Annotated in this window: 192 protein-coding genes, 1 tRNA gene, 3 pseudogenes and 2 riboswitches (1 of these 198 running past the window's edge); of the genes and pseudogenes, 101 read left to right on the forward strand and 95 right to left on the reverse strand. The window is 50.8% G+C overall.

Going from position 1 to position 230,686, the window contains the following annotated elements:
- Window positions 1–762, reverse strand: partial view of a tyrosine-type recombinase/integrase gene (locus tag Dvar_RS16205; protein WP_419662728.1) — the 5' portion only. Its footprint begins 165 nt before the window's first position; the window shows 762 of its 927 coding nt (coding positions 1–762); the start codon lies at window positions 760–762; its stop codon lies off the left edge, out of view.
- Window positions 755–2,005, reverse strand: a complete 1,251-nt coding sequence (locus tag Dvar_RS16210) for a site-specific integrase (protein WP_419662729.1) — start codon at window positions 2,003–2,005, stop codon at window positions 755–757. The genes Dvar_RS16205 and Dvar_RS16210 overlap by 8 nt, the downstream gene beginning before the upstream one ends.
- A gap of 196 nt (window positions 2,006–2,201) precedes the next feature.
- Here Dvar_RS16210 and Dvar_RS16215 point away from each other — a divergent pair.
- Window positions 2,202–2,435: pseudogene (locus Dvar_RS16215) on the forward strand (integrase); the annotation flags it as partial.
- 369 nt (window positions 2,436–2,804) lie between these two features.
- Here the strand turns inward: Dvar_RS16215 and Dvar_RS16220 are convergent.
- The gene (locus tag Dvar_RS16220; protein WP_419662730.1) at window positions 2,805–3,467 is read right to left on the reverse strand and encodes a hypothetical protein; all 663 of its coding nucleotides are present in this window, start codon (window positions 3,465–3,467) and stop codon (window positions 2,805–2,807) included.
- Between the two features lie 142 nt (window positions 3,468–3,609).
- Here Dvar_RS16220 and Dvar_RS16225 point away from each other — a divergent pair, with 142 nt between their 5' ends.
- The 3 genes from Dvar_RS16225 (at window position 3,610) to Dvar_RS16235 (ending at window position 6,567) form a co-directional block, all read left to right on the forward strand.
- Window positions 3,610–3,774 (forward strand): hypothetical protein, encoded by a 165-nt coding sequence (locus Dvar_RS16225; RefSeq protein WP_419662731.1) that lies wholly within the window; start codon window positions 3,610–3,612, stop codon window positions 3,772–3,774.
- Window positions 3,775–3,966: 192 nt separating this feature from the next.
- Window positions 3,967–4,152 (forward strand): hypothetical protein, encoded by a 186-nt coding sequence (locus Dvar_RS16230; protein ID WP_419662732.1) that lies wholly within the window; start codon window positions 3,967–3,969, stop codon window positions 4,150–4,152.
- A gap of 501 nt (window positions 4,153–4,653) precedes the next feature.
- Window positions 4,654–6,567, forward strand: a complete 1,914-nt coding sequence (locus Dvar_RS16235) for a PocR ligand-binding domain-containing protein (protein WP_419662733.1) — start codon at window positions 4,654–4,656, stop codon at window positions 6,565–6,567.
- Window positions 6,568–6,841: 274 nt separating this feature from the next.
- Here the strand turns inward: Dvar_RS16235 and Dvar_RS16240 are convergent, their stop codons facing one another.
- The 5 genes from Dvar_RS16240 to Dvar_RS16260 all read right to left on the reverse strand — a co-directional run bounded on the left by Dvar_RS16240 (window position 6,842) and on the right by Dvar_RS16260 (window position 8,776).
- Window positions 6,842–7,024 carry a hypothetical protein gene (locus tag Dvar_RS16240; protein WP_419662734.1) on the reverse strand — a complete coding sequence of 61 codons (183 nt, stop codon included), beginning with the start codon at window positions 7,022–7,024 and terminating at the stop codon, window positions 6,842–6,844.
- Window positions 7,021–7,512 carry a hypothetical protein gene (locus Dvar_RS16245; RefSeq protein ID WP_419662735.1) on the reverse strand — a complete coding sequence of 164 codons (492 nt, stop codon included), beginning with the start codon at window positions 7,510–7,512 and terminating at the stop codon, window positions 7,021–7,023. Before Dvar_RS16245 ends, Dvar_RS16240 begins: the two co-directional genes overlap by 4 nt.
- A gap of 272 nt (window positions 7,513–7,784) precedes the next feature.
- Window positions 7,785–8,189 carry a DUF6011 domain-containing protein gene (locus tag Dvar_RS16250; RefSeq protein WP_419662736.1) on the reverse strand — a complete coding sequence of 135 codons (405 nt, stop codon included), beginning with the start codon at window positions 8,187–8,189 and terminating at the stop codon, window positions 7,785–7,787.
- 132 nt (window positions 8,190–8,321) lie between these two features.
- Entirely contained in the window at window positions 8,322–8,510 is a 189-nt protein-coding gene (locus tag Dvar_RS16255; RefSeq protein ID WP_419662737.1) for a hypothetical protein, read from the reverse strand.
- Window positions 8,511–8,620: 110 nt separating this feature from the next.
- Window positions 8,621–8,776, reverse strand: coding sequence for a hypothetical protein (locus Dvar_RS16260; protein ID WP_419662738.1), 156 nt, complete (start codon window positions 8,774–8,776; stop codon window positions 8,621–8,623).
- Between the two features lie 144 nt (window positions 8,777–8,920).
- On the opposite strand from Dvar_RS16260, the gene Dvar_RS16265 reads away from it, so the two are divergent.
- Genes Dvar_RS16265 through Dvar_RS16275 form a run of 3 tightly spaced genes read left to right on the forward strand, consistent with a single transcriptional unit; the run spans window position 8,921 to window position 10,249 of the window.
- Window positions 8,921–9,556 (forward strand): AAA family ATPase, encoded by a 636-nt coding sequence (locus tag Dvar_RS16265; RefSeq protein WP_419662739.1) that lies wholly within the window; start codon window positions 8,921–8,923, stop codon window positions 9,554–9,556.
- Window positions 9,553–9,798 (forward strand): hypothetical protein, encoded by a 246-nt coding sequence (locus tag Dvar_RS16270; RefSeq protein WP_419662740.1) that lies wholly within the window; start codon window positions 9,553–9,555, stop codon window positions 9,796–9,798. The genes Dvar_RS16265 and Dvar_RS16270 overlap by 4 nt, the downstream gene beginning before the upstream one ends.
- 13 nt (window positions 9,799–9,811) lie before the next feature.
- Window positions 9,812–10,249, forward strand: a complete 438-nt coding sequence (locus tag Dvar_RS16275; protein WP_419662741.1) for a hypothetical protein — start codon at window positions 9,812–9,814, stop codon at window positions 10,247–10,249.
- A 115-nt stretch (window positions 10,250–10,364) separates the two neighbouring features.
- Here Dvar_RS16275 and Dvar_RS16280 read toward each other — a convergent pair.
- The 14 genes from Dvar_RS16280 to kdsA form a co-directional block, all read right to left on the reverse strand.
- A tRNA-Leu gene (locus Dvar_RS16280) sits at window positions 10,365–10,451 on the reverse strand.
- A gap of 15 nt (window positions 10,452–10,466) precedes the next feature.
- On the reverse strand, window positions 10,467–10,841 hold the full coding sequence (secG, locus tag Dvar_RS16285) for a preprotein translocase subunit SecG (protein ID WP_419662742.1): 375 nt from the start codon (window positions 10,839–10,841) through the stop codon (window positions 10,467–10,469).
- 23 nt (window positions 10,842–10,864) lie between these two features.
- Window positions 10,865–11,629, reverse strand: a complete 765-nt coding sequence (tpiA, locus tag Dvar_RS16290) for a triose-phosphate isomerase (RefSeq protein ID WP_419662743.1) — start codon at window positions 11,627–11,629, stop codon at window positions 10,865–10,867.
- An 85-nt stretch (window positions 11,630–11,714) separates the two neighbouring features.
- Window positions 11,715–12,719 carry a type I glyceraldehyde-3-phosphate dehydrogenase gene (gene gap / locus Dvar_RS16295; protein WP_419662744.1) on the reverse strand — a complete coding sequence of 335 codons (1,005 nt, stop codon included), beginning with the start codon at window positions 12,717–12,719 and terminating at the stop codon, window positions 11,715–11,717.
- Window positions 12,720–12,783: 64 nt separating this feature from the next.
- On the reverse strand, window positions 12,784–13,197 hold the full coding sequence (locus Dvar_RS16300) for a PTS sugar transporter subunit IIA (RefSeq protein ID WP_419662745.1): 414 nt from the start codon (window positions 13,195–13,197) through the stop codon (window positions 12,784–12,786).
- Between the two features lie 55 nt (window positions 13,198–13,252).
- Window positions 13,253–14,125 (reverse strand): RNase adapter RapZ, encoded by an 873-nt coding sequence (gene rapZ, locus Dvar_RS16305; RefSeq protein ID WP_419662746.1) that lies wholly within the window; start codon window positions 14,123–14,125, stop codon window positions 13,253–13,255.
- A gap of 58 nt (window positions 14,126–14,183) precedes the next feature.
- Window positions 14,184–14,642, reverse strand: a complete 459-nt coding sequence (locus Dvar_RS16310) for a PTS sugar transporter subunit IIA (protein ID WP_419662747.1) — start codon at window positions 14,640–14,642, stop codon at window positions 14,184–14,186.
- A 37-nt stretch (window positions 14,643–14,679) separates the two neighbouring features.
- Complete coding sequence (gene hpf / locus Dvar_RS16315; protein ID WP_419662748.1) at window positions 14,680–15,219, reverse strand: ribosome hibernation-promoting factor, HPF/YfiA family; 540 nt, start codon at window positions 15,217–15,219, stop codon at window positions 14,680–14,682.
- A 117-nt stretch (window positions 15,220–15,336) separates the two neighbouring features.
- The gene (gene rpoN, locus Dvar_RS16320; protein WP_419662749.1) at window positions 15,337–16,770 is read right to left on the reverse strand and encodes an RNA polymerase factor sigma-54; all 1,434 of its coding nucleotides are present in this window, start codon (window positions 16,768–16,770) and stop codon (window positions 15,337–15,339) included.
- Window position 16,771: 1 nt separating this feature from the next.
- On the reverse strand, window positions 16,772–17,494 hold the full coding sequence (gene lptB / locus Dvar_RS16325) for an LPS export ABC transporter ATP-binding protein (RefSeq protein WP_419664124.1): 723 nt from the start codon (window positions 17,492–17,494) through the stop codon (window positions 16,772–16,774).
- A gap of 14 nt (window positions 17,495–17,508) precedes the next feature.
- Window positions 17,509–18,078 (reverse strand): lipopolysaccharide transport periplasmic protein LptA, encoded by a 570-nt coding sequence (gene lptA / locus Dvar_RS16330; RefSeq protein WP_419662750.1) that lies wholly within the window; start codon window positions 18,076–18,078, stop codon window positions 17,509–17,511.
- Entirely contained in the window at window positions 18,059–18,628 is a 570-nt protein-coding gene (lptC, locus tag Dvar_RS16335; protein WP_419662751.1) for an LPS export ABC transporter periplasmic protein LptC, read from the reverse strand. Before lptC ends, lptA begins: the two co-directional genes overlap by 20 nt.
- Window positions 18,625–19,143, reverse strand: coding sequence for a KdsC family phosphatase (locus Dvar_RS16340; protein WP_419662752.1), 519 nt, complete (start codon window positions 19,141–19,143; stop codon window positions 18,625–18,627). Before Dvar_RS16340 ends, lptC begins: the two co-directional genes overlap by 4 nt.
- 9 nt (window positions 19,144–19,152) lie before the next feature.
- Window positions 19,153–19,941: a 3-deoxy-8-phosphooctulonate synthase gene (kdsA, locus tag Dvar_RS16345; protein ID WP_419662753.1), complete on the reverse strand. Its 789-nt coding sequence runs from the start codon at window positions 19,939–19,941 to the stop codon at window positions 19,153–19,155.
- 344 nt (window positions 19,942–20,285) lie between these two features.
- Between kdsA and Dvar_RS16350 the strand changes: the two genes are divergently transcribed.
- The 5 genes from Dvar_RS16350 to alaS all read left to right on the forward strand — a co-directional run bounded on the left by Dvar_RS16350 (window position 20,286) and on the right by alaS (window position 27,296).
- Window positions 20,286–21,659, forward strand: a complete 1,374-nt coding sequence (locus Dvar_RS16350) for a M23 family metallopeptidase (RefSeq protein ID WP_419662754.1) — start codon at window positions 20,286–20,288, stop codon at window positions 21,657–21,659.
- Window positions 21,660–21,673: 14 nt separating this feature from the next.
- On the forward strand, window positions 21,674–22,843 hold the full coding sequence (locus Dvar_RS16355; protein ID WP_419662755.1) for a homocysteine biosynthesis protein: 1,170 nt from the start codon (window positions 21,674–21,676) through the stop codon (window positions 22,841–22,843).
- Between the two features lie 34 nt (window positions 22,844–22,877).
- A complete protein-coding gene (thpR, locus tag Dvar_RS16360) occupies window positions 22,878–23,468 on the forward strand; it encodes an RNA 2',3'-cyclic phosphodiesterase (RefSeq protein ID WP_419662756.1) in 591 nt (196 codons plus the stop codon).
- Window positions 23,469–23,534: 66 nt separating this feature from the next.
- A complete protein-coding gene (gene recA / locus Dvar_RS16365) occupies window positions 23,535–24,602 on the forward strand; it encodes a recombinase RecA (protein WP_419662757.1) in 1,068 nt (355 codons plus the stop codon).
- A 66-nt stretch (window positions 24,603–24,668) separates the two neighbouring features.
- Complete coding sequence (gene alaS, locus Dvar_RS16370; protein ID WP_419662758.1) at window positions 24,669–27,296, forward strand: alanine--tRNA ligase; 2,628 nt, start codon at window positions 24,669–24,671, stop codon at window positions 27,294–27,296.
- A gap of 91 nt (window positions 27,297–27,387) precedes the next feature.
- Here alaS and Dvar_RS16375 read toward each other — a convergent pair whose 3' ends face one another.
- From Dvar_RS16375 to Dvar_RS16390, 4 genes are all read right to left on the reverse strand, one after another.
- Complete coding sequence (locus Dvar_RS16375) at window positions 27,388–27,849, reverse strand: chemotaxis protein CheX (protein ID WP_419662759.1); 462 nt, start codon at window positions 27,847–27,849, stop codon at window positions 27,388–27,390.
- 194 nt (window positions 27,850–28,043) lie between these two features.
- Window positions 28,044–28,871, reverse strand: coding sequence for a dihydrodipicolinate reductase (gene dapB / locus Dvar_RS16380; RefSeq protein WP_419662760.1), 828 nt, complete (start codon window positions 28,869–28,871; stop codon window positions 28,044–28,046).
- A gap of 61 nt (window positions 28,872–28,932) precedes the next feature.
- Window positions 28,933–30,639: a phosphotransferase gene (locus Dvar_RS16385; RefSeq protein WP_419662761.1), complete on the reverse strand. Its 1,707-nt coding sequence runs from the start codon at window positions 30,637–30,639 to the stop codon at window positions 28,933–28,935.
- A complete protein-coding gene (locus tag Dvar_RS16390; RefSeq protein ID WP_419662762.1) occupies window positions 30,636–33,275 on the reverse strand; it encodes a 1-acyl-sn-glycerol-3-phosphate acyltransferase in 2,640 nt (879 codons plus the stop codon). Before Dvar_RS16390 ends, Dvar_RS16385 begins: the two co-directional genes overlap by 4 nt.
- A gap of 340 nt (window positions 33,276–33,615) precedes the next feature.
- Between Dvar_RS16390 and Dvar_RS16395 the strand changes: the two genes are divergently transcribed.
- Both Dvar_RS16395 and Dvar_RS16400 read left to right on the forward strand, forming a co-directional pair.
- Window positions 33,616–33,897, forward strand: coding sequence for a hypothetical protein (locus Dvar_RS16395; RefSeq protein WP_419662763.1), 282 nt, complete (start codon window positions 33,616–33,618; stop codon window positions 33,895–33,897).
- A 305-nt stretch (window positions 33,898–34,202) separates the two neighbouring features.
- A complete protein-coding gene (locus Dvar_RS16400) occupies window positions 34,203–34,520 on the forward strand; it encodes a hypothetical protein (protein ID WP_419662764.1) in 318 nt (105 codons plus the stop codon).
- A gap of 76 nt (window positions 34,521–34,596) precedes the next feature.
- Here Dvar_RS16400 and Dvar_RS16405 read toward each other — a convergent pair whose 3' ends face one another.
- Window positions 34,597–35,772, reverse strand: coding sequence for an exo-beta-N-acetylmuramidase NamZ domain-containing protein (locus Dvar_RS16405; protein WP_419662765.1), 1,176 nt, complete (start codon window positions 35,770–35,772; stop codon window positions 34,597–34,599).
- Window positions 35,773–35,997: 225 nt separating this feature from the next.
- On the opposite strand from Dvar_RS16405, the gene Dvar_RS16410 reads away from it, so the two are divergent.
- The 11 genes from Dvar_RS16410 (at window position 35,998) to Dvar_RS16460 (ending at window position 45,457) form a co-directional block, all read left to right on the forward strand.
- Window positions 35,998–36,702, forward strand: a complete 705-nt coding sequence (locus tag Dvar_RS16410) for a cobalamin biosynthesis protein CbiA (protein WP_419662766.1) — start codon at window positions 35,998–36,000, stop codon at window positions 36,700–36,702.
- A 75-nt stretch (window positions 36,703–36,777) separates the two neighbouring features.
- Window positions 36,778–37,002 (forward strand): 4Fe-4S dicluster domain-containing protein, encoded by a 225-nt coding sequence (locus Dvar_RS16415; RefSeq protein WP_419662767.1) that lies wholly within the window; start codon window positions 36,778–36,780, stop codon window positions 37,000–37,002.
- Between the two features lie 23 nt (window positions 37,003–37,025).
- On the forward strand, window positions 37,026–38,096 hold the full coding sequence (vorB, locus tag Dvar_RS16420; RefSeq protein ID WP_419662768.1) for a 3-methyl-2-oxobutanoate dehydrogenase subunit VorB: 1,071 nt from the start codon (window positions 37,026–37,028) through the stop codon (window positions 38,094–38,096).
- 14 nt (window positions 38,097–38,110) lie between these two features.
- A complete protein-coding gene (locus tag Dvar_RS16425; protein WP_419662769.1) occupies window positions 38,111–38,848 on the forward strand; it encodes a thiamine pyrophosphate-dependent enzyme in 738 nt (245 codons plus the stop codon).
- Between the two features lie 10 nt (window positions 38,849–38,858).
- Window positions 38,859–39,395 carry a 2-oxoacid:acceptor oxidoreductase family protein gene (locus tag Dvar_RS16430; RefSeq protein WP_419662770.1) on the forward strand — a complete coding sequence of 179 codons (537 nt, stop codon included), beginning with the start codon at window positions 38,859–38,861 and terminating at the stop codon, window positions 39,393–39,395.
- Between the two features lie 88 nt (window positions 39,396–39,483).
- Window positions 39,484–40,584 (forward strand): histidinol-phosphate transaminase, encoded by a 1,101-nt coding sequence (gene hisC, locus Dvar_RS16435; RefSeq protein WP_419662771.1) that lies wholly within the window; start codon window positions 39,484–39,486, stop codon window positions 40,582–40,584.
- A gap of 30 nt (window positions 40,585–40,614) precedes the next feature.
- Window positions 40,615–41,295: a (d)CMP kinase gene (gene cmk, locus Dvar_RS16440; protein WP_419662772.1), complete on the forward strand. Its 681-nt coding sequence runs from the start codon at window positions 40,615–40,617 to the stop codon at window positions 41,293–41,295.
- Window positions 41,296–41,485: 190 nt separating this feature from the next.
- Window positions 41,486–43,228: a 30S ribosomal protein S1 gene (locus tag Dvar_RS16445; RefSeq protein WP_419662773.1), complete on the forward strand. Its 1,743-nt coding sequence runs from the start codon at window positions 41,486–41,488 to the stop codon at window positions 43,226–43,228.
- Window positions 43,229–43,463: 235 nt separating this feature from the next.
- On the forward strand, window positions 43,464–44,360 hold the full coding sequence (gene sppA, locus Dvar_RS16450) for a signal peptide peptidase SppA (protein ID WP_419662774.1): 897 nt from the start codon (window positions 43,464–43,466) through the stop codon (window positions 44,358–44,360).
- A gap of 43 nt (window positions 44,361–44,403) precedes the next feature.
- The gene (locus Dvar_RS16455) at window positions 44,404–45,198 is read left to right on the forward strand and encodes a ParA family protein (RefSeq protein WP_419662775.1); all 795 of its coding nucleotides are present in this window, start codon (window positions 44,404–44,406) and stop codon (window positions 45,196–45,198) included.
- Window positions 45,158–45,457 (forward strand): hypothetical protein, encoded by a 300-nt coding sequence (locus Dvar_RS16460; protein WP_419662776.1) that lies wholly within the window; start codon window positions 45,158–45,160, stop codon window positions 45,455–45,457. The genes Dvar_RS16455 and Dvar_RS16460 overlap by 41 nt, the downstream gene beginning before the upstream one ends.
- Before the next feature lie 68 nt (window positions 45,458–45,525).
- Here the strand turns inward: Dvar_RS16460 and thiL are convergent, their stop codons facing one another.
- The gene (gene thiL / locus Dvar_RS16465; protein WP_419662777.1) at window positions 45,526–46,503 is read right to left on the reverse strand and encodes a thiamine-phosphate kinase; all 978 of its coding nucleotides are present in this window, start codon (window positions 46,501–46,503) and stop codon (window positions 45,526–45,528) included.
- Window positions 46,490–48,520: a PAS domain S-box protein gene (locus Dvar_RS16470; RefSeq protein WP_419662778.1), complete on the reverse strand. Its 2,031-nt coding sequence runs from the start codon at window positions 48,518–48,520 to the stop codon at window positions 46,490–46,492. The genes thiL and Dvar_RS16470 overlap by 14 nt, the downstream gene beginning before the upstream one ends.
- Before the next feature lie 94 nt (window positions 48,521–48,614).
- Here Dvar_RS16470 and Dvar_RS16475 point away from each other — a divergent pair.
- The 3 genes and pseudogenes from Dvar_RS16475 to Dvar_RS16485 form a co-directional block, all read left to right on the forward strand.
- Window positions 48,615–48,701: pseudogene (locus tag Dvar_RS16475) on the forward strand (gamma carbonic anhydrase family protein); the annotation flags it as partial.
- A gap of 15 nt (window positions 48,702–48,716) precedes the next feature.
- Window positions 48,717–49,094 (forward strand): gamma carbonic anhydrase family protein, encoded by a 378-nt coding sequence (locus tag Dvar_RS16480; protein ID WP_419662779.1) that lies wholly within the window; start codon window positions 48,717–48,719, stop codon window positions 49,092–49,094.
- A gap of 473 nt (window positions 49,095–49,567) precedes the next feature.
- Complete coding sequence (locus Dvar_RS16485) at window positions 49,568–49,762, forward strand: hypothetical protein (RefSeq protein WP_419662780.1); 195 nt, start codon at window positions 49,568–49,570, stop codon at window positions 49,760–49,762.
- Between the two features lie 95 nt (window positions 49,763–49,857).
- Here the strand turns inward: Dvar_RS16485 and Dvar_RS16490 are convergent, their stop codons facing one another.
- A complete protein-coding gene (locus Dvar_RS16490) occupies window positions 49,858–50,655 on the reverse strand; it encodes an alpha/beta hydrolase (protein WP_419662781.1) in 798 nt (265 codons plus the stop codon).
- 248 nt (window positions 50,656–50,903) lie between these two features.
- On the opposite strand from Dvar_RS16490, the gene Dvar_RS16495 reads away from it, so the two are divergent.
- From Dvar_RS16495 to Dvar_RS16515, 5 genes and pseudogenes are all read left to right on the forward strand, one after another.
- A complete protein-coding gene (locus Dvar_RS16495) occupies window positions 50,904–53,747 on the forward strand; it encodes an AMP-binding protein (protein ID WP_419662782.1) in 2,844 nt (947 codons plus the stop codon).
- Between the two features lie 302 nt (window positions 53,748–54,049).
- Window positions 54,050–54,790 (forward strand): class I SAM-dependent methyltransferase, encoded by a 741-nt coding sequence (locus tag Dvar_RS16500; RefSeq protein ID WP_419662783.1) that lies wholly within the window; start codon window positions 54,050–54,052, stop codon window positions 54,788–54,790.
- A complete protein-coding gene (locus Dvar_RS16505) occupies window positions 54,699–56,909 on the forward strand; it encodes a PKD domain-containing protein (RefSeq protein ID WP_419662784.1) in 2,211 nt (736 codons plus the stop codon). Before Dvar_RS16500 ends, Dvar_RS16505 begins: the two co-directional genes overlap by 92 nt.
- Before the next feature lie 397 nt (window positions 56,910–57,306).
- Window positions 57,307–58,392, forward strand: coding sequence for an ATP-grasp domain-containing protein (locus Dvar_RS16510; RefSeq protein WP_419662785.1), 1,086 nt, complete (start codon window positions 57,307–57,309; stop codon window positions 58,390–58,392).
- 191 nt (window positions 58,393–58,583) lie between these two features.
- Window positions 58,584–58,706 (forward strand): annotated as a pseudogene (locus tag Dvar_RS16515) (hypothetical protein); the annotation flags it as partial.
- A 72-nt stretch (window positions 58,707–58,778) separates the two neighbouring features.
- On the opposite strand, the gene Dvar_RS16520 reads toward Dvar_RS16515, so the two are convergent.
- The 5 genes from Dvar_RS16520 to Dvar_RS16540 form a co-directional block, all read right to left on the reverse strand.
- Window positions 58,779–59,579: an ABC transporter ATP-binding protein gene (locus Dvar_RS16520; protein WP_419662786.1), complete on the reverse strand. Its 801-nt coding sequence runs from the start codon at window positions 59,577–59,579 to the stop codon at window positions 58,779–58,781.
- Window positions 59,576–60,586, reverse strand: a complete 1,011-nt coding sequence (locus Dvar_RS16525) for a FecCD family ABC transporter permease (RefSeq protein ID WP_419662787.1) — start codon at window positions 60,584–60,586, stop codon at window positions 59,576–59,578. The genes Dvar_RS16520 and Dvar_RS16525 overlap by 4 nt, the downstream gene beginning before the upstream one ends.
- Window positions 60,583–61,569: an ABC transporter substrate-binding protein gene (locus Dvar_RS16530; RefSeq protein WP_419662788.1), complete on the reverse strand. Its 987-nt coding sequence runs from the start codon at window positions 61,567–61,569 to the stop codon at window positions 60,583–60,585. Before Dvar_RS16530 ends, Dvar_RS16525 begins: the two co-directional genes overlap by 4 nt.
- Window positions 61,570–61,667: 98 nt before the next feature.
- A riboswitch (cobalamin riboswitch) is annotated at window positions 61,668–61,854 on the reverse strand.
- A 178-nt stretch (window positions 61,855–62,032) separates the two neighbouring features.
- Window positions 62,033–62,662 (reverse strand): hypothetical protein, encoded by a 630-nt coding sequence (locus Dvar_RS16535; RefSeq protein ID WP_419662789.1) that lies wholly within the window; start codon window positions 62,660–62,662, stop codon window positions 62,033–62,035.
- A gap of 105 nt (window positions 62,663–62,767) precedes the next feature.
- The gene (locus Dvar_RS16540; RefSeq protein ID WP_419662790.1) at window positions 62,768–65,230 is read right to left on the reverse strand and encodes an HD domain-containing phosphohydrolase; all 2,463 of its coding nucleotides are present in this window, start codon (window positions 65,228–65,230) and stop codon (window positions 62,768–62,770) included.
- Window positions 65,231–65,366: 136 nt separating this feature from the next.
- Between Dvar_RS16540 and Dvar_RS16545 the strand changes: the two genes are divergently transcribed.
- Window positions 65,367–68,348: a DUF5752 family protein gene (locus Dvar_RS16545; protein ID WP_419662791.1), complete on the forward strand. Its 2,982-nt coding sequence runs from the start codon at window positions 65,367–65,369 to the stop codon at window positions 68,346–68,348.
- A 115-nt stretch (window positions 68,349–68,463) separates the two neighbouring features.
- Window positions 68,464–69,813, forward strand: a complete 1,350-nt coding sequence (gene gdhA / locus Dvar_RS16550) for an NADP-specific glutamate dehydrogenase (protein WP_419662792.1) — start codon at window positions 68,464–68,466, stop codon at window positions 69,811–69,813.
- Between the two features lie 102 nt (window positions 69,814–69,915).
- Here gdhA and Dvar_RS16555 read toward each other — a convergent pair whose 3' ends face one another.
- The 3 genes from Dvar_RS16555 to Dvar_RS16565 form a co-directional block, all read right to left on the reverse strand.
- Entirely contained in the window at window positions 69,916–70,119 is a 204-nt protein-coding gene (locus tag Dvar_RS16555; RefSeq protein WP_419662793.1) for a cold-shock protein, read from the reverse strand.
- A gap of 220 nt (window positions 70,120–70,339) precedes the next feature.
- On the reverse strand, window positions 70,340–70,702 hold the full coding sequence (locus tag Dvar_RS16560) for a hypothetical protein (protein WP_419662794.1): 363 nt from the start codon (window positions 70,700–70,702) through the stop codon (window positions 70,340–70,342).
- A 293-nt stretch (window positions 70,703–70,995) separates the two neighbouring features.
- Window positions 70,996–71,394 carry a YcbK family protein gene (locus Dvar_RS16565; RefSeq protein ID WP_419662795.1) on the reverse strand — a complete coding sequence of 133 codons (399 nt, stop codon included), beginning with the start codon at window positions 71,392–71,394 and terminating at the stop codon, window positions 70,996–70,998.
- A 372-nt stretch (window positions 71,395–71,766) separates the two neighbouring features.
- Between Dvar_RS16565 and Dvar_RS16570 the strand changes: the two genes are divergently transcribed.
- Complete coding sequence (locus Dvar_RS16570; protein ID WP_419662796.1) at window positions 71,767–72,075, forward strand: hypothetical protein; 309 nt, start codon at window positions 71,767–71,769, stop codon at window positions 72,073–72,075.
- Between the two features lie 17 nt (window positions 72,076–72,092).
- On the opposite strand, the gene Dvar_RS16575 is transcribed toward Dvar_RS16570, so the two are convergent.
- From Dvar_RS16575 to Dvar_RS16595, 5 genes are all read right to left on the reverse strand, one after another.
- The gene (locus tag Dvar_RS16575) at window positions 72,093–72,938 is read right to left on the reverse strand and encodes a histidinol-phosphatase (protein WP_419662797.1); all 846 of its coding nucleotides are present in this window, start codon (window positions 72,936–72,938) and stop codon (window positions 72,093–72,095) included.
- A 51-nt stretch (window positions 72,939–72,989) separates the two neighbouring features.
- Window positions 72,990–74,111, reverse strand: a complete 1,122-nt coding sequence (locus Dvar_RS16580; protein WP_419662798.1) for a DNA alkylation repair protein — start codon at window positions 74,109–74,111, stop codon at window positions 72,990–72,992.
- A 33-nt stretch (window positions 74,112–74,144) separates the two neighbouring features.
- On the reverse strand, window positions 74,145–75,773 hold the full coding sequence (locus tag Dvar_RS16585; protein WP_419662799.1) for an FAD-binding protein: 1,629 nt from the start codon (window positions 75,771–75,773) through the stop codon (window positions 74,145–74,147).
- Window positions 75,774–75,854: 81 nt separating this feature from the next.
- Complete coding sequence (locus Dvar_RS16590) at window positions 75,855–76,625, reverse strand: electron transfer flavoprotein subunit beta/FixA family protein (RefSeq protein ID WP_419662800.1); 771 nt, start codon at window positions 76,623–76,625, stop codon at window positions 75,855–75,857.
- Window positions 76,626–76,637: 12 nt separating this feature from the next.
- Window positions 76,638–77,780: an acyl-CoA dehydrogenase family protein gene (locus tag Dvar_RS16595; RefSeq protein ID WP_419662801.1), complete on the reverse strand. Its 1,143-nt coding sequence runs from the start codon at window positions 77,778–77,780 to the stop codon at window positions 76,638–76,640.
- Between the two features lie 320 nt (window positions 77,781–78,100).
- Here Dvar_RS16595 and Dvar_RS16600 point away from each other — a divergent pair, with 320 nt between their 5' ends.
- The 3 genes from Dvar_RS16600 to Dvar_RS16610 all read left to right on the forward strand — a co-directional run bounded on the left by Dvar_RS16600 (window position 78,101) and on the right by Dvar_RS16610 (window position 80,149).
- The gene (locus Dvar_RS16600; protein ID WP_419662802.1) at window positions 78,101–78,568 is read left to right on the forward strand and encodes an NUDIX hydrolase; all 468 of its coding nucleotides are present in this window, start codon (window positions 78,101–78,103) and stop codon (window positions 78,566–78,568) included.
- A 16-nt stretch (window positions 78,569–78,584) separates the two neighbouring features.
- Window positions 78,585–79,556, forward strand: coding sequence for a HEAT repeat domain-containing protein (locus Dvar_RS16605; RefSeq protein ID WP_419662803.1), 972 nt, complete (start codon window positions 78,585–78,587; stop codon window positions 79,554–79,556).
- 386 nt (window positions 79,557–79,942) lie between these two features.
- Window positions 79,943–80,149 carry a hypothetical protein gene (locus tag Dvar_RS16610; protein ID WP_419662804.1) on the forward strand — a complete coding sequence of 69 codons (207 nt, stop codon included), beginning with the start codon at window positions 79,943–79,945 and terminating at the stop codon, window positions 80,147–80,149.
- Here the strand turns inward: Dvar_RS16610 and Dvar_RS16615 are convergent.
- Entirely contained in the window at window positions 80,121–80,903 is a 783-nt protein-coding gene (locus Dvar_RS16615) for an RNA methyltransferase (protein WP_419662805.1), read from the reverse strand. The two genes, Dvar_RS16610 and Dvar_RS16615, sit on opposite strands and share 29 nt — an antisense overlap.
- 273 nt (window positions 80,904–81,176) lie before the next feature.
- Here Dvar_RS16615 and pyrF point away from each other — a divergent pair, with 273 nt between their 5' ends.
- Window positions 81,177–81,905 carry an orotidine-5'-phosphate decarboxylase gene (gene pyrF, locus Dvar_RS16620; protein ID WP_419662806.1) on the forward strand — a complete coding sequence of 243 codons (729 nt, stop codon included), beginning with the start codon at window positions 81,177–81,179 and terminating at the stop codon, window positions 81,903–81,905.
- 225 nt (window positions 81,906–82,130) lie between these two features.
- Here the strand turns inward: pyrF and Dvar_RS16625 are convergent, their stop codons facing one another.
- From Dvar_RS16625 to Dvar_RS16655, 7 genes are all read right to left on the reverse strand, one after another.
- A complete protein-coding gene (locus Dvar_RS16625) occupies window positions 82,131–83,351 on the reverse strand; it encodes an aspartate kinase (RefSeq protein WP_419662807.1) in 1,221 nt (406 codons plus the stop codon).
- 47 nt (window positions 83,352–83,398) lie between these two features.
- On the reverse strand, window positions 83,399–83,911 hold the full coding sequence (tsaE, locus tag Dvar_RS16630) for a tRNA (adenosine(37)-N6)-threonylcarbamoyltransferase complex ATPase subunit type 1 TsaE (RefSeq protein ID WP_419662808.1): 513 nt from the start codon (window positions 83,909–83,911) through the stop codon (window positions 83,399–83,401).
- An 8-nt stretch (window positions 83,912–83,919) separates the two neighbouring features.
- Complete coding sequence (locus Dvar_RS16635) at window positions 83,920–85,524, reverse strand: NAD(P)H-hydrate dehydratase (protein WP_419662809.1); 1,605 nt, start codon at window positions 85,522–85,524, stop codon at window positions 83,920–83,922.
- 41 nt (window positions 85,525–85,565) lie between these two features.
- Window positions 85,566–86,291, reverse strand: a complete 726-nt coding sequence (locus tag Dvar_RS16640; protein ID WP_419662810.1) for a pyridoxine 5'-phosphate synthase — start codon at window positions 86,289–86,291, stop codon at window positions 85,566–85,568.
- 2 nt (window positions 86,292–86,293) lie between these two features.
- On the reverse strand, window positions 86,294–86,677 hold the full coding sequence (gene ybeY / locus Dvar_RS16645) for an rRNA maturation RNase YbeY (RefSeq protein WP_419662811.1): 384 nt from the start codon (window positions 86,675–86,677) through the stop codon (window positions 86,294–86,296).
- Window positions 86,637–89,036 carry an HD family phosphohydrolase gene (locus tag Dvar_RS16650; protein ID WP_419662812.1) on the reverse strand — a complete coding sequence of 800 codons (2,400 nt, stop codon included), beginning with the start codon at window positions 89,034–89,036 and terminating at the stop codon, window positions 86,637–86,639. Before Dvar_RS16650 ends, ybeY begins: the two co-directional genes overlap by 41 nt.
- A 105-nt stretch (window positions 89,037–89,141) precedes the next feature.
- Window positions 89,142–90,113 (reverse strand): PhoH family protein, encoded by a 972-nt coding sequence (locus Dvar_RS16655; RefSeq protein WP_419662813.1) that lies wholly within the window; start codon window positions 90,111–90,113, stop codon window positions 89,142–89,144.
- A 346-nt stretch (window positions 90,114–90,459) separates the two neighbouring features.
- Between Dvar_RS16655 and Dvar_RS16660 the strand changes: the two genes are divergently transcribed.
- Complete coding sequence (locus Dvar_RS16660) at window positions 90,460–90,984, forward strand: CvpA family protein (RefSeq protein ID WP_419662814.1); 525 nt, start codon at window positions 90,460–90,462, stop codon at window positions 90,982–90,984.
- Window positions 90,969–91,784: a nucleoside triphosphate pyrophosphohydrolase gene (gene mazG, locus Dvar_RS16665; RefSeq protein ID WP_419662815.1), complete on the forward strand. Its 816-nt coding sequence runs from the start codon at window positions 90,969–90,971 to the stop codon at window positions 91,782–91,784. The genes Dvar_RS16660 and mazG overlap by 16 nt, the downstream gene beginning before the upstream one ends.
- A gap of 93 nt (window positions 91,785–91,877) precedes the next feature.
- On the opposite strand, the gene Dvar_RS16670 is transcribed toward mazG, so the two are convergent.
- The 5 genes from Dvar_RS16670 to Dvar_RS16690 all read right to left on the reverse strand — a co-directional run bounded on the left by Dvar_RS16670 (window position 91,878) and on the right by Dvar_RS16690 (window position 95,422).
- On the reverse strand, window positions 91,878–92,162 hold the full coding sequence (locus Dvar_RS16670; protein ID WP_419662816.1) for a hypothetical protein: 285 nt from the start codon (window positions 92,160–92,162) through the stop codon (window positions 91,878–91,880).
- A gap of 82 nt (window positions 92,163–92,244) precedes the next feature.
- Window positions 92,245–92,667, reverse strand: coding sequence for a DVU0524 family FlgM-associated protein (locus tag Dvar_RS16675; protein ID WP_419662817.1), 423 nt, complete (start codon window positions 92,665–92,667; stop codon window positions 92,245–92,247).
- 122 nt (window positions 92,668–92,789) lie between these two features.
- Window positions 92,790–93,287, reverse strand: a complete 498-nt coding sequence (locus Dvar_RS16680) for an NUDIX hydrolase (RefSeq protein WP_419662818.1) — start codon at window positions 93,285–93,287, stop codon at window positions 92,790–92,792.
- 155 nt (window positions 93,288–93,442) lie between these two features.
- On the reverse strand, window positions 93,443–94,726 hold the full coding sequence (locus Dvar_RS16685) for a class II fructose-bisphosphate aldolase (protein ID WP_419662819.1): 1,284 nt from the start codon (window positions 94,724–94,726) through the stop codon (window positions 93,443–93,445).
- Between the two features lie 177 nt (window positions 94,727–94,903).
- The gene (locus Dvar_RS16690; protein WP_419662820.1) at window positions 94,904–95,422 is read right to left on the reverse strand and encodes a DUF4124 domain-containing protein; all 519 of its coding nucleotides are present in this window, start codon (window positions 95,420–95,422) and stop codon (window positions 94,904–94,906) included.
- A 300-nt stretch (window positions 95,423–95,722) separates the two neighbouring features.
- Here Dvar_RS16690 and Dvar_RS16695 point away from each other — a divergent pair, with 300 nt between their 5' ends.
- Both Dvar_RS16695 and Dvar_RS16700 read left to right on the forward strand, forming a co-directional pair.
- Window positions 95,723–97,804, forward strand: coding sequence for an ABC transporter substrate-binding protein (locus tag Dvar_RS16695; protein WP_419662821.1), 2,082 nt, complete (start codon window positions 95,723–95,725; stop codon window positions 97,802–97,804).
- Window positions 97,755–99,140 (forward strand): 3-deoxy-D-manno-octulosonic acid transferase, encoded by a 1,386-nt coding sequence (locus tag Dvar_RS16700; RefSeq protein WP_419662822.1) that lies wholly within the window; start codon window positions 97,755–97,757, stop codon window positions 99,138–99,140. Before Dvar_RS16695 ends, Dvar_RS16700 begins: the two co-directional genes overlap by 50 nt.
- Window positions 99,141–99,185: 45 nt before the next feature.
- On the opposite strand, the gene Dvar_RS16705 is transcribed toward Dvar_RS16700, so the two are convergent.
- Both Dvar_RS16705 and Dvar_RS16710 read right to left on the reverse strand, forming a co-directional pair.
- Window positions 99,186–100,520 carry an ATP-dependent 6-phosphofructokinase gene (locus Dvar_RS16705; protein WP_419662823.1) on the reverse strand — a complete coding sequence of 445 codons (1,335 nt, stop codon included), beginning with the start codon at window positions 100,518–100,520 and terminating at the stop codon, window positions 99,186–99,188.
- Complete coding sequence (locus Dvar_RS16710; RefSeq protein ID WP_419662824.1) at window positions 100,517–101,542, reverse strand: KpsF/GutQ family sugar-phosphate isomerase; 1,026 nt, start codon at window positions 101,540–101,542, stop codon at window positions 100,517–100,519. Before Dvar_RS16710 ends, Dvar_RS16705 begins: the two co-directional genes overlap by 4 nt.
- Window positions 101,543–102,187: 645 nt before the next feature.
- Here Dvar_RS16710 and Dvar_RS16715 point away from each other — a divergent pair.
- The 9 genes from Dvar_RS16715 (at window position 102,188) to Dvar_RS16755 (ending at window position 114,817) form a co-directional block, all read left to right on the forward strand.
- Window positions 102,188–103,531, forward strand: coding sequence for an OmpA family protein (locus tag Dvar_RS16715; protein WP_419662825.1), 1,344 nt, complete (start codon window positions 102,188–102,190; stop codon window positions 103,529–103,531).
- A gap of 123 nt (window positions 103,532–103,654) precedes the next feature.
- Window positions 103,655–103,849: a DUF2959 family protein gene (locus tag Dvar_RS16720; protein ID WP_419662826.1), complete on the forward strand. Its 195-nt coding sequence runs from the start codon at window positions 103,655–103,657 to the stop codon at window positions 103,847–103,849.
- A 62-nt stretch (window positions 103,850–103,911) separates the two neighbouring features.
- The gene (locus Dvar_RS16725; protein WP_419662827.1) at window positions 103,912–104,733 is read left to right on the forward strand and encodes a mechanosensitive ion channel family protein; all 822 of its coding nucleotides are present in this window, start codon (window positions 103,912–103,914) and stop codon (window positions 104,731–104,733) included.
- 120 nt (window positions 104,734–104,853) lie between these two features.
- Window positions 104,854–105,132 (forward strand): PxxKW family cysteine-rich protein, encoded by a 279-nt coding sequence (locus Dvar_RS16730; protein ID WP_419662828.1) that lies wholly within the window; start codon window positions 104,854–104,856, stop codon window positions 105,130–105,132.
- A gap of 246 nt (window positions 105,133–105,378) precedes the next feature.
- Window positions 105,379–106,695 (forward strand): aminotransferase class I/II-fold pyridoxal phosphate-dependent enzyme, encoded by a 1,317-nt coding sequence (locus Dvar_RS16735; RefSeq protein WP_419662829.1) that lies wholly within the window; start codon window positions 105,379–105,381, stop codon window positions 106,693–106,695.
- 3 nt (window positions 106,696–106,698) lie between these two features.
- Window positions 106,699–108,537, forward strand: a complete 1,839-nt coding sequence (locus Dvar_RS16740; RefSeq protein WP_419662830.1) for a chloride channel protein — start codon at window positions 106,699–106,701, stop codon at window positions 108,535–108,537.
- 61 nt (window positions 108,538–108,598) lie between these two features.
- Window positions 108,599–110,788 (forward strand): malate synthase G, encoded by a 2,190-nt coding sequence (locus Dvar_RS16745; RefSeq protein ID WP_419662831.1) that lies wholly within the window; start codon window positions 108,599–108,601, stop codon window positions 110,786–110,788.
- A 319-nt stretch (window positions 110,789–111,107) separates the two neighbouring features.
- Window positions 111,108–112,427, forward strand: a complete 1,320-nt coding sequence (locus Dvar_RS16750; RefSeq protein WP_419662832.1) for a serine dehydratase subunit alpha family protein — start codon at window positions 111,108–111,110, stop codon at window positions 112,425–112,427.
- 920 nt (window positions 112,428–113,347) lie between these two features.
- The gene (locus Dvar_RS16755) at window positions 113,348–114,817 is read left to right on the forward strand and encodes a TolC family protein (RefSeq protein WP_419662833.1); all 1,470 of its coding nucleotides are present in this window, start codon (window positions 113,348–113,350) and stop codon (window positions 114,815–114,817) included.
- Window positions 114,818–114,884: 67 nt separating this feature from the next.
- Here the strand turns inward: Dvar_RS16755 and Dvar_RS16760 are convergent, their stop codons facing one another.
- Window positions 114,885–115,832, reverse strand: coding sequence for a pentapeptide repeat-containing protein (locus tag Dvar_RS16760; protein WP_419662834.1), 948 nt, complete (start codon window positions 115,830–115,832; stop codon window positions 114,885–114,887).
- A 400-nt stretch (window positions 115,833–116,232) separates the two neighbouring features.
- Here Dvar_RS16760 and Dvar_RS16765 point away from each other — a divergent pair, with 400 nt between their 5' ends.
- Window positions 116,233–118,620 (forward strand): response regulator, encoded by a 2,388-nt coding sequence (locus tag Dvar_RS16765; RefSeq protein ID WP_419662835.1) that lies wholly within the window; start codon window positions 116,233–116,235, stop codon window positions 118,618–118,620.
- 104 nt (window positions 118,621–118,724) lie between these two features.
- Complete coding sequence (locus Dvar_RS16770; protein ID WP_419662836.1) at window positions 118,725–119,474, forward strand: histone deacetylase family protein; 750 nt, start codon at window positions 118,725–118,727, stop codon at window positions 119,472–119,474.
- A gap of 168 nt (window positions 119,475–119,642) precedes the next feature.
- Here Dvar_RS16770 and Dvar_RS16775 read toward each other — a convergent pair whose 3' ends face one another.
- From Dvar_RS16775 to Dvar_RS16810, 8 genes are all read right to left on the reverse strand, one after another.
- Entirely contained in the window at window positions 119,643–120,017 is a 375-nt protein-coding gene (locus Dvar_RS16775; protein ID WP_419662837.1) for a response regulator, read from the reverse strand.
- 30 nt (window positions 120,018–120,047) lie between these two features.
- A complete protein-coding gene (locus tag Dvar_RS16780; RefSeq protein ID WP_419662838.1) occupies window positions 120,048–122,189 on the reverse strand; it encodes a PAS domain-containing sensor histidine kinase in 2,142 nt (713 codons plus the stop codon).
- A gap of 51 nt (window positions 122,190–122,240) precedes the next feature.
- Window positions 122,241–123,731: a nickel-dependent hydrogenase large subunit gene (locus Dvar_RS16785; RefSeq protein ID WP_419662839.1), complete on the reverse strand. Its 1,491-nt coding sequence runs from the start codon at window positions 123,729–123,731 to the stop codon at window positions 122,241–122,243.
- A 40-nt stretch (window positions 123,732–123,771) separates the two neighbouring features.
- Window positions 123,772–124,710, reverse strand: a complete 939-nt coding sequence (locus Dvar_RS16790; protein WP_419662840.1) for an NADH:ubiquinone oxidoreductase — start codon at window positions 124,708–124,710, stop codon at window positions 123,772–123,774.
- A gap of 124 nt (window positions 124,711–124,834) precedes the next feature.
- On the reverse strand, window positions 124,835–127,798 hold the full coding sequence (locus Dvar_RS16795) for an MMPL family transporter (protein ID WP_419662841.1): 2,964 nt from the start codon (window positions 127,796–127,798) through the stop codon (window positions 124,835–124,837).
- Window positions 127,799–127,810: 12 nt separating this feature from the next.
- Window positions 127,811–128,260: a DUF302 domain-containing protein gene (locus tag Dvar_RS16800; protein ID WP_419662842.1), complete on the reverse strand. Its 450-nt coding sequence runs from the start codon at window positions 128,258–128,260 to the stop codon at window positions 127,811–127,813.
- Window positions 128,261–128,333: 73 nt separating this feature from the next.
- Window positions 128,334–129,539 carry a class I SAM-dependent rRNA methyltransferase gene (locus tag Dvar_RS16805; RefSeq protein WP_419662843.1) on the reverse strand — a complete coding sequence of 402 codons (1,206 nt, stop codon included), beginning with the start codon at window positions 129,537–129,539 and terminating at the stop codon, window positions 128,334–128,336.
- A 123-nt stretch (window positions 129,540–129,662) separates the two neighbouring features.
- Window positions 129,663–132,551, reverse strand: coding sequence for an FAD-binding and (Fe-S)-binding domain-containing protein (locus Dvar_RS16810; protein WP_419662844.1), 2,889 nt, complete (start codon window positions 132,549–132,551; stop codon window positions 129,663–129,665).
- 209 nt (window positions 132,552–132,760) lie between these two features.
- Here Dvar_RS16810 and Dvar_RS16815 point away from each other — a divergent pair, with 209 nt between their 5' ends.
- From Dvar_RS16815 to Dvar_RS16860, 10 genes are all read left to right on the forward strand, one after another.
- Complete coding sequence (locus Dvar_RS16815) at window positions 132,761–133,645, forward strand: DMT family transporter (protein ID WP_419662845.1); 885 nt, start codon at window positions 132,761–132,763, stop codon at window positions 133,643–133,645.
- Between the two features lie 174 nt (window positions 133,646–133,819).
- Complete coding sequence (locus Dvar_RS16820) at window positions 133,820–134,938, forward strand: branched-chain amino acid ABC transporter substrate-binding protein (RefSeq protein WP_419662846.1); 1,119 nt, start codon at window positions 133,820–133,822, stop codon at window positions 134,936–134,938.
- 248 nt (window positions 134,939–135,186) lie between these two features.
- A complete protein-coding gene (locus Dvar_RS16825) occupies window positions 135,187–136,092 on the forward strand; it encodes a branched-chain amino acid ABC transporter permease (RefSeq protein WP_419662847.1) in 906 nt (301 codons plus the stop codon).
- Complete coding sequence (locus tag Dvar_RS16830) at window positions 136,089–137,153, forward strand: branched-chain amino acid ABC transporter permease (RefSeq protein ID WP_419662848.1); 1,065 nt, start codon at window positions 136,089–136,091, stop codon at window positions 137,151–137,153. Before Dvar_RS16825 ends, Dvar_RS16830 begins: the two co-directional genes overlap by 4 nt.
- Entirely contained in the window at window positions 137,150–137,920 is a 771-nt protein-coding gene (locus tag Dvar_RS16835) for an ABC transporter ATP-binding protein (RefSeq protein ID WP_419662849.1), read from the forward strand. Before Dvar_RS16830 ends, Dvar_RS16835 begins: the two co-directional genes overlap by 4 nt.
- Before the next feature lie 23 nt (window positions 137,921–137,943).
- Window positions 137,944–138,657: an ABC transporter ATP-binding protein gene (locus Dvar_RS16840; RefSeq protein WP_419662850.1), complete on the forward strand. Its 714-nt coding sequence runs from the start codon at window positions 137,944–137,946 to the stop codon at window positions 138,655–138,657.
- A 50-nt stretch (window positions 138,658–138,707) separates the two neighbouring features.
- Entirely contained in the window at window positions 138,708–142,322 is a 3,615-nt protein-coding gene (locus Dvar_RS16845; RefSeq protein WP_419662851.1) for a proline dehydrogenase family protein, read from the forward strand.
- Window positions 142,323–142,556: 234 nt separating this feature from the next.
- Window positions 142,557–143,402 (forward strand): DMT family transporter, encoded by an 846-nt coding sequence (locus Dvar_RS16850; protein ID WP_419662852.1) that lies wholly within the window; start codon window positions 142,557–142,559, stop codon window positions 143,400–143,402.
- A 404-nt stretch (window positions 143,403–143,806) separates the two neighbouring features.
- Entirely contained in the window at window positions 143,807–146,113 is a 2,307-nt protein-coding gene (gene mrcB / locus Dvar_RS16855) for a penicillin-binding protein 1B (protein WP_419662853.1), read from the forward strand.
- The gene (locus tag Dvar_RS16860; protein WP_419662854.1) at window positions 146,110–146,526 is read left to right on the forward strand and encodes a tetratricopeptide repeat protein; all 417 of its coding nucleotides are present in this window, start codon (window positions 146,110–146,112) and stop codon (window positions 146,524–146,526) included. The genes mrcB and Dvar_RS16860 overlap by 4 nt, the downstream gene beginning before the upstream one ends.
- Window positions 146,527–146,628: 102 nt before the next feature.
- On the opposite strand, the gene Dvar_RS16865 is transcribed toward Dvar_RS16860, so the two are convergent.
- The 3 genes from Dvar_RS16865 to Dvar_RS16875 all read right to left on the reverse strand — a co-directional run bounded on the left by Dvar_RS16865 (window position 146,629) and on the right by Dvar_RS16875 (window position 153,745).
- A complete protein-coding gene (locus Dvar_RS16865) occupies window positions 146,629–149,052 on the reverse strand; it encodes a fatty acid cis/trans isomerase (RefSeq protein ID WP_419662855.1) in 2,424 nt (807 codons plus the stop codon).
- A gap of 63 nt (window positions 149,053–149,115) precedes the next feature.
- Window positions 149,116–150,726 carry a TolB family protein gene (locus Dvar_RS16870; RefSeq protein WP_419662856.1) on the reverse strand — a complete coding sequence of 537 codons (1,611 nt, stop codon included), beginning with the start codon at window positions 150,724–150,726 and terminating at the stop codon, window positions 149,116–149,118.
- Between the two features lie 241 nt (window positions 150,727–150,967).
- The gene (locus tag Dvar_RS16875; RefSeq protein ID WP_419662857.1) at window positions 150,968–153,745 is read right to left on the reverse strand and encodes an InlB B-repeat-containing protein; all 2,778 of its coding nucleotides are present in this window, start codon (window positions 153,743–153,745) and stop codon (window positions 150,968–150,970) included.
- A 60-nt stretch (window positions 153,746–153,805) separates the two neighbouring features.
- Window positions 153,806–153,897, reverse strand: a riboswitch (cyclic di-GMP riboswitch).
- A gap of 336 nt (window positions 153,898–154,233) precedes the next feature.
- Here Dvar_RS16875 and Dvar_RS16880 point away from each other — a divergent pair.
- Entirely contained in the window at window positions 154,234–157,620 is a 3,387-nt protein-coding gene (locus tag Dvar_RS16880; protein ID WP_419662858.1) for a response regulator, read from the forward strand.
- Here Dvar_RS16880 and Dvar_RS16885 read toward each other — a convergent pair.
- Window positions 157,571–158,047 (reverse strand): hypothetical protein, encoded by a 477-nt coding sequence (locus Dvar_RS16885; RefSeq protein WP_419662859.1) that lies wholly within the window; start codon window positions 158,045–158,047, stop codon window positions 157,571–157,573. The two genes, Dvar_RS16880 and Dvar_RS16885, sit on opposite strands and share 50 nt — an antisense overlap.
- A gap of 409 nt (window positions 158,048–158,456) precedes the next feature.
- Here Dvar_RS16885 and Dvar_RS16890 point away from each other — a divergent pair, with 409 nt between their 5' ends.
- The 5 genes from Dvar_RS16890 (at window position 158,457) to Dvar_RS16910 (ending at window position 166,242) form a co-directional block, all read left to right on the forward strand.
- Complete coding sequence (locus Dvar_RS16890; protein ID WP_419662860.1) at window positions 158,457–158,711, forward strand: YdhR family protein; 255 nt, start codon at window positions 158,457–158,459, stop codon at window positions 158,709–158,711.
- The gene (locus Dvar_RS16895; protein ID WP_419662861.1) at window positions 158,708–160,135 is read left to right on the forward strand and encodes an FAD-binding oxidoreductase; all 1,428 of its coding nucleotides are present in this window, start codon (window positions 158,708–158,710) and stop codon (window positions 160,133–160,135) included. Before Dvar_RS16890 ends, Dvar_RS16895 begins: the two co-directional genes overlap by 4 nt.
- 714 nt (window positions 160,136–160,849) lie before the next feature.
- On the forward strand, window positions 160,850–162,979 hold the full coding sequence (locus tag Dvar_RS16900) for an ATP-binding protein (RefSeq protein WP_419662862.1): 2,130 nt from the start codon (window positions 160,850–160,852) through the stop codon (window positions 162,977–162,979).
- The gene (locus Dvar_RS16905; protein WP_419662863.1) at window positions 162,972–163,349 is read left to right on the forward strand and encodes a response regulator; all 378 of its coding nucleotides are present in this window, start codon (window positions 162,972–162,974) and stop codon (window positions 163,347–163,349) included. Before Dvar_RS16900 ends, Dvar_RS16905 begins: the two co-directional genes overlap by 8 nt.
- Before the next feature lie 13 nt (window positions 163,350–163,362).
- Window positions 163,363–166,242, forward strand: coding sequence for a PAS domain S-box protein (locus tag Dvar_RS16910; RefSeq protein ID WP_419662864.1), 2,880 nt, complete (start codon window positions 163,363–163,365; stop codon window positions 166,240–166,242).
- Between the two features lie 553 nt (window positions 166,243–166,795).
- On the opposite strand, the gene Dvar_RS16915 is transcribed toward Dvar_RS16910, so the two are convergent.
- The 3 genes from Dvar_RS16915 to Dvar_RS16925 form a co-directional block, all read right to left on the reverse strand.
- Window positions 166,796–167,314: a tyrosine-type recombinase/integrase gene (locus Dvar_RS16915; protein WP_419662865.1), complete on the reverse strand. Its 519-nt coding sequence runs from the start codon at window positions 167,312–167,314 to the stop codon at window positions 166,796–166,798.
- A gap of 867 nt (window positions 167,315–168,181) precedes the next feature.
- Window positions 168,182–168,748, reverse strand: a complete 567-nt coding sequence (locus tag Dvar_RS16920) for an ANTAR domain-containing response regulator (protein WP_419662866.1) — start codon at window positions 168,746–168,748, stop codon at window positions 168,182–168,184.
- Window positions 168,745–171,585 (reverse strand): FIST N-terminal domain-containing protein, encoded by a 2,841-nt coding sequence (locus Dvar_RS16925; protein ID WP_419662867.1) that lies wholly within the window; start codon window positions 171,583–171,585, stop codon window positions 168,745–168,747. Before Dvar_RS16925 ends, Dvar_RS16920 begins: the two co-directional genes overlap by 4 nt.
- 305 nt (window positions 171,586–171,890) lie before the next feature.
- Between Dvar_RS16925 and Dvar_RS16930 the strand changes: the two genes are divergently transcribed.
- From Dvar_RS16930 to Dvar_RS16980, 11 genes are all read left to right on the forward strand, one after another.
- Window positions 171,891–172,250, forward strand: coding sequence for a hypothetical protein (locus Dvar_RS16930; protein ID WP_419662868.1), 360 nt, complete (start codon window positions 171,891–171,893; stop codon window positions 172,248–172,250).
- A 112-nt stretch (window positions 172,251–172,362) separates the two neighbouring features.
- Window positions 172,363–173,592 (forward strand): acyl-CoA dehydrogenase family protein, encoded by a 1,230-nt coding sequence (locus tag Dvar_RS16935; protein ID WP_419662869.1) that lies wholly within the window; start codon window positions 172,363–172,365, stop codon window positions 173,590–173,592.
- A gap of 5 nt (window positions 173,593–173,597) precedes the next feature.
- Complete coding sequence (locus Dvar_RS16940) at window positions 173,598–173,885, forward strand: MoaD family protein (protein WP_419662870.1); 288 nt, start codon at window positions 173,598–173,600, stop codon at window positions 173,883–173,885.
- Window positions 173,886–173,934: 49 nt separating this feature from the next.
- Complete coding sequence (locus Dvar_RS16945) at window positions 173,935–175,806, forward strand: aldehyde ferredoxin oxidoreductase family protein (protein ID WP_419662871.1); 1,872 nt, start codon at window positions 173,935–173,937, stop codon at window positions 175,804–175,806.
- Window positions 175,807–176,004: 198 nt separating this feature from the next.
- Complete coding sequence (locus tag Dvar_RS16950; RefSeq protein WP_419662872.1) at window positions 176,005–176,940, forward strand: SphA family protein; 936 nt, start codon at window positions 176,005–176,007, stop codon at window positions 176,938–176,940.
- 36 nt (window positions 176,941–176,976) lie between these two features.
- Window positions 176,977–177,522 carry a hypothetical protein gene (locus Dvar_RS16955; protein WP_419662873.1) on the forward strand — a complete coding sequence of 182 codons (546 nt, stop codon included), beginning with the start codon at window positions 176,977–176,979 and terminating at the stop codon, window positions 177,520–177,522.
- Between the two features lie 14 nt (window positions 177,523–177,536).
- A complete protein-coding gene (locus tag Dvar_RS16960) occupies window positions 177,537–178,193 on the forward strand; it encodes a cobalamin B12-binding domain-containing protein (RefSeq protein WP_419662874.1) in 657 nt (218 codons plus the stop codon).
- Window positions 178,194–178,198: 5 nt separating this feature from the next.
- Complete coding sequence (locus tag Dvar_RS16965; RefSeq protein ID WP_419662875.1) at window positions 178,199–179,344, forward strand: uroporphyrinogen decarboxylase family protein; 1,146 nt, start codon at window positions 178,199–178,201, stop codon at window positions 179,342–179,344.
- A 30-nt stretch (window positions 179,345–179,374) separates the two neighbouring features.
- A complete protein-coding gene (locus Dvar_RS16970; protein WP_419662876.1) occupies window positions 179,375–180,655 on the forward strand; it encodes an MFS transporter in 1,281 nt (426 codons plus the stop codon).
- A 57-nt stretch (window positions 180,656–180,712) separates the two neighbouring features.
- The gene (locus tag Dvar_RS16975; protein ID WP_419662877.1) at window positions 180,713–181,498 is read left to right on the forward strand and encodes a coniferyl-alcohol dehydrogenase; all 786 of its coding nucleotides are present in this window, start codon (window positions 180,713–180,715) and stop codon (window positions 181,496–181,498) included.
- 29 nt (window positions 181,499–181,527) lie between these two features.
- Window positions 181,528–183,123 carry a benzoate-CoA ligase family protein gene (locus Dvar_RS16980; protein WP_419662878.1) on the forward strand — a complete coding sequence of 532 codons (1,596 nt, stop codon included), beginning with the start codon at window positions 181,528–181,530 and terminating at the stop codon, window positions 183,121–183,123.
- A gap of 159 nt (window positions 183,124–183,282) precedes the next feature.
- Here Dvar_RS16980 and Dvar_RS16985 read toward each other — a convergent pair whose 3' ends face one another.
- Together Dvar_RS16985 and Dvar_RS16990 are read right to left on the reverse strand one after the other, a co-directional pair.
- Window positions 183,283–184,236, reverse strand: a complete 954-nt coding sequence (locus Dvar_RS16985; RefSeq protein ID WP_419662879.1) for an AEC family transporter — start codon at window positions 184,234–184,236, stop codon at window positions 183,283–183,285.
- A gap of 40 nt (window positions 184,237–184,276) precedes the next feature.
- Window positions 184,277–184,699, reverse strand: a complete 423-nt coding sequence (locus Dvar_RS16990) for an HDIG domain-containing metalloprotein (protein ID WP_419664125.1) — start codon at window positions 184,697–184,699, stop codon at window positions 184,277–184,279.
- A gap of 616 nt (window positions 184,700–185,315) precedes the next feature.
- Here Dvar_RS16990 and Dvar_RS16995 point away from each other — a divergent pair.
- The 8 genes from Dvar_RS16995 to Dvar_RS17030 are packed head-to-tail and all read left to right on the forward strand — an operon-like array spanning window position 185,316 to window position 195,109.
- Complete coding sequence (locus Dvar_RS16995; RefSeq protein ID WP_419662880.1) at window positions 185,316–186,476, forward strand: (Fe-S)-binding protein; 1,161 nt, start codon at window positions 185,316–185,318, stop codon at window positions 186,474–186,476.
- Between the two features lie 2 nt (window positions 186,477–186,478).
- Window positions 186,479–189,541 (forward strand): FAD-dependent oxidoreductase, encoded by a 3,063-nt coding sequence (locus tag Dvar_RS17000; protein WP_419662881.1) that lies wholly within the window; start codon window positions 186,479–186,481, stop codon window positions 189,539–189,541.
- A 58-nt stretch (window positions 189,542–189,599) separates the two neighbouring features.
- Window positions 189,600–190,040 carry a hydrogenase iron-sulfur subunit gene (locus tag Dvar_RS17005; RefSeq protein ID WP_419662882.1) on the forward strand — a complete coding sequence of 147 codons (441 nt, stop codon included), beginning with the start codon at window positions 189,600–189,602 and terminating at the stop codon, window positions 190,038–190,040.
- 5 nt (window positions 190,041–190,045) lie between these two features.
- Window positions 190,046–190,999 carry a 4Fe-4S dicluster domain-containing protein gene (locus Dvar_RS17010; protein WP_419662883.1) on the forward strand — a complete coding sequence of 318 codons (954 nt, stop codon included), beginning with the start codon at window positions 190,046–190,048 and terminating at the stop codon, window positions 190,997–190,999.
- A 14-nt stretch (window positions 191,000–191,013) separates the two neighbouring features.
- The gene (locus tag Dvar_RS17015) at window positions 191,014–192,042 is read left to right on the forward strand and encodes a 4Fe-4S dicluster domain-containing protein (protein WP_419662884.1); all 1,029 of its coding nucleotides are present in this window, start codon (window positions 191,014–191,016) and stop codon (window positions 192,040–192,042) included.
- Between the two features lie 3 nt (window positions 192,043–192,045).
- On the forward strand, window positions 192,046–192,897 hold the full coding sequence (locus Dvar_RS17020) for an FAD/NAD(P)-binding protein (protein ID WP_419662885.1): 852 nt from the start codon (window positions 192,046–192,048) through the stop codon (window positions 192,895–192,897).
- 11 nt (window positions 192,898–192,908) lie between these two features.
- Window positions 192,909–194,744, forward strand: coding sequence for an aldehyde ferredoxin oxidoreductase family protein (locus Dvar_RS17025; RefSeq protein WP_419662886.1), 1,836 nt, complete (start codon window positions 192,909–192,911; stop codon window positions 194,742–194,744).
- Window positions 194,741–195,109 (forward strand): 4Fe-4S dicluster domain-containing protein, encoded by a 369-nt coding sequence (locus tag Dvar_RS17030; RefSeq protein WP_419662887.1) that lies wholly within the window; start codon window positions 194,741–194,743, stop codon window positions 195,107–195,109. Before Dvar_RS17025 ends, Dvar_RS17030 begins: the two co-directional genes overlap by 4 nt.
- 109 nt (window positions 195,110–195,218) lie before the next feature.
- Here Dvar_RS17030 and Dvar_RS17035 read toward each other — a convergent pair whose 3' ends face one another.
- The 5 genes from Dvar_RS17035 to Dvar_RS17055 form a co-directional block, all read right to left on the reverse strand.
- Entirely contained in the window at window positions 195,219–196,679 is a 1,461-nt protein-coding gene (locus tag Dvar_RS17035) for a Tm-1-like ATP-binding domain-containing protein (protein ID WP_419662888.1), read from the reverse strand.
- Between the two features lie 102 nt (window positions 196,680–196,781).
- Window positions 196,782–197,579, reverse strand: a complete 798-nt coding sequence (locus Dvar_RS17040) for an electron transfer flavoprotein subunit beta/FixA family protein (protein WP_419662889.1) — start codon at window positions 197,577–197,579, stop codon at window positions 196,782–196,784.
- Window positions 197,579–198,580 (reverse strand): electron transfer flavoprotein subunit alpha/FixB family protein, encoded by a 1,002-nt coding sequence (locus tag Dvar_RS17045; RefSeq protein ID WP_419662890.1) that lies wholly within the window; start codon window positions 198,578–198,580, stop codon window positions 197,579–197,581. Before Dvar_RS17045 ends, Dvar_RS17040 begins: the two co-directional genes overlap by 1 nt.
- 44 nt (window positions 198,581–198,624) lie before the next feature.
- Window positions 198,625–199,860 (reverse strand): Tm-1-like ATP-binding domain-containing protein, encoded by a 1,236-nt coding sequence (locus Dvar_RS17050; protein ID WP_419662891.1) that lies wholly within the window; start codon window positions 199,858–199,860, stop codon window positions 198,625–198,627.
- A gap of 334 nt (window positions 199,861–200,194) precedes the next feature.
- Window positions 200,195–201,136, reverse strand: a complete 942-nt coding sequence (locus tag Dvar_RS17055) for a LysR family transcriptional regulator (RefSeq protein WP_419662892.1) — start codon at window positions 201,134–201,136, stop codon at window positions 200,195–200,197.
- Window positions 201,137–201,516: 380 nt separating this feature from the next.
- On the opposite strand from Dvar_RS17055, the gene Dvar_RS17060 reads away from it, so the two are divergent.
- The 7 genes from Dvar_RS17060 to Dvar_RS17090 all read left to right on the forward strand — a co-directional run bounded on the left by Dvar_RS17060 (window position 201,517) and on the right by Dvar_RS17090 (window position 209,988).
- Window positions 201,517–203,094, forward strand: coding sequence for a benzoate-CoA ligase family protein (locus tag Dvar_RS17060; RefSeq protein WP_419662893.1), 1,578 nt, complete (start codon window positions 201,517–201,519; stop codon window positions 203,092–203,094).
- Window positions 203,095–203,478: 384 nt separating this feature from the next.
- Window positions 203,479–204,942: an FAD-binding oxidoreductase gene (locus Dvar_RS17065; RefSeq protein ID WP_419662894.1), complete on the forward strand. Its 1,464-nt coding sequence runs from the start codon at window positions 203,479–203,481 to the stop codon at window positions 204,940–204,942.
- Between the two features lie 11 nt (window positions 204,943–204,953).
- Window positions 204,954–206,231, forward strand: coding sequence for a (Fe-S)-binding protein (locus tag Dvar_RS17070; protein WP_419662895.1), 1,278 nt, complete (start codon window positions 204,954–204,956; stop codon window positions 206,229–206,231).
- Between the two features lie 9 nt (window positions 206,232–206,240).
- Window positions 206,241–207,809, forward strand: coding sequence for an FAD-binding oxidoreductase (locus Dvar_RS17075; RefSeq protein ID WP_419662896.1), 1,569 nt, complete (start codon window positions 206,241–206,243; stop codon window positions 207,807–207,809).
- 173 nt (window positions 207,810–207,982) lie between these two features.
- Window positions 207,983–208,189, forward strand: a complete 207-nt coding sequence (locus Dvar_RS17080; RefSeq protein ID WP_419662897.1) for a hypothetical protein — start codon at window positions 207,983–207,985, stop codon at window positions 208,187–208,189.
- A gap of 218 nt (window positions 208,190–208,407) precedes the next feature.
- The gene (locus tag Dvar_RS17085) at window positions 208,408–209,007 is read left to right on the forward strand and encodes an HD domain-containing protein (protein WP_419662898.1); all 600 of its coding nucleotides are present in this window, start codon (window positions 208,408–208,410) and stop codon (window positions 209,005–209,007) included.
- Between the two features lie 63 nt (window positions 209,008–209,070).
- Window positions 209,071–209,988, forward strand: a complete 918-nt coding sequence (locus Dvar_RS17090; protein WP_419664126.1) for a SphA family protein — start codon at window positions 209,071–209,073, stop codon at window positions 209,986–209,988.
- Window positions 209,989–210,382: 394 nt separating this feature from the next.
- On the opposite strand, the gene Dvar_RS17095 is transcribed toward Dvar_RS17090, so the two are convergent.
- From Dvar_RS17095 to Dvar_RS17110, 4 genes are read right to left on the reverse strand one after another with little or no spacing between them, the layout of a single operon-like run.
- Window positions 210,383–210,772 (reverse strand): helix-turn-helix domain-containing protein, encoded by a 390-nt coding sequence (locus tag Dvar_RS17095; protein ID WP_419662899.1) that lies wholly within the window; start codon window positions 210,770–210,772, stop codon window positions 210,383–210,385.
- 27 nt (window positions 210,773–210,799) lie between these two features.
- Window positions 210,800–211,477 (reverse strand): 4Fe-4S binding protein, encoded by a 678-nt coding sequence (locus tag Dvar_RS17100; protein ID WP_419662900.1) that lies wholly within the window; start codon window positions 211,475–211,477, stop codon window positions 210,800–210,802.
- A gap of 3 nt (window positions 211,478–211,480) precedes the next feature.
- Window positions 211,481–211,753, reverse strand: coding sequence for a DUF3861 domain-containing protein (locus tag Dvar_RS17105; protein WP_419662901.1), 273 nt, complete (start codon window positions 211,751–211,753; stop codon window positions 211,481–211,483).
- 15 nt (window positions 211,754–211,768) lie between these two features.
- Window positions 211,769–212,467 carry an FAD-dependent oxidoreductase gene (locus Dvar_RS17110; RefSeq protein ID WP_419662902.1) on the reverse strand — a complete coding sequence of 233 codons (699 nt, stop codon included), beginning with the start codon at window positions 212,465–212,467 and terminating at the stop codon, window positions 211,769–211,771.
- A gap of 157 nt (window positions 212,468–212,624) precedes the next feature.
- On the opposite strand from Dvar_RS17110, the gene Dvar_RS17115 reads away from it, so the two are divergent.
- Window positions 212,625–214,286: an IS1634 family transposase gene (locus Dvar_RS17115; RefSeq protein WP_419660074.1), complete on the forward strand. Its 1,662-nt coding sequence runs from the start codon at window positions 212,625–212,627 to the stop codon at window positions 214,284–214,286.
- On the opposite strand, the gene Dvar_RS17120 is transcribed toward Dvar_RS17115, so the two are convergent.
- The 5 genes from Dvar_RS17120 to Dvar_RS17140 form a co-directional block, all read right to left on the reverse strand.
- Window positions 214,283–215,020 carry an FAD-dependent oxidoreductase gene (locus tag Dvar_RS17120; protein ID WP_419662903.1) on the reverse strand — a complete coding sequence of 246 codons (738 nt, stop codon included), beginning with the start codon at window positions 215,018–215,020 and terminating at the stop codon, window positions 214,283–214,285. The genes Dvar_RS17115 and Dvar_RS17120 overlap by 4 nt on opposite strands.
- Before the next feature lie 89 nt (window positions 215,021–215,109).
- A complete protein-coding gene (locus Dvar_RS17125; RefSeq protein ID WP_419662904.1) occupies window positions 215,110–216,402 on the reverse strand; it encodes an OsmC family protein in 1,293 nt (430 codons plus the stop codon).
- Window positions 216,403–216,603: 201 nt separating this feature from the next.
- Window positions 216,604–219,342 carry a LuxR C-terminal-related transcriptional regulator gene (locus Dvar_RS17130; RefSeq protein ID WP_419662905.1) on the reverse strand — a complete coding sequence of 913 codons (2,739 nt, stop codon included), beginning with the start codon at window positions 219,340–219,342 and terminating at the stop codon, window positions 216,604–216,606.
- Entirely contained in the window at window positions 219,343–219,861 is a 519-nt protein-coding gene (locus Dvar_RS17135; RefSeq protein WP_419662906.1) for a gamma carbonic anhydrase family protein, read from the reverse strand.
- A 258-nt stretch (window positions 219,862–220,119) separates the two neighbouring features.
- On the reverse strand, window positions 220,120–221,559 hold the full coding sequence (locus tag Dvar_RS17140) for a reductive dehalogenase (RefSeq protein WP_419662907.1): 1,440 nt from the start codon (window positions 221,557–221,559) through the stop codon (window positions 220,120–220,122).
- Window positions 221,560–221,735: 176 nt separating this feature from the next.
- On the opposite strand from Dvar_RS17140, the gene Dvar_RS17145 reads away from it, so the two are divergent.
- The gene (locus Dvar_RS17145) at window positions 221,736–223,448 is read left to right on the forward strand and encodes a sigma-54 interaction domain-containing protein (RefSeq protein ID WP_419662908.1); all 1,713 of its coding nucleotides are present in this window, start codon (window positions 221,736–221,738) and stop codon (window positions 223,446–223,448) included.
- Between the two features lie 199 nt (window positions 223,449–223,647).
- Here Dvar_RS17145 and Dvar_RS17150 read toward each other — a convergent pair whose 3' ends face one another.
- The 5 genes from Dvar_RS17150 to Dvar_RS17170 all read right to left on the reverse strand — a co-directional run bounded on the left by Dvar_RS17150 (window position 223,648) and on the right by Dvar_RS17170 (window position 227,502).
- Window positions 223,648–225,312 carry an IS1634 family transposase gene (locus Dvar_RS17150; protein WP_419656579.1) on the reverse strand — a complete coding sequence of 555 codons (1,665 nt, stop codon included), beginning with the start codon at window positions 225,310–225,312 and terminating at the stop codon, window positions 223,648–223,650.
- Window positions 225,313–225,506: 194 nt separating this feature from the next.
- On the reverse strand, window positions 225,507–225,848 hold the full coding sequence (locus Dvar_RS17155; RefSeq protein ID WP_419655490.1) for a hypothetical protein: 342 nt from the start codon (window positions 225,846–225,848) through the stop codon (window positions 225,507–225,509).
- A 290-nt stretch (window positions 225,849–226,138) separates the two neighbouring features.
- Window positions 226,139–226,378 carry a hypothetical protein gene (locus tag Dvar_RS17160; protein WP_419655491.1) on the reverse strand — a complete coding sequence of 80 codons (240 nt, stop codon included), beginning with the start codon at window positions 226,376–226,378 and terminating at the stop codon, window positions 226,139–226,141.
- 156 nt (window positions 226,379–226,534) lie between these two features.
- Window positions 226,535–226,879, reverse strand: a complete 345-nt coding sequence (locus tag Dvar_RS17165) for a hypothetical protein (RefSeq protein WP_419655492.1) — start codon at window positions 226,877–226,879, stop codon at window positions 226,535–226,537.
- Between the two features lie 62 nt (window positions 226,880–226,941).
- On the reverse strand, window positions 226,942–227,502 hold the full coding sequence (locus Dvar_RS17170) for a hypothetical protein (RefSeq protein WP_419655493.1): 561 nt from the start codon (window positions 227,500–227,502) through the stop codon (window positions 226,942–226,944).
- A gap of 614 nt (window positions 227,503–228,116) precedes the next feature.
- Between Dvar_RS17170 and Dvar_RS17175 the strand changes: the two genes are divergently transcribed.
- Window positions 228,117–228,620 (forward strand): tyrosine-type recombinase/integrase, encoded by a 504-nt coding sequence (locus tag Dvar_RS17175; protein ID WP_419662909.1) that lies wholly within the window; start codon window positions 228,117–228,119, stop codon window positions 228,618–228,620.
- 707 nt (window positions 228,621–229,327) lie between these two features.
- Complete coding sequence (locus Dvar_RS17180; RefSeq protein ID WP_419662910.1) at window positions 229,328–230,110, forward strand: substrate-binding periplasmic protein; 783 nt, start codon at window positions 229,328–229,330, stop codon at window positions 230,108–230,110.
- Window positions 230,111–230,686 lie beyond the last annotated feature (576 nt).

Raw genomic sequence — 230,686 nt, forward strand, 5'->3', positions numbered from 1 at the left:
CGTTTGGATAGCAAATCTGTGGCGAAGATCATGCAGCCGCGGGCCATGACTGTCGTTTGGGCCTCTCAGACCGATCTGACGTGACAATTTGACGAAGTTCCATCGAACGCTCCAATGAGTCAGACGATCGCCGCGCTCAGAGATAAAAAAAGAGCGGGATCTCACTCGTAAACAGATTTTGTCACGCAAAATGGCATATTGCTGTAGTACTTTCTGGGTGGAGGTATGAATAGGTACAAATCGGGATTTGTCGAATTTACTATTCCGAACACAGAGTATTGCCTCCCTGAGGTCAACATCATCACGGTCAAGACCAACTATCTCTTTTACGCGCATACCGGTAACAACAAGCAATCCGAACAAAGTTGAATAAGTGGAGGCTCGTAACCCAGCAGGCGAGAAAATGCCATGAGCTGCCTTGATAAGTCGATATATTTCATCATCGTTATAAATATATGGTGGTTTCCGATGGTACGAGACGGATAGCAATTTTTGAGGGGGGATCTCAGTACGTGGATCCATTGCGCTCCGGTATTTAGCAAAGCGCCGTATCACGCCCAACCGAATTGCGTGCCATTTAGGTTGAGCATCTTTCGGTTGTGTGGCCCATCTTAACGCCAATTCTGTTGTGATAACTGAGGCGCATTCCCGCTCGGCGAAATTTACGAAACTATGGAGTAAAATGCCGGGTTGGTAGAGCTTAAAGCCGAGCTTACGACGAATGGCGAGATACTCTTCAACAGCTGTTCGTAAATCATTCATGGTTCCATTCTCCTGGCCAAGGTTGTGCAAGGGATTTCAACGCCATCCAGTCTACCTTGGCGTAAATTTCGGTGGTATGGGGCTGTTCATGCCTCAAAATTTCACCAATTTCGTTTAGACTTGACCCCTTGTTAAGCATCTGTGTGGCCAGTGAATGACGCAGCAAATGCGCACCTTTATGTGTTCGCTGGAGCCCTGCACGTTTGAAAGCCCGTCTGACGATATCGCCTATTGCGGTAGAGCTTGAAAATCCTTTATGCGGAGCCATATTTCGAATGAAGACTCTTCTGGATGAGCAGCGAGGTCGCCCTTGATATAGGTAGGTGGCCAGAGCCTCACCCACATCTTGCAAAAGCGGCAGGCGATCCTGTCGAAAGCTCTTTCCACGAATGATAAGTTCCCCAGCATCCCAATCGATGTCTTCCAAAACCATATGGACCACTTCTCCAGCACGCAAACCGAGACGGGCCAATAAGAGTAAGACCGCGTAGTCACGCTGACCTATGATGCTACTTTTGTCACAGCTTTGCAGCAGGCGCTCAATATCCTCCGGTTTTAGGAAGATAGGCAGTTCTGATAAACTCCAATTGGCCACTGTAGGAACACATGTAGATAGGTCTGTGGGTGTTTGGCCTTTCTGATAAACAAAATGCAGAAAGCTACGCAATGCCGTCATCATCACTTGGGAGTGACGTCGACCACAAGCTTGGGCATGATGGAGAATGAACTGTGTAATATCATCCGGAGATAGTTCTTCCAGGGAAATTAAACTATTACCAAATCGTACAATAAGAAATCGCCGCATAATAGGAAGGTATTTTGCCAATGTACTTTGTGTAAGGCCACGCTCTTGAGTAAGGTATCGTCCATAATCGTTCTCAATGCGGTCGATCTGTCCACCTTCGACAGCCGGTGGAGAAGAGCGAATAAGACCATCGTTACGCAATTGTTTTAGCAAAGCTCGAAAGGTGGGCTTATCGTTGCGGTTGGGAACAAGGTGGTTGGCACGAAATTTTAGATACTCGTTGATTCGATTTTCATCTAGATCTAAGTCTCTGACTGTAAGTTGTTTCCTTTCAAGCCATCGGCTTAGGTCCGCAACTAGCCGTATTTTCGTCTGTGCAGTATTAGTTGCGTACCCTTGGTCGAATAGTAGCTTGGCGAACCCGTCAATGTGATTACCTAATGGCCCCGCATACCAACGTTCCAATGCCTCTGGAGATTGGGAATAATGATGGATCATGACTGCCTCCTCCTTATTTGGTTAAACGAATAATAAGGAAAAGACAGCAGGATTATGCCAAGCAATCAAGCTCTGGGTTGTGATGTTTAATCAATATTGACAATGGGTTCTATTGAAAACTGGTAATCAACTCGGCATAATCCGCAACACGGCATTATGACGATTATGCCGAGCTCGGCATAATCGCCATTCGTGTGCCGTAAACATGTTGGCAGCAGGATGTTCGGTAACCGATATCAAAAACCAACTGGGCCACGAAAACATTCAATCCACGATGGTATATCTGCAAATGGATCTGTCACGGCGCAGAAAAATCCAGAAAAAATTTACCAAGTATACCCAGGCCGTGTTAAGCCGTAATGCGGCGATAGAGGAACTGATCGATCAAGAAGAAAAAGATGACATCATGACATGGCTGGATAGTCTCTGAGCCCGGCGGCAACCTGTTTGCCGGATACAAAAAGGTGCCTTCCGGGGACATTTATTATGTTGCCAACTCGTATGGATTGGGAGTGCTGAATGTCGCTATGAGGTTGATATGGTTACGAAAAGTATGGCTTACACCGCAATCATGTGTGTCTTCAATGTTTCCAGAGGGATAAGTCGGTTGGCAACATAACTGTACGTATCTGTATTCGCGCACATTTTTTACCGAGATTACATAATCCCGTCTATCACAACAATTGACATGGTTTCGGACGCAAGGTAATCTTAATGTATCACTACTTCCAAGAACATCGCGGTACCTTGAGTATCATTCTCCATGACCAATATTTGCCACCAAAACTGAATGTACCTATCACAATAGAGGAGATTCTATGGATGATTTTTTTGCACAATCTGAGACGCGGAAAGCTGAAGCAGCAGGACTGGCGACGGCGAGATTACAAGGACTATAAAGGACCCCCAGCGCCGTACTACGGGAACCGACCGCCGGCAAACCGATTATTACGCCAAAGTCACCAATGAACATTTCTCGCTTATCAAAGAGGCTTTGGATGCGCTGTCGGAAAACCAGAAACGTATTGCCGATATGATGGCAATCCAAAACAAGATAAAAGAACGGATTGCCAATGCCCTCGAGGCGCTCGTCAGCATGATGGGCTGCCAGTGGGGCAATGCCGCGTTCTTGCCTCAGGGTGTTGAAGCGACGGGCATCCCGCCCCAAATGGATAAGGCGGAACCACCCCCCGCATCTGCCCCAGAGGTCGTGACGCAACCGAACAACACCACCGATGACGGCGGTGTATATAAGAATGAGGGACCAAGCCTGGTAGACGTGATTGCCAACATGCACGCCGAAGGCGACAGCTGGGAAAAAATCGCCCGCCATTTTAATGCCCAGCAGATTCCCACCATATCCGGCAAAGGCAAATGGCACGGTCCTGCAGTTAAAAAATTCTGGATTACCAATTGCCCGAAATAACAGTTGCTGACCTCGATCATCCTTACCGTTTTGCATCCACCATCGGCTGCAGTGGAAATTTAGATCTATTTAGCATTCGAGAATCGATCCTTTAGCAACGAACTGGCTACATCATCGGAGAGCAGATTCGGTGATCTCCCGAAGTGGGCCGGTTGGCCATGGTTACGATTACCCCGGCATGATCGAATCCATCCTGCTGCCGGTGTTCATTTCGGACCGTCAAACAGGTTTCGAAAAATCCAATATCACGCTTATGGCCTCAAACCAGCAGAATGCCAGAACGCCCTTTCCCTTAGAAGCTGAGCAGGGCGATGGGGATAACATCTGTCAGGGAAATCAATAAGCATCCTGTACATTTATAGATAAAATTAAGAAATATACTGAGCCGAATTCAGAATATTTCCAATTGTGACATTTGCAGCTAAAGCGTAGTTTAGTTTGAGTTAATAAAAACCTAAAATTTATTTGGTGAATTATTATTTCATGCATTTTTTTTAAAGAATAACCGCCAACAATTGGAAAGGACACACGCACCATGCCTAAAGACAGTTTAATGGACCAAAAAAGACCAAAAACCAGCGTCGATGACCCACTTAACAAAATTCTGCGGCAGTTGGTCAGAAAGTTGGTAGTGCAAGGGCCGGAAACCGAGATCGAATGCCATGGAATAGTCTTATCACAACAAACTAATGAAAAGGTAGTTGTGAAACCGGTCTTGTGAGGGGCCGGCGGTAGGTTTATATTATCGGAACTTCCCGATGATTCTGCTTACCAATGCTTTTCACTTTTCGTACATAGGGGATCTCTTTCCAGCTAATACCCCAACATATAAAATAGATACATCCCATGTCTTGGTAAGGACGGAACCATTACCGATTCCATTTATCAGGATTGGGAGAATGCACCCGCTGATCTGGATGAACTGCTCGAACAGGCCGCACACCTGTTCGAGCAAATTACCAGCAAGATAAAGGTAGTTTACATGATCAGTAGATTTGAATGCAGGCCATGGATCGAAAAATGGTAAGGCGGCTAAGGGAGATCGGGCTGGAGAGCTGCCGCGGAGCGGTTTCGTCCAATCTCAATTAACCCCAATTCCCCTGATTGACGCAACACAAAGGAATTACAAAATATAATCAGAAACTTGATTAGGGTAATGGATTCGTCAAGCCAAATCTATAAGCTACCACATTTTTTTAATTGTAATCTACGAGGAAAGATTGTGCCCCCCAAACCGACCTATGAGGAACTCCTACAAAAAGTCAAAGCGTTGGGACAGGAAAAATGCACTTGGGTGAGGGATGTACCCATTGAAGCAAGGGATTTCGAATCAACGGAAATAGGATCAGTGGAGAAAGACATCTATTCATCGGAGGAATCAGGCAGCCTCGAGTCTATCATAGATATTGAAGAGATTCAGTCGATCATGGATGACTTCCATAATTTAACCGGAATGCCTACCGCCATTCTCGACATGAATGGTAACGTCATCGAAGCAACCGGATGGCAGGATATCTGCACTAAATTTCACAGAGTTCATCCAGAAACCGCACAGAACTGCACCGAAAGTGATCTTTACCTCGTAAAAAACATTAAGCCCGGAGAGTACAAAGAATATCAGTGCAAAAACGGTCTGTGGGACGTCGTTACTCCGCTATATATTGGAAATAAACATCTGGGTAACATATACACCGGGCAGTTCTTTTACGATGATGATTCGGTGGCTGAAGAAATGTTTATCCAACAGGCTGAAAAATACGGGTTTGACAAAGAAGCCTACATAGATGCATTTCGCCGAATCCCGAGATATAGCAGGAAAACGATAAGCCATTTGATGAGCTTTTTAGTTAAGTTCACCTCTTATATCTCAAACGTCAGCTATGCGAATATAGAGTTGGAAAAGGAAAATCACGAACGCAAGCGAGCGGAGGAAAAAATCCATAAGCTAAATGATACCTTAGAACAACGCGTTGCCGAACGCACCGCAGAGCTTGAAAGCCGAACACAACAGCTGCAACAACTTGCGCTGGAATTGTCCGATGCCGAAGAGCGGGAGCGGAAGAACATCGCGTCCATTCTGCACGATGATTTTCAACAGCAGCTTGCTTACATCAAAATGGAGCTCTGCTTATTAGGAAAGACCGCCGATCCGAAGACTGAACAAAAACTCATGAACATTGAAGGGCTTCTCGGAGACAGCATTCAAAAATCGTGTGATCTCTCCTACGAAATCAACCCTCCGGCCTTATCACGCAATGGACTATTGGCGGCTCTGAACGTTTTGGCCACGGATTTTAAAAATAGGCATGGTTTTGAGGTAAGGATACATTCTCAAGCCGAAGCCGAACCAGATTCACATACTCTGGCCGTGATTTTGTATCGCGCGGCCAAGGAGTTGGTTATAAATGCCTTTAAGCATGCCGGAGTGGATTCGGCTGAAATAGACATTTTTTGCAAAAACGGCATGATTTATATTCGCGTAAAGGATTTGGGACGCGGATTCGACTATCAATCGGCCAAATCCAATCAAGGGAAAGGAATGGGGTTTGGCCTGTACAACATCGATGATCGCATCACCTTTTTAGGCGGTTCCATGAAGGTGGAAACCTCTCCCGGAAAGGGGTGTTGTGTGGAAATGTCAGTCCCCAAGAACGTTTCCAAGAAGACTTTTGGTTCTTCACTAATGGTTGGGGGTATTGCTGAGCAGAAGGAAACTACCGGTGGCGAGTCTGTCCAAGTCGCCCAACAGTTGGACATAAACTTGCCCATTCGTGTTCTGCTGGCCGATGACCATCATTTGATGCGCGAGGCTCTATCCAAACTGCTTCAAAGCAGTGAAAATCTTTCAATCGTCGGACAAGCTGTCAATGGTCGTGAGGCGGTGCAGCTGGCAGATCAGCTAAAACCGGATGTGATTCTCATGGACGTCACCATGCCCGAACTTGATGGCTTTGAAGCTACGGCAGAAATAACTCGTAGTAATCCCACGATTCGCATAATTGGTTTAAGCATGCACAATGATACCGACACGCGTAACAAAATGCTTGAAGCCGGTGCCAGTGCCTATTTGACCAAATGCGGATCACCAAACACCCTTGTCGAAACAATCAATCGTGTGCACGCCGAAATAAAGTAAAGAAAATTCGAACTAATTCCACGTTAAGGCCCCTTATTGCTGAATTATTCATTTATCGTTGATAGGAAGTGATAGTCAGTCCCGATTGCAGATATATGCCTTCCTCTCAACCGAAACCTTTCAGGGGCATGGTACAGATAACAATACTTCCAAAGCTTGTTATACACCCATATTTCATCTGTCTATCTCAACGCTCTTAGTTACTGGGGTTAAGCTGCATGCGGATTGAATTCTGACCAGGTTATTTGTTAAATTATTTTCAGGCTGACCCAATTTAGATAAGGCAACCCACCATCAAAGTTTCTTTAAAAAATCCCCCAAGCCAGCCGATATCGGGAACGCGGTCCGGCGGAACCGTTTGCGTGCCACCGGCATCATCACAGAAGATTGTATAACACCCGGGCCAGTCCGGCAGGTCCTTACCCCGGTCGCGGCGGAATTGATCAACCCATTTCATTCGGATCGTTCCTTTCCCTGGCGTCGATAAATTCGGCGTTGACGGCCGCGCCAAAGGCCGAACCACCTGGCCCGATCCCATGCACGCATCAAAAGGATCATGTCCGTTGGGATCTGTTTTTCCTCGGATTCCCATTTGGCAATAAGCGATGCGCAATGATAGGTGCAATCGGCCAGTTGATCGTGGGTGAGGGTCAAACTTTTCCGGATTTCTGCAAACTCTTTCCCGGACATTTGCAAGCGGCCCGGTCTGCGGTCCGCTGGCCGAATCGGAAGTGAATTTTCAAGATAGATCGTTTTTTCTTGTGGATCATATCTGATATCCCAATCCGGATACGTTTTCTTGAAATCATTGATGGTGCGCTGGGCGGTCTTTCCAGAAATACCGAACTCGGCCGCCAGAATCGATGCGTTCCAGTGACGGCCCGCGCGGAGCTGGTTTTTTATCCAGTCCACGCGGGCCATTATGCGTTTGTAATTTGAGGGCATTAGTTTCTACAACTCGGTGAGTCTGCCACATGATATCCAACCGCGTCGGCGCTATTGGCGCTGACGTTGTTGCACCCCCAATCGTTGCCATTGATACCAGGGGCTACATAGGTTTTGGGGTCGGATAGTTTATAGGCTTCATGAGTTTGGTAAAAAAATTCCGTACCTGTTTTTCTATAGCGCTCAGTTTTCTGTATTTTGTTGGAAATGGGATTTTTTGTAAATTATTTATCAATTGAATAGGTGTTTTCAATGCTTTTCGATGACATTGTTTAACTTCCAATTATTTTTGCACATTCTTCTCCATACCCAGTTTCAATGGAAGAAGGCACTGTCAGCCGGCGACCGCAACGACCGCATCGGCCTTCATGATGAATTTCGACGTTAAACGGCAGGTTGTTCTGCTGGAGCCGGGTCCAGGTCCAGGCGAAGGCTTTGTATGAGGGGGCGTCCCGGGTTATCTTGCTCTTTTTGGTGAGGCGGAAATCGTCGCCGAACAAGCAGCCCATGTACTGATAATTCGAGTAATTGTCGGGACCGTTAAGGACAGATATGAACCAGACGTCGTCATTGTCGGCTTTCTTGGCTTTATAGGTGAAACGATTGCCAGTTTCGACGTTCTGGATGGTGAAGATGGCTTTGCCGGCTTTGATATACTTTGCGGGATTTTGAAGCATTTCGACCTCCTTTCGAAAACGGTTTTATGTGTTGTTACAGACACATAAAGCTCAATTTTCTGTAAAAAGTACGAAACGCAAAAAAGAACCCCGGCCGAAGCCGGGGCATTTGGGGGGGGTATGAAATGGGGCTTATTTTTTCATTTGCCGATTGATCCAGGCGATACCTTTAATATCATCCTCGTTTACTGGAGCGGTTTTGCCGGTCAAGCGATGGTGCCATTGCAGACCTGAACGGTCGTCTCCAATGATTTCGATGTTCCGGGTGGTCTTTTTCCAGAGGGCTTTGACTTCGTCGAGGGTGAGGGGCCTGGCGGTCATAACTTTGTCCTTTTCAGTTTTTTGTTTCAGGGCGTTGAGATAGGATTTCGAGTCGGCGGGCTGAGCATCATCCAGATCTCCTTAGTTGATGGTGATGGCAACCAATTTGTTTAAGGTGTTTCCAACCATCTTATGGATGGCTGCATCTGAAGGGCAGGCTGGAATGGCCTGGGAGGTCTCGGCGCATAGCTGGCCTTGACGATCCAGGCGATGCCTTTGAACCGGATGAAATTGATTGCGGTGCTGGAAATTTTATCAACGATCATGAGATTCTCCTTTGAATGGGTTGGTTGATTTGCAATTGCATAAGTCTCAATTTTCTGTAAAAAGAACGAGCGTTGACAGGGGTAGATCGAAATGGTACAGATCGGTGCCGAATGGAATGGTATGATTCAACAAAAGGAAATGGCATGATCATCCTGATTGGTGGGGAAAAGGGCGGAACCGGAAAAAGCACGATCGCAACGAACCTTGCAGCTATGCAGGCAATCCAAGGCAATGATGTGCTGTTGGTGGATACTGACAAGCAGGCTACGGCAACTTATTGGGCAATCACCCGAGATGAAAACGAATCCCTGATCCACGTTCCCTGTGTTCGAAAGACTGGGGGAAAGATCCACCGAGAGCTGGCCGATATGCGAATGAAATTCAAAGTGATCATCATTGACGCTGGCGGCCAGGATTCTGTCGAGCTTAGGTCGGCGATGCTGGGCGCGGACAAATTTTATGTACCAGTGCGGCCGAGCCAGTTCGATGCCTGGACACTGGAAAACATCAATCAGATGGTGGAAGACGCGAGCATGTATAACGAGGGGTTAAGAACATTTGTGTTTTTGAACCTGGTCTCGCCACATCCACGAGCAAGTGAGATCGAGGAAGCAAGAAAATACATCCTGGAATATCCGAACCTGATCCTGTCCGAAAGCGTTATCAGGGACCGGATCATTTTCCGGAAGGCAGCCAAGGAGGGGGTATCTGTCTATGAAATGGATGATATGAAGGCAAAAGCAGAAATTGAATCCCTATACAAAGAGGTCTTTTCATGAAAAAACCACCCATCCCAAAGAAACACAATCTCCCCGAGGACGGATTCATCCAGGGAAAATCCAACTTGCCCTGGGCTGACGCGAACGAGCGTGTTGTCAAATCTTTCAATCTTCGTCTGCCGGAGCCTGTGCACCTGAAACTCCAGTACATTGCAGAAAATACGCCATACAGCATCCATGGTTTTATCATGGAGGTTGTGGAGGAGGCAATTGAGCAAGAGCTTAAAAAATTGATCAATTGAAAGGAAACGGATTTTGAGCCAAAAGTTGGTGATGCAAAGAGTGGCGGAAATCAGTCCGAACCAGCGGATCGAATTCTATGAAAACCTGATTTCCATGCTCGCGGCCGAGGTTGAGGCTTGCTATCCGGACGGAGTGCGCCCGGGAAAGGAATACGACAAGGCAATCCGGGAGGTCACGTCATTGATCCGAATAAAAGGGAAGGTCCATGCCTTTTTCAAACTAAACATCAAAGTTGATCTGTTTCCAGAACATGTGGTGGATCCCGCTTATCTTTCCAATTTGGAAACCACGGATTTTTTGAAGGGCCTTGTTGCTGAGCTGGAAAACGACCCGGAAATTCAAAGACGGTTCGGTGATATCATCGACAACGTGTCGCAACGAGTATCATCGTTGCCGGGAACGAATCGGGAACGCCATTATGGGAGCCATTACGGGAAAGTAGTTACCTAAAATGGGCCTCGATGGAACAGATTGATATTATATGTAAAAAAAATGCCTATCTTTGTGAAGGCGCAAATAAAAAGGGTTTACAGAATCGGTTTTCTGCAAACCCTTGATTTTATTGTGGTGCCGAGGGCGGGACTTGAACCCGCACGACCGTTGGCCACTACCCCCTCAAGATAGCGTGTCTACCAAATTCCACCACCTCGGCATTTTAACTATTTAATTATTCTGTTTTCGTACCCGCGTCCGTTTCTGGTGTTTCTGCCGGTGCACCAGTATCTGCAGCGTTGCCTTCTGTTTGTGGTTCCTGTGTTTGCTGCTGCTCCGCGGCCGGCACCGGAATATCCGAAACCACGGATTTCACGGTCTTGCCTCCGGCCACGTACGCCAGCGTCAGGGAGGTCAGCATGAAAACGATGGCGGCCACCGTGGTCGCCTTGCTCAGGAAGGTCGACGCGCCACTGCTTCCAAAAAGTGTCTGGCTACTGCCGCCCCCAAAGGCTGCCCCCATATCTGCTCCTTTGCCTGTCTGAAGCAGGACGATCATGATCAGGGCGACGCATACAACTACATGAATAACTACGAGTAATATTGACATTCGTTATCGTCTTTAACGGTTAATCAATTCTCATTGAAAAATATCAGCTTGCTGAACGTGTCAGGATCCAAGCTGGCCCCGCCAACCAACGCGCCATCGACATCAGGCATTTCCATGAGTGCGCGCACATTGTCGGGTTTGACGCTGCCCCCGTAAAGGATCCGCGTGGAACCGGCAAGATCCTTATTAAAAATTGTCTCGAGCAGCGACCGGATATTTTCGTGGGCCTCTTGTGCCTGTTCACGGGTAGCGGTTTGTCCCGTCCCGATGGCCCATACCGGCTCATAGGCAATAATAAGATTGCCCAGATCATTAAAAACAAAGTTTTTTAGACCATTTCGAACCTGTTTGTCAAGTACAGAAAATGTTTCTCCGGCTAATCGCTGAGATTCCGTTTCACCAATGCAAAATACCGGGGTCAATTTCGCCTGCAGGGCCGCCTTTATTTTGCGGTTGACGGTCTCATCGGTTTCACCAAAATACTGGCGCCGCTCGGAGTGACCGATGATAACCTGGCTACAGCCCGCATCAACGAGCATATCCGCCGATATTTCACCGGTAAAGGCGCCTTGCTGTTCCCAATGCATGTTCTGGGCCCCCAGGGCGATAGGACTGCCTTTAAGTACCTGGCCCACCTGGAACAGGGCGGTGAATGTCGGTGCAATCATGATGTCCACGCCTGAGGCGGCGTTAACCAGGGTTTTAAGTCGCTCGGCGGATTCGATGGCTTGGGTTCCGGATTTATGCATTTTCCAGTTGCCCGCGATCAATGGCGTTCGACTGCTCATCAACTATGCTCCTTTGGCCTATACAGACAATAGCGTTGGAATAGGTGTTATAAAAATATACTAAAAAATTTATGATGGCAATAGATTACAGCTGCTTGCCGATCATGGCGGCAAGGTCAACCATCCGGTTGGAGTAACCGGTTTCATTGTCGTACCACGACAGGACCTTGATCATCTTGTCCACGGCATATGTGGTTTGGGCGTCGACAATGGATGAAAGCGGGCATCCATTGAAATCCGAGGAGACCAGAGGCAGGTCGCTGTATCCCAAAATGCCATTGAGTGGTCCGTCGGCAGCCTCTTTCAGCGCCTCATTGACATCCGATGTCGTGACACCGCTTTTTTCGACGTTAACGACAACATCGACGATGGACACATTGGGCGTGGGGACCCGAATGGCCAGACCATTGAGCTTTCCTTCCAGTTCGGGAAGTACCAATGCCACGGCTTTGGCTGCCCCTGTGGTGGTGGGAATCATGGACAGGGCGGCGGCTCTGGCACGGCGAAGATCCTTGTGGGGAAAGTCAAGCAGGCGTTGATCGCCGGTATAGGAGTGGATGGTGGTCATCAGACCGCTTTGGATGCCGAAATTTTCCATGAGCACCTTGGCGACCGGTGCCAGGCAATTGGTGGTGCACGATGCGTTGGAAATGACATGGTGCTGTTTGGGATCGTAATTGTTGGCATTGACCCCCATGACAATGGTGATATCCGGCCGTTGGGCGGGAGCAGAAATAATCACTTTTCGAGCACCGGCGGTAAGGTGCTTGGCGGCGTTGTCCCGGTCACGGAAAAGCCCTGTGCATTCACAGGCGATGTCCACACCGTAATCCTTCCACGGTATTTTTTCCGGATCTTTGATGGCGGTGTAGGCAATAGCCTTGCCATCAACTTCAATGGCGCCTTCCTTGGCCTGGACAACCCCGTCCAACTTGTTGTGAACCGAGTCATATTGAAGTAGATGCGCCATGGTCGTCGCGTCGGTCAGATCATTGATCGCCACGACCTCAACATCCGGATGTTTCATGGCGGCACGGAAAACCACGCGACCGATTCTGCCAAAACCGTTGATCCCTATCTTTATGCTCATCTTGCCCTCCTTACAGGGTTTCCCCATGGTTGAATAACCGTTTGGTGGTGAAAGGCATGAACAATTACCCCCGCTTGTTTCCTTTTAATATGCCACTGGCCATGGAGATACTTTTTTTTCCAAAAGCCTCGATGTTGGCTGCCAATTCCGCAAGTGACTGATTTTTACGGGCACTGGCCGCACGGATGAGAATGGGCAGGTTGACCCCGGAGACCACTTCGATGCGTCCTTCTTCGAGAAACGAATAACTCAGATTGGATGGCGTTCCGCCAAACATGTCGGTGAGGATCAGGGTCCCTTCGTCATTTTTCAATTTCTTGATTGCATCAGCGAGCTTATTGCGCAATTTATCTGCATTTTCATTCAGATCAATGGATACCGCAGCCATGGCTTCCGGCCGCTCGCCCAGGATGAAGTCCACTGCTTCCAACAATGCGTCTCCAAGATGACAATGCGTAACAACTAAAACGCCAATCATATCTCAAAATTCTTTCATATAGTAAATTTGGGTGACAGAAACGGCCTCTCGCATTCTATTCACGGGATTTGTCAATGTCACGATGGGTTAGTACCGCTTTATAACCCGATGCCGTCAGATGATCACACATTTCCCTGGCAATCACCACGGAACGGTGACGACCTCCTGTACAGCCAATGGCAATGGTGAGGTATGCTTTGCCTTCATTTTCATATTGGGGAATCAACGTGTCCAAAAGATCGAAATATTTATGTAAAAATAAGCAGGTTTGGTCATTATTCAAGACAAAAGTTCGTATTTTTTCGGTTTTCCCGCTAAGGGCGCGCAGGGATTCAACGAAATAGGGGTTCTTTAGAAAACGCACATCCATCACCAAATCGGCGTGAACGGGTAAACCGAACTTGAAACCAAAAGAAAGCACATGAACGCGAAGCGATGAAGCATCGCCCACCGAATCGGCGATTTGGCGAATAATGGCTTTCAGCTCATGAACATTCAGGTCCGATGTATCAATGACGGTATCGGCACTGTGTTTTAGCTCGGTCAACAGGCCTGCTTCTTCGTCGATGGCGTCGCTGATGCTTTTGTCGATGGCCAGTGGATGCTTGCGCCTTGTCTGACTGTATCGCCGAAGCAGGGACTTTGTATCCGCATCGATGAAGATGATCCGGAATCGAAAGCCTTTGCGCGTTAATTGTTTGAGGACGGACTCATACTGGTGGATGAATTCCTTTTCCCTCAGGTCCATACCAAGGGCCAGGCCGGCAAACGTTCCACCATAGTCAATGGGCAATTTGAGAAATGCCGGTAGTAAAGCAACCGGCATGTTATCCACACAGTAGTAGCCCGAATCCTCAAAAGCCGCCATGGCCGTACTTTTACCGGACCCGGATTTGCCTGTAATGACGGTGATGGTGGGACCTTTCACAGCCTGGCTCTCCCACGATTATAGGGGGTATCGATAGCCTTAGATGATTGCAACGGGGCTAAAAGTCCTCATCATCTTCGATGATGATATCAATGACTTCCTCTGCGCTGGTGGCTTTCATCATCATCTCCTTGAGCGGTTCTTTCTTCAGCAGCCGGGAGACACGGGCCAGCAACTTAAGATGAAGATCGGTGGCGTGTTCAGGGGTGAGCAACAGAAAAAACAAGTGGGTCGGATAGCCATCCATGGATTCGAAATCAACACCTTGCCGACTCAACCCGAATCCCAGTACCAGTTTTTCCAGATTTTTCAGCTTACCATGCGGAATGCCGATACCGCCCCCAATGCCGGTGCTCCCCAAGCGTTCGCGCTCCATCAGAACCCGAACAATCTCACTTTGGTCGATACCGGTAATGCGTGCAATGGGGGTGACCAATTCATTCAAAATGCCGATCTTATCCTTGGCTTGCAAATCCACTTGAATCGCGTCTTTATCGAGAACATCCAGAATTTTCATCGTTGTTTTACCTGATCCGGCATCTTTATATCGTTAATTACGGACGGGGTTGAATCAAACCGTAATTACCATCCTTTTGTCGATAAAGAACATTGACGCAGTCGGTCCTTGCATTGGTAAATACCAGAAAGTTATCCTTGATCAAATCCATTTGCATGACGGCTTCATCGACATCCATGGGTTTGTATTCAATATTGTGGACCCGCACACGGGGTGGGGGGGTACTGTCATCGACGGTTTCTTCCAAGACGGTTTCTTCCAGCGGTTGGGAAACGGTTTTTCCCTTGGCCCGATAGTCCCGGCTTTTCTGTTTATTTTTTTTAATCTGGACTTCCAGTTTGTCCAGCACCATGTCAATGGCGGAATACATTTCCTCTGTTTCTTCCTTGCCATTGATGGCTAACCGATCACCGATAATATGGATTTCCGCGCTATGGCGAAACTTTTCAATGGAGAGAACGACATTGGCCTCGGCGGGTCCATTGAAATATTTGTCCATGCGGTCCAGTTTCTCGCTGACATAGGATTTAAGCGCATCGGAGGATTCGAGGTTCTTGAATCTAACGGATGTATTCATTGGGCCTCCTTTGATAATTCCTGCTGTCGGACCATTTCAACTGCAAAGGGGTGATCCTTTTTTGCGGGCCGTGTAAGCGGCAAAATGCGAACCCGAGTGGCGATTGGTGATATCCCATCAGAACTGCTTGCGCTTGCTGGAGGATAAGATGCCCATCATCTCCCTGTATTTGGCAACGGTTCGACGGGCAATATCGATATTATCGGCTTTGAGCATTTCAGCCATCTTGCTGTCACTAAAAGGCTTTTTCGGATTTTCGCTTTCGATCAATTTTTTGATTTTGGCCTGTACGCTGGCCGAAGCGATGTCCTCACCGTGGACGCGCTTGATAGAACTGTTGAAAAAATACTTGAGCTCAAAAATGCCCTGCGGCGTATGGGCATATTTATTGGTGGTTACCCGGCTGATGGTGGATTCATGCATGTTGATATCCTCAGCCACATCGCGCAGGACCATGGGCTTCAAATGCGCCACACCCTTTTCAAAAAAGTCCCGTTGAAACTTGAGGATGCTTTCCATGACCTTGTAGATGGTTTTCTGGCGTTGGTGGATACTGCGAATCAGCCAGGCGGCGGACCGCATTTTATCGCGAATGTAATCCTTGGCGTTGGCACTGACTTCATTTTGGCGGGTAATCGCGCGTTTGTAAAACGGGTTGACCCGCAACTTGGGCATGCCATCGTCATTCAAAACAATCACAAAATCATCTTCGCTTTTGTAGACGTAAATATCCGGGATAATATAGTGCGGGGTTTCTTCACTGAATTGCCGGCCAGGTTTCGGCTCGAGCGCACGAATCACGTTGACGGCCGTAATTACATCTTTCTGTTTGACCTTCAAGGCCTTGCAGATCGCCTTGAAGTTTTTGTTTTCCAGGTTTTTCAAATGATCGGAAATGATATCCGTGACCAGGCTGTCGTTCAGATCCAGCATGCGGGCCTGAAGCAAAAGGCATTCTCGCAAGTCCCTGGCACAGACACCCACCGGGTCAAAGGACTGCATGGTCTCCAGGACATCCTCGACCATTTCGATGGAAATCCCACTTTGTTCAGACAACTCTTCCACCGACAACTGAAGGTAGCCATCCCGATTGAGGTTGCCGATGATCAGGCTGCCCACCTGCTTTTCAATATCCGTTGGCGAGAGCATCAACAATTGCCACAGCAGATGATCGCTGAGTGATTCCTTTGAGGAAACAAAAGCCTCATATTGCGGCGCTTCCCGATTCTCACCCTCGAAATTGATCTTGCCCGGCGCATTATACTCGTCGATGTAATTGCTCCAGTCAATGTCATCGTTGATCTTTTCATCGATGGTAACTTCCCGGGCTTCTTCGACGGTGGGCGCAGGCGTTTCTTCGGTATCGCCATCCTTGGTTTTATCGGGCGTTTCCTGAAGTTCTTCCAGCGTTGGGTTTTCTTCCAACTCCTGCCGGATGGTGTCCACCAGCTCTAGACGGGACAGCTGTAGTAATTTGATCGCCATCTGGAGCTGTGGCGTCATGATCAGCTGCTGGGTTAGTTTAAGTTGTTGTCTGAGTTCAATTGCCATCTTAGAGTGTAAATTCGTCTCCTAAATAGATCCGTTTGGCGATTGCACTGGTCGCTATATGCTCCGGTGTACCGTTTTCAATCACCTTGCCTTCGCTCAAGATAAAAGCCGAATCACAGGCCCCCAGGGTTTCGCGGACGTTGTGATCGGAAATCAGAATACCAATATTACGAGACTTTAAATGGGCAATGATTTTTTTTATGTCAATCACTGCCAACGGGTCGATGCCGGCAAACGGTTCGTCCAAAAGCATGAACGCCGGATCGGTGGCCAGGGCACGGGATATTTCCAGGCGGCGGCGTTCGCCACCGGAAAGTACCGCCGCTTTGGATTCCGCCACATGGGTAATTCCCAATTCTTCCAGCAAGCTGTCGGCTCGATCATTGCGCTGCCGCCGATTGAGCGGCAGGGTTTCGAGAATGATCATGATATTTTGGCGAACCGTCAGCTTCCGAAAAATGGACGCCTCCTGGGGCAAATAACCAACGCCCGATTTAGCCCGGATGTGCATGGGATATTCCGTGATGTCTTTTTCATCAAGAAATATTTTGCCTGCATCGGGTTTAACCAGGCCAACAGTCATATAAAATGTTGTTGTTTTACCGGCTCCATTGGGTCCTAACAAGCCGATCACCTGCCCGCTTTGCACACCCAGGCTGACCTGATCCACAACCCGTCGCCCTCGATAAACCTTAACCAGTTCACTAACCGACAGGGTGGCCATCATCTCTTCCACACTTACTCCAAGCCCGAGTCTTCCGGATTGAGGATGATCGCCTTCACCCGACCTTTGGGCCCGCCTTCAACAGTAAACCGTCCGCTATCACGGTAAAAGGTGATCGTATCACCGCTGATGGTATTGTCTCCACTGGTAATCTTGGCGTCCGGACCGGTCAAGGTCAGAACACGCTGTGCTGTTATATATACTGCCTGCTGGGCAACAGCAAGCCTATTGTCAAATTTAATTTCCACGTTTCCGGTGGCCACCAACTTTTCCAGTGATTGAGCCGGCGAGGCATTCTCCGTTTTTGACTCGCCGCCGAAAAAAAGTTTGAGGCTGTCTGCAGTAATCACGGTGTCGCCCTGACGCAAACGCACATCGCCAACAAACTCAGCGTTGTTGTTTGCAGAATCCGATATCAGCCGTTGGGCGGTGATATCAATTCTTTTTCCTTCAATTGCATCAGCCGGCGGATTGGGTGAATCCGTATCCGCGACCAGACGGAAACTGGGCCAGCACATCAGCAACAGAAAGCAAAACAGTAGCCGCCCGGTCCAGGGCAGCCGATTAAAGCTTGAAATCCTCACTGATCGTTCCTTCCACGCCCCCTTCGAAAAAGGTAATTCGACTCGATAGTTTCATGGTCATGGTGTTGGCCTTGAGGCTGACTGATTCACTGGACACCGTTATGGGGGTATCGGATCGAAGTTCACGGGTATCCGGGTCATAAACAACGGATTCCGTGCGAAATTGATAAAGGCGCGTTTTGGCTACGACATTTCCCGAAACCGCCAATCGGTTTGAATCGGTATAGATGATCCCTTCATCAGCCGTCAAGTGGACGTTATCTCCATCGGTCATGAACACTTCCACATTGGGATTGACCAGCAGCATGGTCTTTTTTTTATTGACCAGGGAGGCAGATTCCGCTTCCATGCGCCATTCCCGAATTCCGTTTTTGGTGGCGGTTTGGCGGATTTTGCTAAGGTGCATGTCCGCCTCTTCCTTGATCTGAGATAACAGTACCTCAGGATTCTGGGTCACTTGCCGGTAACTGACAAAAATAATCACCATGGCCGTCAACGCCAGGGCAAGCACCGTCAGTAACAGGCGTTTGATCAGACGTCGTTTGTTCATGCAAACAGCCTTTGAATCAACGCGTCCCACTGTCCCCTGGCTTTGAGGATGGTTTCGCAGATTTCCCGTACCGCACCTTGTCCGCCATGTGCACAGGTGGTCCATACCGCCGCCTGTTTCACCAGCTCATGCGCATCGGCCACGGCAATGGGTACACCCACCCGCTTCATTACCGGCAGATCCGGCAGATCATCGCCCACAAACGCAGTCTCAGCCGCTGATACCCTCATTTCTTTCAGGACCGACGCTAGGGCCTCAGTTTTGTCGCGTACCCCGTCTTTCAACAAGGTAATTCCCAGATTATTGCAGCGATGCACCAGTGCCATTGACCGCCGGCCGGTGATGATGCCGACGGGAATTCCGGCTTCCCTGAGCAGCCGCAGACCCAATCCGTCACGAACATTAAACACTTTGGTTTCCTGTCCGGCATCATTATAGATCACTTGACCGGTGGTAAGCACACCATCCACGTCCAACAACAGCAAGGAAAGTTGTTTGAAAAGCGTGTGTGTCATGAATTGATTTCAGCTGGTAAGGGCACTTTTTATCGCTTTAAGCTGTTTCAGCAGTTCGGGTAATTGATCAAGCGGTAGTGAGTTGGGGCCATCACAAAGCGCTTTGTCAGGGTCTTCGTGGACCTCAAGAAAAACACCGTCTGCACCGGCCGCAACGGCTGCCCGGGCCAGCACCGGGGCGAACTCGCGTTGTCCACCGGAACGGGTTCCTGCACCACCGGGCAATTGGACACTGTGCGTGGCATCAAAGACCACCGGACAGCCGGTTTTTTGCATAATTTGAATGCCCCGAAAGTCCACGACCAGATTATTGTATCCGAACATCACGCCCCGTTCGGTAATCATGGGACGGACACTGGAAACCGAACGGATTTTTTCGATAATGTTGACCATGTCCCACGGGGCCAGAAACTGTCCCTTCTTCACATTGACCGGTTTACCGGTTTTGGCCACTTCGAGGATCAAATCGGTTTGGCGGCAAAGAAACGCCGGAATTTGAAGGACATCCAGAACCTCGGCGGCGGCGGCGACTTCATGGATACGGTGGACATCCGATAAAATAGGCACATCCAGGGTATGCTTGATTTGGGACAATATCTTGAGTCCGTCTTCTACGCCAGGGCCCCGGAAAGAGCCAATGGAGGTGCGGTTGGCTTTATCATAGGAGGCCTTGAACGTGAACGGAATTTCCAACCGATCGGTGATTTCCTTAAGGCGCGTGGCGATTCGCAAGGTCACATCCGCATCCTCGATGACGCAGGGACCGCTAATTAGAAATAATGGCGTTTGAGAATTCATTCAAGATTGTCTTTCTGTTATCGTTTAATCCTGATTTCCTATGTATCCGCGGGCGGTTAAAATGTCAAGCTGAGAAAAACTTTGCCTTGATTAACGGTGACTTAACTGTTATTGTGCCCCTTTTAAAGGTGTTGAATCGATCAGATGCACAATCCAGATGTGCCGACGATCAGGATATCTTGCCAAAGTGAATACACTGCCAATGACCGTATCTGATGCCCTTCCGGATTAGACACTTTTTTGGACGGGTACTACCTATCATCGGCCGGTTTGGAGAATCCTTCACGTTTTTTGGCTTATCATATTTCCCAAGCCTAAAAACAAACACCGAAAGGGACGCTGTCTTGAACAAAAAAGGAAGATCATTCAAACCAATACTGGTAATCATCCTTGTGCTGTTGGTTAGTATCCCGACAGTCTGGCTGGCCATCGTGCGCATGGAAGGAACCGCGCCAGCCCTTGATGTCAAACTTGAGTCGCCGTATATCGGCAAATCGCGAACGGTATCCATATCGGTGTCGGATTCGGGTAGCGGCATCCGTAAAATATGGATGGGATTGTTGGTGGACGGCCGTGAAGAGGAAATTCTGCAACGCACTTTCCCGTCGGCCGGCTTTTTTGCCGGGGGAAAGGAAAAGACTGTAGACGTTGAGGCCACCATCTCTCCGCAGGATCTGGGGCTTTCCGATGGAAAAGGCATGATCCGGATCGTGGTCTGGGATTATTCACTGCGTAAATGGGGAAAAGGCAACCAGGTCTATCTTGAAAAAGAGATTCAGATTGATACCCAGGCGCCAACGATCAGCGTTATCAGTCGGCGTCATAATCTTAACCAGGGGGGCAGTGGGCTTGCCATTTACCGGCTTTCTGAAGTATGTCCGGTCAGCGGTGTGATGGTGGGGGACCGGTTTTATCCCGGTTACCCGGGGCATTTCAAGGATCCGGCGATCCACATGGCCTTTTTTGCGCTCGACTACACGCAGGGCAAACAAACCCATCTGGCGATCAGTGCCCAGGATCAGGCTGGCAACCAATCAACGAAAGGGATGGTGTACCACATCAATGCCCGGTCGTTCAGAAAAGATGCCATTAAACTGTCAGATCGCTTTTTTAATTCCAAAATGCCTGATTTTGAACCCTATTTTCCTGAAATGGCGGGAGAGAGCCAGCTCGATCTGTTTTTGAAGGTCAACCGTGAACAGCGCACTAAAGACTATCAGAAGGTGAACGGTATTACCGTCCAGACGGAAAAACAGGTATTTTGGAATGGCGCTTTTTCGCGTTTGCCCGGCTCCGCCAACCGGGCCCGTTTTGCCGACCATCGAACCTATTTTTACAACGGCAAGGTGATCGACCGTCAGGTCCACATGGGCATTGATCTGGCGTCCACGGCCCATTCTCCCGTTCCGGCGGCCAACAATGGAAAAATCGCATTCACCGGCAATTTGGGAATCTACGGCAATACGGTGATTCTTGATCACGGATTTGGACTGTTCACGCTCTATTCCCATTTGAGCCATATTGGTGTGAGCGACGGACAGATGGTCGACAAGGGACAAATCATCGGCAAAACCGGCATGACCGGGATGGCGGGTGGCGATCACCTGCATTTCGGGATGATGATCCACCAAACCTATGTCAATCCCGTGGAGTGGTGGGATGCCGCATGGATAAAAAACAATATTACCAGCAAGATTGAAAACGCAGAATCTGAATAGGAGCTGAGAGTCGCATGGGAACCCGAAAGGTTCAGAAAACCTACCAACAGATCAATGAAAAAATACGCTCCGGTGATGTTGTGGTCGTCACTGCGGAGGAGATGATTGACATCGTCAAGGACAATGGCCCTGAAGAAGCGGCGCGCCAAGTGGACGTGGTGACCACCGGAACATTTTCTCCCATGTGTTCCTCTGGTGCATTCATCAATTTTGGTCACAGTGTGCCGGGAATCAAAGCGTCCAAGGTGTGGTTCAACAATGTGCCCGCCTATGGCGGGATTGCTGCGGTGGACTGCTATCTGGGGGCCACCGAACCGTGTGAAGACGACCCGCTCAATAAGGTTTATCCCGGCGAGTTCACATATGGTGGTGGACATGTCATTCAGGATCTTGTGGCCGGCAAAAAGGTTTATCTCAGAGCCACCGCCTACGGAACGGATTGCTACCCGCGGCGGGAGTATGAGAAGGCCATGACCCTTAAAACCCTGCCCCAGGCCACCTTGTGCAATCCGAGAAACGCTTACCAGAACTACAATTGCGCAGTCAACCTGAGCAAAAAAACCGTTTATACTTACATGGGCACCCTGAAACCCGGCGCCGGCAATGCCAATTACAGCACTGCCGGTCAACTCAGTCCGCTGTTCAATGATCCGTATTACCGCACCATCGGACTGGGAACGCGGATTTTTCTGGGGGGCGGTGTCGGCTATGTCACCTGGCACGGCACCCAGCATAACTTTGATATTAAACGCGCCGACAATGGGACGCCGCTTACCCCGGCCGGCACCCTGTGGGTCATGGGGGACCTGAAGCAGATGAGTCCGGATTGGCTGGTGGGGGTCAGCATGCAGGGCTACGGTTGCTCGCTGGCGGTGGGACTTGGGGTTCCCATTCCCGTTTTAAATGCCGAAATGGCGCAGTTCACAGCTGTGTCCGATGACCAGATCTTCACTCAGGTTTTGGATTACGGGAAGGACTATCCCAAAGGCAAGGCCAGCAGCCTCAGGCAGGTCAGCTATGCAGAGCTGAAAAGCGGTGTTATCGACTTTCAAGGCAAGAAGGTTCCCACGGTGCCCTTGTCCAGTATGGTAAAAGCCCGCCAGATTGCCGATACCCTCAAACAATGGATCGGTGCGGGCACGTTTGAACTGGGAGAACCCCAGTTTACCCTGCCTTCGGGTTGATGCAAAAGGTATTGTGCAGCCGAAGGAAAGCGTTATGGCCAACACGATCAGAACCTTTGTCGCCTTGCCGGTTTCCGATGCGGTATCTGAATTCTTAAAACAGATTCAAGAGCGACTGCGCTCGTCCAGGACCAACATCCGCTGGGTACCGGCGACGAACATTCATCTGACGCTCAAGTTTTTAGGGGATATTGATCTGTCCACGCTTCCGGCGACAAGGGCTCAGATGGATGCCGTCACCCGGTCGATCGCCCCGTTTACCCTGACTGCCAAAGGGGCCGGGGTGTTCCCCAATCTTCGTCAGGCTCGGGTGTTGTGGGTGGGCCTAACTGGTGATATAGACCAGCTGGGACTGCTTCAAAACACGATTGAATCGGAATTCGTGTCCCTTGGCTTCAAACGCGACAGACGTCCATTTCGGGCGCATCTGACCATTGGGCGAACACGTCAGCGTCCTGATCCCAAGGTGCTGGGGGCGTTGTTGGAACCGCTTAAAGACGCATCGTCCGAGCCGTTTCGCATTGATCAGATACGGCTTTATCAAAGTGTGCTCAAGCCCAGTGGTGCCGAATACAAAATGTTGCACGCAGCGCCCTTGGCGGCAGGCACCAGAATGAAAATATGAAAATCCGAAAAATGACCGTCGGCCGGATGTGACGTCGGGCCGGGATCAATAGAAGGGGAGATTGGCATGACCATTTCACCGGATAAGACCAAAGCGGTTGATGCTGCCATGGGGCAGATCGAGCGCCAATTCGGCAAAGGTGCCATCATGAAACTAGGCGCCCGTCCCGTCGAAGATATTCCTGTGATCTCAACCGGCGCCATTGAACTGGATCGCGCCCTTGGAATCGGCGGCTTGCCTCGCGGGCGTGTGATCGAGGTTTTTGGCCCTGAATCATCGGGGAAAACGACCCTGGCGTTGCATGCGGTGGCCAATGCCCAAAAACAAGGCGGCATTGCGGCATTTATCGATGCCGAGCATGCCCTGGATACGGTCTATGCACGTAAGCTGGGAGTCAACTGCGACGAACTGTTGGTCTCACAACCCGATACCGGTGAACAGGCCCTGGAAATCGCCGACATGCTGTTGCGCAGCGGTGCCATTGACGTGATGGTGATCGACAGTGTTGCCGCCCTTGTCCCGCGGGCTGAGATCGAAGGGGAGATGGGCGATGCGCATATGGGGCTGCAGGCCAGGCTCATGTCCCAGGCCTTGCGGAAACTGACCGCCACGATCGGCAAAACCATGACCTCGGTGATTTTCATCAATCAGATCCGCATGAAAATTGGCGTGATGTTTGGCAACCCGGAGACCACGACCGGTGGTAATGCCTTGAAATTCTACAGCTCTGTAAGGCTGGACATCCGGCGTATCGGTGCCATCAAAGACGGCCAAAATATCGTCGGCAACCGGACCCGGGTCAAAGTGGTCAAGAACAAGATGGCGCCGCCGTTCAAGGAGGCTGAGTTCGATATCATGTATGGGGAGGGAATTTCGCGGACCGGCGACCTGCTGGATGTCGGGGTCAGCGCCGGTATTATCGAAAAAAGCGGTTCCTGGTACGCCTATAATGGCGAACGCATCGGGCAGGGGCGCGAGAACGTGAAAAAGTTTTTCCAGGACAACGATGATCTGTTTGCCACCGTGGACAAGAAGGTCCGTGAGGCCGTGGGCCTGCTGCCGGCTGCCACGGATGACGCTACGCAACCAACAGATAAACCGGAAAAAGCTGAAAAAGCCAATAAAAAAAAATAAGAACCACCCCGGGCCAACAACAACGGCTTTTTCGGGAGGTGTAACACCCCATTTTAGGAGATGGTTATGACCGGCAATGAGATACGACAACGCTACCTCGATTATTTCCAGAAACATGGCCACCGGGTGGTGCGGAGCTCTTCCCTGATTCCTCAGGACGACCCGACGCTATTGTTTACCAATGCCGGTATGGTCCAATTCAAGCGTACGTTTTTAGGAGAAGAAAAGCGCGACTACAATCGGGCGACCACCTCCCAAAAGTGCGTCCGGGCCGGCGGAAAACACAATGATCTGGAAAATGTCGGCTATACGGCCAGGCATCATACCTTCTTCGAGATGCTGGGCAATTTCTCCTTTGGAGACTACTTCAAGGAACAGGCGGTAGAGTTTGCCTGGGACCTGTTGACCAACGGTTACGGCCTGCCGGCGGATAAACTGTGGGCATCGGTCTACCTGGATGACGATGACGCCTATGACCTGTGGACCAAGAATATCGGTATCCCTGAATCACGGATGGTCAGGCTGGGCGAAAAAGACAACTTCTGGGCCATGGGCGACACGGGACCTTGCGGACCCTGCAGCGAAATCCACCTGGATCGGGGACCAGAGCACGGGTGCGGGCGACCGGACTGTGATGTAGCCTGCGATTGCGACCGATTTCTGGAAATCTGGAACCTGGTGTTCATGCAGTTCAACCGTGATGAATCCGGCACCATGACGCCGCTGCCCAAACCCAGTATCGACACGGGACTGGGGCTGGAGCGCATGGCATCGATCATTCAAAATGTCAGCACCAATTTTGAAACCGATCTGATTTACCCCATCATCCAGCGCACTGAAATGCTGGCTGAGAAGGCTTATGGGCAGAATGAATCCATTGATGTGGCCATGAAGGTCATTGCCGATCACAGCCGGGCGGCGGCCTTTTTGATTGGCGATGGGGTGCTTCCCTCCAACGAGGGGCGTGGCTATGTATTGCGCCGCATCATGCGCCGGGCCATCCGCTATGGACGCAATATCGGGCTGACCAACCCGTTTTTACACGAAACCGCGCGGGTGGTTTTCGACATCATGGAACCGGCCTATCCTGACTTGAAAGCCGGTGCGGCCTTTATCACCAACGTGATAGAAAACGAGGAAAACCGTTTTTCGGAAACCCTCGACAACGGGCTGCGGGTGCTAAACGATGCCCTGGCTGAAATTCGTGCCAAGGGAGACAAACAGGTTCCCGGTGACCTGATTTTCAAATTGTACGATACCTTCGGTTTTCCCCTGGACATCGTGCGCGATGTGGTGCGCGACGAGGGACTGATTGTAGACACCGACGGGTTTGAGACGCGCATGGAAAAGCAGCGCCAGCAGTCGCGCTCTAAAATCGCGTTTAGCGGCGCAATCGACGCCTACCGGCAACTAAGCGCCGCAGGCGAAAAACCTGAATTTGTCGGCTACGGCACCTTGAGCTGTGAGGCACAGGTCGTACTGATCGTGCGTGACGAAAAAGGGGTGGATGCGGCCGAGGCGGGAGCGACCGTGGAAGTGGTCACCACCGCCACTCCGTTTTACGGTGAAGCCGGCGGTCAGGTCGGCGACCATGGGACCATTACCGCGCCGGGCCTTATGATGGTGGTGGACAACACCGTTAAAGATCCCACCGGTATCATTATCCACAAGGGAAAAATCAAAACCGGGCGCCTGGAAAGCAACCAGACGGTCATGCTTACCGTGGATGAAACGCGCCGGGATGCCGTGGCCTGCAATCATACGGCGACCCATATCCTGCATGCCGCACTGCGCCAGGTACTCGGCGATCATGTCAAGCAGGCCGGTTCTCTGGTGGCGCCGGACCGGCTGCGATTTGACTTTACCCACTTCTCCCAGATTGAACCGGACGTGCTGGAGCGCATCGAAGTGTTTGTCAACGACCGGATTCGGCAGAACGTGCCGGTGGCCATGCAGGAAATGGATATGGATACGGCGGTGGAATCCGGTGCCACGGCCTTGTTTGAAGAAAAGTACGGGGACCGGGTGCGGGTCATCAGCCTTTCTACATTCAGCCGTGAGCTTTGCGGTGGCACCCATACCACCCGGACCGGTAACATCGGGTTGTTTAAAATCTTATCCGAATCCAGTGTGGCCTCCGGTGTACGTCGTATCGAAGCGGTAAGCGGTGGCGCCGCACTGCAAGAAGTGCAAAAAAACAGCCGCATCCTCAATCAACTGGGGGCGCTGGTCAAGGATAAACCCGATGGATTGGTGCAGCGCGTGGAGTCCATGTTGACCCAACTCAAACGCGCGGAAAAGAAAACCGAACAGCTGAAAACCAAAATGGCCGAAATGCAGGCCGACGGCGATGGGGACCAGGCGTTACAGATCAACGGCGTGGATACCGTTATCCGTCAGGTCACCGTGGAAAAGCCGGCCGCACTGCGGGAACTGGCCGACCGATTCAAGGATCGTCTGGGATCGGGCATTGTGGTGCTGGGGGCGGAAGCCGGTGGCAAAGCCTTGTTGATTGTAACGGTCAGCAAAGACCTCGCGGACCGCTTTCATGCCGGGAAGATGATCAAGATCATTGCCGGCGAAGTGGGCGGCGGGGGTGGCGGGCGGCCGGATATGGCGCAGGCCGGTGGTACCCAGCCTCAGCACCTGACCCGGGCACTGGAAAAGGCCCGCGAAATTATTGCCAACGGATAAATCGTGTCCATTGAGAAATAATAAAACAACACCGGCCATGGTTATTAATTGGACCATGGCCGGTGTTGTTTTATGGTGGACTGAATCGAGGTTATTGGCCGTTCTCTTTCAGCGCCACCTCGATGACCATCTCCCCCTTGTCCGTGATACAGGGTATGGAAATAATCGGCAGACCAGAAGGGTATGAAACTTTGTGTTTACCGACAACAACGCTAGGCACACTGATAGAGGTGCCCGAAGAAGGGAAATCGGTTTTGGCGTTACCCGCGATCATATTGGCGATTTCACCGATGGCATCGGTGCAATCATCATCCAGTTCGGTCACTTCGTCGCCAATCAGTGCGGACACCAGCTGAAGGGCAATATCCCGTGAAAGATTGATGACCACGCAACCGGTAACCGTTCCCGACAGGCCGATGATACTGCTGATTTCGTATTCCGGCAGGTTGCCTTTCTTCAGACTGGGTTTGCCCAGCTTGAAAGGCACCTCGATCATGGTGTCGAAGAGCTTTTTAACAGCATTGATAAATGGATTGATATATTTAACGTCCATTGTTCCCCCATCACGAGGTTAATTAATCGTTGACGGTAATTGATGCATCGTGGTCCGGCTTCATTTACCCTTATAATTGCGTCTGCTTGGCGTTTTGCGCGTACAGGCTTATCATCGGCTGCTTTTTTATCAACTTTACCATTGATTTATAAAATAAGGAACTTTTTTTACCCGTTATACCCATTCGCAAGGGGTTATCCTTTCAGCACATCAATCATCGAGTAAACCTTGCCATGCTCGCCGGCGGTCAATTTTTGGTTCAGGAAAAGCGTGGCATCCAATGTCCCGCCGGCATAAATATCGCGGCCGTTGACATTATGCTTGAATTCAAAGACCACGGTCTGATCCGGAGATGTCAAGCGGTAGGTATGCCATCCATGCCCGGACAGATAGTCCGTGGGAATACCCCACTGTTTCGTTTGAACATCAGGATCACGCTCCATCTGGATCTGGTCCGGTGAAAAATCAACGCCCATGCGGTTAAAGCAGCCAACCACAGCCTTGGCCGTTCCACTGGTATCCGCCTTGCCGGCTTGATGGCTTTCCTTTACGGTCAGGCTGTAGCCGCTGAAAAGGGTGTTGAACTCGGTCGCCGCATATTCCAGCATGGCCTGAAACCCAACAATTTGTTTGGCCATGTTAGGCGCAATAACGGCACAGGTGGAAGATGCGCTGACCGTTCGATTGAGTTCTTCGCGATCACCGCCGGTGGTCCCCATGACGAACGGCAGGCCGTGGCGGCAGTAAAACTCGGCATTATCGTTGACCGCCGTTGGATGGGTGAAGTCAACACTGATGAAATGTTCATATTGATCGATGAGCGCGTTTATCCGCGCTTCTCGATTGGAAGGCGTGATCAACTCAAAAACAGTGTCGTTGACCGTGTGCTGGGTGGCCTCAATTTCCGGTCCGGTGAGAGAATAGGGCAACACCTTGACGCGGGGATCTTTCAAGGCGTGAGCGGTGATCGTGCTGGTGACATTTCCTGGAAGACCGTTGATCATGATGGGTAGCGTTTGCATGCGTTTCACTCCTTATTGTTTCGATTGTTGGCCCTTGCGCGTGGGCCTGATGCTTAAAGGCTTAGGATGGATGCCGTTCGCTTTTCCCAATTCTCCGGGCCATGGCAAAAAGGCGGGGAAAGGCGTTTTCATCGGCAAGGCGAATATGGCCAGCCAGCATGGCGGATGCGGCAGGAATCCATGCTTCGAAATCGTTTTTCCCTTTTACGCGGCTCAAGAATCCAAAAGCGCCCAGCATCTGAAGATTTCGTGTGACTGCACAATAGCGATACCCGCGGATAAACCGGTCTGAGGCACAATGAAGCCGCACCGCTGCCTGCTGGGTTGCATAGGTGAGTAGATCCTGTCTGAGATGATCGCTCAGGGCCACGTAGGGGTCGATTAACAGTGATGCCAGGTCATACTGGATCGGACCGGATCGCGCACCCTGAAAATCGATCAGGTAGTGGCGTCCATCATGGACCATGATATTGCGCGATTGAAAATCACGGTGAATCAATCCCTGGACGGCGTGGGCGACGGTGCGCCGGGCCAGACGATCAAACTCGGTGGCCAGATCCTCGAATTTTACATCCAGATTCAGGTAACCGTTTAAAAACGCGTCCACGAAATAGCGGCACTCTTTTTCAATGATCAGCTGTGTATCATAGGCCCGGCTTTGGCAGGTCCAGTCCGGGTTGAAACCGGCGGCGGCCTGTATGGTGATATTCAATAAGGTATCGATGACCTGTCTGTAAAGGTCTCGAACATGGTCGTCATGACTGTCCCGGGAAACAATCCGCTGCAGATGGCAGTCCCCTAAATCTTCCAGGAAAACCAAGCCGCTGAATTCATCATGGGCAACAATACGTGGCACGGGAAGCCCACATTGAAAAAGATGCTTGCCGATATGAATGAAGGCGTTGACCTCGCTGCCCTCAGGCGTCGGGGTGATGCCGTGATCGGCCAGAATCAAATGGTGGCGATCGCTGGTCAGGCGAAACCAGCGGCGGTCGCTTCCGTCACCACTTAAGGGGCGCCGCCTTATATTATCGGTTGAATATCCGGGGAACGCGGATTGAAACGCCTGGGGGGCCATGATATCCACGACGGCATCCCGGAATCGCTCCGGGGTGCCCATGTCCTGCCAGTAATGGTGCTTGGCCACGTGGGCATGAATGGGGATGCCCTTGTCAATCATCTGGCGATAGACGGCGATGATGTCACAGAATCCGGAAGCGGGTATCCAATCGAGAACATCGGCATCGATGATGTGAATGCCGGTGAATGCCAGTTGCAGCGCACCGTTAGGCTCGGCACCATCACAGAACCGTGCGAAGCCGACGATGCGCCGGGTATCGTCGACCCAGACTTGATTGAATGGCGGCCGATCATGAAGAACCAGGGTCACCGATGCCGGATTGGCCAAATGAACCTGATAAACACGGGCCAGGTCAATGTCGGTGACAATATCGGCATTGACCACCATGAACGGCTTCCCATCCCAATAGGAGGCCAGCCGGCGAATGGCACCACCGGTGCCCAGAATCTCGTGCTCGTGGCTGAGGGTAATGGGAATCCCAACCGCATGATCATCCAGAAAGGCCTGGATCTGGTCGGCCAGGTGGTGCGCATTGACAGCGATGCCTGTACAGCCGGCCCGTTTCAGGTTGGCCATCATGCGAGCCAGGACCGGAATGCCCGCCAGTGGGAACAGGGCTTTGGGCAGGTGGTTTGTATACGGGGCCAGCCGGGTCCCGAACCCGGCAGCCAGAATTAGCGCCTTCATGGGCTCAATCGATTCAAATAATTCTGGATAAGGGTGTCAAAGTGGGCGATGCGGGCCTCATCCGAATGGTCTTTGATGCCATTGGTGGAAAAATAACTCAGACCATTGGCGTAATTGATTTTGGACACGGATTCAATCAGGTCGATCTCCTTGTTTTTTACCATTTGCATACCGAGTTGCTGAATTTTTTTCAGTTTGTCCTTGGCGTCGGGTATCTCTTTGCGATTGCTACGGTAAAACTGGAGTACCACCCGGTAGGATTCAAAATAGGGTTTTAAAAAAGCGGCAAACATTTTTAGCTTTCGATAGCCTGAGGAGGTGATCTGATAGTTGTCGGGGATGGTCGGGTGGGGCATCAGCATGGCATCGTCGATAAAGGCCTTGATGGTTTTTCTCACAAACTGGACGGGGGAACGTTCCAGATTAAAGGCGAATTCATATTTGAAAAAATCCTGGAAAAACGCGTATTCGTTGTGTAGATCCGTGGCACTGAACTGAAAGGCGTCTTTTTTCAGGATGGCCAATGCCGTAAAGGCGGCAGGAACAAAATAGGAAATGCTGTTGTTCTTGTAAAATTCCAACAGGCTGCGTTTGGCCGGATTGACCATGTAATCCGGCTGGTGCTCGGGCAGGTCCTTATCGCCCGGGGCTTTTTCAATCAATTTACGGGTCAGATAATGATCGATGGCCGTGTCCAGGGCTGCATCCGCGTTGAGAACGATGGTATCGGCCAGCTTGGCATTCTGGCTATAGGCAAACTTCAGATAGGTGCCGACCGTCTCCTTGAGTTCCTTATCGGTAAATCGTGAGCGGGCCATGTTCAAAATGGCGGCAGCCACGAGGCCCGGTGGCGTGACGACGGTTTGCCGGTCAATGGCATTGATGATTCGCCAGCCCAAGTTACGGCACAGGGCGTTGATTTCTTTTTGCGACATGCTGTCCAAGGTATCGCCATTGCCTTCGATCAACTCGCGTGTGGAAATCGGGTCGCTGAAGTTGATGTAAATTTTGCCATACCGTTTTTTCAGGAAACGACGTGCACGAATGACCTGGCTGAGATTCTCATCCTCCTTTTTGCCTCCTTCGACCTCATGAATATAGGCATGTTCCTCGATAATCCGGTCATAACCGATATACACGGGAACGAAGATCATGTCTTCACATGCCCCGTTGCGGTAAGCATCCAGCAATATGGAAATCAGGCCCAGCTTGGGCATGAGCAGTTTGCCCGTCCGGCTTCTGCCGCCTTCGATAAACAGCTCGATATTGAATCCTTCTTCAAGCAACTTGTAGATATACGCGGAAAAAACCCGCGAATAGAGCACCGCGCCCCTGAACGTGCGCCGCAGAAAAAAAGCCCCGCCGGCACGAAAAATGGGGCCCAAGGGCCAGAAAGAAAGATTTTTCCCGGCAGCGATATGGGGGCAGGGCATGTTGTGATGGTAAAGAACGTAAGACAGGATCAGGTAATCGATATGACTCTTATGACAAGGAATGAGAATTAACGGACCTTTTTGCGACATGGCCTTTACCCGGGCCAGGCCGGCTTTATCGATGACGGCACCGTCGAACATGGAGTTCGTGATCCAACCGACACCGTAGGACATAAGATGGATCATTCCCGGACTGTAGCGGGCGGCAATTTCATCCAGATAATCGTCGGCTTTTTTTCTTATTTTTTGGATGGGTTCCTGACGCGACGCCGCATGTTTTTTGATAAAGGGACGGATTCGATCACTGGTCAGAATAGCCTCTTTGAGTTCTTCGTTGGATTTTATAATGGGACCGGTGATACTTTGCCGGTGTCGATTGTGTTGTAGCAACAGCTGGCGCCTGAGTTGAAGGGCCAGATGGTTGACATCCGGATTGTCATCTGGACGCTGACTCAGCCATTGTTGCAAATTGAGTGGATGGGAGAGCTCGACGAATATTTTCCCCGGATGGCGAAAGAGCGTGACGATTTTTCTGAGTGTTCCCGGACGCTGTGAGGTACCAAAAAGGGAATCAATCAGGCTGGGCAACGCCGGTAGCGGTTTTTTGCTGAAAAACATCAATTGCGGTACCAAATAAATGGGACGATCAATTTTATCTTGCATTTCAATTAGATACACCAGGGGGTCGATCCGCTCTTTGACAAATCGGCGATAAAACCCTTTTTTCTCAACCAGAGAGAGAAAACCGCATCCTGTTTGTAAAAGCGCACGCTGGTAGTAATCACTGCGGTAAGGATTGAGGACCCGTCGCCGCCGGATCAATTCGTCCAGATAAGCCAGCATGATACGAAAGAGTCGGGACACGGATTGCCAGCAATAAATCTCATAGTCGAAGGCCAGTTGCGGTACCGGCAGTCGTCGCTGTTGGTAACGGGTATGGGCGAAGAGATATTTGAAACGGCTTTTGTATTTTGTGGTATAGATGATGATTGCCGACCGGGGAATGGTCTTGACAACATCCGCCTGTTCTTCACCCATAAACACCCCTGAGAACAGGCGTTTTAGAAAGAGCGTGGACAGCTTTCCGGTAAGCATGGGCAGAAAACAGAAATAGTGATCACGGGAATTTTTTAAAAGCCCTTCGATCCAGCGTCGAATCGCAGGCGTGGTTGGATAAACCGTTTGTTTTTTTTGATTGTTCATGATTTGAGAATGTTAGATTCCAATACAGCGGTCATTGATAATATTTTGGAAAAATAACAGATGCCTTGACCCTTTGCAATGCCATATTCAGCAGCAAAAATATGCTTGCGCTGCCAAGGCTTCTATGTTATTGCCATAGAACTTGATAGCGTCACCACAATTGCTATCTAACTGAAATCCCTTAATATCAAAAAAAACGCATATCTCCCGGCAAATGCTGGAGGAAGTATTGAAGAAGGTTCAACACGTCGAACCATCAGGGCGTCACGTGCACGGATGGGCCGATGAAGCCATTTTTATCTGTCTAACTCAATAAGGTTATGAAGGAGGATGATTCTTTATGAAAACGTTAATTGGTGGAGCAGTGGCAGCAGTTCTCGGCCTGATCGGCCTGTCGGTATGGTTTGGTGAATTCCTTCAGCTTCTGGCTGGCGCGATTCCGGTGATGCTGTTGCTCGGTGGTGGCCTTGCGCTTTATCTGGGCTTCGATGAGCTTAAAGATTCCTGGAAAAAGGATGACACTTCTGCTGATGACAGCGCCGCCGATGACGACAACGATAAGTACAAACAAGAAATTGACGATCTCAAAAAAGAAATCGAAACCCTGAAATCTGACAAATAAATCAGGATCCGCCTCGACATTGAAAATACCGCCCCGATAGGCTCGCCCTGTCGGGGCTTTTGTCTCTGACTGCCTTCCTTGCCGACACCCACCAAAAACCGAACTTGTATTTGACATCCATTGATACAATCGATAGACTCCTCGGCCGGTTTAAAACAACCGGCTTTTTGCCCGGATTGACCAGGACCGGATTGTTCACCAATACGTTGACGTTCACGCTCAAGTTCAAGGTTCGTCGATTTCATCCGATATAGTCAATGTGTCGAAGATGAATGATGAATTGGCGTACCGAAAGTAGGATGATCATGTTTCCAAAACCGATGAATACCGAAGTGCCGTTAACCATTGAAGAGGCGGTCAGCATGCTTCTGGCTGATTTGCCGCTTTTGGATCGCACCCGACTGGGGGCGATGACAACCGAAGAGTTGAATCTGATCAATAAAGTCGTTGGGCTTCAAATCGCTAAAGATTTTCGCCTGTGGAGCGGCAATGATCCACTGCTCAATGCCTGTCTGGAGGCGATTGACGAAAATGATGCGGACGATGCCGATCCAACCATGGTCATCGTTCGTGCCATGTGGGCAAAATTGCAGGAAACCCACGTGTTAAGGCTGGTAAAATAGGTACCCCAAGGTGAGCGATTAGCTTTTAGCCGTTAGCCGTTTACCTTGAACTGGAAGCCAGTTTTCAGGATAGTATCTAATTATAAAGCATTACCGAGCGAATCATTTGCTGGTAAGCGCCAAGCGAGGATTGCCAGCTGGAAACCAAATCCGTGACCGCTGTTTGGGACTCGATGCGTTGACGAACGGATTGATCGCCAAGGATCAAGTCCATGGGCAAGCGTTTGTATTCGTATTCGTAAGGTGGCTGCTTATAGGCAAATTGATCCGGGTATAGATGAAACATGGCCTGATACAATCCCAATGAAAGCGGATAGGACGCATAGCGCTCGGGCTCGGTGACATGAATCTGGAACCCTTTGCAGGATCGGCAGGCCCATTTATTGGATGTGGGTTCAAACTCGACTGGGCGCAATACGCATCCGGCCAAAAGGGCCGGGTCGAGTTTTTCCAGCAATAGATAGGGATCGATAAAAGGGGCACCAAAAAGCTCGAACGGCTGGGTGGTCCCCCGGCCTTCTGAAACGTTTGTCCCTTCCCAGATGACCTGCCCCGGATAAACCAGAGCCGACATGGCCGTGGGAAGATTGGGTGACGGGGCGACCCAGGGAAGGCCTGTCTGACCAAACCGCATCTCTCTTTTCCATCCCTGCATGGCAACCACCTCAAGGTCGCATCCGATACCAAACTCAGTGTTGAATAAAATTGCCAGCTCGCCAATGGTCAGACCGTGTCGCATGGGGATGGGGTAGCGGCCGACAAAAGATGAACAATCCCTTTGCAGCAGGTTGCCCTCCACAAGATTCCCGCCCACCGGATTGGGACGGTCAAGGACGACGACTTTCTTTCCATTTCGCCTTGCTGCCTCCATGCAATAGGAAAGCGTATAAATAAACGTATAAACCCGTGTGCCCACATCCTGAAGGTCTACCAACAGGATATCAATAGGTTCCAGCATTGGATCCGTGGGAATACGCGTATCTCCATAAAGGGAAAAAACCGGCAGGCCGGTTGCAGGATCGATGCGGTCGGCGGATTCGATCATGTTGTCCTGCTTTTCGGCATAAAACCCGTGCTGCGGCGCATAGAGCGCTTTGAGTTGACCGGGCAGGCGCTGATCAATGCGAAACCGTGCATGGACCAATTGGCTATCAACGGACGCCGGATTGCATAACAGGCCCAGTCGTTGATTGTGTAAAGATGACAACGGTGCGTGCAGCAATGCCTCAAGACCGGTGGTTACCTGGGTCATGATAATGATTTCCTCCTTATTTCGGTTAATAACACAGCATCCTGGGCTGTAAAAGGTTAAAGCAGGCCTGCCTTGTAAATTCCTTGACAGCGTACTATTTTATAAATATGTAAACCAACTCATTAACATCTTACCGAAACAGGCCGCACCACCCCTTATTTCTGGTCTGGTTAAGCCATTTGCCGGCCGGCGCTGTTCAACATATGACGAAGGATTGATTGGCTTTTGGAACTAGAACTTGATGGTATCGTTATTCTTGTCGGCGCCTATGGCAGTGGAAAGACAGAAGTTTCCGTTAATCTTGCCGTCTGCATGAACGAGCGCGGGACACCCGTCCGGCTGGCGGACCTGGATCTGGTCAATCCTTATTTCAGAAGCCGTGAATCACGTGAAATCTTAAAAATGTTGGGCATTGATGTGGTCTTACCGCCGGCAAAATACATGCACGCCGATCTGCCCATTTTAACCCCTGAGGTATCGGGGATGCTCCGTCATCCCACCGGCTTGACCCTTTTGGATGTGGGCGGGGATGATGTGGGGGCCACGGTCCTGGCCGCGTTGGCTGATGCATTGCAGGGAAAGTCAGCCAGGGTACTGCAGGTGATCAACCCCAACCGACCTTACACAGATACCGTGGCCGGCTGTCTGAAGATTCGGCAAGAGATCGAAGCCAAAGCCAAAATGTCAATCACGGGCATTGTGGGCAATGCCAATCTTATGGAAGAAACCACCGTTGACGTGGTGATGGCGGGCTATGAATTTTGTAATCAGGTGGCCGATGCGGGAAAGATACCCCTTGAGTTCATTACCGCACCGTCGGCATTGTTGACCCAATTGCCCAAAAACGATATCCAGTGTCCCATTCTGGTGCTTAAACGGCAGATGGTCCCCCCCTGGAAACGGGCGGAACCATTTGGGCAGACGGTTTAGCCAGTGGCCCGCTGGCGGGCCACTGGATTTCAAATTTGAAATTTGAGATTTCAAATCAAAGGAGCAAATCGACCTATGGCATTTCAACACACTATCGACAGAGACCGCTGTAAGGGCTGCGGCCTGTGCGTCGCTGTCTGTCCCAAAAACGTATTGGAGATCTCTCCGGACGTCAACGCCAAGGGCTATTTCCCTGCCTACCAGGCGCGGCCGGAAGATTGCATCTATTGCACCATGTGCTGTATCATGTGTCCGGATGTGGCCATCACGATCACCGAGACAGAGGATTCTGACGCCTGACCCGCGTCAGTGAAGGAGAGATCATGGCAAAAGTACTGATGAAAGGCAACGAAGCCATTGGCGAGGCGGCTATTCGGGCCGGCTGCCTGAACTATTTCGCTTATCCGATCACCCCACAGTCCGAAGTGGCCGAATATCTGGCGCGGCGCATGCCCGAAGTGGGCGGCGTGTTTTTACAGGGCGAGAGCGAGGTGGCCGTGGGGTATATGCTCTTTGGCGCTTCCGGTGCGGGTGCGCGGGTGTTCACCACCTCGTCGAGTCCGGGAATCAGCCTGATGAGCGAGGCGATCAGCTATCTGTGCGGGGCCCAGTGCCCGGCGGTATTTGTCAACATCATGCGTGGCGGCCCGGGATTGGGCGGCATCCTGCCCTCCCAGGGGGACTATTTTCAGGCCACCCGGGGCATCGGCCATGGCGACTGCCGCATGTTGGTGATGGCACCGGCCAGCGTTCAGGAAGTAGTGGAGATGGTCATGCGTGCCTTCCCCCTGGCTGAGAAATACCGTAACCCGGTGATGATTTTAGGAGACGGGCTGATCGGACAGATGATGGAGCCGGTGGAATTTTCCGATGATCTGAAGACCGAGCCGTCCAACAAGGATGACTGGGCGTCAAGTGGCATGGACCATCGGGGCAGCAAGACCCGCAACCTGGTCAAGTCCCTGTTTCTGGATCCGACTGTACTCAACGACCAGAACCTGATGCTCAAGGCCAAGTACGATCGCATGCGCGAAGAGGAGGTACGCTATGAGGCGTACAATATTGATGGCGATTATCAGTGTCTGATTGTCAGCTACGGCACCATGAGCCGGGTGTGCCGCACGGCCATTGACATGCTCAAGGAAGAAGGCATCGAGGTTGGCATGATCCGGCCCCAGACCCTGTTTCCGTTTCCCGAAAAGGCCGTGGGTGATGCCGCGGCCAAAGCGTCGTGTACGCACGTGGTGAGCATTGAAATGAGTATGGGCCAGATGGTGGATGACGTGAAGCTGAGCGTACTGGGTCGCAAGCCGGTGAGCTGGTACGGTAAATGCGGTGGTGAAGTGCCCACGCCCGAAGAGATCATTGGCGTGGTCAAGGAACGGATTGCCTGAAAGGAGGCGGACCTATGGGAAAGACATTCAAGAAACCGGAGGTGCTCACCGACGCCCACACGCATTATTGTCCGGGCTGCACCCACGGCGTGATTCACCGCCTGGTGGCTGAAACCATTGATGAGCTGGGTATAAGAGGACGGACGGTGGGCATTGCCCCGGTGGGGTGCGCGGTGCTGGCCTACAATTATTTTGACTGCGACTTTCAGGAGGCGGCCCATGGCCGTGCGCCGGCCATGGCCACGGGCATTAAACGCGTACGTCCCGACCTGATGGTGTTTACTTACCAGGGGGACGGGGATTTGGCCAGTATCGGCATGGGTGAGATCATTCACGCGGCCAATCGCGGTGAGAAGTTCACTACGATTTTTGTCAACAACGCCATTTACGGCATGACCGGCGGTCAGATGGCACCGACCACTATGCCGGATCAGCGCACGACCACCAGCCCCTTCGGCCGCCAGGTGGATCAGGTGGGCATGCCCATTAAGATGGCCGAACTGCTGGCCGCCCTGCAGACGCCCGGATACATCACACGACAGACGGTGATCAAACCCAAGTATATCATGAAGGCCAAGAAGGCGATACGCAGGGCTTTCGAATACCAGATGGAAAACAAGTGTTTCAGCCTGGTGGAAGTGGTCAGCACCTGTCCGACCAACTGGGGCATGACACCCATCGAAGCGGTGGAATGGACCGAAAAAACGCTGTTGCCCTACTACCAACTCGGCGACAAGAAGGTACCGGAATAAAGGAGGCTTCATGCAAAGCGAAATCAAGTTTGCCGGCTTTGGTGGCCAGGGCATCCTGTTGATCGGCAAGATTCTGGCCCATGCGGCCATGGAAGAAGGCTATGAAGTGGCCTGGGTCCCATCCTATGGCCCGGAGATGCGCGGGGGCACGGCTTATTGTACGGTGGTGATCGCCGACCGCCCGATTGGTTCACCCATCATCAAAAACCCGCTGCACCTGGTGGCCATGAACGGCCCCTCCCTGGAGAAATTTGCGCCCACAGTGAAAAAGGGCGGCATCATCTTCGTCAACAGTTCGTTGATCAATTTTGCATCAGGCCGGGATGATGTGGACGAGTTCAATGTCCCCGTGATGGAAATTGCCAAGTCGGTGGGCAATATGCGAGCAGCCAACATTGTGGCCCTGGCAGCCTTTGTCGCCCGCAGCAAGCTGGTCTCCATGGAAACCTTGCGCAACTGCATCAAGGAAGAATTCAGCAATAAACCCAAGCTGATCCCCCTGAACATGAAGGCTGTGGACGCCGGCGCCAATGCGGCCGCCAAATAGTGCCTATCCAAAAAATGACCCAGTGTCCCAATAAAAACAACACTGCCGGGCTACTCGCCCGGCACTTTTATTCGACCGGTAAAAACGTATGAAATTTAGTATTCCCGATTATATTCAGTCGATTGAGTCCTATGTTCCCGGAAAACCGCTGGAAGAACTGGAGCGCGAGTACGGTATTAGCGATTCAGTCAAGCTGGCATCCAACGAAAACCCCTTGGGGCCGAGTCCCATGGCCCTTGTTGCCATCCAGAAAAGCTTGACGGCATTGCATCGCTATCCCGACGGTGCCGGCCACCGGTTGGTCCACCGGATTGCCGAGTTCAATGGAATACCCACAGAAAACATTGTCATCGGCAATGGGTCGGACGATATCATTGCCCTGTTGATTCGTGCCCTGGTGCAGCCTGGTGATCGCGTGGTGATTCCCCGTCCGTCCTTTTTGATGTACAACATTTCGGCCAAAGCTGCCGGGGCGGTGATCGATGCCGTGCCGTTGAAAGACATGGCCATGGATCTGGATGCCATGGCCGCATGCGTCGACGATACAACCCGGCTGGTGTTTATCTGCAATCCGAATAATCCAACCGGTACCATTGTTTCCCAGACCGCGTTCGATCGTTTTATGGCGCGCATGCCCGAGCATGTGGTGGTGGTGGTGGATGAGGCCTATATCGAGTTCGCCCGAGACCCCGAATGCCTTAAAACCGGTCGGTCGGCCGATTTGGATCGTCCACTGGTGACCTTACGGACGTTTTCCAAAGTTTATGGCCTCGCCGGTTTGCGAGTAGGCTACGGCATCATGCCGGCCATGCTGGCCGAGATGCTCCACCGGGTTCGGCAGCCGTTTAACGTCAATGCCCTGGCTCAGGCGGCGGCCATTGCTGCGCTGGACGATGCCGATTTTTTGAACCAGACCCTTGATCTGGTGCACCGTGGGCTGGATGCGTTGTATGCCGGTCTGGACCGTTTGGGGCTAACCTATTATAATACCCAAACCAATTTTTTTCTCATTGACGTTGGCCAGCCGGCCCAGACCGTCTTTGAAAAAATGCTGCATCACGGGGTGATCGTCAGATCCATGAAAGCCTATGGATTTCCAACCTATATTCGCGTAAACGTCGGGCTGGAAGGGGAAAACCAACGTTTTCTAAAGGCCCTGGAAGCGGTTCTTTTCCCAGACAAAGCATAAAACGTGTCCGTCCAGAAAAGGGAAAAACCAATGCCATCTGCCCAACAATTGTTGATTACCATCGACGGCCCTGCCGGTGCCGGTAAAACCACGCTCAGCAAGATGCTGGCCAGGGATTTGAAATATCGGTACCTGGATACCGGCGCGTTGTATCGCGCTGTCGCCTATGCGATTCGGCAGCAGGACATCAATGCAGACGATGATCAAGCACTGGCCAAGGTGTGCGCCGACCTTCAGATTGAGTTTGTCGAGGATCGATTGTTATTGGATGGGGTCGATATTTCGAGCCGTATTCGAACACCGGAAATCACGATGCTGGCATCCGCCGCATCGGCGCGTTTGCCGGTAAGAAAGGCGTTGCTTGGCATTCAGCGGAAAATGGGGCAACGCAAGGGGCTGGTGGCCGAAGGGCGAGATATGGGAACGGTGGTTTTTCCCGAGGCGGATCTCAAGTTTTTTCTTGATGCCTCGATTCGCCAGCGGGCGCTGCGCCGTCATGCCCAGTATGCTGAAGATAACAACGAACAGAGTATTGAAGACATCGAAACGGACATTCGCCGGCGGGATGAAAATGACAGCAACCGGGATATTGCCCCCCTGCGACCCGCACGCGATGCCATCATCATCGACTCGACCCGCCTGCCGGCTGATCAGGTGCTTGAGCGGATGTTGACCCATGTCCATCAATTGACCTGCTCGTCCAAGTGTTAGGCGATTGGCCGCAAAACCGAATCGTGCTGTGGTTGCACGTAGGAAAATAAGGTTTGATTAAGCGGCGATGATCTGAATCCAAATAAATCATTGCATTTTATCTATCGTTTCTGTATGATCCTTAGGCTATACTGCATATGATATTATTTGCAGTAAATAAAATGAGGCCTAAGGGGGTAATGATCAGTCCATGGACAACTTTTTAGACAACGAATCAACCGAAGAAGAACAGATCGAGAAAGACAGCGTGACCGGCGAGAGCATGGCCGAACTCATGGATCTCTATGAAGAGAGTTTCAAGCGTTTTGCCGAAGGAGAGGTCGTCAACGGAAAAATCATTTCCGTGGATAAAGACCATGTCCTGGTGGACATCGGATATAAATCCGAGGGGCAGATTCGCATCCGTGAGTTTGAAGAGGATGGTGTGATCAAGGCCGAGGTCGGCGACACCGTCGAAGTGATGGTGGAATGGTGGGACGATGAAAATGAAGTCGTCGTGCTCTCCAAGGAAAAAGCCGAAAAGGTCAAGGTATGGGACGACATCAAAAAACGGCATGAAGCCGACGAGACGATCACCGGAACCATCACCAGTCGTGTTAAAGGTGGTTTTTCCGTGGATATCGGTGTGCAGGCGTTTTTGCCGGGATCCCAGGCGGATCTGCGGCCCATCCGCAACCTGGACGAGATGGTTGGCAAGGAATTCGAATTCAAAATTCTTAAGTACAACCGTAAACGGAGTAACATCGTCCTTTCACGGCGGGTCTTGCTGGAAGAAGAGCGCGAGGAAAAACGTGCCAAGACTCTGGCATCCATCCACGAAGGAAAAGTGGTACCGGGGATTGTCAAGAATCTTACCGAGTACGGCGTGTTTGTCGATCTGGGCGGTGTTGATGGGTTGCTGCACATCACCGATATTTCCTGGGGACGGGTCAAACACCCCTCTGAGCTGTTCAGTGTAGGGGATGAAATTGAAGTCAAGATTCTCAGTCTGGATCTGGAGCGTGAGCGTGTGTCTTTGGGAATGAAACAACTGACCGAAGATCCATGGGCCAGCGCGGTTGAAAAATACCCTGTGGGTTCCCGTATCAGTGGCAAAGTGGTCAGCCTTACCGATTACGGTGCGTTTGTCGAGTTGGAAGAAGGAATTGAAGGCCTTATCCACGTGTCAGAAATGTCTTGGACACGGAAAATCCGTCATCCCTCCAAAGTGGTTTCGGTGGGGGAAATCGTGGATGCCGTTGTGCTTGATATCAAACCTGAAAACCGACGGATTTCGTTGGGCATGAAACAAGCCGCGCCCAATCCGTGGGATGTGATCAGTGACAAATATCCCGTGGGGACCACCATTGAGGGGAAAATCAAGAATATTACCGATTTCGGTCTTTTTATCGGTATAGACGAAGGCATCGACGGCCTGGTCCACATTTCCGATATTTCATGGACCAAACGCATCAAACATCCCTCTGAAATCTACAAGAAGGGTGATTTGATACAGGCCATCGTACTTGAGATCGACAAGGATCAGGAGCGTTTTTCACTGGGCGTGAAACAGCTCCAGACGGATCCGTGGGATACGGTTGCCGAGCGTTACGAAGTCGGCAAGGAAATTACCGGCACGGTGACCAATGTAACCGATTTTGGTGTCTTTGTTGAATTGGAAGAGGGTATCGAAGGCTTGGTGCACGTTTCCGAAATCAGCAAGGAAAAAATTAAAACGCCGGTGGGCCAGTTTGAAATGGGCCAGATGTTGACCGCCAAAGTGATGAACATCAACAGCGACGAGCGCCGCATCGGATTGTCGATTAAACGACTCGACATGGAAGATGACCAGGAATTGCTCAGTGAGTATGTAAACAATATGGGGCCGGCAACGTCCAGTTTCGGTGAAATCCTTCGCGAGAACTTGCAGGAAAAGCTGAATAGCGAGGAATAGCGACCCCCACTAGACGAAGAACCCATGAATGCCGGCGGATTGGCCTGTAAAGAGGCCCGCCGGCATTTTCTATCTAGTGCCCATCCAGAAATGGCCAGTTTGCCCGATATCGGCGTTGCGCGAAAAATTTAATCCTCGGAATATCAACTATATGCCTGTGGTTAAATTTTTCTTCGCGCCTTGATCTCAACCAAATTTTCATATTTCTGGATGGACACTATCTAAGGAACCCGTCATGTTTGCCAGACGACATCCATACTTATTTTTTCTCCTGACTTCCTTTTCGATTTTTACCGTGTTCGCCATTGGGGTGATGGGCATGGCCATGTGGATGAGCCGCTCAACCGATGATTATCAGGGTGAAGCGGTTGGGGTGATCGAGATCGACGGTGCCATCGCCAGCGCCCGTGAAACCATCGAAAATATAAGGCATTTCCGTGAAGACGATGATATCAAAGCCATTGTCATTCGCATTAACTCTCCTGGCGGGGCTGTGGGGCCTTCACAGGAAATATACCGAGAAATTCGCAAAACCACTGAGAAAAAAAAAGTCGTGGTGTCCATGGGTGCCGTTGCAGCATCCGGTGGATACTACATTGCCTGTGCAGCCGATGGTATTGTGGCCAATCCGGGTACGATTACCGGAAGCATCGGCGTTATCATGGCCTATACCAACTTTAAGCAGTTGCTGGACAAAATTGGCATGGTCCCTGTGGTCATCAAAAGTGGTCCCTACAAGGATACCGGTTCACCCACCCGGCAAATGCGCGACGATGAGCAGGAACTCCTGCAGTCAATTGTCAGCGGCATTCATCAGCAATTTATCACCGCCATTGCCGAAGGCCGAAAAATGGATCGTGTACTAGTGGAGGCGTCTGCCGACGGACGCGTGTTTACCGGTGAGGATGCCAAAAAAAGAGGGCTGGTGGACCGATTGGGAAACTTTGAAGATGCGCTTGAATGGGCTGGCATGATGGGTGGTATTGATGGCGATGTGGTACCGGTGTATCCCCGTGAAAAAAAATTAACCCTTTTGCGCTACCTGCTGTCCACATCCATTACGCGTTTGATATCAAAGGTCGTTTATCCTGACATCGAAGCGCAATACCGCTATTTGCCTGAAACGTTTTAGCCCATCGGCCTTTTTGCCGACGGATCGAAAGTGGGAAAGGGGTATGCGAAAGATTGCGGTGGCGATGGCCAAAGGCGGTGTGGGAAAGACCACCACAGCCGTAAACCTGGCCCATGGGTTGGCCCTGGCGGGAAAACGCGTGCTGTTGGTGGATTGCGATACCCAGGCTCAGACGACAACCTTCCTTGGGGTATCACCGCCCCATGGGCTCTATGAATTCATTACCGGTCATGATGGCAATGGAAAAAAGATCCTGAAGAAGGAAGCCATTTGTGCGGCGCGGAAAAACCTTTGGGTGCTGGCTGGCGGGATCAAGCTGGTGGAATTGAAAAACTGGCTCGGTGAACAGCCCCGTGACCAGCGTCATGCCGTTTTGGGGCGAAGCCTGATCCCTAAAAATGACGGTCTGGACTACCTGATTTTTGATTGTGCGCCGGGTTGGGACGTATTGAGCGTTAATATCCTCATGGCGGCCACCGAGGTGCTTTGCCCGGTGGCGCTCCAGGGACCTGCACTGGAGGGATTGAAAACCTTCTTCGGTTATCTGGTGTCGGTACAGCAGCTCAATCAATCCCTGCGATTACGGTATATCCTCCCAACCATGTTTGATCGCCGCACCCGTCAAAGCCATGATATCTATAATCGTCTCAACCGCCTATTTCGCAAACAGATATGTGCGCCAATCCATCATAATGTAAGATTGGCCGAGGCACCGGTTGAGGGGTTGAGCATTTTTGAATTTGCTGGTAGCGCCACCGGTGCGAAAGATTACCGCAAGCTGGCCAAGAGGTTGATTGATGACGGAATCAGACAACAAACCAATCCCCGATTTTTTTAATGACAATCCGCTGGATCCGGTCTCCCTGGCAACGGGCAAGGTGTCGTCGGCCAAACCAACGGCGCCCAAGAAAAAAGTAGGCTTTTACCTAAACGAAACCATACTCGATCGATTCAACCGTAAGTTTCATCAGCTTAAACTTGACGGTGTGGCCATCGACAATAAATCCGTACTGGCAGAATTGGCGCTTGAATTTGCCCTGGACGATATGGATCGTGGTGACACCAGCAGGCTGATGGAAAAATTGTCTGGCCGATAGCCTTTTCCACATATGCGAAGTATCGGGTAAGGCGGGCGGGTTCAAGAACGGGATCCACACGTTTCTTTTTAGCTAAAATGGTTGTACCCACCGGAAAGCGTGCGCTTTTGGCCGTCGGGAAGCTTGAGCATGCGCCCGGCTGCGGCTTCGGTAACCCTGCCTACCGGGATCAATGATACTCCTTTTTCTTCCAGTTTGTTTTTGCCCGCTAAACTGACAGAAAACAGCAATTCAAAATCTTCTCCTCCGGAAAGTGCGAAGGCATAAGGATCTTTTCCCATCGTGTGGGCCGCACCAATCACCGACGGGTGAAGGGGAATATCGGTCAGCGTTATTTCAACGCCGGTTCCACTTTGGTCACAAATATGGTTGACATCGGCAGCCAGACCGTCACTGATATCGATCATGGCGCTGGCTTCTGGAGCGATGCGTGGTGACAGGTCCAATCGGCATTGGGGGGCCAGATGCTTGCTTTTTAAATAATCAGGAGGAGTTAAACCCGCCAATAACATGGCCAGACCTGCAGCGCTGCCACCCAAGGGGCCGGTGACGCATAATACCTCTCCGGGCCTCGCATGGCTCCGCAAACAAAGGTTTTGTGGTGATACGCGGCCCAGCAGGGTAATGCTGATGGTGATCATCCGGCCGTGGGTGGTGTCTCCACCGGCAATCGTGATATCATAGCGACGGCAGGCCTGGCTCATTCCCTGGTAGAGCGCTTCGGCCCACTCCACCTCGGTGTCTGGCGTCAGGGCAAGGGATACGAACATGAAGGTGGGAATTCCGCCCATGGCCGCAATATCGCTGGCATTACAGGCTACCGATTTTACACCGATTTGTTCTGCTGATGCCCAATCACAACGGAAGTGACTCTTCTCTACCAGCATATCCGTGGTAACCAACAGATAATCACCATTAGAGAAAACCTTGTTGATGACTGCAGCATCGTCACCGATTCCCATGACCATATTGGGATGGGAAGTGGCGGATCGGTGAGACAGACGGTCGATGAGGGCAAATTCGCCACCGATTTCATTGATTTTCATTCTCGGTGGTTCCTAGCATTTCTTTTATCTTTTGAGAAATTGATGCCAGGCGAAAAGGCTTTTGGATAAATCCTTGACAATGCGGCATCAACTTGCGGCCGATCTCTCCATCTTGGCTGTGCCCACTGGAGAGCAAAATGCGAATATTGGGTTTCATTTCACGAAGGCGCTGAATCGTTTCATGAACATCACCATCAGGCATGATCATGTCCATAATCACCAACGCTATTTTATCCGACGATTGTTTGAATTGCACCAATGCATCATTGCAATTTTCTGCCGTGATGGGGTGGTACCCCAATAAGTTCAATATTTGCTGACCCAAAAGAAGAAAATCAGTTTCGTCATCGACCATCAAGATCGTCTGCTTGCCTTTATCCATAGCCCTTGCATCCTCCGGTGTGGTTTTTTTTGTCTCCGGACAGGCGGGTAGCAGTACGCTGAATCTTGTGCCCATCTCCAGCTGACTGGTAACATCGATATACCCGTTGTGATTTTTAATGATTCCATAGGTGGAGGCCAACCCTAAACCGGTACCCAGACCCATTTTTTTTGTCGTAAAAAAAGGCTCGAAGATATTTTTCCGGGTTTCCTCATCCATTCCGTGACCCGTGTCGTCGACAATTAGCATGGCATAATTGCCGGGAATGATCTCGTATGGTCGTTGGATATCACTGGTGAGAATCGTAGGCTTGGTTTCGATGGTCATTTCGCCACCCATGGGCATGGCATGTAAAGCGTTGATCATCAGATTTAAAACAACTTGCTCAATCTGTGACCGGTCCCCCCGGATTGAAGGGGTTTCAGCACAAAGGTAGGTTTGAACGCTGACCGGTCGGTTGGTGAAACCGAATATATCAAGCGTGTCTTCAACCAGCTGATTGAGATTGATTTCAGTTAATTCTGACTGACCTCCCCGGGCATAGCCTAAAATTTGACCCGAAAGCCGGGTGCCGCGTTCAACGATCTGACTGACCAGATCCAGCCCCTTATGATGCGGGCTGTCGGGGGAGAGTTGATGACGAATAACCTCGACATTGCCCTGGATGCCCGCCAGCATATTGTTAAAATCATGAGCGATACCACTGGCAAGGGTGCCGATGGCCTCCATTTTCTGGGATTGGATCATTTGGCGTTCAGCTTTTTTTCGGTGGCTGATATCTCTCACACAGGCGACTCGACAGGGGCGCCCGCCCAGTTTGCCTGGTCTTGATCGCAATTCAACGGGAAAGGTTCGGCCTGTGGTCGAGCACACGGTTGCTTCATAAACCTGATCTTCGCTATAGACCATTTTTTGTTTCACCTGATGATTGTTTCGTGGCGCAACAAAATAACGGACCACATCCAGACCGATGATTTTTTTGCGGGGGCAATCAACCATGGCTGCAAAAGCCTCGTTGACTTCAAGGGCAATCCCATTTTCATGGAATAGGATTCCCTCGGTTGTCACCTCTGAGAAGAGCTGATAGCGGTCCTGATTTTTGGCTATCTTTTTTTTGTTATTCTCATGGGCGTTTTTTTCTTCCTGAAGATGCGCCTTGATTTTTTGCAATTGCTTCTGTTGCAATTGGATCAGAGTTCCCAATCGGCTCTTTTCTCTTTCGAGCTTGGTCGCATTAATGACGTACTGGGTTATGTCATGACCGATACATAAATGGGATGTTGTTTTTTTATTGGCATCATCAACTGCATGGCTTGACCAGACAATCCATACCGGCTTGCCGTTTTTACGGCGGCATTCGAACAACTGATGAGCATCCTTTTTTGTCTGCTGGCTGGTATTTGCGGATGGATTCAACACATTCAAATGACAATGCGCATTTTCCGGAAAGAGTGTGTCCAAAGCTGTTGATCCAATGATTTCAGGCTGCTGATAGCCGAAAAAATGTAAGCCAAAAGGGTTGAGAAAAGTGATTTGTCCCCTGTCATCCAGACCGAGGACGATACAATCAAGATCAGCCAGGTGAGCGTTTCTGGTAGTCAAAAGAGAAGATGGTGATGCAGTGTCTGTTGGCATTGTTTTGTATTGGCCTTATTGCTCAGTGGTGCATCATTAACAAGGTCTCATACTAACCTGATTGTATTATTTTTCGCAAGGACTTTAAATCGTTATCGGCAAAAATGTGTTTATTGCACCCACTGCGGTTTTAATCGGTGACGTCACGGTTGGTGATGGAGCCAGCATCTGGTTCAATGCCGTTTTGAGAGGGGATATGGCACCGATTGTAATTGGTGCCAATAGCAACATTCAGGATAACTGCACTATCCATACGGATGCCGGCATGCCGGCTCAGATTGGAAATAATGTCACCATTGGTCACAATGCCGTTGTCCATGGCTGCACGATCGAGGCTGGCGCGTTGATCGGCATCGGTGCCATTGTGCTCAACGGTGCGCATATAAAAACACGATCGGTAGTGGCCGCCGGCTCAGTCGTGCGCGAAGGCGCCCATGTCGGACCGCGCCAGCTGGTTGCCGGATCGCCGGCGATTGTAAAGAGAGAGCTAAGTCAGACGATGCTGAAAAGGATTGAGCACGCGCCCGATGAATATCGGGCGCTGGCGGACAACTATTTGGGGCAACACATCTAACGGTTACCGGTCCACAATTATGGTCGATTTGCTCAAAACAACACTTGACACACGCTTTATATCTCTATAAAATTTTTATATTTAAAATAAAATAACCCTTCTGTGAATTTTACGCCAAGCAACTTCAAAACGCTGCCTATACTGCCTACTCTATTTTGCGTGTGACCCTTCGTCTGTGGTTGACAGTGATTTGTTCAAGGACGTCCAAGATGAAAAGAATTATCAAAGGATGCCTACCCGGCTCCCGGAAAGCAAATATGCATTCCGGGAGGGGAACGTCACCATATTTGTCACGCTGACCTTTCGGTGATGCAGTTCGCCTGCGGTCGGAAAAGGTCGGTGGAAAGAAACGGCGCTGAAAAAACGCCATGACTCCCGTAACCCTATAGACGTCGTGCATCTCCATAATAGAGGGCCAATGGGCATTGATGGAGGGCACGAGGGAGGCTAAACACCCCCCAAGGAGGTGTCAGATGAAATTCTCCGATATCTTTGTCCCCCGCTGGCAAAACTCCAATCCTGAGGTTCGCAAACGGGCCATTGAGCGACTCAAGGACATCAAGCTGCTCCAGCAAATCGCGGAGAAAGATGAAGATCCCGATGTAAGCCAGGCGGCAGCCATTCGCTTGGAGAGTTTGCAGGTGAAGGAAACCATATCCTCTGATTGAGAGGGACAACGGACGTCAGCAAGCCCGGGCGGTCATCCTTCGCTCGGGCTTGCTGCGCGATTGGAAATTTCAACCATAGTGTTGTAACGCTAGGCTCAAGAGAGCTTCTCGGCCAGACTGGCAATCGTTTCCAGATATCGATCCAGGCCACGCATGAAAATATCGTTATGATTGGCCCCCGGAATCTTGACCAGCACTTTATCGACGGCAGCGCTGGCGTCAAACAATGCCTGACCGTCACTAAAGGGGATGATGTGGTCGAACTCGGCGTGGATGATTACCGTTGGTTTTCCCACCTTGCCGATTTTGTCCACATTGGCAAACCCTTTGGATTCATCGAATCCAATGCGGTCCGGATTCACACCCAACAACCGCAGCAGCGGTCCAGCCCAGGCAAATCCGCTTTCAACCACCAGCCCGTCGATTCGGTCAGCATGAGCCGCGGCTAGTTCCAACGCGGACGCACTGCCAAGCGAACGCCCCATGACAATTCGCGGGCCATTGAAGCCGTTTTCCCTTTGCCAGTTTATGACAAAATCGAAGACACCATGACAGTCCGCCATCATGGCCGATACCGACGGGCTGCCGCCGGAGCAGCCGTAGCCCCGGTAGTCTGCGACGATGAAATTGATGCCCAGACGGTTAAATAACGGGCCGATATCATCGTAGTCCGGGGCGACTTCACCATTGCCGTGGAAAAACAGGATGATTGGACCAGTTGGATGGGCGGTATGAAAACATGCGCCGATACCAAGGTTGCCATCGACGGGGATCAATATCTCTTTGAAGGTTGCCGTGTTTGCCCGGGGGCCGATTGTTTTCCGGGGGTGGAAGAGATTCTGCAGTACTTCGGACCTGTCTAAAGCCGTATAATCGCCAGAATACGTGGACATGTATTTTCCCTTTCCGCGCAGCCTTGACGCTGATGAACTGACGTTAAAGATGGGCGTGAGCTTTCTCTTTTCAACATATAAGTGTATACTATAAAAAGATTTCTTTTTGTCACCGTGGATGTGACTGGTTTCCTATGGACGATTGAACTTATTTTAAATTGATACTCTAAATTATAATTTCGATTTAGTAAACCCACAGCAATACCATAGGCTGGGTCAACGGTTGATATTTACAGGGAACAATGAAAATGTCATCGTTACCACCTAACAATACCGGGCAAACCAACCCAGGGATCGAAACGGAATCCGAAGCTGAGACCGTTTGCCGTTTGGCCGCCCAACTGGCCGAAGAGATTGATCCCCGCCGCAGGAACCTGCGTGTCGAACTGGATAGCTCCTTGGATCGCGATTTAGGCTTTGACAGCCTGGCCAGAATGGAGCTGCTATCGCGGCTGGAAAAGGCCCGGGGCGTTTCTCTGGGCGAAGAAATCATTACCACGGCTGAAACCCTGAGAGACTTGGCCCGCGCCTTGGGGCAGGGGGCTCGCGTCCAGGTCGCCGAGGACCAGCGCCGGGTTCTTCCCCAGCGGGATCACCACCTTTCGGGGATTGCCGATGAGGCCCGGACCCTGGTGGAGGTGTTGCAGTGGCAGGCGGCCAGGGCGCCGGACCAGGATCATATCCTGTTGATCGCCGGTGACGACGGCCCCCTTGCGCTCAGCCACCGCCAACTCCTCGATCGGGCCACCGACGTGGCCGCCGGTTTGCGGGCACTGGACCTGCCCCCCGGCACCCCCATCGCGCTAATGCTACCCACCGGCATCGACTATTTTTTCGGTTTCTTTGGCATTCTCCTGGCCGGCGCCGTCCCCGTTCCCCTCTATCCACCCGCACGGCCATCCCAGTTCGAGGACCATCTTCGCCGCCACCGGCACATCCTCGACAATTGTCGGGCCCGGATGCTGATCACCGTGGCCGAGGCCAGACCCATGGCCAGGTTTCTCAAGGCCCAGGTGCCCTCCCTGGGCCGGATCATCACCATCGACGATCTCAAAGGAAACGGCAACACCGGCAGCTTGCCATTGGTCTTGCCCGATAACACCGCTTTCCTCCAGTACACCTCGGGAAGTACCGGCATCCCCAAGGGGGTTATTCTCAGCCATGCCAATGTATTGTCCAACATCCGGGCCATGGGGCGGGCCATAGGTGCCGGTCCCGAGGATGCCTTTGTCAGTTGGCTGCCCCTGTACCACGACATGGGGCTGATCGGGGCCTGGCTGGGTAGCCTCTATCATGGGTGCCCGTTGGTTATCATGTCGCCGCTCTCGTTCCTGGCGCATCCGGATCGCTGGCTGTGGACGATCCACCGCCACCGCGGCACCCTGTCGGCGGCACCCAATTTCGGCTACGAACTGTGCCTGAACAGGATCGACGATCGGCTCCTCGACGGTTTGGATCTGAGCTCCTGGCGCATCGCCTTCAATGGTGCTGAACCGGTGAGCCCGGAGACGATCGACCGCTTTACCCGCCGATTTGCCCCATACGGGTTTCGGCCTGAAACCATGGCGCCCGTTTATGGCCTTGCCGAATCTACTGTCGGTCTGGCCTTTCCGCCAATGGGCCGCAAACCGCTGATCGATCGTGTGAGCCGCCAGTCACTGATGAAAACTGGCGTGGCCGTTCCCGCTGCCGACGATGATTCCAATCCGCTTCATCTGGTTGCCTGCGGGCGGCCGCTGGCCGGGCATCAGGTGCGGATCGTCGACGCCGGTGACCGTGAGCTGCCCGACCGCCACGAGGGACGCTTGCAGTTTTGCGGACCTGCGGCAACCAGTGGCTATTACCGTAATTCTAGGGAAACCGCAGCCCTGTTTCACGGCCGGTGGCTTGACACCGGTGACCTCGCCTACCTGGCCGGACAGGACCTGTATCTTACCAGCAGGGTCAAAGACATCATTATTAAAAGGGGCCGCAATATCTGCCCCTATGAACTAGAAGTTGCCATCGGCGGGATCGACGGCATCCGTAAAGGCCGCGTGGCCGTCTTTGGCGCGGCTGACGCGGATTCTGCTACCGAAAAACTGGTGGTGCTGGCGGAAAGCCGCAGCCGAGATCCTGCGGTACTGGCCGGCCTGCGCAAGCGGATCATCAATCTTAGCGTCGATATCATCGGCGTGCCTGCAGACGATGTGATCCTGGCGCGACCCGGCACAGTCCTCAAGACCTCAAGCGGCAAGATCCGCCGGTCTGCGAGCCGGGAGCAATATGAGCAGGGCAAGATCGGGCGGCCACCCCGGGCGGTGTGGTGGCAGTTCGTCCGGCTGACGGCAAGCGGATTGATGCGGTGGACCGGTCAAGGGATGCGCCAAGCAGCGTCGATGGCTTACGCGGGGTATTGCTGGTTGATTTCCGGCATCCTGACCGCGGTGGCGGTGGCCCCGATTTTCCTGTTGCCCTGGATCGGGGCCCGCTGGTGGATGGCCCGGACCGCCGTCCGGCTGCTGGCCCGTCTTACCGGCACGCCCATCGTGGTTCACGGACGGGAACAGTTGGCGGTGGACGCGCCGCTGATTCTGGTGGCCAACCACCAGAGTTACCTGGACAGTTTGGTGCTCATGGCAGCGCTGCCGATGCGGGTTGCTTTTGTCGCCAAGGCCGAGCTGGCTGGAAACGTCTTGCTGCGCCATCTGCTGACCCGTCTGGATGTTGTTTTTGTCGAGCGGTTCGATAGCAAACAGGCCGTGGAGGATGCTCGACGGCTGGGTGCGCTTGCCGCCGGCGGCCAATCCCTGCTGTTTTTCGTTGAAGGCACCTTCCGGCGGATGCCCGGACTGCTTCCCTTTCATATGGGGGCTTTTCTGATCGCTACGCAAAACGACATGGCGGTGGTACCGTTGACTATCCGGGGGACGAGGTCCAAATTGCGTGCCGAATCCTGGTTTCCGCGCCGGGGAGCGGTGCATTTGTTTATCAGCCCGCAACTGCGGGGCCGGGCACCCGGCTGGGATGCGGCCCTGGCCTTGCGCGACGAGGCACGGCAGCTGATCCTGCGCCATTGCGGCGAACCGGATCAAGGCGCAGACGAAGAATAGATGTGGATTAATCTCTTGACAACCAACGGATAATTCAATAGATATTTTGGCTAATGCGGATGGCTGAAGCCATCCTGACTTCATCTGATTAATCTTAATACAATTTACGCCTGAATGGGACTGCTTGACAAAATTGCCAGGCATTCCCGAAAACGAACGCGAACCACGGAGGTTCATCTTTCCATTGGAAAGATAGCTCCGTGGTTTTTTATTTTGTAGAAACAATGGTCTTCATTAGGTAACCGATTTATTAGATGCCATGAAGCATATCATGCTATCGCTAAATTTTAAAAAGGGTCCTCATGGAAAAAACCAAAAAGGTCATTCAAAAGTATTGGGATTGGCGTAGTACAAGTTTCGGCCACGATGCGGACAAGTCTGCCGCGATCGCCTCGCAATGGGAATCGATCGTGACCCAGTGGGCCGGTGCCGCTTCCGGCAGGTGCGCCCTGGACATCGGTACCGGCACCGGGCAATTTGCGGTTTATCTGGCCCGGGCCGGTTTTTCAGTGACCGGCATCGATATTTCCCCGGCCATGGTCATCCGTGCCCGGCAGTATGCCGCCGAGCAGCAGTGCGCCATTGACTTTCAGACCGGAGACGCAGAGGCCCTGGCCTTTGACGATCACCAGTTTGATGTAGTGGTATCGCGCAATTGTCTGTGGACCCTGCCCCATCCGGACCGGGCCCTTAGCGAATGGCGGCGCGTGCTCAAGCCCGGGGGGCACCTGATGGTATGCGATGGCCTGTGGAAAAATACCACCTGGATGCGGACTCACCGCCTGGCCTATAAGTTGATCAAAGATCTGGGGGTAAATGGGAGCAGGGTCTCCCTGCGTTTTTTCCGCGCCTATGCCGGTATTTATAAACGCCTGCCATTTTATGAAGGGCTGCGTTTAGACGCGGCTGTCAAACTGTTGCAAAATGCCCGGTTTAAAAATATCCAGCCCTATGATACATCCCGTCTGCAGGTATGCCCGTACCCGGCAAAACGGACAAACCAGGCGCCCCCGCCGTTTTTCATCGCCGCCGCCACGCGATAGGAAGGGCGTTTTTTACCCGGCCCCGTCATCCTCACGCCCAGGCCCTGATGGCCAGCCGGATGGATATCGTATCTATCAGCGTACTGAAGGCCAGGCGTATGACTATACGCAGCCTGTTTGGGAAGGTGCCAGTACGTCGTGCACAGTTTATAACCTTGCCTACGATACCACCTATTATTTTGTTGCCCGCGCATACGTGGGGGCAGATGAAAGTGCTGATTCCGGAGAGGTTTCGTTTTCGACACCTTTAGCGGCCAACTATACCATCTTGGCATCGATTAACGGTGATGGGGCAATTTCCCCTGCCGGAACGGTGACGGTGGTTGAAGGTGCCGACCAATCCTTTACCATTACACCAAATGCCGGCAGCACCATTGTTGACGTTTTCGTCGATGGTGTGTCCGTTGGCGCCGTCAGCACGTATACATTTACTCAGGTTTCCCAAAACCACACCATTAGTGCTCATTTTGATTACATCACTTATACCATTTCGGCGTCGGCCGACACGGGTGGCAGCATTTCTCCCACCGGCAGTGTCAGTGTCAATGATGGCAGCAGTCAGGGATACACAATAACGGCAAGCGCAGGCTACCAAGTGGCGGATGTACTGGTGGACGGTGCCTCGGTTGGCCCGGTTTCCAGCTATACCTTTGATCAGGTGAGCGAAAACCACAGTATCCACGCCACGTTTATTGTCGATACCGTTACGATCGCCTCGTCTGCCGGCACAAATGGAACCATTTCACCGGTCGGGAGTGTGAATGTGCTGATTGGCGGCAGCCAGACATTTACCATTACGCCGGACAGTGGTTATGTGGTGTCAGATGTCTGGGTCGACGGTGTGTCGATTGGGGCGGTGGACGCCTACACCTTCTCCAGTGTGACTTCAGACCATACGATCAATGCCGCCTACAGCGAGGAAAACCTGGCGCCTACGGCAGATGCAGGGCCCGATCAAACGGTCGAGGAAGGCAAGACCGTCGTGCTGAGCGGTTTGAACTCCATTGATCCGGATGACGGCATCGCTGCATTCCAATGGGTGCAGATCCAGGGTGATCCGGTTGCCTTGACCTCTTCCAATGAGCCGGAAACGACATTCACCACACCCAATGTGGATTCTTCAGGGGCTGCCTTGGTTTTCGAATTGACCGTAACCGATTATAGTGGGGCGATTTCCACGGACAGCTGTATTGTCAATGTCACCTGGGTGAATTTACCGCCCAATGCCGATGCCGGTGTTGATCAGACGGTACAGGAGGGGGATCAGGTGCTGCTGGATGCATCCAATTCAACAGATGCGGATGACGGTATTGCATCATATGCTTGGAAACAGGTGAGTGGTCCGGTGGTCGCATTGTCGAGTACTGATTCAGCCGCTCCCTTCTTCATTGCACCCGATGTCGAATCTGCCGGTGGATCCTTGGCCTTTGAGGTGACGGTTACCGATAACGGCGGATTGCAGGACACCGCCACCTGCCTGATCAACGTGACTTGGGTGAATACCCCACCCGTGGCTGACGCGGGTTCTGATCAGAGCGCGACAGCAGGGGACGACGTCTTCCTTGATGGCTCAAATTCATACGATGCCGATGACACGACGATCACGTCCTACCGGTGGTACCAGACCAATGGCGTTCCGGTTGAACTTTCCGATGCCACTGCCGTGAGTCCGGTGTTTACGGTGCCTGCCGGCGCCGAGGACGGTGGGCCGCTGGTATTTGAACTGACGGTTACCGACGGCGGCGGCCTGCAAGCCAAGGATCGTTGCCAGGTCAATGTCCAAACCATGGAGCCGACGTTGCATGTTTCAATGATTAGGATCCAATTGAAGCAAAAGGGTCCGAACGTTGAAGCAAACGCCTCAGTGACGATTTTGGATGATGCCGGAAATATCGTAAAAGAAGCGATGGTAACGGGTCATTGGACCTATAACGGAGATCCGATGAATACGGTAACAGAAATAACCCGAGGTGATGGCGTCGCTGTCCTGAAAGCCGATTTAACCAGGGCAAGGCCAGGTGCGGAATTTGCGATAGAGATTACCGGGGTTGCAAAGGATGGATATATTTATGATTCCGCTGCCAACCCTGTCACTCAGGAGATGCAAATTTTTCAATAAACTACGGTGACGCCAATCATTCAAGCTTGGCAGACCTAAAAACCGTGTAATGAGATTTAAGCAGGGTCAGTGATGGCCCTGCTTTTTCTTTTCCTATCTCATAAGCTTGACTGAAGAATTTTTCGACTGGATGCTTACTATTTATGGTGAGTAAAAAGAGGCGTAAGCTTTTACCATATCACGCACCTGGATTCTAACATAATCCCAAATTTTTATGGAATTCTACCATGATTTTTGATATAGGCTGAACGCTTACAATTTCCATTTTTTTTACCCTCACCCCAACCCTATCACACACAGGGAAAGGGGATTGATCGAAACCCATTACCATTTAAAACACAAATTGTATCCATAACTTATTCAATTGACTTGAGGCACTTTGGGAGAATCACTTAACATGACCGTCCGTATCGCCATTCACGAATCTCCAGTTACCTTCTCGGATCGCTGGATCGAAATTTGCCGTTTAAGGGAAATGAATTTTACCTGTGTTAGTGGATATCATACCGATATTATTTCCACTCTGCGCGATTATGATTTATTTCTTTGGCACTACCACAACTGGGAACCTCTCTCAATGATGGTCGGACCTCAAGTATTGGCTGCAGCTCAAAGCATGGGATTAAAAGTCTGGCCTGATCATAATACTTCCCGGTTTTACAATGATAAAATTTATCAGAGATATCTATTGGATGCCGTAGGTGCACCATCTATTCAGACCTATGTTTTCTATGATCTCGAGTCCGCTCTTGAATGGATAGAAACGGCTACTTTCCCCAAGATATTGAAACTTCGATGTGGCCGCCGATCGAGAAATGTGAGGCTGATCGCTGATAAAAAAGAAGCAGCGAGGGTTTGCAAGGTTTCCTTCAGGGAGGGGTTTTATCGTAGAAAGATGGATGAAAGCTTTTGCTATCCTGATTATCATTTCGGAGAAGTAATCCATCGTCGCGATCATTCTGCCGACAGCAGGCGAGTGAATGCTTCTGCTTACTGTAAGGATTTTACCAAACGTATTCTACGGTCCATCAAACACCCATCACAGTTGTGGGAGAATCTTTCTCAACGCGAGAGAGGGTATGTGTATTTTCAAGATTTTCTTCCCGGTAACACGTTTGACACGCGTATTATCGTCATCGGCAATAGAGCATTTGGTTGTGTGCGCGATAACCGCGACAATGATTTCAGGGCCTCAGGTAGCGGGCGTGTTGATGTTAATGTTGACCGTGTGGATTTGGATCTTGTCAAGCTCTCCTTCGAAACCGCTAAAAAGATGCAAGTTCAAAGTATGGCTGTTGATTACATCTACGATGCGGAAAAAATGCCTCGAATTGCCGAAATAAACTACAATTTTTCTACCGGTTTGGTGGGAAGGTGCCAGGGATACTGGGATACTGATCTGAATTGGCATGAGGGGCATAGCCGTGCTGAAGATGCTATTTTGGATGACCTCATTGCGTCGGCAACCACTAACCAAACTTGACGGCACAGGTAAAAAATAATTACCCCATCCTGCTTGTCCTTGCACCCGTCTACGGCGTTCCATCCGCCGGCACAGATTCCAACAAATATGCACCGGCGGATGCGCCTTGTAGACGAGGCGCAAATCCGGAGCAATCTGGTGTAATTATTTTTTTACCTGCACCCTAATGTGGTGGTCACAACGTCACCGAGGCCGGATATGCCGTTGGATTCAACGATGCTTCCTATTTTACGCGGGTATTCCGGGAAGTGGATGGAAGTTCTCCGAAGCGCTATACTGCTCATGGGGGGCGTGCGTTGGCGGTTGAGGCATAGCGGGGGTGACAGGGGTGATCCGTTATCGGTTGTCGGTGATCGGTGGCTCATCAGCTCATCAACTCACCAAGATCATCCAGTTTCAGTTGACGGTTGGCGATCGGGAATCAGACTCACCCGCGGCCAGGGACCGACAGGACTGGTATCGACCCGCAGCGGGCAGCCGTATGCCTTGGAAAGCACTTGTGTATTGATGACCGCCTCAGGCGGCCCGCAGGCAGCAATGCGGCCATCGACCAGCAGGAGCAAACGATCGGCATACATGGCGGCCAGATTGATGTCGTGGGATACCATGACCACCGTTGTCTCACGTTCGGCTCGCAAATCAGCCAGAATTTCCATCATGCGAACCTGATGGGCCATGTCCAGGGCGGCGGTGGGTTCATCCAACAGAATCAGTTTGGGGTGCTGGCAAATGGCTCTGGCGATCTGGGCGCGCTGGCGCTCGCCACCGCTAAGCCGGCTCACGGGACGATCCGCCAGGTGGGTTAGACCGGCGTATTCAATGGCCTGCCTGGCAAGCGCCAGATCCGCTTCACCTTCCACGCCCAGAATGCCTAAATAGGGTGAACGGCCCATGAGCACTATTTCACTTACGGTAAACGGACTGTCATCGGCAATGGACTGGGAAACATAGGCGATCAACTGCGCCAGTGCTTTCCTTTTGTACTGCCTAAATGGGCGGCCAAAAAGACCGATTTCACCGCTGGAGATCGGCAACAGCCCGGCCAGGACCTTGACCAGCGTGGTTTTCCCTGATCCGTTGGGACCGATGATGATGAACATCTCAGATGGCTGCACAGTGAAGGTCAACTCCTCGAAAACGGATTTGCCGGAATACGCACAGGTTATTTTCTCAACATTGATCGTCATGTTCTGGATTGCCTTAATAGCGCTATGAACAGCGGCGCCCCGATCATGGCCGTGATGACGCCGCCGGGCATTTCGCCCTGGGCCGGCAGGACCCGGGCCAACAGGTCGCACCCCACCATGTAGGCCCCGCCCCCGAAGATGCAGGCCGGCACCAGGATGCGGTGATCCGGACCAATGGCAAGGCGCAGCAGGTGGGGAATGACCAGCCCTACAAAACCGATCAAACCGCATTGACTGACCGACATGCTCACCATCAGTGAGGTCGTAACCAGCAGTACCAGGGTTACCTGACGCACCCGCACCCCCATGGAGGCCGCCATATCACTGCCCAGAAGCAAAAGATTCATTCGATTGGAATGGATGAATACCAAAAAAAAGCAGGGAAGTAGAATGGCTGCGAGAAATCCCACATGATGAAGCTGGGATGCGGAAAGATCACCCATCAACCAGAAGATAATGTTGTGCAGGCGCGCATCCTGGGAGATGGAAAGTAAAAACATGATCACCGCGCTACAAAAGGCATTGACCATGACGCCCGACAGTAAAAGCGCGTCTTTGACCATCAGGGTGCGGCCTGAGCTGACGATGATGATCAGCAATAAAGTGGTCAGACTACCGATAAATGCGGTGAACCCCACGCCTTGAATGCGGGACAGCCCTAATAAAATACCGATAATGGCGCCGATGGCCGATCCACCGGAAATACCCAGGATGTATGGTTCGGCCAGGGGATTTTTGAGTAGCGCCTGAAACACCAAACCGCCCAGTGACAGGGCCGCGCCGACTAATGCGGCAAGCAGTACGCGGGGCAATCGGATACGCAAGATGATGGCGCATTGCGTGGCATCCACGGCGTCACGCTGGAAAAAAGTTTTCCAGACAGTATCAATACCGCTGCCCGATGGGCCCATGGCCAGTCCAAACAGCATGGCAACGGCCAGTAAAAGGAATAGTACCAGACTTACCAGGATGATCTTGGCTGGGACAGAGGCCGGGATCTTGATCATGATTGGGGCTTTCTGAAACGATCCGGATGAATCAGGCGGGCCAGCATTTCCAGCCCATCCACCAGGCGCGGGCTTGGACGGTCCAGTACATCGGAGTCTACAAGATAGATGCGGTCGTTTTTTACTGCCGGCATGGCGTCCCACTGCTGCCAATCCTGCTTGACCTCTTCAAATACGGCTTGCCGCGCCATGGAGGTGATGATTATGACTTCCGGTCGCAGAACGATGACTTCTTCCTTGGAGAACCGCGGGTAGGGGGTCTTGCCCTGGGCCAGGTTGATGCCGCCGGCCATGGTGATCAACTCGTGAAGAAAAGTCGAGGTGCCTACGGAAACGATCGGAGAAACACCAATCTGAAAAAACACCGTTGGCCGATGAGAGGCTCCGGCAATGCATTGCCCGATATAATCGATTCGGGTGCGCATATGGCTGACAATGGCCGTTGACCGGTCGGAGACATCCAGCAGCCGACCCAGTTCCTCCATGGTTCCCATTACCGCTTTTAAATTGCGCGGGTCCACGGCGTAGACGGGAATTCCCATGCCTTCCAGTTTACTGATGGCCGTGATCGGATTGCCGTCCTTGACGGCGATGCAAAGATCGGGGTTCAAGGCCACGATTTTTTCGACATTCAGATGAACATAGGAACCCACTTTGGGCAGCGACCGGGCTGCGGCCGGATAGTCGCTGAATTGTGTTGCACCGACCAGACGATCGGAAAGCTTCAGGGCAAAGAGGATTTCGGTGATGCTGGGGGCCAGGGAGACAATCCGCATGGGATGATCGGAAAGCTGAACCTTGCGCCCTAATTGATCGGTGACGGTTTTGGCGGTGCTGCAGGCCGGCAAGACCAGAATAAGGCCCCCCCACAGGATCACCAATAGCAGCGCCAGGCATGTTTTTCTTTTGTGACCGGCCGCCTTTGGGGGGCGGGTTGAAGGGCCGTTCACCCTTAGCCGGTGGTGGGTCAATTGATTTCGCATGGTACCTATCTAATAAAAAAACCGCCCTTTGGCGATACAAGGCGGACGTGCCGGCTCAGCTGCCACAGCAATGAATCCGCCTTGATCCGCGAAGGCGCGTTCAATCATGTCATCCGAGCAGGTCTCCTGGCTTGTGGATCGTCCCACCGGACGCCTCTTCCCACCGATCGGCAGTGGGCGGAATGCGGTGTTTATCCCCACTTACAGTGGCGGGTCCGCAGCGGATTTTCACCGCTTTCCCTGCTGTTTATGCTTGGCTAAGGAACCTGGATGACGATGAATGGTTTGCTTTTCGTTTATGGTTCCCAAGCGTTTGTGATGCTGTTCTTTATCGCTTACGATTCAGCACAGTCAACCTTCTTTTAAAATATTGTCGATGAAACGCCAATATTACAAAATTGAACTTCAACACCCCAAACCAAAGGTTCCATCAACCAGCATCCAGGAATAAAAACAGCGCCCGCTATCCACAAATCCGCGGCAGGCCATGGGTTTCGCGGATGTCCATGAGTTTTTGCAATGCTTCCCGCATCTTGGTTTCAGCTTGGGCGTGTGACGCGATTTTTTCGTCCTGGGTGACCAGATCAGGGAAAATGGCCCGTGCCTTTTCCTTTTCCTGATTATCAGCGTAGGCGATGACCTGTAGCCACAAACCGGCCAAGGCATGGTCCTTGTTATCCGATTGGGCGGCGGTGTGCCCGTATGCCTGGGCCACTTCATGTTTGCAACTCACCAGGGCTTCAAGACCGCTGAACGCATCTTCTCCCACCCTTTTTTTCAATTTTTGCATATCCTCAGAAAGGGTGTTGGCTGCTGCTTTTTTTTGATTGTGCTCGTCCATGGCACCGGATATGGCTCCTGCAGCGGCGCCGGCACTGGCCCCGTAAACCGCACTGCGAGCAACGGCTTCGCCGACATTCCCGCCAAATACCAGTGCTGTGACCAGACCGCCGACGGCACTGACCGCACCACCGACGGCCGCGCCTTGACCGCTTTTCTGTACCGTCTGCTTGGAACAGGCCCAAAAGGAAAGCGTCATGGCCACCAGGCTAAGGCATATTAACTTTCGATATAATTGTTTTTGGCTTCTCATGGGCACCTCTCGTATGAACGGGGTTATGGTTTAGGTTTAGGTCGGGATCGCGTAAGCCTCGATTTTTTCGACCTGTGCATCTCGCTTTTAGCCTTTAGCAATTAGCTATTGATTGTGAGCCGTTGACAGGTACAGGCTCACATCCACCTCATCAATCTGGTCGGAGGTTAGATACTTCACGGCGTAAGTTTGAAAAACGCCGCTGCTTAAAAACAAGTCGAAAAGATCGGCATCAATATGCTTTTCGTCTCGCATCAGACTCATGATGCGCAATGCCTCGCTTAAACACTTGGGGGATTTATAGGGACGATCAGCTGCGGTCAGGGCCTCGAAGATGTCGGCGATGGCCATAATGCGGGCGGGGATCGACATCTCTTCTTTTTTTAAGCCCCTTGGATAGCCGGTGCCGATCATGGTTTCATGGTGGGCACCGGCGAATTCGGGTACATTTTTAAGATACTCTGGAAATTCAAGCCTGCCCAGCATGATAATGGTTTGAATGATGTGCGCGTTGATTTTAAACCGGTCTTCCGGTGACAGGGTTCCTTTTCGTATACTGAGATTATATATCTCTCCCAGGTTATACTGGAGCTGAGGAACCGGCATGGTGAAGTCATGGGCATGGTCTTCAAAAGGGGGTGGATCACTGCGGGGGATCATGTGCTCGGGCTTGTCGGCAAGGACGTGCTCGACCACTGGCAACCGGGGAGAGGGCTGCCTGTTTTTAAGGGACGCTTCATCCTGGGAAATGCCGATACGATCATCCAGGTAACGCAGCCAGGTGCGCGCCGCGATGCGGTTCAGGCGCTCGATTTTTTCATCAGCCATGAATTCACCCCCGATATTGCACTCGGCAACAAAGGCAAAATCATCGGCGATCTGTTGCTGGGTTTCCTGCAACCTTGCTTCCAGTTGTTCGGTGTCGGTCTCACCGCCCAGTTGGCTGCGATAAAACTCAATTTGCGCATCTCTTAAAAGGACTTCGAAACGCATGCGGATTTCGTGGATGCGGTTATAGATGGTCTCCAGTTTGGTGGCCTTGTCCACCACATACTCGGGGGTGGTGACTTTTCCGCAGTCATGCAGCCACGCCGCGACCTCGAATTCCCAGCGCTCGTCTGCCGTGTCCATGGTAAAATCGGCAAAGGGTCCGTCATCACGCTTACATGCCGCATCGGCCAGCATCTCGGCAACCACCGGCACCCTGGCGCAGTGACCGCCGGTATATGGCGATTTGGCATCGATGGCACCGGCAATCAGCTTGGTAAAGTCATCAAACAGCTTACGCTGCTGCTCCAGTAGATGACGAATTTTGGCTTTCATGAGAAAGAAGGCCTTGATCAGGGAGTGAATTTCCTTGATGCTCGAATCAAAGGGTTGAGATTCACTGAAATCAGACAGCTGAATTTTGATGGACTCACGTTCCAATCGCATGAGGGATGAAGAAATTTTGCGCGATATCAGAAAGGATAAGGGTAGCATGACCAGTAAGACCAAACCGGAGAATAGAAAAATGCGTTGTCGCATACGCTGGATGTGACCCGTAAAATCAGAAACCGGAGCAATGGAAGCGATGATCTGGTCAAATTTTAGTGCGGCCTTGATGGGGGTGCAGCGAACCAAGTAGGCCATGTCGTTGATGGTTATTTCCAGTGTGCGGTCCATCAACCGGTCTGCCTGCTGGCGGTATTGGGCCACAACCGTGCGGACCCGCGCATCAGCGGATTCTTGTGCGTTGAGAAAATTCAGTCCATTGCCGGCTTTGATCGGGTTTTCCTCGGGGTTGGCAATGATGCGGCCGTCGCGATCAAAAAGAAAAAGGATGCCCTGATCGGATATTTTCTGCCTTTCAAGGGACCGGGTAAACCGGTCCAGCGTGACGTCGGCACCAAATACGCCGCCGCCATGGAGCAATTGTTCCGCACAGGTGATGCCGGGAAGCCGGGTGGAACTGAATACATAGGGTTTGGTGAAAAAGGCGCCGGTTTCCTTCTGAGCCCGGTTATACCAGGGACGTTTGCGGGGATCGTAACCCGGATCCAGGTTGTTCATCTCGCCTATCACCTGTCGATTTTGATCCAGGAAACACCAGCGCTGCTGGCGGATGCCGGATGCATCGACGGTGATGGTTCGCAGAACGTAATAGGTTGCCTGGGGTGCGCCGAACAATTGGCGAAATTCCGGTTTATCCCTGACGGCAACAAGCTGGATGAAACTGCCATCCGCATAGCCGCAATAGGTGGAAAATAAAAAATCATGAAAGGATAATGCCTTGAGCATTACCGGCATGGCCGGGTGGGATAGGCCGTTTTGGCTGGGGGGATTCTGCATGCCGGGCATTCGCGCCGCTGAGCCGGCGAGAATAGCTACCGATTCCAGGGCGTGTTCATAACGCTTAAGGGTTTTGGCATTGATTTCGGTAAAAAGTCGGTCGGCCATCTGGACTGCGGCGACTTTGCTTTCACGATGACTGATCCATAAAAACAGACCACTCAGCGCCACAACAATGATCACCACCAGGGTCGTGATGCCAACATAAAACGGGAGACGTTTTTTTTGATCGGGCATTTCGCTTCCTCTTAAATGATTGTCTTATCAATGCCGACCGTTTCTTTTTTAGCCGTTTTTGGTTATGATAATAACTGTGAAGGATGTAAAAGATCAACATGTGAAACGCGCATTGTCAGGGGAAGGGGAGGGTCCCATGACGCTAACCACAAAACCTTTTGTCAACGAGTCCGATTCCCGGTTTAAGCTTTTTCATGAGCTGATGGCGAAGAAGGTTCGCAATATTTTGTTGGTGTCCACGCCCTATGACGCCTGGATCATGGAGGAGGATTGCCGGCTGTCCGAGCGTATCGTCAATGAGTACCGGGGACTCAATCTCAGCCAACCCCCACGGCTTAACTGGGTTTCCTCTGCCGAGGAAGCGCTTGCGGCCCTTGAGCACCACCCCTTTGACATGGTGATCACCATGCCGCGCCTGTCGGACATGGGCGCTGCCGCGTTCGGCTATCGGATCAAAGAAAAGGCGCCCCATATTCCTGTTATTTTGCTTTCCCACGATGCGATCCCATCACCGGAAATGGTCGAGGCCAACCAGGCACCGGGAATCGACCGTACCTTTATCTGGTCCGGTAATACGGAGATCCTGGTGGCCCTGATCAAAAGTGCCGAAGACCGGATGAATGCTGACGCTGACACGCAATCGGCTGATGTTCGCGTGATTCTGTTTGTGGAGGATTCACCCTATTATCTTGCCTCCCTGCTGCCCATTTTATACCGCGAACTGGTGATCCAAACCCAGGCGGTGATGGAAGGAACCCTCAATGAGGAACACCGGCTGGTGACCATGCGGGCGCGTCCAAAAATTCTGGTGGCCGGCAATTATGAGGAAGCGCTTTCTTTATATGAACGGTTCGAGTCCCATGTGCTGGCCGTGATTTCAGATGTTCGTTTCCCCAGACACGGCGCTTTGGATGAATCCGCAGGCGTGGATTTTCTCAAGCATGTAAGGGCGAAACGGTTTGATATCCCCTTGCTGCTGACCAGTTCGGAGCCGGATTATGCCGGCCGGGCAGCTGCTGTCCCGGCCGTTTTTGTGGACAAGAATTCAGACACCTTGCACCAGGATGTGCGTCGGTTTGTCAAAGATCATTTGGGCTTCGGTGATTTTATCTTTCGCCTGCCTGACGGCACCCAGATCGGCCGGGCCTCCAATTTAAAGGCCCTTGAAGATCATTTACGAACCCTACCGGAGGATTCATTCAAGTATCATTGCAATCGCAATGATTTTTCGCGCTGGTTGTTTGCGCGCACTGAAACGGTTCTGGCTGCGGCGTTGCGCCCCATTCAAAACGATGATTTTTCTGATGTCGAGACGCATCGCCGTCATCTGATCGACATGATCGCCGAGAGCCGGAAAAAACGACAGAAAGGAATTGTCGCTGATTTCGATGCGGCGGATGCGGATTTTGATACGGAATTTTTTAAAATCGGTAAAGGATCGTTGGGGGGCAAAGCGCGGGGGCTGGCCTTTATTTCCTCCCTGCTTCGACAAAATTCCGAGCTTGGCGCCAAACACAGCGGTGTGGATATCGCGGTGCCCCAGACTCTGGTCATTACCACCGATGGTTTCGAGTCTTTTGTGGAAGATAATCAGCTGCGTTATCTTTCCAAAACAGACCTGCCCGATGAGAAAATTGCCGAGCTTTTTGTGGCGGGGCGCTTTCCCGGTTGGATCGAGGAAAATCTGCGTGGTTACCTGAAGCAAGTCAACTACCCACTTGCCATTCGATCTTCCAGTCTGTTGGAAGATGCCCAATTCAGGGCCTATGCCGGTCTTTATCGGACCTATATGATTTCCAATGACTGCCCGGATCTGGAACTGCGGCTGAAGCACCTCATTCATGCCATTAAACTGGTTTACGCGTCCACCTACTACAAAGGGCCCAAGGCCTTTTCCAAACGGGTCGGCCATCGTACGGAAGAAGAGCAAATGGCTGTGATCATCCAAAAAATGGTGGGGTTCCCATACGGCAGCAGTTTTTATCCGGCCATTTCAGGGGTGGCGCAGTCTTACAATTACTATCCCTTTGCCCGCATGAAGCCCGAAGAAGGTATTGTGACCATCGCCTTGGGGTTAGGTAAAACCGTGGTCGAGGGTGAAAAAACACTTCGCTTTTCACCTGCGCATCCACAAATACTTCCCCAGCGGTCCACGGTGGATGATATCTTGAAGAATGCCCAGCGCCACTTTTATGCCCTGAAATTGCAGCGGTCCTGTCACTATCTGGAAGCCAACGATGGTGCCCATCTGTGGCATCGCGAGTTGAGTGAAGCAGAAGATGAACTGCCGGTCAGGCTGCTGTCCAGCACATATATCGCCGAAGAACACCGCATTCGCGACACCATTCATATCCCCGGCCAACGGGTACTGACCTTTGCCCACGTGCTGAAATACAAGGAGTTCCCCCTGGCCGACATCCTGAAGGATCTTTTGCAGTTGGGGGAAAAGGGCATGGGATGCCCTGTGGAAATGGAGTTCTCGGTCAACTTGGGCGAAAGTAAGGCGCAGCCGTCGCAGTTCGCTTTTCTTCAGCTCAGGCCCATGACGGCGCGGGATGAAATGCAGCAGGTCTATATTTCAAACCAAGAGATCGAAGATGCGTTTTGTTTTTCCCAAAAAGCATTGGGAAATGCCGTAAAACGCGATATGGCGGATATCCTCTTTGTCAAGCCGGACACGTTCGACTCGGCCAAGACAGTGGCCATCGCCAGGGAACTTGCCAGACTCAATGCCACGTTAGTCCGAGAAAATCGGAAATACCTGCTGATCGGCCCGGGCCGATGGGGATCGGCGGACCGATGGCTGGGGATTCCCGTCTTGTGGGCCGATATTTCAGGGGTAGGGGCAATGGTTGAAACGCAGTCGGAAAAAATGGTTGCCGAGCCATCCCAGGGCTCACACTTTTTTCACAACATCACGACCCTGGGGATTAACTACATCACCATTGCCGCAGTCCATGGCGGCCGGCTGGACTGGGAATGGCTGTTGTCCCAGCCCCGGTTGAGCGAAACCCCCCATGTCGCTCACGTAAGGCTTGATACACCACTATTGTTGAAGGTTGACGGTCGGCAGTCCACCTGTGTGATCGTTGCAAAAAATAACCCTGAGGCGCATTAACCCTATCGTTGCATAAAAAGATCAAAAGATTGTCAACGTAGATGAGGCATAAATAACCCCACTGTTGCAAACGCTTTTTTTTGTTAACGCCTGTAACCCCAAAGGGAGGAAAAATATGGCTGATATTCTGCAATGGGTAAAAGACAGGGATCCCGGTGAACGGGAATTCCATCAGGCGGTGATGGAAGTCATGGCCTCGATCCAGCCGGTGATGGACAGAAACCCTGAGTACCGGGCGGCCAAAATACTGGAACGCCTCGTAGAGCCTGAGCGGGTGATTCTTTTCCGTGTGCCCTGGGTCGACGATATGGGCGAGATCCAGGTCAACCGCGGTTTTCGTATTGAGATGAACAGCGCCATCGGCCCATACAAGGGCGGGCTGCGCTTTCACCCCTCGGTGAACCTGGGCATCCTGAAATTTCTGGCCTTCGAACAGGTGTTCAAGAACGCCCTGACCACCCTGCCCATGGGCGGCGGCAAGGGCGGTAGTAACTTCGACCCCAAGGGTAAGAGCGACATGGAGGTGATGCGCTTCTGCCAGAGTTTTATGGCCGAGTTGTTCCGCCACATCGGCCCTGACACGGACGTGCCGGCCGGAGACATCGGCGTGGGCGCCCGGGAGATCGGCTATCTGTTCGGTATGTATAAGAAGTTGAAAAATGAGTTTACCGGCGTTCTTACCGGTAAGAGCCTGAACTGGGGCGGCAGCCTGATTCGCCCCGAAGCCACGGGATACGGATCGGTCTACTTTGCCGCCGAGATGTTAGCCACCCGCGGGCAAAGCCTTTCCGGCAAAACCTGCCTGGTTTCCGGTTCGGGAAATGTGGCCCAGTACACCATCGAGAAACTGCTCGACCTTGAAGCCAAACCCGTGACCTGTTCGGACTCCTCGGGCTATATTTTCGACGAGGCAGGCATTGATCGTGACAAGCTGGCTTTCATCAAGACGCTCAAGAATGTGCGCCGGGGGCGGGTCAAGGAGTATGCCGAGAAGTATTCATCAGCCGTTTACACCGAGGCCGAGCCGGATGCTGAGGTAAATCCGCTGTGGCGCCACAAGGCTGACTGTGCCTTTCCCTCGGCCACCCAGAATGAGATCAGTGCCAAGGACGCCCAGCATCTGGTGGATGGCGGAATTACGGCGGTGTGCGAAGGGTCCAACATGCCCACAGTGCCTGGAGGGATTGACATCTTCATCAACAACAAGATTCTCTACGGGCCGGGCAAGGCGGCCAATGCCGGCGGTGTATCGGTATCGGGGCTGGAAATGACCCAGAACTCCATGCGATTGTCCTGGACCCGCGAGGAAGTGGACAACCGGTTGCAGATGATCATGAAAAGCATCCACCAGACCTGTCTGTCGGCTGCCGATCAGTACGGTACCCCGGGGAATTACATGAACGGCGCCAATATCGCCGGCTTTGTCAAGGTAGTCGATGCCATGCTCGACCAGGGAATCGTTTGAGCCCGACACGGACTATCTGATTAGAAGTACATTAAAAAAGAAAAGAAAACGGCATCCAGCGTTTTAGGATGCCGTTTGTTTTCAGGTGTTGATGGCTTTACGTTAACTTCTGATAACGTTGGCAGCAGCGGGACCACGGTTGGTTTGCTCCACGTCGAAGGTCACCCGGTCTCCCTCCGAGAGGGTTTTGAACCCCTCGGCCTGAATAGAAGAAAAATGAACGAAAATATCGCCCTGACCTCCTTCCTGTTCGATGAAACCAAATCCTTTCTTATCACTGAACCATTTTACAACACCGTTTGCCATTTCTGCAGCCTCCTTAAAAAAAGTAAACAAACCCGTCTCGAACGATGGCGATGGCTGCCGCCAAGAAGCGGAAAATTCCCCATGATTTCAAGACACTCCGATCCAAGGACCGGATAATACACACGCCAAAAAAATTCCAACACGAAAGTTGAAAGCACAAATGCAAGGCGTTTTTAATCGCATGCAATGTTAACGGATGATGGTGGCCGGCACTTTTTGCCTATTGGTCGTAGACTGAGTAAAGCCCCCGGCTGACACGTTTCATTTTCCCCTTTTTACAGGCACGATGAACGATATTGCTGATTTGTTTTTCATTAAATCCTGATTTGTCTCTCAGCGCTTCCACAGTGATGCCTTTTTTAAAGCGTTTCATGATGGTAAGCACCTGATCCGTGGGGGTAAGGCTTCTGACCCTGGCTGCCGGTTTCTTTTTAGCTAACCGCGCTGCTTTTTTCGGTACCGTTTTTGTAGCTGCCGCTTTTTTCGGTGCCGCATCAACTGCCTTGGCCAGGGTTTCAGTTTTGTTGGCCAAGGTACTTAATTGCTTGGCAACGGTTCTTAGATCTTTGGCTAGTTTTTTCATGACCGGAATCCTCCACGTAAAATGGTGTACAAAGGCTTACAAATTACAACCGTATATATGGAGAAAACGAGATGCTACCCGTCCGAAATTGAAATAATCAATGTCGTAGAGCAGCCGCTCGGTTGATTTTGTTAAATAATGCGATGCCGACAAAATTTTGGCTCGCTTAACGCTGTCGGGCTGAGAAAAGATCTTATGATGATCCACGAATTGCCATAAATTCATTTGAGAATAGACGCAACAGATTTCCCAACAACCTATGAGAATGAGCATAATAGATCACTTGAAAAATGTCAAGCTGCCAGAATATCACCAAAAAATGGTTGCCCGTATTTTACCGGGCCAGTATCAAGATGAATAAAGTCAGACTTTGGATAGTAACCGACGCCACCCCATTCTTTCTGGATAGCCACGGGACGAATCGCGGATGTACAATATCCGGGAATTCGCATGTCAATGGCGCGACCTGCCATGTGAAGACTTTTCGGGGGCACGCCTTTGGTGACTTTTCTCAATGCCGCATTTGTAGTTGGGGAACGGTATCCGGAGATAATACTGATGGGGGCACGGGGATTTACTTCGCTGACAATGCAATGAAGCAGATCCAGCGGTTTTGGGGCGATGGGCTTTATTTCTCCGGTGCGGTAATCGCGCATGATATGATTGATTGCGCTATTCATCAGATAGACCATAGTTCTGGAACTGTTTCCAATTTTTTTCAGTATCGTAAATCGTACTGTCCATACTCCCTAATAAGCGGCGATAAAAATGACGATTCGTACTGCCTATTTGGGGAAAGCAATTATTATCAATAAAAACTTAAGGAAAAACACGAACGCTGTCAAGGGGGAATCCTTTGATTTACTCGTTTCCTCTATTTCACGGGCAGGTCTGACAGTTGTCCATCGGGAAAATGAAATTATCCGTTTTGGGTTAAGTTTTCTCTGAATCAACCGATAGTATAGAGATAAACCGCAACCTTCGGAATGCCGTTGGTGTTCATCACGTGTCATATCCATACACGGGGTAGGGTATGGATCGAAACATGTATCAACAGGACCGTCATGGGGAAAAAACAAACCGAACCAACCACACCCCTTATTTCACGTCGAACAGGGATTGATCGCCGCTGGATTACAACAATTAAGTATTATCCGGAACGGCGCAGTGGTAAAGATAGACGCTTAACTCATCACCGTTCATTTTTAGCGCCCATTGATTCAGAGGAGCAGGATGTTCAGAAAAAACCACGTTCCGATAGTCTTTCCAATGATGGCGCGGCAGCGGTTGAAAAATTGGAAGGGTCGACTTCCGAGGAGCCCCTTCCTCGGATACCTGAGAGTGCTGTGGTGGATAGCGCCGACGACGATTGATCGAAAAGTTAGTAATGCTAACGTCTGACTGGGGGATGCCAGGTTGTTGACAAACCGATGGCATTCATGATGTAAATGGCCTGCTGCATGGTCGCGCCGATATCGGCAATGCCATGGGAGTCGTCTCCTGGAACGACCTTAATGCCCATGGCATGAGCCTTTTCAAGAATTGGAGCCGAAAGATAGGGTTCTCTTTCTCCTCTGGATAGGGGGCGCAGGTTAAAATCCAGAATCAGATCCAACTGCTTGATCCGTTCCAGATTTCTGATGATCTTCTCCCAAATGGCGGGTTTGGTCAATCGCGACCGATAGTCCGGGTCATAGATCCGAATAATATCCAGATGCCCGACGACGCGTGGTTTCAAGATATTGATCATATTGAGCTGTTGATCAAAATAGGCCTGGTACAGTCCATCGATGCCCCCGCAGTGATCGGCTGCTAACTGATAGTACTTTTTGCTATAGTCAAAGGGAATGTCGGCAACATGATGAGCAGACCCGACCACGTAATCGGGTGAAAAACGGTTGATCAGCGTTTTTGCCGAATCAAGACTTCCGCTGTAGGTTTCACTTTCAAAGCCCACAAAGATCTGAATATCCTTCGCGTACTGGGCCTGAAGGCGGCGGCAGGTGGTGATATACTCAGCAAAACGCTGGGTGAGTGACGTTGCATTCAGTCCGGCACGCCGCTCTTCGGGATAGACAAATGCATCGGACACGGGCGGCATGTGCTCCGTGATTCCGACCCAGGGGTATCCTTCTCGGATGTAGGCCAGGACAATTTCTTCCAATGTATTTTTTGCGTGGCTGCAAAACTGGCCGCTATGGCCACCATGAATCGATACCGGTTGCGGGGCGTCCATAAAGATTTCCCTTCTTGGTCCGCGTGGGTTTACCCCAATGGTACAAAAGCGTTAGTATTTTCCTTGTAGAAATGCCTGTCGGCGTGTTTCGGGAAATCGCTCAATCGCATAACGCAGCATCGTGCGCGGCATCCGTTGGTAGTGCTTCCTGAGAAAGTCAACCAGCGCTGCTTCATCTTTTTTCCCGGCCTCACGCAGCATCCAGCCCACGGACTTGTGGATTAAATCCTGTTCGTCTTCCATCAGCAGGGTGGCTAATTTGAATGTGTCATCGAGCTGACCGTTGCGGATAAAGTGCCATGTGGAGACGATGGCGATGCGACGGTCCCATAAGCTGGTAGAAGATACTAGCTGATAAAGGACCGTCTTATCGCGATTCAGTAAAAATGCCCCCAAAATCACGTGCGCGGAGGCGTCAACCAAATCCCAATTGTTCACCTGTTGGGTATTTTTCAGATAGAAATCGACGATCTGTTTCTGCTTGGCAGGATCTGATCGGCTAAACTGCTCGGTCAATACGAACAAGGCCAATTGCCGATGTTCGTGAAATGGGGATTGCAGGAGCTCATCGATCACATCCATGCTCGCCGATCGATGCGTTTTGGCCAGCTTGCGTAGTTCAGGAACCCTGATTCCCAAAAATTGGTCGTCCTCGGCATACTCGCCTCTGCCGGTTTTGAAAAACCGACGCGACTTTTGGGCGCGTGTCGGGTTGGCCATGGCCTGCAGGGCCTCTTTGATCGGTGCTGTGGGCGATGGCGGCGCGTCGACGGCAAAATTCTGTTTGAGCAGATTGACAATTGGCAGAAAGGGGGGCGTGGGCATCTCGGACCATTTGAACCAGGCCCAGCATTCGCATTTGTGCGGTTCCTTTACCGTGGCATCGCCGGTTGTCTGATCGGCAATGACGAACAGCGTAATGTAATGTTTTTCTTCTTCATGGAAGATATCATTTGTATAAGGGCCTAATCGGCAGGCGTCGATGGACAGGCCGGTCTCTTCGTAAAGTTCGCGCCGGGCACAGCCCTCAATGGATTCGCCATATTCCAGATGGCCACCGGGGAACTGCCATGTGCCGGCACCATGGGCATTTTTGCGTTTGCCTAAAAGCACACACCCATCCCGAACGACAATGACGGCAACACCGACGGTTGGCCTTTTCTCATCCGCCATGATTTTGCACCTGCTTCCTGCTGATACAATCGATTAAATTGTATACAGGATGACCAGACACCGCGTGATTTCCGACGAGAGGCTTTTCAGCTTATGCGGTGTGTTTGAGTGAAAATGAATGGATTCTCCTTTTTTCAGTGTGTGCACTTTACTGCCCAGGGTGAATTGCAATTCGCCTTCCATGACAAAAATGAATTCTTCACCCTCGTGCTTGTAGGCCACGGGCTTGTGATCATGATGGGGTTCGATGGTGACCATAAAGGCTCGTAAATGATCGTGCTCAGCGCCTGAAGTCAGTGTTTGGTAAGAGTAGTTGCGGGTCCGGTTGACATACGCCTGGGTGCGTTGATCGCGGATGTGTGCTTTTTCGTCGTCGCGCAAAAATGTGCCTGGATCGACCCCGTAGGCACCTGCCAGTCTGAGCATGAATGCCACGGGAGGAGAGATATCACCATCCTCTACGCCGGCAATAAACTCCGGCGTTTGTCCGGTAATTTGGGCCAAATGCTCGGGTGACCAGCCCTGAGCCTCGCGCAGGGATTTGATTTTTTCTCCCAAACTGCCCTTGCCGGTCTGTCCGGTCATATCCGTGCAGACGTCATCGGCCAATTGCCGCATCACTGTCTGCCTGACCTGTGAGATCAGCAAAGGGAGAAATGTGGCGGCATCAGCGACGACACCGATATCGGCTAACCTAAAAATCGGCGCTTGGGGATCACGGTTAATGGCCACGATGGTTTCCGCGCCCATGATGCCGGCGGTATATTGGATCGCGCCCGAGGTCCCGATGGAAAAGAGCAAGCGTGGCTTGATCGTTTTTCCCGTCTGGCCAATCAGCCGGTCTTCAGCCACCCAGTGATTGAGTATCGGCGGGCGGGTTGCCGCCACCTGACCGGCCAAGGCGGTGGCCAGCTGTCGAACCAAACCGAAGTTTTCCATGCTGCCCAGCCCCGCCCCGCCAACAACGACAGTGCGAGCATTTTCCAGTACGTCTTCTGACGTGTCCGCCATTTTCGAGGATACCAGCCGGATTCCTTTGGGTTCAGGGAGGGTCGCCAGGGGAATGTGCTCGATCCGGCCTTTCCGGGTCGAATCCTTTTCTCCGGTGGCGCCTTCGGGCTGCACGGTGGCAAACCCCGTACCATGCCCTTTGGCATAGGTAATCTCGGCCATGATTTCCCCCCCCCAGGCCGGACACAGGCCGATAACGGCACCGTCCTGACCGGGTTTAAGCTCGACGCAATCGGCCATCAATCCGGCCCGCGCCGATGATGCACTGCGGGCCGCCAGATCCCGGCCGAAATCGGTGAGGGGGAATAACACAAGCCTAGGTAAGTGCTGGTCTAAAATCGGGTTTAACGCGTCCGCGAACTGGTGCACCAGGGGTATGCTGAACTGCTCATTCTCAAAAAAATAGACCGTGTCCGCGCCCCAGGCGATGGCTTCATCCGCTACAGTGGCGGTGATAGCACAGGCATCGTCCACAGACGTGGTCAACACTCGGGTGGATTTAGCAGAGGACAATGTAAACAGGATTACTCGATCACCCGTTTGAGCCGCCAAATGGGAGGCTTTTACGAGTACCTTAAGGCTAAGATCCAATAGATGGCGGGTTCTCAGATCGCCGAATACCCAAATTTCGTTGGTGGTTGGTTTGGTCATGGTGGTTAGGTCGCTTACCCAAATATGATTATTTACGGCTTCATGCTGCTCACTTGTCAATTGGCAAATGCCAGCCCCGGACTAACCGATCTGACCGGACGCCGTCAGTCGGCGTACCAGCGCCTCGGCCTTATCTGCTGGAGACCCTTCAATCCAGTCGCAGGTGCGGTCTTTTTTAACCGGTTTCATCGACAGCACGCGTGTCGGGGATCCGGCATCGCCCACTGTTTGGGGATCCAATGCCAATTGCATAGCGCTTACTATTTCAACCTCCTGCTCGTCAAACGCCGTGGCAATCGATCCCAGGGATGAATCCCGTGAGAAAACAGCAGACGGATGAATCGTAAGCGCTGCCGGCAGCATCATTTCGTAGGTTTCCAAGAAATCATCTACCCGGCGCTCCACGGTCAGATGGTCGGTTTGCTTTTCAATACGCATGGCTCCGTTGAGCATGGGCAGGTCCAGAAGCACTGCGGTCTGCGGACCGACCTGGCCGGTGTCACTGTCTGATGTTCGGGTGCCGAAAAGCAGTAGATCAAAAGGGGAAAGAAATTGAATCCCGGCACAAAGGGCTGTCGCCGTCGCCAGGGTATCGGATCCAATCAGGGCCGGATCCGAGAGCAGCACAGCGCGATCTGCACCGGCTGCCAGGGCTTCACGCAGCGTGGCGTCGGCAGTCGGCGGTCCCATGGACAATACGGTAACCGAGCCCTGATAGCGTTCCTTTAACTGGACCGCCATCTCAAGAACCGGGCGGTCAAACGGATTGAAGGCGCATTTATCTGCCGTGCGCACAATTTTGCCTCTGGGGGCGTCGGTAACCACCGATTTGATACAGACGATGATATTCAATGGTGTTGCTCCTTATCCTTCCAAAACACTTTTGGCGATCACCATGCGGTGAACTTCCGAGGTGCCCTCGTAGATGCGGGTGACCCGCGCGTCGCGCCAATACCGTTCCACGGCGTAAGCTTTACTGTATCCATAGCCGCCGTGGATCTGAACGGCCAGATCCGTCACCCGGGTGGCGGTTTCGGCGGCGAACAACTTGGCCATGGCGGATTCCTTGGAATAGGGCAGATGCTTGTCTTTCATGGCCGCTGCCCGATAGACCATCAGCCGTGCGGCATCCACCTGGGTGGCCATATCGGCAATCATGGTCTGGATGGACTGATGCTGCGCAATGGGAACGCCGAATTGTTGGCGCTGGCGGGCGTAACGCACGCCCTCTTCCAGGGCTGCCTGGGCTATCCCCACCGCCTGGGCGCCAATGCCCATGCGGCCGGCATCCAGAGCGGCCAGGCCGATTTTAAGCCCCATGCCTTCCTTGGCCAAAAGGTTGCCTTTGGGGACATGGCAATCGGTGAGGCGGATCGAACAAACCGGATTGGCACGCATGCCGCACAGGTCTTCCAGGTCACCGGCCACAAATCCAGGTGTGCCCCGTTCGGCGACCACGACGCTAATGCCTCGTCGGCCGGCAGCCGGATCAGTGCGGCAGAAAATCAAGCACACGTCGGCAATACCGCCGTTGGTTACAAAAACCTTGTTGGCGTTGACTGTATAACCATCATCATCGGCCAGGGCCGTGGCCTCGATTCCGCCGGCATCGGAACCGGCATTGGGCTCGGTCAAACAGAAGGCGCCGATTTTTTCGCCTCTGGCCAGGGGAGGGACCCAGCGCTCAATCTGACTGTCATCACCAAAGGTCAGGATCGGATAGACACCAACACTGTTGTGAACAGTCACACACAAGCCCATGGCCCCGCTGACGCGTGAGATTTCTTCGATGATAATGGCATAACTGACCGCATCCAGGCCCGCTCCGCCCAGGGATTGGGGAACCTGGATGCCAAAATAGCCCAACCGGCCCATCTTTTCAGCCACATCCCAGGGAAAACGGGCTTCCTGATCAATTTGTGCGGCCACCGGGCGAAGCTCACGCTCGCAAAAGCGGCGTACTGACTGGCGGACGGCACGATGTTTTTTTTCGAGCAGCATATCCATGAAGGGGGTAATCCTGTCGATCGTTCAGTGGGTTGTTTATTCTGGGTGATTGAATCAAAACGGATTCATGGCCATCGCCTGCTCAACGGGCGCCTGTTGGTTGCGCTTTCCAGACCGCAAGGGATGGCCGGCTTACGGATAGGAACGCTGATGCAGCTATCAGAATTTGGCGTGTGCGTCAATGACTCCGAAGCCCGATTATTTTAAAATTGAAGCCATTGTCAAATGGTGATACCACCACCGGTATCGATTTTTTTGCCCCGTCAACCCTTATTTTTTTAATGTCTGGTTCATGATCCGGAATAAAGATCGAAAGATTGATGGATGAGATGGAACCCCAACCGGCAATACGTGGCAGTTATCCAGTGACACCCCGGCCGGCGGTCGGTGCTGTGGTTTTCAAGGACAATGCCGTGCTTTTGGTACGGCGCGGAAAACCCCCTGCCAAAGGAATGTGGGCCATTCCCGGTGGCAGCGTCCGGTTGGGGGAAACGCTTCAGACGGCGGCCGAGCGGGAAATATTGGAAGAGACCGGTATTATCGTTCGGGCTGGACGGCCGGTATATGTTTTCGACGTGATCGAGCATGATGAAGACGGTGGGGTAAAATTTCATTATGTCATCGTGGATTTAGTGGCCGAGTATGTGGACGGAGAGCCTTGTCCCGGCGATGATGCAACGGATGCACGCTGGGTCCGGGAGGTCGATTTAGTGAACCTTGACGTCAATCCGGCCACCCGTCGCCTGCTGGCCGAAACATTCGATTTTGGTTGTGAATCAGACTTATAAAAGAAGAGAGGATTGTATGAAAACCATTCCAGATAGTGAACAAGCACGGATTCGAAAATGGGCCGAAAAGATGGATCATGATGTGACCCTTCGTTATGCAACGGCCGATCACCCCATGGATGACACGTTTAAGGCCTTTGCCAATCAACTGACCGAGCTTGCGCCCTGTGTGCATTTAAAAAAAGATGGTGATGCATTGGTCCGTCTGCCCGCATTGTTTGTCGGGCCGCATAAGACTTATCAGGCCCTGCCATTGAACCGCGAACTGGAACCCTTTCTAACGGCCCTTGGCGATGCGTCTGCGTTTGCCGATCAGCTTGCCAAAGGGGTGCGTGAGCAGCTTGACCGTCTTGAGGTCCCGGCGATGACCAAAGTCTATATCACACCGCACTGTCCGTTTTGCCCCACGGTTGTATCGCTCTTGTTGGGACTGGCGGCAGCCAGTGATCGTGTACGACTGTCGATCATTGACGGTGAGTTGTTTCCGGACGAGGCGCAAAAAGACCGTGTCAGTGCCGCGCCCACGATTATCCTGGACGACCAGTTTCGTTGGACCGGATCCGTTGATGCCAATGAACTGGTCACTATGATGTTGGACCGTGATCCCGCTGGTTTGGGAGCCGATGCCCTGCAAGGCCTGATTGAAGATGGTGATGCCCAGGGGGTGGCTCAGATGATGGCCGATAATGGAACGCTTTTTCCGGCGTTTTTCAAACTGTTGACCCACCCGCGCTGGTCCGTGCGATTAGGCGCCATGGTGACCTTCGAAACACTCGTCGAACTGGACCCACAGCTGGCCGCACAGGTTGTCGATCCGATTATCAGCTGCTTTGGTGATGTGGATGACATGGTCAAGGGGGATCTTTTGCACGTGGTGGGAGAGTCGGGCAACCCGGCGGCCATGCCGTTTTTAAAGTCGGTGGCCAGTGATGCCGAGGATGAAGAAGTGCGTGACGCGGCAATCGAGGCCATTGAAAAACTGAACTAATCCAATCGGTATACGCTGGTCATCAGGAGGGAGGCCGTTGACGGTTTCTTTCCATTCACGATGCCGGTAAAGATCCCTTTAAATTGTAACTTTTTAGGATTTCAGGGCTCTATAGATATGGAAGGTGAAAACATGCTCAGCTTCCATTCTTACCTCCTCTCATTCCTAGAGCCCCCAACAATCCCCAATGTGTTCGGGGGCTCATCCTTTTTAGTGTTTGTGGTGCGATACAGGGACAAGATGCGGTTGGCATTTGACAAGGTGATTGCTTTTCCTTTAAATATTGTCCACCCGAATCATGTCCAGCGAAAAATAACCCCTTTGGTTTATTTGTTGTCGTTAATAACGGATTGAATTTATTTGGATTCAAACAAGAGGTCGAATGGATGAACACACAAACGCTGATCCTGACAGTACTCATTTTATGGCTGATCACGGGCTTGGCTTTTTTGTCCGCTTATTCCGAGGTCAAGCGGACCGGCGGCACGCTCGTGGATGCCATGCGCAATAACGAATCTTTCTTTTTTTTCCTTAGCATCGTCGTGGGGCTGGTGGTGGTCGCTTTTAAGCTTTCCGGTTCTTTTCCGTTTTAAACGCATCGATTTGCTTTTTTTCGTCTGCGTGTTTTCTACGCTCATTATCGATCCAGTCAATACGACTCCACAACCCATGCAGAATGCGCACCTCTCTGTCATCCAGACCGCTGCGTCCGAACATGCGCCGAAACGCCCGCAATATATGATCCGGGTTTTGGGGGTCCAGATATTCGGCTGCCAGAAGGGTCCGGCGCATGTGCTGGAACATGTTTTCCACATCCCTGGCCTGAGCCGGCACCCGGTCGCCATTGATGCGGGAATCCGCCGTGAGTGCCTTTTTACGTAGCTCGTAAAGAAACAAGGCGACGGCGTGGGACAGATTCATCGACGGATAGTTACTATCCGTGGGAATGGTTACGAACGCATGGCATAAATCCAACTCTCTGGTGGTCAGCCCCCGGTCTTCACGGCCAAACACAAAGGCCACGGTGGATCCCGTGGGTTGAGCCAACGCTTGAACCGCACTTTGTTCAGGTGTTAACAGCCCTTCACGGTATTTCCCAAAGCGACGCGTGGTTCCAAAGGCCAGATGACAATCTGCCAGGGCGGCGCTCAGCGTTGGAAAAACAGATGCCTGGCTTAAAATCGTTTCTGCTTTTAGGGCCATGCGCCGGGACGCAAGGGATCGATAGTCATTACAGGGGTTGACCAGGCACAGATCAGACACGCCAAAATTCATCATTGAGCGGCAAACCGAGCCCACATTAATCGGCCCCTGGGGCTCTACAAGGATGATGCGAATATTTTGCATGGTAACGAATTAGTGAAAATGGTTGTTTCCCACATGGACCGGGTTGAAAATCGTGCCATCCAAATCAAGAGGGCTGAGCGAAAATGGCACAGTGTGACGGACGTGTCAATGTTACCGTATCAACCTCAGCAATTGTAATTTTGCTTTTTCAACAAAAGCTTTTCCCCGTGTTGAGAATAGGATAAAAAACAAGAAATCGTCTGACCGTCAACCCAACCATTTTTGCTGAACCGCCATTTTTTGTGAACCTATAGATTAGGACAAGGATGACGAATGAAAACCGCCAAAGATTATATTGTGTTTCCCTTGGATGTGCCCAGTCCGGAAACGGCTCGCAGCCTGGTGTCGCTTCTGGCTGATGATGTGGGAATGTTTAAGATTGGCCTTGAATTGTTTATCCGATCAGGGCCGGAACTGGTGCGATGGATTGTACACCAGGGTAGCGCCAAAGTGTTTCTGGACTTAAAACTTCACGACATCCCGGCTACCGTCCAGCGCGCCATGACCCAGGTGGCTGAGCTGGGGGTGTATTTTGCAACCGTTCACTGTGGGGAAAGTCAAGCCATGCTCGAGGCCGCCGTGACGGGTGCCGCCGGTAAAGTGAATGTGCTCGGGGTAACCGTGCTGACCAGTGTCTCTGCGGAGGATGTAAAGACCGCTGGGTATCAGGAACCATACTATACGGATTTGCAGCAGTTGGTGATGAAAAAGGCAGTCATGGCCAAAGATGCCGGATGTGCCGGTATCGTCTGTTCAGGCCATGAGGTCCAGCACGTCAAAGCAGTGTTGGGCGAATCGTTTCAGGCGGTGACGCCCGGTATCCGGCTGGCCGGTAAAACGGTCAGTCAGGATGATCAATCAAGGATCGTTACGCCTTCCATGGCTATTGAAAGGGGCGCGGATTATCTGGTTATCGGCAGACCGATCCGTGATGCCGACGATCCAAGGGCGGCGGCCAGAGAAATTGCCGCACAGATCCAATTGGCTTTGACCGGTGCGTAATGAATAAGGCGAATCAAACCTAAGATAATCGGTTGATTCGCCTTTTAACCAGCTTAAAACAATTACGCTTTGAAAAAACGCCATAAACAGAGGGCGATTACCACTACACACACAAAAAGAACAAAACGAAGCTGATCAGGGGAAAAGGACTTCATCGGTCTGATTTCCTCCAGAAACCGATCAATCTTGATGAACTCGTAAGAAGTTTCTGTTCGGACGGATTCGTCAATCCTCGCGATCAAGGCCAAAAGTGGTGTGCAGCACCCTGACGGCCAGCTCCGTATATTTCTCCTCAATGATGCATGAAATCCGAATTTCCGAGGTGCTGATCATGATGATGTTGATATTTTCCCGTGCTAGGGCATTGAACATCAATGATGCCACTCCGGAATGGTTTTTCATGCCCACCCCGATAACCGATACCTTGGCAATGTCGGTATCCCCAAAAACATCTTCGGCGCCGATGGTCTGGGCGATCTTTTTTTCGATTTCCAGGGCGCGTTCGTAATCACCTTTGGGAACGGTGAAGGTCAGATCGGTTTGACCACCGACCCGGGTATTTTGAATGATCATGTCCACCAGGATTCCCGCTTCGGCGATGGGGGAGAATATTTTTGCAGCAACACCGGGTTGGTCAGGGACTTTTTTTAAGGTAATGCGTGCCTGATTCAGGTCGTGGGTCACGCCGGAAACAACCAGTTGCTCCATCGCGGAATCTTCGTTAACCACCATGGTGCCTTCCTCCTCTGAAAAAGATGATCGAACGTGAACGGGAATGTTGTACTTCTTGGCGAAACCAACCGACCGGATTTGGAGCACCTTCGCTCCTAAACTGGCCATGTTGAGCATTTCGTCATAGGAGATGACCTTGATTTTCCTGGCCTTGGGGCAGATGTTGGGATCTGCCGTGTAGATGCCGTCCACATCTGTATAGATTTCACAAATATCGGCATCAAGGGCGGCGGCGATGGCTACTGCCGAGGTGTCCGACCCACCGCGTCCCAGTGTAGTGATATTGCCTTTGATGTCAGCGCCTTGAAAACCGGCAACCACGATAATATTGCGGTCGGAAATCAGCCGCCGGATTCGCTCCCCGCCAATTTCAAGAATGCGGGCGTTGCCGTATTCGCAGTCGGTAACGACTTCGGCCTGGTGACCCAGAAGCGACTGGGCTTTGTATCCCATGTCTTTGAGCAGCATAGCCAACAGGGCCGCAGTGGTTTGCTCACCGGTGGCCAGCAGCACATCCAGTTCCCGGCGATCCGGCGCTCCGGATGCCTCGTTGGCCAGTCCGATGAGCCGGTCGGTTACACCGGCCATGGCGGAGAGGATCACGACCACATCATTTCCCTGATCGTAGGCCTTTATCACTCGCTTGGCCACGTTGCGGATACGTGACACATCGGCAACGGATGTCCCTCCAAATTTTTGAACGATCAATGCCATAACAATATACCTTAAATAATTAACTATGGGTTAACCCATCAACCCGTTTAAGGGGATGATGAAATGCCGATGTCCTTTAGCAGATCCGCCGGATCAAGTCCACATGCAATTATCTGAATGGATCGACAGGTGTCATCTACCACTTTAAAAATGAGATCCAATCGGCAAGGTGGTCGATCGGAAGGGTGTAAACGCTGGGCCCATTCAATGGCCACAATGCCGGTGTTGTCCAATAAATCATCTAATCCGATATCGATCGGGTCAACCGGTTCGGGTAATCGATACAGGTCCACATGAAAAAACGGCAACCTGCCGGGATACTCGTTGATCAGCGTGTAGGTCGGGCTGGTCACCGGAATCGACGGCGGAACATCCAGTCCTGAGGCAAGCCCTTGGGCGAATGCCGTTTTACCGCTGCCCAGATCGCCGTACAACAATAGCGTCAACGGGCGATCGAGTCGCCGGCCGATGGTGCGACCCAGGCTGATGGTTGCGTCGGCCGAGCGGGTGTTAACCACAAGGCCATTTGATTGGCTTTGGTTGGAAATCTCGACACCCATGTCGTTTATCAGTCCATTGAATAGAATAGGGGATCCGTATCCAGCCAGGGGTCATGGTCTTCACCGTTTAGCATTTGCTCTAGCGCCTCGGGAAGGGTATCCATGACATCCGTTGCCAGATAGCCCACCGGCGCTTTTATCCGCGCCATGCGATCGGCAGCCAGACCGTGCAAATAGACACCGCTTTGGGCGGCATCCTCAATTGACAGCCCCTGGCAAACCAGGCCGGCAATGATTCCGGTCAGTACATCGCCCATGCCGCCGGCGGCCATGCCCGGGTTTCCGGTGGGATTGATAAAAACCATGCCATCCGGCTGGGCGATAATAGTACCTGCGCCTTTGAGTACCACAACGACACCGTACTGTTTGGCAAAGGAGCGCGCATGGCCGATACGGTCACTCTGGATATCGGCGGTTGACTGTCCACTGAGTCTGGCCATTTCACCTGGATGGGGGGTGAGCACAATGGGAGATTGGCGCTTGGACAAGATGTCCGAATCTTCGGCAATCAAATTCAGCCCATCTGCATCAATCACCAACGGAACGGGACTGGCTTGGATCAACCGGGATAACAATCGACCGGTTGAGGGGGCAGTGCCGATTCCAGGTCCCACAGCCAGGCACCTTTTACCTTCAAAATGGGAAAGGAGCGTCTCAATCGCCGACTCGTCCAGCCCACCCTGATCCGATTCAGCCAATGGCACCGTCATCGCTTCTGTGACCATTGTTTCGAGAACCGGATTCAGGGAAAAAGGGACGCCCAAGGTAACCAATCCAGCACCGACGCGCATGGCCGACATGGCTGCCATGGCTGCGGCACCGGTTTTTCCTGGTGATCCGGCCAGAACCATTAAATGGCCGGTCTGCCCTTTGTGGGCGGTGGCCGACCGCCGGGCAAATTGCCGTTTTAACGTGCCAGGCGTGATCAGATGTTGTCGGCACCCCACATCTGTCGCCACATGCGGCGGAATACCAATTTCGATGACTTTTAACCGCCCGGTTAGGGTTCGTCCAGGGTAACTGAGGTGGCCAACTTTGGCAAATCCAAAAGTGGCGGTGGCGGTGGCCTGGATACAGGTGCCACACACCTGTCCGGTATCGGCATTCAGACCCGAGGGAATATCCACCGCAAAAACCGGTCGATTCTGTTGGTTGATGAAATCGATGGCCGTTCGAAAAAAACCACGTACATCCGATTTCAGGCCTGTACCCAAAATGGCATCGATCCAGATGTGCTGGTGACGCATGGCCATTTGTTGCTGCACAAACGCATCTTCATCGGTTATTTCAATCACCGGTACACCCACGGCATCCAACAGATTCAGGTTCGCAGCCGCATCGCCAGTGATGTGCTGTTTTGGAGCAAGCAGAAAAACAGTCACGGCAATGCCCTTTTGGTGCAAGTAGCGAGCCATGACAAACCCGTCTCCACCGTTGTTACCTCGGCCGGCCATAATCCCAACAGGACCATTGTGAAGGCCATATATCGCTTCCAGGAAAAAAGCGGTTGCCCCGCGACCTGCATTTTCCATAAGCACACGACCGGGAATACCAAAGGATTCGATCGTGCTTTGATCCATACGCTGCATCTCGTTGGCGGTCACCAGAAACATTTGGTTTTCCTCATGAATGATCAGGATAATCGTTTAATAGGCTAATTATCGAGGTCTTCGATCAATGTCCGCATTTCACGAACCGCTCGGTCCATCCCGACCAAAGCAGCCCGGGAAACAATGCTGTGGCCGATGCTAAATTCATCAATTTCGACCAATCCCTTGAAGGCTTTGATGGTGGTATAGCATAGACCATGGCCTGCGTTAACGCCTAATCTTAGCTTTTTTGCCAGTTTGGCTGCATCAACGATCTTGGTCAATGCCTGCTTGCGTTGGGGCTCTGCGATGGCATCACAAAAAACGCCGGTATGAATTTCGATCATATCGGCACCTGCCTGGTGGGCGACTTTGATTTGATCGGGGTCGGCATCAATGAAAATACTCACTGGAATTCCGTTATTTTGCAGTGCGCCAATGGTTTCAGTGATGGATTTGTTTTGAACGACGAGGTCAAGCCCCCCTTCGGTGGTGATTTCCTCACGGCTTTCAGGAACCAGGGTTACCAAATCCGGGCGTACATCCAGTGCGATCCCGACCATTTCAGACGTGTTGGCCATCTCCAGAATTAATTTGGTTTGGACGATCTTACGGAGCAATCGGACGTCACGATCCTGGATGTGGCGCCGGTCTTCACGCAAGTGGCAAACAATACCGTCCGCTCCGGCCAATTCGGCCAACACCGCCGCGGCGACCGGATCCGGGTAGTTTACTTTCCTAGCCTCTCTCAATGTGGCGATATGATCAATATTAACTGCCAGACCCGCCATACTTAATCCTCCTTACCAATCAGGTTGAGTAGTTCATCGCTTTTTTCATCCATAATTTTTGCATCTTCGGCAGAATTAACGTGATCGTAGCCCACCAGATGGAGAATCCCATGGATCAACAATTGATAGAAGCGCTCCAACGTTTCCATGCCGGCATCAGCGGCTTCTTGATGCGCCGTGTCAGCAGAAATCACTACATCGCCCAACAGATTCGGTGTGATGTCGGAAAACGGTCCCTCCTGCATGGGAAAAGAGATGACGTTGGTCGGGCCGGCATGGTTGAGATAGGTGGTATTAAGCCGTGCAATTTGCTCATCATCCACGATCAGAATGGAAAGCTGACCGTCAGGATAGCCCAAGGCGTTTAAAATGCGCTCGGCGGTCATCTGAATTTTTTGTTTTGGTAGCTGGTGACGGCTTTGCCGATCGTCGATCAAGATTTCCATTTTTTTGCTTTCTATAAGTCATCGCCGCACTGTCTTGATATTCGATGCGGTGGTGGTGGATACCATTTAGAATTTTATTGAAACTTTTTGCGATCAGGTGAAGATCTCTCAGTGTGAGTTCACAGTGGTCTAATTGTCCGTCGGAAAAAATTTTATTGATCAGGTTTTGTACCAATCCCTGGATGCGTGAAGGCGTAGGGTTTTCAAGGGTTCGCGATGCCGCCTCAACAACGTCGGCGAGCATGACCAAACCGGCCTCACGGGTTTGGGGCCTGGGCCCCGGGTACCTGAAGTCATCGATAATGACCGCATCTTCTCCTTTTACGGCTTTTGCCTTCTCATAAAAGTAACTGATCAAACTGGTGCCATGGTGTTGTTGAATGGTATCCCTAATGGATTGGCCGAGTTTGTTTTCGCGGGCGAGTTCAACGCCATTTTTAACATGGGCAATGAGGATCAGCGCAGACATGGAGGGTGCCAGTTTGTCATGCCGGTTTCTACCGTCAGATTGATTTTCGATAAAGTACAGGGGTTGTTTAAGCTTGCCAATATCATGGTAATAACCGCAGACTTTGGACAATATGGGATTGGCACCAATCTCGGTGGCGGCGGCTTCCACCAGAGAACCAACGATAACGCTATGGTGATACGTTCCTGGTGCTTCCAGCATTAAACGACGGAGAATGGGGCGATCCAGGTTGGCGAGTTCAAGTAATGTGATATCCGTGGTGTAATGAAATACCATCTCTACCACCGGTGCCGTGCCAGCCGTAATAATACCGGCACCGATACCCCCCCAAAACGCCAGGATAAGATCAACGGTCAACGTGGTCCATGCGGTGACGCCAAGGTAACAATCAATACATACGGCTAAAAAGGCATTGAGGATTGCCAATTTTGCCGCAGCCTGGATAATGACTTTTCTTTCTCGACAATCCTGGAGCCACCAGGAAGCCATCGTACAACTCAGAATGAAATACACAAACGTTTCCAGATTCCCCTGAAGCAACAGGGATACGCATAAGCACAAGGCCAAAGAAAAGATCAACGCAATTTCACGTCCCATAAAAAGGCAGACGATCATGGCGCCTGCGGCAAGCGGGATGCCAAAACCCAGTGAAGACTCTGAACGAGACAATGGAAGGCCAAAAAACCATGTTTCCGGTAAGGTTTCGGATATTTTTACCACAAAGATGAAAGCCACAAGGATACAGGAGAGAAAAAGAAGGTCTTTGTTGCTGTACGTGTTGATCTTCCCTCGGTTTTTGAGTCGAACATGGTATTGGATAATCAAAATAACAATAAAAAGTGCTGCGGAGCCGGACATGGAAATAGGCAAATGATGAATGTCACTGCGTCCTTCCATGGCATTGAGTTTGCGCAATTGCAACGGCGTCACCCGTTCGCCTTCCCGAAGCAGCATCTCCCCTTTCTTGATCATATACAGTACCGGTTTGATGCGCTGGGCGCTGGTTTCGCGTCGTGCCTCGGTTTCAAGGCTGTTAAATGTTATATTGGGCCTGATCAGCCGCTGAGATAGGTCCACCACCAAGTTCAGCAACGCATAGTCCAGTCCTTTTAGAAGCGGGTCGCCAATCACGCGAACCATGGTTTTGGCCTGATCAATCCCGTAAAATTGTTTGAGGTTGAGAATATGAGTCTCTGTGAGGGTCTCGACATTGCGTAAGGTGATGCCTTTGTCCGATTCTTCCAAAAGCATCTCTTTGTTGGCAACCACACCGGTAGAATAAATATCGGTCGTGATGCTGATAAGCAGTTTGGGGATCTCTTTGGAAAACCCATGTTCGAGTAGAATCGCGTATGCGCCATCGCTGATCTGTACGCCCATCAGACGGTCAAACCGGCTTTTCTTGGCCATCAAGCGTTCTTCTATGGGAACCTGCGGTAGATCGGGGTATTTTACAGGTACAGCGGGTGCGCCGGCCGTCACTGATGCGCTGGCCGGCGGCATCTGTAACGCAGTATTTAATTTTTTGCTTTCTTCCTCGAATATACCGTGCATGGTATCAAACGAATCGTTTATTCGGGAAGTCGTGCTTTTTAAGATTTTGGGATTAAGATCGTAAACAGCGAATACGTTTTCAATCGCTTGACGGCGGTTGGTCTCGGTTGCGGCCAAATCTTCAATGAAGAAATTTTCCGATGCTTTTACATCGGTTTTAGCCACATCACCCACTTCATAGCGGTGCTTTTTTACAACCAGGCGCGGATATAGACTGATGGTAAATACGATGGCGATGAAGAACAGCAATCCCCAACGGACCTGGGGGCTCGTCATGAAATATCGGCTAATGGCCTCAATTTTGCGGTCACGAATCATTTGCCAATCACGTGGACGTTCCGGTTAACGATCGTAGTATAATTCATAACACTTAGGCTTTCGCTATTTGTGGTTCCGGCTTGCCTCCAACATCTCGTAGGCATTGATGATATCTTGAACCAATCGATGGCGCACCACATCTTGCTTTGTAAAATGAATGAAACCAATACCGGAAACCGAGGTCAATATTTCATTGGCTTCGACCAGCCCTGAAGATTTGCCTGTTGGCAGATCGATTTGGGTGATGTCTCCGGTGACGACGGCTTTGGAGTTGAAACCGATACGGGTTAAAAACATTTTCATCTGTTCGGTCGTGGTGTTTTGCGCTTCATCTAGAATCACAAACGCCTCGTTCAACGTTCGTCCTCGCATGAAAGCCAATGGCGCGACTTCAATGACACCATTTTGCATTAGCGAAGCCACTTTTTCAAAACGCATCATATCATGCAAGGCATCGTAAAGGGGTCTTAAATATGGGTCAACCTTTTCAGCCAAATCTCCAGGTAAGAAACCCAAGGATTCACCGGCTTCCACGGCAGGCCGTGTCAAAATGATCCGATTGACGGTTCCTTTGGTCAATGCTGAAACAGCCATGGCCATGGCCAAATAGGTTTTTCCCGTACCGGCCGGACCAATGCCGAATACAATGTCGAAGTTACGAATGGCCTCAATGTAGGCTTTCTGATTCTGATTCCTGGGCGCAATGGCGCGCTTTTTGGCTGTTATAAAAACCGTGTCCAGAAAAATCTTTTTTAAATTTACATTGTGGTTTTCTCTTAAAATTCTTAGTGCATAATCGATGTCAGCGGGAAAGACTGGGTATTTTTCTTTTAGCAGTCCATAAAGCTGTTCAAGCACCAGACGCGCAAGATCAACGGCGACTGGATCGCCTTTCAGATGTACAGTGTTGCCGCGTGCATCAATCTGAATCAGTAAAAGGGTTGCCAGATGTCTGAGATTTCCATCTCGTTCACCAAAAAGCTGCTTGGCCAATTCAAAATCGCTGAAAGTTAAACGGGTTTGCTTGTTTTGCATACGTCCATCAAAATGATTTGATTAACAAATAACGTCGATCGACCTTGTTAAACGTGTAACCTTTACTAAACGTTTTCCAAACGTCCACGCGTGCGCTTTTAGACGTATGGTGTCAACAGCTTTGGCATATCCGACTTTGTCTGCGATTGCAAATGACAATTTCCGTTTCAACTAGCTTTGGGAAAAGACTTGACTGGTCAATGGGGCTCTGTTAACGTTACCCATTTAATTATCATGGAACACCTTGTTTTTATTTGTATTTCTTTTTATAGCAGATTCCGGCAAAGGATGCACCGGCACCTGCCTTTTCCCAACCAAAGAACGGCTTTTCATTTAAGGGAACCTGATGAATTCGCTTGATATCCTGATTCTTACTATTTTAGCGTATGGATTGATTCGAGGCATTTTTCGAGGGCTGATAAGGGAAATCTCAGCAATTGTCGGCGTTTTGGGTGGTTTTTATGCAGCCTACTCCTATTATCCGCATGTATCGAACTTGCTATCCGCCTGGATCTCGAATCCAGCCTATTTGAATATTTTAAGCTATTTAATCCTTTTTTCTGCCGTTGTGATTGTTGTTAATATCCTTGCTGTCGTCATTAAATACCTGCTCAACATTGCCTACCTGGGATGGGTTGATCGAGTCTGTGGTGCGTTGTTTGGTATGCTAAAAGGGGGCCTTGTCATTTGTGTCTTGTTTATCGCGCTCACCGCTTTTTTGCCAAAAGGTGCCGCATTCGTCAAAGAATCAACGCTTGCTCCCCATGTGGCTACCGTATCTGAATTCATGGCCCATGTGATTCCAGAAGACATGAAACAACAGTTTAAATCTAAAATCGAGGACCTAAAAAAGATATGGCAGAGTCGGTAAAGGGAGCTAGGTCAACCTCGATTGATCCGTTGGTGGAATTGATCGAGACGCTAAGAGGTAAAAATGGATGCCCTTGGGATAAAAAGCAAACACCCGGCTCCATGGCCCGCTACCTGATCGAAGAGGCATATGAGTTGGTGGATGCAATTTTAGCCAACAATGCACAGGACATCTGTGAAGAGGCAGGGGATGTTTTATTTCAAATCCTTTTTATTATTAATCTTTTCAAGGAAAATGGGCACTTTGATTACCAGGATGTGATAGAAAAAAACGTCAAGAAAATGATACACAGACATCCCCACGTGTTTGGTGATGTAAAGGCGGAAACGGCTGAACTGGTCAGTCAAAACTGGCAAAAAATCAAGTCGGCAGAAAAAGGAAACAATCCATGCGAGTCCGTTTTGGATTCGGTTCCCAGGAACATGACAGCCTTGATCAGAGCCGGCTTGATTTCAGAGCGAGCAGCAAAAACTGGCTTTGATTGGGACGATATTTCCGGTGTAATGGAAAAAACCATGGAGGAGTGGGAGGAATTTTCTGGAGAAGTGACGCCTAATATGCATTTGGCCGACAAAGCAAAAGCCACCATGGAATTCGGTGACATCCTGTTTTCAATGGTCAATGTTGCCCGCTTTGCCGGTATTAATCCGGAAATCGCATTGTTACAATCCATTCAGAAGTTTGAGAAACGGTTCAGGTATATAGAGGCCCAAGCAGATGAATCAGGTCGAATAATTGACGATCTGACATTCAAGGAAATGCATCAACTGTGGGATGAAGCAAAAGAAAAGATAGGATAGCTTTTTACCGATAGTCCTTAAACGCACTGCATCGGGCGCACCACTACTTCACCCGGTCATGTTGCCAGCCTTTGATTGTTTTATTTCTATGGATTAAGCATGTTCGTCAATGGGTTTTTGTTCAGGTGGAACCCTAAAAACGACGTTGCCTTTTTTATCATATTTTTCAAAGTAAACGCCGTTCTCGTCGCTATTGTAACTGCTTGTTTTTTGTTCCGTATCGGATTCCGGCTTTGCACTTTCTTCAGTATTTTCAATGGGGCGTTCTTCAATCACCTTTTCTGTTTTTTGAAGTGCAACATCCCTATCTTCAACAGCGTTGCTGTGATCCACTCGTGTCGTCATTCTGACGGTTGATTCGCCAATTGATTCTAACATGGCATTCCCCCTTTGCTTTTTTCCCAAATGATCGCCGTTGTCTTCACCCCGTCCTTTCAGCGGTTGTTTTTACGGCTGTAGTTCATTTATTTTTTTCATTATTATTGTTAATCGCCGCTTTGGCAAGCTCATCCAAACGGTTCAATAATGTTTGGGAGTTGTCAACGGCAATGGATCTCGTTTCTTTTTTGTTATTGTTGGCAATGGTGTTGAAAATAAATTGATTTTCGTTACCCTCGGCGTGGTATGCGTCGTCAACGCTTTGTATTTGTTTGCTCATCTCTTGGTCAAAGCCTGTTTCAGGATCTATATTGGTAATTTTTTTTAGTACACGCTCAGCCACTTTTTCCATTACCGACAGGTTTTTACCTTTGGCTGAAATTGTTGACGAATCATTTTCTTGATCGCCTCTTGTGCTACCCGACATCTGGTGAGGTTTCCCCTGGCTTAACTGCCGTCGGTAGACATTAAGCACATTATGAATCTGATAGCTTTGAATCTGCATATATGTTCCTCCGATGGTTCTATCGGTAGGAGGGTGCAAAAGCTTTAGGAAAAAGAATTCTGGTAGGCAATAGGGCTGGTGTCCGGCATGTAAGGGTGTATGATGAAAATCATTTTTAATGTTTAGAACGTTGAAAAATAAAGACGAATAAATGATCTGTGGCTTTCGAATGCGATTTCGGGCAGATTATCATGATCAAAAAAAGCCACGGCAGATGCATCATCGCCAGCTACGGCCAGACCTGAAAAATGGGTGATTAGATATCCAACCAATAGTATGGATCTATACAGGGTGCCGGGACTCGTCGTTACGCCAATGAGGGTGTTGATTTGTCCGTTCAAACCTGTTTCTTCCTGAAGCTCCCGAAGTGCTGCCTGCTCTGTTGTTTCACCACATTCGATAAACCCACCGGGTAGACACCAATGACCCTTTTTCGGTTCAACGTCACGTTTAACCAGAAGGATTCGTTTTTGTTTATCAACAAGTACGGCGCAGGCTGCGGGTACCGGGTTCTCATAAATCGGTAATCGACAGTTTTCACAATACAGACGTGTTCTTCCCTCTATGTGTCGTTGCACCAAGGCATTTGAACAAAAATGGCAAAATCTGATGGTTTTCAAGGTACTCTTCCTCAGGTTGTATCTGTCAAAAAATGGAAACAACCAATCCTCAAATACAATGCAGTGATCCGTATCCGTGGATTGGTTGTCGGTTTGGATGATCTGGCCGGGCCAGTGATTATCTAACAAAGAAAAAAGAATGAAAACCCTGTCGATCAGTCATCAAAATCGCCTTCGGGGCCTTCATTACCCTCAATCAGTGTTGCCCGCTGAACAATTTTTTCCGCAGTCCATTCCGATGGATCCTCAATGCGCTGAGCCTTGGGGCCTGGATCATAACCACCTGTTTCCAATATGGTTTCGATGGTGATGTCAGCAGTATCCTGTGCATTGAAAACGTTGACAATCATGTTGTAAACAAAGGATTCAACACGGGATTCCATTCTGGAACGAATTTCTTTGGGTTGTCCTAAAAGCTTGTTTTCAAAGGGTAAATTTAATTTTTTATAGTTTCCACCTTTCCATTCTTTCTCATTGGCATAGGCAACCATTTGGGCCCACATGGCTTCGGTGACACCTTCATCCGTAATTTTAATAAAATTCCCACTGTCATCTAATGCAGCGTTACCGTCATCATTGACTTCCAGCCCCCATGAAATCATTTGTAGTGCGGTGGCAACATTCGCTTTGGTCGTGTTGGTGTGTTTGGCAATTTCCCGCAGACGCTGCGAACTATTGCCCGATGTACCATGCTGTGCGCCGGATACATGGTAGGGGACAAGGGCTTCATGAATCTTTTTGGTCAGATCCACCTGTATGCCTTGGCCACTGGCTTCTATCCCGTGAACACTTCCATTGTTCAAAGCAATCCAGTTGGGAAAAATATCATGGGCATTGAGTCCTTGAATTAAAAACAAGGCCTCTGACGGGGTTGAAAGTCCGAGCTTCCCCTTTATTTCGCCAATCTCGGTTTCTAATCCAGACCAGTCGGGGATTAGCGGTTTCAACTCCAAATTGGCCAAAAGGTTTTGATCGTCAGGCAGGTGGGATGCGTCAATGGCGATCGATGTGATTCCGGCATCAAATAACGTGGGGATCTCTATTTTGGCATCAGGGATGTCATCCTGGCTCTTGATGCCATAATGATCGGCATGTAAGGCAACGGGAATCGTAATTCCCATTTGATTGCATGCGGCGTCGACAATCATGGCAATATTCCAATAGTTTACGGCACAATAGGCGTTGGCTCCGCCTTCTGATCGGGCAATTTCGATGATTAATGCCCCGTTGGCCCGTTGGGCAGCCCGCAATGCGCCGCGGATAACAAATGAATTCCTGCCGTTGGCAGCGATACAAATGGTATTTTTCTTTTTCATCATTGCCAAATCGATAAATTTTCCACTGATCAGTAGCGCTTTCGAGTTGGGGAATAGTTTTTGAATATTGGGGGGACGGCCAATGGAAATCGCCTTGTTGAAATCGTTTGATGATGTCGTCATGTTTTTCCTCCTTATGGGCCTTAGACCATGCTAATGTGGATTTTTTTCACAAAACAGGTCGTGAGTTAAGTATGTAACTTTATCCCAGTCGATCGAATGGGCAGGTAAACGATGCTTTATTATATGATGCGTGATAAGGCCTGATTTGACCCATACATCTGGTTGACATCTATGGATTTATTGTGCAGGTACTTCATTCGCGGGCATGATCTTTTTTTTGTATGCGTCGACTTTTTCTTTATAAGCCTCCAATCGCATTTCATATTGTTCGGTTTTTGCATTATATGCCGAAATTCTCTCTCTGAGTTCTTTACGGTCGGTGGCATCACCCTTTTGAGCCTTTATGTCTTCGATCTGCTTTCTCTCTTCCACTATTTGCTGATATTGTTTTTCCAGTTCCGATTTTTCGTTTAACAGTGATTCTCGGGTCAATTCAACGGTGTGACTAGGCTGGTCAGCCTCCGGCTCTGCATCGGTCTTGCTCTTTTCTTGGCGGGACGATGCATCCTGCGAGGCATCGCCCACACTTTCAAAATGTTCAGCTGACTCGCGTTGTTCGACGGGGACCTGGCTCAAATCATCAGTCCATCGCTTCTGGCCATTTTCATCAATATATTTATATATTCGAGCAGATAGCGATGATGTCAACATCGGCAATAGGATAATTGCCAGACAGACGATAACTATTTTTTTCATGGAAAACGCCTTTTCATTTGGAAATGGGGATGGAAATTATTTTTTTTGAATGGTAACCAGCTGAATGGCTTACTATAATGTCGTTATCCGTGAGATGTCAAGCACCGACCAGGGTTGCTAACCATCGCCAATTGGACAAGGCGCCAAAACGTTACGCCTGATTCCAATGAACAATTGTTTGACAATGAAACCAGCTTGTGTAGATTAAAATTTATCTTTTTATGGAATTAATTGAATCCATAAAGGGAAACCAATTATGGATGTATCATACATCATCGCGTCTATGGGAGACGGCCACACATGCAAAATTTTTTTCGATGTTTCTTTTTTCTCATTCTCGTTGCAATGGCCGGGTGTGCACCCACGCCAAAACCGACACCAATGCCTCCAACGGCGACTGAAAGACTCGGCCACCCGCTGTTTACAAAAGCCGAACAGGCTTTTGATAAAGGGCAATATGCTGAAGCGCTGAATATCTATAACACCTTTCTGGATAAAGCTTACAACGACCCTGCTGCCGATGCGGCTCTGTTCAAAGTGGGTAAAATATTTCAACTTACCGGTCGTAGCGAGGATGCGTTGGCTGTGTTTTTGCGATTAACACACGAGTTTCCGCAAAGTGAACTTGTCTGTGACGCCATACTTGCAAGAATGAGCATCCTTTTTGAACGTGAAAATTTTGACACTGTCGTCAACGTTGGATTGGCCTATCTGGAAACCGCCGATCCTAAGGTACATCGCACACCGTTTTACGCAATTATCGCCGATGCCTATGAGGCCAAGAACGCCCGTCTTGATGCTGCCCATTATCGTTACCAGGCATTCGTCAATGCAACAGAGGAAGAGCAATCGATCGCCTGGGATAATCTTCAAAAAAGTGTGGAACAGCTAAGTGCCGTTGAAATTCAGGCGCTGGTCGCACAAGTGACCGATCGTCGGATCATGGGTGCTTTACTCTATCGGCTCGGTATGGCCCTAATTATGGAAGAGAAGTATGATGAAGCGATAGATGTTCTCAGCGCCTTTGTTGATAAATTTCCCTCACACCCTGATCGCCAGGATGCCTCGGATATCATTGTTTCCCTTGAAGAACGCAGTCGTTTTACCCCGTTTAAGGTCGGCTGTGTCCTGCCCCTTTCTGGACCTTTCGGGCTATTTGGCCGGCGGGCGCTGGACGGTGTCGAATTCGCTTTCAGCATAATCAGTGAAACTGCGCAAGATCTCCCATTTCAGATTATTGTCAAGGATTCCCGATCTGATCCCAAAATCGGGGCAAATGCGTTTGAGGACTTGGATCAACAAAAAGTGGGGGCCATTTTAGGGCCTATGTCCATTTCAGATACTGTCGCTGAAATAGCCCAGAAAAGAGGGATGCCCATCATTGTTTTTACCCAAAAAGAAGGTGTTACAGACAGTGGGCCCTATGTGTTCAGGAATTTCATTACCCCTCAAATGCAGGTGCAGGCCCTGGTCGATTTTGCTGTGGATGAACTGGGTGTTGACCGGTTCGCCGTCCTATACCCCGATGAGCATTACGGGCGACGGTATATGAATCTTTTTTGGGATCAAGTCGTGGACCATGGACGCGTGATCAATGGGGTTGAGACGTATAATCCCGAAGGCACCGATTTTGCGACGCCCATTAAAAAACTGACCGGTATTTACTATACGATTCCCAGGGACTTGGTAAAAAAGAGCATGCCCCATCCAATCGACTTGCCCCTGTCATTTATAAATGATGATCCGATTAACGGTCAGTCTCCACATATCGATGTCGATCTGCTGCCGGTGCTAAGCGGTATCCCGCTAGACCATGAATTCATCGATGCCTTGGGCCGGCGCAATGTCGACAGGGATGATCAGTGGCATCCCATTGTGGATTTCGATGCCATATTTATCCCCGACGCCCCCAAGAAAGCAGGGTTGGTCATTCCGCAACTGGCCTATTACGATATCCGTGATGTTTATTTGTTGGGAACCAATTTGTGGAATTCACAGACCCTTCTCGATATGTCAAAGGATTACATGAAATCCACGTTGATCGTTGATGGTTTTTTTGCCAACAGTCAGAATCCACACACAAAAGCATTCGTCGATGATTTTAAACGGGTTTATAACCGGATGCCAGGTATCATCGAAGCGGTTGCCTATGACAGTACCATGATGGTTTTTCAAACCATGCGCCAAACCGCCTCGGATTTAAGACGCGACATCAAACAGGCATTATCGCAAATCTCGGACTTCAATGGTGTTTCCGGGCGTACTAGCTTCACAGCCAATGGTGAAGCGCAAAAGACCATGACCATGCTTCGAATCCAAAAGGGACGTTTTGTTGAAGCAAAAGTCGAATCATCGGCTGCTGGAGACATCTCACAGCACTGATTGCTGCTACTCGCCCATGACTATTTTTCATTATATCTATGCTGCGGTGCCGTTGATTTTGTCGCCAATGGTGATGTTTGGGTTTTGGTGTTATGCCAAAAAGCATCCGCAAAAGCGGCCCATAGTGGCCGAACGGCTGGGATACGATCCCAAAAAACGCGGCCAGACTTTTCGCGGTAATCCAAAAATATGGATCCATGCGGTTTCAGTTGGTGAAGTCAAAGCTGCAGAGTTGGTAATTGACGCTTTGGATGCCCTTTATCCGGCCGCTGCTTTTCTTTTGACAACCACGACCACCACCGGTCAGCATGAGGCCTTGCGGCGGATGGGCGGGCGCGCTGTCGTTTGCTATGCACCGTTAGATTTATGGACGGTGGTGGGGCGTTTTTTTTCTACATACCAACCGGATGTATTAATCTGTATGGAGACCGAAATCTGGCCGAATTGGATTCTAAAGGCCCGACGGGTAGGGACCAAAATCATTTTTCTCAATGGCCGCCTTTCCAACCGATCGATTCATTCGTATATGAAGATTAGACCTTTGCTGAAATCCGTTTTGGAGCATGTGGATGCGTTCAGCATGATTTCTAAAGGTGATGCTTGCCGGATTATTGCTTTGGGGGCACCATCCCGGCGGGTTCATGTCAACGGCAATGTAAAAAACGACCTGCGGGTTGAAGCCCAAGATGACGATTGTGCCGCTCGGTTAAGAGAATTGTTTTGCGTGGCAGAAGATACACCGGTGTTTGTTGGCGGTAGTGTTCGAGGAACCGAAATTGAAATTCTCTTGGACGTTTATGAACGATTGGCAGCCCGCATACCGGGATTGGTTTTTATTATTGCACCGCGGCATATTGAGAAGGTGCCCATGATCGAACAGCGGGTCCGTGAGCGACAAATTGCCTATCAACGAAGAACGATTCTTGAAGAGAACAGGGGGAACCGAAAAGCCGCACTGATTATACTGGACACGATCGGTGAGCTGCGCGATGTGTACAGCATCGCGTCGGTGGTATTTGGCGGGGCCAGTTTGGTACCATTGGGGGGACAGAATGTCCTGGAGGCTGCGGTATGGGCCAAACCCGTTCTTTTTGGTCCTCATATGGATGATTTTTCCGAGGCACGAGCATTGCTTGAGGCATGCGGGGGGGGGATCTGTGTCAATAACGCCAATGAATTAACCGAGCAGGCCGCCCGCTTATTGTCCCAACCCGCTGAAGCCCAACGTATGGGGCGTTTGGCAAAGGCGGCGGTGCTCTCCAATCAGGGGGCCACGGACCGTCATGTACGCGTGGTTTTGCGCTTGCTGCCGACTATCAGGCCTCCACACCTTTAATGTTATTGTTAAGGTTATAGTAAGGCAGGCATGAATTGATGATGCTCATTCGGGTGCGTCATTTTTCATCAGTGGTTGGCCCGTGGACTCGAGTACCGTGGTCCAAAGCTTTCCCCGGGGACGAACCTGTTTGCGTTTTCCCACCGTGGCTGCCATGGGCAAATGTACAAAATGGTTGTTCCAATGTCCGATGATCAGCTTGGTTTTTCCCGCCATTCCCGCATGGACGGCATCTCTTCCCAAAAAACCGCAAAAGACACTGTCATTGCCGTTTGCTGGAAGGCTACGGATCATGTAGCTAGGATCAATGTATTTGATGTTTAATGGAAGATTCTTTTTTTCAAAATGCGCTTTAATCGCATCTCGCAAAAAAGGGCCAATATCATTGAGACGTATGTTGCCGGAGGCGTCACGCTGCTCGCCCACATTTGTAAAAAACTTTTGCCCGGCGCCTTCAGCAACAACGATAACCGCATGGCCACGATTGGATAGTCTTGCTTCTAACGCGGCCAATAGGCCTTTGGGGCCGTCAATGTCAAAATCGACTTCAGGAATCAATACGAAATTAGCATCCTGCTGGGCCAGCGCAGCGGTGGCGGCGATAAAGCCGGAATGGCGGCCCATGAGCTTAATCAGGCCCACACCGTTGGGGTAGGAAATGGCTTCGTTATGGGCGCTTTGGATTGCCAGGCGGGCAACATCCACTGCGGTGTCGAAACCAAAGGATCGTGAAATCAAGAAAATGTCGTTATCGATGGTTTTGGGAATGCCGACGACACTGATTTTAAGCCCGCGCTGGATAATGGTATCCGCTATTTTGGATGCCGCCATGAGTGTACCGTCACCCCCCACCATGAAAAGAATGCCAATATTATTCACTTCCAGGCAGTCGACCACGCGGTCGATGTCCTGAGCCCCCCGTGACGATCCCAAGATGGATCCGCCCATGTTCATAATCGTGGTTACCCGAGCTGGGGTCAGGTCCAGAAAATCGTGGTTATATTCGGGAATAAATCCCTCCAGGCCGTGACGAACACCATAAACGTTTTTCACATGATAGCGGTAAAACAATTCCAAAACGATAGCCCGAATGATGTCGTTTAGGCCCGGGCACAGCCCTCCGCAGGTAGCAATTGCGCATCTGAGTTTGGATGGATCGAAATAGACGGTGCGCCGTGGCCCGGCCACTTCAAAGGATGGCGGCGAGATACCCTGGGATAGCAGGGTTTCCGTATCAGACCGGTTGATGTTGATCAATATTTGATCTTCATCGTTGATAAACCGGTGCTCAATGCCCTCGTGTTCACCCGTGAGTATTGGTGACGGTATCTTTGCTTCACCTAATGTTTGAATCCGTGTTTCGATGGTTTTGTTATTCATAACCGCTCCTTATAGGATTCATGGGGGATAGCGTTTTTTGTTTCGGCTTCAAACCCATTGAATTTGAATTCACCTTTTCCAAGAATGTCGTGTAGATGAAGAATCCCCAACACATGGTGGTTATCGTCAATAATCGGCAGCACAGTGACTTCATGCTTTTCCATAATGTTCAGGGCGTCAAATGCAGGTGTGGTTGCCAAAGCGTGAAGGGGAGACGGTGTCATCACATCAACCAGGGATTGATCAAAGATTGATTTTTTTTGTGCAATCATACGCCTTAGATCTCCATCCGTGATAATGCCGGTAAGTTCCCGGTTTGCGTCAACAATGATCAGGGCGCCCAACCCGTGACGATCCATTTCCGCCACGGCCGCTTCCATGGAGCAGGACTGGTCGGCGACGGGCACGGCGGGTCCCGTCAGCATAATATCTTTGACCATCCTGGATAGTCGTTGACCTAATGCCCCGCCAGGATGAAACCGTTTGAAATCGCTTGATTTAAAATGCTTTTTGTTGATCAGCACCACTGCCAGGGCATCCCCCATGGCCAAGAGCGCCGTGGTGCTGGCCGTGGGCGCCAACCCTAAAGGACAGGCCTCTTTTTCAACGCTAACGTCGATTACAATATTACTGTTATTGGCCAGTGTGGACGACGGGTTGCCTGTCATGGCGATAATTGTGCATCCGATGTTGCGGATACTCGGCAATAGCAAATTCAGTTCATCGGTCTCTCCGCTGTAAGACAAGGCTAAAAATACATCATCTGGGCAAACCATGCCTAAGTCGCCGTGCATGGCTTCCACGGGATGAAGAAAAAGGGAACGCGTTCCAGTGCTGTTAAGGGTGGCGGTAATTTTTCTCCCGATAATACCGGATTTTCCAATACCACTGATGATGATTCTGCCAGTGGCGTTCATGATCGTATTCACCATCTGCTCAAACCGGTGATCCAGGCGACTAATTAGGTTTAAAATTCCCTCTGCTTCAATCTGAAGAACCTGTCTGGCTTCTTTTAAGAGCATTACTGACTTTCCCTCTTCTATATCGGATCACAACAAAATGATTCTATAGCATTCAAGATAATTTTTTTGGGCCGCGTTATCGGTCTTCGCAGTATGACAATACGGCTTCCCCCCTCTGGCCTTGCCAAAAACATTATCTTAAAAACTGTATTAATAAACAGTATGGTCGTGGCGTTGCGATTGACTGTGATCGGCTATAAACGCAGCTCAAGATTATCGCATTTGAGTGAAAAGTCAATGCGTCAGATGGGATGCGCCAGTTGTCTATTACCGATGACCATTCAATATGCTTCAGTTTGTGAAGACAAATGGATCTCCGACATATGCGTTTGCGAATCAAAAAATGGTTATGGGGTCGTATCTTTTTTGCAAGATGAAAAACTTAATGGATTTGTTTGTTAAAATAAAAAAATAATGCTGGATTTTTCAATTTGTTTGATTATTATTGGATTCATTCGACCGAAAAAACGATGGCTATATCCTACAGGTGATGGGAATGATTTCTCCTGCATTGCCTGCTAATGGGGCAAATCTTTATTTGTTGATCCGATGTGCTGCCCGCTATCAGGGCGCAGCAATGTCTTTCCGTTCCACTCTTTAAATTTCATGAATTGAAAATTTTCATCAACCAGGAGAGGAGAATTTATGAAACATCAATCTGTTAGGCTGATTGTTGGGGTAATGCTGGTTATGTTTGCAGGTGCTTGTGCTACATCTTTCGAGCCTGTACCTGCTTTTTCACCGGTGGATGTCAATGCTGACGGGTATGCTTTGAAAGTGCAAAACACGGTTGTTGTGTTAGATACATCATCATCCATGGCCGAAGGGAGTGGACAGTACAAAAAATTTGACATTGCCACGGCGACGGTCCGCAACTTGATCCAGACCATCCCGGAGAACTTAGAGATCAACAGTGCATTGCGTACTTTTGGTCACCATGAAAAATTCTCTCCTGAGGATACGGTTGCCATTCGTAAAATGGGCGATTTTGATAGCGCGAGTATGACGAGTGCACTATCGACGGTGACCCAATCTGGTGGCCCCAGCCCGTTGTGCACGGCCATCCGGGCCGCTGCCGATGACTTGAATGGCCTTGATGGCAAGAGTGCGTTGATCATTGTTACCGATGGTAAGGATCTGGGACAGGCCCCGAGCATTGCGGCAACAGCACTGAAGGATAAATACAAAGACTCGCTTTGCATTTATCCTATTCTTGTGGGGAATGATCCCGAAGGCAAGGCTCAGATGGAAAAGCTTGCCCAAATTGGGGGCTGCGGTGTCATGGTCAATGCCGATGATATCAACAGCGGGCAGCAGATGGCTGAGTACGTAAGCAATATTTTTGTTGGTGACGCATTGGACAGCGATGGGGACGGTGTGATCGACGCCATGGATAAATGCCCGGGAACCCCGGCCGGTACCGAGGTTGATGCCACAGGGTGCGTAAAAGACAGCGATGGAGATGGGGTCGCGGATGCCATGGACAAATGTCCGGGAACTCCTGCCGGGATAACGGTCGATGACTACGGGTGTGCGCTCGACAGTGATGGGGATGGTGTCTCGGATGCGTTGGATAAATGCCCGGGAACCGCTGCCGGTAAAAAAGTCGACGCGTCCGGGTGCCCTTACACAGTGCTTAAGTCCGATGCCATATCATGGACATTCGATGAAATCAGCTTTGAAGTGGGGAAAGCCGATCTTTCACCCAAATCATACCCAGTACTTGACAAAATTGCGGGCGCTTTGGAAGCCAGGCCGGAATTGATGGTTGTCGTTGAAGGCCACACCGATAATACCGGTTCTCGAAGAGGAAATATGAACCTTTCTCAGCGGCGTGCTCAGGCCGTCGTCGATTATCTGGTGGGCAAAGGGATTTCTTCCTCCCGCCTTTCCGCAAAAGGATATGGACCCGATCGGCCAATTGCCGATAATGGGACCAAACTCGGCCGTTCGAAGAATCGCCGCGTGCAGTTTACCAAGGTTGAGTAAAAACGGATCGCCCATCAGCGTCCCGCAGTTCACGATTCGCTTCCACGAACTGCGGGACGCGTTTTCTAACCCAGTTGCCTGGGAGTCAAAGATGAACGGCCAAGCAGATTCCTTCAGCAAAACATGGCTTACATCAACATTGCGATGGCAGGCGACCCTGACGATCCTCTGTTAACGCTGTTCCTTATTAGCAGTTGCCAAACGACTTACTATTCGGTTTGGGAAAAACCAGGCAAGGAAAAGCGCCATTTGCTCAAAGAAAATGTGGAGAAAGCGCGCCAGGATCAGGTGGATGCGTCTGAACAATTCAACCGTTAATTCAGACAACTGCCTGATTGCACAAAGGACTCTGTTGGATGATTTGCAGAAAGGAAAAATAAATGGAAGAGATTATTAACAAGATTTATCAATTGTTGACCGTTTACGGACTGAAGGTGCTCGCTGCACTGGCGATTTTTATCATCGGACGATGGGTGGCCAAAGGGGTCCGCAAACTGGTCGAGCGACTGATGACCAAAAGCAAGGTCGATCCCACCCTGGTTTCGTTTACGGCCAACCTGGCTTACATCGGCCTGCTGGCGTTTATCGTGATCGCCGCACTTGGACAGTTGGGAATTCAGACCACCTCTTTCATTGCCGTTTTAGGTGCCGCCGGTTTGGCCGTCGGTCTTGCCTTGCAGGGCTCCCTGTCAAACTTTGCCGCCGGTTTTTTGCTGATTATTTTCAGGCCGTTTAAAGTGGGGGACCTGATCGAGGGTGCCGGTGTGTTCGGTGTTGTGGAAGCCATCCAAATTTTTACCACCCAACTGAAGACCGCGGACAACAAGACCGTGATCGTTCCCAATGCCAAGCTTACCGATGATAACATTGTCAACTGGACCGTGAAGGGAACCAGACGGGTGGATATGGTTTTCGGTATTGGATACGAGGATGACATTGATAAGGCCCGCTCGTTGATGGCCGAAATTGTTGCCGCGGATGACCGTGTCCTTAAAAATCCTGAACCCCAGATTGCCGTTTCAGAATTGGCTGACAGCAGCGTTAATTTTGTGGTTCGGCCATGGGTGAAAGTCAGTGATTATTGGGGAGTCTATTTTGACCTGACCGAAAAAATAAAAAAGGCTTTTGATGCCAATGGTGTTTCCATTCCCTTTCCCCAACGCGATGTGCACATGTATCAGCATGATTCACAATCGTCTTAAAAAAATATTGACAATTTGATTTTTCTTGAATATTAATGTTAAGATTTTGAAAAGGCCGAAGGATCCTTTCCTCTTTGGCCTTTTTGTTTGTTCAGATATTACAATTTGGAGGTGATACCGATGAAATGTACGACAGTTCGCAAAGGCATGGAATGCGCTTTTATGACAGCCAAGGGCTGCGGATATAAAGGTGGCGTATGCCACGAAATCGTAGAACAGTGCAAAGGGTGTGGGCGAACCCTCGAAATGGAGTCGGGCTGGTATTGTGCGGCTTGCCCGGAACCCACTGCCAAGTGGAGAAATGGGAATTGCAATCTGGCCACCCATGTCAGCACCAGCATGGCTGAGTCGGCCCAGAAGATCAACCCGCTCAAGGCTTCAAAACGTTCCCGAAAGTAGTTCATCCGTCGATTTGAACGGTTTGACCAAACCCTGCCATGGCTGATGCATGGCGGGGTTTTGTGTGTTCGATATACACTTTGGGCAGGTTACCAAAAAAAGCGCAATTGCCGGCGCTTCATCCAGTTAATAAGTGTGCATCTTCCTGATTTGTTAGTGCTTTTCCCTTGACTTTTAGTGCCGCTAAAAAGTAAAAAACACAGATAAAAGCCATTGCCGGACCAAATTTTCAAAAGGTAAATTTTAATGAATCCGTTAGCCGAGCAGCTCAACCAAACCATCAAGTCCGTTGCCCCCCAAATTTATGGGATGTTGTCCGATGTGGGCAAGAAACTGTTTTTCCCCAAGGGAATCCTCAGCCAGAGTGCCGAGGCCAAAGAAAAAGCCCATGCCATTAACGTGACCATCGGTATCGCCAAAGAAGCGGGCCATACGATGTACTTTGACAGTGTTATGGCGTCCATCAACAACATTCGGCCCAGCCAGGCTTTGACCTATGCGCCCTCTTTTGGTCTCCCATTGCTACGCGACAAGTGGCAAAAGGATATGTTCGAGAAGAACCCGTCACTTGAAGGCAAGACCGTCAGTCTACCTGTGGTGACTTGCGGGATTACCCATGGAATTGCTACCTTTGCCGATGTGTGGATTAATCCCAAGGATGTCGTTATTTTGCCCGAAATGATGTGGGGCAACTACAACATGATTTTTTCCGTCCGCAAGGATGCGATCATCCGTCATTACGAATTGTTCAATACCGATGGGGGATTCAATCTCACCACATTTGAACAAGCTGTACGGCAAGAGGCCGCCGACCATCGAAAGATTACCGTACTGCTCAATTTTCCTCAGAACCCATCGGGATACACGGTGAGTGAAAGCGAGGCGGATGCCATCGTTGGTATTCTTAAAAGTGTTGCCGATTCAGGTACCAATGTGATCGTTGTCTGTGATGATGCCTATTTTGGGCTTTTTTATGAAGCACAAACCCTTAAAGAATCCATTTTTGGACGGCTGTGTGGGGCGCATCCGAGAATCCTGGCGGTAAAACTGGACGGCGCCACCAAAGAAAATTTCGTGTGGGGCCTGCGCGTTGGTTTTATTACTTACGGTGGAACCTTTGATGGGGATACAACCGCACTGTATGATGCGCTTGAACGAAAAACCGCCGGATGTATCCGAGGCACAATCTCCAATGCGTCACACTTGAGTCAGACGGTTCTTCTCAACTCGATGAACAGTGAAGCCAATGCCGCTGAGAAAAAGGAAAAATTCGCTATTCTCATGGCGCGTGCCAATCGCGTCAAAGCCGTGTCCATGGATGCCAAATACGCCGATGCCTGGGACGTGTATCCGTTCAACTCAGGTTATTTTATGTGTATTCGGCTCAAAACCGTGGATGCGGAAACCTTGCGGGTTCATCTTCTCGATCGATATGGTGTCGGGTTGATCGCCCTGGGTGCCTCAAATGTGCGGGTCGCTTTTTCATGCATGGAAGAAGGGGATGTGGAAAAATTGTTCGATACCATCTATCAAGGAGTCAAAGATTTGGAAAACAGCCAATAGACCATGCCGCATAAAAAGAAAAGACCGGGATCGATAAAACGAATCAACAAAAAACTGGCTCACCTTAATGTTGCCCAGGCAACCCGATGGTCGATTTATTTTGTAGCCATCGGTTTGATTGCCGGGCTGGGATCGATTGTCTTTCATTATCTCTGCCAGCTCGGCGTCCATTTTTTTCTGGATATGGCGGCCGGGTACCGTCCGCCCGCACCGGCCGGTGAACACCACCTGCTGCCACCCACCAATGTTCCTTTCAACCGTTGGATATTGCTTTTTTTACCCGCTTTCGGCGGAATCCTGAGTGGCTGGCTGGTTTACACGTTTGCACCCGAAGCAGAAGGCCATGGAACCGATGCAGCCATTAATTCCTATCACAACAAAGGCGGATTCATTCGCGGTCGGGTCCCGATCATTAAAACCATCGCTTCATCCATTACCCTTACTACTGGTGGATCAGGGGGCCGGGAAGGGCCCATCGCTCAAATCGGTGCCGGATTTGGCGCTTTTCTGGCCACAAGTTTGAAACTATCGGATCGAGAACGACGAATCATGGTGGCGGCCGGCGTGGGGGCCGGTGTCGGCAGTATCTTCCGGGCACCGCTAGCCGGCGCTTTGTTTGCGGCGGAAGTGCTGTACCGTGATCCGGATTTCGAATCCGAAGTGATTATCCCGGCCGGGATTTCATCGGTCGTGGCCTATTGCGTATTCTGCCTGCGATTTGGTTGGGGATCCTTGTTCGAATCACCGCCGTTTCATTTTCAGAATCCGTTGGAACTGGGGCCGTACTTGGTGCTTTCCCTCGTTCTTGTGGGGGTTGGCATTTTTTATGTCAAAACGTTTTACGGCACGATACATATCTTCGAGTCCATAAAGAAAATTCCCAACCATCTCAAACCGGCCATTGGCGGGTTGTTGACCGGTGCCGTCGGTTTCATCTGGCCCCATACACTGGCATTTGGCTACGGATTTGCCCAGCAGGCGATCAATAACGAACTGGCGATTCCCTTTTTACTTTCCCTGGCTTTTGGAAAGGTGTTGACCACCTCGTTTTCCATCGGTTCCGGCGGTAGTGGCGGTGTGTTCGGACCGTCCGTGGTAATCGGTGGGGCCACGGGCGGCGTGGTGGGCAAGTCTTTTCACGCCATTATGCCAAACGTGGTGACCGAACCGGGTGCGTTTGTTGTCGTGGGGATGGCGGGTTTTTTTACGGCCGTTTCCAATACGCCCATATCAACCATCATTTTTGTCAGCGAGATGACCAACTCCTATCATCTGCTGCTCCCCAGCCTGTTGGTCTGCTCCGTGTCTTATATGGCGTCCCGGCGCTGGACCATTTTTAACCAGCAAGTGCAGAGCAAAGTGGATTCTCCCGCCCATGCCGGTGATTTTTTCGTTGATATTCTCCAGGCCATACCGGTCAACGATTTAATGCCGCTGGTTAAAAAAGTAACGCTGATTCCCCAAAATATGCCTTTTTTGGAGTTCAAACGGTATTTTGCCCAAACCAAACAGCACTACTTCCCAGTAGTCGATGAGGAAAAGCGATTGTCGGGTATCTTCTCCATCAATGATATCCGGGGCGTTCTTTTTTCTCCAGAAATCGAACAACTAGTAGTCATGAATGATGTGGCCACACCGGATATTATTCTGACGACGCCGGAAGAGGATCTTAACGCGGTGCTGAAGAAATTTACTACCCGCAATATTGACAGCTTACCGGTGGTGCGGGCCGATGATCACGGCATTTTATTGGGCATGCTCAACAGAAGAGAAGTGATTTCTTTTTACAACCAAAAGGTCGATGAAATGAAATCTCAGCGTCTGAACCATTCAATTGTTTAGTTTAACCCGGTCAACCCGGATACCGTTGAAGATATTTTATTTCCTTCATAATGAGGTCAGCATGAATAAAATGATCAGCACCAAAGGACTCAAAGTCGACGATACCTTGTATAGATTTGTTGCAAGCGAATTGACTCCCGGCACCGGAATTGAGTCAGACGCGTTCTGGGCCGCGTTGAATGATATCGTTATGGATCTGGGCCCTGACAACAAAACGCTTTTGGACACCAGGGATCAACTGCAAAGCCGCCTGGACGCGTGGCATGGCGACCACCATGACCGTCCCGTGGAGCCGGCCGCGTATCGCCAATTTTTAATGGACATCGGGTATTTGCTTCATGATGGCGATGACTTTGCCATTACCGTGGATGGGGTGGACCCTGAGATTTGCTCTGTTGCCGGTCCTCAACTGGTGGTTCCCGTCGACAATGCCCGCTATGCGCTCAATGCTGCCAATGCCCGGTGGGGAAGTCTTTACGATGCCTTCTATGGCACGGACGTGATTCCCGAGAGCGATGGGCTGGAGAAGGGCGATGCTTACAACCCGGGGCGGGGACAGCGGGTTATCGCGGAAAGCCACGTTTTCATGGATGAAACCTTCCCCCTTCAAGGCGCAACCCATGCAGTCGTTCGTCAATACCGGTTGACAGGCACCGACGAATCCCGCGAACTGGTTGCCGAGCTGAGCGATGGCAGTCAGACCGGATTGGCCGACCCGGATGCCTTTGTTGGCTTCAGCGAAGCTAATGGTGAACTGGCTTGCATTCTCCTCTGCAACAACGGATTGCATGTGGAACTGGCCATCGATCCCACCCATCCCGTCGGCCGCTCCCACCCGGCCGGGATAAAAGATATTATTTTGGAAAGTGCCTTGACCACCATTGAGGATTGTGAGGATTCGGTGGCTTCCGTGGATGCTAAGGATAAGGTTGCCGTTTATCGCAACTGGCTGGGGCTGATGAAAGGAACCCTTGAGACATCTTTTCTTAAAGGAGGCAAAACGCGCCAGCGATCGTTGAACCCGGATCGACACTACACCGCGCCTGATGGCAGCCCGCTGACCCTTTCCGGTCGCAGTCTGATGCTGGTACGCAATGTGGGGATGCACATGTACACGGATGCGGTCGTTACCGCCGACGGGAAGCCGATTCCAGAGGCGTTTTTGGATGCCATGGTTACGGTCTGTGCCGCCATCTTTGATATCAGGGGGCTGGGGCCTTTTTGCAATAGTCGAAGCAAAAACGTGTATATTGTCAAACCCAAACTGCATGGGCCGGATGAGGTGTCCGCCACGGTCTCTCTTTTCAGCCGGGTTGAACAGGCGCTGGGCCTTGACCCGGGGACCATTAAAATCGGTATCATGGACGAAGAACGGCGCACCACCGTTAACCTGAAAGAATGCGTGCGACGTGCAAAAGATCGCGTGATTTTTATCAATACGGGGTTTCTGGATCGGACCGGCGATGAGATCCACACCATCATGGCCGCAGGACCGGTGCTGCCTAAAGCACAGATGAAACAGGCTCACTGGATGCTATCCTATGAAGACTGGAATGTGGACATCGGTCTGGAAACCGGCTTTAGCGGTAAAGCACAGATCGGTAAAGGAATGTGGGCCATGCCGGATGCCATGCGTGAGATGCTGGAGACAAAGATGGTTCATCCCCAGGCCGGCGCCAATACGGCCTGGGTGCCGTCGCCCACCGCAGCCACCCTGCACGCCCTTCACTATCACCAGACCGATGTAAACCAACAACAACGATCCCTTATGGGAAAGCGGCGGGCGTCTTTGGATGATTTGCTGACGCTGCCCCTGGTGGATCCAGATACCTTGTCAGCAGCGGATATCGAAAGTGAAATTCGCAACAATGCGCAGGGAATATTAGGTTATGTGGTACGTTGGATCGATATGGGCATTGGCTGTTCCAAGGTTCCGGACATCAAGGACATCGGGCTGATGGAAGATCGGGCGACCTTGCGTATTTCCAGCCAGCACATGGCCAATTGGTTGCACCACGGCATCATCTCCAAAGACCAGGTGGACCGTGTGTTACAGGAGATGGCCGCCGTCGTGGACCGGCAAAACGAGAACACTCCCGGCTACCGGCCCATGGCACCTGACGTCGAAAATAGCATCGCTTTTACTGCCGCTCGCGAATTGATCTTTATGGGGGTCGACAGACCCAACGGCTACACGGAGTGGACACTCTCGGAAAAAAGACGACAGGCGAAACAGCAACAGAGTAGATGATCTGTGCATACACGTTTCGGTGATGGGTCTTACAATATTACACTCAGCACCCAGCGGATGGGAAAATAATTGCCTATGTCTGAATTTCACTTATGGTGGTTAATGCATAACATTTTGTAAAAACAATATAAAAAAAATTATAAGACAATGGCACAGCTTGTGCTTTATAAGAAGGCAGCGAAGGTAACTAAATCCTCTTTAACGTGTGGGTTGAATTTCTCTCAAGGAGAACCAATACTCACAAAAAATTCTATTTCCTCCTTTTTTGGGCAAGATCAATTCGGATCTTGCCCATTTCTTTTTTAAAAAGGAAAACACCATGCGTTATACCATTAAAGATATCCTAAACATTGAGGTCGCACCGGCACTGGGGTGTACCGAACCGGTGGCAATTGCTTTGGGGGCGGCGGCTGCCGTGTCTCTCTTACCTGAGAAAAAAATCAATGCGATCGAGATCTGGGTAGATCCGAATATTTATAAGAACGGACTGGCGGTCAGTATCCCTGGAACCGGTGGGCTCAGCGGGTTGGGCATGGCATCGGCCCTGGGCGCGGTTGGCGGTGATCCCCAGAGGCGACTGGAGGTGCTCGATACGGTGGGGGACATGGCCGTATCCGCCGCAAAGCAGATGATCAATGACGGGCAGGTGAAGGTGAATTTGCTCAGGGATCGAACCGGCCTGTACATCAAAACGGTTGTCAATGGGGCGGGGCATCGGGCTGAGTCCGTAATCAGGGACCTGCATGACAACATTGTTTCCCTGACCTTAGATGGCAATGCCGTCACCGAGAGCCCGCTGTTGCCTGAAGCCGACCCGTCGCACGGGCAAAACCGTTTGGCGGAGATGGAGGCGTGGCTAAAAGCGTGTACCCTGGAGCAACTCCTTGAGCTGCTGGACGGCCTGGATGAGTCGGATATTGATTTTTTACAGTCCGGTATAGCGGTCAACCGGCGGCTGGCCGACTATGGCCTCAAGTACGGGCCGGGGTTGGGTGTCGGCCGTACTTTGGAGCGTCTGGTACGCCAGGGGCTGATCAAACGGGATATGCTGATTGCCGCCCGGATTTTGACTTCTGCAGCCGCGGATGCCCGTATGTCCGGTGTGAAATTGCCAGCCATGAGCAGTGCCGGTTCCGGCAATCACGGGTTGACCGCGATTCTGCCCATTGTTGCCATTGAACCCTATATCGATGTGAATCACCGCACGGTTCTGGAGGCTATCGGTCTGAGTCACATCATTACCGCTTTTGTCAAGGCGTATACCGGTCGCCTGTCGGCCATCTGCGGATGTTCAGTGGCTGCCGGTGCCGGTGCCACGGCAGGTGTTACCTATCTCATGGGTGGTACCAAACAGCACATTGCCGGCGCTATTAAAAACCTGATCGAAGATCTGGCCGGTGTGATCTGTGATGGTGCCAAGGGGGGCTGTGCCCTGAAGCTGGCCACTGCCGCCGGGACTGCCGTCCAAGCGGCCCTGTTTTCTCTGCAGGGAGTCAATGTCAGTTTCACCGATGGGATTGTGGGGCGGTCACCGGAAGATACGATGAAAAACATCGGCACATTGACATCCCAGGGCATGATCGAAACGGATCGGACAATTTTGAATATCATGTTGGAGAAACAATTCTCCAATGTTTGATGAACTCGTAAAAAGTCTTTGTTCGGACGGATTCGTAAAAAGCCCGAGATCAAGGCTTGCGAATCCTGAGGAATGAGGCGTACTTATCGTACTCCGCAGTGACGAAGGATACGCGTAACGCCGATATCGGACTTTTTACGAATCCGTCAATGTTTGATCAAGGCAATGAGAACTCACCATTGATCAGTCAGATGCTGACCGATCAATGGTCGGTGACGCGGTCAGGACATGTTGGCGAAAACAGGGGGGTGACTCGATCTGTTTGTTGATTGAAACAGGGGGCTTATTGTCTTCTATCTGATATCGTTGCCAAGCTGATTACGCCGATACCCAAAAGTATGAAAAAGGTGATTTCCGGCATGGACCTCCTCCTCTATCCTAAAGTTATATGCCTGCCTTGTGAAACGGGGGAATGGTGCTTCCACATGCTTAAACGTACAACCAATAAAACAAGTTTCTATTTCATGGCGAAATTAAAATCGTGGAGAGGATCATTGATTACCAAAATAACGGCTTGGTAGCCAACCTGCATAAATGAATAAAATAATATTGTAAGATTAGTATGTACACTCAACACAATTGTCAAAATAATATAATCCATTCACTCCCGTCAAATTTTTTATTGACCTTTTTTACAATTTTTTAATTTTTCTTGGTCTCTTTTGGGGATGCCCGACAAACCAATACGGTTATTTGCCCAATAGTCGCCGTTTCCCTGCCGTAATTCGTGCCTTGAAAGATGACTCTGAGACATGGCGCCCCCTTTTTTCAGCGTTCGTCAATCGATGGCTGCTCGCTTTCGGTTGGAGATTACGGTGTCTTAAGATAATGGTTCTGTAAACCGATAAGTCGACTACATGAATAGTCGAACAGCCGACACCTGCTATTTTCCAACGATCGACACCAAAGGAGCGCATTTCATGTCAAGCTATATGCCGAGGTGGTGTACCTGCGCGTTGATTTTGATCAACATCAGCTTTTATTTTTTCCCGGTTTTGACAATCGCCCAGACTGAAGCCAGCAGTAAAAGCCAAACGATTTTGCAAGAGGCTGATCTTGACGCCTGCCTCAAAGAAGCCCTTAAAAACAACCGCCGGCGTCCCGCGTCCCGGTATGCTGTGGAGATGGCCGAAGCGCGGCACCGCCAGGCATTAGCGGGGTACTGGCCACAAATCAGCGCCAAGGGGGGCTACTTGCGCATGGACGAGTCTCCCAATTTCCTTTTCCCATCAAGCACCATGTCGTTGCCCATGGGCGGTAGCCTGCCGATTACGATTCCCGGCGTGGGCACTGTTCCCGTTAGTTCCATCGATGTGCCCGCCCAGGATGTCAAATTGATGGATGAAGACAACTATTGGGCCTCCCTGAATGCCACCTGGCTCCTTTACGACGGCGGTATGCGCAAAGGGTATCGTGAGCAATCCGGTGCATTGGTGGAGATGATGAAACAGGAATGCCGGCGTACCGATCTGGAAGTCATCGATAGTGTCAAGCGTTTGTACTACGGGGCGGTGCTTGCCAGGCAACTCCACCAGGTGGGGAAAGATACCCTGGCCCGCATGGGGGCAACGCTCAACCTGACGGAAACCATGTACAAAAAAGGAAGTGGCGCAGTCAAGAAGACCGACTGGCTTGATAACAAGGTGATGGTCGAGTCCTTGCGCGCCATGGTCGCCTTGTTGGAAAAAAATGAGTTGATGGCACAGGCGGCACTGGCCAATACGATGGGACTGCCGTGGAATACCAGTGTGGTGCCGGTTGACCGTAAAATGCCCTTCACCTCCTTTATGGACCAATTGGACCGCCTTGTTGGTACAGCCTATCAGTTTAATCCGGACTGGTCGAAAATCGAGGCCGGCCTGCGTGCTGCACAAGGCGCGGTGCGAACTGCAAAGAGTGGTCATTATCCCAAACTGGCGGTGACCGGCCAACTCCACAGATGGTGGAACGACTATGACGGCGGCCTGGCTACGGAAAGCAACAAAAAGGGATGGACCGTGGGATTGGGGCTTGAGCTTCCCCTCTTCAGTGGGCTGCTGACCCACAATAAAATTGCCGAAGCCCGCGCCCAGGTGGCTAAACTCAAAGAAGAGCGTTTTCTCCTCAAGGAGGGCATCGGTCTGCAGATCAAAGATACGGTTTTGTCTTTAGGGGCCGCCGAAAAATCCCACCAGGCCACGTTAGAAGCCATGCAGGCGGCTGGAGAGAATCGGGATTTGAACGTTCGAGCCTATCAGCACGAACTGGTGGAAACCGAAAAGGTGATCCGTGCCCAGCTAATAGAGGCGTTGATGTCTGCCCAGCATTACAAGGCACGTTACGACCATATCGCGCTTCGGTCTCAGTTAAGTCTGGTGGTGGGACGTGAGGTACTGAAAAAGATCCAGTGATTATGAAATCCGTTCACCCGCGCACGCATCGGAGCACGATGCCCGTCATACCAGGGATGAGGGGGGGCTACTGCACACATCGTCCAATGGAGCCGACTTTGCATTTTTGACCATTGGTCCATAGGGCCTCCACCAGATAGGTATCAACAAAAATGGCGTTATCGACGCTGGCACCGGTCAGGTTGGCGCTCGACAGGTTGGCCCCGGACAGATCCGCTTGGTCGAGAATGGCCATTTTCAGACTTACGCCGGATAGGTCCGCCCCGTTAAATTTGGCGCAGGTCAGATCGGCGCCCAGCATGACCGACTGCCGCAGGTCCGTTTTTTCAAACACAGCTTCATGTAAAACCGCACCGACCAACAGTGCGCCTCTTAAGTAGGCGCCAGAAAAATCGCTTTTGCTAAAATCCGCCTCGGTTGCATCCACTTCAAGCAGATGGCACTGCTCAAACATGGCCTGTCTTGCGATGGCCCGAGTCAAATTGGCTCTAACCAAATCGGCACCGACGAGCCGGGTGTTGCTGAGGTCGGCCCGGGAGAGATCCGCGCCACTGAGCAGTGCACCGTCGATGTCCAGCGAGCCCAAGGTGGCGGCCTTAAGGTTGCAGCCCGGGCAATGGCCCGTGGCGATCACGGCTTCGGTTTCCGGTGTCAGGCAGCGCCCCACCGATGGCGCTCCACAGGTTTGGCCGTTTACCCAGGTGGCCCCATCCAGAATCGACCGCTCCAGGTGGCTGTAACGCAGATCGGCCTGGTTCAGGTTGGCGTTTTTCAATATTGTTCCGGTCAGGTTGGCTCGCTTCAAGACGGCCCCAACCAGATCGGCCCCGGTCAGATCCGCTCCGGCAAGATCGATATCACTCAAATCGCACAGACGACAAGTGCGGTCGTTTTCCAGACGCTGACGGAGGGTCTGCGGGGTGAGCATTCTGCCCAAAAGGCCCAGGATAACAAGAAAGGCCAGGACTGCTCCGATGATCATGCCAGTTTTTTTGATGGTGTTGGAAAGGATCATTTGGCTGATACTCTTTTTATTGTGAAGCGGTTTGAACTCGCCATAAGAATCTTCACTTTTACGGGATTGTGGGTCATGTTGCAACATTGAGGTTGCAATGGTTACCGCCAATTGAGATTTGGATTTTGGTCTTTGGCATTTTTTCTTCATTTTCAAAAGTCACCGATTGCTTCCGACCGAAGCAGTCACTCCAAATGCGGTTACCCTAATTGGGGGCAAGACAGGGGTTGCCAAAAAAAAGCCCATCTTCTATAAATAATTAATATGGATACGTCTTTTCTTCTTGAAGCGCTCCTTACCCTTGTTACTGGTATCATTTTCCCCGGCGTCTGAATTTCCCTTCCGTTTAATAATAATCTAAAAAAAAGGTTGTTTGTGGCTTTTTCCGATGTGGTGCCCCATGGCGAATCAACGTATACGTAACCCTAAGTCCATTCAATTGAGCTGGCGCTGCTGCCTGGCCAGGCTGATGGTGGGGCTGTGGATCGTGGGATGCTTGCCCATCCCGGCCATGGGGCAAGGTGACTACCCTCAAACACCGTCTTTGGGACAGTCCGTTGAAAAAAAACAATTTGCCCCTGATGCTGCATCGGCCGATCCCATTGTCCGTCACTCGCATCGAATGATCCAGGCCCCGGATGCCGTTAGCATTCCCCGGGCCTGGATATGGGCTGCATTTTCACTGTTGTTGATCGCTGGTGCGGTGATTGCGGTAATGGCGCGTACCCTATTGCGTCGCAACAAGGGCGCTGGGGCGTGGGCCGATCATGATTGTCAAATCAAGCAGATCGCCGAGCGTATCGGTGATGTGTTTTGGGTGGGATCTACTGATTTCAGCCGGCTGGAATATGTCAACCTTGCCTTTGAAAGTATCTGGGGATATCCTCGCCAACGGTTGTATGAAGCCCCCATGTCCTGGACTGACAGTCTTTTTCCCAATGACCGAGAGGCGGTGATGGCTGCAATCGCCCGGCATCAATCTGATCATATCACCACTGACGGATTTCCCGACTTCAGGATTGTCTGCCCGGATGGCACTCTGCGTTGGATTCAAGCCCGCGCCTTTGATTTTGATCGATTAGACACCGGTAAACGGCGGATGATGATTTTTCGGGATATCACGCGTGATAAATTTTATGAGGCATCATTGCGTGAGAGCGAGGCCTTTCATCGGACGCTTTTCAATGATGCGCCGACCGGGATGACCATTCAGGATTTCTCGGCTGCCGAGACCTTCGCCAGGCAACTGGCCGAGGATGGGGTGACCGACTTGCGGTCCTACCTGATGAATCATCCCGATGCGGTTTCCCGTTTGGCCGATCAGGTGGTGTTGGTCAAGGTGAACCAGGCCTTAGTGGATTTATATGGGGCGACCGATGAGAAAATGATCCTGGGGCCATTGTCCCGGTTCCTAAAAACCAACGATTGGCACCATTTTATCGATCAGGTTGCTGTTCTTGTCGGTGGTGAGGATCATTATACCGGTCAGGCCCGCAATTTGGATGTCAATGGAAATACACTGCATCTGATTATTCGCAAAGTGGTGGTGCGTCGACCCGAAAACGGGTTGTCAAAAGTACTGACCGTTCTAGTGGATGTAACGCCCATTCGAGCAGCTGAAAAAGAACGCGAATTGCTGATGCTGCAATTGCAGCAGGCCCAGAAAATGGAGGCCATCGGTACCCTTGCCGGTGGGGTGGCCCATGATTTCAATAATATTTTGGGTATTATATTGGGCAATGTGGATTTGGCCATAGACGGTATGCCTCAGGATGATCCGGTATTTGAAAACCTATCGGAAATCGAAAGCGCGGTGTCGCGGGCCAGGGATATCGTTAAGCAATTGTTGGGGATCAGTCGCAAAAGTGAGCAGACACTGACCTTTATGCATCTGGTTCCGGTAGTGGAGGAGGCGGTCAAATTTTTGCGGGCCACCATACCAGCCAATATCGATATTCAAACCGCTTTGTCGATCGAAAATGATGTCATCTGCGCTGATTCAACCCAGGTCCACCAGATTATGATCAATTTGTGCGCCAATGCCAGCCATGCCATGGAAGCTGACGGCGGACAACTGTCGGTCCGAGGGGAAAATGTGACCGTAAAGGAAATATTGCCCGGTGTGGCGAAGCCCATTGAACCTGGAAGCTATGTCCGTTTGATGGTCTGCGATACGGGGATGGGCATCGACGAAGAGATCAGGGAAAAGATTTTTGATCCGTATTTTACGACCAAAGCGATGGGCAAGGGAACGGGGATGGGATTGAGTATGGTGCAGGGAATTATGGAAAACTGCGGCGGCGGAATTGTCCTGGATTCCACACCCGGAAAAGGGACCTGTTTCACCCTTTATTTCCCGTCGACTGACATGCCTGTGGATACGGTGATCCGGTCAGAGATAGCGCTTGCCACCGGAACCGAACGCATTCTTTTTGTAGACGATGAAACGCTGATTGTCGATCTGTCGGAAAAAATGTTGACGCGCTTGGGATACCAGGTGACCACTTGCACGGATGTTTTTGAGGCGCTTTTTCTCGTTGAATGCGATCCGTCGGCCGTTGACCTGGTGATCACCGATATGGCCATGCCGGGGATGACCGGGGGCCAGTTCATTGAGCGTATCCGACAGATGGCGCCCATGCTTCCGGTTATCCTTTGCAGTGGACACCTTGAACGCATTTCTGCAGAAGAGATCGAGACCCTGTCCATTGATGCCGTGCTGGCCAAACCGGTGAGTTTCAAGGAACTGGCCACTGCCGTTCGGCAAACGTTGGATTCTCAGCGCTGACTCAACCGGTACGGTTTATTGATGACCGCATTGACGGCAGACCCGGTGCGTTTGAAATTTGGCCTTTAGCGTCTCAAGTTAACCGATAGAGAGGACCCGATTGGATGAATGTCTATTTTCACCCCGATTTTTTCACGGTTTATACGAATGATCCGGCCGCTGAAGCAGGACGGATGGAGGTGATAATGGATCGTCTCGCCCCTCATGTTGACATCGTCACCCCTGATCCGATCGCCGACGTCGATCTTATGGCCGTTCATCCCAAAAAGTACATCGAGTCTATCCGGCGTCGCGGATTATATGACATTGCCGCACTGGCTGCCGGTGCCGCCACCCAGGCTGCAGCAGCCGCAATGCAATCACCCAGTTTCGCCCTGGTTCGTCCGCCGGGCCACCATGCGTCGGCAGATAGCTGCTGGGGGTTTTGTTTTTTCAATAACATGGCGATTTCCCTGATGCACCTTTACACCACTCACCGGATCAAATCGGCATTCATTCTCGATTTCGATATGCACTACGGGGACGGTACCGTCAATATTCTGGGACACCTGCCATGGGTGGAAATTCTCAATCCCGAAGCCCGTGACCGGCGTGCCTACCTGTCGCAGGTGGATCAAGCCCTGCTTTTGACCACCGCAGATGTGATTGCCGTATCCGCAGGATTCGACAACCATATCCAAGATTGGGGCGGGCTGCTCTTGACGGACGATTACCGGACCATGGGGGGCTGGGTTTTGAAGGCGGCGGCAAGAAACCATGGCGGCTGTTACGGAATTTTCGAGGGTGGATACAATCATAATGTTCTGGGGAGCAATGTGCTTGCCTTTCTCCAGGGCCTCATGGGGCAGGAATAACTTCCAAATCTCGTTATCAGCGAAGCGGTTGTCGTTATCGTAATCGAAAAACGAAAAAATCGGTTGCGAATACGACAACGAAGATCAGGTGCGAGATATCCTTTTGTCGATACGATCCCCCAATCAAGCGCTACCAAAAAAAACTGGGTTCGTGAAATGTTAATACGGTCAGGTCGCGTTCTCTAACGTGGCTTCGATGCGTTGGATTTCCTGTTCCAGGGCGTCGGTATCCAGGGGCTTGTTAAAAAAGGCACAAGCGTCCAGATCAAATGCCTGGCGGGCCAGATCCTGATCCCCGTGCCCGGTGATGACGATGACGTGCGTGTCCGGCGCCATGGATTTGATCTGGCGCAGGACGGCAAAGCCATCCTTGCCCGGCATTTTGATGTCGGTCAGCACGATGGGGGGACGATGTTTATCGAACATGGCCATTCCTTCGGATTCATTTTCCGCCGTCAGGACTTCATGCCCGCACACATCCAGATAAAGGGTGAGCATTTGCAGGGTCGGTTTTTCATCGTCGATAATGAGAATTTGTGTCATGATTGCACGCTTCCAATCTGATTGTAAACTTCAGCTTTCCATACCCGATCGTTTAAATCGCAATTCAAAACGGGTCCCCAGGTTTTCCTTGCTTTTCACGGTGATTTCACCGCCATAGTCGCGAACAATACCATAGGTAATCGCAAGCCCTAGCCCCATGCCCTTGCCCACCTCCTTGGTGGTGAAAAACGGCTCGAAAATTTTATCGCGATTTTCGTCGGCAATCCCGGCACCGGTATCGGCCACGGCACAGACCACGTCATCGTTTTCCTGGTAGGTTTCAATGATGATATTGCGCTGCTTAATGGTGCCGGTCTGACTGATGGCGTCACGGGCATTGGTGACCAGATTGAACAGCACCTGCTCCAGCCGGTTGGGATTGGCCAGAATGGTCGGCAACGCGTCTGCCATCTCGCAGGTGACGTTGATGTTGCTCAAGGATAACTGCTGGCCGATGATGCCCAGCACATTGGTCACGATGGTATTGACATTGACCGGCTGCATCTTGAAGTCTGATTTGCGTCCGAACTCCCGTAACCGATTGATGATGTCCGAGGCCCGATGCACCTGCTCGGTGATGGCCGTGGCCACCCGATCCACTTCGCTGGCGGTGAGGGTCTGCCCTTTTTCGATTTTGCGTTTCAGATAATCATTGCCGATTTTAATGGCATTGAGCGGTTGGGTCAGTTCATGGGCGATGCCGGCGGACATTTCTCCAAGGGTGGTCATTTTGCTGGCCTGAAAAAGCTGGGCATCCTTTTCGATTGACTCGGTGATATCAGTGGCCGCCAGGATCAAAGCCAGACGGTCCTGGTATTTGATGGGGCAGGCCTTGACGCGGATGTAAAAGGGCGTGCCGTCCTTTTTCAGATGTCTGGCTTTCTGGTTGATAAAGCAGCTGTCCGTCCAATCCACGGCCCCATGGGACGCCATGACCATATCGTGGATTTCGAATTCTCCCAGTTCGCTGAAGATGCGACCGATCAACTCTTCTTTTTGGGTGTATCCATAGGCGTCCAGGGCTGCCGGGTTGACGTCCAGAATGCGCTTGTCGGCAGGCTCGAGCACAAAAATCGGATTGGGACCGCTGTCGAACAAAGAGCGGTATTTCTCTTCCGAATCATGCAGCGCCGCTTCGGCCTTTTTGCGAACGGTGATGTCGAGAAACGCGCCGCTGATGAAATCAATGGTTCCGTCTTCGCGGCAGACGATTTGTCCACTGGCCTGCAGCCAGACAATGGCACCATTTTGTTTGCGGATGCGGTATTCGCGAATGTATTGATGATTGGTTTTCAGGGCATCGATGAAAATCCGGCGAACCCGATCCCTGTCCTCGGGCAGGATCAGATCGTGCCATTTAAGGGCCTTGGATAAAAACAGCTGCCGGGGATAACCGGTGACCATTTCGACCTTGTCGTCGAAAAAATCAATGGTACCGTCCGCATATCCCTTGAACACCACATTCGGAATGGTGTTGATCAACATGCGGTAATTGCGTTCACTTTCCCGCAGGGCCATTTCCGATCGCTTTTTCTCGGTGATGTCCGTGGCGATGAACAAAAACCCGTTGACCACGCCGTCCGGATCACGCAAGGGATTGATGGAAAGGGTCACCGGAAACGCCGTGCCGTTTTTATGCAGGTAGGTCCATTCTTGTTGTTCCTGGTCGGGTTGCAGGGCGTATTGAAACAACAGGGCCATGCCGCTATCGGCCAGATGACCGGTGCCGGCACCCATTGCCAGGGCGCGTTGATGAAGCTCACTGGGGGAGTGGAACGTCAGCGGGGTGGCTTTGCCGATGACCTCCTCGGCACCATAGCCTAACATGTTTTCCGCCCCCTTGTTGAAAACGATGATCTGTCCCTTCTTGTCGGTAGCCACGATGGCCATGTGGGTTGCGGAGTCGAGTACGGCCTTGCGCTGGGCATTGGCCATTTGCAGACGCTGAAGGATCCGTTCGGTTTCCTCGAACTGCCTGACCACCAGGCTTGCGGTGATTTCGGCTGACTCACGGGAGACGCGGATCTCCTCCCTTAAAATTTCGTTGTCCACCACCAGATCCTGGACCGGGCAGTTTTCCCGATCCTGGCAGGTGGCACAGCGTTTGGGCCACCGGTAGTGGGTGTGGCCCTGGGGGCGGGAGAGCAGGGTAGCGAGTGCTTGGGATGTCATGTCAAAGCCCTTGTTATCGTCTTCAATGGATCACACCCGGAAAGTGAACGTTCAGGGAACCTGGATGGTGTGAACCGTGCAAACCAGACAGGGGTCAAAGGATCGTACAATCTGTTCCACTTCCACCGGGTCACCGGGCTTCTTTACCACCGTGCCCATGATGGCCTGCTCCCAGGGGCCGGGCGTCCCTTCCCGGTCACGCGGAGAGCCATTCCAGGTCGTGGGGGTGACCACCTGGTAGTTGGCGATCCGGCCGTCGTGGATTACCACCCAGTGGCCGAGCAGTCCTCGGGGGGCTGTGACCATACCCACACTTTTGGCTGTCAGCGGCTTCAGGGCGTCGGTATAAAATTGCGCGTTTGCATGGGACATGCCGGCAATGCACTGCTCCAGGGCCGGCAACAGCATGGCCGGCCGCACCATGCGGGCCAGCTCGCGAATCAGCACGTTGGTCCCACCGGCGCGTACCGCATTCACAAAAAGCGGGTTGTCAGCCATCAACAGATCGGCCAGCGGCCCGGTTTCGGCAGGCTTCCCATCGTAGCGGGGAGCCTTGGCCCAGGAGTACTTGCGTGCATCAGTGGTGTCGGGATCAGCCAGGGTCCGGCTCTCAAAGGGATGACCGGGGGTTTCCTTGAAAAAAGAACAGGTGACATCCTCGGTAATCTTCTCCGGATCCAGAGCAGCGATCCCTTGCGCAGAAAAAACGCCGGCCGGGACGAGTGATGTCGTGCTGCCATCCGATCCGGGTACGTCGGGTCCGCCGGCACTGATAAAACAGTCCGGGCCGCGGCCGAGGCGATCCATGCCGGTGGATTGCCCTACCTTAAGAAAAAAACCCAGCTCACTGTTTTGGTGTAAGGCATCTTCATCCAACCAGGCCTGTAGATCGTCCCATGTCTGGACGGCCTGCCAGCGCTCGAGCGAGCAGCCCAGAACCTGTTTTTCATACCATCTTCGAAAACCGTTCAGAATATGGCGGCACTGGGCGATGTCGCCGCTGCTGGGGACCGACACCACCCCGCCCGGTACCATGAAAGACGAATGCGGCCACTGACCGCCCAGAATGGCGACGATTTCGATCAGCCGCTTGGTCGCCTGGATCGTTTGCAGCGTGGTTTGCCCTTTAAGGGGCTGGTAACGGGCCACGGCTTGATCAAAAAGGGGGTGCTCGGCATAGTGGGAACGGGTGAAGTCCGGCATAAACAGCAAAAACAGATGCCGCAGGTCATTTTGTATCTGTTCGACCATCAAGGTGGTGTTGCGCAGCCGTTGGGCATCCGCGGGAATCGTCACCTGGCAGGCCATGTCCAGGGCTCTGGCCGCAGCGCAAAGATGCGCCGTGGTACATATCCCGCAGATCCGGGGAGTGATGACCAGAGAGTCCAACGGGCCGCGGCCGGTCATCAGGTTTTCGATGCCCCGGTACATAGTGCCCACACTCCTGGCCATGGTGACCACGTTGTCGCGATCGATCTCCAGGTGGATTTCCAGATCCCCCTCCACGCGATTCAATGGAATTCTTTTTTTTAGCGTTGTCATGGTGCGCTTCGCTTAACGGATCTATCCCGCTACTCCTCCATTAAATGTTGGTCTTACGTTGGATGAGGCGTTTAGGCGCGGCGGCGGCGGCCATTCCTTTATAGGCCATGTAATGGGCGCGGCTGACGCCGTCAGGCAACTCGATGGGAATCCCCTCGATGTTGCGGGTTTCGAAAAACGGATACTGCTGGGGAAAGTCGGGCCGCGTACACCCGAAACAGGGCACGCCCACACGGGTTTTGGACGAGCGGCGATTCCACAGCGCTTTGTTGCAGGGCCCGGTGACCAGTGGGCCATGGCACCCCATGTAGAAAAAAAGGCATCCGCGCTCGCCAAAGCGTTTTTCCTCGATCCGGTACTCATGATACTCGTTGCGGGTGCAGCCCTGGTGGACCATGACCCCGTACCAGTCCACGGGGGTGTTGTAATGCCCGAGTCTTACCGGGTCGTCGACGGCAAGGGCCGACAGGGTGCCCACCATGACATCGCAGTGGCACGGACAACCCGGCAGGTTGATGACCGGATAGCCCGCCCGGGAAATAAATGATTGCCCCAGCAACCCGCCCATCTTCCATTTATTGAACTGCAGCCCCCCGGCCATGATCTCGCTGTCGGAACCGATCCCGCCGAAACTGGCGCAGGTACCCACGGCCAGAACCACCTGAGCCTGTTTGGCCAGAGCGTAAATAAAATCCTTGCGGGGACCACTGGGAAGCATGTCAAACCGGCCGCTGCCGCTGGGTCCATGAATGATCGAGCCCTCCACACAGAGAATATCCAGGGGCTGATCGCCGGACAGAATACGCTCGTTGAGCATATCCAGATCCGAGGCACGCATAACGCTCAACCCATGATGCCAGAGCACCTCGATATTAAAGCTTGAAAACAGTTCGACCGGATCCGGTGTGTCCGCGTTCATCAGGGACCAGGTGTCGCCGCCGCAGCTTCCCCCTTGAATCCAGTACAGTGTTTTGGACATGATGAGGATCCTTTCCTATGGACGGTTCTGAACAAAAATCAGCGCTGTTTTGATACGCCCAAGGCGCGTTTATCGGGAACATCATTTATTCTAATTCACTAAAAGGACCGAGCGCAAGATCATATCATGCCATTTGGACTGCGGCTGGAAATGAGAGCGTGATCGTTGTTCCCAGATCCGGATGACTGGTGACAATGATACGCCCGCCGAAATCACGCACGATTTCATGGACAATCGAAAGTCCCAGGCCTTTGCCTTCTCCGGCATTTTGGGTGGTGAAAAAAGGCTCGAAAATACGGTCCTGAACGTGGTCGGGGATGCCAATGCCGGTATCGGTGATCGTCACCACAACGAATCCTGCGGATGATGCGGCGTTGATGGTGACGGTATGCTCGCGCGGGCTGGCCTCTTGCTCCCGTTGGCGAACGATGGCCTCCCTGGCGTTGTCCAAAAGGTTGTAGATGACCTGCACCAACCGGCCGTGGTGCCCCATGATGGGGGGCAGCTTCGGATCAACATTGACAATCAGCGAAATGTTTTCAAGCAGCAGCTGATTTTCCACCACCGCCAGGGTGTCGGCAATGGGCCCTCCGATGGAAAGCGGCTGTTTGGTAAAGCCCGGAGCCTGTCCCATTTCGCCCAGGCGCTGAATCATGCCCGAGGCCCGCGTAACCTGGTTGCCGATTTCTGCTGCAACTTCGGCCAGATGCGAAGGTTTGGGGGGAATGTCCTTACGGGCCATCATTTTGAGAAAGTCGCTGCCCACTTTGATGGCATTGAGCGGTTGATTGAGTTCATGGAGCGTGGCCGGTGAAATGCCGCCCATGGTGGGCATCATCTTGAGCAGATCCCAGGCTGTGACCAACTCCACATGCAGCATCAGCGAAGGCAGCAGGATCATATCGCCGACAAGGGCGGAAAGCATGGTTACGACCATCAGAAAACCGAAGATGGCGGTCGGCTGAAAATGCGAGAAGATCAGCACGGAAAATCCCAGACTGATGGTCAGGGATGTGAAAATGATCGGCCGTCCCACGTTGATCAGCGTGTCGCGCATGGCCCGGTCTTTGTTCAGGTCTTTTTTGAATTCCGAGTTGTAGCGTACCAGATAATGGATAGTGTCATCCACGGCCAGGCCGATGGCGATACTGGCGATCAGGCTGGTGGCCACGGATATGGGAATGCCAAGCAGCCCCATGAGACCGAAGTTGACAATGATCGGAAACAGGTTGGGCACGACGGCAATCAGTCCCACCATGCTGGAGAGAAACAGCATGACCATCACCAGAAAGATCAACACCAGGGAAATCGCCAGGCTTTTCACCTGGCCCAGGGTGAGCAAGCGACTGGAGGCGGCGATGACCACGCCCAGCCCGGTTACGTCCACGCGAACATCCGCATCGAGCTGCCCATTGGCATAGGTGAGAATTTGATCCCGGGTATGCAGAAAATCGCGGGAGCTGGCAATGTGGGTGAGCATGAGAATATTCACCCGGCTGTAATCGGCACTCATAAAGCGCTGCAACAGATCGTTGCCCAACAGGATCTTGAAGTTGTTCATCAGCATGCGCAGGTCATAGCTGTCCTCAGGCAACCGGTAGAACGCCGGATCAAAGGTGTTGAACGTGTAGTTGACCAGCTTGAGATAATCGGCCAGGGAGATGGTTTTGTCCACGCCGGGCAGGGCCTCCAGATAGGCCTGCAGATCGGCAATGGCGGCCACGTTACCGGGGGTTTCGAAATAGTCCGCTTCGCCGCCGGCCATGACCACGTTCATGGGAAAGCTGCCGGACATGTCCTGGTAGATATCGTGAAACTGGCGGCTGACATCGGTACTGCTTTTGAAATAAGCCACCGGGTTGGTCTCCACGCGCAGGCGCAGCATGCCCGCCAAACAGACGATGGTGATCAGGCCGATGACCAGCAGGCAGCGGTTGCGGTACTTGAGATTCAGGGTGACCACCCCGGTCAGTATGCGGTCAAAAAAGCGGTCGATCGAAGGCGCCATGCTGGAGGAGGGGGGCGATGCCGGCAAGAGGGAGAGCATGGCCGGGAAAAAGGAGAGCACAACGATCAGCAGGCTGAGCATGCCGAAACAGGCGAAAATGGCAAACTCGCGGATGGCGGTAATCGGGTTGACCCACAGGGAACCAAGGCCGATGAGGGTAGTGGCCACTGCCAGGGTCACCGGAAAGGCCAGACGCTTGAAAGTGGCTGTGGTGGCCTCCTTGGCGCTGGTTGTGGCGCGGATCTGTTTTAAGTATTCACTGGCGATGTGCAGACAGTACGCCGTGCCCACGGCAATGAGAAATACCGGTATGATGATGGTCAGCATGGATACGGGAATGCCGACCAGGGCCATCAGGCCGAAGGTCCACACCACGGAAAGGGTGACGCAGGCAAGCGGTAGCAACAGGCTTCGCAGATGACGCAGCAAGAGGGCCAGGAGAATGGCAATGACCAGCATGGTGATGGGCGTCAGGTGAAAAAAATCCTGCCGCGTGTAATTGGCCAGGGCCTCGGATACTATCGGCATACCGGTCTGATACAAACTCAGGTCGTTGCCGGTCTCGGCGATCAGTTGGCGCACGGCGGTGATGGCCGCATCCTTGTCTGTTTGGGCGTCCAGCACGAGGGTGATGATCGTGGTTTTATGATCGGCAGCGATCAGGTTGCGCTCGAACAGGTCTACCGGGGCCAGCATGGTAGCAAATTTAGCCATGTCCCATTGGTTGCTCCGATCGACGCTTTTCTTTATCTCCGGCAGGCTGATGGTGCGGATGACCCCATCGATCTGGGCCAGTGCATCGGATAGCTGGGTGATTTTTGCAAAAGTTGCCGGATCGAGCACATCGCCGGCCTTGACCACCAGCCGGATGATCTCATCGGATCCAAAACGGGACAGAAACTGGTCGTAGCGTATGGTTTCGTCCACATTCTCGATTACCAGGTCATAAACCGTGGTTTTAAAGGTCAGCCGTGGCAACTGCCAACCAAGAAAAAAGGTAATCAGCGCGCAGCCCAAAAGCGCCCATGCGGGCGCTCGGATCACGTGCATCAAATATGTATCGAGTGAAAATCGTTGCATGCCGGCGCTCGGTCAGGGTTGGGTGGCGGCGGCGGCCAAACCGGCCAGGGTCTGTTGCAAATTCTGCATGGCGGCACTCATTTCCGTCAAGCCGTGACGGCGAAACAGGTAGTCTGGATCATTGTAAGAAAACCATACCTTACCAGCCTTATCCTCCCAGACCAATGCCTTCATCGGCAAGTCGATGCCCATGGTTCGGCTGCGCTCGATCAATGGGGTACCCATCGCCGGGGTGCCAAAAATGACCAGTATGGTGGGCTTCAGCGTCTGACCGACGCTACGGGCCCCGTCGGCATGGTCAATGCGGGCAAACACGGTAATGCCTTTTTCCTGCAGCGCCTTTTCCAGACGGTTGGCCGTAGTCGCAACACCGTAATTGCTTTTTACGCTGATGACCCCCTGGGCCGCTGCCGTGGCAACAAAGAGCAGGTTGAGCATCAAAATGAGAAGAAATTTTTTCATATTATTACTCCTTTGATCGGTGATCGGTTATCAGTAATCGGTTATCGGTGATCGGTCCACGACTGGAAGCCGTTTAATCCACCCGGCAAATCAACCCTTTCAAGTAGCTGCCTTCGGGGAAAGACAGGGCCGTGGGGTGATCCGGCGCCTGACTCAGCCAGCGCAGAATCACCGCCCGTCGGCCGGCATCCAGGGCAGCGTCGGCAACGATCTTCTGGAACAGATCGCGTCCCATCAATCCTGAGCAGGAGAAGGTGAACAGGGTGCCTTTGGGCTTCAATAGCATGAACGCCAGCCGGTTGATGTCCTTGTATCCCCGGCTGGCGCGCATTAAGTCACCCTTGGATTTAACGAACTTGGGCGGATCGAGAACGATCAGATCAAAGTGCCGGCCGGCATCGGCATATTGCCGCAACAGGCTGAAGGCATCGCCGGTTTCATATTCCACCCATCTGTCGTTCAGATCGTTGATCGATACATGTTCCCGGGCAAGGTCCAGGGCACCTGCCGATGCGTCGACATTGACCACCCAGGCGGCGCCGGCTGCAAGGGCCGCCACGGCGAACCCTCCGGTATAGGCGAAACAATTGAGCATTTCGGCCCCGGCGGCATGGGCGGCCACCCAGGCGCGGTTGTCTCGCTGATCCAGGTAAAACCCGGTTTTGTGACCTTTTCGCACATCGATGCGGTAGTGGCAGCCGTTTTCCACTATCTCGATATGATCGGGTGGATCATCACCCCAAAGCTTACCCGTAACCGGCTTCAGTCCTTCTTTTTTGCGTACATCCACATCCGAACGCTCGAAGATCCCTTTGCAATCGGGCATGCGCCGGGCCAGGGCCTCAACGATGGTGGCTTTCCATTTTTCAGCGCCCGTGGTCAGAAACTGGCAGACCAGCCACCGGTCGTAGCGGTCGACGATTAATCCGGGCAGGCCGTCGGATTCTGCACTCACCAGGCGAAAGGCGTTGGTCTCGGACGGGTCCAGAATCGATTTTCGGAGACAAAGGGCCCGTTGCAGTTGCCGGTCAAAGAACCCCGCGTCAATGGCTTCCGACCTATCGAAGGTCCAGACGCGGGCGCGGATCTGGGAGCGGGGAGAATAGGCGGCCCGGGCCAGCCACCGGCCACCGGCCGCCAGAACGTCGACGGTATCGCCGGCCTGGATATCTCCCGGAGCACGATTGACCGCACCGGAGAAGATCCACGGATGGCGACCGACGAGGGATTTTTCCCGTTTGGGTTTGAGAATCAGGGTAGGAATAATCGGGTGTGTCATGACAGACTCTGATGGTATCGGGTTGCCCGCAATTCTGCCTTGCCGGCCGGTGAATGTCAAAGGCAAATGATCCATGCCAATCAAACAGGTTGTGCCTTTCTGCGTTCCTGCGACGGGCTGCTTTCATTTGGCGGTTGAACGCGTGCATTGATCCACCAATACCATGATTGAGCGATAAGGGATACCGCTGTGGGTCGACAGGCCGATTTCACAGGTGCGGCTGTTGCTGTAGCCTGCCGTACAGCCGGCAACAGCCTTTTTGAGCCCTGCCAGGGCCGATGCATTGAGCTCCGGTACATTGAACCCGCGATCACCGGCAAAACCGCAGCAATCGATGCCGTGGGGGACGACAACGGTTTCGGCACAGGCGCCGGCCACGGTCATGAAGGCTTCATCAAGGTCCATTTTACGGGCACTGCAGGTGACGTGAAGGGCAATGGGGTCCTTTGTGGGGGTGATGGTCAAGCGATGGAGCAGAAAGCGGGCGACGAATTCCACGGGCTCGAAGAGTTTCAGACGGGGGCCGAAGGTGCGACGTATGCGCTCCAGGCAGGGACTGGTATCGCACAGTACCGGCAGCTGTCCATTGTCTGATGCGGCCAGAAGGGCTTTTTCCAGCTGGGCGGATTTACGGTCGGCCTGCTCGAAGAAGCCCTTGCTTTCAAAGGGCAGCCCGCAGCACAATGCATGCATGGTTTCGGGGAAGACGACACGGTATCCGGCGCGCTCTACGACCCGTCGGGTAACCCGGTGCAGCGGCTCGGTCAGCGGATCGTCGGCGCCCGGCCCCATGGTTCGGCTGACGCAGGCGGGAAAGTAGACCACGGCCGGTGCGGCTCTTTTTTTTGATGGCTTGGTGCGGGGCGGCTCGGCTGCCGTGGGCATGGACGGCAGCCAGGCCGGCAGCCGGCCGCGTGACAGGCGCCGGGCCACATCACCCATGCGCTGCATGGCCGGGGAGCCCACTGTTTGGTGGACCCGATCGGCCACGCCAAGACCGGCCCGGATGCCGCGGGTCAGTGTGTCGAAATGATCGGCGGCCCAGTCGGCCAGCCATTGAGGAAGCCTGCCGTGGATGTTTCGGGCGCGAAGGGTTTTGGTGAACTTGCCCGTATCCACATCCACGGGACAGGCCACGCCGCACAGGCCGTCGGCCGCACAAGTTCTTTCTCCCTGCCACTGGTAGCCCTGCTTCAACTCGGCCAGGCGGGATGGTGTCTCGCCGGTACGCGCCAGACGGGCAATTTCCCGCTGAATCACAATGCGCTGGCGGGGGGTCAGGCTCAAGCTGCGCGATGGGCAGTGGCATTCACAGAACCCGCACTCCATACAGGCGTCGAGAAGCGGATCGGCGGCGGGCAGGGGCTTCAGGTTATCCAGATGGGCGGTGGGGTTACTGCTCAGGATCACGCCGGGGTTGAGCAGTCCGTCGGGATCGAAGATGGACTTGATCTCCTTCATCAGGGTGTACGCGTCATGCCCCCATTCCTTTTCCACAAACGGGGCCATATTGCGCCCGGTCCCGTGCTCGGCCTTGAGCGATCCGTCAAAGGTGTCCACCACCATGCTGGCGATGTCGTCCATGAACCGCGCGTAGCGATCCACCTCTTTTGTCTGTCCGAGATCCGGGGAGAAGACGAAATGCAGATTTCCGGCCAGGGCATGACCGAAAATGATGGCTTCATCATAGCCGTGTTTACCCAAAAGCGCCTGCAGTTCAAGTGTTGCCGGCGCCAGGCGGTCGATGGGAAAGGCCACATCCTCGATAATGACCGTGGATCCCACACGCCGCACCGCGCCCACGGATGGCAACAGGCCCTTGCGGACTTTCCAGAGCCGGTCGCTGATGGCGGCATTGTCGGTGAACACCGCCGGTGCGACGAAATCACTGCCTGTCATCTGCCAGGTGTGGGTCTTGCCGCCATCCGGGGAATGCGTGCGAAGGCGGTTTTTGAGCGCATCGGCAATCGTGTGAACGTTGGCCGCCAGATCGTCGAATGTATCGGCCTGGGTTTCCACCAGAAGCGCCGTGGCATCCCGGCCCAGGCCCCGGATGGCCGCCGGCATACCGGGTTTTTTTTCGACACTGCCAAGGGCGGCGCGATCCATGAGCTCGGCCGCGACCACGGGCAGGGTCTGCATGCGCCGCGCTGTCTGGCAGGCGGTGTCGATCTCCGGAAATATCATCAGCGAGGTGGCTTTAAACGGCGGTGCCGCAACGGTGCGATAGACAATCTGGGATATGAATCCAAGGGTTCCTTCCGAACCGATCATCAGATGGGTGATGATGTCGAAGGGATCGCTGTAATCCACCAGCGCATTGAGACTGTATCCGGTGGTGTTCTTGATTTTGAATTTGTTGCGGATGCGCTCGGCCAGGAGGGAATCGGCCTTGACCCGCCGTGAGAGCGCTTCCAGGCGCTCCAGCATGGGGGTATGGGTCGCACGAAAGGCCGCCCTGCTTGCCCTGTCACCGGTGTTCAGGATCGTGCCGTCGACCAGCACGATACGGATGCTGTCTACCGTCTGATAGCTGTTTTGGGCTGTGCCGCAGCACATGCCCGACGCATTGTTGGCGGCGATGCCACCGATCATGGCGGCACCAATGGAAGCCGGGTCCGGACCGATCTTGCGGCCGTAAGGGGCCAGCAGTTGATTGGCGCGGGCGCCGATGATGCCCGGCTGCAGGCGGATCTTTGCCCCGTGATCCAGGATTTCCCACTGCTGCCACGACTCTCCGGCTACCAGCAGCACCGAGTCGCTGATGGCCTGGCCGGACAGGCTGGTGCCGGCAGCCCGGAAGGTGACCGGAAGCCTCATGCGCCCAGCCAGCTTGAGGGTTTCGGAAACGTCCTGTTCGTCTTCCGCCCGTATGACCACCTTGGGAATCAGACGGTAGAAACTGGCATCCGTACCATAGGCCAGGGTCCGCAGGGGATCGGTAAAAAGGCGCGATTCAGGGATCACAGATTGCAAGTGACTGTAAAAACGGTTATAGACGCTGCTGCGCATGGGATGTTCCTTTACGCTTACCGGTGGCAATTGTATCTTTCATGATAGGTCCGATTCCTGTCTTCGGCAAGCACTGGTATCTTCCCATGCAAGCGGATCGACCGCGGTCATGAACGTGAAAAAGATCAATGGGGCGAGTTATTCTTGATCGTCGTCAAGGGCTGTGACCGTGCCCTTGTTTTTCCCTTTAAATCCAGCCTTGAAAATACATGAAACAGCAACAACAGGCATATGTTTACGCGTTGGCAGCCGTTTTAATCTGGTCGACGGTGGCCTCGGCATTCAAGATTTCCCTGCGGCACATGCGCCCGATTCAGCTGTTGTTGTGGGCCGATTTTTTTTCCGTTTGTTGTCTTTTTTTCGTATTGGTCGTCCAAAAGAAACTGCTCCTGTTGAAAACCCTGCCGCGCCGCAGCCTTGTGCGATGCCTTGCGTTAGGCGTGTTGAATCCCTTTCTTTACTACATTGTGCTATTTGCGGCCTATGACCTGTTGCCGGCCCAGGAGGCTCAACCGCTCAATTATACCTGGGCGATTACCCTGACCATTCTTTCCTGGCCCCTGCTTGGCCAGCGGTTAGGCATTCGGGAGGCTGTGGCCATCGGCATCAGCTATACCGGCGTGGTCATTATTTCCACCCACGGGAATCTGTTTGACCTGACATTTTCAAGTGGATCAGGGGTGGCCCTGGCCCTGGGCAGCACCATCATCTGGGCCTTATTCTGGATTTTCAATGCCAGAGACAAGACCGATCCGGTCGTCAGCCTGTTTTTAAATTTTGCAGCTGGATTCCCGTTGATTTTTACGATCAGCCTGCTTTTTTCATCTGTCTGGCAGATTACCTGGCAGGGGCTTGCCGGAGCGGCCTACGTAGGTGTTTTCGAAATGGGCATTACTTTCGTCTTTTGGCTGAAAGCCCTGCGCCTGACTTCCAGCACAGCCAAAGTCTCCACCCTGATTTTCTTCTCACCATTTCTTTCCTTGGTTTTTATCCATTTTCTGGTTGGAGAAGAAATATTGACATCAACAATTGTTGGCTTAGGTTTTATCATTGCGGGAAATGCGCTCCAGCAAACCGGCAATAAAGCGGCTTGAACGGTGCCCCTTTTTCTTTACGCGTGCCCAACCAGCCGATTGATGATGCTTTCATCCCCAAAGGCGATTAAAATCCGGTTGACCGATGGTGCTAGATAAGGGTATCCTTAAATTATTACAGATGGTTTGCTCATTTCCTAAAAATATCCCCCCTACTTTAAAAAGGAGATTGGAATGAAGAAAACATTGTTTCTGATTGTGGCATTGAGTCTTGCCCTGGCTGTGCCGACCCTGGCGGCAGACACCGTTAAAATCGGGCTTACGGCGCCCATTACCGGTTCCTGGGCTGCAGAAGGGCAGGACATGAAGCAGATCTGTGAGTTGCTGGCCGATCAGGTCAACGCGGATGGCGGACTGCTGGGCAAAAACATCGAGGTCGTGGTGGCTGACGACGGCGGTAACGAGCAAACCGCAGCGCTGGCAGCACAGCGTCTGGTCACCAAAGGCATCGCGGCGGTAGTCGGAACCTACGGCTCCTCTGTGACTGAGGCGTCCCAGGGCATTTACAATGCGGCCAGAATTCCCCAGATCGCCAATGGGTCCACGGCTGTGCGCCTGACCGAAAAGGGCTTCAAGTACTTCTTCCGCACCAGCCCCCGCGATGATGAACAAGGCCGTGTCGCGGCCAAGACCCTTGTCTCCATGGGCTACAAAAAAATCGCCATCTTGCATGACAACACGACTTATGCCAAGGGATTGGCCGAGGAAACAAAGGCGATCCTGGATGAAGAGGCTGTTGACATTGTCTTCTTTGACGCGCTGACCCCTGGCGAACAGGACTACACCACCATTTTGACCACCCTCAAAACCAAGAATGCCGAAGTGGTTTTTTTTACCGGTTATTACCCCGAAGCCGGTCTCATGCTGCGTCAGAAAAAAGAAATGGGCTTTAACGTGCCCTTTATCGGCGGCGATGCAACCAACAACCCAGACCTGGTCAAGATTGCCGGTAAGGATGCCGCTGAAGGGTTTTTCTTTATTTCTCCACCGGTCCCACAGGATCTGCCCTCAAGGGAAGCCAAAGATTTCCTGACCGCCTACACCAAGAAATATGGCGCTGCGCCCGGATCCATCTGGGCGGTTCTTTCCGGCGACGGTTTCCGCGTGATGGTGGAAGCCATCAAACAAACCCAGTCCACCGCCCCCGACAAGATCGCAAGTTACCTGAAAAACGATATGAAAGACTTCCCCGGACTCACCGGAACCATCTCCTTTGACGACAAGGGCGACCGGGTCGGCGATGTTTACCGGGTTTATAAAGTGGATGCCAAAGGCGAGTTCATCCTTCAGTAAACAAACAGGGTATTTCACATTTTTTCGGATCACAAATTGTGCTTATGCTATCTGCAAGCCCCTTTGACCGGTGCATGTCAGGAATCTGCATCGGTGAAGGGGGTGCGGAAAACGGGCGTTAAAAACAAGCCGGATGGGAAACATTGCCTTTTTTCTTGTCCTATGAACCTGTTGTGATGCCCGTTTTCTTTTTTAGAGGTGCCATAATAACCTGAACAACCTGAATGACCCGCAAAGGGAACGGATTCATGGAACAATTTTTCCAGCAACTGACCAACGGGCTGGCCATCGGCGGCATCTACGCCCTCATTGCCTTGGGCTACACCCTGGTATACGGCGTGTTAAAGCTGATCAATTTTGCCCATGGTGACCTGTTCACCATCGGGGCCTTTTTAGGGCTTTCCCTTTTGACTGCGTTTTCGCTTACCGACAAACTGGGCTTTGCCCTGGGTGTTGGCCTCCTGTTGCTTATGATCGTCTGTCTGGTAGGGATTGTGGGGATCCTTTTGGATCAGGCGGCCTATAAACCCCTGCGAACGTCTCCGCGCCTGTCGGCGGTGGTATCGGCCCTGGGCATGTCCATTGTCTTTTCCAATGCGATCATGCTCGTTTTCGGTCCCAACCCCCAGGTCTATCCCCATGGTATCCTGCCTACCCAGGTGCTGAGCATTTTCGGGCTGCCGTTTCCAGTCAAACGTCTGCTGCTGTTAAGTGCATCGGTCGTTCTCATGGTTGCCCTGTATGCCTTCATTCAAAAGACCACCATTGGTGCGGCCATTCGTGCCGCCGCCATCGACCAGGATGCCGCCCGGCTCATGGGCATCAACGTCAACCTGGTGATCATGCTGATTTTCTTTATCGGTCCGGCTTTGGGAGGGGCCGCCGGCGTCATGGTCGGTCTGTATTACGGGCAGATCAAATGGACCATGGGATGGCTATACGGCCTCAAGGCGTTTACCGCAGCCATTATGGGAGGCATCGGTAATATCCCGGGTGCCATGGTCGGCGGGTTGCTGTTGGGGGTCATCGAATCGCTTGGCGCGGCCTATATTTCCATGGCCTGGAAGGACGCCATCACTTTCGCGGTGCTTATTTTGATCCTGATTGTCCGTCCCACGGGCCTGTTAGGGGAAAGGGTGGCGGAGAAGATATGAACAAGACACCACGCTTTTCCAAGCTGCAGATCATCTACACCCTGGTGATTCTGGCCTGGATCATCTCGCCCGTTTTTCTGGACAACTACCAGACCGACGTGCTGAACACCGTGGGGCTTTACGCCATCCTGGCCTTGTCGTTGAACGTCATTTTGGGCTATGGCGGCATGTTCCACATGGGGCATGCGGCCTTTTATGCCATCGGCGCCTACACAACGGCGATTTTATCGGTGCAATTCGGTATGCCGACCCTGTGGACGATGCCGTTGGCGGGTGTCCTGGCCGGCCTGTTCGCGCTGGTCGTGGCCCGGCCGATTATCCATTTGCGGGGCGATTATCTGCTGATTGTCACCATCGGCATGGTGGAAATTGTGCGCATTGCCATCATCAATGACGCGGTTGGCAGTGTGGCCAAATGGGTGAACAGCATTTTTATCGCAGCGGGAATTCAAAACTGGGCACTGTGCAAAAAAATCGCCACGGCCACCACTGGCGGACCCAATGGCATTTTTGGCGTGGCGCCGCCGTCGATTTTTGGTTTTGAAATCAACGGCATCGTCAACACCACCCACTATTTTTTTCTGATCAGCGCTTTTTTAGCAGCTACCATCTTACTTTTTTATCTTCTGGAACGGTCCCGTTATGGTCGCGCCCTGCGTTATTTGTGCTCGGATGAAATCGCTGCCGAAGGAAGCGGCGTGAACACCTCAGGCTACAAGCTCAGCGCCTTTGTCATCGGTGCTGTCTGGGCGGGCATGACCGGCACCCTGTTTGCCGGTAAAATCACCTTCATTTCGCCCAGCAGTTTTACGTTTGCGGAGTCGGTCACCCTTTTCATGATCGTGATTCTGGGCGGTTCCGGTTACATCCCGGGCGTGATCCTGGGCGCCTTTCTGGTGGTCGGCCTTCCTGAGGTATTCCAGGAATTTCAGAAATACCGAATGCTTGTATTCGGTATCGTGCTGGTCATCATGATGGTCTTAAAACCGCAAGGGATCATGCCGCCCAAGCCACCCAGATATCCCATTCATAAAATCGATGAAAAGGAGGTGACGCTGTGAGCCTCCTGACACTGGACAACGTGACCAAAACCTTCGGCGGTCTGACGGCCGTTGACGATGTCTCCTTCAAGGTGCCACGCGGCGCCATCTTTGGCTTGATCGGCCCCAATGGGGCGGGCAAGACCACGGTGTTCAACCTGATTACCGGGAACTACAAGCCGAACCAGGGGGGAATTGTTTTCAATGACCAGACCATTACCGGCAAATTGACCCATAAAATCGTGGCGCTTGGCATCGCCCGGACATTTCAGACCATTCGTCTGTTCCAGAACATGTCGGTGCTGGAAAATGTGCTGGCCGGTTGCCATTGCCGCATGCGTGCCGGCCCCATATCCGCGATGTTCAGGCTTCCCGGGGCAAGGCGAGAAGAGAAAAAAAGCCTGGGCAAGGCCATGGCCGAATTGCGCTTTACCGGTCTGGAGACCCAGGCGGAAAATCTGGCCAAAAATCTCTCCTATGGCAACCAGCGGCTTCTGGAAATTGCCAGAGCTTTGGCTACGGACCCGCAACTGATCATCCTGGACGAGCCGGCCGGCGGCATGAACGAGCAGGAAACCGCCGCCCTGGTGGAATTGATTTTCCAGATAAAGCAGCGCGGCATCACCGTGCTCCTGATCGAGCATGACATGAGTCTGGTCATGAAGGCCTGCCAGTATCTGGTGGTCCTGGAGTACGGCAAGAAAATCGCCGAGGGGACCCCGGATGAGGTCAAAACGGATCCCAAGGTTATCGAAGCTTATCTCGGCAGCGACGAAGACGACTTTTAGCGCCTTGTTCTTAAGGAGCATACATGCTTTTGGATATTAAAAACCTGCACGTCAAATACGGCAATGTACAGGCCCTGCACGGCGTCGACATCCAGGTGGAGGAAGGGGAGATTGTCACCCTTTTGGGAGCCAACGGCGCGGGAAAAACCACCACGCTGAATGCGATCTCCGGGCTGGTCAAGGTGACTGAAGGAGAAATTCTGTTTCGGGACGAGGCACTGCACAAGCTGCCGGCCCATAAAGTGGTAACGCGCAAAATCACCCAGTCACCTGAAGGACGCCGGGTGTTCGGGACCCTGACGGTGCGGGAAAATCTCAATCTGGGGGCGTTTACCGCCAAAAACAGTGACCGGGTGGCAAAAAGCCTGGAATGGATTTTTGAGCTCTTTCCGCGCCTGGCCGAGCGCAGCACGCAACTGGCGGGCACCCTTTCCGGTGGTGAGCAGCAAATGCTCGCCATTGGGCGGGCACTCATGTCAAATCCCAAGCTCCTGCTGCTGGACGAGCCCAGCCTGGGCTTGGCGCCGGTGCTGGTCAACCAGATTTTTAAAACCGTTCGCCAAATCAATCAGGCCGGTGTGACGGTCATGCTGGTGGAACAAAACGCCCGTATGGCGCTGAAGCTGGCCCATCGGGGGTACGTCATGGAGGTGGGCAAAATCGTCGTGTCCGATACGGCCGACGGCTTGCTTAAAAATCCCGATGTGCTGCAGGCGTATCTGGGAGGCTCCGAATGATAATGATCCAAGAGCCTGTTTAATCAAAACAGGCTCTGAAAGGAGTGAACATGGCTGGCTTGGACGACAGCAAGATCAGACAGGCGGCTGCTGACTTGGCGGCAACATGGCAAGACCGGGCAAACCAACTCCTGACACGTGAGGAGAAGGGCATTCAAGAGCAAATGCTCAAACTGCTGACCCACCCGAACGACAAGGTCGTCCTCACAAAAATGATCGACCAGTGTTTTCGCTCTCACGACAACGACCGTGTGGCCGACCAGGTCAACCATCTCCTTCGGGATTTCGGCGTGCCCGGGTTTTTCTCCCGGGTGGAAAAACTGCTCATCCAAATGTTCATGGGCCTGGGCCGGCACCTGACGCACGTGAGCGTGCCGCAAATGGTCAGGCAGATGCGTCAATCCTCGTCCCGTGCCATCATTGCCGGTGAACCCGGCCCTTTGCACAATCACCTGGAGAAAAGAAAGAAACAGGGCGTGCGAATGAACATCAATCACCTGGGTGAGGCAGTGCTTGGCGAAGCCGAAGCCCATCATCGGCTGATGACCTACATCCAGGACATGACCGACCCAGCCGTGGAATACATTTCGGTCAAAATTTCAACGCTCTACTCTCAGATTTCTTCCCTGGCGTTCGAGCACACCGTGGCCATTCTGGTGGAGCGTTTGTCCGAGCTGTTCGAAAAAGCCAAACAGAACACATTCACCCGCCACGATGGCACCATGGTGCCCAAGGTGGTGCACATGGACATGGAGGAGTACCGGGACCTTGCCATTACCTATGAGGCCTTTGTGCGTACCCTGGATAATCCGGTGTTCAAGGATTACACCGCGGGAATCGTGCTCCAGGCCTACATCCCGGATTCCTGGCCCCTGCAGCAGCGATTGACCGAGTGGGCCAGAAAGCGGGTGGCTGCCGGCGGCGCACCGATCAACCTGCGCATTGTCAAGGGCGCCAACATGGAAATGGAGATGCTCGAGGCGCATCATTTTGGTTGGCCCCTGGCGCCCTATGACAACAAACGCGATGTGGACGCCAATTACAAGCGCATGGTCAGATTTGCCATGCAGCCGGTAAACATCGCTGCCGTGCATCTGGGCGTGGCTTCCCACAACTTGTTCGAACTGGCCTGGGCCCATGAGACCGGCAAGGCCCTGGGCGTGACCGGCCAGTTTTGGTTCGAAATGCTCGAAGGCATGGCCGACCATGTGCGCCGGGCCATTTGCGACATGTCCGGCGATGTTCTTTTATACGCCCCGGTAGCAACCGAGGCGCAGTTCATCAACGCCATTGCTTATCTGATTCGCCGGCTGGACGAGAACACGGCACCTGAGAATTTTCTCAGATATTCTCCGGCGCTGAAAACAGATTCCAAGGCCTGGGAATTCTTGAAGCAACAGTTTCTGGAATCCTGTGATCACATCGACATCGCCCCGGAAGGTCCGAACCGCACCCAGAGCAGATCAACCGAGACGTTTGCACCAGACATCGGCACCTACCATACGAAGCGCTTTACCAACGAGCCGGATACGGACTGGTCTCTGCCGGCCAACGCCGGGTGGGCCGAATCCATACGCGACAAATGGATGGTTGAAGGGGCCGGCCCGCCGGCAATCATTCCCATTGTCGTGGCGGGTGAAAAAATCGTGGACCGGGATCAACGTGAGGCCATAGACTCTGCCCGTTTTGATGAAAAAAGCGGGCAGCGCATTGTTGTTGCCAGGTATTGCATGGCCACGGAACAGGACGTGGAAAAAGCGGTGCAAACCGCCCAGGCCGACCCGGACGGCTGGCGTGCCAAAAGCCTGGATGCGCGCCACGCCATCCTGGGTCAGGTAGCCCACGAGCTCCGCAAGGCCAGGGGGGATCTCATTGGCGCGGCAGCGGCAAACACGGGCAAGGTGTTTACCGAGGCCGATCCCGAGGTTTCCGAAGCCATCGATTTCACGGAGTTCTACCCGCACTCGGCAAAATTGTTCGAGACCATGACCAGCATCGAAGCCACGCCCAAAGGTGTGGGGCTGGTGGTGACGCCCTGGAACTTTCCCATTGCCATTCCTTGCGGGGGGATGGTGGCCGCCCTGGCCGCAGGCAACACGGTCATTTTCAAGCCTGCCTCCGATGCTGTGGTCACGGCATGGGAGCTGGTCCAGTGCTTCTACCGGGCCGGGGTTTCCAAAACGGTTTTACAATTTTTGCCCTGTTCCGGCGAGGCGGTTGGATCCAAACTGGTCGGCCACCAGGGCGTGGATTTTGTCATTCTCACCGGCGGAACCGATACGGGCATGAACATGCTCAAAAAACGGCCCGATATGATCCTGGCCGCGGAAACCGGCGGCAAGAACGCAACCATTGTCACGGCCATGTCGGACCGGGATCAGGCCATTAAAAATATCCTGCATTCGGCATTTTCCAATTGCGGTCAAAAATGCAGTGCCACGTCTCTGGTCATCCTGGAAAGAGAAGTCTACAATGATCCGCTGTTTCGCAAACAACTGGTGGATGCGGCCAAAAGTTACCCGGTGGGCTCCTGCTGGGAATTTCAGAATAAAATGGGTCCCCTGATCCATCCGCCCGGCAACGCCCTCAAACGGGCCCTGACCACCCTTGAACCCGGAGAGGCGTGGGCACTCACGCCCGAACCGGTGGGATCCAACCCCTACCTGTGGACCCCGGGGATCAAATGGGGCGTCAAACCTGGCTCTTACACCCACATGACCGAATTTTTCGGCCCGCTGATCGGCGTTATGGAAGCCAAGGATTTGAATCACGCCATCGAACTGGTCAATCAAACCGGTTATGGCCTGACGTCGGGGCTGGAAAGCCTCGACCATCGGGAGCAGATGCAATGGCGCGAGGCGGTCAAGGCCGGAAACCTGTACATCAATCGGGGTACCACCGGCGCCGTTGTCCTGCGCCAGCCGTTTGGGGGCATGGGAAAATCCGCCCTGGGCGCGGGCATCAAGGCCGGCAGCCCCAATTATGTGTATCAGTTCATGAATTTTAAAGATGTGGACTGGCCGCACGCCGGCCCCATCGCCAGAGAATCCGCCCTGCTGCGCATTGCCCAGAACTGGGAGATCGATTTGAAATGGGGGCGCTTTCCCGCGAGGGTTGTCGATGACCTGTGGAAAACCGTTCGGGCGATCAAAAGTTACCTGTACTGGTATGAGCAGGAATTTGGCCGGGAGCACGACTATTTCAATCTTCGCGGCCAGGACAACTTTTTCCGCTACCTGCCCAAGGGCCGGGTCGTCATCCGGGTGACGGCCGAAGACAGCCTGTTTGAAACCCTGGGCCGTGTTGCCGCGGCCATCACCACCCGGTGTGTGCCGATGCTCAGCATCCCGCCGGGCCTTGATAGTGACGTCACCGCATTTTTAAATTCCCGGCACGGAAAACTGTTTTGTAAGGATGTGGCCATTGCCGAGCAGAGTGATGCGGCGCTGTGCGAATTCATGCCCAAAGTGCAGCGCATCCGGTATGCCGCGGCGGACCGGGTGCCCATGACGGTGTTTGTCCAAGCCGCCCAAACCGGTTTTTATATCTCGCGCACACCGGTCAGCATGGAAGGCCGGATCGAATTGCTCCAATACGTTCAGGAGCAGTCTATCAGCGTGAACTACCACCGCTACGGCAACCTGGGCGACCGCGCAAGTGAGTAAAGACAGCCTGTAAAAATAAAAAAACGGCCGTTCTTGCATAAGCACCATTCCCAATAGAGGGAAAATGCCAAATGCCAAAGCCCAAATATCAAATGAAGGATGAAATCGGTTTTAATAGATAGAATACCGCCATTTGGCATTTTTAATTTGGCATTTGACATTCATGGACGCATTGGTTGTGGGAAGAAAGACAATCCTGGGATCTACATTCAATTGCCTTGTGAGAGGGGATAGATGGTATTGCGGGGGTACCTGTTCATTGGCGCGGCCGGCGTATTGTGGGGTGTTATCGGGCCTTTCTCACGATTGGCGTTTTCCGAAGGTCTGGGGCCCATGGAGGTTGCCTTTTGGCGCGCTTCCCTGGCGTGGATTTTTTTCGGGACCCATGCGGTATTGACCAAAAGGGTCAAGATGGCCATGCGAGATCTGCCCATGGTGGTGCTTTTCGCCCTGACGGGCATCACCCTGTTCTATGGGGTTTATCAGCTTGCCATCGAAAGTGGCGGCGCTGCCATGGCATCGGTCCTGCTTTATACCGCACCGGCCTGGGTGACGGTGATTGCCCGTTTTACGTTTAAAGAAACACTCACCCCAATCAAGCTGACGGCCCTTGCGCTGACCTTGGGCGGCGTTGTCTGCGTGGCGGGCGGCGGTGGCAGCATTGCCGTTTCCGGCAACGCCGTATTCTATGGCCTGGCTTCGGGATTCAGCTATTCACTGTACTTCATTTTCGGCAAATATTTTTCGAGAAGATATTCATCGCCGAATCTTTTCTTCTATCTCTTGCCCATTGGCGCGGCGACCTTGTTTCCCTGGGTTGATTTCAGCCCCAAAAGCACCACTGCATGGGCGGCGCTGTTTTGCATCGCATTGCTCACCACCTATGGTGGTTATTTTTTCTACTACCAGGGCCTCAAATACCTGGAGGCCTCCAAGGCAGCCATCACCGCTACCATCGAGCCTGTGGTGGCCTCGGTGGTGGCGTTTTTCTGGTGGCATGAATCATTCGGGCTACTGGGGTATGTGGGCAGCGCCGCCATCCTCACCGGCGTTATTATCGTGGTTCGAGAGCGCCGTTAAAATACGGCGAAAAGACCAAATAATCGCCACTAACGAAATGCGAGGACACACCGGCACGCACATAAGGGGTTATTTTGGCATCTGCAAAAAATGCCCAGCGAAGGCACACATTAAATGGTGCATCGAAAAAGTTTGCGTCTCCCAACATTACAATAAAAGGCATAAAAAGCCAAAAACAGACTTGATACCCCTTAAGATGAATCCCTCAAAGCCCCTTGATTCGAGTCCGGCAATTGACGAACGGGTCCTGACAGGATATCAATAAATGCTTTATGAGATGTTTGATGGATGAGCACGACGGGCCCCGGTAAAAATAGCGTGCGAAGGGATATCTTGGGGACGCGCATGCAGCATTGATCGCAAAGCGGCCTGATGCACTACCTCACAATATTCGGATTGTCGAAATGGCGAAACGGTCAACGACGCTTAAAAAGAAACGGCGGATTACCTGGAAAAAGCTGTTTTTCATAACAATACTGCTCAGCGTACTGTTGGCGGCGGCCTATGTTGCCTATCTTGATTTAACGGTTCGGACGCGATTTGAGGGCAAGCGGTTTGCATTACCGGCGCGGGTGTATGCCCGACCACTGGAGCTCTATCCCGGTCTGAAGTTGGGCCGGACAGAGCTTTTGGCAGAGTTGAATTTATTAGGTTACCGGGAAACGAGCCGGTCCGGCGAACCGGGAAGCTACCACCTGCGGAATCAGGTCGTGGACTTGGTGACAAGACCTTTTGATTTTGGAACTGACCGTCAGGAATCGGTAGCGCTGCAGGTGACTTTTGATGATCGTGGCGTTAAGGCGCTGAAGCAGCGGGCTGACGGCGCCCAACTCGACCTGGTCCGTCTGGATCCGGTGATGATTGGCGGTATCTACCCCGGAAAAAATGAAGACCGCGTGCTGGTTGGGTTGAAGGATGTGCCCAAACATGTTGTCGATGCCCTGATCGCCGTGGAGGACAACCGTTTTTACAGTCACCATGGCGTGGACCCGCGCGGTATTGCCCGGGCCGTTTTTACCATTATGACCGGCGGGGGGATGCAGGGCGGCAGCACCCTGACCCAGCAGCTGGTAAAAAATTTCTACCTGACCGCCGACCGGACGCTGAAGCGCAAGTTCACGGAAATGGTCATGGCGGTGCTGCTGGAGATTCATTACAGCAAAGAAGAAATTCTCGAAACCTATCTCAACGAGGTCTATTTCGCTCAAGATGGCAATCGCGCCATTCACGGCTTCGGTCTGGCGGCCTCTTTTTTCTTCGATAAGCCGCTGGAGAAGATCAGCCTTTCCGAAGCCGCCCTGATGGTGGCGCTTCTTAAAGGACCGGCCTACTATAATCCCCGCCGCTTTCCCCAACGTGCCATGCAGCGGCGTAATGTCGTGCTGGAGAGCATGACCGAAAGCGGATTCATTACCAAAACTCAGCAGATGAGGGCTCGGATAGCGCCTCTGGGCGTCGTCGACCGGCCCCCCCGGGGGACATCGCCCTATCCGGCGTTTCTCGACCTGGTAATGCGCCAGTTGCGGCGGGACTATCGGGAAAAGGACCTGCGCTCGGAGGGGTTGCGAATCATTACAACACTCGATCCCCGGGTGCAGGACGTGTCCGAGAAGGCTTTGGCCGGGCGTCTGTCTGTGCTGGAAAAAAGCAGGGGCGGCAATGTCGCCGGTCTGCAAGGTGCGATCGTGGTGACGAGTGTCCATGACGCCGAGGTTCAGGCATTGGTCGGCGATCGCAAGCCGCGATACAAAGGATTCGACCGGGCGCTTAACGCCCGCCGACCCATCGGTTCGCTGATCAAGCCGATTGTCTACCTCACCGCACTTCAGGACTCGCGGCACTACACATTGGCAACCCTGCTGGATGACAGTCCGCTGGTGCTCAAACAACCGGGAACCAAGGACTGGGCGCCGAAGAACTACGACAAGCAGTTCCACGGCAATGTTTTGCTGCAGACCGCCCTGGCCCATTCCTACAACGTGTCCACCGTGAGACTGGGACTGGACATTGGCCTGGATTCGGTCATGGATAACCTGAAGCGCCTGGGAATGGACCGTGAAGTGCCCGCTTATGCATCGAGTCTGCTTGGTGCCAATGCCTTGTCGCCCATGGAGATCACCCAGGTTTACCAGACCATTGCCGCCGGCGGCTTCCGAACACCGCTGAAAGCGATCCGTGAAGTATTGACCGCCGATGGCGAGTCGTTGCAGCGCTATGCCTTGGAAGTCGAACAGGTGATCGATCCGGCCTCGCTCTACCTGATCACCGTGGCGCTCCAGGACGTGGTGCGAGAGGGGACGGCTCGCGGGCTGGCAGCGCGCTTGCCTTCCGATTTACAAATAGCGGGGAAAACGGGTACCACCAATGATCTTCGCGACAGTTGGTTTGCGGGGTTTACCGGTGACCGGCTGGCCGTGGTCTGGGTCGGCCGGGACGACAACCAGACCATTGGTTTGACCGGCACCTCCGGCGCCATGAGCGTCTGGGGCGAAATGATGGCCGGACTTGATCCCGAACCGCTCATATTACCGCAGCCGGATGGTATTGAACGGGTCTGGATCGACCCCGTATCAGGACTGCTCAGCGACAGTGATTGTCCCAATGCCATTGAGCTGCCCTTTGTTGAGGGCTCTGCGCCGACCGATTCCGCCGCCTGCGGTCCTTCTACCACTAAATCCATAAAAAACTGGTTTAAGAGGTTGTTTCGATGAAAACGATTAGCCATTGGATCGTCATTCTGATCACCATGCTCCTTATGGGAGGCTGTGCCGGTCTGAGACAGACCGAAGCGCCTCAGACAACCCCCTCAGACAATACGGCGGTGATTGCATTGCTCAGCAAAGCGGGTGATCAATCCGCCGCAGGCCAAATGGATGAGGCCGGTGCCAACCTGGAGCGCGCATTGCGCATCGAGCCACGTAATCCCGTACTGTGGCACGAACTGGCTCGGGTCCGACTGGCGCAGGGCCGATACCGGCAGGCCGAGAACATGGCGGCAAAATCCAATGTGCTGGCGGGAACCGACAGCGATCTGAAAGCAAAAAATTGGCGCATCATCGGTGAGGCCCGCAACCGGCTGGGCGACCTGCAAGGCGCTCGGGAGGCTTTCAAAAAGGCGGACTAGTGCCCTGCAATCATTCGGGCGGCTTTATCAAGATTTTTGCGCTTCGTATGTGTACATTTTTCCAGCGCCCGAACCGTAAGGATTGACCAAAAAAACATCGGATTACCAGGTGAATTGGGCGTCTGACTTTTCCGCGATGCGGTGAAACCGGTACATATCGAACACGCCGGCCTCGACCGGCCGTTCATTGCCAAATTTGCGGTAGTGCCAGTCCGATTCCTGCCAAAAAATGGGGCTGTTGCGCTGGGTGCCGTACCGCTTGGCGAAGTTATAGTAGTCGAGCGCGTCTTTGATTTTGAGGTAGCGCTCGATGCAGTCCTCGATTTCATCAATAAAAATGCGGCTGAAGGCGTTGGGATAGCTGCCGACATGCCCCTTGACCACGGTCAGCGTATCATTTTCGGGAACCCGGCGGCGGTCTTCCCGGAACAGCATCGAATTGTTGCTAAGGGCCTTGTTGCGGATGATCGTGTAGGCCAGATCCTCGCTGTCCTTGCCGGTATCAACATGGACAAACGTGACATCAGGAAGGGCCTGGACCTGCAGACCATGAATATTCGCCACCTTGCGCATTGCCCGGTCGGCCCGCTTTTCCGCGGGACTAGCATCCTTGTCAAAGCAGTCGTCGTCTGGGCAGCGGTTGAGAATATCGTGCGTGTCGGTGGCCTTGCCGGCGTAGGCGATCAATTGATGGAAAAACTCGGTTTTGGGGTCATCGGTATGATAGTTGATGCGGGTGGTGCGCTGAAGGCCCCGGAACTGCTCGTCCAGATAGTTCTCCGCGCCTTCACGGGCGTCGGTGTACCAGTCGGCCCAGATCTCCCGGCGGCTGTTGATGGGCAGAAAGCTGAGAAAATTATTCTCGCCTTCCATGCGCAGAAAATCCATATACAGGCGTGTTTCCAGCTGATGCCCCAGATTGCCGTATACATTGAACCCGGCCACCAGCAGATAATGGATGCGTTCGAAAAGGGGGTAGTCGATCACCCACCCGGTTTTGGGCATCTTACCGACAAATCCATTGACCACGCTGGCGCTGTCGAAATGTCGGAACACCGTCAGGAGGGCGTTGGGATTGATGCCGTCACCGTCCCAGACATAACTGATGTCATTGCCGATATCGTCCGGATTAAGCTGCATCAGATATTTTTCCTTGGCGACCAGGTATTCTTTCTGGAGTTTGGCATAATGATGCCAGGTACTCAGCAGTCGCAAGGTGCTTTTGCGCTCCGACGGGATGCCCAGCAGATCGCTGACCTCGCTTAAAAATCGCGTATCATTACTGATCGTATCTTTTTCCGGATCGAAGAAGACCACAAAAAAATGATCGTTGATCACGTTCAGGGCCACCTGGCCACGGCACACGGGCCCCTTGATAAAACCCTCCACGAAAAAGCGGGCATCATCCAGCATGAACCGGTATCGGGAGAGTGCCGGCAGCTCGGCAAAGGTCTTGAACGGGTTGGCTGTCGTGGCTGGATCATATCCCGGCAGCCGGGTGACGACGACATCCTTTTCCAGGAACAGCTCCCGGTAGCGCGCCATTTTATCTGCAGTCATGTGGTAGACCGTGTGGTCCTTGACGGCGATCGTCCTTTCGAGCCTTCGAAAACGATAGTAGAAAGGATCCGGGCCGGGATCCGCGTAAGGCCTGATCGTATTGATTTCAACCACCGGCTGGCCGGGTGGTGTTGTTGATCGAACCAGGCGGTAGAACTCACGCTCGGGCATGGATTCGAAATGAATACGGCCGATGAACAGATGCTCGTAGAGATATCGGGACATCAGCCGTTCCTTCAGGGACGTGCCGTTCATAAACGTCTCCCAGCGGCCGATCACCTGCATGGACTGATCCGACAGCTTCGGCTTGGGGGCAATGCGGGCGCCCTGGCGCAACCAGGCCACGATGATTTCCCGCTCTTCATCGGTCAGGGCGGGAAGGGCGTAAGGCATGCCCCACAAGGAGTATTTCTCCTTGAAATCCGGAAAATCCTCGACCGTGGTACAGATATATTCATGGTCCAGGCGAATATCGAAGGTTTGCGGCAACAGGTCGGTTTGGGGGAGGGGATTGTCCTTTTTCAGTTGCAGCATCAGGTTCAATAGCGAGTTTTCCAGTTGGGCCACGGGCACCTGATCTCTTTCGTTCAATACCGGATGAAATCCAAGGTTCCGCCATTCTTGGACGCTGTCCGCATCGACGTGCAGCCGGGTCGGCGTGTCCGCGGTCAGCCGGGCGGCATTGTAGACCAGGGCTTTGGTCCCGCCGCGTTCAATGCCCTCGAAGCAGGTCGTCTTCAACTGGCAGGGCGCATCGTAACAGCTGTGGCAGACACTGCAGCGGCGCTCCAAAATGGGCTGCACATCCTTGTAAAATGAGATCTCACCGGGTGCGTGCGCCGCCACGAGCCGATCCACCTTGCTTTGCACCGGGCCGTATTTTTGCTTTAGCTTGGCTGCCTTGAAGGCATTGCATCCGGTCATGACGACCATCAACAACACGATGAGAAAAATAACCTTTCGCATAGAAACACTCCTGTTCAAAGGTAGATGGACGTTTCACCGGTTTGAGAACAGTTCTTAACAGCGCTAATCGGCAGCCGGCGTTATCCGGCGAATCGCATTGGCCGGAAGATTGACGAACTCCGGCACATTGGCGGCCATCCGGGCGTCACTGAAACGGGACAGGCATACCGGGACACTGTCCATGCCGTTTTCATGGATATGGGTCAGAAAAATTTCAGTATAATCCGAATTGACCTTGGATGTGAAGAGCATCCACCGGCCGTTGGGGGAAAAGCTGTGCCAGGAGTTGAACCGGTCGCGGTTGCAGTGCATGCGGCGGGGCGTGCCACCGCTTGCCGACACTATAAAGAGCTCACTATCGGGCTGGAGCATGATACCGGATCGGCTGCGCGTAAAAACGATCCAGCGGCCATCCGGAGTGTATCGGGCAAAATAATTGCTCATGCCGTTGTTGCTGGCCCCTTCAAGGGGCTGGGGAACACCGCCCCGGCCATTGTTAAAGGCCATACGGTAAAGATCAAACTGGATCGGGTACTTTTTGTTCAGGGCGTGTATATCGGCATCAATGATGCGTGTACGAACGTTGGTGATGTCCGCGTGATAGGTATTTCGTTTTTCCGTGCGGGCAAATACAATGGTTTTCTCATCCGGGCTCCAGCTCGGATCAGTCTGGACGAAATCGATATCATCGGCTCCGGGCAATCCATGCAACGTCCGGCTGGCAACGTCATACCAGGCAAGAATGCCATAGGTGGGAAAAAAAAGCTGGCAGAAAGCCGGATCATTGGTCAAGGCGAAAAAGGATATTTCGTTAACCGTACCAACCATGGTTTTGCCGCTAGACGAGAGTTTGGCAAATGTTCCCCGGGTCGGCGGCAGCAGGTCCGGTTTGGGGAAATCTCTCCAGGTCATGAAACCGTTTGCTGAAAGCGCAATGTGTTTTTCAACCGGGGCGATAACATGGGCGCCGCTGTCATTTTTATAGTTCATCTCCATGCTGATCAGACGGCCGTCACTGGAGAACAGATGGCAGCCGGCGCAGGTGGAGATGTTTTCCATCACCACCGGCGGCGCATCGTAAGATGCGATATCGCCCAAGCGCCACTTCATTGTCTGGACGGCCTTTTTCCCGGTGGGAAAGGGCAGTGGTACCTGGCGATAGAAGATGGCTGCGCCGACGCGATCGGTTGATGTGGATATTTGAATACGGCCTTGGGAGGTAATGGATTTTACCGGTGTCAGACAAACGCCGAAAACCGTAACCTCAGCGGGGTTGGCGGTTGATCGGGCCTTGATGGTGTCCCAAATGGATCTTTCCGGTGTCCACTGCGGCCTGCGGCTAATGACCATCAAAGGGTCCTTAGCATCGCCAAAACGCAGTACAACGAGCCAGTGGGTGGACGCTTCACAGGTGTCAGCCCAGCAAAATGTCGGCGCAGCGAACTCGGGGGGAAACAGGGCACCATCATCGGGGCTGGTAATGGTCAGTGCCTTTAGCGCATGTGGGGGATTTCTTCCGGCTATGCGTTTTTGCCAGATGAGTTGATCATTCAGCGACAGCATGGCCGAGGTGTCCTGTTGGTCGCTGTAACCGGAATGCCCGGTAAATGTGCAATTGGTCAGGACGGCTACCATCAATACCAGTAGGCCGGTAATTCGTTTAGCGGCTTCCATTTAATACAAATATCATATTCCCCGTTCCCAATACAGCTTCTTTCGCCGACAAGTCGTGATGGAAAACAGCGATTGAAACGTTTATATGGGTATCTTGATCGGTTAAGCCATTGGCGAGGACATTTACCGGCTGGTCTGAAGTGAAGCGCTGAAAAAAAAGCAGGGGGAGTACCCCCTGCTTTTTACGGTGACTGACCGTATCACATGCCTGCAATAGATCAATGAGGCAATTTGTTATTCTTTATTGTTGCTCCAATGCAATAAACCCGACCACTTCGGTTGTATGGCCCGTTTCCGAATCCCGTGATTGTTCTTCATCAATCAAGACCTCAACAGCATCACCGGCTTTATTTTTACACCGCACATTGGCCGTATCCCCACCGTCGGTTGTCTGCATGTCCGCCAAAAACGTCGGCGGGGAAGCGAATTGAGTGTCAAATAAAAGCGAGTAGGTTTTGTGTGTCACTGCATCGGCAGTCCGGCCCACATTGTAATTGACATCTCCTATGGTACCCAATGACGGTTCCCAGGCGATATAAGAAAGTGTCTCGGCCAAGTGGTCCTGGGTATTCGACTCCTGCTCCCTCATACGGTAACTGAATCCATCGGTTGTAACTTGTTTGATGCGTCCTGTCACCGTTTCGGCATCATTGAAACTGGTCAGTGAGGTCATCACTATCGGAGCGACATTGAATCCTTCACTGAAGCCAATCGGTTCATAGCTGGATGCCGCTTGTGTTTCTATGGTATTCGCTTCAATGCGAGTGCCATCGGGCAGTGAGTAACTGCCGGCTTCCATGACCATGTAACTCACCGTCTCGACCACATGGGAACCATCTAAATATCCCCACTCCTGAATGCGGATCTCGAACCCGGTGGGGTCTACATTCTTGATTCGAATCACCGCTGGTTGGCCGCCATTCAAGCTGATCGGTCCGGCAACCACCACGGGATTGTTGAATGTTTTTTCAAAGTTGACCCTGAACCATTTGTGATTAATCTCCACCTCACCGAATTCCATAGCTTCCAGAATCGTATTGGGTTCCGGGTCGTCAAGATCCGTCTGATTCGTGATCAGAAGTTTGTCCAGCTTTGTCCCGTCTTCTCGTTGAGAAATTCTCAAGGTATGCTGGCCACTAGAAAGCAGAAAACGCTGCTTGTCGCATGCATAATCAGGATTTTCTGCATCCCTTATACTCACTGCGTCCCACGTCCATTGATCTTCACCTCCCGGTCGCGTATGCCATACAATCTCGGGTTGGCCGTCTATAGAGACGAAGAAGGAATCGCTGGCGCCATTGTTTGACACCTGGCGTCCCCAAATCACGTACTCGCCCGCTTCGGGCAGGTCAACCGTGTATTCGGCGAAACCGGCACCATCCGAAACACTGCTGTAGCTACCCGTACCTTCAGGCACCCAGACGTAGCCCCCGGCGCTGGCCTTCTCATCATCGGCAATCTCCATTGGCCACTGCAAATCGCCATCTTCCGCCTCCAGCCACAGGTTTACCGGTGTGGTCTCGGAAAACACCACGTTCAGGGCATGGTCCGTTGATACGTCCGTAAACGTGTAGGATCTGCAAACCCCTACGGATTGACCATCAACCTGTACATCTTCAATATGATAACCGGTATCCGCAGTGAAGGTGAAGGACTGGCTGGCACCATACTCAACCGTTACCGAATTGCCGGGGCTAATGTCGCCGTTTGCATTCGAACTGGCGGTGATAACAAACGTTTCTGCTTCGAACACCGCGCTGATGCTATGGTTGCTGGTAATATTGCTGAATGTGTAAGCGCTTACCGCACCCATGGATTTACCATCAACAATTACATCCGATACGTGGTATCCGGTATCCGGTGTGATCGTATACCCCTGGCTATTACCCGAACTGACCGCTGTAGTCCCTGAAGGGCTAATGCTGCCGTGGGCTCCTGCAGAGGCCGTCAACGTATAGGTGTCAACGGCAAAGCTGGCACTGATGGTGTGATTGGCGGAAACATTGCTAAACGAGTAGGTGGCCACGGCACCAACAGACGTTCCATCAACGATTACATCCGATACATGATAGCCGGCATCCGGTGTGATCGTATACCCCTGGCTATTACCCGAACTGACCGCTGTAGTCCCTGAAGGGCTGATGCTGCCGTGGGCTCCCGCAGAGGCCGTCAACGTATAGGTGTCAACGGCGAAGCTGGCGCTGATGGTGTGATCGGCGGAAACATTGCTAAACGAGTAGGTCACCACGGCACCAACAGATGTTCCATCAACGATTACATTCGAAATATGATAGCCGGCATTCGGAGTGATCGTATATCCCTGGCTATCGCCCGAACTGACCGTTGTCGTACCTGAAGGGCTGATGCTGCCGTTATTACCATTAGAAGACGTAATGGTGTATGTCTCGGACACCGGTGACGACGCCCGGAATGAGATTTCATTGGAATCTGAACTCTGGGAATCTCCAATCTGGGCACGTACCACAAAATAATAGGTAGTGTCATAATCCAGGTTGTACACTGTCGTTAAAGTACCTGTGCCAGACCAGCACGGTTGTTCATAATTGTAGCTTTGCCCTTCGGTGCGCATAAAGAGACAATAAAAATCCGGTGCAGGATCATTTGGATCCCATGCCAGCGTGACTTCGGCCATTTGTGCTATCGTATAGGTCGTTATTTCTGGTGGCGTTGATTCGGAGATGAAAGTGATCTCATTTGAATCACCGCTTTCGTATGCTCCTGTATACGCCCTGACTACAAAATAGTATCGCTGGTCATCAGCCAGATCATAAATGGTTGTGGTGGTATCCGTCCCCTCCCAGACCGCTTCAGTGTAGTCATAGTCCTGCCCATCCAGGCGCTGGTAAAGACGGTAACCGTCCGGCGTCGGGGTGTTTGGATCCCAGGCCACGGTCACTTGGGCGGCAAATGCAACTACCGGGAGAAAGATCAGAAGACCTAAAAAAACGGAGATGGCGCCTCTGACTCTGCGAAATCGTTCAAAAATACTGGATAACATGAAAAACCTCCGTGAATTCTTTGACACCCGGTGAATCCACGAAGGATGCAGCCGTTTGCCTTAGGTAGCTCTGCTGCCATACCCTTCTTGCGAAAGGCTCAAGGCCAGTGGCTTTGCGTCCCACCTTTTCAGGTGGTTTGCCGTTGTCTAGCAGTTCGGATGAAAACTGTAACAGCCATATCGCACTACATTTTTTATGCCAGATATGTGGAAGCGCATCAATAAATGGAGGGCCAGGGCGCACCCGTTAAAGGGCGGGGCACCAGACTGAATGGATGATTGACGCGGGGTAAAGCCCAGAACAGGACCCTTATACTAACCGGACAATAGGGTGGACTTTCAGGACCGCATTTCATATAATTGAATAAAATAATTGATAAAACTTATAAGACCGGGACGGTATTGCATGGTTGCCGCTCATCTTGATCTTGCGCTATCGGGTGTTCACCCGGTCCTTCCTTTCAATGATATTGAAAGCATTCAGGCGCATGTTTCACAGATTGCCTTCAGCTGCGAACGTGGCTATTTTGCTGTTGTGTGTGTGTTTTAGCTTTACATCGCTATGGCATGCACCGTATTGCCGGGCGGATGACACACAAGTCCACATCGGTGTATTGGCCAAGCGGGGTGCGGTTCAATGCCTGAAAAGATGGACCCCTACGGCGCAGTATTTGACCGACTGCATCCCCAATCGGGTCTTTGTCATCCTGCCGCTACAATTCGAAGAAATTTATGATGCCGTAGCCCGGGAGCGGGTCAGCTTCATTTTTTGTAATCCAGCATTTTACGTCGAGCTGGAAATCAAGTATGGCGCCAATCGCATCGTGACCCTTAAAAACAGGTACCAGGATCAGGGTTTCACACGTTATGGGGGTGTTGTTTTTACGCGCCGCGATCGTCTGGATATTCGCCGTTGGGAAGATCTTAAAGGCAAGCGCCTCATGGGTGTTGAGGAAAATTCCTTGGGGGGATGGCTTGCGGTCTGGCGCGAGCTTCATGACCGCGGGGTCAACCCCTATCGCTACTTCGGCGACCTGCAGTTCGGTGAAACGCATGACCGTGTCATCTATGCGGTGCGAAAAGGCAGCGTGGATGTGGGAACAGTTCGAACCGACACGTTGGAGCGCATGCTGGGAGAGGGAAAAATTGCGGCAGACGAATTTTATGTTATCGGCTCCGACCACGATCGTGAAGATACGTTTCCCTTTCAGCGTTCTACGCGGCTCTATCCGGAATGGCCCCTGGCCAAGACCAAACAAACCCCGGATGCCTTGGCCAAGGCCGTTGTGCGTGCCTTGCTTGACATGTCGCCTGAAGATCCTGCGGCTGTTGCGGCCCAATGCGCCGGATGGACGATTCCGCATAATTACCAGCCTGTGCATGACTGTCTGAAGGCATTACGCGTCGGGCCTTATCGCGACTTGGGTAAGGTCAGCCTGGCGGATGTGATTCGCAATTACTGGCGCTGGATGCTGACGCTGGCGGTGCTGTTTGTGAGCATGTTGGCTGCCAGCCTTGTCATTTTAAAGTTAAACCGCCATCTCAAGCATTCGCAACGCGAGTTGGAGGCGGAAGTAAAAGAACGTCAGCGTGCTGAAAAAGCGGCTGAAGCCGCGACCCAGGCCAAAAGTGAATTTCTGGCCAGCATGAGCCATGAAATCCGCAACCCCATGAACGGGGTGATTGTCGCAGCCGATTTGGCGCTCGATGAAGCCTTGTCTCCCAAAATCGAAAGATACATGAAGATCATCCACGCCTCAGCCTATTCATTGCTGGGAATTATCAATGACCTTCTGGATTTCTCCAAGATCGAGGCCGGTAAACTCGAACTTGAAAAGCAGCCCTTCCGGTTGGACCAGGTGCTGGGACGGGTCATGGACATGTTTCTCGAGCGGGCTGTGGAAAAGAAAATTGAGCTATTGGTCGATATTGATCCTGACGTTCCGCAGAACCTTATCGGCGATGCACTGCGCGTGCAGCAAATTCTGACCAATCTGATCAGCAATGCGGTCAAATTCACGGACAACGGCGGGGTCATTCTGGCCGGTGTGCAGTCGCGGGATGTTTCGCCTGACCGGGCCACCCTCGAGTTATTTGTCAAAGATACGGGTATCGGGATTTCGGCAGAACAAAAAGATAAATTGTTTCGGCCGTTTAGCCAAGCGGACAAGAGCACGGCCCGGAAATACGGGGGCACTGGCCTGGGACTGAGCATTTGCAAGCAACTGGTCTCTCTGATGGAAGGCGAAATCTGGGTCGACAGTGAATTGGGGCAGGGCAGCACCTTCCGTTTCAGCGCCCGGTTCGATCGGCAGCCACCGGACCAGGAGAAAAAGATTGTGCCGCCGGCTGTGCTGAGCGGACGGGTCGCGCTGATTGTGGACGACTGTGCCGACAGTCGGCAAATCCTTAAAAAGCTGTTGTCCTCATGGGGGCTAAAGGTATTGAGTGCGGATTCGGGCGCGCATGCCCTGCACCTTTTAAAGAAACGACAGGCACAGGATCAGTCCGTGGATCTGATTATCATGGACTGGCTCATGCCCGCCATGGATGGGATGGCGGCCTCACAAACCATACGGCAGGAATTGCAAATGGAGGTTCCCATTATCATGCTGACGGCGTTCGGCTCGGAAAAACAACTCACCCTGGCACAGGAAACCGGTATCAACGGGTTTTTAACCAAACCATTTCGTGCTGCCGAACTGCTGGACGCCGTCAGGGATGCGCTCGGCCTGAGTCCGGCGCACACTGCAACGCCGGCGGCGCATGCGCCGCCCCACCCCTCCCTCTATCGGGACCGCCTGCGAGGCCTGCGCGTGTTGGTGGCCGAGGACAATCCCACCAACCAGGAGGTCGTGCGGGCTGTTCTCGAAAAGGCCGGGGTATCAGCCGTTCTGGTTGCCAATGGCCAGGAGGCCGTCGACGCCCTCGACCGGCAGACCTTTGACGCGGTGATGATGGACATTGAAATGCCGGTGATGAACGGCTATGAAGCCACGCGCATCATTCGCAAGGATGAACGGTTTGCCAGCCTTCCGATCATTGCCATGACCGGTCATGCGATGAAAGGGGATGAGGAAAAATGCCTGCGTGCCGGCATGGACGGATATGCCTCAAAACCGATCAATCAGGAACGACTTTTCCAGACGCTTTGGCAATTGGCCCGGTCCCATCCCCATCCTGGTGCGGCTGAACTTAAGGATATCAAACCTTTGGAGACGGCGGCCACTGAACCGGTTGCGCTTCCGGCACATCTTCCGGGTATCCAGATTGAAGAAGCATTGCGCGCACTGAACATCGATTCCGGCAGTCTCAAAAATATCCTAGTGCGCTTTTTTCATAATAACCGCCATGGAGCCGCTAAAATACGCAACACCTATGAGGCCCGGCATTGGGAAGCCCTGCGGCAGCTGGCCCACAGCTTGAAGGGCAGTGCGGCCAATATTCGTGCTGAAAAATTGAGCGGCAAGGCCCACCGTCTCGAAGCGGCCTGCACCGAGTCCCCCTCCACGCCACCCCCATCGTCGCTGGTAGCCGATGTAGAGGATGCACTCGATGAAGTACTGCAATCCCTGTCATCTATCCTGCCGTCCAAGGTGCGCAAAGCCACTGTCGCGCCGACTCGGCCCATCAATGAAAAGCACTTGAAAAACGCCCTTGACGCGTTAACCGATGCGCTGAAGCGTTCCGATCCGGCTGCCGTGGAACAGCACCTTGAAGCCGCCCGCCCACATCTGCCTCCGGCAGTCTTTCAGACGCTGGAGGGGTATATCCGCAATTACGATTATGACCAGGCAGTGCAGTTCATCCGGTCAATCGCCAGTCTTACCGATCAGCGTCTGGCTGGGCAATTAAGAGGAGATAGCGTGGTGTGATTTTTTCCAGAACAAATTGCTGTTCATCAATAATAATGACTTTTCCGGCTTCCGTTGTATCAAATTCTTGCGGGTAGGTGACGTCGGCATCCAGGTTCTGAATGACAACATCCAAACGGAAACGATCCGATTCAACCATGCCTTGGTAGGTGAGTTTCAGGCCTTCGGTCACCAGGGGTTGATTCTGGGGCAGTACTATCCGATTGCCGGTCTTTTGGGCTGGCCAAGGCCAAGCTGTTTCCCCGAATTTGTCGGCTTGCATTGACCCCTCGTAATCAAATTCCCACCCCCAGTTAAACCCCGGGGAGGCGCTTCTGTATTCCAATGGAACCGCATCCGATAGCATCCACGCGCGAACGAACAGAAATATCCCTGCTCCCAGCGCAAAGGCTAAAATTACAATTTCGAATGGACGAATAGTACGCATGCCAAATCGTTACCGTTTAAGTATAAAACCTAACATAAATACCTGTTTTATAGGTAAAATTAAAATGCAGCAATCAGTCTCATACCCCGTCAAGCTTGAACTGGCTTATACTTGATTAATATAATGACGTTGACAACAGTTTTGAATAGGAGATCCAAAAAAAATTCTACCCATACCCATTGACATGCCACAATGTGGTAGTATTCTATTGCATAAGGGTTATGTACTTGTTTCGGCCAATCATTGTTCATTTCTTTCGCATTCCGCATTAAGGCTATCTTCTTTAGCTGCCCATTAATAAAATAAAACGAGTTTCCATTTCCCTTCGTAATAAATTCTACAACCGCATAATAGCAAACCACAAAATCATACAGCATTATCCTTTGGATAAATAGAAGCGGAGGATGAAATGGCAACAGTATTATTCGTACGTGCTAAATCAAATCTCGATTCTGCAGAGTTAGAAAACCGACTGCTTGAGCGTCGACCTCGGTTTCTGGATGTTCCAGGACTAATACAGAAAATCTATGGACGGGATGAGTCTACTGGAGATATCTGTGGCATCTATTTTTTCGAAAATCAAAAAGCACTATCCGAATTTCGTGAAACCGAACTGGCCAAGACAATACCGACAGCATACGAAGTAAAGGAGGTTACAAAATGAGCACTTTATACATAAAAACCATGGATGGTGGTGAATCCAGCTTCAACCAAGATCAGTTGACTGAATTTGAATCTGGATTCCGCGGCCGAGTCTTATATCCTGACCAACACGGCTATGATCAGGCACGTAAACTCTGGAACGGATTTTTCAATAAAAAACCAGCGATTATCGTAAGATGTGTGGGCACGAGCGACGTGGTCCGGGCGGTTAATTTTTTACGCGAAAACCGACTGCTCTCATCCGTGAAAGGAGGCGGCCATAATTCAGCCGGCACGGGCGCCTGCGATGGCGGTGTGATGATCGACTTATCGCAGATGCGCAGTGTCACCGTTGACAGAAATAATCAAACCGTGCGTGTTGACGGAGGCGCCCTTCTTGGCGATGTGGATCACGAGACCCAATTGTATGGATTGGCTGTCTCGGGAGGAATTATTTCTCATACCGGTGTAGGGGGGCTGGCACTGGGTGGGGGATACGGATGGATTGGTCGCAAATACGGCATGACCGTCGACAATCTGATTTCCGCTGAAGTTGTCACTGCTGAAGGAAAGGTCGTCACCGCTAATGCTGATGAAAACTCCGATCTATTCTGGGCTGTCCGAGGCGGTGGCGGAAATTTTGGTGTTGTGACAACCTTCGAGTTTAGGTGTGCACCCATTGGTACCGAGGTGTTGTCGGGACTCATCGTTAAACGGTTTGAAGATGCCAGGCCATATTTACAATTTCATCGTGATTATGTTCGCAGCCTTCCTGATGATATGTCGGCGTGGGTTGTGGTTCGTCATGCCCCGCCGCTTCCATTTTTACCTGAAGATGTACACGGGAAAAAGGTGGTTGTCGTAGCGTTCGCATGGCTGGGCGCGAAAACGGAAGGTGAAAAACTGCTTGTACCCATTCGTGAAGCAACACCCTCTCATGGTGAATGGATTGCGATGAATCCCTGGACTGCCTGGCAATCCGCATTCGATCCACTAGTGGAACATGGCGCCAGGAACTATTGGAAATCCCACCAACTAAAGGACCTATCCGATGGATGCATCGAACGGGTAATCGAATATGCGGAAAAATTTCCGTCTGAAGAATGTGAGATATTTATCCCGCATCTGGAAGGTGCCCAGAGCCGCATTCCTGAGGATGCTACTGCCTATGCCCATCGTAAGACACCTTTCCTGTTAAATATTCATACGCGCTGGCGAAAAGTAGAAGACGATGAACGCTGTCTGACATGGGTTAAGGACTTACACGACGCCACTCGGGAATTTGCCGATGGTGTGTATGTCAATTTTATGAGCCAGGAAGGAAAAGAGAGAGTTAAAGAGGCTTATCCTCCTGCTGTGTGGGACCGACTTGTAAAGATCAAAACCAAGTGGGATCCTGATAATTTTTTCCGTATGAATCAAAACATCGAACCTTCAGCTCATTGAGCATTGTGAGGGGTGGCTGCTCTCTTTGTGTCATCCTGAACGTCTCCAGGAGCTGTTTGAAAAAAGTGCTTTACAAGAGGTCGAAACTTGTCACCTCGATGTGGTCACGCATTTCCGGAATTTTGAGGACTATTGGTCGCCTTTTCTTGGCGGTCAGGGGCCTGCCCCTATCTGCGTGGCGTCATTGAGAAATACAGATCGTCATGCCTTACAGAAGTATTTGCAGGCAGCTCTCATATACAACATATTGTTCCAGAAATTCTTGCTAAAAATTGCAGGATAGTCGATTCTATCCCAAACGCCATCGGTTCCTGCGCCGGTTATCATTAAAATACCCCGTACGTATCTTTAAAATCCAATTTCTGAAATCCATGTCAGATTAGTTTCGATAATCTGTCCTTCTGGGAAAAATGGCCGACCACAACATAATGGCAAGCTAACACACAGAACGGTAGAACCCGTTTTTGCGGGATAGCCACATCATACTTGCCTTTCAGTTTGGATTTAATCCTGTTCTGCATCCATGCCTCTTGTATTCCCTTATCAAACTGATATGATGAATATATGGTGCTGATTTAAGCCCACCTGAGACGCTAATAAATTGATTTCATGGTTTACTTAAGGATAACTGTCAAATGGATTACAAGTGCGTAATTAATGGATAATGTAAGTATCTGAAACCTCAGGTTTGTAGAAAAACTTAAGGGTTATAAAATGTACAATGTTAGACAAAAAAAACTAAATGAAAAACCCTACTTAATACAATCAATCGTGACTATCGCTTTCATTTCATTTTGTTTTTTCCCAAGCTCTGCGAGTGCTCGTATAATAAAAGTAGGTGTCTATGAAAATAACCCGAAAGTTTTTACTGAGGAATCAGGAAAGGCTGCAGGTATCTTTATTGAAATCATCGAAGCGATTGCCGAAAAGGAAAATTGGGAATTGAAATACTTAAATGGCTCTTGGGCAGAAGGGTTGGAACGTCTGGAAATTGGAGAAATCGATCTCATGCCGGACGTTGCTTATACGGCTGACAGAGAGAATTTATTCGATTTTCACAAGATCCCGGTCCTATCTTCTTGGTTTCAGGTGTGTGTCCCCAAAAGTAGCCCTATTAATACCATATTGGATTTAAATGGAAAGCGCATTGCCGTCCTGGAAGGTTCTGTGCAGCAGGAAGCATTCGTTCATCTTAATAATGGTTTTGGATTAAATACTAAAATTATTTCCTTACCGGATTATAAATCAATTTTTGGAATGGTTAGTAAAAATGAAGCAGATGCCGCCATCACCAATCGTTTTTATGGGCAAGTGCACAGTAAAGAATTCGGTCTTAAGGATACCGCCATCATTTTCAGCCCTTCGAACTTATTTTTTGCAGCTACAAAAGGAAAGAACCAAAAAGCATTAGAAGCAATCGATAACCATCTTTTAATCATGAAAAAAGATCTGCATTCTATCTATTACCAATCAATAAAACGGTGGATTTCAGAGGAAGTGAAATTTGAGTATCCGCTATGGCTTAAAACAGTTGGAATAATTTTTCTAATTTTTCTTTGCTTAAGTGTGGCAGGCAGCTTTTTGCTAAAACATCAAGTGAATATTAAAACTCAGGAAATGCAGAAAGTAAACCATGCCTTGCGAATAAGTGAAAAAAAATATCGAGAGCTGGTGATGCTGGCCAATAGCATAATTCTTCGGTGGTCATTTGATGGTCGTATCAATTTTCTGAATGAGTTCGGTCAAACTTTCTTTGGTTATTCAGAAGAGGAGATTCTTGGCCGTCATGTGATTGGTACAATAGTTCCTGAATATGACAGTTTAGGGAGGAAATTAGGTCCATTAATGGAAAAGATTATAGACAATCCAAAAGAATTTGAACGTAATATCAACGAGAACATTCGTCGTTCCGGCGAACGAGTCTGGATAGACTGGGCTAATAGGATTGTTTTCGACGAACAAAAAAAAGTGAAAGAGATCTTGAGCGTCGGTTCGGATATCACCGATCGAAAGAAGGCCGAAGAGCAGGTCCGTCAGCTTAACGAAGAATTAAAGAGGCACGCTGATAATCTGGAAAAAAGAGTTAGAGAAAGAACCGCGGAGTTAACTATCGCCAAAGAGCAGGCGGAATCGGCAGACAGGCTTAAATCGACTTTTCTATCCGCCATGTCACACGAATTGCGTACACCACTGAACTCAATAATTGGATTCACCGGGATTTTGCTTCAGGAGCTGGCCGGTCCTTTAAATGAAGAACAACACAAACAGTTACATATGGTACAAGGCAGTTCCCGCCATCTTCTTGCTTTGATCAACGATGTGATGGATATTTCAAAAATTGAGGCCGATCAGATGGAGCTTTCCTTTTCCACCTTTGTATTGGCGCAATCTATTGAAAATATGGTGAAGCTGGTTGCACCGCTGGCTGAAAAGAAAGGATTGAATCTTGGTATTGATGTTGCGGATGAAGTTGAAACAGTCACTACGGATCAACGTCGCCTGGAGCAGGTCATACTTAATTTGCTCAACAACGCTGTCAAGTTCACCGAAAAAGGATCTGTTCACATTTCGTGTCGGATCGAAAACAATCAATATCTTATTTCTGTTACAGACACTGGTATCGGCATCAGGCAGGAGGAACTCACCGGTCTTTTTCAACCCTTTCACCAAATAGATACGGGACTTACACGCAAACATGAGGGTACTGGATTAGGCCTGTCCATTTGCAAAAAACTATTGAATATGATGGGTGGAACAATTGACGTTGAAAGTGAATTGGACCGTGGGAGCATCTTTACTATACGTTTCCCAAAAGCTCCACATGTGGGAGTCGATCATGAGTGATACGCTATTAATTATAGAAGACAACGAACAGAATTTCTACATGATGCGTTTTTTGCTGGAAAAGAACGGTTTTAATGTTATTGGTGCGGAGACTGGCAGAGAAGGTATTGAAAAGGCAATAAATATTAAGCCGGACGCCATACTGTTGGACATTCAGTTGCCCGAAATGGACGGTTACGCTGTGGCTGAAGAACTCAAGAGCCTCGAGGCATTGCAAGGGGTACCGATAATTGCGGTAACCTCTTATGCGATGGTTGGGGACCGAGAACGAATTCTACGCGCCGGTGCTACCGGTTATATTGAAAAGCCGATCAATCCGGACACTTTTGTGACTGAAATAAACTCGTATCTGGATAAAAGCAGAGATTGAATGGAGGGATGATATGAAAGCGCTTGTCGTTGATGATAGAGAAGAAGGCCGCTATTTACTTCAAACGCTGCTTTTAGGGAACGGGTATGAGGTCGAGACGGCAGTTAATGGTGCCGAAGCTCTTGAAAAGATCAGGACCGGGGATTTCAAACTGATTATCAGCGACATACTCATGCCGGTTATGGACGGTTTTCAGCTTTGCAGAGAAGTTAAAACAGACGAAAATTTACGCCATATTCTGTTCATTTTCTACACTGCTACGTATACCGGTCCGCAAGATGAAGCTTTTGCTAAAAAAATCGGTGCAAACCGGTTCATTGTCAAACCCTGTGAGCCTGATGCGCTTCTAAAGATGATTCAAGATGCAACCATAAATGCTGACAACGGAAATGTTGACTTAGAATCCATACCGATGCAGGAAAAGGAAATGCTCAAACTTTACAATGAACGACTTGTAAAAAAGCTTGAGCAAAAGATGCTGCAGCTGGAAAAAGAAATCCAGGCTAAACGAGGGACAGAGGAGGAATTGCGCAAGTCAAATTCGTTTCTCGATTCAGTCGTTGAAAATATCCCTGACATGATTTTTATAAAAGATGCAGAGGAATTAAAATTTGTTCGCTTTAATAAAGCCGGCGAAGAGCTCATAGGTTTTTCGCGAGAGGAACTTATTGGTAAGAATGACTATGACTTTTTTCCTAAAGAAGAAGCAGATTTTTTTACAGCAAAAGACAGGGATGTATTAAATAGTAAAGAACCTACCGATATTCCTGAAGAGCCAATCCTAACTAAATATAAGGGCCAAAGGATACTAAGAACAAAAAAAATGCCTATTCTCGATGTGAAAGGAAAACCTAAGTATCTCTTAGGCATTTCGGAAGACATTACCCAACGCAAATTAGCCGAAAGAGCCCAGCGTGAGGTAGAGGATCGGCTTTCACAAATAATTATGGGAAGTCCGATTCCGACCTTTGTTATTGACAACAACCATCTAATCACACATTGGAACAAGGCCCTTGAAAATGTTACCGGTCTATCGGGAAGCGAAATTATTGGAACGAATAAACAATGGATGGCTTTTTATCCCAAAGAAAGACCTGTCATGGCGGATCTCCTGGTTGATAATGCGACAAAAGATGAAGTATTAAAATATTACAATGGAAAACTTCATAAATCCACAGATAGCAAATATGCCTATGCGGCTGAAGATTTTTTTCCCCATATGGGTAGCGAAGGGAGATGGCTATTTTTTACAGCTGCACCGCTGCGCAATAGCGAAGGGGAGATCACTGGAGCAGTGGAGACACTGCAGGACACAACAGCTCGAAAGAAGTTTGAACAATCTTTACAGGAAAATGAGGAACGTTACCGATCCCTATTTGAATCATCCAGTGACAGTATTTTCATCATGAAAGAATCACTTTTTTATGACTGCAATCCAAAAGCCCTTGAAATATTCGATTGTAAAAGGGAGCAAATTATTGGTAAATCGCCCTATAAATTCAGCCCTGAATATCAGCCAGACGGAACCGCTTCGTACGATAAATTCTTAGAATTAATAAACAAAGCTTATAACGGTCAGCCACAATTCTTCCTATGGAAATACTGTAGGTATGATGGCTCACTTTTCGATTCTGAGGTTAGCTTGACAAAATTCGATTTTGGGGGTGCGCCTCATCTCCTGGCAATTATCAGAGACATAACCAAAAGAATTGAGTCTGAAAAGCGTATCAAATCTATGGAAGATCGACTTTCTCAATCACAAAAGATGGAAGCGGTTGGAACCCTAGCGGGCGGTATCGCACATGATTTCAATAATATTCTTGGCGGGATTTTTGGTTATGCCCAACTGGCTCAATTAAGTTTACAAGACAATCCAAAGGCCAAGCATTACATTGAACAACTCTGTAACGCTAGCGCTCGTGCAAAAGGACTTGTAGAGCAGATACTTGCCTTCAGCCGTCAAAGTAAACCTGAAAAGATTCCCACTGACATCGGATTGATTACGAAAGAAGCGTTAAAGCTTCTCAGAGCCTCTATACCCACAACAATTGAGATAGAACAGAATGTGCAAACCCACATAGGTACTGTGGAGGCAGACCCGAACCAGATCCATCAAATTGTATTGAATCTTTTTGCCAATGCATCCCATGCAATGCGTTCAAAAGGAGGTAAAATCATCGTTGATTTGTCGAAGATTGAAATCGCATCAGTAGACAGTGTTTGTCCGAGCATTAAATCCGGTATGTATATTAAGCTAAGTGTGGCTGATTCAGGCCATGGAATGGATGCGGCGACCATTTCCAGGATTTTTGAACCGTATTTTACAACGAAAGATAAAGGTGAAGGCACAGGACTGGGACTCGCGGCAGTTCATGGTATCGTTAAAGATCATGGTGGGGATATTAAAGTCCATAGCGAGTTGGGCGTTGGCTCAACTTTTGAGATATTCTTTCCAATCATGAAGGAAGAAGGCCTTTCCGAGTCGGACGAGCGATCTTCATTGCTTGATACCGGTCATGAGACCATCCTTTTTGTGGATGATGAACAATTTTTAATTGAGATTGGTAAGGACATGCTGGAACGATTGGGCTATAGAGTTGTCACTCACACCAGTTCATACAATGCTTTGAAGGATTTTAAAGCACAGCCAGATGGTTACGATTTAGTGATCACCGATATGACCATGCCTGAAATGACAGGAGATAGACTTGCCCATGAAATAAAGAAAATTCGGGATGATATTCCGATCATTATATGCACCGGGTTTAGCGAAAAAATTTCACAAGATAATGTAAAACAAATGGGAATTAACGAATATCTAATGAAACCAGTAACAGTGAGGGCATTAGCAAAAACTGTCAGAAGTGCGATAGATAATGTGAAAGCGAAATGAACAGCCTGGGGGTAATAATAGCCAAAGCAAATAATACTATCCGTTGGATTTGCACTTACAGCTATATCCCTGTACTCAAATAAACCCTCAGAAAGAGACGGTCACATACAACATCTTGTGCCAAACGATTGTTGCTGATTATTGCAGAATAATCGATTTTATCCCAAGCGCCATTTGTTCCTACGCCGGTAAAGATACCAATACTGGTATATGAAAACATCGCTTTAGAATTTGCAGATTATTGAAATCTTCGTCGAAGATACACGAGTGCAGATATATAAAATTCCTTTCCCTCTACTTTTCGTTCCGCTCTGCAGATTATAAAATAAAATCTTCAATTAGCCTGGACGCCAGATATATGCCTGATAATCACACGGATAGCTTGCGTTGTGCTTAGTACAGGGTATAAGTTGGGCGAAAAAGTTCAATATACTGATAAGTTTGAAGTTTTTATATATCTGCATATTGGGGGGGTGAGTCTTCAGTAAAGAGATCCACCCCGTTGTTTATTAACCGTAAATGTTATCAATCCACCTGATCGCCTCGACATCATTTATTGTTCCCAAATACATCTGAGTGGTGGAAGATTCGAATGGCGGAGAATAAACTTGCTTACAATTTCGATGGGTACGCCGGATCGGGATGCAAAGTTTGCGGAATGCCTCCGCAAGTCATGTGGACGAAGGTGGATACCCACAAGTTTTCCCGCCTTCAGTACGATTATTCGTGTTGCCTCGTAGGAGATAGGAAATATCCGGTCATCTGGATTTTTGCATACTTGCTGGGCATAATCACGAAGCCTTTCGGCAACCTTCTGCGGAATGAAAACAATTTCTTGCTCTTTACCACTTTTAGGCGATTGGAGGACCAGTTTCTGCTCCTTAAGGTCTTTCTGCCTGAGCTTCAGCACTTCTCCGACACGCATCCCGCCGCGAGCCATCAATTCGAGCAATAAACGATTGCGGTTTTTGATCGTTCGAAATATAATTTCATCAACTGTTTCTTTTTCAATGATTTCCCATCTCGTTATTTTTTTCTGCGGTAGAGTTTCCGGATCATTGGAGTATCGCACGGATTTGCCGATTCTGGCTCGATGTTATTTCGGACAAAATTGAAGAAGGAGGATAACTGGGAATAACGGACCCGTTTGGTACATGGATTGTTGCCATCGGTGAGGCGGTTTAGAAATGATAGGATTTCATCCGGGACGACCTGATTGATTGTCCTTTCACCGAATTCCCTGCAAAACGGTTCAATGACGGCTTGATAAGATCGTAGCGTGTTTTTTTTTCGAATGATTCTTGTGGTAATCGATCCAGATGTCTGCTGCCTTTTACAATTGCATGACGTACCTCCTGTAAAATTTTGGGGTTAAAGGAGTGGGCTATGCCCATGGTAAGACCATGATAACGTGATACAGGTCACATCATCAATAACACTTATTTTTTTATCATCCAGATCAACAGCGAAATGTATCTGCAAAAGGTCGTGGTTGAAGCTACTGGTTTTGCTTGCTCTGAGCCGACCACAATATCTTGGGGTTACCAAGTTTGGCTATAGAATGCAGGTACTGGCAACATGGAATTTTGGCAGGAGCCAATAGATTCAGGTCTTGTGATCTATCTTGCACCAGATTTTTCAATGGATCTATTCTAGGTTGGCCAACCATAAATTTCCATTAAGAATACTGAAAATAGTCTTGAGTTGAAATCTGTGTTTAGGACCTGAGCACTAATGGCAATATTCCTCGGTTGGATAGTGATCCCCAGTCTAATTTGTCTCTTTTGTTATAGTTGGAGTAACATCGGATCGGATAAATGCCCGACCTTTCCAACTTGTTTGCCGTCTCGATCTAAACACTACCCTGACTACGTCTACAAATGGCCAAAAGAGGCTTTGAATGAACCGAATTTCGTTTTCGAAAATTTTGACAAATGGATTAATCACCATACATGAGTATAATGGCCTCAGCCACCGATTGAATCGGTTTGTTTTTATCCATGCTGATTTTTTGCAGCTTGCGATAGGCTTCTGCTTCTGAACTGCCGTCTTTTTGCATCAGCAGTCCTTTGGCCCGATCCACGAGTTTTCGGATCTCCAGCTTCTCCTTGAGACTGGTGACTCGGTCGGCCAATTTGGTCAGTTCCAGAAATTGACTGACGGCCAGTTCAATCGATGGCGACAGGTCCTCTTCCCGGAACGGTTTGGTCAGATATGCCATGATGCCGGCATTCCGGGCGCGCTCGACCAATTGCTTGTCCGAGAAGGCGGTCAGGATAATAACGGGGAACTGTTTGGAAATGCGACTGGCGACTTCAATGCCGTCCATTTGGGGCATCTTGATGTCCAGAATGACGATGTCCGGTCGATGGGTTTCCACGAGCCGCAAAGCATCCTTACCGTTGGAGGCGTCACCGACAACGGTATGCCCTAGTTCTTCTAACATCTCTTTCAAATCAGCCCGCATGAGAGACTCGTCGTCGGCGATGATGATACGATAGCTCATAGTTCTTCCTCAGCGATGGGTTTGTGGTTCATGGGTGAAGGGAAACTGACGAGGGCCGTGGTGCCGTTGTCGTTGATCATTTCGAACGATCCCATCAGTTCGTCTTTCACCAGGGTTCGAACAATGGTCAAGCCTAAATGGCCTTGCTGCTCGAAATCAAAGCCATCTGGCAGCCCCGGCCCATCATCGCTTACGGATACGAGGATCCGTTCCGCTTCAGATTCGACATTGATGGCGATCCTGCCATTGCCTTGAGGCCTTACACCGTGTTCGAAGGCATTCTGGACCAGTTCGTTGACCACCAGCGCCAGGGGCGTCGCGGCTTTGGAAGACATAAGAATTTCCGGCCCGGAAACATCCAGGGTAATCATCGGCCGACGGCCCCCTCCGGCTTCCGGAATTTTGCTGATACTGCCTATCAATTCACCGAGTTCCACCATACCCACGGAACGCAGCGAGAGCGTCTCGTGGACCTGGGCAATGCTCATGATGCGCGAAATGCTGTCCGACAGCGCTTGCTTGGCCGCCTGGTGGTTGACTCTCCGGCGTTGCATCCTTAGCAGGCTGGCGATGTTCTGCAGATTGTTCTTAACCCGGTGATGGATTTCCTTGAAATACATTCGGTCCTGATGGTAGGTTCGGTTTTCGACGAAAATGGCCACCTGGTGGGAGACAGTCCATAAAAAGTCGATGTTTTCCAGTACACCCTCCTGTTGCGGGACCCATCGGTATTCTTCATTGCTGTACAGATTCAGCATGCCGCGCAACTCGTTTTTGGAGAAAATCGGCAGCGACACAAATGTATACGGAAATGGCTGGTGAAGATCCACCATTTGGCACTGCCTGTCGGTGTTTTTGTGAAATATCAGCTGTTGATGCTGAAACTGCCAGCTTGCCAGGCGTTCGTCATTTTCCGAGGCCAGTTCGTCGATGGCAAATGCATCCGAGCAGTCCATGGCTTCCTTGACCAGCAGCCGATGGGTCGCATCGACCAGCCAGAGCGTGGCGAATGTGAGTTTGAAAACTCCGATGATATGCTTGAGGATCTCCTGGGCTTGTTCGCCGAAGCTGACCGGCCTGGAGAGGATGTGTCCGATCTGGTTGAGGATGTCCAGCTGCCGCATGCGGACGATCATTTGGCTGTCGATGGCCAGACGGTGAAATCCATTGGCGATCATTTTGGCTACCGTTTCGGCCAGCATGACGCCGTCTTCGTTGGGTTCTGTTTCGGCGTGCTTTTTTTTCAGCACGAGACAACCGAAATGTTTCCCCTGGTTTTCCAGCCTCAGATAAATGTGCTCTTCTGAAGGGGCTTCCGGGTCGATGGTTTCGGGAAAGTCGGCTAATGCGGTCGGGCTTGCCAATACATGGGTGGCTGTTTGGGGATCCACCATGAAAATCGCCGAATAGGCCCATGGGAGCAGGCTTGGCAAAACGTCATCCAGGTCGCCGATCAGTTCCTCCAGGCTTTTCGCGTCGTCGATTCTTTTGCTCAGCCGGTTGATGGCCTTAAGCTGGTAGGCCTTGCGGTTGATGCGCCGGTTGAATTGGTTGTAAATCTGTTTGTTGCGATTGATCAACGAGGCGATGGGATTCAACTCGTCGGAGAAAACCAGGGTGGAAATCGAGAAGTTGGAGAAGACCGGCAGGCCGTCGTCGAAGATGCCTTTCTCACCCTGGGTGTAGAAACCGCCAATCGGCAGATTGATGCGTTGGCGCAGATAGTCGATTTCTTCCTCACCAAAACCATTGGCAAGCCTTAAGGCACAGGAGAACATCAGGGCGAATTCGGGGTTGGCCAACCCCCCGTTGCGCACAGCCTTTCTGTAAGCAGTCCAGCCGGCACTGATGATATCTTCCGGCGTGCTGCGCATCAGGGTCAAAACCTGATCGTTGCGCATCTGGCTGGCGAGCAGAATCGATCCATCCGGCAGTACTCTTTCGGGAACATGCAAAATGGAATTTCCATAAAAGTCGATGGAGCCGAAAGGAGATCCCTGGAATAAAAAGGGACTGTTCTCGAGTTTGGTTGCCAGAGTGTCGATGCGCATGCCCATGAATTCGGCGTAGACTTCGGCAGCCGGACGATTGTCCAGCGTCATCACGGTTTTGCCCTCGGCCCGGGTGATCAGGGCACGTTTTGTCGTGGGCGAAAACCCATGGGCCAGGCCGATTCCGAAAAGCATGTCGGTTTCGATAAAGGCAAAGGCAATCCCGTCTTCGACGACCCGATCGTCGACAATCTGGTAGTTGTGAGTAAATTGTGGGTAGTCGGCCGAACATCCGCCGAAAATCGGAATGCGGTTGTTGGTATACCGTCGCAGCAGACTGTGGATCTCGTGGCTCAACGAATAGTGCGATACGGTTGTGCCGGGAGTAAAAGCCATGATCAGGGCCGGCGATACGCCCAGCTTGCCGGCCGCCGAAATGTGCAGCATCTGATGCAGCGGCTGCTTTGCATCGAAATATTTTTCAACGCCTGCCCGGATCAGGGCCTTGTCCACGGCCAGGCGGTAATCGCTGGAAACGGCTTCGCCCAGGCCCACATGGGCCTTGATGTGGGGGGACCCGATCAGGGCGACGACCACGCTTCCGTTGATCAACCTATCGGCAATTTCCGCCGCGGCACTCGTTCCGATTAGGGGACATCCGCCCACGACCTGCCGAATCCCGCGGACCACCGCAGGGATATCCAGGTCCGTGGGGACAAACACGAGCGCCAGGCTGGGGTCAAACTGTTTCAGATAAGAAAGCGCCATGCGGGCAGCATCGTGGCCCATATTTTCTTCGTTTGCCGATTTGGCGGCACCGATTCCGAATTCAATATGCCTGCCCATTTTATCTTTTCACTTTCACGAAGGCTGGAGGATGCGTCCATGGTTACTAAATTCAATGCGCAGTGATTAACGTTCCACAACGGTGTGGTGGTGTCAAGTGCGATGCAAAGTCTAATTTTTTTTCTTGACATCATGGGAGCAACTGTATAATCCTACAAAAAATGAGTCAAATGTATTGAATTAGGTTCAGTGAGATGTAACGGTGCATCTCCACGGGGTGACGAAGCCCCTCTGGCCCTCCTATCGGGCCAGAGGGGCTTTTTTATTTGGCGGTATCAAACCATCACCATGCAAAGGAGGAAGCAATGGCCAAGGAAATTATTCTCTACAATCTGCGCGACGATGTGACCGACGAAGATTACAAAAAATGGTGCGAAGACTACAAAGGCCCGACCCTGCTCAGTCTGGGATCGGTGAAAAGTTTTACCCTGGTGAACATGCTGGGTGGCGTGAAGGGCAATGGCAAGGACGGCGTGCCTCCGGAACCGGGCCCGTCGCCCTACAAGTATATCGGCATTCTGGACAGCACCAGTCTCGAGGAGTGGGACAAGGACCGCAACTCAAAAACGTTCAAAGACGAATTCTTTCCCCAGTGGTTTTCCAAATGGGTCGCCGATTTTTACGTTCTGGCGGGAATGGAGGTCTACGAGGGCGAAAGCGATTGATGTTGGTTCAGCCCACGATTTCCCGGTGACGCTGAAACGGTTGATGGGGGCCGGACTTTCCGGCCTCGTCATGACCGGCGGCTCGCTACCAATCACTGCACGGAGGAAGGAAATGAATCTCGAACATCTGTTATCCGACGAAGACAAGGCCATTCGTAACACGGTACGCGAATTCGTAAACAAGGAGATCATGCCAGTCAGGACTTTGATCGAGGAGGACCTCACCCTGGTTCGGGCCATTCATCAGAAGCTCGTCGACCTGGGAATCCAGGAGGGCGGATACCCCAAGGAGTATGGCGGCACCGGTCCCTATTCCTATTTGACCCTTTGCGTCATTACCGAAGAACTGGCCAGGGGCGACGCCGGAATCAGTCAGAGTGTCGGCATCAATGCGGGCCTGATCCTGGGACCGGCCATGGTTGTAGGCAACACGGATGTTTTGGACCGCTGGGCCAGCAATTTTACCGGTGATGACGCCAGCTTCGCCTGTCTGTCCATGACCGATGCTACCGGCGGGGCGGATACGGAAAATCCCTTGCTTCATGGGCGGGGAATCACCACCACGGCTTACCTGGACGGGGATGAATACGTGATCAATGGCACCAAATCCTGGCCCACCCATGCCGGCATCGCCAATGTGTACTTGACGGTGTGCAACACGGACCCCAATCTCGGGGACGAGGGCATCGCGCTGATATACACCCCGCGCAAATCCGAGGGGCTCAGATTCGGCAACCCCGAACCCAAGATGGGATTCAAGACAGCCATCAATGCCAGCATCTTTTACGACAACGTCCGGGTGCCGGCTAAATACCGCTTGGCCGGCCCGGGAATCGACGCCCAAGTCTATCACGGTGCCATGACTGGTACCCAGTGGCATTCGGCGGCTTTATCGCTGGGCGTGGCCCAGGCTGCCTTGGACATCGCCCTGGAATATACGGGCACCCGCAAAAGCGGCGGCAAACCGGTTCGCGAGTGGAGCATGGCAGCGGGGATCCTGGCGGACATGGCCATCCGCATCGAAATGACCCGGGCGGCGGTCTACAACCTGTCGATCATGATGGACAACCCGGAAGCCTATGGCCCTCCATTTACGCCTAAAATGGTTTCACGGGCCAGTTCGACCAAGATTTTTGCCGCGGACACGGCGGCCTGGGTGACCAACAAAGCGGTCGAGCTCATGGGTGCCAACGGCATCTCGCCGGAGTACCACATTGAAAAATATCTGCGGGACGCCAAAATCATGCAGATATGGCTGGGCGGTCAGCAGATTTCCCGCTACCGCGTGGCCCGTGGATACTACAAATACGAAATCAACGGCGATGCCGACGGACAGGAATGAGTTTGATGCAGGTACAAATTCGCACCAGTATGATGTTCAGGGAGATTTTCGGAAACTGGCGCTTTTCGGTGACCCTTCCCGATAAAAGCACTTTCGGCCGTCTCCTTGAACGTCTGGTAGACACCTACGGCAGTGAATTGACGCCGCATCTGTTCGAACCGGACGGGACCACCCTGCTGTCGCATGTCATGTTCATGGTCAATGGCCGGAATATCCGGTTCTTGAATCATCGGCAGACCATTCTCGAGGATGGCGACGAGGTGCTGATTCTGCCGCCCGTCGGTGGCGGATAGGCGGAACGCCGCCGACGTTAGATCCAGTAAAACCGCAAGGAGGTGTACCATGTTTCAAGGGGGATATACCGGAAAAATTCTACGCGTTAACCTGACCGATCGCGTGGCCACGACGGAAGACCTTTCCGTGGCCACGGCCGAGCAGTTTATCGGCGGGTCGGGATTCGGGATCAAGTACTTGTTTGACGAGGTCCCGGCCAAGGCCGATGCCCTCGGTCCGGAGAACAAGCTTATCTTCGCCTCCGGGCCGCTGTCCGGGACCAACGTGCCCTGCGCCAGCCGCATGGCGGTGACGGCCAAATCACCGCTGACCGGCGCGGTGGGCATGGCATTGACCGGCGGCCAGTTTCCTGTGGAGCTGAAGTTTGCCGGTTACGATATCCTGATCGTGGAAGGCCGGTCCGAGAAACCGGTCTATGTGTGGATACGCGACGGGGAGGTACAATTCAAGAGCGCCGAGAAACTGTGGGGTATGAAAACCACGGACGCCCAGCAGATCATAAAAAACAGCCTCAAGGATCAGAACATCCGGGTCGCCTGTATCGGGCCGGCCGGTGAGAATCAGATCCGGATGGCCTCCATCATCAATGAATGGCGGGCCGTGGGCCGTAAAGGGCTGGGGGCGGTGATGGGGTCCAAGAACCTGAAGGCCATCGCCATCCGGGGGACGGGCAAGGTCGCCGTCGCCGACAAGGAGAAGCTGAAGGCGGCCAGAAAGGTGTTTACCGGCGCCATGAAGGAGAGCCCAGTCCTCTATCCGGCCTTTTCGAAGATGGGCACCGGAATGGTCGTGGACCACACTTGCCATATGGGAATTTTTCCGACCAAGAATTACCAGTCCACCGGCACCTACGACCCCATCGAGAAGATCGGCACAGAAATGCAGGCTACTCGTAACACGGGCAAGGAGCACTGTTATGGCTGCCCGGTGGGATGCAGTCAGCTGAATCTGGCCAAGGAGGGGCCCTATGGCGGCAAACTGACCGAGGGGCCGGAGTTCGAAACCTATTATTCATTTGGCGGGGTCACGGGTGTGGAAAACATCGATGCCATTATCGCCGCCGATCGTATGGCCGATGAACTCGGCTTCGATACCATTTCCGCCGGCGTGACGGTCGCGTTTGCCATGGAGCTATTCGAAAGGGGAATCCTCACCGAGGCCGATACGGACGGGCTGGTGTTGAATTTCGGCAATGACGAAGCCATGATGGCGTTGCTCAAAAAGATGGCCTTCCGGGAAGGGATCGGCGATCTGCTGGCGGACGGGACCAAGGCGGCGGCCGAGAAGATCGGCAAGGGCGCCGAAAAATATGCCATGCATGTCAAGGGGCTGGAACTGCCGGCCTATGATGTTCGCGGTGCCAAGGCCCACGGCCTCAACTATGCAACGTCCTTTACCGGTGCGGATCATTGCCGGGGCTACGCCTTTCAGGAGATCTTCGGCATTCCGGTACCCAAGGAAGTGGATCGCTTCACGGCCGACGGAAAGGGAGAGTTGACCATGTGGAACCAGGACGTCCGCACGGCCACCACCGATGCGCCCACCATGTGCGCCTTCCTCCTGGACATGGCCGTGGTCGGTATCGCCACCGAGAACACGGCCGCGTTGATGAACGCGGTAACCGGCCTCTCCTTTACCGCGGATGCGGTCCTCAAAGCCGGTGAGCGGATCAACAATCTGGCGCGGGCGTTCAACGTGCGTGAGGGCTTTACCCGGGCCCATGACAACCTGCCGGAAAGACTAATGACCGAACCGGTGCCTGGGGGGGCGTCCGAAGGCCATTTTATCAGTCGGGCGGAACTCGACCAGATGCTGGATGAGTACTATACGGCGCGGGGCTGGGACGTCAAGACCGGTTCGCCCACGCGGGAAAAACTGCTCGAGTTGGGGCTGGAAAACGCCGCCGACCAGCTGGGGTGATTGGTTTTAGATTCAAGGCGGTCTCAGCGATTATAAAAATAGTCAGACACGGTCAGCCCCCTTCCTTGGATGTGGGTTGGGGGTGACCGATCCGGCTGAAACCACCCTCCACATATAACGGCAATTGTATCAGCTGTATTGCTTCTTCTAATGCGCTAGTCACTTTATACAATTTAATCGAAAAAGGAATGGACGATCATGTCAAATCGTACCAAATGGATTTTTGTTGTCTTGAGTTGCTTGGGGCTTTCATTGGGTAATATAAACGCATCAGAGGCGGCCACGTCGGGAAACCACTATGTGCCTGGCGGAGAGAGTACCGCTCTCGCGGCTTCGGCTCCGCCGCCAGGATTTCATTATAAGATATACAATACGTTCTACAACTCGACGACGCTGACGGATGATAACGGGGAAGATCTGGGAGTGGGATTCGATCTGGATGTGTTTTGCAATTTGCATCGATTCGTGCATGTGACCAAAAAGAAAATCCTCGGCGCCGACTACCTTTACGATGTCGTCGTGCCAATTCTGGATAAAGATCTCTCCATCGATGCACTGGGTGTCTCGGATAGCAGGTCGCTGTCGGTGGGAGATATTCTGATCGAACCCATCCTTCTGGCCTGGCACAAACCCCGCTGGGACGCGGTTGCGGGGTTGGGTGTGTGGATGCCGACCGGTGAATACGATGCCGACAAGCCCGCTTCACCGGGCCTGGGCTACTGGTCCGGCATGCTGACCCTGGGGGGGACCTATTTTTTTGACGAAAAGCGGTCCTGGTCCTTCAGCGTGTTGACGCGCACGCTGATCCATACCGAGCAGGACGATACCGAGGTTACGCCCGGTTCGGAATTCATCGCCGAATACGGTATCGGTAAGGATATTCCGGTCAACGACAAATTCCTGGTCCGGCCCGCGGTTGTCGGTTTCGGCTATTGGCAGATCGAGGATGACAGCGACGATGGTCCCGGCACCGTTGCCGATGAACGCAAAGAGCTATACGGGTTAGGCGCAGAGATCAACTACTTCTGGCTGCCGCAGCTGTTCCAGGTCAATTTGCGGGTCGTGCGTGAGTTCGATGCTAAAAATACAGCCGAAGGCTCTCAGTTTGTCGTCACTTTTACCAAGTCGTGGTAATGCATCTTCTTCTATATGAAAGGGTATTGACCCCGCATGGATGAGAAAATATTTCTTTACATCAGAAAAGAGTCGATTGCAAATTTCTTCTTTAACGCTGTCGTCAATGGCATCATCGCCTGGTTTATCGGACGATCGGCGGAGACGCTGGTTTTATGGGATGGGGGAACAAGCTTTGGCAAGGATATCGTGGCTACGGCCTTGTTTCTAATTATCATCGTTGCACTGGTCGTGGTTCCCCTTAAGAAAAAGAGTGTCCGTAATGGAAAGGTACCGGCGATAGAGTGGGATCAACGTCTTTTATTCCACCGGATGCTCAGCAAATTCCCCCGTAACCCCATTCTGGGTGCGTTGACATTCGGCTTCATCGGCCTGGCTTTTATCGCTCCGCTGACGCTTCTGCCGTTCTTCGCCCTTGGCATAACCGAGATGACCCCATTTTCCTTTATCGTATTTAAAAGTATTTGGGGGGGGATTCTCGTTGCCGCCATGATCTGGCCCATTATCATGTACGCCTTGGGAAATGCGAAGGTCGGCGTGCAAGAGCGTGACAGAGGTATTCAAGTGGAGATAACCCAATAAAACAGGAGTAAAAAATGCCCACTGCAAACCCGAAAGAAAAAATCGTCGATCGACTGAAGCTGGCGGTTAAAAATGCAGATTACGATGCCACCGGCGAAATCGCCCAGGAAGCTTTGGATGCCGGTATCGAACCTGCCGTCATCATGCAGCAGGGGGTGTGTGACGCCTTGATGGAACTGGAACACGACCTGTTCGGCGAGCATAAGTCCTGGATGCACCCGAGGCATTTAATGGGGGCGGAGAGCGCCCGCCGGGCCATCGCCGTTCTCGAACCATCGATAAACGGTGGGGATGGCTCCCTGGGGACCGTCGTGCTCGGCGTGCCGTCCGGTGACCCCCATGATTTCGGCACCAAGACTGTGGCGCTTACCCTTATGGCGGCTGGCTTCAAGGTGGAATACCTGGGAAGGGATGTGCCTCCCAGCCGGTTTGTGCAAAAAGCCCAGGAGGTGAATGCGGATATCGTGGGCATCTCCTGCTACCAAACCTCGAATTTCAAACGGATAGAAGAAATCCTGGAAATGATGGCCACACTGAAACTGAGGGATAAGGTCAAAGTGATGGTTGGCGGATCGGTCATCACACAAAAGTATGCCGACAAAAAAAATGTCGCCTATGCACCCAATGCCGCCGAAGCGGTGAAACTGGCCCGAACACTGGTAGGGAGGTAAAAAAAATGGATAAGATGACCGCAGGTGAAAGAATCATGATGGCCGCCATGGGACAAGAGCCGGACCGGGTTCCGGTATTCGGGGTATTCAACGACTGGGCCTGGGCCCAGCTGTACGGCAAAGAATCGCTAATGGACTACAGTCTGGATGCCGAGAAGCTGGCCAAGGTCATGGTATGGTCCTGTAAGGAGATGGGATGTGATTCGGCGGTTGTCCTGCCCGATGTCCACCCCATGGCCGAGGCGATCTGCGAAGCATCCGGATTGCCGGTTCCTTCCGTGCGATGGAAGGATTTTATTCCCACCGATGCGCATACCCTTTATGAAGGCGATCTGGTCAATGATCCGGCGTATGGGAATCCCATTATCCAGACGCTGAAAGACGCCGAGAAAATAGTGCCCGCCGATCCATACAAACACGGCCGCTTGCCGGTTTTGATCAAAGCCACTGAACTGGCCAAAAAGGAATTAAAGGATGAATGGCCGATTGGCGCCATGGTGGAAAACCCCATTTCGGTGGGGGGCGGCCTGATGGGATGGACCCAGGTGTTCATGGCCATGGAAAAAGACATGGAACTGTGGAAAAAGATCGAGGAGGTGACGATTGAATCCTCCTACCGATTTGGAATTGCACAGATAAAAGCCGGGGCGGTCTTCGGCGTTTCGCACACCGAGCTGCCTGGACGGGTGGGGTCCAAGGAATTTTTGGCGCATCCCGAATGGGTTCAGGCCGACTATCCGCCGGAACTGTACAAAAGACTCTGGGATGAAAAGCAATTCGGTATCTCGCTGCACGCGTGTACCGTGGGGCCCTTCGTCGATGGAATGGACGCCTGGAAAACCATGCTGGAGCATAACCCAGGGTTGTCGTTTTTTATGGCGGAGAGCGGCGGCGCCGACGCACTGGCGCGTACAAAAGAAGAACTGGCTCCCGCCATGGTGATGGGCAACATTCATCCGGTAGACATCATGCTGCACGGGTCGCCCTCGGATGTGGAAGAAGCCAGTGTGGAACTGATTCAAAAATGCGGACCGGGTGGCCGGTTTCAGTTGGGGCCGGGCTGTACTTACTCGCTGGACGTGCCCTATGAGAATGTGAAAGCCATGGTGGATTCGGCGCAAAAATTTGGGACATATCCAATAAAGATATAAAATCGCCAATTTTAAATGAGGTAATGACAGATGACCGACAAAACAATCTATTCAAGTCACCGATGGCTGATGCTCTTGTGCACCAGTGTCGCCATCGGTTCCATTTATGTTGATATGATCGTATACGCGCCCATCCTTGGCGATATCGCCAAGAGCTTGAATGTGGAAATGGGGGCTGCGGCCAATCTCATGATGGGCTTTGTGCTCTCCGTTGCCTGTGTGCTGATCTGGGGCGGCGTGGTCTGTGATAAATATGGTATTACTGTTGCCCTGGTTTTGGGGCTGCTTTGTGCTTCAGTCCCCGCCGTGATGATGCCGGTGCTTGGGAAGAGTTATTCGACGGTCTTTTGGGGGCGGTTGATACAGGGGGCATCTGTGGGGTTCATTTTCGGCGCCATCGGTCCGGTTTCGGCGCTTTGGTTTCCACCGGAGGAGCAGGGCTTGGCAGGCGGAATCATGTTCGGCTCCATCTCATTAGGGTCTACGATCGGCGTGGTCCTCTCTCCGGCCCTTTATGCATCGATTGGGAGTTGGCAAACCGTCGTCGCCATCATGTCCGCGCCCGGATGGATCGGGATTGTGCTCGCTTTGTTATACACCCGCAGAAAACCGTCTGTGGAAGTCATTAACTCTCTGCAGGCCGGTATGGCCGTGGCCGGCAGCCAGGAAGAGATGACGTTCGGAAAGGCGCTGACGCTTCCGGTCACCTGGATCGGCGCCCTGCTGGTCGTGGCCAATGCCTGGGGCATGTACTGCCTCTACAATCTGGTGCCCCCATACCTGGCCGCGCCATCGCCCATGGGGGTGGGGCTCTCGGCCGTCACTGCCGGTAAGTTGTCCCTGGCCTTGACGTCCGTTGGAATCTTCGCACCGTTTCTCGGGGGGATGTTTTTCGACAAAGTCGCCAAAGGCAATCCCCGGCCCGGCGTGATTATCGGATTCGTGCTCTCCGGACTGTTCGCCTATCTTCTCTTGGCGGATGCGGTGACGGGCAGCATGGCCCTCCTGGTCGGTTGCCTCATGCTGGCCGGATGGGGAATTCCGTTCATGAATCCATCCTTGAGCGCATACATTGCGATGAACTATCCGCCAGCCATCGTCGGCCGTATGGTGGGGTGGTGGTTCGGATTCGGTACCTTCGGCGGGGCGCTGGGGCTTTATCTGGGAGGAAAGACCATCGACGCGCAAGGAACATTTTTCTGGGCCCTGGCGATGATTTCCATTGCGGCTGTCTGCGGGCTGGTTCTGATCTTTCTCATCGGCAAAGGAAAAGGGGCCGCCCGAGAAGTCGAGGCGGTAGAAGCAACGTAGACAATTATAGACGGAAACTTATCGGTAAAATAAGACCATCAAAAGGAGATAATCATTATGCTGAAGAACAAAACCATCATCGTTACCGGGGCGGCTTCGGGGATCGGCGCGGAAACCGCCAAAACATTAAAGGCCCAGGGAGCGACCGTCATCGGCGTGGACCTCAACCAACCCGATACCCCAGTGGATCAATTCGTCAAGGCCAACCTGTCTGATCCGGCATCCATCGATCAGGCGGTTGCGGAGCTTCCCAAGGGCATTGACGCCATCTGCAATATTGCCGGATTGCCGCCGACCAAGGACCGTGCGGCCGTGTTGAAAGTCAATTTTCTGGGGCTGCGGGATTTTACCGAGAAAATGATCGACAAGCTCAATGACAATGCCTCCATCGTCAACGTCGCCTCCCTGGCCGGGCTCGGCTGGCCCGAGGCCGGGGATCAGATCAAGGCGCTGATCACCTTGAGGGATTTTAACGCGGCGGAAAAATTATGCGAAGAACAAGGTGTCGGGCAAAGCGACGGGCGCAGTTATTTTTTAACAAAAGAAACCCTCATCGTCTGGACGATGATGAACCGGTGGACTTGGCGGGACCGGGGTATCCGCATGAACTGCGTCAGCCCCGGACCGGTGGAAACGCCGATCCTGCCAGATTTTCTGGAAACGCTAGGCGAGCGGGCGGAAGAGGATGCCAAAGTGATGGATCGTCCCGGACAACCCACGGACATCGCGCCGGTGATCGCCTTCATGTGCAGTGACGGAAGCGATTGGATCCGAGGTGCGAACATACCCGTGGATGGGGGTATGTATCAGCACGTGATGTGCGAGATGCACGGGCACAATTGATGCCTTACAAAAGACAAAGGGAGATATAAATGCTCGCAAATGAACTGTTGTTACGCCCCTGGGAAAAGGGGTTTAGCTTGCCGGAAACGTTTAACATGGTCAGTTTACTGCTGGAACGACACCTGGAAGGCAATCGGGCCGATCGTACCGCAATTATCTATCGGGATAATGAAACCACCTACCGCCAGCTGGGCTGTATGACCAACCAACTCGGCAACGGTCTTCTCAACCAAGGGATTAAACCTGGCGAACGGGTCGTTATTTTGCTGGACGACAGTCCCGAATATTTTGCTACCTTCCTGGGAGCGATGAAAATCGGTGCCGTTCCGGTACCCATCAACATGCTGGCTACCGTCGACGATCTCGATTTTTTCATCCGCGATAGTGAAGCGGCTGCCGTCGTTATGGAACCGTCGATTTATGCAAAGCTTTCTTCGCGGCTGACGGATATCCAGGGAATCAAAACATTGGTGATGAATGGCCAACCAGAAAAAGGGGGCATCGGGCTGAGTAAGCTGATCAACGATGCCTCCGATCAATTGGACGTCTATCCGACATCTAAAATGGATCATTCCTATTGGCTGTACACGTCCGGGACCACCGGAAAACCCAAGGGGGTCATTCACCTTCACAAAGACCTGGTTTATGCCGTCGAGACCTGGGGGCAGCACGTAGTCGAATTTACGCCTGAGGACCGTGTTTTCTGTTCTTCCAAGCTGTATTTTTCCTACGGTCTGAATTTTGCCATGTATCTCCCTCTCTATTATGGCGCATCCGTCATTCTTAACCCGGACCGTCCGCTGCCGGAAACGATTCTGTCCATGATAGAAAAATACCGGCCTACCGGTCTCTTCTCAGTGCCCACCTCCTACGGGCAACAATTGAACTACATCGAGGCGGCTGAAAACAAACCGGATTTAAGCAGCCTGCGGTTCTGCGTTTCCGCCGGTGAGGCATTGCCCGGTTCGCTCCTTCGTCGTTGGCGTGGCATATTCGGGATAGACATTCTCGATGGACTGGGATCGTCTGAAGTCAGTCTGATTTTCATCTGCAACCGTCCCGGCAAGGTAAGGGAGAACGCCAGTGGTCTGCCGCTGCCAGGATACACCATCGAGGTCCGCGATGAACTGGGCAACATTCTGCCGGCCAATGAACTGGGAGATTTGTGGGTCAAAAGTAACACCTTGTTTCATGCCTACTGGAAAAATCCGGAGAAAACGGCGGAAACCCTGGTTGACGGATGGATGAAAACCGGCGATATGGGCCATATAGACGATGACGGCTATTTCTACTATTCTGCCCGGGCCAACGACACCATGAAAGTCAGTGGGATATGGGTATCTCCCTTGGAAGTGGAAGATGCCCTGCTCAGCCATGCGGCGGTGGCCGAATGTGCGGTGGTGGGAGCTGAAGACGATATGGGGCTAATCAAGGTCAAGGCATTTATCAATTTGAAAAATGGCCATCAACCCGGTGACGAAATGACTAGCGAATTGAAACGCTATGTCAAGCAGAAACTGGCACCCCACAAATACCCTCGCGTCATCGAATATGTCGATGAACTACCCAAGACGGCAACCGGAAAAATTCAGCGGTTTAAACTAAGAGAAACAGTTACAGACTAATTCGCAATAAATAGTCTTGATTTAGTTAATGGCTCGGGACTGGTTTGATCCCTTTGACAGTTCTGTCCCTCCCCCAAACCCATCGCGTCGGGAATCTCCTGGCCGGTGGGATTGGGAGCGGACTTTCTGGATTTTACTAATTGCAGACAAATTAAGTGCTCATTTTAGGGTCCAATGCAACACATCGCTGATGAAAAAGAAAATCACGTTCATGGTAAAGAAAGACAGCCAGGAGGCCAGCAGCAAAGCAGCGGCACAGAACCCTTCGAGCCGATACTTCTGGGCCAGAATGGGATAGATACTCAACATGGGCATGCTGGCATAGCCGATGGCCGCCGCCCGAAAAAGCGGATCCATGGGGGGCAGCAGCCAGAGCATCAACCCCACGGCCAGCGGATGGAGAAGTAGTTTACCCGCCACGACCGCTGAGACATCCCGGATCATGCCCTGAATTTTAATCCCCACCAGCGATCCGCCGATGACGAACAGCGCCACCGGGACGGAGGCGCCGGCCAGCATATCGATTGTGCGTAAAACCGGTTCCGGCAACCGGATGCCGAGCAAGGAAAAAACAGTACCCGTTATGATGGCAATAATCAACGGATTCGTCATCAGACTGCTCAGCGAATGAAGGGCCACCCGCCACCACTTGTCGCCGCTATCCCGGTCGCTTTCCGCCAGCAGCAGCATCAACGGCAATAACAAGAAATTTTCAATCAGGAAGCACAGGGCCAGGGCGACCGCAGCCGTTGGGCCGATCCACTGGGACAGGATCGGATAGCCGATGAAGGCGGTGTTGGAAAAGGCCATGCCCATGCCATATAATGCGCGGAATGAGGCATCCTTATTTTGCCGCATGCGGGCGAGGAAAAAGGCCGCGAAGAACACCAGCAGCGACCCCCCGCCATAGGCCGCCAGGTAGCCCACATGGAATATCTCTGTAAAAGAACGCTGCGAGAGCGTCCTGAAAAGCAGGGCGGGCAGAGCGAAACAGATGACGAATTTTCCGAGCCGACCGGTATCCGCTTTCGTCAACATCCCCCACCGAACAGCTGAAAATCCAACGGCGATCAGAAAATAGATTGGAGCGGTGATGGAGAAAATGGTTGTCATCGCAGTCCCTGATTTATTACTTTAGATTGTTGCGTTCGGCTTACACATAGCTGATAAACAAATCTCTGTCCACGCAGTTAGTGCCCATCCAGAAATAGGCAAATTTGGTCGAGATCAAGGCGCACGAAAAATTTAACCACAGGCATATGGCTGATATTCCGAGGATTAAATTTTTCGCGCAACGCCGATATCGGGCAAATTGGTCATTTCTGGATGGGCAATAGTTAACGATTCCCGCTTCAGTGATACCTGCCTGGCCCGGACCGTTGTCGAGCTGTATGTGTTGCCTTATGATTTCGCTGACTTCCAGGTACCCTTGTTGGCGTACCAGTTCCGCTCCCGTTGTTACGTGGTCTTCTTCGGTTTGGAGACTTCTGGTTTTGGTTACGTCGTGGAGCAACGCTCCCGCTTTTACCAGGTCTATGTCTATCTTTTCCCCGGCTTCATTGAGGCGCTGCGCTATCTCTTAGGCGACGCGTTTGACCCCTTCGCAGTGATGCTTTATGTGTCTCAGGATATCTGCCCCTTCGAGCAGTTCGTAGCACTTTTTATGTGTTGGAACGTGTATATCATTTTTCCCAGTCATTCCTTTTTCCTCTTAAACCGCCGGTCCTGGCTCTAACGATGCAACTATAGGTTTAAATCGCTTTTCTGTATTAAAAACACAATGCATCTTGGGATTTGGATCCCCGGATGCCGATTAGACAGTGAATCTTTATCCGTTTATCGAAGATAAAGAATCATATGGTTGCAATTTTATCAAGGAAATTACGAATGTAACTGTATGCTAAACCCATCCGGCATTCAAGCCGGATCCGTTTAGAAAAAGACCGCCAGGCACAATGAGGCATAACCTTGCCAATTGGTTTCTGGACGAAACACGCTATAACAATAAATTATTATGCTATCAAAAAACGTCATTTGCGGATTTCCGATGGCTATGCCATCGTTGACAAAAATTGAACCAGTAGGAGAAAACATCGACAGAGACATTCTGGGGCTTGTCTACCTGAAACCCAAACCATCCGTTTTTAAGTATAAATCGAATTTTATGACAATAACTGTTGAGGAGTTAACCGTTGGAAGCTGTCGAACCGATTAAAGACATCATCGATATGATCAAGATTGCGGGCGGAGACGCATTCAGATTGTGTTTTCAATGCGGACTTTGCACGGCGAGCTGTCCGTGGAACAACGTTCGGACGTTAATGCCCCATAAGATGATAACTGAATCAAAATTCGGGTTGGTAGACCTGGAAGCGGAAGCGTGGTGGCTGTGCTCCACCTGTAATATGTGCGTGAGCCGTTGCCCCAGGGAGGTTGGGATTACGGAAATCATGCGTTCCGTTCGAAGTATCCTGTTGGAATTTGAATACCGCATCGCCCCGGAGAGCCTCCGAAGCGCCATGGCAAGCCTGACAGGATCGGGCAACCCCTGGGGCGGAGAGCGTGAAAACCGTGGGGATTGGGTCGGGGATGAGCACGTTCCAGCGTTTTCGGAAGATATGAAGACATTGTATTTTCCCTGCTGTGTGCCGGCCTATGACCCGCAAGTGAGAAGCGTGGCTCGGGCGTCGGCCAGGGTTTTGAAGGAAACCGGGGCAAATTTTGGCATTCTTGGGGCAAAAGAGAACTGTTGTGGAGAAAGTGTTCGAAAGGCAGGGAATGACAATCTATTCGAAGAATTGGCAAAAAACAACATAGACGCCTTTCACAGCGCCGGTGTAAAAGAGATCATCGTGACGTCTCCGCATTGCTATGCGACTTTCAAGGAAGAGTATCCGGAGCTGGGAGGCGAATTTAAGGTGATCCATTTCACTCAGTACCTGGCCGATTTGCTGGATCGGGGAAAACTGCAGTTTGACAGGGAATTAAACAAAAAAGTGGTCTATCACGACCCCTGTTATCTAGGGCGTCATAGTGGCATATACGAAGAGCCTAGAAAAGTGTTGAACGCCATCCCGGGCGTGGAGTTGATGGATGAGGTGAACGCAAGGGAGAACAGCATGTGTTGCGGCGGCGGGGGATCGCGGATCTGGATGGAAACAAAACGAGGGGAGCGGTTTTCCGACATTCTTGTTGAACAGGCGGTTTCGCAGGGTGCAGACATTCTGGTTACGGCCTGTCCGTACTGCATCCTTAATTTCAAGGACAGCGTTTTGACACTGGAAAACGAAGCGTCGCTTGAAGTTATGGATATATCGGAAATCGTTCAAGAAGCCTTAGGGATGAGGGAGTGAGGATGGAAGCAAAGCGAACGCCGTCGTTCGGGGCAGATAAATTGGGGTCGGTAATGGTGGTCGGCGCCGGGGTAAGCGGCGTCCAGGCAGCACTGGATGCCGCCGCCTCGGGACTCCGCGTATATTTGGTGGAAAAAGGGCCTGCGATTGGTGGCAAGATGTCGCAACTGGATAAAACCTTTCCCACCAATGACTGCTCGATGTGCATCTTGTCACCGAAATTCATCGAATGTGCAAGCAACCCGAACATTACCATTTTGACGAATGCGCGAGTGGAGGGGGTCCAGGGGGAGGCGGGGCATTTCGAGGTCCAGGTGTTGCAGGAACCCCGCTATGTTGACGAGTCGAAGTGTACGGGCTGTGGTACATGCGTTGAGTACTGCCCGATCAACATACCGGATTTGTATAACGAGGGATTGAGCACCCAAAAATGCATCCATGTGCATTTTCCCCAGGCCGTTCCGGCGGTTTCGGTGATCGATCCCAAGTACTGCCTTTTTCTAAATCGACAGGAGTGCCAGATTTGCGTTCCCACCTGTCAGAACCATGCCATTGATCTACACCAGCAATCCGGCAATCTGACCATCGAGGTGGGAAGCCTAATATTGGCGACAGGCTATGAACCCTTTGACCCCCGGATTCAAAGCCAGTACGGCTACGGCCGGTTTGCCAATGTGGTCACGAGTCTGGAATACGAACGGTTGTTAAGCGCGTCGGGGCCGAACGGCGGGGAATTGCTGCGTCCCTCGGACGGTAAGACCCCCAACCGTGTCGCGTGGATTCAGTGCGTGGGATCACGCGACGGGGCGGCGGGACACACCTATTGTTCGGCGGTTTGCTGCATGTACGCCACCAAACAGGTTTTGCTGTCAAAAGACCATCATCCCGAGCTCGAGGCGGTGATTTTGCACAATGACATCCGGGCCTACGGAAAGGGATTTGAGCGCTATTACGAGCGGGCGAAGAATACGCCCGGTGTTCGTTATATCTGGAGCAAAACATCAATTGTAGAGGAACGGCCGGATACGAAAAACGTGGTGCTTCGCTACCGGATTAACGGCACGCAAGTCAAGGATGAGGAATTCGACCTGGTGGTCTTGGCCGTGGGCTTGAAGGCAACGCAAGAAAATATGGCGTTGGCGGAAAAGCTGTCTGTCGAAACCAACGTTCATGGCTTTTGCGAAGGACCGGAATTTTCTCCCATCGAGACGTCCCGGCCCGGCATTTTTTCTTGCGGTACGTTCAAGGCGCCCATGGATATCCCGGATTCGGTGACCATGGCAAGCGGGGCGGCCTCCCTGGCCGGGCAACTTCTATGGGATCAACGGGGCTCTCTGACGGAAGAAAAGTCGTTTCCCGCCGAACGGGATGTGCGGGGGGAACCCCCGAGGGTGGGGGTATTTGTATGTGATTGCGGGACCAACATCGTCAAGACGGTCAATGTGAAAAAAGTGGTGGATTATATCCGGCACACGCAAGGGGTTGTCCACGCGGCAGAGGAAACCTTCGCCTGTTCGGTGGATTCCGTCTCCCACATGGTGCAAACCATCAAGGAAAAAGGCTTAAACCGCGTGGTGGTCGCGGCGTGCACACCCAGAACCCATGAGCCGGTATTTCAGGATGCACTCAGGGCCGCGGGGCTTAATCCCTATCTTTTTGAATTCTGCAATATCCGCGAACAGTGTTCTCTGGTGCATATGAATCAGAAGGAGTCAGCGACGCTCAAGGCGATGGATCTGTTGCGGATGGCGGTGTCCAGGGTGAGTCTCCTTGAACCCCTTTATCAGATTTCATACCCTGTTTCCCGCTGTGCGCTAATTATCGGGGGCGGGGTATCCGGTATGACCTGCGCCTTGGCCCTGGCGCGCCAAGGGATCAACGTCCACTTGGTTGAAAAGCAAGAAAAACTGGGAGGCGTGGCCCTGCGTATTCACACGACCTTGGAGGGCGGGGATGTCCAGACGTTCATGGACGATCTGAGGGGTCGGGTTGATGAAACCCTCCTCATCCGGGTCCATTCGGCCTCCGAAGTGTTTGATTTCTCCGGTTACGTGGGGAATTTCTCCTCCAGGATCAAAAAAAGCAAAACCGGCAGCATCGAAGAGATTACTCACGGCGTGACCATTGTGGCCACGGGGGCCGAGGAACTCAAACCCCGGGAATACCGCTACGGCGAAACGGAGGGGGTAATGACCCTTCTGGACATGGACGATGCGTTGAAAAACGACCGGGACCAATTTAATGATTGCCGCGCTGTGGTTTTCATTCAATGTGTGGGTTCAAGAAATGAGGAACGTCCGTATTGCAGTCGGGTGTGTTGCTCTCACACCGTCAAGCATGCACTGACTTTGAAAGAGATTAACCCGGAAATGGATGTCTATGTGCTTTACCGGGACATGCGAACCTATGGGCTTAAGGAGGAATACTATAGAAAGGCGTCCGATCAAGGGGTGGTTTTTATCCGCTATGATGTGGATGAAAAGCCTGATGTCAGCCTTGTGGAAGAGGAGGGGCGGTCCATGATCAGGGTTACTGTTAAAGAACCGATACTGGGCGTGCCGTTGATTCTGGATGCGGACCGGGTGTGTTTGGCGGCCGGGTCCGTTCCTCCGCCGGAGAATAAAGCGTTGTCGCAAATGCTTAAGGTTCCGCTCAATGAGGATAATTTTTTCATGGAGGCTCACATGAAGCTCCGTCCCGTGGATTTCGCGACCGATGGGATCTTCATGTGCGGCACGGCGCATAGTCCTAAATTTATCGACGAGAGCATCTCTCAAGCTCATGCCGCGGCATCTCGTGCGGCGACCGTCTTGTCCCGGGAAGAGATGAGGGCCGGAGGGTCGGTGTGTTCGGTCGACGCTGCAAAATGCGTGGGCTGCGGAGTCTGCGAGGAGGTGTGCCCGTTTCATGCCATTGCGGTAGACCCGGAGGAGAGGGTCTCCAAGGTGAACGAGGCGCTTTGCAAGGGCTGCGGGGTGTGTGCATCGTCATGTCGAAGCGGTGCCCTGGATGTGGGCGGTGTGAGCGATGAGCAGACCATGACCATCCTTCGGGCGATGGCGTAGCCGGTGTCGGCAACGTCAGTCGGGTTGCGACAATAATTTGATGTTAGGAAATGAAAAAATGGCTGATCGTGAAAAGTGGGAACCAAAAATCGCTGCCTTTTTATGCAACTGGTGCAGCTATGCCGGTGCGGATCTGGCCGGTACGAGCCGGATTCAGTACCCGCCCAATATCCGGATTGTTCGGGTACCCTGTTCGGGACGGGTCAATCCGTTTTTTATCCTGGCAAGCCTTCAACAGGGCATGGACGGGGTGCTGGTTAGCGGGTGCCACCCCGGGGAGTGTCATTATCTGACCGGGAACTACAGCGCCAGAAGGAAGTTTGCGTTGATCAAAAACATGTTGGAATTCATCGGACTCGAAGCGGGCCGTGTTCATTTTACCTGGGTTTCTGCATCGGAGGGGGTGAAGTTCGCTCATGTGATCGAGGCGGTGACGGAAAAGGTAACGGCGCTGGGGCCTGCGACCCGGTTGGTTAAACGCTCCTGCAGCGAGGTTTAGAAAATATGGATGCGTTAATACATGAAATACGACAAATTGCCAGGGACCTGCTGGAAAGAAACGAGGTGGAGCAGGTCATCGGGTTTGAACGGGGCACGATGGCCATGCGATCCCGGCCGTGCATTGTAAAAGATGCGGATGATGCGGATCGGCTGATATGGGATGGATTTTGCCAAAACAACCTTGCCGTTTACCTTCGCAATATAAAAGGCCGCACGGCGGTGATCGCCAAGGGGTGCGACAGCCGGGCAATCGTGGAGCTTATCAAGGAAAACCAGATCGCAAGAGAGCGGTTGGTCATCATCGGCGTTCCATGCGAGGGAATGGTGGATCGGGCCCTGATCGAAAGTGAATTGGGGCCGGGAGAAGTCGAAGATGTGATTTTTAAGCACGGGGAGATGAAGGTGAATGGGGCAGAGTTTGAAAAACGGTTTAACCGTAAAGACATCCTTCATCATTCGTGCAAAACCTGCACCCACCCGGCTCCGGTGATTTCCGACCGCCTGGTGGGATCTCCAGTACCTTCTCCGCCGGACGATACTTTCGAGGACATCGCGGCCTTTGAAGCGCTGTCCCCGGATGAGCGGTGGGACTATTTTAACGGGGAAATGCAAAAATGCATCCGTTGTTATGCGTGCCGAAACGCATGTCCCCTCTGCTATTGTAAGGAGTGCTTTGTGGACGCTACCCGTCCGCAGTGGATCGGTAAGTCGGTGGATTTAAGCGATACGGCGCTGTTTCATCTCATGCGGGGATTTCATCTGGCAGGGCGGTGCGTGCAATGCGGGGCGTGTGAGCGGGCCTGTCCCATGGGGGTTGATATCGGGAAGTTGAACCGGAAGTTCGCCAAGGACGTCCTTGAAAATTTCAGTTATCAGAGCGGAATGAGCCTTGACACGACGGCTCCGCTTTCGACCTACCGGCCGGATGACCCTGAACAATTTATATTTGAACCATAAAAGGTTAAAGGATCGTGAACGCTAAAGCCAAGATCATCAAAAAGCAGGATGTACCCGGATTCCTTGACCGGCTGACGGCCGAACGGCGAGTGGTCGCGCCGGTAAAAAAGGACAGCCGGGTGATGTTTGAACGCATCGAATCGGGCCAAAAGGCATGTTTGGATTGTACAAATACCGACATGTCTCCGAAAGATATCCTTTTTCCTCAAAAAGAGACGCTCTTTGAATATCGAACCGCCGACCTAGATGTGGATATCCGAGTGCCCCGGGACGATCCGGACGATCAGATACTTTTTGGTGTCCGGCCCTGTGATGCCAAGGGGATACTGTTTCTGGACAAAATTTTTGGAGGGGATATTAAAGATCCCTACTATGAGATGAGGCGGGAAAAGACGACCATCGTGAGTCTGGGATGCACGCATCCGGATAAAGCCTGTTTTTGCTCCTCCTTCGGTGGGGGCCCCATTTCAGCGGAAGGAGCGGATATTTTTCTTGCCGATATCGGTTACGGTTACATCCTTAATGTTTTAAGCGAAAAAGGGTCGAGGCTTATTGAGGGCCAAGGCCTGAAGGATGCGGCACCAGGCGAACTCGAACAGGCTGAAGCGGCGGCAAGGCAAGCGGAAGCGGCCATGGAAAAGGTTTTGGATGTCGAGGGTCTAAAGCGGGGCTTGGACAATTTGTTCGACAATCCGATATGGGCGCGAATCAGCGAGACGTGCCTTGGCTGCGGAATTTGTACCTATGTTTGTCCGACCTGTCACTGCTTTGATCTGTGTGATGAGGTGGTGTTCGGCCAAGGGGGGCGGATCCGCATTTGGGATTCGTGTCAATACCCCCTTTTTACGCTTCAAGCATCGGGTTTTAATCCCCGTCCAACGCAAAAACATCGATTTCGGCAACGGATCATGCACAAGTTCAGCTACCTTCAGGATGCCAATGAAATGTTTGGTTGTGTGGGCTGTGGCCGATGCGTGAGGGAATGTCCGGTCAATCTGGATATCCGGGAAGTATTAATGACGTTATCGAAAGTGAATGCTTAAAAAATGAGCCCTAATAATCTGTACACGCCCCTTCTCGTAAAGATCGAGAATGTCTTCGTTGAGACCGAGGATAAAAATATCAAAACCTTTTCCCTGTCTTTTTTAAATGAGGCGGATGAAGCCCAGTTTCAGTATGTGCCGGGTCAGTTTGCGGAACTGACGGTCTTTGGCAAAGGCGAGGCGCCCTTTGGCATGGCATCCTCCCCCACAACACCCGGCGTCATCGAGTTCAGCGTGAGCAAGGCGGGGCTGGTAACGCGAGCATTGCACGCAATGGAAAAGGGAGCGATCCTCGGGGTAAGGGGACCGTTGGGAAACGGCTATCCGCTGGAAACCCTTAGAGGCAAAAACGTGGTTTTGATTGGCGGCGGTTTCGGGTTTTCAACGCTGAGGGCGCTGACCAATTTCATGCTGGATGATTCCAACCGCGAATGCTTCGAAGATATTACGGTTGTCTACGGAGCAAGAACCCCTGGGTTTCTGCTCTACAAGGCAGATCTTGAGACCTGGCAAAAGCGATCCGATATCGATCTTCATGTCACCGTCGATCAGGTGGTAGATGGATGGGACGGGAAGGTGGGACTCGTCCCAACCATCGTCAAGGAGGCAGCGCCTATCCCCAAGGAAACCATCGCTTTGGTATGCGGACCACCGGTCATGATCAAATATACGCTGCCGGTACTTCAGGATTTGGGTTTTTGCGATGAACAGATGCTTCTTTCCCTTGAAATGCGCATGAAATGCGGAATCGGGATGTGCGGCAGGTGCAATCTGGCGAGCAAGTATGTCTGCCGGGACGGGCCGGTATTCAGCCGTGCGGTGCTAAACGGGTTAACAACGGATGAACCGTACTAGGGGGAGTGAAGATGAGTATATATGGCTGGAAGGGAAAAATTCTAAGAGTCGATCTCACCCGGGGTAAAATAGTGGAGGAGGACTTTTCCGAAGATTTGAGGCTAAACTATATCGGAGGCCGGATCGCCGCCAATAAGATACTTCTTGACGAGGTGGACCCCAGGGTCGACCCCTTGGGACCTGATAACAAACTCATATTTGCGACAGGACCGCTCACGGGCACGGGAGTGCCCGCGGGGGGAAGATTTATCGCGGTTTCCAAGTCGCCCCTGACAGGAGCGATCGCCAATCCATGCTGCGGAGGGTATTTCGGCGCAAATCTGAAGTATGCGGGCTACGACTGTCTGATCATCGAAGGCCAATCCCCCGAACCGGTATATTTGACGATCGTCAACGATCAGGTCACAATCAAACCGGCGAAGAACCTTTGGGGAAAATGGGCCACCGAGACAGAAAACGCCATTCGGGCTGAATTAAGCGATTCAATGGATCCATGGGGAAGAAATACGCCAAGCGTACTCCATATCGGACCGGCGGGGGAGAATCTCGTGAGTTTTGCCTCTATCATGTCCGATGGGGGCAGGGCCCTGGGCCGTTCGGGACTGGGGGCCGTCATGGGATCCAAGAATTTGAAGGCGATTGCGGTAAAAGGAACCGAGGAAATTCGAATTGCCGATGTAAAGGGATTTCAAAGAGCGGTCATTGATTTTATGGGCGAGGCCAGGCAGACGGGTCAGCTCGAAAACCGGTCCAAGTGGGGCACATGGATTTTGATCGGGCGGGCACAGAAAACCGGGACCTTGTGTTCTCTGAACTTTCAGGAGGGGGATTTTGATGGATTCAAGCCCTACGAGGATCCGGCTACGATTAGAGACAAGATCCGTGTCAGGGACGAGGGGTGCTTCGGGTGCCCATTTCGATGCGGTAAGCGAAGCACGATATTCGATCCTGCCTACCCTGGAACGGCCAAAGGGCCGGAGCATGAGACCGTGGGGCTGTTTGGCGCCAACTGCGGTGTTGCCGACCTGGATGACATTTGGAGAGCCAATTACTTGTGCAATGAGCTAGGCATGGACACCATTACCGGGGGGGCTACGATATCCTGCGCCATGGAACTTTATGAGCGTGGGTATCTAAATGAAAAAACAATCGGTTATCCATTGAAATTCGGCAATGGAAAAGCGATCGTGGAGCTTCTCAAAAAGACTGCCTTCAGGGATGGTTTCGGGGACCAGCTGGCGAATGGAGGCTACGCCATGGCGGAATGGGCTGGGCATCCCGAGTTTTTTATGGGGGTCAAGAAACAAGGTTTCCCCGCCTGGCACCCTCAGGGGCGTTTTCCGGGTCTGGAGGTCATTGGCCTTCAATATGCGACCAGCACAGTCGGTGCCTGCCATACCAAGTCGGTGATGACCTTTCACTCCAAATCCGACGATCCCGCGCCGCTGGTGGCCTGGACCAAACATTACCAGGACTATGTCTCAATCGTGGACGCCGGGGTAATGTGCTGGATCATTTATCACGGTCCCGTCTGGGAAGAAAAGCCATCCGAATGGCTTGAGCTGGTGACCGGCGTTTCCTATCCCCAGGATCGGCTGATGATGATCGGCGAGAAAAACTGGAATATGGAACGAATGTTTAACCTTGCCGCCGGATTAAGTTCGGCGGATGACGGGCTGCCGCCGAGGATGTTGACCGAGGCCCCCCCCAGGGGCGGGCGCATTGTGGATCTGCCTCCCATGCTGGAGGAATACCACAGGATCCGGGGCTGGGACAATCAAGGCGTTCCTAAACCGGAAAAACTTGAAGAATTAGGGCTAAGCGAATTGAAGGTAAAGGTGCAATGAAAATCAAAATCGATCATACCAAATGTTGCGGGTGCAAGCTCTGCGAGGTTGCGTGTTCTTTGAGCCACACTGGTGCCGTGAATATTCAGTGCTCCAGGATCAGGGTCTATATCGGCGAGGAGTTCTGTCTGCCGGTCATTGCCGGGCCCTATACCGAAGCCGCCTGCAATTCAAAAGGCGTGGTCATGTACGAGGGCCACGAGGTGGACGAATGCGTGGTGTGCAGGGCTTCCTGCCCGGTTAAATCGGTTTTCAAGGAACCGGATGTGGGGATTCCTTTAAAGTGTGATTTTTGCGGTGACCCGCCCAATCCCCAATGTGTACTGTGGTGCCCTGCCGAGGCGTTGACTTTGGTTGATGATTAATATTGCTTTTGATTGTCAGGGGAGCCAAAATGCAGCGCCCCCTGACCTGCATTTAGGTCAGGGGGCGCGGCGTTAAGTATTGCCGGGAGAGCCATTTTCTATAGCGGCATTAATTCAACGCTTGACTTCCCTTTTCCTGCATTAGCTTAGCCCGCAATTCATAGCGCTGAATCTTACCGGTAAATGTGCGCGGCAATTCACCTACAAAATGTACTTTTGGAGGAATTTTGTTTTGATTTGCCTTACTCCGTACAAATTCTGATAATTCTTTTTCCAGATTTGGTGCGGGCTTATGCCCATCTTCAAGTACAACAAAAGCGACCGGTTCATCCAGGCCTGGCTCATTTCCTTCTGTCACGACGGCTGCCTCGCGAACATGTGGATGCTCCATCAACGCTTTTTCTATCTCCAATGGGGAAAGCCATAAACTGCCGGGTTGATGTATGATTAATTCATATAAATGTTCAGAAGCAAACGTTCCGAAGGCGGGGTCATTAATGTCCATATCCACTTCGATAATTTTTTCTTCTTTGACAAATGCCTTCAGACAGTTGATGAATGTCGGAATCATGTCGGGGTCGTAGTACTCTCCGCCTTTTTTACCAAAAAAAGACCATGCTTCCAACGGAATCAGAAACTTTGTGTTTTTGGGATTTGTCTTTTTGTAGATACCACCAATCCATTCCGTTGCTTTTATGAGTTCCTCCTTTTTGGTCATGGCGCCCCATCTGAAGTCATGATTGACGTATTTTCTTTCCTTAAAAAAAGGAGCGTCCGGGTCATAACGTTTGATGGTCCCGGTAATAGACTCGAGTCCTCCGGGAGAAATGATCGTCGGAACGTCCATCGAAAAATATGACGCAACCCTGTCTTCGGTGATATTGCCATAATCGCCCCCCCCAAAATGATCGATAATATCGTGCGGGCTCAAATCCAGGACGCCTGCGAAGTAGCCGTCACGGATCATTTCCGCCATCGACATGGTGCCCTCTCCGGTTCCATGGAAAGGCACCACATTGAAGCCTTTATTCCTCCAAAATTCATCTGCGGCCTCAACATAACCAAAAACAGCACCGACGCTCGTTATCGCAATGGCCGGCCGATTGAATTTCGGAATCTTGTATGGCATCGCAGCCAAAATGCCGGTACCCACTTCAAGGACGGCTTTTATGGCCGGGTTCAGGGCTCCGGCAAAGTCAAAGGGGGTTTGAATGTACACGATGTCTTTATAGGATTCAAACACGTGGAGACTATTGGCGACCATCGTTGACATCATAACCTTGGGCACAAACAGGGGGAGTTCCCCCAACAGGCTCAGCCCCATATACAGACCTGTCCCGCCGCCGAGAGAGATCGCTCCTGAAATGGGCGTATGCGTAGTAATTTCTTTCAGCTTATGCTTGCTATCGGCAATCGTCGCATCGATAATTTTCCCTCTGTCATGAGAAAATGTGTTTGTGCTTAAATCAAGTTTGATGGCTGTATGTGATTTTTTTTCAAGCTCATTGCATACGTAATCCAGTTCATTTCCTTTTGTATTCCAGGACCCAATAACGACAAACTGACCCATTGCGCGCCTCCTGTTCAATTCTATAAATAAACTTATCATGAAGAAAACGATCCCTTCAAGGGATCGTTTTCGAATTTATTATCTCCTTTGTATCTTTCAGTTTTATTTTGAAATTGCTTTTTTCAAAGCCACTGCCAAATTTTCGCCTTTTTCCAGCGGTGACTCTCCTTCTATGAAACGGCACTCCCTTTTCATGCTTGGCGGTGATGTCAGGGCCAGAATCTCAAACGGTTTTAAAGCCTGGGTGTCGATTTTAAGATCGTCGGACTGCCAGACTTCTATGGGCTGCTTACGTGATTCAAGAATCTTTTTTAGTGAGGCAACGCGCATCTCTCCAACCTCGTTGCTGATTGTCAGCAGCATTGGCATGTCCCCTTTAACCCGTTCATATCCGCCGGGGATCATCTTTTTAACGGAAACACTTCTGTCTTCAACGTTCACACCGCCGGCCAAATTGACGATGGGAATTCCCAACATTTCTCCAAGAATTAAGCCTGTCTGCCCTGAATCCCAGTCACTGGCCTGCCTTCCGGTAAAAACCAGATCGTATTTCCCGATTTTTTCGATGGCCTTGGAAAGAACATAAGCAGTCGAACGGCTGTCGAGATCTTTGAAATTGGAATCATCTACTATAACAAGGTCGTCAACGCCCACGGCCAAGGTCTTTCGTAAAATACTCTGGGAAAGTTTTGAGCCCATACTGACGACCGTAACCGTTGCCCCCGTTTCCGCCTTGATTTTTAAGGCCGCCTCGATGGCATTCTGGTCATAGCTGTTGATTCCGGGCGGAAGACCCTTGATGGTAACCGTTTTTGCTTCGGAATCAATTTGATGCAGATTCGCGGGAGCTTCGGGGTCCGGGACCTGTTTTGCGCAAACGATGATGTTTATGGGGTCCATTACACTTCACTCCATTTCTTTTTAAAGGCGGGTAGAATGTCCTTATAGTCACCGACTACACCGTGGTCGGCGAAATTAAAGATGTTGCTCTCCTCGTCGTTATTGATTGCTATGACGGTCTTACTCTTCGACATTCCGGCTAAATGTTGGATCGCACCGGAAATACCGACGGCAATATAGAATTCCGGTGCAACCTTCTCACCGGTTAGGCCGATCTGGCGGTTGGACGATATCCAGCCTGAATCGATGGCCGGCCTGCTCGCCCCAACATCCACGGTTTCAAAGGATTCTTTGAAGAGAGGCACCAGATTTGAAAGCGCTTCGAATCCTTCGCTACTCCCGATGCCTCTGCCGCCCGCGATGATGACATCCGCTTTATCGAGCGCGACGACGTCCTCCTGAACGACCTCAAGAGATTGAATCTTTACCTTCGATTCATCGATATCCGGTTTGAAATCCATGATTTTGCCCTGCTCTGCCCCACGCTCTGCCGGCCGAAATGCTTTTTCCCTGACCGTTGCCAATTGCGTCGCGCCTTTTTGTTTGAAGGTAGCAATGACGTTGCCGCCATATATGGCTTTGGTCTTGATGAGGCTGGCGTCATCCGGATCAATCTTCAGGTCGATACAATCGGTTAAGAGTTCACAATCCAGACGGAATGCTAATCTTGGCACGACCTCTGTGCCGACATAAGATTGGGACGCCAAAAAAATCCTTGGTTTCAGGTCAGTGATAAGCCCTTCAAGAACATCAACCCAGATCTCGCCGTTGAAGCGGCTTAAAAAAGAATTCTCGACCTTATAGATGTTATCGGGTCCGAAGCCGGCAAGATCTTGAGCGATCGGATCGAGGCTATCGCCCATCAAAACGACCCCAAGCGCTTCATCCAAGTCAACAGCCAGCTTTTTGCCCAGCGTCAGTAATTCAAGCGTCTTACCATCTAACGCCTCATCGGTAATTTCCCCCAAAATCAATACATTCTTATTGGATACGTCACTCATAGGCCTCCTCCTGTCTTTGATAATAAAAACGTATACCGTTTTATCTATGCTGTCTTTACCGTATCATTAACTTCAACCATCTTTCTAAATTCTGACACGATAGCGTGTGCGAAATCATCGTCATTGATATGAGCATCGTACTCAATTATGGAAGCGGCACGCCCATTAAGATTTGTTCTTATCGCTTCCAGAAGTGCTTCATCAGCCTTTCTATCCCGAAAGGGTTTCCCCTGGCAGTCAAGAGTTGAGAGGCCTTGTTTCGGCCACAGAAGCACGAACGGGCCATTGGCTAAGTTTAACTTGTCTGCTATGGTTTTGCCGAGCAGTGCATTTTCCTGCGCATTGGTTCTGACTAACGTGGCGTTTGGGTTATAGCTATGAGTCTTTCTGCCGCTATATCTGGGAGGTAGGGATTCAGGGTCTAGGAAGTTGATAAAATCCGCGCTACCCGGAACAATCACTTGTGGAATTCCACGCTTTCCAGCCGCTGTAAGACGATCAGGACCTGCAGAGGCCAGACCACCCGTAAGATCGTTGACGATTTCATTCACTGCCAGTTCGATGACGCCTTTTACGTCGTAGGATTTTACATATTCCTCTAATGCATAACCGCCGGTTCCGATGCTGTGAAAAACCAATACAGCATAGCCTTCGGATTCAAGGATGTTTTTAATGGTCAATCCGCATTGGGTTACCGTTCCGTTCATGCTTAAAACAACCAGCGGTCTGTTCAGGTTTTCGGCAAGAGGATTTTCTACCATGCCCACCATGGCTCCGGCCGCGTTGTTGAGAACCTGCCGGGTCAGCCGGTTGATGCCTGCCAGATCTGCTACCGGCGGAACTATCACTACGTCTTTGGGGCCGATGTAAGGCCATAAACCCGCTTGGGTAACTTTGGTAGAAATCAGCATTTTGGGTAGGCCCAGAGGCAAGGATTTAAGTGCCGGCGCGGCTATGGTGGAGCCTTGTCCACCTCCGATGACCAGAACCCCTTGTATCTTTTCTTCCTTTAACAGGGTTTGAATCATATTTTTTAAGCCGGCTGCCATAATTTTTTGTGCGTAGGCTTCATCACCGTTTTCTACAAGACTGGGGATGTCTCCACCACCGGACATGGCTATTTCATTTCTGTCAATATCGGCATGGGTTTGTGCTCCATTAAGAATGCCTGTATCAATGACAATGACTTGATGTCCTCTTTTTGTTATGAATGATCTTAAAAGATCAACTTCATCCCCTTTTGTATCCAAAGTTCCAACAATAACGATGGTTTTTTTCATGTCTTTTTCCTTATCGCCCGTGAGGCAAGCATTAAAAAAATTTTAAATGTAAAAGTAGTAATTCTTAATAAGCTATATGGTAGAGTTAAATTTCATCAGCAGTTAAATTCAGGAGTGTTATAAACAATCTCAGAAAGCTTAAAAGTATGCAAATGACTTTTTTTAATGGCGTAATAAGGAAGATTTATAGGAAGAAAAGACTGGAATGGAATAATATTAGACAAGTTTGCGATCAGCTTAGCGATAATAAAAGCAGTTTAATAATATAGATAGATTCGAAAAAATTTCGATCTTTGTATGAGAAAAAGTATAAGTAATTAGTTTTCGTTGTTAATCACTCGAAAGGACACTGTTCAGGCCAGGAAGGCGCTAAATGGGGAAAGTGGGGTGATTCCGGAGTCACTTTTGATAAGATCTGGAGGAATGCTCTTGCGGGGAGAGAGAGGAAGCGATCTTTTAAATAGACGACATGGATATCCAAGAAAATCTTATTCTCCTCTATGGTTATTGACACCAGTTTCCCTTGTGAAATCTCTCTGGATACTGCCTCCTCCATTAAAAGGGAAACGCCATGCCCTCTTTGCACCATACGTTTGATGGATTCGGTATCGCCAAGTTCGAGAAAGCTATTAGGAGTGATATGATGCTGCCTAAAGAATTCATCGACAACTTTCCGTGTTCCAGAGCCCGGATCCTTGAAGATAATCGTTTCCTTGGATAAATCCTCTAAAGAAGCGACACCCTTTAAGGCCAAAGGGTGATCGGGATTCACTACAAGTATGACTTCCGGATGGTCGAGATGAAAAAAATTGACATCAGAATGATCTTCAACCATTGGTATAACGGCAATTTCGCTATGCCCCATACGCAGAATATCTATTCCATCCTGTGTTCTGGCGCTATTCAACTGAACTTTAATGTTGGGATATTCTTTGATAAACTTATCGGTTATAAAGGCCATGAAATTCGGAACATACGTCGTAGTGACCAAACGAAGGACTCCCTGTTTCAATTCCCTAATATCTTCGACCGCCATTTCAATCTCTTTTTCATACTCAAAAATCTTTTTGGCATAGTCATATAGGTATTTTCCTTCCTCGGTAAGATAAATTTTCCCCCGGTATTTTCCAAAAAGTTTCATCTCCCAGAGGTCCTCAAGTACCTTCACCTGCCTTGTTACGGCAGGCTGAGTAACGAAAAGCTCTTCGGCTGCCAGGGTGAAACTAAGATTCTTCGCAACGTGATAAAACGATCGAAGGTAGTTGAAATTGATCATAGCTTTTTACTCCTTCAAAGCAATTCAGATACAAAGTCGGTCGACGCATTGATAATATGCATCAGAAAATGTGAAATCATTCGTTATGAATTTCAAGGAGTAGAATGACGATAGTTCTTTTTCATCGTGCTGGTAAAGCGTTTTTCAACTTTTAGCAAATGTAATCGATTAAAACTATTAGATTTAGAATAACATAGTTTGCGTTCTATGCATAGTAATAATTCAAAATCGTCTTTAGGCGATGCAAAAGATTCAACCTATAAGAATGATACATTTTAATAGGGTGTATAAAGTAATTTTATGGCACCATGATAAAAGTTGATTTGCATACTTTCAAAGGCTGTGTAATCACACAGTAAACACGGAAGGAGAATAAGCTAATGACTTTTGAAAAAATCAATATTCGACCGTGGGAATCGAATTTTGAACTGCCTGAGCAGTTTAACATGGTGAACCTGCTCCTCGAGCGCCATTTGGAAAATGGCCGAGGGGACAAAATCGCAGTATATTTTGGTGAGGAGAAAATCACATATCATCAACTTGCGGTACTTACAAACAAAATCGGCAACGGTATGACTGAATTGGGGCTTAAGCCCCAGCAAAGGGTCATATTATTACTCCACGACAGCCCGATATTCTTCGCCACTTTTTTGGGAGTAATGAAAGCGGGTGCCGTGCCGGTTCCGATCAACGTTATGGCCACGTCAGAAGATTTTGCGTATTTCGTCAATGACAGTGAAGCGGCCTTTGTTGTCGTGGAGCAGGAACTGTTGAACAAACTCGAACCTGTTATAGAACGCTGTCCTGCCCTTCAGAAAATAGTGGTCAAAGGTTCGGCCTCAAATTTTACTTCCGTCGAGGATATGATTAAAGATGGCTCAGCGGAATTGCCCGTCTATCCAACCAAGCAAAGTGATCATTCATACTGGCTCTATACTTCAGGCACTACCGGGAAGCCCAAAGGCGTAGTTCATCTGCATCGGGATCTTGCATACGCGATAGAGCCCTGGGGTCGTAATGTGGTTGACTTCCAGTCTGAAGATATTGTCTACTGTATTTCCAGATTATTCTTTTCATATGGTTTAAACAACGGACTGTATCTCCCGCTCTACTACGGTGGATCAGTGATCCTTACCGAGGAACGTCCGCTGCCAGAAAATATAGCGAAGATATTAAAACGCTACAAGCCTACGCTGTTTTTTTCGGTGCCCACCTCGTATGGTCAGTTGATGAATTATCTCGAGGAAAAAAACATTGATTTAAACTTGAATTTTTTACGTCATTGCATGTCCGCTGGAGAGGCATTACCTGCCCCTTTGTATGATCGGTGGCTAAAACGCTTCGGCATAGAAATCCTCGATGGTATCGGGTCTTCTGAGGTGGGCTGGATATACATTGCCAATCGTCCTGGAAAAGTAAAGAAGAAAAGTTGTGGAATTCCGCTTCCTGGATACAAGGTTGAGATACGAGACGAACTTGGAAATGTAATCAACAATGGTGAGGAAGGTGAACTTTGGGTATCCAGCAACACATTAGCTGCCTGTTATTGGAATAAGCCTGAAAAGACAGATAATACGTTTCAAAATGGATGGATGAAGACCGGAGACAGAATGCAAGTGGACGAAAAAGGTTACTTTTTCTACACAGGCAGAAGCAACGATGCACTCAAGGTGGGCGGTATTTGGGTTTCTCCTTTAGAGTTAGAGGAAGCACTGCTTGAACACAAGGCCGTTGCAGAGTGCGCCGTGGTGCCCAAGAAGGATAAAATGGGCCTGATTAAGCCCAAGGCCTTCGTAAAACTAAAGAATGGTTATGAACAGTCCGAAGCGCTTGTGGACGAGCTTAAGGCTTTCGTCAAGCAAAGACTGGCTCCATACAAATACCCACGCTGGGTTGAAGTGGTAGAAGAAATACCCAAAACTTCAACCGGAAAAATCCAGCGTTTCATGTTGCGTTAAAGAGATAAATTACATGCTTCTCGAATTTTAACGATTTTGATAGCGGGACGATTATCTTTGCTACCCACATATAAATATCAATTATTGTATTATAAAAATAGACCATTTGCATAATTTTCAATCAATTGAAATTATATATTGAATATTTCATTTTGCGAAGTAGGTGCTTTTGGGGAAATAAGAAAATAAAGGAGGTGAAGCCGCATCAGCGAAATGGTTGATGGTAAGATTTGATAAAAAAACATCTTTGCCAATAATTCAAGTAAAATTTCAAATTATAATCCCAATGTCACCGACTTATCATTTTATAGTAAGGGCAACAGCTATTAACAGTATGTCCTGAAAGAAATGAACCACTTTCAGACGAACGGAAGAGAGGAATAAATGACCGTAGAACAAGAACTTAAAGCCATTGTGGGAGAAGAAAACGTCTTTGGGGTAGAGGAAGAGCGCGATACCTACGCTAAAGACAATAGCTCTTCTTCAGCCAGAACGCCGCTTTATGTAGTAAAATCGCACAGTACGGAAGACGTTCAAAAAATCGTCAAGTGGGCAAGTGACAGCAAAACACCCATTGTACCGGTCAGCTCTGGCGCGCCTCATTTAAACGGCTGCTCGCTGCCTGCAGTGGAAGGTGCGGTTGTTTTGGATATGAGCGAGATGAAAAAGATTCTCAGAATCGACCGTCGCAACCGAGTGGCCATGATCGAACCCGGCGTGAATTTTGACGAATTGATTCCTGAGTTAAAAAAAGAGAAATTAGCTCCCTTTATGCCCTTGACGCCTCGAAACACGAAATCCGTTCTTGCTACGTGGCTCGAGAGACAGCCCATAACAATGCCGAAACATCATTGGGATGCTCAGGACCCGTTGCTGTGTCTTGAAGTTGTATACGGAACCGGAGACCTCTTCCGAACTGGATCGGCGGCTGGTCCGGGATCCATAGAGGAACAACTGGAAGTTGGTCGCGCTCAGGTAAGACCGGGGGGTCCTGCCCAGGTGGATTTTGCCAAATTGGCCCAAGGAGCGCAGGGCACAATGGGAGTGGTGACTTGGATATCGATGAAATGCAAAATACTACCCGATGAAAAACGTTCATTTTTAGTTGGATCAGATGAAATTTCAGACCTGTACGATCTCGCACGAAAAAGTATATACAATCGGCACGATGCCCAGTGTTTGATCCTGAACAGGCTGAACCTGGCTTCCCTGATGAAAGGAACACAAAACGAAATAAAGAGCCTTAGTCAAGACCTACCTGAGTGGATAATGGTCATTGTTCTGGAAGGTGGTGGATTGTTTCCGCAGGACCGGGTGGACTATCAGGAAAAGGAATTCCTGGAAGAGGTTAAAAAATACGGCCTCAATGCGGGGGAAATAATTTCAGGAGTCGAATCAGAAGACGTTGAAAAAGTATTGGGAAAATCATCCGGAGAGGACTACTGGAAAATAAGGTACAAAGGCGGATGTCAGGATATCTTTTTTATCACAACGCTGAAGCAAACCGGGAATTTTGTGGCAAAAATAAAAGAACTGGCTAAAAAGAATCAATATCCGAGCGATGATATCGGTGTATACATTCAGCCGGCCTTTCAAGGTGTCAACTGCCATTGTGAATTCAATCTTACCTACGATCCCAGCAACGTTGAAGAGACTGACAAGGTCAAGGCGTTGTTTGAAGATAGCAGCCGAGCCATCGCAAAAATGGGGGGATTCTTTTCACGTCCATATGGAGCATGGGCGGACATCGCCTACAGTGCCGCACCGGATAGCGTCGATGCAATCAAGAGACTTAAAAGCATTTTCGATCCGAATGGTATCCTGAATCCAGGAAAACTTTGCTTATAAGGAGAATGGAGATGAGCTTAGAAGAATATGAACGCGATATGACTCGCTGCAGCCGGTGCTCTTATTGCAAATTCGTACCCCATGTAAAATGGAAAAATTGGGACACGGCCGCTGTGTGCCCAAGTATCAGCCGATATCACTTTCACAGTTGGGCGGCCGGGGGAAAAATGATAACCGGACTGGCTCTTCTAAGGGGGCGGATAGATTATTCAGATACGTTGCTGGACATTGTTTATCAATGCTGCATGGACGGTGCCTGTGATGTTTCCTGCAAAAATCAGCGGGATCTTGAGCCTCTGGAAATGATGCTTGCCTTGCGTGCAAAACTGGTTGAGGACGGTCAGCTTCATCCTGCTCATATGGTTGCAATTGACGGTCTGAAAAAAGAAGACAATATGCTGCAACAAAAAAAATCCGATCGCGGCAGATGGGCGGAAGGGCTGGATGTCAAGGACCTGACAAAGGAAAAGGCCGACGTTTTATATCACGCGGGTTGCCGGCTTAGTTTCGATGAGGAACTCTGGGATATTTCCCGAGGGGCCATCGCCGTTATGAAAAAAGCGGGGGTCGATGTAGGCATCATGGGAAAAGACGAGGTCTGTTGCGGCGGCCGGGCCTATGAAATGGGGTATCAGGGGGAACTCACCAAATATGCCGAGCATAACCTGGACGTCTGGAAAAACGCTGGCGTAAAAACCGTGGTAACATCCTGTGCCGAAGGATATCAGGCGTTTAAGGTCCTTTACGATAAGATCGGCAAGAAGCCTCCTGTAAAAATACTCCACATTACCGAATTTATCGAGCAATTGATCGAAGAAGGAACGTTGAAACTGGAAAATGAGGTTCCGATGACCGTTACCTATCATGACCCCTGTCATCTTGGCCGGTTGGCCGAACCCTGGATTCACTGGGAAGGGGTAGAGAAAAAGGTGATGGGGCAGATGATTGTCCATGATCCACCCAAGACATATCGACGCGGCGCCAATGGCGTGTATGACGCGCCCAGGAACATTCTACAAAGCATTCCGGGGGTCAAATTGGTAGAGATGGACAGAATAAGGGAATACGCGTGGTGTTGCGGGGCCGGCGGCGGCGTGATCGACGCTTACCCTGATTTCGCACAATGGACAGCCAATGAAAGGCTGAAGGAAGCGGAAGGCACAGGCGCGGAAGCCATCGTAAGTGCGTGCTCATGGTGTGAGCGGAATTTTCTGGACACCGTTAAAGAAAATGGAAATTCCATCCAGGTCTTAGACATCATCCAGCTTGTTCAAAAAGCACTGGTATAAGGAGATATTATGAGTATTTCAAAAGAAGCCTACCGCGCACTGGAAGCTGTTGTTGGGCCTGAATATATTTCCCAGGATCCTGTGATCATGGACAGCTACTGTTTTGTGTGGGGAAATGAAGTGATGTTCGGGGATAAATTCGCGGCCAGACCCATTGCGGTTATCATCCCGGGTTCTGCCGAGGAGGTTCAGGAGGTCGTAAAGGTCTGCAATAAATATAGCGTTAAATACAGACCGCATGCAACGGGCTGGGAGGCAACGGCTTTGTCGGCGGCTGAAGGATTTCTTCCTATAGATTTGAGGAGATTAAACCGGATCATAGAAATCAACGAAGATAATATGTACGGCGTTGTTGAGCCGTATGTTTCGATAGGCGCGCTAACCATCGAGGCAACCAAAAAAGGAATGCGATGCTACTCATTGGGCGCCGGCCCGAGCGCATCCGTAGTGGCCAGCGCAACGTCGCACTGCGGTATTGGAAACGCCAGCATTTTTACAGGCGTCGGAGGTCGCTCCGTTTTGGGTGTGGAATGGATCCTGCCGGATGGAACACTGTTGAAAATGGGTTCTCTCGGCGCCGGTTGCGGTTGGTTTTCCGGAGACGGGCCCGGCCCAAGCCTTCGTGGCGCAATGAGGGGGGTTGTCGGAGCCAACGGAGGGTTGGGGGTTATAACCAAAGTGGCCGTAAAACTCACTCCATGGTATGGGCCAAGAGTTATGGAAACTGCCAATAATCCTCCTTCATATGGCGTCGATCTGCCGGAAAACTTTAAGGTATTTACGATGACATTTCCCTCTCGGCAGGATGTTGTAGACGCCCTTTATTTAATCAGCGAGGAAGAAATTTCACATGTCTGCAGCAGGCGGGGACCTTTTGCCGTCGCTTCCGGTCTGGTGGGTTCAAATGAAGAAATGTGGGAATTATGGAAAAAAGGGATTTATCAGAAAAAATGCGCCAATTCCATCGTTCTGATCATGGATTCCACCTCACCTGAATGCCTGGCATACAGAGTAAAGGTGTTAGACAAGATAGTGGAGAAGACCAATGGCTCTTATTTTACCGAGGACTCTAAAAGAGATGGGGGCAAATATGCACATGGCTTGTTGGGAATCGGGGGCAATAAAGGCGCTTTTAGGGCTGGTGGCACCTTCAATGAAGGACCAGGGGCAGAAGAGAGCATGGACTCACTCCTGAATTTGCAGGAGATGGCCAACGACCTAAAAGAAGAATTTGTAAAGACTGGTAAATTGCTTGACGATGGCGACCCCATTTGGATACAGCCTTTCGAACAGAATCAGATTGGCGGACACGGAGAAATCCCCGTACGTTTTGATCCATGTGACAAGGAAGCCGTAAAAGTTGCCAGAGAGCATTACGAGGAAGCCTGTAAGAGAGAACTTGCCTCTAAACTAGGCATCGGACCGCTTGAAGGTGGAATTGGATTCAATGACGAAATTAACGATACCGCAGGACCAGTTACCTCGAATTATCACAATTGGATGAGAAAGATAAAGAAGGCACTAGACCCTAATTTGGTGTCTGAAGCCTCTTTTTACACAAATCCAAAGGAAAAATAGGAATGGACAGAAAAAGATAAGATTAATTGTACAACGAAGGTAATGTGAAAAGGAAGAAGAATCTTAATGTTGTGAAAGATAATATTATGTCCCTGCCGGTCATGATCATAAAAAGTCCTCAGCGATCGGCAGGGGACTAAAATTGTTTTTTTGTAAAGAGTTAAAAGGGTAATATGCAGAGCATCGTAAAGGTCGAATTTCTATCAAGTGGCGAAACCAAAGAAGTTTCTCGTGAAGATGCCCAAAAAATTTTGCATGATACATACAACGATGCTCACGGCGGACTCGTCATCGACGGCACAACCAATAGAGTAATTCATCAATTAAGTTCGGATGTAGAATATATATTCATTTTAGAAAAATTTATTGATGGCGGTTAGAACCCATACCAAAAATGTCTTCCCACCAAATATTTATATTGGATTCTCGTTTAGAATCCTCAACAAGTTAGGTAGATGCACGCCAAGGGCATTTCTTTCGGTGCGATTGCGGGTCGAATCTTATATCTGGCTTGATCCCGAATCGGAGTCAAATTTCTAAGATAGCTTCTTGTATCATTTGAAAATAAGCTAATTTGGTTTTACGTGAGACTTGAAAAATGAACAAAATGAATAAGGTCGAGAAATTAATTTTTATCGAAGCAAAGGCATATTTATCAGTAAGAAACAACGAAATGCACACACGCAACGTAATCGACTTCGCATTCAAGCTGTTACAAGAAGAAAGTGGCGACAGGGACATCGTGATCCCGGCAGCTATTTTGCATGACGTCGGTTGGTTTAAAATTTCCTCTAACAACATAAAAAAAGCAATGGGTCCCAACGGTGATATCAGCATTGTTCGGGCCCATGAAGCGGAAGGCGTTAAAATTGCGCGCGTCATACTCCAAAAATATTTAGAATCCGATCGAAAAATGTCGGAAATCCTCCAAATTATATCTGGTCACGACACTAGAAAAGAAGCACTGTCGATTAATGATAAAATTGTCAAAGATGCTGACAAACTTTCACGATACGATGCAAACTTTACCACTTTAGCGGATATTATAGATCTTTCCATTCAAGAGATGTTTTACTTACTTGAAACGAATTTGTCGAAATGGTTTTTTTTACCTTTGTCCAAAAGAATAGCGAATGACGAATTGAACAAAAGGAAAAAGGAAACGAGTATTTCCAGTCACCATATGGGCCCCGCTTAAAGGGATTCTTTTACAACAGTTTAAAGAAAGGATTGGACTCTCATGGTAAGCTGCTTGAAATGGATGCTGGTTGTTCTGAGCTGTTTTTTATTTTTACTGGGTGGTGCTAATTTAATTGAAGCTGCGACATCGGGTTCTCACTACCCGCTCGGCTGCGAGGGTGTCATGGCGGCGACGGTACCTCCACCGGGATTTTATTACCGTTCGTACCTCATGTGGTATAACCCGACGACGCTGAACGATAATAATGGAGATGAACTGGATATTGGTTTCAATACAGACGTCTTTGCAATCGCCAATCGATTCGTATGGGTTGCCAAGACAAATCTCTTGGGAGGGGCCGACTATGCATTCGATATGGTCGTACCGGTTTCTGACGTTGATGTCACAATCGATGCTTTGGGCGTATCCGACAGCAAATCGCTATCGCTGGGCGATATCTGTGTCCAACCTTTAAGTCTGGCCTGGCATAAACCGCGCTGGGATGCTGCGTTCGCACTGGCTGTCCTTGCTCCGACGGGAGAGTACGATGCCGACAAACCGGCTTCGCCGGGCCTCGGCTATTGGTCTGGCTTATTAACCATCGGGGGGACCTTTTATTTTGACCAGGAAAAATCATGGTCAATCAGCGCATTGACACGAACGCTGGCCCACACAGAGCAAACGGACAAAAACGTCACTCCCGGTTCAGAATTTCTGGTCGAGTATGGCGTGGGTAAACAATTTCCGGTCAATGAAAAATTGCTTATGCGCCCCGGGGTCGCCGGATATGCGTATTGGCAGATTGAAGATGATAGCGATGATGGCCCGGGTACGATTGCCGACGAGCGCAAAGAGGTTTATGCCCTGGGGGCGGAAATAAATTTCTTCTGGTTGCCTCAAACTAATTTTCAAATGAACATCAGGGCGTTACGCGAATTTGGTGCGAAAAACACCACTCAGGGGTCAAAGATTGTTTTGACAATTACCAAAGGATGGTAAGGCTGCGGTTGTCTTAAGGTCAAACAATTTGACGAACAGAGGCGGACCTCATTTACTGACAACATGATATGTCGGTAAATATCAGATCGGGCCGTTAATCGTTATCTTAAAGAGTGAATAGGTAAAAAGAAAACCTTTCATAGAAATAAATGAAAGAGAAATAATACCAAGGGCTGTTTCTATACTTCTAAGTAAGTGACCCTAAATTCGGGTGACTTAGTGACCCTAAGTGTTTCCCCGTGAGGGGTAGGCTGCTTTTTAGAAACAGCCCTTGGTTGCTCTATTCTATTGCATCCCTTTACCGTTACTAAAGAATATTGTGAGAAACCTGTGAAGAGACTCAATGCGGATATTCTGGTACTTTCCGCGGATTCGCGGCTGGCAGACGTAACATTTATGCCGGAACAACTTGGTATTGTTTTCGAATCTGCCGGCGGTAGGTAGCCGGATTCATGCCAGATTCGCGCTTAAAGAACCGCCCGAAATAGGATTGATCTTTGAAGCTTAAACGATATCCGATTTCAGCAACGGTTGCATTGCCATGGGATAGTAAGCGTTTCGTCTCAAGGACAAGCTTTTTACGGATAATGTGCCCCGGTGCATATCCGGTGACCGTTTTGGCGGTGTTTCTGAGATGGCTGGTGCTGATCCCGATTCTCCGGGCATAATCCTGAACTGAATGCTTTGTGAGAAAAATTTTTGATACGAGTCGCTTGAATTGAGGTACCAATGACGAGGTCTTCGAAGAGTGTTCATCCGGGTGGTCCAATATAAAAGCGGTCAAGTTTTGTGAGCATGATGTGGAGGTACACTACATTGTCTTTGAGCATTCAATCGCTTCTGCAGGGCAAACACCAATGCAACTGCCGCATTCGTCGCAACGTTCGCCAAGCACTCTATAAGGTTCACCTTCCACAATGGCACTGAAGGTGCATGCTTCATAACACTCCCCGCACGCTATACATTTGTCTGGATCAATACGCGTCCCGGCCTCGTTGACAGTCTCACCACCAAAGGCGAATCGTTTACGTAGCAGCTTATGATCACGGTTCTCCATCTCGAAATCATAGTCGAACAGCTCACCTTTTCCCCTGAATATACAAAAAAGCTTCATTGCCGGATAACGCGCTGCTTCTTCCAAGGCATACCGATGAATCTCGCTGCCTGCTGCTTTTTCTTTTACTTCATCGTCAGGAACCTCGCGTGCTTCACTATTAATTCGCAAGAAAAAGCCTGGCGGCCAATAGGGCTGCCCATCCTTGTTTTTGCCTTCCCTTCTGCCTGATGGATATATGCCGCACATGGAAAGCTGCGGATTGCTTTTAAGTTGCCGATAGAATGGCTTTACGTTCATTGTCAGAAAGTAGATACCCTCATCATCGCCGCCGCAGATGCTGATTATCCTGCTGTGCATCGTACTTCCATCAAGCGTTGTAATGGATAAACACCCTATTTTAGCTATGGCTGAATGTATTTCTTTTAAATTCATTTACTATGACCTTTTCAGTTCTTTCATGAAATTGGTGAAATGGGGTTTGAACTGCGTGAACAATTCATTATCTTGATTTTTCAGCATTACCTCACCGAATAATTTCAATCCAACTGCAAAAGAGGTTGTGTCATCCTCATCAAGTTCCATTTTACCCTTCATCATTTCTACAATCCTGAAAATATTTTCGTGAAGTCTTGTTTCAAAGATGAATGGGTTTGATTCGACAGCGCCTCCTTTCGAATCTTCTAAATGCTCGATCGTGAACCTATACAAATGACCCTACCTGCTTTACAGAATATCAAACAATGCGTCTCTGAACGCTTCCGATAGTGTCGGATGCGGGTGGATGGTATACGCCGCGTCTTTTACTGTTATATTGTTCTGAACGGCCAGGGTGGCTTCGGCAATAAGGTTGGCTGCATCCGGACCGATCACATGAACACCGATAATGCGGCCGGACTGTTTGTCGGCAATGACCTTGATAAATCCATCCGTTTTATTCATCGCCAGGGACATGCCGTTAAATACAAAATACGCTCTACCGATCTCTATTTCAACTCCACGCTCATCGGCCTGTTTTTCCGTCAGGCCCACTGCGGCGATCTGAGGGTCGAAAAAGGTGCAGGCAGGTACTTTATCCGGATCGACACAATAGGTTCCGATTCCTGTCATGTTTTCGACGGCTGAAAAGGCCTGGTATTCAGCCAGGTGGGCCAACATCATCCCGCCGGTGCAATCGCCTGCCGCATAAACACCATTTATATTGGTTCTCATGTTCTCGTCGACGATGATGCCTTTTTCTGAAAAGTCGATTCCGGAACCTTCGAGGCCATAGCCTTTAATATTGGGCTTCATACTGGAGGCGACGATGATTTTATCGCAAACAACATCAACCGGTTTGCCTTCTGATCTCCCGGAAATATGCAGCCGGTCATTTTTCTCAATTTTATCTATTTTGTAATAATCAAACTTACATTCCGCACCCATTACGCATAGGTTTTAAACAATTTATTACTCAGCAAAAACAACACCATATCAAATATAACGTATTGTATTTACATGAAATAAAAAATATCTAGACATTTCAAGTAGTTGCTGCTACACTGCCCGAACCTTTACCATCGCGCTCAAAAAGGAGGGGCAGATGCCACCGTTCGATACCGAAAATATGACCATCACCGATGCCAGGCATTTGCCCATCGTCAAAGCATATGCTCAGAAAATCGGTTTGGTTGAAACCATCGATCAAATGGTCGACTCACAGATGGAATTGAGCCCAGGCATGGCGGTATTCGCCATGGTCCTCGACACGCTGTCTGGTCGTACCCCGCTTTACCGATTGACAGAGTTCTTCGAAGAAAAAGACACGGCATTGCTCCTGGGCAGTGACATCGAACCGGAACGGTTCTGCGATTACAATCTTGGGCGATCCATGGATCAAATTTTCGAGACCGGCACCCAGAAGATCTTTTCTCAGATTGCACAGAATGCCCTAACCGTCTTTGCCGTCGATCCTCGTCGGCTTCACTTCGACACCACTTCCGTTAGTGTTTACGGTGATTTCGTTCTGGCGGGTCCGCCCTTTGACATTACCTACGGTTATAGCAAGGATAAACGTCCAGATCTCAAACAGTTTTTAGTGTCGATGCTGTGTGTCGACCGCAACATCCCTATTTTGGGTACCACCACCCACGGCAACGCCTCGGACAAGACCTTGAACAATGAACTATTGACCAACATCTCGAAATACATGGCCAAGCATGGGCTTGAGCCGGGAGCCTATGTTTATGTGGCCGATTCAGCCTTCGTCACCGAGAACAATCTTGCCAAATGCAGTGACCAGACTTGGTTTTTATCCCGGTTGCCGGCGACCTACAACGAATGCAGCCGAATCATTCGTGAAGCCGTGCTCGAAGATGACTGGATCGATATCGGTCCTCTGGCTGAAGAACACGATCGTCCCAATCGACCCGTTGCTCACTACCGGGCCTATGACGGTACCGTGGAGCTTTATGGGAAACCCTACCGGGCAATCGTCGTCCATTCCAGCGCTCATGACAAAAGGCGTCACAAACGTATCGACCGCATGCTTAAGCAGGACCGCAAAAAACTCGACACCGACTGCAAGAAAGTCACGGATACCGTGTACTATTGCCGAGCAGATGCTCAGGCCGCGGCAGACAGACTGATCCGGCAATCCGACGCCAGTTACCACCACCTTCAGGCGGATGTTCAAGAAATGCCCAAATATGGTCGCGGCCGGCCTGCCCTCGACAAACCCAGAAAGGTCTTGCGCTATGAATATTGTGTGACAACAACCGTTACCGAAGCCCCGGACAAGGTCGCCCCTATCAGGGAAGAAGCCGGTTGTTTTGTCCTGTTGACCAACCTTTTGGATCAGCAGGAGGCTTGGCCCGCCGAAGCGCTGCTTTCGTTGTACAAAAGCCAAATTGGTATTGAGCAAAACTTCAGCTTTCTGAAAGATCCTGCCATCGTAAACAGTATCTTTTTGAAGAAGGCCCGTAGGATCGAAGTATTGGGTCTGGTGTTGTTGATCTCTCTTTTGATTTGGCGCTTGATGGAGCGTTCCATGCGCCAATATGTCGAAACCAACGATTGTGAACTGCCCGGCTGGGTTCGCCGGAAAACCCGAAAACCGACCGCTTTCATGATGACTACCAAGTTTACTTCCATCATGGTCATCACCATCGGCAACCACAGGCAGTTGGCAAAACCTTTAAAATCATTCCAGCTGGAGTATTTGAAGGCGCTGGGCGTCACTGCAGACGTGTTTACCGCCCCCTAAAGAACATAAAAATTAGTCAAATAGGTGTCCGTTGGGGTGCTGAATGTACGATCAAAGGCTTTAATGCCTCTTTTTTTGATTTGGGCCTTTAATTCTGTTTTGATATCTTCATCATTGCGTCGTAATATTTGATCCGAATGCTTGAGCATAATAACTTCTTTGCCCATCACATTCAGCATGCCGGCCATCTCGACAGCAATAACTCCGGCACCGGTAATTGCGATTGTTTTAACAGATTGATTACGTTCCGGATCCCAAATCTCCGGATCATTGATGGCGTGATCGCCGCCGATAACGGCATTCGGAGGCAACTGAGAAATATCACAATCCAATTTTATGGAATGGGCGCCCGTCGCGATCATTAATTTCCTGCCGGAAACGAGCATTTTTCCATCTTTATTTGTTACTTCAAGGGTTTTGATATCACCTGTAACATTTATGATTGTTGCAGAACCGTGCAGAACAGTAACGCCTGCTTTTTCCATCCACATGGAGATGCCCTGCCGAAGGAGAGGCAGAAGCTGTTCTTTTTTTTTCCACATGTCTTTTGGAGAGGCACAATGCTCCATCAAATCAACATAAAAAGCTTTTGTCGGCATACAGCCTCTGTTCGAGCAGGTGCCACCCAAGTGTTCTTTTTCAATCAATATTACGGATAGCCCCTGTTTTGCCGCAACTTTTGCACTTTCTGCTCCAGCCGGTCCAGCGCCTAATACAATCAGATCGTAAATCATAATATTTGTCCTTTTCGACTATTTTCTTTAGCATGCCGACAGAACAGGGCTCTTTCTGTCGGCAAGCCTGGCAGGTTCGTCAGTTAAACCTATTTGACGATTTTTCCATTTAGATAAAGGCCTGTTTCCATTTCAGTTTCATTTTGGACCCCTTCTCCAGCAAAACACATGCGAAGGGCTTGTTTCGCATAATCCGTCAGTGCCTCTTTTGCTGCACCGCTTTTCACGATGACTCTGGTGATGACATAATCAAGATGACCGGTCATGGTTGGTGTCATAAAATTATCCTGTTGATAGTTAAACTGGTGTTCAACTCTGAAATCATCGATATTGATACCCTGTTTCTGGGCGTACATTCTATTTGCAGTAAGCTGGCTCATCAGACAAAACGAAGTGCCTACAGTAAAATAATCTCGTGATGTAGGTGCTTTATCGATGCCCTCATATCCTCGACTATCATCGGCATAAAGCTCCCATGTCTCGTAGTTTTCCGTTAGGGATTTGGCTCTGATTTTATGCAGATAGGGTCGCGACGCATCATGTGCGGATTCAGCAATGGATATTTCACTGAATGTAAACGGATTCGGGAATTTATGCATATCCAGTGCGTAATCTTCTTCGATTTCTACTGTTTGCAGGTCCAGATCGGGTGTTACATTGGTGATCGTGCGACCATTATCGATAGAGATTGCTGATTCCACTTTACCAGGACGCGCTTCCAGCCCGGCCCAGTCATCCGCATTGATGAGAATGCCTACATCGATTGTGGTTTTATTGGCCAGCCCCTCACCAACCGCCCACGCCTTGAGCGCTTTCTCTTTCAGCTCTTTTATCTTATCCGGTGGTTCACTGCTTTTTATGAGAATGTTGGAGATCACTTTATCCGTGTAGCCAGACCATTTGCCGGTCATGGGATCAGACCATCTGAAAAAGATTTTTGATTCCACTTTTACATCTTCGACATCTAAATCCAGGATCTGTATCATTCGTTCAACTTGCGTCAATAAGCTTGAAGAAGCGCCAGCCGCATAATAGGTTAAAGGATTCGGGGCTGTTTGGTGATGGGTCGAACCACCTTCATCACTGACAAGCTCCCACGCGCTGAATTGATCTTCGCCAACAGGTTTTACGAGACCCTTTTTAAGGAAAACGGCCTCTTTGTTCAGTATATTTTGAGTGGTGGTAACTATGTTTTCTGTGATAGCGCCATTTGCGGGTTTCGCTTTTGTAGCGGTAAAAGTGGTCGGACGCGTATAATCATCCAGCCTCGTTTCGACCTGATACACTTTTGAGCTTTGGGTTGCATCCGTTTGTGCATACGCTCCACCGCCTGAAATAAAAAATGCAGCCGACATTGCAATGGCGATTACCTTTGTTTTCACCTTTGATTCCTTTCCGTTAGGCAATTAAAATTTAAAAAGTTGTTAGGTTGCGAAACATTTGCATGCGTTGATTTCTCATGCTGCAGATAATAGGGGGAAAGGGGTATGAAAAAAACACCCCTATGGGTGATTTTGACCGCTTACTTGAAAATCACCCAAAAGGGTGATGGGCAGGGTACAGAAAATGTGCGGGGTTCTGTCTCAGGATGAAGAAGGGGATATGAGATTGAGTTCTTTGGCTTTATTGATGGCCTGGGTCCGGTTGCCGACCTCCAGTTTGCTGTAGATTCTTTTGGCGTGTGTTTTTAAGGTGTTGACGGAAACGAACAGTTGTGCGGCTGTTTCCGTGTAGCTTGCGCCTTTGGCCAGGAAGCTCAGAACCTCAACTTCACGGGGGGTCAGATCGAAAGGAGAGTGCTGGGATTTGCCTGGATGAACGGCGTGATTGGCATCGGAAATTTTCGCCAGTATCCGGGCAACAAAAAGGTCTGTTTCCGGATCATTGCCGTTGAGTTGGCTGCCGACCTGTTTAAGCAGTTTGTAGATCAAAAGCCCCTCTCTTATAAATATCTGGCAGTAGTTTTCAGGTGCAACCAGAGCGACGGCTTCTCTAAGGCTTTTCTGCGCCTGTTTCTCATTGCCGAGGATGCGATGGGCCAGGGCCACCTGAATCAGGACTTCAGACTGGAACAGCAGACTGGTCTTTTCGTCAAATTTTGAAACGAGATCGTTGAGCAGGGCAAGTGCATCTTCCCCTCTTTGAGTTTCCACGGCAAGCTTGGCACTGATGAATTGGATGGCATTTGAGTAAAACGTCAAAGAGCGTTGACCGGTTCGGTAGATTCCCTGAAACTTCAGTGGAAACAGATCAGGATATCTATTTCCGGCAAGGATCTGGTGATTGCTTTCCAAAAGTGATTGGCGGGCCTGGTCCGGCCGGCCACTCAATATTTGAATCAGGGCTTTAAAGGATTGCGCGATAACGGTCACGGCCTGAGATGGCCAAAGGTGGTTAATGATGGCGCCCATTTCATCCATGGTCTCTATGCTCTGGTCCGGTTTTCCTTGATTGTGCAGGCACTGGGCCAGAGAGAGGTACGCATCCACGATGGAAAAGACGTCACCGTCTTTCAGGATCTTTTCCAGGCCGTGTTCGAGGTGTTTTTCCGCCTCAATCAGATTTCCGGAATGGTAGTGCAGTTGTCCCATAACGACATGGGCAAGGCCGGAAAAAGGAACTTCCCTGCCGTCGGATGTTTTATAGTTTACAAGTGTTCGGCAGGTCTGCAGGGCTTGTTCGAGTTGCCCATAGTCCATATAGAGTTTCGACAAAGCGATCGAATATGTAAAAAAGCAGAAAGCAAGATTTTCCTCCAGGGCCATGGACGAGGCTTGTTTGTAATGCTTTATCGCCTCGCTGGGGTTGCCGCTGACCCGGTGGCAGAATCCATAGCCGCCAAAGGCAATGATCCGCCAGAAGCGTTGCTCTTCGGCGAGCATGTCCAGGGCGTTATGGAAATGTTCCCTGGCTTCGTCTACGACAAAAAATGCTGAACAGCGAATCCCCTTGATGACTGAAAAAATTCCATGTTGTGAAGATGTTTCCCCTGGTTTTCCGCCAACCGGCGGGCCAAGTTGTTTCTCGATGCGCTGCAGGCATTGATCGAATGCGTCAAATTCCCCCATTTCATGAAGAAAGAACAGTTGATGCAGGGATAGAGACGGAGGAAGGTAGTCCGCGGGAACCTTATTGAACCATCTGAGATAAATGTTGAAATGTCCCCGGGCCATGATCCGGTCGATATTCACCTCCAGGTGGTTGATGACCTGATCGTAGTCCTTTGCTTCCAGTGCATGATCGATGGCCTCTTCCCACATGCTGTGGTCCATGAGCCAGTTTGCCGCTTGCCGGTGAAGACGGATGACCTGTTGTTCGCTGCGATTGCGCAAGCGATTGTTAAGCATTTGGACAAATAGCTGGTGATAGCGGTACCAGCAGCGGTTATTGTCCAGAGGGAAGATGAACAGGTTGTCCTTTTCCAATTGCTCGAGAATCTGCCGGCTGTCAGTAATTCCAAGCAGATCGTTGCAGATATCTGCATTCATCCGTTTGAGAATCGATGTCTGAAGCAAAAATTCCTGGATCGGTTCGTTTTGAAGGGCAATCACTTCGCTGACAAGATAATCGGTTATATGACGATTTTCGCCTGACAGATTGTCGATGAAACCATTTGCATCCGGGAGATCCCTCAGGGACAGGGCGGCAAGCTGCAATCCCGTGACCCAGCCTTCGGAATGTTTCTCCAATCGGGCGATCTGTTCTGCTGTAAGGTTCAAGGCCATGGAACGGTTGAGAAAGACACTGGCTTCTTCTATGTTAAAACGCAACGCCTCAGTGCCAAGTTCTTTGAGCTGATTTTTAGCACGTAGTTTGGCAATGGGTAGTGGGGGTTCTGTACGACTGATGATCAACAGGTGCAGATGTTGTGGTTGGTGGTTGATTAGAAAACTGACGGCGGCATGGATCTCCTGATTGTCGATCAGGTAGTAATCGTCCAAGGCCAGGATGAAGGGTTTGCCTGCCTGTTCCAGGTCGTTGATCAGTTGTGTGATCGCTATTTTAATTATGGATGGATTCGGTGATTGCAAAAGCTCAAGCGCTTTTTTTGCAATACCAGGTTCAATGCGGTCCAAGGCTGTAAACAGGTAGCTGAAAAAGCGGTGTGTCTCATTGTCGTTTTCATCCAGTGAAAGCCAGGCTGCAAGGGCTCTTTGCCTGCTGATCCAGGCACTGGCGAGGGTGGTTTTCCCGAATCCGGCTGGTGTGCAAATCAGGGACATCCTGGTCGTTGATGACAGTTTGTTGCAAAGGCGTTGTCTTGTGACGGTGTCATCAGGCAGAAGAGGTATGTGGAATTTGGTGGTCAGCAGTGTGTCCATTTATTCTTCTTTTACGGCTTGTAGCAAATCTTTGTAGTCTTCATACGCATGTTTTATCCACCAAATCTGTTTTTCTGAGGGAGGCCCTTTAATTTTTCCGGGGACTCCCAAAACCAGTGAATTATCCGGAATCAGCTTTCCATCTCCCACCAACGTTGCCGCACCGATAATACAATAATTGCCGATTTTAACACCATGGATCACCGTAGAATTCATCCCGATGAGGACATAGTTTCCCACAGATTTGCAATTTAAAACGGCACCATGGCCGACGATGACCCGATCTCCAATGCGGACATCCCCGGTTGTTGACCCTGGTGCCCCGGAGTGAATAACACAATTATCTTCGATGATTGTTTCTTTCCCAATCCGTATTTTTCCCAAGTCGCCCCGAATGACGGCACCAGGCCACACACTACTTGACTCACCAATCTCCACATCACCAATGATGACAGCTGTTTCGTCCACAAATGCAGAGGCCGCGATCTGTGGTGTCTTACCTCTGAATTCTCTAATCATAGATAAATTGATCCCTTTGCCACGATTTTAAATGATAGATGAAAGACAGGATATCACTCTAAGTTCTGACTCCCTCAAGTTTTTGCAACGGTCACCATAGCATTTGTATACCATTGGTCAACGATTAATTGGTACCACATACCGGATAGAAACACCCCAAACAGGCACAGATTCACCGGCATAATGTCGGTCAGGCCCAATTACAGATAGCGCCTATTGACTTCGCAGTATTAGGGTAAAAGAACAACCCAAATGCAGTTACCTTTGGAACTGGTGCGTTTTTGATTTCGGCTTGTGACCATAGAAGACATCATCGAGAAAAGTAAAAATGCGCTGGTTGATCCGGTTGCGCTGCGTCAGCCAGACGATCAATTGGTGCGGCCACGTGCGTTCATGGCTCCAGGGGCAGACCCGCATGCAGACATTGCAGTCGGTCCCGGCTTTGGCCCAGTAGTCGAAACAGCGTTCCGCATTCAACTTCCATCGCAACGTGCCGTTGGTTTCCGTGTATTCGTCATCTTTGGGAATGGCTTGAGAGGGGCAGCACGCTGCGCATTTTTTGCATAATCGGCAAAAGGACTGAATGCCCAAGTCTACCGGTTTATCCGGAATCAAAGGCATGTCTGTTGTCACGGCCCCCAATCGAACGCGTGGGCCGAACTCCTTGGTCATCAAATATCCCATGCGGTTGATTTCCCCCAGACCCGCATCCACCGCAACCGGAGGCAAAATAATGTCGTAATGGCGCAAGTGGTTTGCCGTGGCCGAATACCCCAGGTTGGCAATGAACGCCGCCAGTTGAGTCGAAATGAATGCACCCTTGGCATAATTGCGCATGCTCTCCACGAGCGTGGGCATGTGCGGAGCCGTCTGAGTCATATGGATGTCCATTTCTTCTGCAAAAACGACTGCATATTGATGGGTCAGCTCAATGGGTTGTCCCCAGTCTTCCCAGTTCTGGCTGAAAATCTCACCCCTTTTGGCATAGACCCAGTCCGGATCGAGTTTTGCGATCCCCACTAAATCCGCGCCGAGCTGTCTGGTGAAGCCTTTTATCCGTTGCGTGGCTTCCCCGGGTGAAAAGTTTTTTTCAAAGAAAACAAATTGTTTGGCAGCAGGATGTTGCTCCGGATGATACATGCCGGGTTGGGATAGATGATGGGGGATACTCAAGCACGCCGAGGCCATGGCAACTTCAAATCCCGATTGCGGATAATCGATTTTACCCATCGGGCCGGTGGGTCCTCCTTTTGATCGTCGCCGGGCATCATATTCCTCATACTCCGGGTGTGATGCATAATAAGTGTGATATTGCTCCGTGTCGGGGACAACAGAACGATTGCGGGCAAAGACATGGTCCCGTTCATCGAATCGATGGATTTGACCTGAAGCATAACCTTTGCTACCGGCCAGGGCACGTTTGTTGGGGGGATCGTGTTTGATCATCACACCAATCATCAGCACACCCATTATGAAAATACCCGCTGCAATAGCGCGCTCTGGCGTCGTATGTAAAAAACCGATACACGCCAGATATGCGTATACGATAAAAGCGCCCGCCATCACCAGAAATTGGATAAGCCCGACAAGGGACGCCCGCATTTCCCTCTCAAACAGGCTGGATACCAGGAAACCCAACCCGATCAGTGCTTGGATGAACAGCCCTACTATCGTCATACCGATCATTGTGTTTAGCATAGCTTTTAGTCCTGAATTTTGTGTGGAATGCGTTGCCGTCAATAAAAAATACAAGCAACGTGCCATGCCTTATATTATTAAATATTTCAAAAAGTTGGAAACAATAAAGATCTATATGTGAAACAATTAGTTGGAAAACTTGACAATTATCGGCAGATAGTGTGTAAATTTGTCCCATGGAAACGTTTGTCAGCCATTCCTTTGAATCGATATCCGTTCAGGACGATTATTCCTTTTTTCGTCAGGTAGTCCTCAACATCTCCAGCAGTCTGGATCTGTCCAAATCTCTTCGGGCCACCTTTGATTTTCTGTCCCGGCATTTTCCCGTCGACGCGATGACGCTGCACACCTTTGCTCCCCGTTTAAGAGCCCTGCATCTGTTGTTTCTGGTGACCCAAGAGCGTTTCTATGCATTGGATGAAACGATCCCCTTATCAGAAGACGGGGTGCAGCAACTGAATCACATTGAATTTCATCCCGATATTTTGAATTTGCCGCGCTGTAACGAGCGTCCGGTTGCCGGACGGCACAACCGTGCGATCAGCGAATTTCTGCCCTACAAAGATCGCGCTTACTTGATAGCGTTATTATCCTCGGGCGATGAAATCGTCGGGCATTTATGCCTCATCGGAACAAAAACCAATTGTTTTAAAGACATCCACGAACATAAATTGCGTTTGATGGTCCCGCCCATCAGCCTAGCCATGCTCAATATGCTGCAATACCGGCGCACGGTTGAGCTTCAGTCCCGATTGGATGAACAACGCCGCCGGCTGGCCGGTGAGGTCAGTCTGCTGAAAGAAAGCGCCATCGTCGGCGCAAAGGGAGGATTGCGTGAGACCATGGAAATGGTGGGGCAGTTGGCCGGAAAGGAGATTCCCGTACTCATCCTGGGTGAAACCGGAACCGGCAAAGAACTGATTGCCGATACCGTTCAACGCATCTCTCCACGAAGCGATGCGCCCTATGTCAAGGTCAATTGCGGGGCCATTCCTGACTCCCTGGTGGACAGCGAGCTGTTCGGATACGAAAAAGGGGCCTTCACCGGAGCCGATACAAGCCGCCCGGGGCGCTTCGAACAGGCGGACGGCGGGACCCTGTTTCTCGATGAGATCGGCGAACTGCCGCCCCAGGCCCAGGTGCGACTGCTGCGTGTGCTCCAGAATGGAATTGTTGACCGTGTCGGCAGCAGCAAATCGATCCCGGTCGATGTCCGTGTAATCGCCGCCACCCATCGTAACCTGGAAGGCATGCTTCAAGACGGTCGTTTCAGAGAGGATCTTTTCTACCGGCTAAATGTCTTCCCGGTGAATATCCCACCGCTGCGCGAGCGTTCCCAGGATATCGCTATATTGGTCAGGCATTTCATGGGGGACGCTGCCAGGCGGTTAAAACTATCCAATGAACTCAAACTGGCCCACGGGACCATCGAGCGGTTACAAGCCTACTCCTGGCCAGGCAACATTCGAGAACTCAAGAATCTAATCGAAAGAGCACTGACCCTCGACCCTAAAGGTCCCATAAAACTGGATGCCTATTTGCCCCGGGACCTGGGCCCTTACCTCTCCAGCAGACAGGGGGAAACCTACCTAAAACAATTGGTTGAAAAGCATGTTGAAAAAATCCTGAAACATTCTCCAGCAAAAGAATCCTTATGGGACCTGGACGGCGCCCAGGGAAAAAGGGACGCTAAAGTTGCCTCACTGGACGACGTAATCACAACTCACATCAAAATGGCCATCGATTTATGCCGAGGAAAGATACATGGGCCCGGAGGGGCAGCAGAAGCGTTGGGTGTGCATCCCAGCACCTTGCGCAAACGCATGGATAAACTTGGAATTGTCTATGGACGTCGCTGGAGATATCAAACCGGTCGAGAAATTCGGTGATCTTTTTAAAGTGATTGCCCACTCACTCCACTGTGATTACAGATACATTCTTAATCCAAGAAAAAAGCGATTGATAGACTATCTCAATTGGTTCGAATACCCCAGGACTAAGAGCCTGTTTTGGAAGTCTGGATCAGGCCCGATAACAACGTACATTCCGCACCCCAACGAACACCTCTGAGGTTAATTTATTTGTTGTTCAAGGAACGGTAAACGCGTCAGCAGTGACACCCAGTGCCTTCAAATACTCCAACTGAAATGGCTTTAAAGGTTTCGCCAACTGCCGTTGTTTACCGATGGTGATGACCATGACGGAAGTAAACTTGGTTGTCATCATAAAGGAGGTTGGTTTCCGGGTTTTCCGGCGCACCCAACCAGGCAAATTGCAGTCGTTGGATTCGACATACTTGCGCATGGAACGCTCCATCAAACGCCAAATTAAAAGAGATATCAACAACACCAGACCCAATACTTCGATCCGACGAGCCTTCTTCAAAAAGATGCTGTTTACGATGGCGGGATCTTTCAAAAAACTGAAGTTTTTCTCAATACCGATCTGGCTTTTATACAATAGAAGCAGTTCTTCAGCGGGCCAATCCTCCTGTTGATCCAAAAGATTGGTTAACAGGACAAAACAACCGGCTTCTTCTCTGAGCGGATCGACCTTATCCGGAGATTCGAGAACTCTTGCCGTAAAGCGATATTCATAGCGCGATACCTTTCTGGGTTTTCCGAGAGCAGGCCTTCCGCGGCCATATTTTGGCACTTCTTGAACATCAACCTGGATGTCGTGGTATCTATTGTTGGATTGCCGGATCAGTTTGTCTGCCGCAGCCTGAGCATCTGCCCGGCAATAATACACTGTACCAGCGACCTTCTTACAGTCGGCTTCTATCTGTTTGCGGTCCTGCTTAAGCATACGGTCAATGCGTTTGTGACGACGTTTGTCATGCGCACTCGAATGCACGACAATGGCTCGATAGGTTTTCCCATAAAGATCTACGGTACCGTCATAGGCCCGGTAGTAAGCAACGGGTCGCTTGGGGTGGTCACGTTCCTCAGCGATTTGGCCGATATCCACCCATTCATCGGCGGACACGGCTTCGTGAATGATTCGGCTACATTCCTTGTATGTTGCGGGCAGGCGTGACAGAAACCAGGTCCGAGGTGATTCTGTTTCCTGCAAATTGTTCTCGGTAACAAAGGCAGAATCGGCCACGTAAACATAGGCTCCCGGCTGAAGCTTATGCTTGGCCATGTATTTCGAAATGTTGGTCAATAGTTCGTTGTTCAAGGTTTTGTCTGAGGCGTTGCCGTCGGTAGTGGTGCCCAAAATGGGGATATTACGGTCGACACACAGCATCGACACCAGAAACTGTTTAAGATCAGGACGTTTATCCTTGCTGTAACCGTAGGTGATGTCAAATGGTGGACCGGCCTGATCGAAATCGCCATAAACGCTTACGGACGTCGTATCGAAATGGAGCCGACGCGGATCGACAGCAAAAACCATCAATGCATTCCGGGAAATTTGAGAAAAGATTTTCTGGGTGCCGGTCTCGAAAATCTGATCCATGGATCGCCCGAGATTGTAATCGCAGAACCGTTCCGGTTCGATGTCACAGCCCAGGAGCAATTCCGTGTCTTTTTCTTCGAAGAATTCGGTCAACCGGTAAAGCGGTGTACGTCCGGATAGCGTGTCGAGGACCATTGCGAATACCGCCATGCCTGGGCTCAATTCCATCTGTGAGTCGACCATCTTGTCGATAGTTTCAACCAAACCGATTTTCTGAGCATAGGCCTTGACGATGGGCAAATGCCTGGCATCGGTGATGGTCATATTTTCGGTATTGAATGGTGGCACCTGCCCCTCCTTTTTGAGTGAGATTGCAAAGGTACGGGCAGTGTAGCAGTAACTATTTGAAATGTCTAGATATTTTTATTTTGTATAAATACAGTACGTTAGAATCGATAGGCTGTTGTTTTCCCTGGATAAAAAATTGTTGAAAACATAGGCCTACTGGGTGCGGAATGTACGGTTCATTGTGCAAATGATGGTTATAATTTTTCAAATTCAATGGGTTCAGTTCCGGAATCAAACAAATAGTCACCAATCATAACTTCGAACCATTCAAGAAACAATTCATAGTCCATTTTTTGTGGCCATTCATTTTTTATATAATTCCAGCTTAGAAGCTCAGATTCAAATATTTTGTAAAAATATGGACCTAATGCCTCCTCCTGATTTTTGCCATATGACCAGTCAATAAGATACACATGAATTTCTTTTAACCTTTGTTCAAGATCTTCAATAGAAAGCTCATTATACTTCCTTGCCCATTCTCTAAATGGCTCTTTGGGCGCGATAATTAGCGGAGACCGATTAGATATTTCTTTCATTCATCCTCAAATTATACCTGATAGATGAGGGACACTTCGAATGGCACAAAAAAATGACAAACCCCACAGAGTCCTTTAATTTTCCGGTTGGACAGTACATTCAAATTGGACAATCTGTCCGATATGAACAAAGCTGATTTGAAAAAGACAATCCGTCATTTAATCTTAAGTTTATTTGTGTATTTATATACTTTTTTCCAAGTTGCTTTATACGATTGAAGCGCGTATTTAGAATCACTCATTTTTCTTTTAAACTCATATTCATAATTAGCATGAGGGCTATAAAAAATCTATTTAGGAATAAATTTTTTTCTATAGCCATAGCCACATTCAAGTATTCCAATGTGCCAGCAATTATCAAGATGCTTATTTATTGTTTTTTCAGACAGTCCTTGCTTTTCTAACTCATCAATAAATCCAAATAAAAATTCACATAGTTCATATGCAAATTTGTGAGATATATTATCCCAATGCCAATCAATAATGAAATTTTCTATTTCCTGTTTAATTGTATCTATTTTTGGTTTCATAGCCTAAAAAACAAGTTAATGGATATATTTCATCGCCCAACAATTAGCTAAGCTTGCCGAGAGCAATTTGATGAACAAATGCCATAAGCATCGTAATATGAATGGATTAATAAGTTAATAAATCCACCGCTTCTACCGGTCCGCTTTAGTGATGGGTTATGCGGTTTTTTCTTTAATTGATATTTTTGGATGATATCTATCATCTTTTTGCAAACGTATATTACAAGTGAACTTGTAATGTGTCTTTTTCTGATACGGGTGAAATTCTTTTTTTAAAATTGCTACGATTTCTATAGATACCTTATCATCCGATGAAATAGGATGTTTTTCGTTTAATAAATACCATCTGAACATCCAAGCATCTCTTCCTTCTATAAAAAGCTTCGTTTCAACTGAGTCTGGTAGTAAGGGTAACTCCCTTGATATCAAATTTTTTACATTAAATTTGACAGTCTTAATTTCGTTTTTTGATAACCCGCATGTTGGATCGAATTTTTGCATTAATTTTACCCAAAGTTTTTATGAGCATAACGAAAAACTGGCTTGCGCCGCGCCTTTGGGCGTCAAGTTAAGTGACAGGTTCGACAATTTTTTCGATTATCCAAATAGTGCAATGCTCTTTGGAATATTCCATGAATCGAACGAATGCTCCTTGAAGTCCACTCACCATCAAGCTTTTCGTTTAAAATCCGGTTTAACTGTCCCCAACTGAATGGTAATCTTCTGTTTTGCTCGAACGTCTGCTGTTCGGATACGTGCTCCATTTGGATTGTAGCTATCCCTCTTTTAAAACAACTGACGATAACCAAATCAACTTGAAAATCATCGAAGTATTTTTGTACACCTTTAACCTGAAAAGATGCGCCTAAATTTAGGTTTAAGACTGGCACATATTGTCTGATTGGAACTAAAGAAATTTCATGAATCAAAAAGTAAAGTCCTGACAGTGAAAGGACTGCGCATTTTATTTTATTGGAATTTTCGAACGTAGTTTTAACTTCACTTAAATTTGATCCCCATGTACGCAATACAAAATTATCTGCATTTCCAAACCATTCAACAATGTGGTCACGAAATCCTTGCCGTGAAAGGTTTTGATTGAGTACGCCTACCCATTCATCCATCAAAGATGACATCCTCATGTCACTTCTAATACGATTGCATGGTTCAGTAAATAAAACTACCAGCTTTTCATTCATACGATTCTTAATGGATTCCGTTGCTTTTAGCAAGTTACCATATAACAGATACTTGAAATTATCACATGATATTTTTGCCAGTTAAATCTTATGATTACATACCAGTATCCACTTCCAACTCACTTTACAGATTATTGAATATCCACTCCGCACCCGTCTATAATGATGGACATCGGCCATAGCACGCCATTCAAACCCATAATTTTACAGGAGGCCCACCATGAAACTGTCAACAGCAGCAACCATCTGGATCAATTACCACAAGAACCATTCGAAAAAAAAACACGCTGCGATCCTACCAAGCCGTCATTGAACCGTTTTGCAGGGAATTCGGTGAACAGCCTATTGGTCAAGTCACGCCGGATGAAATTCTAACGTTCTTGAACCGGCTTACCGATGGTAACAAACCCTATACAAAACGGGTTCGCTTCTCCCAATTATCTTGTTTTTTCAACTTCGTACGGAACAATATCGATTCCGGATCAGTGAATCCATGCGATACGCCTATAATCCGGAAACTCTACCGCCAAAAAGGAACATTGCGGTGGGAAATTATCGAAAAAGGAACTATTGATGAAATCATATTCCGTACGATCAAGAATCGCAATAGGTTAATGCTCGAATTGATGCGGGTTGGCGAGGTACTGAAGCTCAGGCTGAAAGACCTTCAAGACCAAAAACTGACCCTTGAAAATCCGAAAAGCGGCAAAGAGCAAGAGACCGTCTTCATTCCGCAGAAGGTGGCCGAACGACTCCGTGATTATGCCCACCAAGTATGCAAAAATCCCGAAGCCCGTATATTTCCCATTTCCTATGAGGCGACGCGGATGGTTGTTTTGAAAGCGGGGAAGTTGGTTGGCATCCACCTTCGCCCCCATGACTTCCGGCGGCATGCGGCGACCTTTGCATCCAGATCTGGCGTGCCGATCGAGATTGTCAGCAAGGTCATTCTTCGCCATTCGAATCTCTCAATGAGCCAGAGGTATCTGGGAACAATAAACGATGTCGAAGCGATCAGGTGGATTTATAACCTTTATGGCTAAAAATTGCGGGGCGAATCTCCAAAATGGGGGTTCGCCCCATGCTTGCCGATACATCCAAGTCAATCGAATATCTGTATTGTTCGAATTTTCAGCAGGTTGATACCCTGTACTAAACACAACCCCTGGTAAACGTGGGATTATCTCAATGTATCTGGAATTTCGCCTTTCACATTAAGCAACGCACTCCCCGTAGTTAAAACACCATCGACCGAAAATCGTCAACATACTGTGCTAATAACTTTTCGTCCCATTCAATCTCGTTTTTCATCAGAAAAATTTTGGCGCATCTCGGTTTATGGGAAACACATCTTGTCAGAACGAAACACAGTGTCGCCTCAAACCATGATCCGCCGGCAAAAAGATACCCATATCCCCTGTGAACTAACTGAATTAACTTATGATTTCAAATACTCACAGCTGCCTTCGGTTGATTACTGGGTTGAAAAAGGATCGGTTGAGCAAACCTGATCTACAGTCCATCTACGCCTGAAAATAGCATGCGTTGGCATTCCGGGAAGTTCAGAGTGATGTTTCTCGAATCCATGCGATTAAGGCGAGACTGCCGTTGCCTGTTCGATTTTGCATCACACAATATATTGTATTTATATTGCTCTTGACTTACAAGGAGCGGCTCACTATATTTCGTTTAGGAAAAGCAAGTTCTCATCCCTATCCCTTCCCTTATTCGAATGGTAACTTACTAAAAAATGTTCAGGAAATATATTATTAAAAAACTTACTCTCATTATTATGAGTTTATTATTTTCATTTTCATCCCTCTACGGGCAAGAAAAGAAAAATATTATTATTTATGGAATTAATTTTCCACCATTAAGCGCACCTGAATTAAGCGGTTACGGACTTTTACCTCAAGCTGTTTCTGAATCATTAAAAGAAAAAAATTACAATATTAAGTATAAATTTCTACCAATGGCTAGACTAATATCTAATTTAAAAAATGAAAAAATAAAAATAGCCTTCATAAACAAACTTGAAGTAGACACTGATAAATATTACATGAAGATACTCCATAATAGTAAGGTAGTATTTTTTTATAAGAAATCAAAATTCCCTAAAAAATTAAATTTTTCCGATTTAAGTGAGGTTGCAAAATATCGTTTAGGAGTTGTAAGAGGAGCCCCAACAATCGATAGCTTTAAAAAAGCTGGAATAATCATTGAGTTAGCAACGGATGAAACTAATAATTTTAAAAATCTTCAAGCAGAAAGAGTAGATTTAGTTTCTACTGTTGATTCTTTTGGTTGGTATACATTAAAAAAAATCAAGGAAAATTTAAAAGACTTTGCGGTAACTAATCTAACGTTTGATACAGATACAGTCATTGCGATTTCCAAATCAACTTCAGATGGCATACAAATATTTAAAGACATTAGTGAAGGCTATGAAACTATAAAAAGAAATGGAAAATTAATTAGAATATTTGAAACATATTTCGGTAAAGGTAATGTACCGATAAATTCAATTCCTTAGGTTTAATAATGCTAAAAATTAAAATATTTTTTAACTATAGAACCAAATCCACATAAAGGTTGCAGATATTTATAACACACTGATAAACACAAATTATTTGATGCCAAGAGGTAAACTAAAAACAAAATAATATATAAAACCTAAATCTAAAAGACAAAACAGATATTTCAAATAGCATTCACAGCAGGGCACAATATTTTGCCGTACCCTGCCTAAAAAAACATAAGATTATTGAATCGTGGCCTCAGTCAAATCGGTAGGTCGGGTGATACAGATACCTCCAACTAATCTTTACATTTTAGGCCTTTCCAAAACCTGTGCTTACAATACCATAGTTTTATCTTGGTTGACTTCCAAATCCATCGCAAATTTCATCAACAGATTAAATCGGAAAAGTTGTGATAAACGATCGCCACCAATTTTGCTGAAAATTGCTTCCCCGACAGATTATTTAAGTTTATCCCAAAGAAATGATTGCCTCAAAAGCGACAGATTTCCAAAACTATCCTGTAGATTTTCAACCTGCTCAAAACGGCAGGTTACAATACCATATCCAACTACTGCCTTGATTACAGA

It is taken from the genome of Desulfosarcina variabilis str. Montpellier (assembly GCF_048565275.1).
Lineage (GTDB): Bacteria > Desulfobacterota > Desulfobacteria > Desulfobacterales > Desulfosarcinaceae > Desulfosarcina > Desulfosarcina variabilis.

Bases quoted from the DNA above. Each gene is read 5' to 3' on its own strand.
- Dvar_RS16265 (WP_419662739.1), top strand. From the start codon at position 8,921: ATGATCATCCTGATTGGTGGGGAAAAGGGCGGAACCGGAAAAAGCACG.
- Dvar_RS16955 (WP_419662873.1), top strand. From the start codon at position 176,977: ATGGATGAGAAAATATTTCTTTACATCAGAAAAGAGTCGATTGCAAAT.
- Dvar_RS16535 (WP_419662789.1), bottom strand. From the start codon at position 62,662: ATGAGAAGCCAAAAACAATTATATCGAAAGTTAATATGCCTTAGCCTG.
- Dvar_RS16950 (WP_419662872.1), top strand. From the start codon at position 176,005: ATGTCAAATCGTACCAAATGGATTTTTGTTGTCTTGAGTTGCTTGGGG.
- Dvar_RS16610 (WP_419662804.1), top strand. From the start codon at position 79,943: ATGAACACACAAACGCTGATCCTGACAGTACTCATTTTATGGCTGATC.
- Dvar_RS16725 (WP_419662827.1), top strand. From the start codon at position 103,912: ATGGAAGAGATTATTAACAAGATTTATCAATTGTTGACCGTTTACGGA.
- Dvar_RS16580 (WP_419662798.1), bottom strand. From the start codon at position 74,111: ATGGCGGATGAGAAAAGGCCAACCGTCGGTGTTGCCGTCATTGTCGTT.
- Dvar_RS16760 (WP_419662834.1), bottom strand. From the start codon at position 115,832: ATGATCCTTTCCAACACCATCAAAAAAACTGGCATGATCATCGGAGCA.
- Dvar_RS17115 (WP_419660074.1), top strand. From the start codon at position 212,625: ATGCCACCGTTCGATACCGAAAATATGACCATCACCGATGCCAGGCAT.
- hisC (WP_419662771.1), top strand. From the start codon at position 39,484: ATGAAATTTAGTATTCCCGATTATATTCAGTCGATTGAGTCCTATGTT.
- Dvar_RS16525 (WP_419662787.1), bottom strand. From the start codon at position 60,586: ATGATCAAGATCCCGGCCTCTGTCCCAGCCAAGATCATCCTGGTAAGT.
- ybeY (WP_419662811.1), bottom strand. From the start codon at position 86,677: ATGACCGCCGAGCGCATTTTAAACGCCTTGGGCTATCCTGACGGTCAG.
- Dvar_RS16710 (WP_419662824.1), bottom strand. From the start codon at position 101,542: ATGCTCTTAAAAGAAGCCAGACAGGTTCTTCAGATTGAAGCAGAGGGA.
- Dvar_RS16795 (WP_419662841.1), bottom strand. From the start codon at position 127,798: ATGCAACGATTTTCACTCGATACATATTTGATGCACGTGATCCGAGCG.
- Dvar_RS16925 (WP_419662867.1), bottom strand. From the start codon at position 171,585: ATGGGCAGGCATATTGAATTCGGAATCGGTGCCGCCAAATCGGCAAAC.
- Dvar_RS17120 (WP_419662903.1), bottom strand. From the start codon at position 215,020: ATGATTTACGATCTGATTGTATTAGGCGCTGGACCGGCTGGAGCAGAA.
- vorB (WP_419662768.1), top strand. From the start codon at position 37,026: ATGGCAAAAGTACTGATGAAAGGCAACGAAGCCATTGGCGAGGCGGCT.
- Dvar_RS16895 (WP_419662861.1), top strand. From the start codon at position 158,708: ATGAGCACTTTATACATAAAAACCATGGATGGTGGTGAATCCAGCTTC.
- Dvar_RS16455 (WP_419662775.1), top strand. From the start codon at position 44,404: ATGCGAAAGATTGCGGTGGCGATGGCCAAAGGCGGTGTGGGAAAGACC.
- Dvar_RS16245 (WP_419662735.1), bottom strand. From the start codon at position 7,512: ATGCCCTCAAATTACAAACGCATAATGGCCCGCGTGGACTGGATAAAA.
- Dvar_RS16415 (WP_419662767.1), top strand. From the start codon at position 36,778: ATGGCATTTCAACACACTATCGACAGAGACCGCTGTAAGGGCTGCGGC.
- Dvar_RS17005 (WP_419662882.1), top strand. From the start codon at position 189,600: ATGGCTGATCGTGAAAAGTGGGAACCAAAAATCGCTGCCTTTTTATGC.
- Dvar_RS16230 (WP_419662732.1), top strand. From the start codon at position 3,967: ATGCCTAAAGACAGTTTAATGGACCAAAAAAGACCAAAAACCAGCGTC.
- tsaE (WP_419662808.1), bottom strand. From the start codon at position 83,911: ATGGGTGTCGAGATTTCCAACCAAAGCCAATCAAATGGCCTTGTGGTT.
- Dvar_RS16720 (WP_419662826.1), top strand. From the start codon at position 103,655: ATGGCTTACATCAACATTGCGATGGCAGGCGACCCTGACGATCCTCTG.
- Dvar_RS17090 (WP_419664126.1), top strand. From the start codon at position 209,071: ATGCTGGTTGTTCTGAGCTGTTTTTTATTTTTACTGGGTGGTGCTAAT.
- Dvar_RS16250 (WP_419662736.1), bottom strand. From the start codon at position 8,189: ATGCTTCAAAATCCCGCAAAGTATATCAAAGCCGGCAAAGCCATCTTC.
- Dvar_RS16860 (WP_419662854.1), top strand. From the start codon at position 146,110: ATGAAAACGATTAGCCATTGGATCGTCATTCTGATCACCATGCTCCTT.
- Dvar_RS16495 (WP_419662782.1), top strand. From the start codon at position 50,904: ATGTCATCGTTACCACCTAACAATACCGGGCAAACCAACCCAGGGATC.
- Dvar_RS16310 (WP_419662747.1), bottom strand. From the start codon at position 14,642: ATGAAAATTCTGGATGTTCTCGATAAAGACGCGATTCAAGTGGATTTG.
- Dvar_RS16820 (WP_419662846.1), top strand. From the start codon at position 133,820: ATGAAGAAAACATTGTTTCTGATTGTGGCATTGAGTCTTGCCCTGGCT.
- Dvar_RS16865 (WP_419662855.1), bottom strand. From the start codon at position 149,052: ATGCGAAAGGTTATTTTTCTCATCGTGTTGTTGATGGTCGTCATGACC.
- Dvar_RS17070 (WP_419662895.1), top strand. From the start codon at position 204,954: ATGAGCTTAGAAGAATATGAACGCGATATGACTCGCTGCAGCCGGTGC.
- Dvar_RS16765 (WP_419662835.1), top strand. From the start codon at position 116,233: ATGGCGAATCAACGTATACGTAACCCTAAGTCCATTCAATTGAGCTGG.
- Dvar_RS16830 (WP_419662848.1), top strand. From the start codon at position 136,089: ATGAACAAGACACCACGCTTTTCCAAGCTGCAGATCATCTACACCCTG.
- Dvar_RS16270 (WP_419662740.1), top strand. From the start codon at position 9,553: ATGAAAAAACCACCCATCCCAAAGAAACACAATCTCCCCGAGGACGGA.
- Dvar_RS16845 (WP_419662851.1), top strand. From the start codon at position 138,708: ATGGCTGGCTTGGACGACAGCAAGATCAGACAGGCGGCTGCTGACTTG.
- Dvar_RS17155 (WP_419655490.1), bottom strand. From the start codon at position 225,848: ATGAAAGAAATATCTAATCGGTCTCCGCTAATTATCGCGCCCAAAGAG.
- Dvar_RS16900 (WP_419662862.1), top strand. From the start codon at position 160,850: ATGTACAATGTTAGACAAAAAAAACTAAATGAAAAACCCTACTTAATA.
- Dvar_RS16810 (WP_419662844.1), bottom strand. From the start codon at position 132,551: ATGCGCAGCAGCGTCTATAACCGTTTTTACAGTCACTTGCAATCTGTG.
- Dvar_RS17085 (WP_419662898.1), top strand. From the start codon at position 208,408: ATGAACAAAATGAATAAGGTCGAGAAATTAATTTTTATCGAAGCAAAG.
- Dvar_RS16355 (WP_419662755.1), top strand. From the start codon at position 21,674: ATGGGAACCCGAAAGGTTCAGAAAACCTACCAACAGATCAATGAAAAA.
- Dvar_RS16870 (WP_419662856.1), bottom strand. From the start codon at position 150,726: ATGGAAGCCGCTAAACGAATTACCGGCCTACTGGTATTGATGGTAGCC.
- Dvar_RS16920 (WP_419662866.1), bottom strand. From the start codon at position 168,748: ATGAGCTATCGTATCATCATCGCCGACGACGAGTCTCTCATGCGGGCT.
- Dvar_RS16910 (WP_419662864.1), top strand. From the start codon at position 163,363: ATGAAAGCGCTTGTCGTTGATGATAGAGAAGAAGGCCGCTATTTACTT.
- Dvar_RS16400 (WP_419662764.1), top strand. From the start codon at position 34,203: ATGTTTCCAAAACCGATGAATACCGAAGTGCCGTTAACCATTGAAGAG.
- Dvar_RS16255 (WP_419662737.1), bottom strand. From the start codon at position 8,510: ATGACCGCCAGGCCCCTCACCCTCGACGAAGTCAAAGCCCTCTGGAAA.
- Dvar_RS17110 (WP_419662902.1), bottom strand. From the start codon at position 212,467: ATGGGTGCGGAATGTAAGTTTGATTATTACAAAATAGATAAAATTGAG.
- Dvar_RS16690 (WP_419662820.1), bottom strand. From the start codon at position 95,422: ATGAAAAAAATAGTTATCGTCTGTCTGGCAATTATCCTATTGCCGATG.
- Dvar_RS16600 (WP_419662802.1), top strand. From the start codon at position 78,101: ATGGATGAGATGGAACCCCAACCGGCAATACGTGGCAGTTATCCAGTG.
- Dvar_RS16565 (WP_419662795.1), bottom strand. From the start codon at position 71,394: ATGGTCTATCTGATGAATAGCGCAATCAATCATATCATGCGCGATTAC.
- Dvar_RS17170 (WP_419655493.1), bottom strand. From the start codon at position 227,502: ATGGATGAATGGGTAGGCGTACTCAATCAAAACCTTTCACGGCAAGGA.
- thiL (WP_419662777.1), bottom strand. From the start codon at position 46,503: ATGAAAATCAATGAAATCGGTGGCGAATTTGCCCTCATCGACCGTCTG.
- recA (WP_419662757.1), top strand. From the start codon at position 23,535: ATGACCATTTCACCGGATAAGACCAAAGCGGTTGATGCTGCCATGGGG.
- mrcB (WP_419662853.1), top strand. From the start codon at position 143,807: ATGGCGAAACGGTCAACGACGCTTAAAAAGAAACGGCGGATTACCTGG.
- Dvar_RS16505 (WP_419662784.1), top strand. From the start codon at position 54,699: ATGATACATCCCGTCTGCAGGTATGCCCGTACCCGGCAAAACGGACAA.
- Dvar_RS16485 (WP_419662780.1), top strand. From the start codon at position 49,568: ATGAAATTCTCCGATATCTTTGTCCCCCGCTGGCAAAACTCCAATCCT.
- Dvar_RS16425 (WP_419662769.1), top strand. From the start codon at position 38,111: ATGGGAAAGACATTCAAGAAACCGGAGGTGCTCACCGACGCCCACACG.
- Dvar_RS16745 (WP_419662831.1), top strand. From the start codon at position 108,599: ATGAATAAAATGATCAGCACCAAAGGACTCAAAGTCGACGATACCTTG.
- Dvar_RS16605 (WP_419662803.1), top strand. From the start codon at position 78,585: ATGAAAACCATTCCAGATAGTGAACAAGCACGGATTCGAAAATGGGCC.
- Dvar_RS16430 (WP_419662770.1), top strand. From the start codon at position 38,859: ATGCAAAGCGAAATCAAGTTTGCCGGCTTTGGTGGCCAGGGCATCCTG.
- Dvar_RS17145 (WP_419662908.1), top strand. From the start codon at position 221,736: ATGGAAACGTTTGTCAGCCATTCCTTTGAATCGATATCCGTTCAGGAC.
- Dvar_RS16875 (WP_419662857.1), bottom strand. From the start codon at position 153,745: ATGTTATCCAGTATTTTTGAACGATTTCGCAGAGTCAGAGGCGCCATC.
- Dvar_RS16905 (WP_419662863.1), top strand. From the start codon at position 162,972: ATGAGTGATACGCTATTAATTATAGAAGACAACGAACAGAATTTCTAC.
- Dvar_RS16940 (WP_419662870.1), top strand. From the start codon at position 173,598: ATGCAGGTACAAATTCGCACCAGTATGATGTTCAGGGAGATTTTCGGA.
- Dvar_RS17040 (WP_419662889.1), bottom strand. From the start codon at position 197,579: ATGGACCCCATAAACATCATCGTTTGCGCAAAACAGGTCCCGGACCCC.
- cmk (WP_419662772.1), top strand. From the start codon at position 40,615: ATGCCATCTGCCCAACAATTGTTGATTACCATCGACGGCCCTGCCGGT.
- Dvar_RS16660 (WP_419662814.1), top strand. From the start codon at position 90,460: ATGAATTCGCTTGATATCCTGATTCTTACTATTTTAGCGTATGGATTG.
- Dvar_RS16240 (WP_419662734.1), bottom strand. From the start codon at position 7,024: ATGAAATGGGTTGATCAATTCCGCCGCGACCGGGGTAAGGACCTGCCG.
- rpoN (WP_419662749.1), bottom strand. From the start codon at position 16,770: ATGGCAATTGAACTCAGACAACAACTTAAACTAACCCAGCAGCTGATC.
- Dvar_RS17025 (WP_419662886.1), top strand. From the start codon at position 192,909: ATGAGTATATATGGCTGGAAGGGAAAAATTCTAAGAGTCGATCTCACC.
- lptB (WP_419664124.1), bottom strand. From the start codon at position 17,494: ATGGCCACCCTGTCGGTTAGTGAACTGGTTAAGGTTTATCGAGGGCGA.
- Dvar_RS16805 (WP_419662843.1), bottom strand. From the start codon at position 129,539: ATGACACACCCGATTATTCCTACCCTGATTCTCAAACCCAAACGGGAA.
- Dvar_RS16685 (WP_419662819.1), bottom strand. From the start codon at position 94,726: ATGACGACATCATCAAACGATTTCAACAAGGCGATTTCCATTGGCCGT.
- secG (WP_419662742.1), bottom strand. From the start codon at position 10,841: ATGTCAATATTACTCGTAGTTATTCATGTAGTTGTATGCGTCGCCCTG.
- mazG (WP_419662815.1), top strand. From the start codon at position 90,969: ATGGCAGAGTCGGTAAAGGGAGCTAGGTCAACCTCGATTGATCCGTTG.
- Dvar_RS16640 (WP_419662810.1), bottom strand. From the start codon at position 86,291: ATGGCGGGTCTGGCAGTTAATATTGATCATATCGCCACATTGAGAGAG.
- Dvar_RS17045 (WP_419662890.1), bottom strand. From the start codon at position 198,580: ATGAGTGACGTATCCAATAAGAATGTATTGATTTTGGGGGAAATTACC.
- Dvar_RS16635 (WP_419662809.1), bottom strand. From the start codon at position 85,524: ATGTTTCTGGTGACCGCCAACGAGATGCAGCGTATGGATCAAAGCACG.
- Dvar_RS16480 (WP_419662779.1), top strand. From the start codon at position 48,717: ATGGCACCGATTGTAATTGGTGCCAATAGCAACATTCAGGATAACTGC.
- Dvar_RS16780 (WP_419662838.1), bottom strand. From the start codon at position 122,189: ATGACATCCCAAGCACTCGCTACCCTGCTCTCCCGCCCCCAGGGCCAC.
- Dvar_RS16735 (WP_419662829.1), top strand. From the start codon at position 105,379: ATGAATCCGTTAGCCGAGCAGCTCAACCAAACCATCAAGTCCGTTGCC.
- Dvar_RS17035 (WP_419662888.1), bottom strand. From the start codon at position 196,679: ATGGGTCAGTTTGTCGTTATTGGGTCCTGGAATACAAAAGGAAATGAA.
- Dvar_RS16545 (WP_419662791.1), top strand. From the start codon at position 65,367: ATGACGCTAACCACAAAACCTTTTGTCAACGAGTCCGATTCCCGGTTT.
- Dvar_RS16755 (WP_419662833.1), top strand. From the start codon at position 113,348: ATGTCAAGCTATATGCCGAGGTGGTGTACCTGCGCGTTGATTTTGATC.
- lptC (WP_419662751.1), bottom strand. From the start codon at position 18,628: ATGAACAAACGACGTCTGATCAAACGCCTGTTACTGACGGTGCTTGCC.
- hpf (WP_419662748.1), bottom strand. From the start codon at position 15,219: ATGAATACATCCGTTAGATTCAAGAACCTCGAATCCTCCGATGCGCTT.
- Dvar_RS16445 (WP_419662773.1), top strand. From the start codon at position 41,486: ATGGACAACTTTTTAGACAACGAATCAACCGAAGAAGAACAGATCGAG.
- Dvar_RS16935 (WP_419662869.1), top strand. From the start codon at position 172,363: ATGAATCTCGAACATCTGTTATCCGACGAAGACAAGGCCATTCGTAAC.
- Dvar_RS17135 (WP_419662906.1), bottom strand. From the start codon at position 219,861: ATGATTAGAGAATTCAGAGGTAAGACACCACAGATCGCGGCCTCTGCA.
- Dvar_RS16650 (WP_419662812.1), bottom strand. From the start codon at position 89,036: ATGACGAGCCCCCAGGTCCGTTGGGGATTGCTGTTCTTCATCGCCATC.
- Dvar_RS16750 (WP_419662832.1), top strand. From the start codon at position 111,108: ATGCGTTATACCATTAAAGATATCCTAAACATTGAGGTCGCACCGGCA.
- Dvar_RS16520 (WP_419662786.1), bottom strand. From the start codon at position 59,579: ATGACGATCAATGTTGAGAAAATAACCTGTGCGTATTCCGGCAAATCC.
- Dvar_RS16800 (WP_419662842.1), bottom strand. From the start codon at position 128,260: ATGAAAAAATTTCTTCTCATTTTGATGCTCAACCTGCTCTTTGTTGCC.
- Dvar_RS17165 (WP_419655492.1), bottom strand. From the start codon at position 226,879: ATGCAAAAATTCGATCCAACATGCGGGTTATCAAAAAACGAAATTAAG.
- Dvar_RS16625 (WP_419662807.1), bottom strand. From the start codon at position 83,351: ATGGCATTGATCGTTCAAAAATTTGGAGGGACATCCGTTGCCGATGTG.
- Dvar_RS17075 (WP_419662896.1), top strand. From the start codon at position 206,241: ATGAGTATTTCAAAAGAAGCCTACCGCGCACTGGAAGCTGTTGTTGGG.
- Dvar_RS16510 (WP_419662785.1), top strand. From the start codon at position 57,307: ATGACCGTCCGTATCGCCATTCACGAATCTCCAGTTACCTTCTCGGAT.
- Dvar_RS16730 (WP_419662828.1), top strand. From the start codon at position 104,854: ATGAAATGTACGACAGTTCGCAAAGGCATGGAATGCGCTTTTATGACA.
- Dvar_RS17000 (WP_419662881.1), top strand. From the start codon at position 186,479: ATGGAAGCAAAGCGAACGCCGTCGTTCGGGGCAGATAAATTGGGGTCG.
- Dvar_RS17180 (WP_419662910.1), top strand. From the start codon at position 229,328: ATGTTCAGGAAATATATTATTAAAAAACTTACTCTCATTATTATGAGT.
- Dvar_RS16655 (WP_419662813.1), bottom strand. From the start codon at position 90,113: ATGCAAAACAAGCAAACCCGTTTAACTTTCAGCGATTTTGAATTGGCC.
- Dvar_RS16460 (WP_419662776.1), top strand. From the start codon at position 45,158: ATGACGGAATCAGACAACAAACCAATCCCCGATTTTTTTAATGACAAT.
- Dvar_RS16960 (WP_419662874.1), top strand. From the start codon at position 177,537: ATGCCCACTGCAAACCCGAAAGAAAAAATCGTCGATCGACTGAAGCTG.
- Dvar_RS16225 (WP_419662731.1), top strand. From the start codon at position 3,610: ATGATCGAATCCATCCTGCTGCCGGTGTTCATTTCGGACCGTCAAACA.
- Dvar_RS16840 (WP_419662850.1), top strand. From the start codon at position 137,944: ATGCTTTTGGATATTAAAAACCTGCACGTCAAATACGGCAATGTACAG.
- Dvar_RS16595 (WP_419662801.1), bottom strand. From the start codon at position 77,780: ATGGATATGCTGCTCGAAAAAAAACATCGTGCCGTCCGCCAGTCAGTA.
- Dvar_RS16770 (WP_419662836.1), top strand. From the start codon at position 118,725: ATGAATGTCTATTTTCACCCCGATTTTTTCACGGTTTATACGAATGAT.
- Dvar_RS16395 (WP_419662763.1), top strand. From the start codon at position 33,616: ATGAAAACGTTAATTGGTGGAGCAGTGGCAGCAGTTCTCGGCCTGATC.
- tpiA (WP_419662743.1), bottom strand. From the start codon at position 11,629: ATGAGCAGTCGAACGCCATTGATCGCGGGCAACTGGAAAATGCATAAA.
- Dvar_RS16775 (WP_419662837.1), bottom strand. From the start codon at position 120,017: ATGACACAAATTCTCATTATCGACGATGAAAAACCGACCCTGCAAATG.
- Dvar_RS16390 (WP_419662762.1), bottom strand. From the start codon at position 33,275: ATGAACAATCAAAAAAAACAAACGGTTTATCCAACCACGCCTGCGATT.
- Dvar_RS16530 (WP_419662788.1), bottom strand. From the start codon at position 61,569: ATGCGAAATCAATTGACCCACCACCGGCTAAGGGTGAACGGCCCTTCA.
- Dvar_RS16965 (WP_419662875.1), top strand. From the start codon at position 178,199: ATGGATAAGATGACCGCAGGTGAAAGAATCATGATGGCCGCCATGGGA.
- Dvar_RS16945 (WP_419662871.1), top strand. From the start codon at position 173,935: ATGTTTCAAGGGGGATATACCGGAAAAATTCTACGCGTTAACCTGACC.
- Dvar_RS16210 (WP_419662729.1), bottom strand. From the start codon at position 2,005: ATGATCCATCATTATTCCCAATCTCCAGAGGCATTGGAACGTTGGTAT.
- alaS (WP_419662758.1), top strand. From the start codon at position 24,669: ATGACCGGCAATGAGATACGACAACGCTACCTCGATTATTTCCAGAAA.
- Dvar_RS16930 (WP_419662868.1), top strand. From the start codon at position 171,891: ATGGCCAAGGAAATTATTCTCTACAATCTGCGCGACGATGTGACCGAC.
- Dvar_RS16570 (WP_419662796.1), top strand. From the start codon at position 71,767: ATGGGGAAAAAACAAACCGAACCAACCACACCCCTTATTTCACGTCGA.
- Dvar_RS16790 (WP_419662840.1), bottom strand. From the start codon at position 124,710: ATGTCCAAAACACTGTACTGGATTCAAGGGGGAAGCTGCGGCGGCGAC.
- gdhA (WP_419662792.1), top strand. From the start codon at position 68,464: ATGGCTGATATTCTGCAATGGGTAAAAGACAGGGATCCCGGTGAACGG.
- Dvar_RS16585 (WP_419662799.1), bottom strand. From the start codon at position 75,773: ATGACCAAACCAACCACCAACGAAATTTGGGTATTCGGCGATCTGAGA.
- Dvar_RS16615 (WP_419662805.1), bottom strand. From the start codon at position 80,903: ATGCAAAATATTCGCATCATCCTTGTAGAGCCCCAGGGGCCGATTAAT.
- Dvar_RS17100 (WP_419662900.1), bottom strand. From the start codon at position 211,477: ATGAATTTAAAAGAAATACATTCAGCCATAGCTAAAATAGGGTGTTTA.
- Dvar_RS16555 (WP_419662793.1), bottom strand. From the start codon at position 70,119: ATGGCAAACGGTGTTGTAAAATGGTTCAGTGATAAGAAAGGATTTGGT.
- Dvar_RS16885 (WP_419662859.1), bottom strand. From the start codon at position 158,047: ATGCGTACTATTCGTCCATTCGAAATTGTAATTTTAGCCTTTGCGCTG.
- Dvar_RS17010 (WP_419662883.1), top strand. From the start codon at position 190,046: ATGGATGCGTTAATACATGAAATACGACAAATTGCCAGGGACCTGCTG.
- Dvar_RS17140 (WP_419662907.1), bottom strand. From the start codon at position 221,559: ATGCTAAACACAATGATCGGTATGACGATAGTAGGGCTGTTCATCCAA.
- Dvar_RS16385 (WP_419662761.1), bottom strand. From the start codon at position 30,639: ATGAAGGCGCTAATTCTGGCTGCCGGGTTCGGGACCCGGCTGGCCCCG.
- Dvar_RS16375 (WP_419662759.1), bottom strand. From the start codon at position 27,849: ATGGACGTTAAATATATCAATCCATTTATCAATGCTGTTAAAAAGCTC.
- Dvar_RS17160 (WP_419655491.1), bottom strand. From the start codon at position 226,378: ATGAAACCAAAAATAGATACAATTAAACAGGAAATAGAAAATTTCATT.
- Dvar_RS16540 (WP_419662790.1), bottom strand. From the start codon at position 65,230: ATGCCCGATCAAAAAAAACGTCTCCCGTTTTATGTTGGCATCACGACC.
- Dvar_RS16890 (WP_419662860.1), top strand. From the start codon at position 158,457: ATGGCAACAGTATTATTCGTACGTGCTAAATCAAATCTCGATTCTGCA.
- Dvar_RS16500 (WP_419662783.1), top strand. From the start codon at position 54,050: ATGGAAAAAACCAAAAAGGTCATTCAAAAGTATTGGGATTGGCGTAGT.
- Dvar_RS17050 (WP_419662891.1), bottom strand. From the start codon at position 199,860: ATGAAAAAAACCATCGTTATTGTTGGAACTTTGGATACAAAAGGGGAT.
- Dvar_RS16705 (WP_419662823.1), bottom strand. From the start codon at position 100,520: ATGAATAACAAAACCATCGAAACACGGATTCAAACATTAGGTGAAGCA.
- dapB (WP_419662760.1), bottom strand. From the start codon at position 28,871: ATGCAAACGCTACCCATCATGATCAACGGTCTTCCAGGAAATGTCACC.
- Dvar_RS16715 (WP_419662825.1), top strand. From the start codon at position 102,188: ATGAAACATCAATCTGTTAGGCTGATTGTTGGGGTAATGCTGGTTATG.
- Dvar_RS17080 (WP_419662897.1), top strand. From the start codon at position 207,983: ATGCAGAGCATCGTAAAGGTCGAATTTCTATCAAGTGGCGAAACCAAA.
- Dvar_RS16815 (WP_419662845.1), top strand. From the start codon at position 132,761: ATGAAACAGCAACAACAGGCATATGTTTACGCGTTGGCAGCCGTTTTA.
- Dvar_RS17060 (WP_419662893.1), top strand. From the start codon at position 201,517: ATGACTTTTGAAAAAATCAATATTCGACCGTGGGAATCGAATTTTGAA.
- pyrF (WP_419662806.1), top strand. From the start codon at position 81,177: ATGAAAACCGCCAAAGATTATATTGTGTTTCCCTTGGATGTGCCCAGT.
- Dvar_RS16785 (WP_419662839.1), bottom strand. From the start codon at position 123,731: ATGACAACGCTAAAAAAAAGAATTCCATTGAATCGCGTGGAGGGGGAT.
- Dvar_RS16220 (WP_419662730.1), bottom strand. From the start codon at position 3,467: ATGCAAAACGGTAAGGATGATCGAGGTCAGCAACTGTTATTTCGGGCA.
- Dvar_RS16975 (WP_419662877.1), top strand. From the start codon at position 180,713: ATGCTGAAGAACAAAACCATCATCGTTACCGGGGCGGCTTCGGGGATC.
- Dvar_RS16740 (WP_419662830.1), top strand. From the start codon at position 106,699: ATGCCGCATAAAAAGAAAAGACCGGGATCGATAAAACGAATCAACAAA.
- Dvar_RS16575 (WP_419662797.1), bottom strand. From the start codon at position 72,938: ATGGACGCCCCGCAACCGGTATCGATTCATGGTGGCCATAGCGGCCAG.
- Dvar_RS16670 (WP_419662816.1), bottom strand. From the start codon at position 92,162: ATGTTAGAATCAATTGGCGAATCAACCGTCAGAATGACGACACGAGTG.
- Dvar_RS17030 (WP_419662887.1), top strand. From the start codon at position 194,741: ATGAAAATCAAAATCGATCATACCAAATGTTGCGGGTGCAAGCTCTGC.
- Dvar_RS16695 (WP_419662821.1), top strand. From the start codon at position 95,723: ATGCAAAATTTTTTTCGATGTTTCTTTTTTCTCATTCTCGTTGCAATG.
- Dvar_RS16260 (WP_419662738.1), bottom strand. From the start codon at position 8,776: ATGATCGTTGATAAAATTTCCAGCACCGCAATCAATTTCATCCGGTTC.
- kdsA (WP_419662753.1), bottom strand. From the start codon at position 19,941: ATGAATTCTCAAACGCCATTATTTCTAATTAGCGGTCCCTGCGTCATC.
- Dvar_RS16980 (WP_419662878.1), top strand. From the start codon at position 181,528: ATGCTCGCAAATGAACTGTTGTTACGCCCCTGGGAAAAGGGGTTTAGC.
- Dvar_RS17130 (WP_419662905.1), bottom strand. From the start codon at position 219,342: ATGGACACACTGCTGACCACCAAATTCCACATACCTCTTCTGCCTGAT.
- Dvar_RS16880 (WP_419662858.1), top strand. From the start codon at position 154,234: ATGTTTCACAGATTGCCTTCAGCTGCGAACGTGGCTATTTTGCTGTTG.
- Dvar_RS16825 (WP_419662847.1), top strand. From the start codon at position 135,187: ATGGAACAATTTTTCCAGCAACTGACCAACGGGCTGGCCATCGGCGGC.
- Dvar_RS16490 (WP_419662781.1), bottom strand. From the start codon at position 50,655: ATGTCCACGTATTCTGGCGATTATACGGCTTTAGACAGGTCCGAAGTA.
- gap (WP_419662744.1), bottom strand. From the start codon at position 12,719: ATGAGCATAAAGATAGGGATCAACGGTTTTGGCAGAATCGGTCGCGTG.
- Dvar_RS16560 (WP_419662794.1), bottom strand. From the start codon at position 70,702: ATGAAAAAACTAGCCAAAGATCTAAGAACCGTTGCCAAGCAATTAAGT.
- Dvar_RS16675 (WP_419662817.1), bottom strand. From the start codon at position 92,667: ATGCAGATTCAAAGCTATCAGATTCATAATGTGCTTAATGTCTACCGA.
- Dvar_RS16470 (WP_419662778.1), bottom strand. From the start codon at position 48,520: ATGCCAACAGACACTGCATCACCATCTTCTCTTTTGACTACCAGAAAC.
- Dvar_RS17020 (WP_419662885.1), top strand. From the start codon at position 192,046: ATGAGCCCTAATAATCTGTACACGCCCCTTCTCGTAAAGATCGAGAAT.
- sppA (WP_419662774.1), top strand. From the start codon at position 43,464: ATGTTTGCCAGACGACATCCATACTTATTTTTTCTCCTGACTTCCTTT.
- Dvar_RS16300 (WP_419662745.1), bottom strand. From the start codon at position 13,197: ATGATTGGCGTTTTAGTTGTTACGCATTGTCATCTTGGAGACGCATTG.
- Dvar_RS16970 (WP_419662876.1), top strand. From the start codon at position 179,375: ATGACCGACAAAACAATCTATTCAAGTCACCGATGGCTGATGCTCTTG.
- Dvar_RS16850 (WP_419662852.1), top strand. From the start codon at position 142,557: ATGGTATTGCGGGGGTACCTGTTCATTGGCGCGGCCGGCGTATTGTGG.
- thpR (WP_419662756.1), top strand. From the start codon at position 22,878: ATGGCCAACACGATCAGAACCTTTGTCGCCTTGCCGGTTTCCGATGCG.
- Dvar_RS17055 (WP_419662892.1), bottom strand. From the start codon at position 201,136: ATGATCAATTTCAACTACCTTCGATCGTTTTATCACGTTGCGAAGAAT.
- Dvar_RS16405 (WP_419662765.1), bottom strand. From the start codon at position 35,772: ATGACCCAGGTAACCACCGGTCTTGAGGCATTGCTGCACGCACCGTTG.
- Dvar_RS16985 (WP_419662879.1), bottom strand. From the start codon at position 184,236: ATGACAACCATTTTCTCCATCACCGCTCCAATCTATTTTCTGATCGCC.
- Dvar_RS17065 (WP_419662894.1), top strand. From the start codon at position 203,479: ATGACCGTAGAACAAGAACTTAAAGCCATTGTGGGAGAAGAAAACGTC.
- Dvar_RS16340 (WP_419662752.1), bottom strand. From the start codon at position 19,143: ATGACACACACGCTTTTCAAACAACTTTCCTTGCTGTTGTTGGACGTG.